This window comes from Paraburkholderia sp. RL17-373-BIF-A (assembly GCF_046030175.1).
In the GTDB taxonomy this organism is placed as follows: Bacteria; Pseudomonadota; Gammaproteobacteria; order Burkholderiales; family Burkholderiaceae; genus Paraburkholderia.
Window position 1 is genome coordinate 1 of the sequence record NZ_JARESO010000017.1, and the last position, 192,035, is coordinate 192,035.

Annotated in this window: 155 protein-coding genes, 3 tRNA genes and 1 pseudogene; 62 read left to right on the forward strand and 97 right to left on the reverse strand. The window is 63.2% G+C overall.

What is annotated here, in order from left to right; genetic code table 11:
• Positions 1 to 1,872 precede the first annotated feature (1,872 nt).
• The 3 genes from P0D80_RS21435 to P0D80_RS21445 all read right to left on the reverse strand — a co-directional run bounded on the left by P0D80_RS21435 (position 1,873) and on the right by P0D80_RS21445 (position 5,879).
• Positions 1,873 to 3,087 (reverse strand): porin, encoded by a 1,215-nt coding sequence (locus tag P0D80_RS21435; RefSeq protein WP_408175389.1) that lies wholly within the window; start codon positions 3,085 to 3,087, stop codon positions 1,873 to 1,875.
• Between the two features lie 55 nt (positions 3,088 to 3,142).
• On the reverse strand, positions 3,143 to 4,594 hold the full coding sequence (locus P0D80_RS21440; protein ID WP_408286598.1) for an APC family permease: 1,452 nt from the start codon (positions 4,592 to 4,594) through the stop codon (positions 3,143 to 3,145).
• A gap of 280 nt (positions 4,595 to 4,874) precedes the next feature.
• Positions 4,875 to 5,879, reverse strand: coding sequence for an AraC family transcriptional regulator (locus P0D80_RS21445; RefSeq protein WP_408286599.1), 1,005 nt, complete (start codon positions 5,877 to 5,879; stop codon positions 4,875 to 4,877).
• A gap of 198 nt (positions 5,880 to 6,077) precedes the next feature.
• On the opposite strand from P0D80_RS21445, the gene P0D80_RS21450 reads away from it, so the two are divergent.
• From P0D80_RS21450 to P0D80_RS21465, 4 genes are all read left to right on the forward strand, one after another.
• Positions 6,078 to 8,063: a primary-amine oxidase gene (locus P0D80_RS21450; protein ID WP_408286600.1), complete on the forward strand. Its 1,986-nt coding sequence runs from the start codon at positions 6,078 to 6,080 to the stop codon at positions 8,061 to 8,063.
• Complete coding sequence (locus P0D80_RS21455) at positions 8,044 to 9,054, forward strand: hypothetical protein (protein ID WP_408175393.1); 1,011 nt, start codon at positions 8,044 to 8,046, stop codon at positions 9,052 to 9,054. The genes P0D80_RS21450 and P0D80_RS21455 overlap by 20 nt, the downstream gene beginning before the upstream one ends.
• 37 nt (positions 9,055 to 9,091) lie before the next feature.
• Positions 9,092 to 10,570 (forward strand): phenylacetaldehyde dehydrogenase StyD, encoded by a 1,479-nt coding sequence (gene styD, locus P0D80_RS21460; RefSeq protein WP_408286601.1) that lies wholly within the window; start codon positions 9,092 to 9,094, stop codon positions 10,568 to 10,570.
• A 120-nt stretch (positions 10,571 to 10,690) separates the two neighbouring features.
• Complete coding sequence (locus P0D80_RS21465) at positions 10,691 to 11,626, forward strand: LysR substrate-binding domain-containing protein (RefSeq protein ID WP_132374619.1); 936 nt, start codon at positions 10,691 to 10,693, stop codon at positions 11,624 to 11,626.
• 128 nt (positions 11,627 to 11,754) lie between these two features.
• On the opposite strand, the gene P0D80_RS21470 is transcribed toward P0D80_RS21465, so the two are convergent.
• From P0D80_RS21470 to aldA, 4 genes are all read right to left on the reverse strand, one after another.
• Positions 11,755 to 13,416: a GMC family oxidoreductase gene (locus P0D80_RS21470; RefSeq protein ID WP_408286603.1), complete on the reverse strand. Its 1,662-nt coding sequence runs from the start codon at positions 13,414 to 13,416 to the stop codon at positions 11,755 to 11,757.
• Between the two features lie 70 nt (positions 13,417 to 13,486).
• Entirely contained in the window at positions 13,487 to 14,704 is a 1,218-nt protein-coding gene (locus P0D80_RS21475; RefSeq protein WP_408286605.1) for a mandelate racemase/muconate lactonizing enzyme family protein, read from the reverse strand.
• Positions 14,705 to 16,027, reverse strand: coding sequence for an MFS transporter (locus tag P0D80_RS21480; RefSeq protein ID WP_408175398.1), 1,323 nt, complete (start codon positions 16,025 to 16,027; stop codon positions 14,705 to 14,707). It lies immediately after the preceding gene.
• Positions 16,028 to 16,177: 150 nt separating this feature from the next.
• Positions 16,178 to 17,614, reverse strand: a complete 1,437-nt coding sequence (aldA, locus tag P0D80_RS21485; RefSeq protein ID WP_408286607.1) for an aldehyde dehydrogenase — start codon at positions 17,612 to 17,614, stop codon at positions 16,178 to 16,180.
• A 282-nt stretch (positions 17,615 to 17,896) separates the two neighbouring features.
• Between aldA and P0D80_RS21490 the strand changes: the two genes are divergently transcribed.
• Positions 17,897 to 19,063 carry a porin gene (locus tag P0D80_RS21490; RefSeq protein WP_408286609.1) on the forward strand — a complete coding sequence of 389 codons (1,167 nt, stop codon included), beginning with the start codon at positions 17,897 to 17,899 and terminating at the stop codon, positions 19,061 to 19,063.
• Positions 19,064 to 19,181: 118 nt separating this feature from the next.
• Here the strand turns inward: P0D80_RS21490 and P0D80_RS21495 are convergent, their stop codons facing one another.
• The 8 genes from P0D80_RS21495 to nirB all read right to left on the reverse strand — a co-directional run bounded on the left by P0D80_RS21495 (position 19,182) and on the right by nirB (position 30,151).
• Entirely contained in the window at positions 19,182 to 19,547 is a 366-nt protein-coding gene (locus tag P0D80_RS21495; RefSeq protein ID WP_408286612.1) for an ArsR/SmtB family transcription factor, read from the reverse strand.
• Positions 19,531 to 19,992 (reverse strand): SRPBCC family protein, encoded by a 462-nt coding sequence (locus P0D80_RS21500; protein ID WP_408175402.1) that lies wholly within the window; start codon positions 19,990 to 19,992, stop codon positions 19,531 to 19,533. The genes P0D80_RS21495 and P0D80_RS21500 overlap by 17 nt, the downstream gene beginning before the upstream one ends.
• A gap of 105 nt (positions 19,993 to 20,097) precedes the next feature.
• Positions 20,098 to 20,586: an MgtC/SapB family protein gene (locus P0D80_RS21505; protein WP_408175403.1), complete on the reverse strand. Its 489-nt coding sequence runs from the start codon at positions 20,584 to 20,586 to the stop codon at positions 20,098 to 20,100.
• A 61-nt stretch (positions 20,587 to 20,647) separates the two neighbouring features.
• A complete protein-coding gene (locus tag P0D80_RS21510) occupies positions 20,648 to 21,322 on the reverse strand; it encodes a type IV pili methyl-accepting chemotaxis transducer N-terminal domain-containing protein (RefSeq protein WP_408286616.1) in 675 nt (224 codons plus the stop codon).
• A 95-nt stretch (positions 21,323 to 21,417) separates the two neighbouring features.
• Positions 21,418 to 22,785, reverse strand: a complete 1,368-nt coding sequence (locus P0D80_RS21515; RefSeq protein WP_408286618.1) for an MFS transporter — start codon at positions 22,783 to 22,785, stop codon at positions 21,418 to 21,420.
• A gap of 199 nt (positions 22,786 to 22,984) precedes the next feature.
• A complete protein-coding gene (locus P0D80_RS21520) occupies positions 22,985 to 27,181 on the reverse strand; it encodes a bifunctional nitrate reductase/sulfite reductase flavoprotein subunit alpha (protein WP_408286619.1) in 4,197 nt (1,398 codons plus the stop codon).
• Positions 27,182 to 27,224: 43 nt separating this feature from the next.
• Positions 27,225 to 27,578, reverse strand: a complete 354-nt coding sequence (gene nirD, locus P0D80_RS21525) for a nitrite reductase small subunit NirD (RefSeq protein ID WP_408175409.1) — start codon at positions 27,576 to 27,578, stop codon at positions 27,225 to 27,227.
• Positions 27,579 to 27,610: 32 nt separating this feature from the next.
• Positions 27,611 to 30,151: a nitrite reductase large subunit NirB gene (gene nirB / locus P0D80_RS21530; RefSeq protein WP_408286621.1), complete on the reverse strand. Its 2,541-nt coding sequence runs from the start codon at positions 30,149 to 30,151 to the stop codon at positions 27,611 to 27,613.
• A 702-nt stretch (positions 30,152 to 30,853) separates the two neighbouring features.
• On the opposite strand from nirB, the gene cobA reads away from it, so the two are divergent.
• Positions 30,854 to 31,669 carry a uroporphyrinogen-III C-methyltransferase gene (cobA, locus tag P0D80_RS21535; protein ID WP_408286623.1) on the forward strand — a complete coding sequence of 272 codons (816 nt, stop codon included), beginning with the start codon at positions 30,854 to 30,856 and terminating at the stop codon, positions 31,667 to 31,669.
• Positions 31,670 to 31,702: 33 nt separating this feature from the next.
• Here the strand turns inward: cobA and P0D80_RS21540 are convergent, their stop codons facing one another.
• On the reverse strand, positions 31,703 to 32,911 hold the full coding sequence (locus P0D80_RS21540; protein WP_408286625.1) for a GAF domain-containing sensor histidine kinase: 1,209 nt from the start codon (positions 32,909 to 32,911) through the stop codon (positions 31,703 to 31,705).
• Between the two features lie 117 nt (positions 32,912 to 33,028).
• Between P0D80_RS21540 and P0D80_RS21545 the strand changes: the two genes are divergently transcribed.
• Positions 33,029 to 33,409 (forward strand): response regulator, encoded by a 381-nt coding sequence (locus P0D80_RS21545; RefSeq protein WP_132374635.1) that lies wholly within the window; start codon positions 33,029 to 33,031, stop codon positions 33,407 to 33,409.
• Positions 33,410 to 33,503: 94 nt separating this feature from the next.
• On the opposite strand, the gene P0D80_RS21550 is transcribed toward P0D80_RS21545, so the two are convergent.
• Positions 33,504 to 34,385 (reverse strand): MOSC domain-containing protein, encoded by an 882-nt coding sequence (locus P0D80_RS21550; RefSeq protein ID WP_408286627.1) that lies wholly within the window; start codon positions 34,383 to 34,385, stop codon positions 33,504 to 33,506.
• A gap of 343 nt (positions 34,386 to 34,728) precedes the next feature.
• Here P0D80_RS21550 and P0D80_RS21555 point away from each other — a divergent pair, with 343 nt between their 5' ends.
• Both P0D80_RS21555 and P0D80_RS21560 read left to right on the forward strand, forming a co-directional pair.
• The gene (locus P0D80_RS21555) at positions 34,729 to 35,133 is read left to right on the forward strand and encodes a heme-binding protein (RefSeq protein WP_132374637.1); all 405 of its coding nucleotides are present in this window, start codon (positions 34,729 to 34,731) and stop codon (positions 35,131 to 35,133) included.
• Positions 35,134 to 35,250: 117 nt separating this feature from the next.
• Positions 35,251 to 37,425 (forward strand): malate synthase G, encoded by a 2,175-nt coding sequence (locus P0D80_RS21560; protein ID WP_408286629.1) that lies wholly within the window; start codon positions 35,251 to 35,253, stop codon positions 37,423 to 37,425.
• A 145-nt stretch (positions 37,426 to 37,570) separates the two neighbouring features.
• Here the strand turns inward: P0D80_RS21560 and galU are convergent, their stop codons facing one another.
• Together galU and P0D80_RS21570 are read right to left on the reverse strand one after the other, a co-directional pair.
• Positions 37,571 to 38,488, reverse strand: a complete 918-nt coding sequence (gene galU / locus P0D80_RS21565; RefSeq protein WP_132374639.1) for a UTP--glucose-1-phosphate uridylyltransferase GalU — start codon at positions 38,486 to 38,488, stop codon at positions 37,571 to 37,573.
• 306 nt (positions 38,489 to 38,794) lie between these two features.
• Positions 38,795 to 38,938, reverse strand: coding sequence for a hypothetical protein (locus tag P0D80_RS21570; RefSeq protein WP_165923841.1), 144 nt, complete (start codon positions 38,936 to 38,938; stop codon positions 38,795 to 38,797).
• Positions 38,939 to 39,178: 240 nt separating this feature from the next.
• On the opposite strand from P0D80_RS21570, the gene P0D80_RS21575 reads away from it, so the two are divergent.
• Positions 39,179 to 40,390: an acyltransferase family protein gene (locus P0D80_RS21575; protein ID WP_132374640.1), complete on the forward strand. Its 1,212-nt coding sequence runs from the start codon at positions 39,179 to 39,181 to the stop codon at positions 40,388 to 40,390.
• Positions 40,391 to 40,507: 117 nt separating this feature from the next.
• Here the strand turns inward: P0D80_RS21575 and P0D80_RS21580 are convergent, their stop codons facing one another.
• The 3 genes from P0D80_RS21580 to P0D80_RS21590 form a co-directional block, all read right to left on the reverse strand.
• Positions 40,508 to 42,964 carry a glycosyltransferase family 4 protein gene (locus P0D80_RS21580; RefSeq protein ID WP_408175417.1) on the reverse strand — a complete coding sequence of 819 codons (2,457 nt, stop codon included), beginning with the start codon at positions 42,962 to 42,964 and terminating at the stop codon, positions 40,508 to 40,510.
• Positions 42,961 to 44,427 (reverse strand): flippase, encoded by a 1,467-nt coding sequence (locus P0D80_RS21585; RefSeq protein WP_132374642.1) that lies wholly within the window; start codon positions 44,425 to 44,427, stop codon positions 42,961 to 42,963. Before P0D80_RS21585 ends, P0D80_RS21580 begins: the two co-directional genes overlap by 4 nt.
• Before the next feature lie 63 nt (positions 44,428 to 44,490).
• The gene (locus P0D80_RS21590) at positions 44,491 to 46,692 is read right to left on the reverse strand and encodes an NHL repeat-containing protein (RefSeq protein WP_408286632.1); all 2,202 of its coding nucleotides are present in this window, start codon (positions 46,690 to 46,692) and stop codon (positions 44,491 to 44,493) included.
• 670 nt (positions 46,693 to 47,362) lie between these two features.
• Here P0D80_RS21590 and P0D80_RS21595 point away from each other — a divergent pair.
• From P0D80_RS21595 to gmd, 3 genes are all read left to right on the forward strand, one after another.
• Positions 47,363 to 48,463 (forward strand): acyltransferase family protein, encoded by a 1,101-nt coding sequence (locus P0D80_RS21595; RefSeq protein WP_408175420.1) that lies wholly within the window; start codon positions 47,363 to 47,365, stop codon positions 48,461 to 48,463.
• A 5-nt stretch (positions 48,464 to 48,468) separates the two neighbouring features.
• Positions 48,469 to 49,197, forward strand: coding sequence for an SGNH/GDSL hydrolase family protein (locus P0D80_RS21600; protein ID WP_408175786.1), 729 nt, complete (start codon positions 48,469 to 48,471; stop codon positions 49,195 to 49,197).
• Positions 49,198 to 49,358: 161 nt separating this feature from the next.
• A complete protein-coding gene (gene gmd / locus P0D80_RS21605) occupies positions 49,359 to 50,402 on the forward strand; it encodes a GDP-mannose 4,6-dehydratase (protein WP_408286633.1) in 1,044 nt (347 codons plus the stop codon).
• Between the two features lie 129 nt (positions 50,403 to 50,531).
• Here the strand turns inward: gmd and P0D80_RS21610 are convergent, their stop codons facing one another.
• The 10 genes from P0D80_RS21610 to P0D80_RS21655 form a co-directional block, all read right to left on the reverse strand.
• A complete protein-coding gene (locus P0D80_RS21610) occupies positions 50,532 to 51,698 on the reverse strand; it encodes a glycosyltransferase family 4 protein (protein ID WP_408175422.1) in 1,167 nt (388 codons plus the stop codon).
• Positions 51,699 to 51,777: 79 nt separating this feature from the next.
• Positions 51,778 to 53,007 (reverse strand): glycosyltransferase family 4 protein, encoded by a 1,230-nt coding sequence (locus tag P0D80_RS21615; protein ID WP_408175424.1) that lies wholly within the window; start codon positions 53,005 to 53,007, stop codon positions 51,778 to 51,780.
• Positions 53,004 to 54,473: a glucose-6-phosphate isomerase gene (locus P0D80_RS21620; RefSeq protein WP_132374647.1), complete on the reverse strand. Its 1,470-nt coding sequence runs from the start codon at positions 54,471 to 54,473 to the stop codon at positions 53,004 to 53,006. The genes P0D80_RS21615 and P0D80_RS21620 overlap by 4 nt, the downstream gene beginning before the upstream one ends.
• Before the next feature lie 3 nt (positions 54,474 to 54,476).
• Positions 54,477 to 55,652, reverse strand: coding sequence for a glycosyltransferase (locus P0D80_RS21625; protein ID WP_408175425.1), 1,176 nt, complete (start codon positions 55,650 to 55,652; stop codon positions 54,477 to 54,479).
• Positions 55,653 to 55,752: 100 nt separating this feature from the next.
• Positions 55,753 to 56,685, reverse strand: coding sequence for a glycosyltransferase family 2 protein (locus P0D80_RS21630; RefSeq protein WP_408286636.1), 933 nt, complete (start codon positions 56,683 to 56,685; stop codon positions 55,753 to 55,755).
• Between the two features lie 61 nt (positions 56,686 to 56,746).
• On the reverse strand, positions 56,747 to 58,945 hold the full coding sequence (locus P0D80_RS21635; RefSeq protein ID WP_132376906.1) for a polysaccharide biosynthesis tyrosine autokinase: 2,199 nt from the start codon (positions 58,943 to 58,945) through the stop codon (positions 56,747 to 56,749).
• Positions 58,946 to 59,077: 132 nt separating this feature from the next.
• The gene (locus P0D80_RS21640; protein ID WP_408175787.1) at positions 59,078 to 60,307 is read right to left on the reverse strand and encodes a polysaccharide biosynthesis/export family protein; all 1,230 of its coding nucleotides are present in this window, start codon (positions 60,305 to 60,307) and stop codon (positions 59,078 to 59,080) included.
• Entirely contained in the window at positions 60,301 to 60,756 is a 456-nt protein-coding gene (locus P0D80_RS21645; protein ID WP_132374651.1) for an arsenate reductase/protein-tyrosine-phosphatase family protein, read from the reverse strand. Before P0D80_RS21645 ends, P0D80_RS21640 begins: the two co-directional genes overlap by 7 nt.
• Positions 60,757 to 60,799: 43 nt before the next feature.
• Positions 60,800 to 62,248, reverse strand: coding sequence for a UDP-glucose dehydrogenase family protein (locus P0D80_RS21650; RefSeq protein WP_408175428.1), 1,449 nt, complete (start codon positions 62,246 to 62,248; stop codon positions 60,800 to 60,802).
• Between the two features lie 40 nt (positions 62,249 to 62,288).
• The gene (locus tag P0D80_RS21655; protein WP_132374653.1) at positions 62,289 to 63,686 is read right to left on the reverse strand and encodes an undecaprenyl-phosphate glucose phosphotransferase; all 1,398 of its coding nucleotides are present in this window, start codon (positions 63,684 to 63,686) and stop codon (positions 62,289 to 62,291) included.
• 634 nt (positions 63,687 to 64,320) lie between these two features.
• On the opposite strand from P0D80_RS21655, the gene P0D80_RS21660 reads away from it, so the two are divergent.
• The gene (locus P0D80_RS21660; protein ID WP_408286639.1) at positions 64,321 to 65,874 is read left to right on the forward strand and encodes a mannose-1-phosphate guanylyltransferase/mannose-6-phosphate isomerase; all 1,554 of its coding nucleotides are present in this window, start codon (positions 64,321 to 64,323) and stop codon (positions 65,872 to 65,874) included.
• Between the two features lie 129 nt (positions 65,875 to 66,003).
• Here the strand turns inward: P0D80_RS21660 and P0D80_RS21665 are convergent, their stop codons facing one another.
• Positions 66,004 to 67,197, reverse strand: coding sequence for a DUF6566 family protein (locus P0D80_RS21665; protein WP_408286641.1), 1,194 nt, complete (start codon positions 67,195 to 67,197; stop codon positions 66,004 to 66,006).
• Between the two features lie 234 nt (positions 67,198 to 67,431).
• Between P0D80_RS21665 and P0D80_RS21670 the strand changes: the two genes are divergently transcribed.
• Complete coding sequence (locus P0D80_RS21670) at positions 67,432 to 67,716, forward strand: hypothetical protein (protein WP_408286642.1); 285 nt, start codon at positions 67,432 to 67,434, stop codon at positions 67,714 to 67,716.
• Between the two features lie 74 nt (positions 67,717 to 67,790).
• On the opposite strand, the gene P0D80_RS21675 is transcribed toward P0D80_RS21670, so the two are convergent.
• A complete protein-coding gene (locus tag P0D80_RS21675; protein ID WP_132374657.1) occupies positions 67,791 to 68,087 on the reverse strand; it encodes a YciI-like protein in 297 nt (98 codons plus the stop codon).
• A 447-nt stretch (positions 68,088 to 68,534) separates the two neighbouring features.
• Here P0D80_RS21675 and P0D80_RS21680 point away from each other — a divergent pair, with 447 nt between their 5' ends.
• The 3 genes from P0D80_RS21680 to P0D80_RS21690 all read left to right on the forward strand — a co-directional run bounded on the left by P0D80_RS21680 (position 68,535) and on the right by P0D80_RS21690 (position 70,504).
• Complete coding sequence (locus P0D80_RS21680) at positions 68,535 to 68,831, forward strand: PsiF family protein (RefSeq protein ID WP_132374658.1); 297 nt, start codon at positions 68,535 to 68,537, stop codon at positions 68,829 to 68,831.
• A 236-nt stretch (positions 68,832 to 69,067) separates the two neighbouring features.
• A complete protein-coding gene (locus tag P0D80_RS21685; protein ID WP_132374659.1) occupies positions 69,068 to 69,517 on the forward strand; it encodes a hypothetical protein in 450 nt (149 codons plus the stop codon).
• Positions 69,518 to 69,916: 399 nt separating this feature from the next.
• A complete protein-coding gene (locus tag P0D80_RS21690) occupies positions 69,917 to 70,504 on the forward strand; it encodes a BPSL1445 family SYLF domain-containing lipoprotein (RefSeq protein WP_132374660.1) in 588 nt (195 codons plus the stop codon).
• A gap of 286 nt (positions 70,505 to 70,790) precedes the next feature.
• On the opposite strand, the gene P0D80_RS21695 is transcribed toward P0D80_RS21690, so the two are convergent.
• The 11 genes and pseudogenes from P0D80_RS21695 to mltG form a co-directional block, all read right to left on the reverse strand.
• Positions 70,791 to 71,858, reverse strand: a complete 1,068-nt coding sequence (locus P0D80_RS21695) for a glycosyltransferase family 4 protein (RefSeq protein ID WP_408175437.1) — start codon at positions 71,856 to 71,858, stop codon at positions 70,791 to 70,793.
• A gap of 231 nt (positions 71,859 to 72,089) precedes the next feature.
• Positions 72,090 to 73,256 (reverse strand): annotated as a pseudogene (locus P0D80_RS21700) (AAA family ATPase).
• A gap of 115 nt (positions 73,257 to 73,371) precedes the next feature.
• Positions 73,372 to 74,784, reverse strand: a complete 1,413-nt coding sequence (gene otsA / locus P0D80_RS21705; RefSeq protein WP_132374663.1) for an alpha,alpha-trehalose-phosphate synthase (UDP-forming) — start codon at positions 74,782 to 74,784, stop codon at positions 73,372 to 73,374.
• 212 nt (positions 74,785 to 74,996) lie between these two features.
• Entirely contained in the window at positions 74,997 to 76,220 is a 1,224-nt protein-coding gene (locus P0D80_RS21710) for a mechanosensitive ion channel family protein (RefSeq protein WP_408286645.1), read from the reverse strand.
• A 400-nt stretch (positions 76,221 to 76,620) separates the two neighbouring features.
• A complete protein-coding gene (locus P0D80_RS21715) occupies positions 76,621 to 76,977 on the reverse strand; it encodes a Rap1a/Tai family immunity protein (protein WP_132374665.1) in 357 nt (118 codons plus the stop codon).
• Between the two features lie 317 nt (positions 76,978 to 77,294).
• Positions 77,295 to 78,020, reverse strand: coding sequence for an ankyrin repeat domain-containing protein (locus P0D80_RS21720; RefSeq protein WP_408286647.1), 726 nt, complete (start codon positions 78,018 to 78,020; stop codon positions 77,295 to 77,297).
• 67 nt (positions 78,021 to 78,087) lie between these two features.
• Positions 78,088 to 78,879, reverse strand: a complete 792-nt coding sequence (locus tag P0D80_RS21725; protein ID WP_408286649.1) for a TatD family hydrolase — start codon at positions 78,877 to 78,879, stop codon at positions 78,088 to 78,090.
• Between the two features lie 33 nt (positions 78,880 to 78,912).
• Positions 78,913 to 79,437, reverse strand: coding sequence for a GNAT family N-acetyltransferase (locus tag P0D80_RS21730; protein ID WP_408286650.1), 525 nt, complete (start codon positions 79,435 to 79,437; stop codon positions 78,913 to 78,915).
• 120 nt (positions 79,438 to 79,557) lie between these two features.
• A complete protein-coding gene (locus P0D80_RS21735) occupies positions 79,558 to 80,592 on the reverse strand; it encodes a DNA polymerase III subunit delta' (protein ID WP_408286652.1) in 1,035 nt (344 codons plus the stop codon).
• A gap of 94 nt (positions 80,593 to 80,686) precedes the next feature.
• Positions 80,687 to 81,307 (reverse strand): dTMP kinase, encoded by a 621-nt coding sequence (gene tmk, locus P0D80_RS21740; RefSeq protein ID WP_408175446.1) that lies wholly within the window; start codon positions 81,305 to 81,307, stop codon positions 80,687 to 80,689.
• On the reverse strand, positions 81,307 to 82,317 hold the full coding sequence (gene mltG, locus P0D80_RS21745) for an endolytic transglycosylase MltG (RefSeq protein ID WP_408286738.1): 1,011 nt from the start codon (positions 82,315 to 82,317) through the stop codon (positions 81,307 to 81,309). The genes tmk and mltG overlap by 1 nt, the downstream gene beginning before the upstream one ends.
• A gap of 78 nt (positions 82,318 to 82,395) precedes the next feature.
• On the opposite strand from mltG, the gene ygfZ reads away from it, so the two are divergent.
• Both ygfZ and P0D80_RS21755 read left to right on the forward strand, forming a co-directional pair.
• On the forward strand, positions 82,396 to 83,469 hold the full coding sequence (ygfZ, locus tag P0D80_RS21750; RefSeq protein ID WP_408286653.1) for a CAF17-like 4Fe-4S cluster assembly/insertion protein YgfZ: 1,074 nt from the start codon (positions 82,396 to 82,398) through the stop codon (positions 83,467 to 83,469).
• 89 nt (positions 83,470 to 83,558) lie between these two features.
• Positions 83,559 to 84,404 (forward strand): NRDE family protein, encoded by an 846-nt coding sequence (locus P0D80_RS21755; protein ID WP_408286655.1) that lies wholly within the window; start codon positions 83,559 to 83,561, stop codon positions 84,402 to 84,404.
• 44 nt (positions 84,405 to 84,448) lie between these two features.
• Here P0D80_RS21755 and P0D80_RS21760 read toward each other — a convergent pair whose 3' ends face one another.
• From P0D80_RS21760 to P0D80_RS21785, 6 genes are all read right to left on the reverse strand, one after another.
• Positions 84,449 to 85,408, reverse strand: a complete 960-nt coding sequence (locus tag P0D80_RS21760) for an alpha/beta hydrolase (protein ID WP_408286657.1) — start codon at positions 85,406 to 85,408, stop codon at positions 84,449 to 84,451.
• Positions 85,409 to 85,490: 82 nt separating this feature from the next.
• Positions 85,491 to 86,381: an SDR family oxidoreductase gene (locus P0D80_RS21765; protein WP_408286740.1), complete on the reverse strand. Its 891-nt coding sequence runs from the start codon at positions 86,379 to 86,381 to the stop codon at positions 85,491 to 85,493.
• A 58-nt stretch (positions 86,382 to 86,439) separates the two neighbouring features.
• Entirely contained in the window at positions 86,440 to 87,438 is a 999-nt protein-coding gene (locus P0D80_RS21770) for an NADP-dependent oxidoreductase (RefSeq protein ID WP_342960283.1), read from the reverse strand.
• Between the two features lie 114 nt (positions 87,439 to 87,552).
• Complete coding sequence (locus tag P0D80_RS21775; protein ID WP_132374675.1) at positions 87,553 to 88,038, reverse strand: PaaI family thioesterase; 486 nt, start codon at positions 88,036 to 88,038, stop codon at positions 87,553 to 87,555.
• 409 nt (positions 88,039 to 88,447) lie between these two features.
• Positions 88,448 to 88,837 carry a hypothetical protein gene (locus tag P0D80_RS21780; protein ID WP_132374676.1) on the reverse strand — a complete coding sequence of 130 codons (390 nt, stop codon included), beginning with the start codon at positions 88,835 to 88,837 and terminating at the stop codon, positions 88,448 to 88,450.
• A 250-nt stretch (positions 88,838 to 89,087) separates the two neighbouring features.
• Positions 89,088 to 90,584 (reverse strand): aminotransferase-like domain-containing protein, encoded by a 1,497-nt coding sequence (locus tag P0D80_RS21785; protein ID WP_408286659.1) that lies wholly within the window; start codon positions 90,582 to 90,584, stop codon positions 89,088 to 89,090.
• A gap of 178 nt (positions 90,585 to 90,762) precedes the next feature.
• Between P0D80_RS21785 and P0D80_RS21790 the strand changes: the two genes are divergently transcribed.
• On the forward strand, positions 90,763 to 91,137 hold the full coding sequence (locus P0D80_RS21790) for a cupin domain-containing protein (RefSeq protein ID WP_408286661.1): 375 nt from the start codon (positions 90,763 to 90,765) through the stop codon (positions 91,135 to 91,137).
• A 70-nt stretch (positions 91,138 to 91,207) separates the two neighbouring features.
• A complete protein-coding gene (locus P0D80_RS21795; protein WP_408175457.1) occupies positions 91,208 to 91,711 on the forward strand; it encodes an LEA/WHy family protein in 504 nt (167 codons plus the stop codon).
• Between the two features lie 108 nt (positions 91,712 to 91,819).
• Here P0D80_RS21795 and P0D80_RS21800 read toward each other — a convergent pair whose 3' ends face one another.
• The 3 genes from P0D80_RS21800 to P0D80_RS21810 form a co-directional block, all read right to left on the reverse strand.
• Positions 91,820 to 92,998 carry an acetyl-CoA C-acyltransferase gene (locus P0D80_RS21800; protein ID WP_408286662.1) on the reverse strand — a complete coding sequence of 393 codons (1,179 nt, stop codon included), beginning with the start codon at positions 92,996 to 92,998 and terminating at the stop codon, positions 91,820 to 91,822.
• An 87-nt stretch (positions 92,999 to 93,085) separates the two neighbouring features.
• Positions 93,086 to 95,170 carry a 3-hydroxyacyl-CoA dehydrogenase NAD-binding domain-containing protein gene (locus P0D80_RS21805; RefSeq protein ID WP_408286663.1) on the reverse strand — a complete coding sequence of 695 codons (2,085 nt, stop codon included), beginning with the start codon at positions 95,168 to 95,170 and terminating at the stop codon, positions 93,086 to 93,088.
• Between the two features lie 164 nt (positions 95,171 to 95,334).
• Positions 95,335 to 97,020: a 3-(methylthio)propionyl-CoA ligase gene (locus P0D80_RS21810; RefSeq protein WP_408175460.1), complete on the reverse strand. Its 1,686-nt coding sequence runs from the start codon at positions 97,018 to 97,020 to the stop codon at positions 95,335 to 95,337.
• A gap of 191 nt (positions 97,021 to 97,211) precedes the next feature.
• Between P0D80_RS21810 and P0D80_RS21815 the strand changes: the two genes are divergently transcribed.
• The 5 genes from P0D80_RS21815 to P0D80_RS21835 all read left to right on the forward strand — a co-directional run bounded on the left by P0D80_RS21815 (position 97,212) and on the right by P0D80_RS21835 (position 101,089).
• Entirely contained in the window at positions 97,212 to 98,768 is a 1,557-nt protein-coding gene (locus P0D80_RS21815) for a protein adenylyltransferase SelO (protein WP_408175462.1), read from the forward strand.
• Positions 98,769 to 98,861: 93 nt separating this feature from the next.
• A complete protein-coding gene (gene msrB / locus P0D80_RS21820) occupies positions 98,862 to 99,284 on the forward strand; it encodes a peptide-methionine (R)-S-oxide reductase MsrB (RefSeq protein WP_132374684.1) in 423 nt (140 codons plus the stop codon).
• Between the two features lie 167 nt (positions 99,285 to 99,451).
• Positions 99,452 to 99,982, forward strand: coding sequence for a septation protein A (locus P0D80_RS21825; RefSeq protein WP_408175463.1), 531 nt, complete (start codon positions 99,452 to 99,454; stop codon positions 99,980 to 99,982).
• 1 nt (position 99,983) lies between these two features.
• Positions 99,984 to 100,298, forward strand: coding sequence for a BolA family protein (locus tag P0D80_RS21830; protein ID WP_408175464.1), 315 nt, complete (start codon positions 99,984 to 99,986; stop codon positions 100,296 to 100,298).
• Positions 100,299 to 100,309: 11 nt separating this feature from the next.
• On the forward strand, positions 100,310 to 101,089 hold the full coding sequence (locus P0D80_RS21835) for a peptidylprolyl isomerase (protein ID WP_408206452.1): 780 nt from the start codon (positions 100,310 to 100,312) through the stop codon (positions 101,087 to 101,089).
• A gap of 153 nt (positions 101,090 to 101,242) precedes the next feature.
• Here P0D80_RS21835 and P0D80_RS21840 read toward each other — a convergent pair whose 3' ends face one another.
• The 3 genes from P0D80_RS21840 to purL form a co-directional block, all read right to left on the reverse strand.
• Positions 101,243 to 102,535, reverse strand: a complete 1,293-nt coding sequence (locus P0D80_RS21840; RefSeq protein WP_408286666.1) for a HipA domain-containing protein — start codon at positions 102,533 to 102,535, stop codon at positions 101,243 to 101,245.
• Complete coding sequence (locus tag P0D80_RS21845; RefSeq protein ID WP_408175791.1) at positions 102,525 to 102,782, reverse strand: helix-turn-helix domain-containing protein; 258 nt, start codon at positions 102,780 to 102,782, stop codon at positions 102,525 to 102,527. Before P0D80_RS21845 ends, P0D80_RS21840 begins: the two co-directional genes overlap by 11 nt.
• A gap of 354 nt (positions 102,783 to 103,136) precedes the next feature.
• Positions 103,137 to 107,222 (reverse strand): phosphoribosylformylglycinamidine synthase, encoded by a 4,086-nt coding sequence (gene purL / locus P0D80_RS21850; protein ID WP_408286668.1) that lies wholly within the window; start codon positions 107,220 to 107,222, stop codon positions 103,137 to 103,139.
• Positions 107,223 to 107,604: 382 nt separating this feature from the next.
• On the opposite strand from purL, the gene P0D80_RS21855 reads away from it, so the two are divergent.
• The 3 genes from P0D80_RS21855 (at position 107,605) to pgi (ending at position 112,480) form a co-directional block, all read left to right on the forward strand.
• Positions 107,605 to 108,903, forward strand: a complete 1,299-nt coding sequence (locus tag P0D80_RS21855; RefSeq protein WP_408175469.1) for an FAD-dependent oxidoreductase — start codon at positions 107,605 to 107,607, stop codon at positions 108,901 to 108,903.
• A 117-nt stretch (positions 108,904 to 109,020) separates the two neighbouring features.
• The gene (locus tag P0D80_RS21860) at positions 109,021 to 110,610 is read left to right on the forward strand and encodes an NAD(P)H-hydrate dehydratase (RefSeq protein ID WP_408286671.1); all 1,590 of its coding nucleotides are present in this window, start codon (positions 109,021 to 109,023) and stop codon (positions 110,608 to 110,610) included.
• 247 nt (positions 110,611 to 110,857) lie between these two features.
• Positions 110,858 to 112,480, forward strand: a complete 1,623-nt coding sequence (gene pgi, locus P0D80_RS21865) for a glucose-6-phosphate isomerase (RefSeq protein WP_408286672.1) — start codon at positions 110,858 to 110,860, stop codon at positions 112,478 to 112,480.
• Between the two features lie 137 nt (positions 112,481 to 112,617).
• Here the strand turns inward: pgi and P0D80_RS21870 are convergent, their stop codons facing one another.
• Complete coding sequence (locus tag P0D80_RS21870; protein WP_106307454.1) at positions 112,618 to 113,304, reverse strand: ABC transporter ATP-binding protein; 687 nt, start codon at positions 113,302 to 113,304, stop codon at positions 112,618 to 112,620.
• Between the two features lie 28 nt (positions 113,305 to 113,332).
• Between P0D80_RS21870 and P0D80_RS21875 the strand changes: the two genes are divergently transcribed.
• A complete protein-coding gene (locus P0D80_RS21875; protein ID WP_207915635.1) occupies positions 113,333 to 114,004 on the forward strand; it encodes an arylesterase in 672 nt (223 codons plus the stop codon).
• A 118-nt stretch (positions 114,005 to 114,122) separates the two neighbouring features.
• Positions 114,123 to 114,464, forward strand: coding sequence for a hypothetical protein (locus tag P0D80_RS21880; RefSeq protein WP_132374693.1), 342 nt, complete (start codon positions 114,123 to 114,125; stop codon positions 114,462 to 114,464).
• 93 nt (positions 114,465 to 114,557) lie between these two features.
• Here the strand turns inward: P0D80_RS21880 and P0D80_RS21885 are convergent, their stop codons facing one another.
• From P0D80_RS21885 to tig, 8 genes are all read right to left on the reverse strand, one after another.
• On the reverse strand, positions 114,558 to 116,495 hold the full coding sequence (locus tag P0D80_RS21885; RefSeq protein WP_408175474.1) for a SurA N-terminal domain-containing protein: 1,938 nt from the start codon (positions 116,493 to 116,495) through the stop codon (positions 114,558 to 114,560).
• A gap of 86 nt (positions 116,496 to 116,581) precedes the next feature.
• Positions 116,582 to 116,658 (reverse strand) — tRNA-Asp (locus tag P0D80_RS21890).
• A gap of 49 nt (positions 116,659 to 116,707) precedes the next feature.
• A tRNA-Val gene (locus P0D80_RS21895) sits at positions 116,708 to 116,783 on the reverse strand.
• Between the two features lie 73 nt (positions 116,784 to 116,856).
• The gene (locus tag P0D80_RS21900) at positions 116,857 to 117,129 is read right to left on the reverse strand and encodes an HU family DNA-binding protein (protein WP_012432917.1); all 273 of its coding nucleotides are present in this window, start codon (positions 117,127 to 117,129) and stop codon (positions 116,857 to 116,859) included.
• Between the two features lie 342 nt (positions 117,130 to 117,471).
• A complete protein-coding gene (gene lon, locus P0D80_RS21905) occupies positions 117,472 to 119,895 on the reverse strand; it encodes an endopeptidase La (protein WP_132374695.1) in 2,424 nt (807 codons plus the stop codon).
• A gap of 202 nt (positions 119,896 to 120,097) precedes the next feature.
• Entirely contained in the window at positions 120,098 to 121,369 is a 1,272-nt protein-coding gene (gene clpX / locus P0D80_RS21910; RefSeq protein WP_007182009.1) for an ATP-dependent Clp protease ATP-binding subunit ClpX, read from the reverse strand.
• Between the two features lie 183 nt (positions 121,370 to 121,552).
• Positions 121,553 to 122,206: an ATP-dependent Clp endopeptidase proteolytic subunit ClpP gene (gene clpP, locus P0D80_RS21915; protein WP_007182010.1), complete on the reverse strand. Its 654-nt coding sequence runs from the start codon at positions 122,204 to 122,206 to the stop codon at positions 121,553 to 121,555.
• Positions 122,207 to 122,397: 191 nt separating this feature from the next.
• Positions 122,398 to 123,744 carry a trigger factor gene (tig, locus tag P0D80_RS21920; protein WP_132374696.1) on the reverse strand — a complete coding sequence of 449 codons (1,347 nt, stop codon included), beginning with the start codon at positions 123,742 to 123,744 and terminating at the stop codon, positions 122,398 to 122,400.
• A gap of 567 nt (positions 123,745 to 124,311) precedes the next feature.
• Here tig and P0D80_RS21925 point away from each other — a divergent pair.
• Both P0D80_RS21925 and P0D80_RS21930 read left to right on the forward strand, forming a co-directional pair.
• On the forward strand, positions 124,312 to 125,457 hold the full coding sequence (locus P0D80_RS21925; RefSeq protein ID WP_408286675.1) for a glycerate kinase: 1,146 nt from the start codon (positions 124,312 to 124,314) through the stop codon (positions 125,455 to 125,457).
• A gap of 62 nt (positions 125,458 to 125,519) precedes the next feature.
• Positions 125,520 to 125,969, forward strand: a complete 450-nt coding sequence (locus P0D80_RS21930; RefSeq protein WP_132374698.1) for a MarR family winged helix-turn-helix transcriptional regulator — start codon at positions 125,520 to 125,522, stop codon at positions 125,967 to 125,969.
• A 27-nt stretch (positions 125,970 to 125,996) separates the two neighbouring features.
• Here P0D80_RS21930 and P0D80_RS21935 read toward each other — a convergent pair whose 3' ends face one another.
• Positions 125,997 to 127,457 (reverse strand): DUF3999 domain-containing protein, encoded by a 1,461-nt coding sequence (locus tag P0D80_RS21935; RefSeq protein ID WP_408286677.1) that lies wholly within the window; start codon positions 127,455 to 127,457, stop codon positions 125,997 to 125,999.
• On the reverse strand, positions 127,454 to 130,864 hold the full coding sequence (locus P0D80_RS21940) for a DUF2339 domain-containing protein (RefSeq protein WP_408286678.1): 3,411 nt from the start codon (positions 130,862 to 130,864) through the stop codon (positions 127,454 to 127,456). The genes P0D80_RS21935 and P0D80_RS21940 overlap by 4 nt, the downstream gene beginning before the upstream one ends.
• 451 nt (positions 130,865 to 131,315) lie before the next feature.
• Between P0D80_RS21940 and P0D80_RS21945 the strand changes: the two genes are divergently transcribed.
• A complete protein-coding gene (locus P0D80_RS21945; RefSeq protein ID WP_106283485.1) occupies positions 131,316 to 131,603 on the forward strand; it encodes a hypothetical protein in 288 nt (95 codons plus the stop codon).
• A gap of 120 nt (positions 131,604 to 131,723) precedes the next feature.
• On the opposite strand, the gene P0D80_RS21950 is transcribed toward P0D80_RS21945, so the two are convergent.
• Positions 131,724 to 132,404 carry an alpha/beta hydrolase gene (locus P0D80_RS21950; protein WP_408286679.1) on the reverse strand — a complete coding sequence of 227 codons (681 nt, stop codon included), beginning with the start codon at positions 132,402 to 132,404 and terminating at the stop codon, positions 131,724 to 131,726.
• Between the two features lie 201 nt (positions 132,405 to 132,605).
• On the reverse strand, positions 132,606 to 133,574 hold the full coding sequence (locus P0D80_RS21955; protein WP_132374701.1) for a LysR substrate-binding domain-containing protein: 969 nt from the start codon (positions 133,572 to 133,574) through the stop codon (positions 132,606 to 132,608).
• Between the two features lie 157 nt (positions 133,575 to 133,731).
• Here P0D80_RS21955 and P0D80_RS21960 point away from each other — a divergent pair, with 157 nt between their 5' ends.
• The 9 genes from P0D80_RS21960 to P0D80_RS22000 all read left to right on the forward strand — a co-directional run bounded on the left by P0D80_RS21960 (position 133,732) and on the right by P0D80_RS22000 (position 142,151).
• Positions 133,732 to 134,799, forward strand: a complete 1,068-nt coding sequence (locus P0D80_RS21960) for an ABC transporter substrate-binding protein (RefSeq protein ID WP_408286681.1) — start codon at positions 133,732 to 133,734, stop codon at positions 134,797 to 134,799.
• Between the two features lie 60 nt (positions 134,800 to 134,859).
• Positions 134,860 to 135,939 (forward strand): ABC transporter ATP-binding protein, encoded by a 1,080-nt coding sequence (locus P0D80_RS21965; RefSeq protein WP_408286683.1) that lies wholly within the window; start codon positions 134,860 to 134,862, stop codon positions 135,937 to 135,939.
• The gene (locus tag P0D80_RS21970; RefSeq protein WP_132374703.1) at positions 135,926 to 136,798 is read left to right on the forward strand and encodes an ABC transporter permease; all 873 of its coding nucleotides are present in this window, start codon (positions 135,926 to 135,928) and stop codon (positions 136,796 to 136,798) included. The genes P0D80_RS21965 and P0D80_RS21970 overlap by 14 nt, the downstream gene beginning before the upstream one ends.
• 16 nt (positions 136,799 to 136,814) lie before the next feature.
• Positions 136,815 to 137,612 carry an ABC transporter permease gene (locus P0D80_RS21975; protein ID WP_132374704.1) on the forward strand — a complete coding sequence of 266 codons (798 nt, stop codon included), beginning with the start codon at positions 136,815 to 136,817 and terminating at the stop codon, positions 137,610 to 137,612.
• Positions 137,609 to 138,757 (forward strand): NAD(P)/FAD-dependent oxidoreductase, encoded by a 1,149-nt coding sequence (locus P0D80_RS21980; RefSeq protein WP_408286684.1) that lies wholly within the window; start codon positions 137,609 to 137,611, stop codon positions 138,755 to 138,757. Before P0D80_RS21975 ends, P0D80_RS21980 begins: the two co-directional genes overlap by 4 nt.
• A 7-nt stretch (positions 138,758 to 138,764) precedes the next feature.
• Positions 138,765 to 139,145, forward strand: a complete 381-nt coding sequence (locus tag P0D80_RS21985) for a (2Fe-2S)-binding protein (RefSeq protein ID WP_408286686.1) — start codon at positions 138,765 to 138,767, stop codon at positions 139,143 to 139,145.
• Entirely contained in the window at positions 139,135 to 140,553 is a 1,419-nt protein-coding gene (locus P0D80_RS21990) for an FAD-dependent oxidoreductase (RefSeq protein ID WP_408286687.1), read from the forward strand. Before P0D80_RS21985 ends, P0D80_RS21990 begins: the two co-directional genes overlap by 11 nt.
• Complete coding sequence (locus tag P0D80_RS21995; protein WP_408286688.1) at positions 140,546 to 141,718, forward strand: NAD(P)/FAD-dependent oxidoreductase; 1,173 nt, start codon at positions 140,546 to 140,548, stop codon at positions 141,716 to 141,718. The genes P0D80_RS21990 and P0D80_RS21995 overlap by 8 nt, the downstream gene beginning before the upstream one ends.
• Positions 141,719 to 141,797: 79 nt before the next feature.
• Positions 141,798 to 142,151 carry a RidA family protein gene (locus P0D80_RS22000; protein ID WP_408175489.1) on the forward strand — a complete coding sequence of 118 codons (354 nt, stop codon included), beginning with the start codon at positions 141,798 to 141,800 and terminating at the stop codon, positions 142,149 to 142,151.
• A gap of 80 nt (positions 142,152 to 142,231) precedes the next feature.
• Here P0D80_RS22000 and P0D80_RS22005 read toward each other — a convergent pair whose 3' ends face one another.
• Entirely contained in the window at positions 142,232 to 142,936 is a 705-nt protein-coding gene (locus P0D80_RS22005) for an SDR family NAD(P)-dependent oxidoreductase (protein WP_408286689.1), read from the reverse strand.
• A gap of 173 nt (positions 142,937 to 143,109) precedes the next feature.
• Here P0D80_RS22005 and P0D80_RS22010 point away from each other — a divergent pair, with 173 nt between their 5' ends.
• Positions 143,110 to 144,018: a LysR family transcriptional regulator gene (locus P0D80_RS22010; RefSeq protein ID WP_408286691.1), complete on the forward strand. Its 909-nt coding sequence runs from the start codon at positions 143,110 to 143,112 to the stop codon at positions 144,016 to 144,018.
• A 20-nt stretch (positions 144,019 to 144,038) separates the two neighbouring features.
• On the opposite strand, the gene P0D80_RS22015 is transcribed toward P0D80_RS22010, so the two are convergent.
• The gene (locus P0D80_RS22015; protein WP_408175494.1) at positions 144,039 to 144,560 is read right to left on the reverse strand and encodes an SgcJ/EcaC family oxidoreductase; all 522 of its coding nucleotides are present in this window, start codon (positions 144,558 to 144,560) and stop codon (positions 144,039 to 144,041) included.
• Between the two features lie 535 nt (positions 144,561 to 145,095).
• Complete coding sequence (locus P0D80_RS22020; protein ID WP_408286692.1) at positions 145,096 to 146,226, reverse strand: MBL fold metallo-hydrolase; 1,131 nt, start codon at positions 146,224 to 146,226, stop codon at positions 145,096 to 145,098.
• A gap of 85 nt (positions 146,227 to 146,311) precedes the next feature.
• Between P0D80_RS22020 and P0D80_RS22025 the strand changes: the two genes are divergently transcribed.
• The 5 genes from P0D80_RS22025 (at position 146,312) to P0D80_RS22045 (ending at position 151,317) form a co-directional block, all read left to right on the forward strand.
• Entirely contained in the window at positions 146,312 to 146,926 is a 615-nt protein-coding gene (locus tag P0D80_RS22025) for a TetR/AcrR family transcriptional regulator (RefSeq protein WP_408286694.1), read from the forward strand.
• 96 nt (positions 146,927 to 147,022) lie between these two features.
• A complete protein-coding gene (locus P0D80_RS22030) occupies positions 147,023 to 147,688 on the forward strand; it encodes an ureidoglycolate lyase (protein WP_408286697.1) in 666 nt (221 codons plus the stop codon).
• Positions 147,689 to 147,938: 250 nt separating this feature from the next.
• Positions 147,939 to 149,477: a hopanoid C-3 methylase HpnR gene (hpnR, locus tag P0D80_RS22035; protein WP_408286699.1), complete on the forward strand. Its 1,539-nt coding sequence runs from the start codon at positions 147,939 to 147,941 to the stop codon at positions 149,475 to 149,477.
• A gap of 102 nt (positions 149,478 to 149,579) precedes the next feature.
• The gene (locus tag P0D80_RS22040) at positions 149,580 to 150,836 is read left to right on the forward strand and encodes an aconitase X (protein ID WP_408286700.1); all 1,257 of its coding nucleotides are present in this window, start codon (positions 149,580 to 149,582) and stop codon (positions 150,834 to 150,836) included.
• Positions 150,837 to 150,846: 10 nt separating this feature from the next.
• Positions 150,847 to 151,317: an aconitase X swivel domain-containing protein gene (locus tag P0D80_RS22045; RefSeq protein ID WP_408286701.1), complete on the forward strand. Its 471-nt coding sequence runs from the start codon at positions 150,847 to 150,849 to the stop codon at positions 151,315 to 151,317.
• 16 nt (positions 151,318 to 151,333) lie between these two features.
• On the opposite strand, the gene P0D80_RS22050 is transcribed toward P0D80_RS22045, so the two are convergent.
• Together P0D80_RS22050 and P0D80_RS22055 are read right to left on the reverse strand one after the other, a co-directional pair.
• Positions 151,334 to 151,528 (reverse strand): hypothetical protein, encoded by a 195-nt coding sequence (locus tag P0D80_RS22050; protein WP_408286703.1) that lies wholly within the window; start codon positions 151,526 to 151,528, stop codon positions 151,334 to 151,336.
• A 48-nt stretch (positions 151,529 to 151,576) separates the two neighbouring features.
• The gene (locus P0D80_RS22055) at positions 151,577 to 151,963 is read right to left on the reverse strand and encodes a cupin domain-containing protein (RefSeq protein WP_408286704.1); all 387 of its coding nucleotides are present in this window, start codon (positions 151,961 to 151,963) and stop codon (positions 151,577 to 151,579) included.
• Between P0D80_RS22055 and P0D80_RS22060 the strand changes: the two genes are divergently transcribed.
• Positions 151,871 to 153,031 (forward strand): pyrroline-5-carboxylate reductase, encoded by a 1,161-nt coding sequence (locus P0D80_RS22060; RefSeq protein ID WP_408286705.1) that lies wholly within the window; start codon positions 151,871 to 151,873, stop codon positions 153,029 to 153,031. The two genes, P0D80_RS22055 and P0D80_RS22060, sit on opposite strands and share 93 nt — an antisense overlap.
• 75 nt (positions 153,032 to 153,106) lie before the next feature.
• On the opposite strand, the gene P0D80_RS22065 is transcribed toward P0D80_RS22060, so the two are convergent.
• From P0D80_RS22065 to P0D80_RS22115, 11 genes are all read right to left on the reverse strand, one after another.
• Positions 153,107 to 154,723: an aldehyde dehydrogenase (NADP(+)) gene (locus P0D80_RS22065; RefSeq protein WP_408286706.1), complete on the reverse strand. Its 1,617-nt coding sequence runs from the start codon at positions 154,721 to 154,723 to the stop codon at positions 153,107 to 153,109.
• Positions 154,724 to 155,076: 353 nt separating this feature from the next.
• Positions 155,077 to 155,754, reverse strand: coding sequence for a GntR family transcriptional regulator (locus tag P0D80_RS22070; protein WP_243658260.1), 678 nt, complete (start codon positions 155,752 to 155,754; stop codon positions 155,077 to 155,079).
• A gap of 133 nt (positions 155,755 to 155,887) precedes the next feature.
• A complete protein-coding gene (locus P0D80_RS22075; RefSeq protein ID WP_132374721.1) occupies positions 155,888 to 157,123 on the reverse strand; it encodes a metal-dependent hydrolase family protein in 1,236 nt (411 codons plus the stop codon).
• A gap of 46 nt (positions 157,124 to 157,169) precedes the next feature.
• The gene (locus P0D80_RS22080) at positions 157,170 to 158,168 is read right to left on the reverse strand and encodes a 4-hydroxyproline epimerase (RefSeq protein ID WP_408175505.1); all 999 of its coding nucleotides are present in this window, start codon (positions 158,166 to 158,168) and stop codon (positions 157,170 to 157,172) included.
• 57 nt (positions 158,169 to 158,225) lie between these two features.
• On the reverse strand, positions 158,226 to 159,128 hold the full coding sequence (locus tag P0D80_RS22085; protein WP_408286709.1) for a dihydrodipicolinate synthase family protein: 903 nt from the start codon (positions 159,126 to 159,128) through the stop codon (positions 158,226 to 158,228).
• A gap of 73 nt (positions 159,129 to 159,201) precedes the next feature.
• Positions 159,202 to 160,476, reverse strand: coding sequence for an NAD(P)/FAD-dependent oxidoreductase (locus tag P0D80_RS22090; protein ID WP_408286710.1), 1,275 nt, complete (start codon positions 160,474 to 160,476; stop codon positions 159,202 to 159,204).
• Positions 160,477 to 160,536: 60 nt separating this feature from the next.
• Complete coding sequence (locus tag P0D80_RS22095) at positions 160,537 to 161,685, reverse strand: branched-chain amino acid ABC transporter substrate-binding protein (RefSeq protein ID WP_132374725.1); 1,149 nt, start codon at positions 161,683 to 161,685, stop codon at positions 160,537 to 160,539.
• Between the two features lie 161 nt (positions 161,686 to 161,846).
• Positions 161,847 to 162,392: a GAF domain-containing protein gene (locus P0D80_RS22100; RefSeq protein ID WP_408286712.1), complete on the reverse strand. Its 546-nt coding sequence runs from the start codon at positions 162,390 to 162,392 to the stop codon at positions 161,847 to 161,849.
• A gap of 9 nt (positions 162,393 to 162,401) precedes the next feature.
• Complete coding sequence (locus P0D80_RS22105) at positions 162,402 to 163,811, reverse strand: MFS transporter (protein WP_408175510.1); 1,410 nt, start codon at positions 163,809 to 163,811, stop codon at positions 162,402 to 162,404.
• A 156-nt stretch (positions 163,812 to 163,967) separates the two neighbouring features.
• Complete coding sequence (locus P0D80_RS22110; RefSeq protein WP_408286714.1) at positions 163,968 to 165,089, reverse strand: porin; 1,122 nt, start codon at positions 165,087 to 165,089, stop codon at positions 163,968 to 163,970.
• A 397-nt stretch (positions 165,090 to 165,486) separates the two neighbouring features.
• A tRNA-Leu gene (locus P0D80_RS22115) sits at positions 165,487 to 165,573 on the reverse strand.
• A 410-nt stretch (positions 165,574 to 165,983) separates the two neighbouring features.
• Here P0D80_RS22115 and P0D80_RS22120 point away from each other — a divergent pair.
• A complete protein-coding gene (locus tag P0D80_RS22120; RefSeq protein ID WP_408286716.1) occupies positions 165,984 to 166,808 on the forward strand; it encodes a squalene/phytoene synthase family protein in 825 nt (274 codons plus the stop codon).
• A gap of 46 nt (positions 166,809 to 166,854) precedes the next feature.
• Here the strand turns inward: P0D80_RS22120 and P0D80_RS22125 are convergent, their stop codons facing one another.
• From P0D80_RS22125 to P0D80_RS22135, 3 genes are all read right to left on the reverse strand, one after another.
• A complete protein-coding gene (locus P0D80_RS22125; protein ID WP_408286718.1) occupies positions 166,855 to 168,099 on the reverse strand; it encodes a DUF1501 domain-containing protein in 1,245 nt (414 codons plus the stop codon).
• 97 nt (positions 168,100 to 168,196) lie between these two features.
• On the reverse strand, positions 168,197 to 169,834 hold the full coding sequence (locus P0D80_RS22130; protein ID WP_408286719.1) for a DUF1800 domain-containing protein: 1,638 nt from the start codon (positions 169,832 to 169,834) through the stop codon (positions 168,197 to 168,199).
• 182 nt (positions 169,835 to 170,016) lie between these two features.
• Positions 170,017 to 170,337: a hypothetical protein gene (locus P0D80_RS22135; protein WP_408286721.1), complete on the reverse strand. Its 321-nt coding sequence runs from the start codon at positions 170,335 to 170,337 to the stop codon at positions 170,017 to 170,019.
• 229 nt (positions 170,338 to 170,566) lie between these two features.
• Between P0D80_RS22135 and ompR the strand changes: the two genes are divergently transcribed.
• The 3 genes from ompR (at position 170,567) to P0D80_RS22150 (ending at position 173,429) form a co-directional block, all read left to right on the forward strand.
• Positions 170,567 to 171,301, forward strand: a complete 735-nt coding sequence (ompR, locus tag P0D80_RS22140; RefSeq protein ID WP_006048917.1) for an osmolarity response regulator transcription factor OmpR — start codon at positions 170,567 to 170,569, stop codon at positions 171,299 to 171,301.
• Between the two features lie 44 nt (positions 171,302 to 171,345).
• The gene (locus tag P0D80_RS22145; RefSeq protein ID WP_007182020.1) at positions 171,346 to 172,695 is read left to right on the forward strand and encodes an ATP-binding protein; all 1,350 of its coding nucleotides are present in this window, start codon (positions 171,346 to 171,348) and stop codon (positions 172,693 to 172,695) included.
• Positions 172,696 to 172,880: 185 nt separating this feature from the next.
• Positions 172,881 to 173,429: a peroxiredoxin gene (locus P0D80_RS22150; protein WP_408286723.1), complete on the forward strand. Its 549-nt coding sequence runs from the start codon at positions 172,881 to 172,883 to the stop codon at positions 173,427 to 173,429.
• Between the two features lie 83 nt (positions 173,430 to 173,512).
• Here the strand turns inward: P0D80_RS22150 and ispF are convergent, their stop codons facing one another.
• Together ispF and ispD are read right to left on the reverse strand one after the other, a co-directional pair.
• Positions 173,513 to 173,992 carry a 2-C-methyl-D-erythritol 2,4-cyclodiphosphate synthase gene (gene ispF / locus P0D80_RS22155; RefSeq protein WP_132374734.1) on the reverse strand — a complete coding sequence of 160 codons (480 nt, stop codon included), beginning with the start codon at positions 173,990 to 173,992 and terminating at the stop codon, positions 173,513 to 173,515.
• Positions 173,993 to 174,037: 45 nt separating this feature from the next.
• Entirely contained in the window at positions 174,038 to 174,751 is a 714-nt protein-coding gene (ispD, locus tag P0D80_RS22160) for a 2-C-methyl-D-erythritol 4-phosphate cytidylyltransferase (RefSeq protein WP_408286724.1), read from the reverse strand.
• A 121-nt stretch (positions 174,752 to 174,872) separates the two neighbouring features.
• Here ispD and mfd point away from each other — a divergent pair, with 121 nt between their 5' ends.
• The 4 genes from mfd (at position 174,873) to mscL (ending at position 181,380) form a co-directional block, all read left to right on the forward strand.
• Positions 174,873 to 178,355, forward strand: a complete 3,483-nt coding sequence (gene mfd / locus P0D80_RS22165; protein WP_408175519.1) for a transcription-repair coupling factor — start codon at positions 174,873 to 174,875, stop codon at positions 178,353 to 178,355.
• Positions 178,356 to 178,517: 162 nt separating this feature from the next.
• Positions 178,518 to 179,756, forward strand: a complete 1,239-nt coding sequence (gene argE, locus P0D80_RS22170) for an acetylornithine deacetylase (RefSeq protein ID WP_408286726.1) — start codon at positions 178,518 to 178,520, stop codon at positions 179,754 to 179,756.
• Between the two features lie 54 nt (positions 179,757 to 179,810).
• Positions 179,811 to 180,845, forward strand: a complete 1,035-nt coding sequence (locus tag P0D80_RS22175) for a threonine/serine dehydratase family protein (RefSeq protein ID WP_408175522.1) — start codon at positions 179,811 to 179,813, stop codon at positions 180,843 to 180,845.
• An 88-nt stretch (positions 180,846 to 180,933) separates the two neighbouring features.
• Positions 180,934 to 181,380: a large conductance mechanosensitive channel protein MscL gene (gene mscL / locus P0D80_RS22180; RefSeq protein WP_310812031.1), complete on the forward strand. Its 447-nt coding sequence runs from the start codon at positions 180,934 to 180,936 to the stop codon at positions 181,378 to 181,380.
• Positions 181,381 to 181,492: 112 nt separating this feature from the next.
• Here mscL and P0D80_RS22185 read toward each other — a convergent pair whose 3' ends face one another.
• The 3 genes from P0D80_RS22185 to P0D80_RS22195 all read right to left on the reverse strand — a co-directional run bounded on the left by P0D80_RS22185 (position 181,493) and on the right by P0D80_RS22195 (position 185,756).
• Positions 181,493 to 183,466 (reverse strand): hybrid sensor histidine kinase/response regulator, encoded by a 1,974-nt coding sequence (locus P0D80_RS22185; protein ID WP_408286728.1) that lies wholly within the window; start codon positions 183,464 to 183,466, stop codon positions 181,493 to 181,495.
• Positions 183,467 to 183,547: 81 nt separating this feature from the next.
• The gene (locus P0D80_RS22190) at positions 183,548 to 184,057 is read right to left on the reverse strand and encodes a response regulator (RefSeq protein ID WP_408175526.1); all 510 of its coding nucleotides are present in this window, start codon (positions 184,055 to 184,057) and stop codon (positions 183,548 to 183,550) included.
• Between the two features lie 79 nt (positions 184,058 to 184,136).
• On the reverse strand, positions 184,137 to 185,756 hold the full coding sequence (locus P0D80_RS22195) for a sensor histidine kinase (protein ID WP_408286730.1): 1,620 nt from the start codon (positions 185,754 to 185,756) through the stop codon (positions 184,137 to 184,139).
• Positions 185,757 to 186,170: 414 nt separating this feature from the next.
• Between P0D80_RS22195 and P0D80_RS22200 the strand changes: the two genes are divergently transcribed.
• On the forward strand, positions 186,171 to 186,665 hold the full coding sequence (locus tag P0D80_RS22200; RefSeq protein WP_091794435.1) for a hypothetical protein: 495 nt from the start codon (positions 186,171 to 186,173) through the stop codon (positions 186,663 to 186,665).
• A 158-nt stretch (positions 186,666 to 186,823) separates the two neighbouring features.
• Here P0D80_RS22200 and P0D80_RS22205 read toward each other — a convergent pair whose 3' ends face one another.
• Both P0D80_RS22205 and P0D80_RS22210 read right to left on the reverse strand, forming a co-directional pair.
• On the reverse strand, positions 186,824 to 186,949 hold the full coding sequence (locus P0D80_RS22205; RefSeq protein ID WP_408175528.1) for a hypothetical protein: 126 nt from the start codon (positions 186,947 to 186,949) through the stop codon (positions 186,824 to 186,826).
• 2 nt (positions 186,950 to 186,951) lie between these two features.
• A complete protein-coding gene (locus P0D80_RS22210) occupies positions 186,952 to 189,450 on the reverse strand; it encodes an AsmA family protein (protein ID WP_408286732.1) in 2,499 nt (832 codons plus the stop codon).
• A gap of 158 nt (positions 189,451 to 189,608) precedes the next feature.
• Here P0D80_RS22210 and P0D80_RS22215 point away from each other — a divergent pair, with 158 nt between their 5' ends.
• Entirely contained in the window at positions 189,609 to 190,337 is a 729-nt protein-coding gene (locus P0D80_RS22215) for an ABC transporter ATP-binding protein (protein ID WP_408286734.1), read from the forward strand.
• Positions 190,334 to 191,140 (forward strand): ABC transporter permease, encoded by an 807-nt coding sequence (locus P0D80_RS22220; RefSeq protein ID WP_408286736.1) that lies wholly within the window; start codon positions 190,334 to 190,336, stop codon positions 191,138 to 191,140. The genes P0D80_RS22215 and P0D80_RS22220 overlap by 4 nt, the downstream gene beginning before the upstream one ends.
• Before the next feature lie 44 nt (positions 191,141 to 191,184).
• On the opposite strand, the gene P0D80_RS22225 is transcribed toward P0D80_RS22220, so the two are convergent.
• The gene (locus P0D80_RS22225; protein WP_132374746.1) at positions 191,185 to 191,742 is read right to left on the reverse strand and encodes a DUF6013 family protein; all 558 of its coding nucleotides are present in this window, start codon (positions 191,740 to 191,742) and stop codon (positions 191,185 to 191,187) included.
• Between the last annotated feature and the right edge of the window lie 293 nt (positions 191,743 to 192,035).

Below are 192,035 nucleotides of genomic sequence, written 5' to 3' on the forward strand. Positions count from 1 at the left end.
CCTGTATAGCTTGCCGAGCGCCTCGGTGCCACGCAGCCGCACGGGAGACAGGACCGGCACACCGCGATCAACCGGGAACGCCTCGCACGACACGCTCAGGGTGCGTGACTGGCTGGGGTTATACATGGACACTCCCTGGACTGACTTGCACCAGTAGGTCTTCGCGTTTCTTCATACGCTTTAGCCCGCTCAAATTTTAAATTTTCATTATCAAATTGGATTTTGCTAGGCGTATATAGGACAACTGTCAAAATTGGTCAACGCGATAAAGTAGATAGGTATTTCGCATAAGCAGGCGAATGGTTGATCGAAGACATAAGGGGCACACTGTTTAAGGCAGGGAGAGAGTTTCCCGACCAGATGCTTTGCACGGGATTGTCGGATCGAGCGAACCGCAGGGCATAAAAACAAACCCGCCGGGGGGCGCGCTAAATGCATACGCACGAATCGAAACCGGCCGGGGAGGCCGTTATGTTCCGCTCGCATACGCAGATCGATTAACCGCCATCCGGCGGGATTCACCAATTGGATGAATCTGCATCTCGCGCGAGGTCATCTCCGGATACGGTTGATTCTGTACAGCTGCATGCTTTCACCCGTGCCTGAATGATGCATCGCTAGCCACAGGTCCACATCGTATTCGCGGTCAGGATGGCGCTTTATCATATTGGCAATGGGACGCGCAGACTGGTACGCCCGCACAGTCTCATGCGATCCCGGCTTGAACAGTGCGTCGCCTGGCTCAAGCTGTTCGATCTGCCAGGTCAGCGACCCCGCAACCAGTTCGCCCGCCCGGGTGGTCGGTCTATGCGGGTGTGCCGCATAGATCATTGCGCCCCCCGGGTCCGTGGTCGTCGCTAGTGCTTCCCGCCCGGGCGTTGCTACCGCGCTTTTCCGCACGTTCCTTATCCGCGACTTCTGTCACAGGCTCTGGATTCTGGTCCGTCTGTAGCATTGTCAGTGCCTCCGCTAAGAGAGCCGCACTATAGCAACGCTGAAAGCTGGCAGAAGAACATCACGGCGTCATCCTCCGTTTGCCGGTGGATCAGATGCTGCCCTTTGCGAAACGAAGATAAGGGGTCGTTGCGCGTCCGATCGAGCGGTACTCCGAGGGGAAAAAATAGGCTTGTTACTGCTAATACTTATGAAAGAAGCCCCACCGCTCGTCAGGCATGCATCGCGCACCATAGATGCAAATGCGCCGTTTGCGGGGTCTGTTTCGAGGAAAAGCACGGTGCGCTTGGTGCGGGTTACATTGAGGTGCATCACCTGAATCAGGTCGCGGACATCGATGAGGAGCACCTGATCGATCCAATCACGGACCTTCGTCCCGTGTGCGCAAACTGCCACCGCATGCTTCACAAGCAGAGCCCCCCTGTCCATAGACGAACTCAGGCTGCGTAGCGGCCCGGCGAACGGGAAGTCGGCTACCAGCGAATCGTTCAAATAGCCGATGGGTTGTGGCGTCAATCCTGAGTCTGTTTGCCGACTCGCCCATCCTTTCAGCCTCTCTCGCTGCGGCTAACGACGGTTGCACGTCCACAAGACGTCGTTGAGGGCCTTGCCCGGGCGAGCATCCGAGGCGGGTCGATCAGGGGCGGTCACAGCAGACGGGCTGCTGGTTAAACGCACCAAATCCAACCGAGCAGCGGGTCGCAGAAATTCCCCTATAGCTCCCCTAACAGATAGGGGAAATTTTCCCTGTCGGGGTAGAAGCGCTCAAACCCTTACCGGATAAGGCTTTGCGCAAGGCAGGGTTTCACCCAAGGTTGCCCCGCCCAGGGGCAACGCCAATAGACCGACAAGATTCCAAGGAAAGGCCCAAAACCCCAAAAAGACCACATCCAATTCAACCACCCAAAAAAACCAACCTCAAAAATTATGCCGCAGCCCCACAATCACAGAAACCTGCTTATCCGTATCCGAATTAACGATATTCGGAATCTGCGCCAGGTTCTCCGTCGCGCCGGTTGCCGGGTCAATCCCTAATCCAGCCCCTGAGGACTTCTGCCCAATCGCGACCGCATAAACAGCGGTGCGCTTGGACAAGCTATACACAGCACCGAGGTTGATCTGATGCACGCGAGTAGAAGCACTGCCGCTCGGCTTGGCGTCATTGAAAATATAAGCAAACCCTAGCTGCAAATCCGGCGCGAGCGCATAAGTCGTATTCAACTCGGCAATATCGAACGACACATCAGCCCCGGCAGGCCGCGCCGCACTCGCAATGTACTGACTCTGCGACAACCGCGTATGCGTATACGTCACCGCCACATTCGCCTTGCCGAACGAATACGAACCCCCTGCCCCAAAAATCCGTATCTTGCTCGCATCCTGCAACAGACAATACGACGCGTCCGCATTCGCACAGCTGAAGTCGCCGATATAGCCACTCGTGCCCCCCAACGCCGCCTGCAATGGCTGATTCAACTCCAGATACCCCGCGCTCAGCGACAACGGTCCCTGCGCATAATTCGCCGCCAGCGCCCACCCCTTGTTCTGCGAAAAATTCCCCGCCACGCCACCAAGGCTGAACAATCCCCCAACGGTAAACCCGCCAAAACTCGGACTGATGTACTTGATCGAATTGTTGAAGTTGAACGCCTCGTTCAGATTGTCGACGTCGCCGAAATGGGAACCGTACAGCGTGGCCCAGTTATTACTCGATGCATACGCGCCCATGTAGTCCGAGAACGGATCGTATTGCCGGCCGAACGTCAGCGCGCCATACGTCGAGTTGTTCACACCGACCCACGCATTGCGATTGAACAGCGTATTCGATTGCAGCATCGCGCCGCTGCCGATCAGAAAGCTGTTCTCCAACGCGAAGTTGACCGTCGTGCCGCCGCCGATATCCTCCGTGCCCATCAAGCCCCAGCGCGACGGCACCAGATTGCCGCCCGCCAGTTGATAGTTCGCGTGTCCGTTGGTGTTGCCGTCGGCGAGCGTCGTCTGCTGGTTGTTCGTGTAGACGAGGCCGGCGTCGACCGTGCCGTAAAGCGTCACCGAAGATTGCGCGTGCGCGCCCATCGAAAGGCCGAACGCGGCCAACGCAAGCGCCGAGCGCTTGACGAAAGTGTCTGCCATGATTGTCTTGTCGAGAAGTGAGGTAGGTGGTTGTCGCGCGATTCGCGCGTTTCCCTTACTGACCGAAGCGCGCGTAGATATCCGGGCGCTTCTTGCGCAGGATGAGACCGATCACCACGCCGACCAGCGCCACCGTGAACACGATCCAAGGGAAGGATTTGACGATCGGACTATCGGAGCCGCTGAGCGCATCGAGGTTGCGCACCAGAATCACGCCGATATACAACAGGCCGAAGCCACCCACCAGCGGTGCGACGAACGAGTGCCATACGCGTGTGTCCTTGCGCGTCTTGCGGAAGAACGCGATCACCGAAAAACTCGTCACCGCCTGCAACATCACAATGCCGATCGTGCCGAGCGCCGAACTCCAGCTGAACACGATGTTGAACACGTCGCTGCCCGCCGCGATGAAAAGTCCGAGCAGCACGCACACGGAGAGTGTCTGCAGATAGCTCGCCACATACGGCGAACGATATTTTTCGTGCACGCGGTTGAGTGCTTGCGGCAGGATGCCTTCGAGACTCAGCGCATGGATATAACGTACCAGCGTGTTATGAAACGACAGCAGGCTCGCGAAGATACTGCTGAGCAAAAGGAAACTCATCACCGTCGTCACCGCGCCGCCCAGATATTTGCCGGACTGGATGAACCAGAAATCGCCGGGCTCTTTGGTCGCGACCGTGACCACATCGGCAAGGCCATACGCGCAGACGATCGTCCACGTGACGAAAGCGAAGAACACGAGAATCAGCATCACGGATACGTACGTGGCGCGTGGCACCGTCACCTTCGGATCGCGACATTCATTGCCGTATATCGCGGTCGCTTCGAAACCGATGAACGAGGCAAAGGCGAACATCACCGCAATGCCAAGGTGACCGCTGAACACATGCTGCGGTGTGAACGGCGCAAGCGTGAGGCCGTTAGGTCCGCCGCCATGCACGACGATCGCAATTGCGAGCACCAGCAGAATGCCCAGTTCGAGACACATCAGCACGCCGAGCAAGCGGCTATTCAGATCGATGCCGCGGATGCCGGTGAATTGCACCACGGCCACGCAGATCAGCGAATACCCGTACCAGGGCAACGCGGTATGCAAAAGCGGCGAGAGGATCACCGTGCAGAAGAAGCCAAACAATCCGTACAGCGCGATCTGGATGAACGTGTACGACATCAGCGCGACGAGCGCTCCGGCCATGCCCAGCGGCCGCCCGAGTCCGGCGGTGATATACGCGTAAAACGCGCCGGCGCGCACCACGTGCCGGCTCATCGACGCAAAGCCCACGCTGAAAATCAGCAGCACCGCGCCGGCAATCACGAACGCGCCCGGAATGCCCGCGCCGTTGCCCAGACTGATCGCGGGCGGCACCGCGCCGAGCATGCCCGTCAGCGGCGCGGCCGCCGAAATCACGAGGAACACGATCTGCCATAAGCCCAGCGTATTGCCTTTCAATTCCACGGGGTTCTCCGCGTCGACCGCTCGGGTCGGAGAATAGGGTTCACTCATCGCTGCCTCTTGTGTGTTGGCTAGTCTGGGACTCGCCTGAACCCCGTACCGCTGATCCAGGCGCTCACTTGACCGATCTCCGATGCTTCGGTGTGAGCGCATGGTAGGTAGCTAAAAAATAAAGCGACTTCGCGAACCGCGCCAAATTTTCGATAATTTGCGCCAATGCGGGAAGCCCGAGTGCGGTGCTTTGCAGCGAATACTTAGGAACCTGAATTATTCTCGCGCGGCAATGGCAAAGCCGCGCGATACTTTCAGAGTGAAAGAAAATGCACCGACGTCACGCGCTATTCTTTTTCCAGTTGCGTGTGGCGCGCCACAAGACCGTGGCATCGGCATAACCAACGGCGCGTGCAATCGCCGCATTGGTAAGCTCTTCTCGCTTGAGCAACCCTTCGACGCTACGCTGCCGTTCCTCGCGCACGATCTGCCGCACGGATGTGCCCTCCTGCGCGAGGTGCCGTTGCAACGAGCGATGCGAGAGACCGAGATCCTTCGCGATGTCGGCGACGATCAGCTTTTCGTGCGCGAGCCGCCGCGTCACCAGATCGCGAACCTGTTCGACGATGCTGTGCGGCATCGCATCCCGCGCGATCAGATCGGTGGCGTGGCGCTCCATCATGCGCGCCATTTGCGTGTCGGCGCTTTTGAGCGAAGCGTCGAGATCCTGGGGCCGCAGAATCAAGCCGTTGAAAGGCTTCTGAAAGCGCACCGGCACGCGAAAGATACGCGCATACGGTTTGAGATCGGCTGGCGCAGCGTGTTCGAAATGCACTTCGACCGGATTCCACGCGGCGCCGCGCACGAGCCGAACCATGTGGCACATCGTCGAAAGACTGTATTCCGCATCCTGCCGGCGCGGCCAGATTTGCGGACTGGCGATCTGGTAGGTCCAGATCGGCCATTCGTCGTCGCGCAGCAATTCGCAGGTGGTGGTGTTCTGCCACGACGCGAGCGCGAGCGAAAACTTGCGCATGGCCGCATTCAAGGTCGGCGACGAGAGAAACACCAGACCCGCCGGCCCCACCTCCGTCAATTGCAATTCACTGCCGAGCCGCAGGCCGAGCGCGGACTCGCCGAGCACCTCGGCGGCGCGCTCGAACGCCGTCACATAGCGCGTCAGCGGCAGAATTTCATAGGGATTCGACAGGAGCTTGCGGCTCATGCCGAACTCCTCCAGCAGCGCGTCGCATTGCGCGCCCGATGCATCGAGTGCGCGCACAACCGGTCCCATGACCGCGGCGCGGATCATCGGGAAACTGCCGTTGAGCGTGACTTTCTTCATGCTGAGCGTCTCCTCTCCAGTCTTCGCTGATGGTGGCTCGTGTCATTCCTCTTGGCGCACTTTATCGTTCATTTGGCGCGATAGGCAAGCGCGAAAATATTATTGGGTTCCTACGATTTGCCATCGACTCAGCGTTCGCCGCGCCTCATTCGCCTCGCGAGCACGCTGTCCGGTCCAGCAACTTCTTACGGGAATCTTATGAACACGAATGCCACGAAAGCCGCTCACGCCCCCGCTCATCCGCTCGACCCGCTGAGCGGCGCAGAAATGCAACTCGCGTGCGACCTCGTGAAAGCCGCCGAAAAACTCGATTCGCACGCGCGTTTTCCGATGGTCGAATTGCGCGAGCCGCCGAAAGCCGAAGTGGTGGCATTCAAGACCGGCGAATATTTTTCGCGCACGGCCTTCGTGCTCGCAATCGATCGGTCGAATGGCGCGACGATCGAATTCGACGTGGACCTGAGAGAAAAGAAAATTGCCGCGCGCCGTGTCATGCCGTTCGGCGCGGCGCCTTACGGCCAGCCGCCCATCATGATCGACGACTTCATGAACGCGGAACAGATCGTCAAGAGCGATGAAGCATGGCGCGTGGCCGTGATGAAGCGCGGCCTCAGCGAAAAAGATCTGGAACGCGTGCAGGTCGATCCGTTCTCGGCGGGCTGTTTCGATCGCGAGAACGAAAACGGCCGGCGTCTGGTGCGTTGCGTGAGCTACTACCGCGAGACCCTGACCGATAACGGCTACGCGCACCCAATTGAAGGCGTGATGGCCGTGGTCGATCTGCTCGAAAAGAAAGTGATCGAACTGGTGGACGACGGCCGCATCATTCCGATTCCGCGCGCCAAGCATAACTACGACACGCCGAGTCTCGGCGAGCCGCGCAGCACGCTCAAACCGCTGTCGATCAATCAACCCGACGGCCCGAGCTTTACGATCGAGGGCTGGCAAGTGAACTGGCAGAACTGGAACTTCCGTGTCGGCTTCACGCCGCGCGAAGGGCTGGTGCTGCATCAACTGTCGTGGGACGACGGCAGGAGCACGCGCCCGATCATCTACCGTGCGAGCGTCACGGAAATGTGCGTGCCCTACTCCGACCCGAGCACCAACCACTACTGGAAAAGCGCGTTCGACGCGGGCGAATACGGTCTCGGCAAACTGGCGAATCAACTCGAACTCGGTTGCGACTGCCTCGGCACGATCCGCTATTTCGACATTCCGTCCGCAGACGATTTCGGCAACGCATTCGTGATGAAGAACGCCGTCTGCATGCACGAAGAAGACTACGGCACGCTCTGGAAGCACTACGAATTCCGCACCGGCGTGTTCGAAATGCGCCGCTCGCGACGCCTTGTGATTTCCTTCTTCGCCACCGTCGGCAATTACGACTACGGCTTCTACTGGTATCTGTATCAGGACGGCACGATTCAACTCGAATGCAAGCTGACCGGCATCGTGCAGACCTCGGCGGTGGCTGATGGCGACACTTATCCGTGGGGCGGCATGATCACGGAAAACCTCGGCGGCCCGACGCATCAGCACTTCTTCAACGCGCGCTTGCACATGATGGTGGACGGCGAGCGCAACACGGTGACCGAACACGAATTCGTGCCGCGTCCGATGGGCGAGAACAATCCGTACGGCAATGTGTTCGACACGACCAAACGCGTGTTGAAAACGGAAAGCGAAGCCGCACGTGTGGCGAACGGCAGCACGGGTCGCTACTGGAAGGTCAGCAACCCCAACGTGAAGAATGCCGTGGGCGCAAATCCGGGCTACAAGCTGGTCGTCAACGACTCGCCGCTGATGCTGGCCGACGAACGTTCGAAGGTGCGCCAGCGCGGCGGCTTTGCCACGCGTCACGTGTGGGTCACGCCGTTCGATCCGGCTGAGCGCTATGCGAGCGGCGACTATCCGAATCAGCATTCGGGGGGCGACGGCCTGCCGCGCTATATCGAGGCGAATCGCAACATCGAGAACGAAGACGTCGTGCTGTGGCATAGCTTCGGCCACACGCATGTGTGCAAACCCGAGGACTTTCCGGTGATGCCGGTGGAGTACGCCGGTTTCATGCTCAAGCCGAACAACTTCTTCTCCCGCAACCCGACCATGGACTTGCCGGCCGAACGTGATCTGAACAGCGTCGAAGACGGCAAGTCCACGAATCATGGCTGCTGCAAGCACTGATCCGGTCGTGCCTCGCGCACGGCACGCCGCTCTCGCATGCATGCTGTGCGCAAGTGCGGCATGCGTGTGCCTCGCGGGTGGCGGCGCTGCGCTGTTGATGCAGGCCGCTCTCGGTCGCCACGCCACCGCGCTGTGGATGAGCGCGCTGATGCTGGCGGCCATGATGAGCGTGCCATTGCTGATGTCGCGCTCATCGGGCCGCTACACGATGCTGATGAGCGCCGCGACGCTCATCATGACGATCAGCGCAATGAATAGCGTACCGGCGTATCTGAATGGTTCAGCGCATGGCATCGCCATTGCCTTGCTGATGATCGTGACGGGCTTCTTCGGCATGCTGTTATACCGTTTGCTCGCCAACGCCGAATCGCGTCACGACGTGGATCGCAGCAGCGCGCATGACTCCGACTCGGTCAAGGCGGCGACTCCTTCAGGCGCAACGGCTCTGCTCGCGTTGCTTGCGGGACTGTCGAGCGGCAGTCTCGCCCGCTTCCAGCTCTTTGCTATTTGTGGCCTAAGCGGCGCACAGCCTTTCTGGCACATTGCGCTTTCACTTGCCGCAGTCTGCGCGCTGGCATTCATCGCCGATCGTTCGCGCGGCCATCGCATGCTGATGGTGTTGTACATCGCGCGTGCGGCGCTAATCGCCACGCTCGCGGCAAGCGACAGTCCCACACTCGCGCCGCTTGCGGCAGCGATCTTCCTGATTCTCGACTGCCTGACGATTCCCGCACTAGTGAACTTGCGCGGCAACTCGACCAGCGTATTGCGCGCGAGCTGCCCCGGCGTCGCGCATCACATCGGCATGGTGCTGGGCGCGGCGTTATCTACCACACCCTACTTTTTCGGCGACGGATTCGTTGTGCTGTACACATTGAGCGCGACGGCGAACGTGATCTGTGCCGCGTCGTTAGCAACGCACTGGCGTGCAAGGCAACACATCCACCTTCCCCCAAGTCCATACCGCCGTCAGGCGAACCCTTCCGGCTAGCGCCACGGCCACTCACCCCCAACGGAGACGAACCACCATGACCGAACACAAGCTAGCGGCCACGTTGCCGCGCACCATGTTCATCAACGGCGAAAAAACCGGTAGTGCCGCGGGCAAAACCTTTCCGGTCTTCAACCCGGCCACCGCCGAAGAAATCGCGCAGATCCCCGACGCATCCGAAGCGGATATCGATCACGCGGTCACAACCTCGAAGGCGGCCTTCGAATCCGACGCCTGGCGCAGAATGCCGCCGGCCGTTCGCGAGGGCCTGCTGCTCAAACTGGCCGACCTCGTCGAGCGGCACAGCGACGAACTCGCCACGCTGGAAACGCTGAATCAGGGCAAGCTGATCGGCTTCTCGAAGATGCTGGAAGTGGCGGGCAGCGTCCAGTGGTTGCGTTATATGGCCGGCTGGGCGACCAAGATCGAAGGCACCACCTTCGATCTGTCGATTCCCTTCCCGCCTAGCACGCGTTACAACGCGTCGACCAAACGCGTGCCGGCCGGTGTGGTCGCGGCGATCGTCCCGTGGAATTTCCCGCTGCTAATGGCAGTGTGGAAGATAGCCCCGGCGCTGGCCTGCGGTTGCACCGTCGTGCTCAAACCCGCCGAAGAGACTCCGTTGACCGCCATCCGCCTCGCCCAACTCGCGCACGAAGCGGGTTTCCCTGCCGGCGTATTCAACGTGGTCACTGGCCGTGGCGAAACCGCTGGTGCGGCGCTCGTGCGGCATCCGCTGGTGAACAAGGTCACGTTCACCGGATCGACCGAAGTCGGGCGCATCATCGGTCGTCAATGCGCGGACGACCTGAAGCGCGCGTCGCTCGAATTGGGCGGCAAGAGCCCGGTGATCGTGCTCGACGACTGCGACCCGCGCAAGGCGATCGAAGGCGCGGCCGGCGCGATCTTCTTCAACCACGGCCAGGTTTGCACGGCGGGCTCGCGCCTGTATGTCGCGCGCTCCATTTATGACGAAGTCGTGCAAGGCATTGCCGCCGTCGCGGACGGCATCACGCTCGGCTCCGGTTTCGACGCGGCGACGCAGATGGGCCCGATGGTCTCCGCGCGGCACCGCGACAAGGTGGCCGGCATGATTGCCCAAGGCAAGGACGAAGGTGGCGAGATCCTCTCGCGCGATGCCCACGTGGACCGCGACGGCTACTTCGTGCGTCCGACGGTGATCGCCAATCGCGCCTGCAAACCGCTTTCCGTCGTCAAGGAAGAGGTGTTCGGCCCTGTGCTGGTCGCCATGCCCTATGACGACCTGGACGAAGTGCTCGCTCAGGCAAACGCCTCCGCGTACGGACTCGGCGCGAGCGTGTGGACCAACCAGCTCGACAAGGCGCTGCGGCTCGTGGACGGCATCGAGGCCGGAACGGTATGGGTCAATACGCACAACATGGTCGACCCGGCCATGCCGTTCGGCGGCTTCAAGGCATCCGGCATCGGCCGCGAACACGGCAAGGCGATCATCGACTCGTATACGGAGAGCAAGTCGATCTGCATCGCTTACTAACGATGTGATGCCTGCGCGGCGCGTCGCGAGCAAGGCAACGCGCCGCGCAGGCAAACCAGTAAAATACCGGGACATCGCGCTACCGCGCCTTACCTCCGGTCGAACATCTTGAAACGCAAAATGCCCGCGCTGAATGCGCTGAAAGCCTTCGAAGTCGCCGGCCGCACGGGCAGCTTCACCCGCGCCGCGGAACTGCTCAACGTCACGCAAAGCGCGGTTAGCCGACAGGTCCGGCAGCTCGAGGCGCAACTGGGCGAGACGCTCCTGCAGCGTCACCATCACCATCTGGAACTGTCGGCTGCCGGCCGCATTCTTCTGCAAGCGCTGCAGCAATCCTTTGACCGCATCGAACTCACGGTTCGCGGCCTGCAAGAAAAAACCCACCGCAACCGCCTGCGCATCAATGCGCCGCCCACCTTCACGAGCCGCTGGCTGATGCCGCGCCTCGGCCGCCTGCGTGATGCGCATCCGCAACTCGAACTGAGTCTGTCGACCCGTGTCGACGATAACCTCGCGGAATCCGGTGTGCTCGACTGCGCGATCCGCTTCGGCAATGGCGAGTGGGAAGGCGTCGACAACCGTCTGTTGATGAGCGAGCGGCATATCGCCGTCTGCTCGCCCGCCTTGCTCGCACGCCAGGCAGGCCGCGCCGCGATCGACCTGAATCAGTTCACGCTGTTGCACGTGCTGGCGAGCGCCGATCAGCGCTACCTCACCTGGCAGCATTGGCTGAAGGCGGCGGGGATTGAAAACGTGGATACTCGTGGCGGTTACGAATTCGATCTGCTCGATCACGCGATTCGCGCCGCGATCGACGGGCTCGGCGTGACCATCGCCGACCGTCATATGATCGCGCGCGAACTGGCCGAAGGCCAACTCGTGCAAGTGCTGAATGTGCATGTGGACGGGCATCAGTCGTACTGGTTCGTCACGCGCGCGGAACAGGATGAACTACCGCACGTCGCGTTGTTCCGCGACTGGCTGCAACAGGAAATCTGGTTGAGCGGACGGGCGCTCGATGCATCGGAGTCGGCGCCATTGAGCGACGCGGGTTGAGGCGCTGAGTGGCATCGCGGTGCGCCCTATGCACCGCTTCGAACGAAAAAAACGCGCCGATGCGATGCCATCGGCGCGGTTTCACACTACGTGGCTGCTAGCCCAACACCGCCAGGCCAATCAAACCATCAAGCCGCCGCGGCCATCTCCACTGCCGCGGGCCGATACGCAACTTCGCTCGCCGCATCCTCGAGAATCATGTCGGCGCCCTTCTCCGCCACCATCATGGTCGGCGCATTGATATTGCCCGACGTGATATTCGGAAAGATCGACGCATCCACCACGCGCAAGCCGTCAATGCCGTGCACACGCAAACGCGCATCCACCACCGACGTGCGTGGATCGTCGCCCATCGCGCACGAACCGCACAGGTGATAGATCGACCCCGACTGCTCGCGGAAGTACCGCAGGAATCCTTCGCGCGTATTCACCTGCGGTCCCGGCGAGATTTCCTCGACCGTGATCGCCTTCAGCGCCGGCGACGCCATCACCTTGCGCACCAGTTCGCAACCCTGGATCACTTCGTCGATGTCCTTCTCCGTGGTCAGCGCGTTGATACGGATCTTCGCGGCGTCCTCGGCGCGATTCGACGCGATCTCGATCGAACCGCGGCTCGTCGGCCGGCACGGATTGAACGCCAGCAGAAAGCCCGAGTACGGTTCAGGTTCGAGATTCGCCTTGTTGCTCTTCGGAATGCGGTACGACAACGGATTGAAGTACAACTGCAGATTCGGCTGCGCTTGCTGATCGTTGCCTTTGAAGAACCCACCCGACTGATTCACGCTCATCGCGAGCGGCCCCTTGCGCGTCAGCAGATATTGCAGACCGAGCTTGAGCTTGCCGAGCAGCGGCCGCATCTCGTCGTTCAGCGTCTTCATGTTCGCGCGATAGTAGAAGCTCACGCACAGATGGTCCTGCAGATTCTGGCCCACGGCGGGCAGTTCCTTGACCATCGCGATGCGATGCTTCGCCAGCAGTGCGCTGTCGCCCACGCCGGAGAGTTGCAGCAGCTTCGGCGAATCGACCGCGCCCGCCGACAGAATCACTTCGCGCGTCGCCATGAATTGCCGCGTGACGCCGTTCTGCGTGACGCTCACGCCGATCGCGCGTTGGTCGCCGTCGAATAGAACGCGGCTTGCCAGCACGTCGCGCTCGACGGTCAGATTCTTGCGCGACAACACCGGGTGCAGATACTCGAAGCTGCTCGATGAGCGCTGGCCATTACGCGTGTTCACGTCGTAGATGCCGGCGCCTTCGAATTGCGCGCCATTGAAGTCGTCGCTGCGCTGATAGCCGGCCTGATCGCAGCCCTTCAGGAACACGTGGCAGATCGGATGCACCGCATCTTTCATCGGCGAGATGCGGATCGGGCCGTCGGCGCCGTGATATTCCGTGTTGCCGAGCGGATGCGATTCGAGCTTGCGGAAGTACGGCAACACGTCGCGAAACGCCCAGCCCGTGTTGCCGGCGGCGGCCCAATCGTCGAAATCGTGCGGCTGGCCGCGCACGTAGATCATCGCGTTGATCGAGCCCGAGCCGCCCTGCACCTTGCCGCGCGGACAATAGATCGGCCGGTTGTCGAGTTCTTTCTCCGGCTCGCTGTAGTACATCCAGTTATAGGTTTCGTTGTAGTACGTCTTGGTGAAACCCACCGGAATCTTGAACCAGAACGAGCTGTCCTTGCCACCCGCTTCGAGCAGCAGCACCGAATATTGGCCCGACGCCGACAGGCGATTGGCGAGAATGCAGCCCGCCGAACCCGCGCCGACGATGATGTAATCGTAGTTCATGCTCTATGTCGCCAGACGGCGCTCAATCCATTGAAACGTAGTGGTGAAACCCGCCAGACTCAAACCGCGCTCAACCCTTGGCCGGCGCGAGGTCTTTCACATCGGCCGGTTGCGCCGCCATCTGCAGATGCAGACGCTCGTCGGTGTAGGGCGTGTGCTGCCTGACGACCTCCATGTTCAGTTCGACGCCGAGACCCGGTTCCTGCGACGGAATGATGTAGCCGTCTTCCCATTGAATCGGCTTCTTCAGCACGGCTGCATGAAAACCGTCCCACGTGCCGATGCTTTCCTGAATCAGGAAGTTCGGCGTGCACGTCGCGAGCTGAATGCTGGCCGCCGCGCCGATCGGCCCGTTGTACAGGTGCGGCGCAATCTGCGCGTAGTACACCTCGGCCAGCGTCGCGACTTTCTTCGCTTCGAGCAGGCCGCCCACGCGTGCCACATTCAGTTGCAGAATCGACGCGGCGCCGGCTTCGAGCAGCTTGAAGAATTCGTACTTGGTGGTGAGGCGCTCGCCGGCCGCAATCGGAATGCTGGTGTGCTGCGCGACCTGCGCCATCGCGCCTTCCTGACCCGGCGGCACCGGCTCCTCGAACCACAGCGGATCGTATTTTTCGAGGCGTTTCGCGAGCCGGATCGCCGACGAGGGCACCATCTGCCCATGCGTGCCGAACAGCAGGTCGGCCTTGCTGCCCACTGCTTCACGTACACGGCGGCAGAAAGTTTCGCAACGTTCCAGCACTTCCATCGACAGTTGATGACCCGAGTACGCCGTGTACGGTCCGGCCGGATCGAACTTCACCGCAGTGAAGCCGCGATTGACGTTTTCAAGCGCGCATTCGGCCGCCAGATCGGGATCGTCGTAGTCGTATTCGCCGCGGCTGTTCTTCGGGTACAGATAGGTATATGAACGCAGGCGCTGATTCACCATGCCGCCCAGCAACTCATACACCGGCTTGTTAGCCGCCTTGCCGATAATGTCCCAGCACGCCATTTCGAGGCCGCTGACCACGCCCATCATCGTCAGATCGGGGCGTTGCGTGAAACCGCTCGAATACGCCTCGCGCCAGAGCCGCTCGATGTGATGCGGGTCCTTGTCGAGCAGATAGCGGCCGAATACATCGTCGATGATGTGGGTCATCGCTTTCGGATGGAACGTCGCCGAATAGATTTCGCCGACACCTTCAATCCCGCAATCGGTCTTGAGCTTGACGAAGATCCAGTACATGCCGCCCACATGCGGCGGCGGTACGGCGACGATATGCGTTTCGAGCGAGGCAACTTTCATTTACGCACCTTCCTTTCTGTTGAGCATGTTTCTCAGCGCGAGCCCGGCAACGCCGCCGAGCGCCGCCATGGCGGCCACATAGCCGAAGTAGAGCTGGTAGCCGAAGACGCCTGGAAACGTCTGCGTCAGATAGCCGTTGATGAGCGGCAGGAACACGTCCGGCGAATAACCCAGCACGGAGATCAGGCCGATCGCGAGGCCCATCGTGGTCACCGGAATATTGCAGCGATCCAGCAGCGACCAGTACAGGCCGCGAATCGCGTAAGTCAGAATGCCGATGAACAGCACGAGGAACACCAGCAGCGCGTGGCTCGAAATACGCGGCGCCGCCATCAGGCCCACCAGCGACAGCGCGGCGAGAAAGAGCGCGATCACGAGCACCGAGACCTTCGAATAGCGGTCGCCGAGAAAGCCGCCGCCAATGCCGCCGATCGGCCGCATCCACAGCTTGAGCGTGGTGATCGTGCCGGCCATCACGACCGTCAGGCCGATCTCGCCTTCATGCAGATAGGCGGAGAAACTGTAAGTAGCCCAGAACACCTGGTACCCGCAGAACACGATGGCGGCGACCAGCCACAGTTCTGGAATCTTCGCGAGCGTCTTCAGATCGACCAGCACGTTGTTGCGTTGGCGCGCGGCGCGATTGGCGGCTGCATCTTCGGTGCCTTGCGGATCTTTGACGAGTGCGAGCACGACGCCGAGCGCAATGCAAAGAAACGCGTACATGTAGACCACCAGCTTGAAACCGGCCGCGACCGGTTCGCCTTTGGTCTGCGTCACCCATGCGAACAGCGTGATCGCGATGGTCGCGAGCATGGCTTCGATCAGGCCGCGTCCGCCGTCGAGCAAGCCGAAGAAACGGCCCTGCTCATGCGTGCCGGCAATCATGGTCACGCGCTTGATGACCGCGGCCCAGAACGTCAAGCCGGTCGACAAACCCCAGCCGCCGAAGATCATCATCAACATCGGGAACGATGGTGCGGTCGAATACCACAGCCCGAGCACACCGGTGGCGATCAGCGAAAAGCAGATCAGCAAACGCGGCGCGATCCGGTCCGCGAGCCAGCCGCTCGGCAGATAACTCAACAGAAAAATCGTGCCCAACGACGAATACAGATAGCCGAGCTGGCTATCGGTGATGTGGAACACTTCGAGCATCGTTGGCTGATACACCTGCCGCAGATACAGAATCGGGTAGATCGCGCCGGCTGCGATCACCAGCAGGATGAGCTGGATATAGCGTTGCGCCTTACTGTTTTGCAGGGCGGCCTCTTCGTCGCTTAAAGCGAGCGAAGCGTCGGTTCGGACGGGTTGAGATGACACGTGAGCGCTCCTCAGAGACAGCGCCAGCCCATCGGGCCGCCCGGTCTCCAATATGTTTTGTTATGGACTGGCAGCAGATTCGCCGCGCTTTTCAGGTTGCAAAGGAGACACGCGCCGTCGTTTCAACGTGCGGCGCGTGCCGGTTCGGCTTCAGTACTTCATGACCACGAGACGGGTCTGGGTGAATTCGAGCATGCCGTGCTTGCCGTCGTCGCCGCCGAGGCCCGAACGTTTCCAGCCGGCGTGAAAGCCCTGATACGGATCGGCCGGCGTACGGTTCACGTACAGCTCGCCGGCTTCGATGCCGTTGGCAATCTTCATCGCACCGCGATAGTTCTCCGTATACAGCACCGACGAGAGACCGAATTGATGATCGTTGGCCATTTCCAGCGCTTCGTCGAGCGTGCGGTATTTGACGACCGGCATGATCGGACCGAAGGTTTCTTCCTGGATGATTTCCATGTCCTGACGGCAATTCGACAGCAACGTGGCCGGATAGAAGAAGCCTTTGCCTTGCGGCAGCTTGCCACCGGTTTCGAGCGTGGCGCCCGCTGCGATGGCGCGTTGAACCATCGCGTGGATCGACTGGCGCGACGCCTCGTTGACGAGCGGACCCATCAGCGACGGCTGCTCGCTGCGATCGCCGCTCTCCACCGCGCTCATGTGCTTTTTCAGCAGCGCGACGAAGCGGTCATGCACGCTTTCCTGCACATAGACCCGTTCGATCGCCGTGCACAACTGTCCGCAATGCGTGGTCTTGGAGGCGACCAGGTCACGCGCGGCTTTCTCGAGATCGGCATCGGCCTCGATGATCGCGGGTGTCTTACCGCCCAGTTCGAGCGACGGCTTGGCGATGTTCGCCTTGCAATATTCGAGCACCTTGCGGCCCGCGCCGACGCTGCCCGTCAGCGTGATCATGCCGACCTTGGGATGCGTGCAGAGCGCTTCGGCGGTGGCATGGTTCATCGCGAGAATGTTCACGACGCCCGCCGGCAAACCGGCCTTCTCCACCGCTTTGGCGATTTCGAATGCGGACGTCGGCGTGTTGTTGCTCGGGCGCACGACGACCGTGTTGCCGGCGATCAGCGCCGGCGCCACTTTACGCATGAACGTATAGACGGGGTAGTTGAACGGGATCAGGCACGCAACCACGCCGATCGGCTCGCGATGCAACACGAGGTTTTCGTCGCGCGTATCGCTCGGAATCACTTCGCCTTCGATGCGGCGCGCCCACTCTGCGTGATAGCGCGTGATCTGGCCGGCGTAGATCGCTTCGTTGGTGGCGTCGGCCACGCTCTTGCCCGACTCCAGCGCGAGCGCCGCGCCGATGGCCGGCGCGCATTCGGTCAGCGCATCGGCAAGCTTGTGCAGATACACCGCGCGCTCGGCTGAAGGCAGCTTGCGCCAGCCCTTTTGCGCGACCGCGGCGGCATCGATCGCCGCGATGACTTCCGCTTCGGTGGCGCCGGTGACATGGGCGATCACGGCCTCGGTGGCCGGGTTGCAAACGGCGATGAGCTCGCTGCTAGCGGTGTCAGTCGCGGGTTCGATGAACCGGCCGTTAGCAAAATTCCGATCGAGTCGCATGGTCGTCTCCTGAAAGCATGGTGCGAAAAACGCATTGCCCTCGGCTATGGCTTGCATGCCAAAGGTGCATGAACGGAATTTTTCTCCGGGGCACTGCCGGCCACAAGCGAATAATTCGCGGGACAAACATTCGAAAAAATCATGTTTATCCAGGGATGTGCCTCATACGCGTTTGCCATCCCAAATAGCAGAATCCGGGCTTTGCCAAAAAGCAGCGGGCGTCGAACGGCTTCAGCTCTGTCCGAAATTCGGCCCGCTCACCACCAAGGTCTGGAGCTCACGATGAAAAAGAACCGCATTGCCACCGCCGCATTCACGGCGCTCACGTCACTCGCTTCGCTGGCGGCGTCCCCGGCCTTCGCTCAAAGCAGCGTGACGCTGTATGGCGTGCTCGACGAAGGCATCGACTACACCAACAACGCGGGGCACGGTGCGGTCTGGGAAATGGTAAGCGGCTATGCGCAAGGCAGCCGCTGGGGCATGAAGGGTTCGGAGGATCTGGGCGGCGGGCTGAAGGCCGTGTTTCAACTGGAAAACGGCTTCGACGTGAGTTCGGGACGGCTCGGCCAAGGCGGCCGCATGTTCGGCCGCCAGGCGTACGTTGGGCTGAGCGACGGCCGTTTCGGCACGGCCACGCTCGGTCGCCAGTACGATTCGGTGGTCGATTACCTCGCGCAGACCACGGCCAACGGCAACTGGGCCGGCTACCTGTTCGCGCATCCGTATGACAACGACAACACCGACAACTCGTTCCGTCTCGGCAATAGCGTGAAATACGCGAGCCCGGAGATGGCGGGCTTCCAGTTCGGCGGCGCGTACGCCTTCAGCAACGACACCAACTTTGCGAACAACCGCGCGTATAGCTTCGGCGGACAATATGCGAACGGCGGCCTGCTGGTCGCGGCGGCCTATATGCAAGCGGACAATCCCGGCGCGGGTTCGACTGGCGCGATTACCGCGAACGACGCGAGTTTTATCGCCGGACGCATGCGGGTGTTCGGCGGCGGCATCAACTACACGTTCGGTTCGGCGACCGCCGGTTTTGCCTACACCAATTCGAACTACAAGAATCCGACCGGCAACGGCTATATCGGCGTTCCGCTGGCCGCGCCGGGCGTGACATTGAATACGCTGAAGTATCAGAACTTCGAAGTGAACGGCAAATACCAGTTCACGCCGGCGTTCTTCGTCGGCGCTCAGTACGTGTACACGATGGAGACCTACGATGCGTCGTCAGGCAGCGTGAAGCCGAAGATCCACTCGGTGGGCTTGATGGCGGACTACAACCTGTCGAAGCGTACCGACGTGTATGTGCAGGGCGAGTATCAGAAGGTCGCGGGCGATTCGACTAACTCGATTCTCGACAATGCGTTCATTCCGGGTGTGCAGGCGCCGTCTTCGACGGGCACGCAGGTCGCTGTTCGGGTTGCGCTGCGGCATAAGTTTTAAGGGGGCTGGCGCAGGTGGATTGTGGGGGCGGCGGTAGCCTTTCTGGGGTGTTCAAATTTTTTCTTTGTTCACGTTCCGTATACAACGCGGGTTTTCTGAACGCCCACGTCGGCATCCCTCACTCCTCCACCGCCGCCTTCAACCTCGACAGCGCGTGATCCCACTGCCGCGAGATCGCGTCGAGCGCGCGGCGCGCTTCGTCGAGATGGGTGGGCTCGAATTCCCACAAGCGTTCACGACCCACCTTGACGTCGCGCACGAGACCCGCGTTGGCGAGCACCTGCAAATGCTGCGTGACGGACTGCCGCGTGATGTCCGTTCCCGCAGTGAGTTGCGCGATCGACATCGCGCTGCCCGCGCACAACACGGCGACCAGCCGCAGACGTGTCTCATCGCCGAGCGCGGCGAAAATCAGCGCGGAACTGCGCAGCACCGACGCCTTCAGATCCGCTGCGCCAAACGCCTTCTTAACCCTTGGTGACATGCTGTTCGATGTTGGCCATCTGCTCTTCCCACCCACCGTTATTCATGCGGAACGCTTCTTCACGGCGGCCGGCGGGAAGCTGATCGAAGCCCGACTCGACTACGCGCAACAACGTGCCCGATGCGACCTCGGTCAACTCGAAGACGACCAGGGTAGTCGGCTCCGGCGAATAGTCCACCGTGATGTCGACCGCGGCCGGATGCCAGCGCCACGACAGGTGATGCTCCGGCTCGACGCGCTCCACATGCACGTCCATGACGAGATACTCGTAACCCGGATAGGTAATATTGCCCTGCACGGACTGGCCGGCCACGAACTGCTTGCCGGTAAGATTCACGCCGAACCAGTTGCCGAATTCCTCGGCATTGGACAACGCGCGCCAGACCCGCGAGCGCGGCGCCTTCAGCAGAATCTGTTTTTCAATGCGATCGGTCGATGTGTTCATATGCAGCCTCCTGATTGCATATTAGGAGCAACGTGATCAACATGCAAGTGATTGCCTGCATGTTTCGATGGCGTTTTTTCGTAGGAACGAGAGCCTGCCACGTCCCTACTTCTCTTCCTGTTCGCGACTTTTGAACAGGCGCGCACTCGATAGAATGGCGAGCGCGATCACTACGCTGAGAATCGCCGTGGCCTCGCGCCCGAGCCCCGCCGCCACGCCGACGCCCGCGCTCAGCCACAGGCTTGCCGCCGTCGTCAGGCCGCGCACCTCGCGCTCGGCACTGAGCTTGATGATGGCGCCCGCGCCCAGAAAACCGACACCGGACACGAGTCCTTGCAACACCCGGCTCATGTTGTCCTGCGAGAACCCGGCCTGCAGCGGCACGACCACGAACAAGGCCGCGCCGACCGACACCATCATGTGCGTGCGCATGCCGGCGTCGCGCCGTGACATCTCTCGCTCGAAACCGAGTATGCCGCCGAGTATCAACGCGAGTCCGAGGCGCATCAGGACCTGCAAGACGTCGGCCATGCTGCCGAGGTCGGAGAATTCTGCCCGGGCGACTGCCCACACCGCGTGCCACCAGTTGTCCATTACATTTGCCCGACAGTCCGGAAAACGCCAAGCATACGGCAATAACGCAGCACTGCGTGGCTCATCCCGCCGTCGTCTTCTTCACGAACGCGCTCACCACAGCCTCCAGTTCCTTCGTGATCGATGTCATCACGCCGGCCACCACGGCGAACTCGCGGCCGGTCACATGCGCGCGGCTCGCCACGATCTGACCGTTGAACGAGACGATATGCGCTTCTTTCGCGATCGCCTTGATCCGCTCGATCAACTGCTGTTGCTCTTTTTTCTGCAAACGCGCTATACGCCGGCTTTCCTGTTCATAGACAGCCGTAACGCCGTGCAGATGCGTCAACAACGGATCGACGGAATCGACCAGGGCATTCAACGCATCGTCCGCGCGCGGTGAAGCGCGCCCGATCGCGTCCAACGCCGCCGAAGCCAGTGCGATGAAGTCCGCGATCTTCCTCGCGACATTGTCGTGGCCGTGAAATGCTTCGCGCAACGCTGGGGAAAACAGGCCGGGCAGACCATCGCGGCCCTGGGTCAGCACCGTGTGGCTGTCGGTAAATGTGTTCAGAGTATCGCGTGCGATCGCCAGCGCGCCGTCGAACTGTTGAAACGCCAGCATCGCCTTCAACACGATGCGCTGCGAGAGCATCCGCTGACGCCCCGCCAGATTGATCAACGAGCTCAACGCCTCGCTGGAGACGTCCGCTTCGGACGGTGGTGCGTGAACCCGTTCTGTCGTGATGCTCATGTCGACTTCTTTTTGATTTTGATCGGCCCCGTCGCGCGATCCGCGCCTCCACTCAGCGTGGAGGCGCGGATCGCTCGCGTTACTGCGTTACTGCATTACTCCGTCGCGTGCGCGTGCATCACACCGGAGTGCATCGACCACGCCATCCACGGACGGCGCAGCGCGACGATCGCGACGAACGCGCATGCCGCCAGCGCGCCGAACGTCGCAAAGCCCATCTGATAGCTGCCCGTGCTTTCCTTCGCGATACCCATCACGACCGGCAGATAGAATCCGCCGATACCGCCCGCGGCGCCGACGATGCCCGACATCAAGCCCGTGCGGCCCGCCCAGCGATGCGGCACCAGCTGGAAGGTCGCGCCGTTGCCGAGACCGAAGGCCACATACAGGCACAGCAGCAGCGTGATGCCACCGGCCATCGCCGGCATGGCCGCGGCGAACACGAAGTCGCACAGCGAGATGATGGCGAGCAGGAAGGTCAGCGCGCGCACCCCAGACACCTTGTCGGCGATCAGGCCGCCGAGCGGACGCACCATTGCGCCGGTCGCGGCGAGCAATGCCATGAAGAGGCCCGCGTCGATCTTCGAGAGCTGATAGAGGTTGGTCAGGAGCAGCGACACATACGAGGACATGCCGACGAAACCGCCGAACGTAATGCTGTACACCAGCATGATCGCCCACGTGTCACGCTCGGCCAGCACCGCGCGATAGCGCTTGGGCAACACCGCGATCGCGAGCAATGCGCCGATCACCGGCAACAGCAGCACACCCGTCTTGCCGGAGCCGAACATGCCGGCTTCGACCAGCAGCACCAGCACGATCAATCCGACCAGCGTCACCGCGAAGCTGCCGAATGCGCGCAGCACGCTGCCGGTTTTCACGCCGGAATCGTTGGCCCAGAAATACAGCGTGATCGCGGCAATCGCGAGCAACGGCAGTGCGCCGCCGGCCGCCATCTGCCAGCCGTAGTGCGTGGCCAGTTGCGGGAACAGGAAGCCGTCGAGCACCGCGCCGATATTGCCGGCCGCGGCGAGACCCAACACGAGGCCCTGCACCTTCGGCGGATAGTTGCTGCCCGCCATCGGCAGCGCCACGGCGAAACTGGCACCGCCGACGCCGAGAAATACGCCGAGCACCAGCAGCACCGTGTACGACGGCACGGACGGCATCAACGGCAACACGATCGTCGGCAGCGCCGACAGCAGCACGCCCATCAGCGCAATGCGCTTGCCGTGCGCGGATTGATACAGGTTGCCGAGCGTCACGCGCAGAATCGCGGCCGAGAGCACCGGCACCGCGACCAGCAAACCTTGTTGTGCGGGCGTCATCGCGATGCTCTTGCTGATGAATGGCGCGAGCGGTCCATACAGGACCCAGACGGTAAAGCCAGTGTCGAAATAGAGGAAACACGCCACTAGCGCGCGCCAGTCCCCACTCTTTAGGGAGCTCATCACGTTTTTCATCAGATATCCTCACAAAACTGATTTTTCGCTATCCGGCAGATCGCGCTATGCGCCACGCACCGGAATGATCACGATGTTGAAAACCGGCATGAACATGCAACCTCCATGCCATGTGGCTCCGTCTTTTGAAGCTGTACTGCGTACTCTTTGAAACCTTGAAGCGGCGAGCGTGTTCGTCGCGCTGACAACCCCGCGGCCATCAATAAACGTCGCGTGCGTAGCGCTTTTCCTGCGCGAGACGGTTCACGTAGTCGAGGGCTTTTTCATCGCTCATGCAGCCGTGCCGCGCCACCACCTCCTTGAGCGCCGCGTCGACATCCTTCGCCATCCGGTTGGCGTCGCCGCATACGTAGAAATGCGCACCGTCTTCGAGCCATGACCACAATTGCGCACCCTGCTCGCGCATACGGTCCTGCACATAGACCTTGTCCGCCTGATCGCGCGAGAACGCGACATCGAGCCGGTTCAGCACGCCGCTGTCGCGCATCGATTCGAGTTCGTCGCGATAGTAGAAATCCGAGGCAGCGTGCTGCTCGCCGAAGAAGAGCCAGTTGCGCCCCGTGTCGCCGCGTGCACGCCGCTCGTGCAGAAAGCCGCGAAACGGTGCAACGCCGGTGCCGGGACCGACCATGATCATCGGCGTGTCCGAACCATGAGGAGGACGAAAGTGTGCGGACTTCTGCACGAACACGGGCACGTTGACATCGCCCGCACGGTCGGCGAGAAACGTCGACGACACGCCTTTGCGATGACGCCGGCCATTGCTGTAGCGCACCGCGGCAACGGTCAGATGAACTTCGCCCGCGTGCGCCTTCGGGCTTGACGCAATCGAATACAGACGCGGCTGCAAACGCTTGAGCAGGCCGGTCAATTCGGCTGCCGTGAGGCTCACTGGAAATTCATGCAAAACGTCGGCGATCTGCTGGCCCCACAACCATTGCTTGAGATCGGCTTTGCGCTCGGGCGACAGCAGATCCCGCAGCGCCCCGTTGTTGCTGCGCGCGGCGACGAACGCGAGCAGATCCGGATTCGGGCGCGCGATCTCGTAGTGCTTGCCGAGTGCATCGGCAAGACGCATCTCGCCGACGCCTGACACGTTCACCGCGGCATCCGCGTTCACGCCGCTCAGCGCGATCAATTCGTCGACCAGTTCCGGGCAGTTGCTCGGCCATACGCCGAGCGCATCGCCTGCTTCGTATTCGAGTCCCGAATCGCGCGTGCTCAGCGAAAAGTAGCGCGTGTCTTTCGCCGCGCCCGGCTTGTTCAGGCGCAGATTGCTAACGAGCCGCGACGCGGCCGGCCGCGTTTTGGTCGGCACCGTGCCCGGCACCACCGCGTTGATCATGCCGCCCGGCGGCACGGCATACAGCGCGGCATCCTCTTCCTTGATACGCACGATGATGCGTTCGAGCCACGCGTCCGCGCTCTCCTGATACTCGCCATCGCAATCGACGCGCTCCATCAAACGCAGCGCGCCCCGCTCGGCGAGCCGCTCATCGAGGCGGCGGCCGTGGCCGCAGAACTGGTCGTAGTTGCGATCGCCCAGAGCGAGCACCGCGAAGCGCACGCCGTCGAGCCGCGGCGCGCTTTCGCCGCTCAATTGCGTCCATAGACTTTGTGCGTTGTCGGGTGGATCGCCGTCGCCGAAGGTGCTCGTCATCAGCAACACGTATTGGGCTTTGGCAAGCGTCGAAGCTTGATAGTCCGCCATGCACGACGTGCGGATTTCAAAGCCCGACTCCATTAGCCGCGTGGCATAGGCTTCGGTCAGCGACTCGGTGTTGCCGGTTTGCGAGGCCCACAGTAACGTGACCTTCGGCCGCGCTCGCACGATGCGCACACCGGATGCGTGCGAAGCTTCGGCATGCGACGCCGCAAGTGCAATGGCGGGCGTAGTCGCGCTGCGGCTATAGAGACCGGCCAACAAACCATCCACGTAAAGACGCCTCGTCGTATCGAACGGCGCGTTGCCCGGCAGAACCGGCGTGCGGTCGATGCCTTGCGCTTCCGCCGAGCGCAGTCCGCTCACGAAGCCGGCCAGATAGACACGCTCCTGATCGGTGAACGAAGGCGCGGGTGTCGACGGCAACTGCAACAGGCTGGTGAGTGCATCGATACGGGGCATATCCAGATCCTCGGCGCTTGCCGATACGGTGTTGGCCGGCGCCACGCTCGCGGCAACCGCAACGGATGCATCGGTCAACAATGCATCGTCGTCATTCAGGAAAGGCTCGACGCGCTCGGGCGCCACCGGGCTCAGCGCGACCGCGCAGAACTTGAGTTCGGGCTGCTGCGAGACCGGGTCGATGGCGTCGCTCGTCACCGCGTTGATGCACAGGTCGTCGCCGAATACGTCGTTCCAGTGCATCGGCGCAAAACAGTTGCCCGCGCTCACGCGTTCAGTCACGACAGCCGGCAACACCGCGCGGCCCCGGCGCGAACGAATCTCCACCGGATCTTTTGCCTTGATGCCGAGCGTGGCGGCATCTTCGGGATGGATCTCAACGAACGGGCCCGGGTTCAGCTTGTTGAGCATCGCGACCTTGCCGGTCTTGGTCATCGTGTGCCATTGATGCTGCAAGCGGCCCGTATTCAGCACGATCGGGAATTCACGATCCGGCAGTTCAGCCGGCGCCGCGTAGGCGCGCGCGAAGAACACCGCCTTGCCGCTCGCCGTTGGAAACACGAAGCGCGGACGGCTGCCGTCCGGCCGTTCCTTGAGCGTCTGACTCACGCCGTCGTTGATATAGCGAACCGGATTGCGATCGGCAGCATCATCCGATGCAAGCGGCCATTGCAACGGCGTTTCTTTCAGGCGGCGATGGCTCGCGCCGCGCAGGTCGTAGCCGGTCTTCGGATTCGACGCGCGGGTGATTTCCGCAAACACTTCCTCGGCGCTCGCATAAGTAAAGGCATCGGCAAAACCCATTTCACACGCGACGCGCGCGATGATCTGCCAATCCGGCAACGCGGCGCCCGGCGGCTCGATGCCCTTTTGCATCAGCGTGAGATTGCGCTCGGAGTTGATCATCACGCCTTCGGCCTCGGCCCACAGCGCGCCAGGAAGAAGCACGTCGGCGTAGCGGTTGGTCTCGGTATCGAGGAACGCATCCTGCGCGATCACGAGTTGCGCCGCGCTCAATCCGTCGATCGCGTTCTGACGATTCGCCACGCTCGCCACCGGATTGGTGCAGATGATCCAGCACGCCTTGATCTCACCCGCCGCCATGCGCGCGAACATATCGATCGTGCCGTTGCCGACCTGCGGCTTGAGCGAGCCCGTCGGAATGCGCCACAGGTCTTCGATAAACGCGCGGTCTTCTTCGACCAGCACCGAACGCTGCCCCGGCAAGCCCGCCCCCATGTAACCCATCTCGCGGCCGCCCATCGCATTGGGCTGGCCCGTCAGCGAAAACGGGCCGCTGCCGCGCCGGCAAATCTTGCCCGTCGCCAGATGCAGGTTGCAGATCGCGTTGGTGTGCCACGTGCCGTGCGTGCTTTGATTCAGACCCATGGTCCAGCAACTGATCCACTCTTTGGCGCTGCCAATCATGCGCGCGGCCTCGCGGATATCCTCGACGGCGAGGCCGGTGATCCGCGCGACGTGCTCCGGCGTGTAGTCGGCGAGAAACGCTGGCATCGCGTCCCAGCCTTCGGTCGCCTCGGCGATGAATGCGGCATCCGTATGGCCGTTTTCGTGCAGCAGATGCAGCAGGCCGTTGAGCAACGCGAGATCGGTGCCCGGCTTGATCTGCATGAAGAGATCGGCCTTCTCCGCGGTCGTATTGCGGCGCGGATCGACGACGATCAGCTTGGCGCCGGCCTTCACGCGATCCATCATGCGCAGGAACAGAATCGGATGACAGTCGGCCATATTCGCGCCGATCACGAAGAACAGGTCGGCGTGGTCGATGTCTTCGTACGATCCCGGCGGGCCGTCCGCGCCGAGCGACAGCTTGTAGCCGCTGCCCGCGCTCGCCATGCACAGGCGCGAATTCGATTCGATGTTATTGGTGCCGACAAAGCCCTTGGCGAGCTTGTTGACGAGGTACTGCGCTTCGATCGACATCTGACCGGAGACGTAGAACGACAGCGCGTCCGGCCCGTGCTCATCGAGCAGGCCGCGCAAACGCGCCGCCGTGGTGCTGATCGCCTGCGCCATCGGCAGCGGCGCCGGGTCCTGGCCGCGCGCGTGACGCACGAATGCGTCTTCGAGACGTCCCGACTTGCGCAACGCGACATGCGCCGACTGCCCTTTCGTGCACAGCCGTCCGAAGTTGGCCGGATGCTCCTTGTCGCCGGAGATTTTCACGACCTGGCCGTCCTCGACGTGCAGCACCATGCCGCAGCCAACGCCGCAGTAAGGGCACACGGTTTTTACGCTAGTGGAGGACATGGCGGGCAAAGTCGTTCGAAAAGGTTTCAGACAAATCAGCGGCTCAAACCGCGACCCACACCTGGCCGTCTTCCACGCGCGCGGCGAACGCACCGACGGAATGCGCCGGTGTTTCGAGGCACTCGCCAGTGCGCAGATCGAAGTGATGCTTGTAGATCGGCGAGGCCACCACGATCCGCTCGCCGAGGCTGCCGATCAATCCGCGCGAGAGCACCGCCGCCTGCGAGCCCGGATCGAAGTTCTCGATCGCGTACACGATGCTGTCCGCGTCGCCCTTGTTCACGTGAAAAACCGCGACCTGTTCGCCGTTGACGAGCGCGCAAACACCCGTGTTGGGCGCGATGTCGTCGAGCGGGCAAACCGGCGTCCAGGAGCGTGGCAGGCGATCGTTGTTCATGACGGAAGTCCTCGGTGAATGGTGCGGTTCAATCAAACGGTTTCAACGACAACAGGAATCGCGGCGAGCTTCGAGCGCCGCTCGGCGAGCGTGGCCGGCCGGATCTGGCCGCGCTCCTCGACGAAGGCGACGTTGCTGTCCGACTCGCCGCTGTTGACGAAATGGCGGAAGCGCTTGCGCGTTTCGGGATCGGTGACGGCCTTCTTCCATTCGCATTCGTAGGTGTCGACCACGTGCTGCATCTCCGACTCGAGTTCGCCGGCCACGCAAAGCCGATCGTTGACGACCACGTCGATCAGATAGTCGAGGCCGCCTTCGAGGTTCTCGCGCCACACGCTGGTGCGTTGCAGACGGTCGGCGGTGCGCACGTAGAACATCAGGAAACGGTCGATGTAGCGCACCAGCGTCTCCTTATCGAGGTCCGACGCGAGCAGTTCGGCGTGGCGCGGTTTCATGCCGCCGTTGCCGCATACATAGAGATTCCAGCCCTTCTCGGTCGCGATGATGCCGACGTCCTTGCCCTGCGCTTCCGCGCATTCGCGGGTGCAGCCCGACACGCCGAATTTGATCTTGTGTGGGGTACGCAGGCCCTTGTAGCGGTTCTCGATCTCGACCGCGAGACCCACCGAATCGCCGACGCCATAGCGGCACCACGTCGAGCCGACACACGACTTCACCGTGCGCAGCGACTTGCCATAGGCGTGGCCGGATTCGAAACCGGCGGCGATCAGTTCTTCCCAGATGAGCGGCAATTGCTCGACGCGCGCACCGAACAGATCGACGCGCTGACCGCCGGTGATCTTCGTGTAGAGGCCGTATTTCTTGGCGACCTGGCCGACCGCGATCAAGCCGTCGGGCGTGACTTCGCCGCCCGCCATGCGCGGCACGACCGAATAGGTGCCGTCACGCTGAATGTTGGCGAGGTAATAGTCGTTGGTGTCCTGCAGCGAGGCATGCTCCTTCTTCAGCACGAACTCGTTCCAGCACGACGCTAGAACGCTCGCCACCACCGGCTTGCAGATATCGCAGCCGAGACCGTGACCGTGCTTCGCGAGCAATTCGCCGAAGCTGCGCACGCCTTCCACGCGCACGATGTGATACAGATCCTGGCGCGAGTACGCGAAGTGTTCGCAGACGTGATTGGTGACCGCGAGCCCCTGCTTCTTCATCTCGGCCTTCATCACCTGCGTGACGAGCGGCACGCAACCGCCGCACGACGTGCCGGCGCTGGTCGCGCACTTGAGCGCGCCGATGTCGGTGGCGCCCGCGCACACGGCGGCGCACAGGTCGGCCTTCGAGACGTTGTTGCACGAGCAGATCTGCGCGGAAGCGGGTAAGGCATCGACGCCGAGCGCGGGCTTCGCATTGCCGTCCGCTTGCGGCAGAATCAGGAATTCAGGCGATGCCGGCAATTCGATGCGGTTCAGCATCATTTGCAACAGCGTGCCGTATTCGCCGGCGTCGCCCACCATGACGCCGCCGAGCAGATATTTGCCGCACTCGGACACCACCAGCTTCTTGTAGACCTGCTTGCGTTCGTCGCTGAACTGATAGGCGCGGCTGCCCGGCGTGTTGCCGTGCGCGTCGCCGATGCTCGCCACGTCCACGCCCATCAGCTTGAGCTTGGTGCTCATGTCGGCGCCGGCGAATTCGGCCGTATCACCGAGCAATTGCTTCGCCACCGTGCGGGCCATGTCGTATCCCGGCGCCACGAGGCCGAATAGTTGGCCGTTCCACAGTGCGCATTCGCCGATCGCATAGACGTGCGGATCGCTGGTGCGGCACGCGTTGTCGATCACGATGCCGCCGCGCGGGCCGAGCGCCAGGCCGCTGTCGCGAGCCAGATCGTCACGCGGACGGATGCCCGCGGAGAACACGATCATGTCGGTGTCGAGGTGGCTGCCGTCCGCGAATTGCATGCGGTGCGTGCCCGCTTCGCCGTCGACGATCGCCGTGGTGTTCTTCTGCGTGTGCACCGTTACGCCCAGTTCTTCGATCTTGGTGCGCAGCACGCGGCCGCCGCCATCGTCCACCTGTACGGCCATCAGACGCGGCGCGAATTCGACCACGTGCGTTTGCAGACCCATGTCGCGCAGCGCCTTCGCGCATTCGAGACCGAGCAGTCCGCCGCCGACCACCGTGCCTGTCTTCGAACGCGCGCCGCATTCGCGCATCGCTTCGAGGTCGTCGATGGTTCGGTACACGAAGCAATCGGCGCGCTCACGGCCTTGCACCGGCGGCACGAACGGATAGGAGCCGGTCGCGAAGACCAGCTTGTCGTAAGCCAACGTTTCGCCCGTCGATACCGTCACGGTGCGCGCATCGCGATCGATCGCCACGGCCTTCGCGTTCAGCTTGAGCAATACGTTCTGGCGTTCGAAGAAACCCGGCTCGACCAGCGACAGATCGTCCGCCGTCTTGCCCGCGAAAAACTCGGACAGGTGCACGCGGTCGTAGGCCGGACGCGATTCTTCGCACAACACCGTGATGTCGAGGCCGTGCGCGGCGTCTTGTGCGAGGCACTCGATCAGTTTGTGACCGACCATCCCGTGACCGATAACGATGATTTTCATGACCGCGGTTTCCTCAATGTGCTGGGTTGCGAGCGACGCCGTATGGCATGGGGCGAAAACGAATTCCGGAAATAAAAAACGGCGTCCCGCGAACCCAGTCGATGACTGAATTCGGGGGACGCCGTTGTCCTGACCTGTCCTGCAGCGAGTACTTTGTGTTAACTCGCGCCGGATCCACGTTGATCCGATGGCAAGGCTTAATGCAAAGCCTGTGCCAGTTGCGTGAAATGCTCGCAAAGAGGCCGTGGCGCGGGGCTTTGCGGCCCATGGCACAGCTGCGCGGCGCAGCGCACGCGCGACGCGTTTTGATGCAGCGAGGCACATGGATGGTGCGACGCAGCACCCCGCACGTGCGAGGTGCGGGCCCGCGAACGGTGCGTGGCGCGACTGTTGGAGGCGTTATTCGCGAGGTGTGGCAAGGCGTGAAGCGCACTTCGTTGATGGATGGCGTAGTCCTTGCGTAAGCCGTGGCGAGTTCATGGCGGCAACGCGGCCGCCATGACATGTCGCACACACCGATGCAGACGAAACACAACGCTGTGTTTCGCCGCGCTTGAAGCGAAACACCGGCACACCAGGCATTAAACAGACAACGGCGTCCCCTCGTGACCATCACGAGCGGACGCCGTTTTTTATTTGGCGCCGGCGAAACAGCGATCGCCGGCCGACACAGAAGCGAAGGACACCGTGATAGATACCGCGATGAACACGAATACCGGCAAGGTCACCTTATTGAGCGCCGGCCCCGGCGAGCTCGATCTGCTCACGCTGAAGGCCGCCAAAGCGCTGGCCGCCGCCGATGTCGTGCTGCTCGACGACCTCGCGAATCCCGAGATCGTGACGCTGGCGCCACAAGCACGCGTGATTCGTGTGGGCAAGCGCGGCGGCTGCCGGTCAACGCCGCAAGCGTTTATCGAACGCCTGATGCAGCGCTATGCGCTCAAGGGCTTGCACGTGGTGCGGGTGAAAGGCGGCGAAGCGCTGCTGTTCGGACGCGCGGGCGAAGAGCTCGCGGTCTTGCGCGGCGCCGGCATTCCGGTGGAGATCGTCAACGGCATCTCGTCGGGGTTCGCGGCCGCCGCGGGGCTCGGCATCTCACTCACGCATCGCCGCCATTGCCACGGCGTGAGCTTCGTCACCGCGCACACGGAAGATCACGGCGAGCCGGACTGGGCCGCCTTGGCCGCGACGCGGACCACATTGGCAATCTATATGGGGATGCGGCGCATCGACAGCATCGCGACGGCATTGCTCGCGAGTCTGCCGGCCGATACGCCCGCAGCCGTCGTGCAATGGGCCGGTGGCAGCAACGAACGGCGTCTCGTGAGCCGCCTCGATCGGCTCGCCGCGGATGCGACGCGCGCGGGCTTCGGCAGCCCGGCGGTGATTCTGGTGGGCAGCGCGATCGGCGAGAGCGTCGAGCATGCGTGGGCGAGAGACAACGCATGGCGCGACGAATCTGCTGCGATGCAGGCGGACGTGCAGAACGCGCGAGAGGCAATCGCACAGGCCGCCTGACGAGCCGTCTGCGCGCTTCTCAACCGATCAAGCTCAAACGCCGGTCGGCAGTCTTGCGACGAAGCACGTGCCCTCTTGCGCGGACGATCTGACTTCGAGCGTGCCGCCATGCGCGCTCACGATCTGCTTGCAGATATAGAGGCCGAGTCCGAGGCCGCCGCCGGGCTTGCTGGTCGCCGGACGCCAGTAGGGTTCGAAGACCTTGCTCAAGCTCTCCGGTGCAATCGCGTTGCCGCCGTTCAGGACGCTCAGCACGAGTTCATCGTCTTCGATGCGTGCCCGCACCCGCACCGGAAACTCCGCCGCGCCATGCGTCACCGCGTTGCCGAGCAGGTTCGAAAGCAACTGCTGCACACGGGTGCGGTCGCAGCGCACGCGCGCGGAGATGGCGAGATCGTCGGCGAGCAGCCGATCCGGATTGGCCTCGCGCACTTCGGCGACGACCACCCGCAGCGCCATCGCCAGATCGTCGACGTCGTCAATCGACACGCCGATGCCCGAACCGAGCCGGCCACGCGCGAAATCCATCACGTCGTCGATCAGGCGAGCCATGCGCAAGGTGGTGGACTTCAGGCGCTGGCCGATCTTCACGAGATCGGGCTCGTTCTTGCGCAACGACAGCAGTTCGGCTGTCGCGCTCACCGCCGACAAGGGATTGCGCAGGTCGTGCCCCAGCACGGCGATGAACTGCTCGCGCAGACTGGAGTTTTCCCGCTCATGGCGCAGCGCGGCCTCAGTGGCCTGGTGGCGGCCTTCGTTGGCAAGCTGGATCGCGATCAGGTCGGCAAATACCTCGAACATGCGCAAGGTGCGCGGATTCGAAACCTCGGCGGGATTCGGGTCGATCGCGCAGAGATTACCGAAATAGCTGCCGTCGGGAAGAATGATCGGCACGGAAATATAACTGCCCAGCTTGTAGATTTGCGCCGTGTGATGGCCGTGATAAACCGGATCCGTGTGGAAATTGTCGATGACGATCGAGGCCCGCGCGGCGCGCGACTCGAAACACAGCGTGGTGTGCAGGTCCAGATCGCCGCCCGCCGCCAGACCGAAGTTCACTTCGTCCTGCACCGCGCACGCCGTCCAGCGCTGCTCCGTGACGCGGGCCACCGCGGCAAAGCCCATGCCGGTGTTCTTGCAGATCATGCGCAGGATGGAAGGCACGGCATCGATACGCTGAACCGCTTCGATATCGCGCGCGATGTCGGCGTCTTCGGCGTTGCCGATCGGTAAATTATTCATAAGAAGCGGAACTGCGCACCCTTGCCGATCTGGCCTGGAAAAAACACTTTATCGAGTATCGATTCTATCGGGACTTCAAATTGCTCACTATCAGGAACACAACCTGAGGGAAATCAGATGGCCCATCACCCAGCCGCACGCCTTCTGATCGCTGACGACGACGCGAACCTGCTGGCCGCTTACGTACTCTACTTCAGCGCGCATGGTTTCGAAGTCCGGACCGCGCGCAACGGCCTCGACGCGCTGGCTCAATATTGCGCATGGCATCCACAGGCCGCGCTGCTGGACGTCGAAATGCCGCGTCTGGACGGGCGCGCGGTGGCGCGGCGAATCCGCTACGTGGGCGATGTCCCTGCGCCCACGCTGGTCGCGGTCAGCGGGCTCGAGCGCGCCGAGGAAAAGAGCGAATCGCTGCGCTCGGGCTTCAACCATCACTTCGTCAAGCCGGTGCCGATGCCGGTGATTCTCGCGGCGTTGACCGGGCGTGTCCGGCATTAGCCGGTGTTGTCCAGGCAGGTGCCCTGGCTTTGCGCGCAGTTCCCGTGCCCGAGGTTTAACCGAGTTTTAACCGCGTTTTACCCCGTCACCGCCCTCAATCGCCGAAGCCCAATTCCGCTTCTACCGCCTGCCCCACGCGCAGCCACGTCCCGGCCCCGCTCGCGACGAGCGCATTGTTGCCGAACGTAATCGCCCCGTTTCGCTGCGGATTCGCGCGGTAGACGCTCATCGTATCGGTCGGCTCGTTCGGCCATTCCGGATCGGGCGCGCCTTTCGCCTGGTCGATGGTCGGCATCGGGCAGCGCGAGCACGGTTTGACCAGTTGCAACTGCACGCCCGCGCCCGTGTCCCCGTCTCCGTCGACGCTCAGCGTCTCCACATAGTCCTCTTCGTACGCATCGAGCCCCGTCAGCACCACGTTGGGACGGAACCGGTCGATCGGAATCGACGGCGCGCCCTTGCCGTTCAGGCGCGTGTTCAGATCGTCGAGCGACGCCTGGCCGATCACCAGCAGCGGAAAACCATCGGCGAAATGGGTGGTCGCGCCGCCCACGCTCCCCGTGTAGTCCGGATCGACAATGCGCTCGCGTTCGGGATTGAAGCGCAAGAGCCGCGCGGGCACGCCGAGAAACGTCGAGAACCACGCGGCACACGCCTCGCCGGTGTCGAGCCCGTAAGCGGCGTCGCGCCAGACCTTGGTCTCTACCGCGTGCGGCGTCTCGAGCCGCGCGCTTTCCAGCGGCGTGCGCAACTCGCTCATGCCGGGCGCGCGGATCATGAGGTCCTCGGCGCCGATTTCGGCCTTGATCAGCGCCATGCGCGGATACGCGCGCTGCGTGAGCATGGCGCCGGCCGGGTCGGTGACCATCCAGCAGCGGTCGTATTCGAGGCCGGTGGCAAAGAGGCGTGCCTCAGGCAGCGCAATGCCCGCGCAGGATTTGATCGGATAGACGAATAGCTCGCTGATGGTCGGCATGGCGTGGGTATGCACGTGGGGAGCGTGCGCATTCTTGTGTTTGATGCCTGATTGTAAAGCCCTCCGCGCTCATCGTTCCAGCCGGAATGTCGGCCAAACGAGCCGCCAAAGACCGCCCGGGGCGATGCCGTCGTTTCTTCCGGCCGCGCTTGGACGTAAAATCCCCAAGCAAAGCGCTCGGGCAATGACAAGGCCGGCGCCGCGGCATCCGCGCACAATGTGGATCCTGGAAGGCTGCGTGCAATCCGCGCTGTCACCGAACATCAACGCGGCCGCACTCCCGCGCGCCACTGGATAGAACGTGTAGAAGCATCCTTACCATAACCAAACCAGGAAATTCATTATGCTGAGCAAACCCGTGTTGACCGTCGCCGAAACGACCCGCATTCTCGAAGCCGCCCGCGCGGAAGCCGAGAAACACCAGTGGGCCGTCGCCATCGTGGTGGTCGACGATGGCGGCCATCAGCTCGGCATGCTGCGTCTGGACGGCAGCGCGCCGGCCAGCTCGTACATCGCGACCGAAAAGGCGCGCACGTCGGCGATCGGCCGCCGTGAAACCAAGGTATACGAAGACATGATCAACAACGGCCGCACCGCTTTCCTGAGCGCGCCGCTGCAAGGCACGCTGGAAGGCGGCGTGCCGGTGATCGTCGACGGCCAGGTGGTCGGCGCGGTCGGCGTGTCGGGCGTCAAGTCGGATCAGGACGCGCAGATCGCCAAGGCGGGTATTCAGGCCATCGCCGCTTGAGTTTGCGGGTGGTTCGCAAACCGACCAAAGCGGCCGCCATGAAACAATCAAGCTAACCGTTGCACAACGCGGGCCGATGCCCCCTCATCGGCCCCATTCAGATAGATGGAGCAGTCGATGACTCAGATGAACACGCGCGGCGGACTGCAAGTCGCCGCCAACCTCGACCAGTTCGTCGAAACCGAAGCCCTGCCCGGCACCGGAATCGACAGCGCCGCATTCTGGTCAGGTTTCGACGCCCTCGTGCACGAGCTGGCGCCCAAGAACCGTGCGTTGCTCGCCGAGCGCGACCGCCTGCAAACCGAACTGGACAAGTGGCATCGCGCCAATCCGGGTCCGGTGCGCGATCTGCGAGCGTACCGTGCGTTTCTCGAAGGCATCGGCTATATCGTGCCCGTGCCTGCCAGCGTCAAAGCCACGACCGACAACGTGGACACCGAAATCGCCGAACAGGCCGGCCCGCAACTCGTGGTGCCGCTGTCGAATCAGCGCTATGCGCTGAACGCGGCGAACGCGCGCTGGGGCAGCCTGTACGACGCGCTGTACGGTACCGACGCGATCCCCGAGACGGGCGGCGCGGAAAAGCAGAAGGCTTTCAATCCGGTGCGCGGCGCCGCGGTGATCGCCTATGCCCGCAAATTCCTCGACCAGGCCGCGCCGCTCGCGAACGGCTCGCATGCCGACGCCACGCGCTATAGCGTCGAGGGCGGCAAGCTGATCGTCACGCTGAAGAACGGCACGAGCGAGCTGAAGACGCCGGCGCAATTCATCGGCTATCAGGGCGAGGAAAGCGCGCCGTCCGCCGTGCTGCTCAAGCACAACGGCCTGCACTTCGAAATCCAGATCGATGCGAGCGATTCGATCGGCAAGACCGATTCGGCGCATGTGAAGGACGTGGTGGTCGAAGCGGCGGTGAGCACGATCATCGACTGTGAAGACTCGGTCGCGGCCGTGGATGCGGACGACAAGGTCCTGCTCTACCGCAACTGGCTTGGCCTGATGACCGGCGACCTGACCGAAGAGGTCACGAAGAACGGCAAGACCTTCACGCGCCGGCTGAACGCCGACCGCGTGTACACCGCCGCGAACGGCACCGCGCCGGTCGTGCTGCATGGCCGCTCGCTGCTGTTCATTCGCAACGTGGGTCATTTGATGACCAATCCGGCGGTGCTGACCAAAGACGGCCACGAGATTCCGGAAGGCATTCTCGACGCGGTCATCACCACGCTGTGCGCGTTGCACGACCGCAAGCACCAGTTGAATTCGCGCACCGGCTCGATCTATATCGTCAAGCCGAAGATGCACGGGCCGGCCGAAGTCGCCTTCGCGAGCGAGCTGTTCGCGCGCGTGGAAGACCTGCTGAAGCTGCCGCGCAACACGATCAAGATGGGCATCATGGACGAGGAGCGCCGCACCAGCGTGAACCTGCTCGCCTGTATCGCCGAAGCGTCGGAGCGTGTCGCGTTCATCAACACGGGTTTCCTCGACCGCACCGGCGACGAAATGCACTCGGCCATGGAGGCCGGTCCGATGATGCGCAAGGGCGACATGAAGTCGAGCGCCTGGATCGCCGCTTATGAGCGCAGCAACGTGCTGGTCGGTTTGAGCGCGGGCCTGCGCGGCCGCTCGCAGATCGGCAAGGGCATGTGGGCGATGCCCGATCTGATGCACGCCATGCTCGAACAGAAGATCGCGCATCCGAAGGCCGGTGCGAACACTGCATGGGTGCCCTCGCCGACCGCCGCCACGCTGCATGCGCTGCATTACCATCAAGTCGACGTGCAAAAGGTTCAGCGGGAACTGGAACGCACGGAATACGCGACGGCGCGCGACGAACTGCTCGACGGCTTGCTGACGATTCCGGTCGTCGCCGAGGCGAAGTGGAGCGACGACGAGATCCGCAGTGAGATCGACAACAACGCGCAGGGCATCCTTGGCTACGTGGTGCGCTGGATCGATCAGGGCGTAGGCTGCTCGAAGGTGCCGGACATTCACAACGTCGGCCTGATGGAAGATCGGGCTACGTTGCGCATTTCGAGTCAGCACATCGCCAACTGGCTGTATCACGGTGTGGTGACGCGCGAGCTCGTCGAAGAGACGTTCAAGCGTATGGCGAAGGTGGTGGATGAGCAGAATGCCGGCGACCCCCTCTACAAACCGATGGCCCCGGGCTTCGATACGATCGCCTTCAAGGCCGCGCAGGCGCTGGTGTTCGAAGGACGTCAGCAGCCGAGCGGTTACACGGAACCGCTGCTGCATAAGTTCCGGCTGGAAGTGAAGAAGGAAGTTTGACAGCGGGTTTGCCGGGCCGCGCGCGATGCGCGGGTCGGGTGAAAAAAAGACGGGCGCCGCGTGGTTTGCGGCGCCCGTTTTAATGCGCGCGGTGCTGCTGCGCGTTACCTCTGCGTGGTGAGTTCGCAGCGACTAGTGACGCCGCTTAAGCCGCTTCCGCCGCATACTGCGCCGGCACGCCGTCCTGCATATTGGTCTGCATATATGCCTGCAGATAGGCCTCGAATTCCGCCTTCACTTCCGGATGGCGCAGCGCGAATTCCACCGTCGCCTTCAGATAACCAAGCTTGCTGCCGCAATCGAAGCGCGTGCCGAAATAACGATACGCGAGCACCTGCTCCTCGGTCAGCAGCGATTGCACCGCGTCGGTCAATTGCAGTTCGCCACCCGCGCCCGGCTTCAACGCGCGGATATGCTTGAAGATGGTCGGCATCAGCACATAACGGCCCACCACGCCGAGATTCGATGGCGCCTTGTCCGGTGCCGGCTTCTCGACGATGCCCGACAGCTTGATCACGTTGTCTTCCCACTCGCGGCCATCCACCACGCCGTACGAGCGGCTGTCTTCGCGCGCGATGGTTTCCACGCCGATCACCGAGCTGTGATAGTGATTGAACGTATCGACGAGCTGGCTCATCACCGGCTTCGAGCTGTGCAGCAGGTCGTCGGCCAGAATCACGGCGAACGGGCTCTCGCCCACCAGTTTCTCCGCGCACAGCACCGCGTGGCCGAGGCCGAGCGCTTCGGCCTGACGCACATAGAAACAGTCGACGTTGGCCGGCTTGATGCTGCGCACCAGATCGAGCAGCTTCTGTTTGTTACGCGCCTCGAGTTCGGCTTCGATCTCGTAGGACTTGTCGAAGTGATCCTCGATGGCGCGCTTGCTGCGGCCCGTCACGAAGATCATCTCGGTGATGCCGGCGGCAATCGCTTCTTCGACCGCGTATTGAATCAGCGGCTTGTCGACGATCGGCAGCATTTCCTTAGGACTTGCTTTGGTTGCCGGCAGGAATCGTGTCCCGAGGCCCGCTACGGGAAACACGGCTTTGGTGACTTTCAGCATGGTAGGCATTCCCACATCGGTTAGAAATTGGTGTGTTCGCGGGCCTGGCGGCCAATCGATGTCGCCGGAAAGACTAGCAAAAAATGACGCCAGTCCGTATGTGAAATTTCCTCAATTGGAATAAATAAATCTATTCTTCGTCAATATGCCGCATCGTGACAAACGACGGGCAACAATTACGCATTGAAATCGATTTATTTTCCGGCAATTCCGAAAATTTTACATATCCTGACAACTGGCCTTCAGATGCGCCAGGCGCGCCTGCGGATGGATCACGGGCGCGCCTCGCGGCTCTTCAGGCCCGCGTTATTCGTTCTCGTCGAGCTGCGGCAGCTTGCCCGGATTCATCCGAAAACGGCGGATGGGCTCGTTGCGCAGCGCCTCCCGATAGGCGGAGGCAGCGACAAGGATCAGCAGCACGGCAATGCCGGCGAGTAAATGCAGGTTCATGACTTCACCTCGGGTCAAGAGAATCCGTGGCTTAAAGTAGCACGACAAAAGCGGTAAATAATTCGCTGCTGCATCTGCTTATGCTCAATTACAATTCGTCACAAATCGCCAATTAATTCAATTCACCACGCAATTTTTTATCGATTTTTTACCCGCGCTGTGCACTAGCATGTCATGCACCGCAGGCGCGTATGGCGCCCGCGCGAATTCGTTTTTCCTCCGTCAGAATAAGGACCGCGCATGAGCGACTCAGCACTGGATGCCGCCGGCTCATCCCTGCCCCTCTCCCCGCCTCGCACGGCCGCCACGCCGCGCGCCCAGAGCGAAGCGCGCGCCGACAGCGCCGGCAAGGAGCATGTCATCGACGCCATGCGGGGCTTTGCCGCGCTGCTGGTGGCGTATTTTCATTGCCGCCAGGTGGAATGGGTCGGCATGCAGGCGTTTCACCAGAGCGTGGGCCACGCATTCAGTCTGAATTCGATTGCCGCGTATTTGACGTTCCCGATTGCCTGGGGCTCCGCGGGCGTGCCGATTTTCTTCGTGATCAGCGGCTATTGCATTCACCGCGGCGGCGCGCTGCGCCTGGCCGGCAATCCCGCTTACCGGCTCGATACGGGCAATTTCTGGGTGCGCCGCTTTGCGCGCATTTATCCCGTGCTGCTCGCCGCACTGGTGCTGACCTTCGCGCTCGACTGGTTCAGCCTGCAACTGCCGCCCGTCAGTCACAAGATCCGCGAGATCGGCCTGCAGGCTTTCCTCGTCAATCTGTTTTCGCTGCAAGGCGTGGCCGGCAAGACGTTCGGCTCGAACGGCGCGCTCTGGACGCTCTCGCTCGAAGTGCAGTTCTACGCGATCTATCCGCTACTGTTCGCACTGCGCCGGCGCATCGGCATGACCTCCGTGCTGGCGATCGTCGCGGTCATCAACGTGGTGTCCGCCTACGTGCTCGAACGGCATGACATTCAGTTCTTCACGTCGTACTGGTTTTCGTGGACGCTCGGCGCGTGGATCGCCGACGCCCGTGCCCGTCGCGCGCCGCAGGCTCGCTCCTCGGTGTGGCTCTACGCGCTCGCTGCGGGGTTCGTCGCGCTCGGCTGCGCCGCGTTCCATTTCGGCCAGTACGGTGCGTTCCAGCTCTGGGCCATCGGCTTCGCGTTCTATCTGTACAAGGCGCTGGAGCGCGGCAACGCGGACCGCGGCCCTGCGTTCGGCACGCGTCTGCTCGGGCGGTTCGGTGACTTCAGTTTCTCGCTCTATCTGATCCATTTGCCCATCTTCGTGCTGTTGTCGTCGCTGCTATTCCGCTCGTCGCTGCAAATGTCGATCTGGCCGTCGTTCGGCTACATGCTGGTGGCCGTGCCGGTGGCCTATGTGTTCTACCGGCTGGTCGAACTGCCGGCCATGAAATGGTCGGCCAGCTTCAAGCCGAAAGCGGCTTTGAAAAAGGCTTGAACCAAGGCCTCAAAACCACGCGATAAAAAAACGGAGCGAACGTCGTGAGACTTTCGCTCCGCTGCGCCAACGGCAGGGACTGGCCATGTCCCTGCCTACCCCCGCGTAAAAACCTTCCTAAGCCGTTTTCGGCCCCGCCACGCGCTTCAGAATCCGCTCGACACCCTCGACATAGGTTGCGGTGCCGAACCGGCTCAGCGCCGTTTGATAGCCGTTCCTGACCAGCCGGTTGCGCAGTTCGTCGTTCGAGCGCAATTCAGCGAGCGCGTCGGCAAGGCCGTGCGCGTCCCCCGGCGTGCACAGCACGCCGTTCTCGTAGTCGTCGATGATCTCCAGCACGCCGCCCGCGCGTGCCGCCACCACCGGCCGCTGCGCCAGCATGCCTTCGACGATCACGCGGCCGAACGGCTCCGGCGTGATCGACGTATGCACGACCGCATCGACCGCGCACATGCAGGCCGCGATATCGTGCTGGAAGCCAAGAAAATGCACACGGCCGCCGAGGTTGTGCGCGGCGACGAACGCGTGCAGTTCGATCTCGTACTGGTCCTCGCCAAAGAGCGGCGCGCCCACTAGCACCGCATGCATCTGCGGGTTGAGCACCATCGCTTCGAGCAGCACGTGCTGCCCCTTCCAGCGTGCGAGGCGGCTGAACGAGCCGACCAGAAACGCATCCTCAGGCAAGCCGAGGCGCTTGCGCAGCGTCGCTTGCGGCACCGGGCGCAAGGCGTCGAACGGCGCGGCGGAAATGCCGTTGAACACCACGTCGATGCGTTTTTCGTCGAACTGCGTGAGCTCGGCGAATGCGCGCGCCGACGCGGCCGAATTGGCGATCACATGCGTGAGGCCCAGACGCGCGCACCATTTGATGATCGCCAGTTGCTTGCCGCCGAAATGCTCGGGGCTCACGATATCGCGCAGATGCCAGACCACCGGGCGCCGCGCCAGCTTGCCTGCGATCGCGCCGATCACCATGGCGCGCTGCGTGTTCGCGTAGATCACGTCGACCTTGCGCGCGCGTTTGGCCGTGGCGCGCACGAGCGACAGCAGGCCCTTGAGCGCCTGGCCCTTCGGCAATGAACCGCCCTGCTTGCGAACATGGCGCAGCGCGCCCGCATCCAGCACGTCGACGGCCACACCCGCTTTGGCGAGCGCGGTGCGGAACGGGCCGTCGTCGAACAGCACGACCTCGATGCGCGAGCGCAACGCCTTGACGATTTCCAGCAGCGACAGTTCGGCGCCGCCGAGCACGCCGCTTTGATCGACGGCCAGAATGCGCGGACCGTTCGCAACGGTTGGCGCTTTATACGGCACGTACGGCGGCAGCGTCGCCGTACGCAACGCCGGCACGGCCGCCCGCACATGCGCGAAGAAGCGCTCGCGGAAATGCGCGGCGGAAAACTGCTCGGCGTTCGCGCGGCAATCCACCGGCGAAAAACGCTTCACGTGGCCGTCGAAACGCTCGACCGCGGCGATGATCGACTCGGCGTTCTGTTCGTCGAAGAACATGCCGGTGGGCCGCGGCTCGGACAGATCGCGTACGGTTTCGAGCGCGCCGCCCTTGCCGTAGGCGATCACCGGCGTGCCGCACGCCTGCGCTTCGACCACCGAAATGCCGAAGTCTTCTTCCGCGGCGAACACGAAGGCCTTGGCGCGGCTCATGCGGTCCTTGAGCACCTTGAACGGCTGGTAGCCCATGATCTCCACGTTCGGCCCCGCTTTCGCGCGGATTTTCTGCATGTCGGGACCGTCGCCGATCACGACGAGCTTGCGCTCCGGCATGCGCGCGAACGCCTCGACGATCAGATCGATCTTCTTGTACGGCACCATGCGCGAGGCAGTCACATAAAAGTCGTCCTTGTCGGTGCAGAGCGCGAAGGCTTCGACATCGACCGGCGGAAAGATCACCTGCGCATCGCGCTGATAGACCTTCTTGATGCGCCGCGCGATGAACTCGGAATTGGCGACGAAACCATCCACCGCATTCGAGGTGCGGATATCCCAGTTGCGCATGTAGTGCAGAATCAGCCGCGCCATGGCCGACTTCGGGCCGCTGGTCAGCTTCGACTGCTTGAGATATTGATGCTGCAAGTCCCACGCATAGCGGATCGGCGAATGCACGTAGCTGATATGCACCTGGTCGGGGCCGGTCAGAATGCCCTTGGCGACCGCGTGGCTGCTCGAAATCACCACGTCGTACGCGGACACGTCGAGCTGTTCGATCGCGAGCGGCATCAACGGCAGATACGAGCGGTACTTGGTGCGCGCGAGCGGCAGCTTCTGGATGAACGAGGTCGTGACGGACTTGCCACGCAGAAAGCTGCGGTCGTCGAGAAAATCGACGAGACTGAACAGATCCGCGTCCGGAAAGCACGCGACGATCTGTTCGAGCACCTTCTCCGCCCCTGCATAGGTGACGAGCCAGTCGTGCACGATCGCAACGCGCACTGTTTTATCGGCGCGCAACGCGGCGCGCCGCGGCGGCGCCTGAACGCCGGGAACGGTGGTGAGTTCGGCCAGTGCGCTGCGCGTCGCGGGTTGCAGCACGGCTTCTTCAAGGACTTCGTGGTTCATGCGCTTTTCCTCGGATTCAGTCGCAACAGCAGTGAACGCGCAAGATCGCGCAAGGCGGGTGTCATCGTGATCGACCAGGCGACATTCGCGCCTACCATCAATACGCCGGCAACAATCGCCATTGCGAGACTCGGCAGGAAGCTGGCGAGCCACAGGCTGGCCAGCAGAAAGGCAAGGTGGGCGAGCATGTCGAGCGCGATCTGCTTCGCGCGAATCGCCGACAGGCGCAGCAACACGGCGTAGTCGAACAGCGCCCGGCCGGCCACGGCCACCGCCGCGCCGGTCAGACCGAAATGCGTGATGCCGAACCACAATGCCCCTGCAAACAGGGGCAATTCGAACAAACCGACGCGCGCGGCCGTGGCCGGATTGACCTGCGACTGGATCAGAATCCGCGTGACGTTCGCCTGGCCGACGAGCCACACGGCGACGATCATGATGCGGCCCACCGGCGCCGCCACGGTGGCGATCTCGTTGCCGACCCACAGGTGCAGGAACGGCTCGAGCACCAGCATCGCGACCAGCGCGACGGGTGTGAACACGCCGTTGAGAAATTCGAGCGACTGCTGGGTGATGGTGTCGGCGTCGGCGCGTCCGACTGCGGAGAGCCTTGGAAACAGCGTGCGCACCAGCGCCGTCGGCACGATATTCAGACGCGTCACGAGGTTTTGCGGCACCGTGTAATACGTGACGAAACGCGCGCCGAGACTCGTACCGAGCATCACGCGATCGAGCGAGTCGGCGATCATGGTGGTGACGCTCGCAATCAGCATCCAGCCACCGAAATTGAAAAGCCCCTTCGCCACGCCGAATTGCGGCGGCAGAATGCGGCGGATCTCCAGCACTTTCACCGCGGAGCGGCCCAGCAGCAGCGCGGCCACGATCCGCGCGAACACCGCTGCGGCCAGCACGTTCTGCAAGGTCGCGCCCATCCACAGCGCGGCGCCGAGCGGCAGCAACTGGAACAGAAACGTGCCGATGGTCTGATTGGTGTTATAGACGCCGAAGCGTTCCGCGCCGTTGATCGCGCCCGCAAACACCCACGACACGTTGGCGATCGGAATCGCCACCGCGAGCCACGGCAGCGCCATATACACCTCGTGCTGCAGCTCGGGCGACACCTTGGTGAAATACGCGGTGTAGAGAAACGCGCCGAAATAGATGATCAATCCGCCGATCACGCCGGTCGCGAGATTGAGCCACGTCGCGCTCCAGAACACGCGCGCGCTCTCGTCCTTGTCGCCGCTTGCGCGCGCCTTCGAGATGTGATTCTGCGCGGCCATGCTCATGCCGAGATCGAGTATCCCGAAGTAGCCGATCAGCGTCCACACGAGGCTGATCACGCCGTAGCGCTCGACGCCGAGCAGCTTGATATACGACGGCACGGTCACGAGCGAGACGAAAGTCGGCAACACCAGCCCGAAAAAGTTGATCGCTACGTTCTTGAGAATGCCTTTGTCCATCGGATGCCTTGAGTTGACTGCATTACCTGGGATGGCTGATTACCTGCGAAGCGCTGAGCGCCGTCACGGTTTCCAGCGGTACATCATCACTTTGCCGCGCGCGTCTTCCTCGACGAACACGAGGTACTCGCCATTGGCGCGCTTCGCGGCGCTGATGCCGTTCGGCACATCGACCCAGCCCGACGCGCCGCCCACTTCCGGGCCTGGCCGGATCACGCCGATCTCCTTGCCGCTTTCCTTGTCCCACACGTGCACCGCGCCAACCGGCTCGACGCCGAAAATGTATTGGCCTTCGACCGTGAGGCCGATGATGGTGGCGATGGGTTTGCTCTGCGTCTGCCACGGCAGCGTGATCGCATAGCGCTGCACCGGATTGCCGCTAGACCATTTGTCGTAGCGCACCAGCACGCGGCCCACTTCTTTCCAGAAGCCGCGATCGACCGGCGTGTCGGGCGTGTAGCCCGTTACGTACATCGTGTCGGTGTCGGGGTCGTAAATCGCACGGTGCAATTCCGTGAACGGTTGCGGCACTGGGTACTGCGTCATGTTCGAATACGAGTAGACCGGATTGCCCTTCGCATCCAGCCCGCCGAAACGGAAGCGATAGATGCCCTTGGTATCGCGCGTGCGCCAGATGTCGCCGGCGGTGTCGACCCACCAGCCCCAGCCGCCCGCGAGCTTCGTGCCGCTCGTATTGAGCGTGAATTCATCGGTGTTGAACTTGCCGTCGCCGTTCGCATCGCGCCAGATCCAGTCGCCGCCCGGCGGCGCATTCGGCACCTTGGCCACCGCGCGCTCGCGTCCCGCGATAAAGCCGGAAGGAATCGCCGTTTCGCCGTCGTGCTGCGAGTCGAAGCGATAGATCTTCAGATGGTCCGCGTACATGTCCGTGAGATACAGGAAAGTGCGGCCCTTCAGTTTGCGGGCGATCGGCAGACCCGGATACTGATCGGTGTGAAACACCGGATCGTCCGGATACCTGAAGCGGTTCGACAGAAAGCCCGCGTATTTCCAGTCCTGTCCCGCGGGCTTCGACAGATCGAGTTCGAAGCGCTTATTACCCGTATAGACGCTGTCTGGCCGCGACGGATCGATCCACGCGCTGTCGACGAACAGCAGCCCCTGCACCTGCCAGTTCTGCTTGCCGTCGGGCGCATAGCTTTCGAGCGTCGCTCCGAGACCCGCGCCGATCGGCTCGTAACGCGGACCAATCCCGTTGGTCGACACGTACACGTTGCCGCGCGCATCCACGCCCACGCCGGTCAGGCCGTTGAAACGCTGCGGGCCCGGCTTGCCGGCGACGCCGCTGAAAATGCCGCCGCGCTCGCCGAGCGAACCCGACTCGGCATAACGGCCGTTGTTCTTGCTGAAATACAGCACCTGCTGACGCGGACCGTTATCCGCGATCAGGATGCGGCCTTGTGCATCGACCGCGATATCCACCGCGATCGTTCCGGCAGGCAGCGTGAAGTTTTCGTCGATGCGTTTGCCCGCGGCTGTGTAGTGCTCGACATGCGGCTCACGGTCGTTGCGCGTGCCGCTCAACACCCACAGCGTGCCGTCCGGCGCCAGCGCGAGTCGGCCCGGCTCATGCACGCTCCAGGTGGTTTTCTGCTGCATCGATTCCGCGTCGTACACCTCGATACGATCGCGCGCGGTGTTCGCCGCAAACAACGTGGTGTCGTTCGCCGCGAGGCCGCCGATCTCGGCGCTCGTGCCGGTCGGCACTTCGTTCATCATCAGGAAGCCGGCCGCCAGTTGCGCGTGCGGGTCGGCGCTTTTCGCGGCGGGCTGGAACGGCGCGGCGCGTTTCGGATCGGCGATCTGCCGGCGCGAGATGCCGAACCATTGCTTGCCCTTTTCGGGCCACACGCCCTGCTCGACGAGGCGCCCCTTCTCGTTGCCGACCGCGATCGCAACGAACGCGTACTTGCGATTCACCGCGACCGCGTTGCCGCCGCCGTTGCCCCAGCCATGCGTGCCGCCCGCGAAGCCGAGCATCTTGCCGTTCTGATAGACGCTCGCTTCAGCGCCGCTTTCGTCCCACGGCGCGTTCGTATAGACCTTGCCGTCCGGCGCCACCGCAATCGCGGTGATGTTGATCTGCGCCCAGGTGCCGTCGCCGAAACCGAAGGTATTGCCGATCCACGACGTTTTCGCGTTCAACGCGGTTTCCGCATGAGCCGTGAAACTGGCCGATCCCGCAGCCAGTCCGACGGCACACGCAAAGACAGCGAGCCAGCTTTTGAACGTGAAACGGGGCAAAGGTATTTCCTCCAATCAGTGCCGCGCGCGGGCAATAAGGCTCGCGCGGAAACACAACTCAATGAAATGACGCTACGAATCGCGGCCGATCTCGTGATGCAAACCGCTAGAAGCCGTGCAAGGACATGAGACAGATTCGTGCGGAACGGGGCACGGGCCGAGCGTCGTCGACGGGACGGCCGCCGCAAGTCCGGGGGCCCGGCAGCAAGCAAAGCGCGCAGCCCACGCGCCGTCCTTGGCCACCCAATCCGCACGGCTCACATTACGCGGAAAAAACACCGCGACGAAAATCGAAAATAATTCAAAAATATTCGACGCCTTAAGCGTTGTGAAAGAAAACCATTAAAAATGGATTAAAACGAAATCAACTACAGCGCGCATCCGCACGCTCCCCTCGGCACCCATCCTTACCGATGCGCAGCAACGCGATCCGCACTTATTACATATCCCGTCATCCGTTCGACACAAGCATAAAAATCCATTGCGAATGGATAACGAAACACCCTGTTGCAATCTGATTCATTTATCCAATTCATTCCCGTTTTTTCACGATTTTATTTTCCCTAGAATCGATTGCACTTCCGTTGCGATGCGAAGCGAGCGCGCCTGTTCCCCGGAACCCTCGCGCGATCCTTCGCCCGGCCCATCTGCTTCACACCATGGACGGTTCATGACTGCCAGCGCACTGCCCTTAGCGCCTTCCCACTCCCGCCGCATCGTGCAGCTCGACGGCTTGCGCGCCATCGCCGTGCTCGCCGTGTTCGCGCAGCACGCGTTGAAAGCGCCGCTGTGGATGGGCGTCGATCTGTTTTTTGTTTTGAGCGGCTTTCTGATTACCGGCATCCTGCTCGAGCGCAAAGCGCGTCAGCAGTCGTATTTCGGCTATTTCTACGCACGCCGCGCGCGCCGCATCCTGCCGCCGTACGTGCTGCTGATGGTGGTGTCGTCGATTCTGTTCGGCCTAGGCTGGGCGCAGCACTGGCAGTGGTACGCGTTCTTCGCGACCAATATCGGCGACGCGCTCAATCAGAGCGGTCACGACAGCCTGAACGTGCTGTGGTCGCTCGCCGTCGAAGAGCAGTTCTACATTGTCTGGCCGTTCGTGATCCTGCTCGTGCCCGAGCGCGTGCTCGGCTACGTGGCCGCCGCGTTGATCCTGCTGGTGCCCGTGCTGCGCGCGGTGGCCACGCCTTGGTTCGATTCGTTCTGGCCGATCTATTACCTGACGCCGTTCCGCATGGACCTGCTCGCAGCCGGCGCGCTACTCGCGGTGGCCGTGCGGCGTGACCGTAATGCGCTCGAGCCTTACAAAGGCGTCGCCGTGCTGGGATTGGTCGCGGCGCTAGCGGTACTCGCGTGGCTGCATCTGCACTTTCCCCGCTTTCGCGCGGCCAATACGCCGCTCTCGAACGCCGGGCTCTACAGCGTTTCGTTGGTGCTTTGTACTTCCGTCGTGGTCATCGCCCTGCAAAGCAAGGGCATCGTCAAACGGCTGCTGTGCAATCCCGTGCTGGTTTATATCGGCACCATCAGCTACACGATTTATCTGATTCACCTGAGCGTGCTGTACGCGCTGTGGCCGCTGCATCTAAACCGCTTCGTGACCGCCGCGCTCGCGCTAGCGATCACGCTCGTCTACGCCACCGTCACGTGGTTCGCGTTCGAGAAGCGCCTGATTTTCGGCTCGGCGGGCAACGCGCATGCGCCGACGCAGGCCGCCAATGGCGGCGGCGTCAGCACCGCGCCGCAAGCGCCGCAAAGCCGCGCATGAAGTGGATGAAGCGCCGTGCACGGCTCGCTGCAAGCGCATGCGCCGCGGCATCGCTCATCGCATCCGCCGCGTTCGCCGCGGCGCCGGGCCCGCGATCGCAAGTGCTGATCGAGGCCTACGGCGACTCGACGACGCTCGGCATTACCTGCAGCGGCGGCCATTGCGGTCCGCAGGCGCAGAACGCCGTGGCGTACCTGCAGGATGAATTGCAGGCGCGGCACGGCGAACGGGTGCTGGTCACGAACTACGGCGTGGGCAACACGATGGCGACGCAGCTGCGCGACGGCACGGGCATTCGCCGCGCCGGCCCGACGGCCGGGTTGCCGTGGCGGGAACGGCTCGCCGCCTCGCCCGCGCAGATCGTGCTGATCAACTACGGCATCAACGAAGTGATGCAGAACCAGACGCCGGAGCAGTTCTACACAGCCGAAACGACGCTCGTGAAAACCGCTCGCGCGCTCGGCAAGCAGCCGGTTCTGCAGACCGCGAACCCGATGCCCGACAACCGGCTCAACGCGCGGCTCGCGACGATGGTCGCCATGACGCGCCGCGTGGCCGCCGAGCAGCAGATCCCGCTCGTCGACCAGTTCGCCTACATCAGCAGTCTGCCGGACTGGAAGACGCTGATGTCCGACGGCGCGCATCCCAAGCCGGATTTGTACCGGCTGAAGGCCGAACAGGATTTTCAGGTCGTCGAACCGTTGGTGCGGCGGCTGTTGGACGGCACGCCCTGAAACGCTTTTTCAAGTGCGTTTCGTGCATTGGGTGCATTGGGTGCTTTTTGATGCTTGCGAAACGTGCTTCTGAGATGCGCTTCCGAGTGTGCCGATGAAATGCGCCCTAGCCGGCGCGACTGCTTTTTCTTTTTCTCTTTTAACAATCTCGAAGGCAAGCTATGAGCCAACCACGCAAAGCGATCATCACCGGCGTATCCGGACAGGACGGCGCCTATCTGACCAAACTGCTGCTCGACAAGGGCTATATCGTGACCGGCACTTACCGGCGCACGAGTTCCGTCAATTTCTGGCGCATGCGTGAGCTCGGCGTGCTCGATCATCCGAATCTGCGTCTGGTCGAACACGATCTGACCGACCTCGGCTCGACGCTGCGCCTGCTCGAAGGCGCGCAAGCCGATGAGCTGTACAACCTCGCCGCGCAAAGCTTCGTGGGCGTCTCGTTCGACCAGCCGGTGACCACCGCCGAAGTGACCGGCATCGGCGCATTGAATCTGCTGGAAGGCATCCGTATCCTGAATCCGAAGACGCGCTACTACCAGGCGTCGACGTCGGAAATGTTCGGCCTCGTGCAGGCCGTTCCGCAACGCGAGGACACGCCCTTCTATCCGCGCAGCCCGTATGGCGTCGCCAAGCTGTTCGCGCACTGGTCGACCATCAACTATCGCGAGTCGTATGGCCTCTTTGCGAGCAGCGGGATTCTGTTCAATCACGAATCGCCGCTGCGTGGCCGCGAATTCGTCACCCGCAAGATCACCGACACCGTCGCCAAGATCAAGCTCGGCAAGCAGGACGTGCTCGAACTCGGCAACCTGAGCGCCAAGCGCGACTGGGGCTTCGCGCTCGAATACGTGGAAGGCATGTGGCGCATGCTGCAAGCCGACGAACCGGACACCTTCGTGCTCGCCACCGGCCGCACCGAAACGGTCCGAGATTTCGTGCGTATGGCGTTTTCGGCAGCGGGCTATCAGCTCGAATGGTCGGGCAAGGAAGAGCGCGAATCCGGTATCGACGTCGCCACCGGCAAGACGCTGGTGCGCGTGAATCCGAAGTTCTATCGCCCGGCCGAAGTGGACCTGCTGATCGGCTGCGCCGACAAGGCTCACGAAAAACTCGGCTGGAAGCCGGAAACCACGCTGGAGCAGTTGTGCCACATGATGGTTCATGCGGATCTCGGACGCAACGAGCATCACGAGACGTTCTGATCCCCAACGAAGATGCGCGGCCACGGTCGCGTATCTTCCATGCAAAAAAAGACGCGGAGCCTGATCCTGATGATCGAGGCTCCGCGTCTTTTTTATTTCATCGTGCCACGAGCGTAGTTCACGTCTGGCTCAGTGCACCCCACGCGCCGCAATCGCCTCGCTATACACCGAAGCCACCCGCTTCGCGATCACCGAGTTATCGAAGTTCTCGCGCGCATAGCGGCGGCATGCATCGGCATCGGGCAATTTCAGCGTGCCGTTGAGCGCGCCCGCGAGTCCATCCGCGATGGCTTTCGCGCCCGTCTCCGGCAGCACCAGATTCGGCGACAAACCCGCCACCGCCTCAGGCAAGCCGCCCACGGGCGTGACCAGTACCGGCGTACCCGAGGCCAGCGACTCGACCGTGATAAGGCCAAAGCCTTCCAGCGCCACCGTCGGCACGACGCTGATATTCGCCGCGCGGTACAGCGCCGCCAGATGCTGGTCGGGCACGAAACCCAGCAGCTTCACGTTGTCCTCCAGACCCGCCTCGGTGATGCGCGCCTGCAGTTCGCCCTCGAGCCGCCCTTTGCCGGCGATCAGCAGCAACACATCGGGCGAGCTGCGCTTGAGCAGCTTCACCGCATCGATCAGATCCTCGAGACCCATGCGACGCACCAGACGCCGCACCGCCAGCACGATCGGCCGGTCTTGCGGCAATTGCAGCTTCAGACGCGCCTCGGCGGGCGAGATCGGCAGATTGAACTGCTCGACATCGACGCACCCGGGCACCACGCGCACACGGTCCGGCGCGATGCGATAGCGCGAGGTCAGAATCTTGCCGAACGCCTCGGACAGCACGATCAGCCGCGACGAGCGCGCATAGACCGATTGTTCCAGATAGCGCTTGGCGCGCTGGCCGAGCGAATCGGCGCCTTCCACGTGACTCTCGTCGGCCCACGGCCCCTGAAAGTGCGAAACTTGCGGAATGCCGCGCGTCACGTCGAGGCCAGGAAAGGTGTAAAGCGCGAAGTGCGAGGAAATCACGTCGGGACGCGACGTGCTGATTTCCTGGCGCAGTGCGCGGCGCGCCGCCATCAGCCGCAAAGGCAGCGATTGCGCGGCGGAGCCGAAGCCGTTGATCGCGCCGCCGGTGTCGGCGGCCACTTTGGGCGAGCCGGCCACTACGCCGCGCACCGCGACGCCCGCGCCCGGCAGCGCGCCGACCAGCGAGTAGTACATGCGGTCGAGGCCGCCCGCGCGCTCGGGGAACCAGTGCATCCCGATCTGCAGCGATTTGATAGAACTCGTCGTCATGGTTGTGACCCCTGTGCGTTTTGAGAGTTGTGATGGTTGAGCGATGAACGCGCCAGCTGGGCTAATGAACCCCGCAACGTCATTCCGCGCTCTTCTGGCCGGCCAGCGTGTTCAGCGTCAACGCGTCGGTCTTGGCGACCGCTGCCGCTTCCGCCTCGCTTTGCCGGCGATGCTTCTGCTGTCCCGCGAGTTGGCGATACAGCGCGATGTATTGCGCGGCCATGCGCGCCCAGCCGAAGCCGGTCGCGAGTTCGTTGGCGGCGACGCCCATCGCGCGGCGCTCGACGTGGTTGTCGGCGAGGCGTGCGACCGCGCGCGCCAGCGCCTTGGGATCGTCCGGATCGTCGAGCACGATGCCGCATTCCGGCGTGATGATTTCAGCGCCGCCCGCGGTGCGCGCCGTGACCACCGGCAAGCCCGCCGCCATCGCTTCGAGCAGCGACAGGCTCATCGCTTCATAGCGCGACGGAAACACGAAGGCGTCGACCGAATGCATCAGCACCGGCATCTCCTTCACGAGACCGAGAAAATGCACGCGATGCGCAATGCCGAGCGCCTTCGCCTCTTCCGGATACGGACTGCCCGGCAGGAAGCCCGCCACCGCCATCTGCACGTGCTCGGGCAGATACTTGAGCGCGGCGAGCACGGTGCCGAGGTTCTTGCGCGGTGTGCGCAGGTCGCCCACGAACAGCAGCAAAAACGCGTCCTTCGGCAGGCCGAATTTCTCCCGGTCGCCCGTAGCCGCGGCGAAGCCTTGCGTATCCACGCCGTTGTAGATCACATCGACACGGTTATCGGGCGTGAGACCGATCGCGTGAATCTCGTCGGCGACCTTTTGCGACACGGCCGTGATCACCTTCGAACGCCGGTAGGCCCAGCGTTCGAGCAGCGCATTGCAGCGCGTATAGACCGACTGATAGGCGGACCACACGCCCTTGGTGAGCCCGAACGGATAGTACTTGCTGCCGAACCAGCCGCTATGCACGAAGTGCGAGGTGTTGACGTCGGCGGGCATCCACGTGATGAAGCCGTTCACGTGCAGCACGTCGTATTCGCGGCGATGCGCGCGCAGCCACATCGCGCTCTTGAACGCGAACACCTGCTGGCGCAGCAGATTGGTCGGCCACCAGCGGCCGATTTTCATCGGCACCCAGCGGACGTTCGGATGCGCGAGCAGATCCGGCGCGACGTGCGAGGCGACCAGCGTGACGCCGATGTTCTCGTCGAGGGCCGCGCGCGCGATCTCGTGGTTGACGCGCCCCTGGCCGTCGTTATGGCGCACAACGTGCGTGACAATGGCGACTCTCAATCAGTGCCTCCGTGGAGAAATAGCGTGCGTCTGCGGTTTATCTTTTCGTAATGAACCGCGGAAAGGATCGAAAAAACACCCATGAAAAGCAGCAGTCCGCCCGTGCCGACCAGCGAATTGGTGAACACCAGCATCGCGAAAGTCGCGAGGCTCAGGCTCATGCAGGCGGACACGAATTTGTCGTTGCGCAGCTTGAACGACGCGAGCACCGCGCGCGTCACGAGCCAGATGATTCCGGACATATAGAGCAGCGTGCCGGGCCAGCCGAGCACGAACGGAATGTTCATCACGCCGCTGTCGAAGTTGCCGTACTGGCCGAGTTGGCCGCCGTCGTTCGAGAGCTTGGTGGAGGTGCCGGTGGCGCCCATGCCTTCGCCCGACACGTCGGTGAAGGCCGTTTTAGCGAAGGTCGCGTAGAACTCGTTACGGGCGGCGTAGCTCTGGTCGTCGTTCAGGTTGACGATAGTCGTGAGACGCGCCTGCATCCGCTCGGCCACCGGACCGACCGCCAGCAGCGGCACGCACAGCCCCGCCAACAGCACCGCGCTGGCGACGATGCGCACCCGCACCTTGTTGTTCGATTTGACGAGCTGAATCAGCAACGCGATGACCCAGCCGCCCCACGTCGAGCGCACGAGGCTCAGCGCGAATGCGAAAAAACCCAGCGCCGCCGCGACCCAGCGCACCCGGTGCGTGGCCGCCATGACGAACACCATCGCGCCCATCATCGCGAAGGCGAACGGTCCCGACGAGTTCATCGTGCTGAACACGCGCACGCCCATCGGCACCGGGTCGCCTTGCGAGTTCATCTGCGAGCCGAGCATCCACAGCGCGTCCCACTGCGGCATGATGAAGAACTGCACCAGACCGTAGCCGCCCATCACCAGCATGCCCCAGATGAACGTGTTGACGATGGTGTCGCGGTACTGCGGATACTGGCGCGTGTTCGCCATGATGTGAAAGCCGATCAGGATCGGATACAGCCAGTTCGCCAGGTCGTAAGTGGCCGCGAGCGGCCCGCTCGACATCACGCCCACGAGGAACGCATAGATGAGCCCGAGCAGGATCAGCAGCACCGGCAGGCCGCGCCGTTGCGCCAGCAGTTTGTAGTAGCGCAGGAGCGACAGCGCGCTGATCATCGTGACCGCGAGCGGCGCGACCTGGATCAGGCTGGTCGGCGTGAACGAACCCTTGGACCAGTCGGCCAGACGCCGCACTTCCGGGCTCAGGAACCACAGCCACCACATGAAGCCGATATAGCGCGCCGGGCTCTTGAAATAGAGCCACAGGCCCGTGAGGATCGCGAGCATCGGAAACGCGAGCGTGAGCACCGTGCCCTGATGCGCGCCGATCAGCAGCGTCGTGACGAACCACAGCAAAGCCTCCGGCAGCCATTCCTTGCGGCCGCGGGACGGCGCCCGTCCGGTGCCGTTCACGCTATCGGCGCTTCGCGCAATCGTCGACATCGTTCAGAGACCTCCGCGCGACTGCCGCGCCGGCCGCTCAGCGTCGGACACGCCCGCCGCCGTCGTCATGCCGGCCGCCGAGCGCACGCGTGACGAGGCGCGCGCGCGCAGCATCTCCTGCGTGATCCGCACGTGCTGCATCGCGTAGTGCTGCGTGGTCAGGTCGCGCGACAGCAGGCCGGCGGCGGCCGCTTGCGCCTGGCGCAGCGCGTCCAGCGGCGCGGCGGCGAGCTGGTCGACCGCTTCACGCAATGCCTGTGGATTGAACGGCGGGATATAGGACGCCTCGCCCGCCGGAAAATAATCCTGCAACGCGCCGACATTCGTGACCACCATCGGCTTGCCGACCGCCGCTGCTTCGAGCATCACGGTGATGCCCGAGGCGTGCGAATTCGGCCGCAACGGCACGACGATCACGTCGGCCCATTCGTACAGTTCGTGTTGCTTCTTGATGCCGGAGAACAGTGCGATCTCGACATTCGGCGCGCGCAGCGACGCGGGAATCCGGCGACGTGTCGCGAGCTTTACCGTGTAGCGGGCGTCGTTGCCGAACGCCTTGATGAGCGTCTCCCAATCGCGGTCGCGGTCGTTGCCGATCGCGGCGATGCGGATCGGTGTGTGCGGTGCCCATTCGGCCGGTGTCTTGACCGGAAAGTCGCGCGTGTTCAGGCCATAGAGCAGCGGTTTGGCGTCGCGATCGAAATAGCGCCGGCACAGCTCGGCGTTTTCGCTGGCGAGCGTGGTGAGCTGATCGGCGCGCGCGATCAGCTTGCGATACAGCCAGCTGCGCAGAATGCCGTAGGAAGGCCATTTATCGAGCAGCCACACGCTTTGCGCGAGCAGCAAGGGCGAGGCGTCGGCGCCCGCCTTGCGGCCGCTCAGCAGCAGCATGAGGGCCGCGGAGAGCCATTCCTGTTCCGTGTGCGTCCAGATCACGTCCGAGCGCAGCATCTCGGCGCGGTTGCGCCACGTATGGATGAAGTCGAATCCGAGCGCCGCCTTCAGCGCGCGGCGCAGCAGGCGCACCGGCTTGCCTTCGCGGGCATCCTGCGAATAGGTGAGCTTGAACGCGTCGGATTCCGCGTGGTGATAGCCATACAGACAACCAATGTCGTCGCCCTGTCGATAAAAGCGCGGGTCGGCGCCGTAAAACAGATGAACGTGAACTTTCGTACTCATGCAGACACTCCGCTCTGCCGGTGGAAAGGGGCATCGGCGGCCCTGACGCGGGCCGTGCGCCGATGCGCGAACGTGCGGGACGTGGTGCGAGCCAGAGCGATCACGCGGCGCGTGACAGCGCGCGACGCGCCTCGTGCGCGCCGCTGCGCACGGCGCGCCAGCGCGTCAGCTTCAGGCCGGCTTGCTTCGAGAGCAGCGCGAGCGCCGCGTGCGTGAGCCCCGGATAAACGCGCGTGCCGACCAGCGTCCACCACCACCAGGCGGTTTCGCGGTGCAGCGGCGGCAACTGGTCGCGCAGGATCAGATGGAAGTTGAAGGCGGCGTTACGCAAGGCCGCCATGGTTTGCGCGTCGCGCCGGTCGTCGTCGAAACGCTCGGCGGGAAAGTGATCGACCGCCACGCGCGGGTCGTACATCAGCTTCCAGCCGGCGTTTCTCACAGCGAGGCTGAACGCCATGTCGTTGTGGACCTGCGCGCCGGCGCCGCGCAGGCGCGCGTCGAAGCGGATGGTGCGCACCGCCTCGCGGCGGTAGCTCATATTCGCGCCCTTCAGAATGTCGACTTCGCGCGCGCCGCCAACGCCCAGATGATGATTGCCGATGATCTTGCCGTGCGCCGTGACCTTGCCCACCAGCGGCCGCTCGCCGTCCAGCACGCGGCCTTTCTCGTGCACCCAGTCGCGTCCGCCGAGCGCGCCGAGGCGCGCGTCGCCGGCGAACGCGGCCGCAATGCGTTCGACCCAGTCGGCGTGCGGCGCGGCGTCGTCGTCGGTGATCGCGATCACGTCGCCGCGCGCGGCGTCCAGACCGCGATTCAGAGCCGCGACCTGGCCGGGCGCTTCGACCAGCGCCACCGAGAGCGGCAGCGCGCCCGGCACGGCCGGATCGCGCAGGCACGCGTGGGTCGCTTCGTCGTCGGCGCGCGCCACCACCACCACTTCGTCAGGCAGCCGCGACTGCCGTTGCAGCGCCGCGAGGCAGCGCGCCAGATCGGCCGGGCGGCGGTAAGTCGGAACCAGTACCGTCACTTTCATCGTGATGTCCTTTTTAGTCGTCGTTGCGCGAGGTTCGGAATGCATCCGCAAACCTCCGGGCTCAGGTGCTCAGGTATTCCTGAACCGCCGCGTAGCCACGGTCGTAGCCGCCGCGCGAGCGGGCCGGCATGCCGTTGAAAATGCCGCCCTGCACGTGCACGCCGGCCGCGCGCAGACGCTTCAACGCATCGTTGATTTCGCCTTCGCTGTGCACGCCCGAGCGCATCACGAAGAAGGTCGATCCGGCATACGCGCCGATGATCGACGCATCGGTCACGGCCAGCACCGGCGGCGTGTCGATCATGATCACGTCGTAGCGCTTGGCGAGGCCTTCGAGGTACTGCGGCAGACGCGGCGACATAAGTAGTTCCGACGGATTCGGCGGACGGCGGCCGCACGAGATGAAGCTCAGGCCGTCGACCTGCGAGCTGCGGATCGCTTCTTCCAGCGAGATCTGGCCGCTCAGCAATTCGGACAGGCCGTTATCCGGCGCACCGCCCAGATAGCGTTCGAGCACACCGCGGCGCATGTCGCCGTCGATCATCAGCACACGCTTGCCCGAGTTCGCGAGCAGCACCGCCAGATTGACCGTCAGGAAGCTCTTGCCGACGCCCGCCATCGGGCCGGTCAGCATGACGATGCGGTTCTTCGCGTCCAGCAGCGTGAACTGCATGGAGGTGCGCAGGCTGCGCAGGCTTTCGACCGTGACGTCCTTGGGCCGCGCATTCGCCAGCACCGAGCGCAGACGCTCGCCGCCGCGCAGGAAGCTGGCTTCGAGCACGCCCTGTTCCGCGGAGAGCGGCACGAGGCCGAACACCGGCAGATGGAACGCGCGCTCGATGTGATCGGGGTCGTCGATGCCCTTGAACATATTGCGGCGCAGGAACACGAAGCCGGTGCCCGCGATCAGCCCGAGAATCACCGCCGCCGACAGGATCAGCGCCTTCTTCGGCTTGACCGGCACGCCCGGACGCAGCGCGGCGTCGACGATATGCACGTTGCCGCCGGTGCCGGCCTTCTGCACCGACAACTCCTGCACGCGGTTAAGCAGCAGCACGTAGATGTCTTCCGCCACCTTGGCGTCGCGCTGCAACTGCACGGCCTTCACTTCGGTGGCCGGCAGATCGCGGAAGCGGTCGGCGTATTTGGTGCGCTGCGCCTGTAATTCGGCCATCTGCTCACGCGCGGCCACCAGCATCGGATGGTCGTCGCCGTAGCGCTCGGTGAGCTGCGCCATCTGCAGACGCAAGCCGGCGATCTGCTGCTCGTACTGCACGCTGCCTTCGAGGTAGACCTTGGCCTCGTCGCTCGCGTTGATCGAGCCGGACTGGCGTTGATACGCGGTCAGGGCGGCTTCGGCGCGCTCGAGATCGGACTTCAGGCGCGGCTCCTCGCTCTTCAGGAAGTCGAGCATCTTGCTGGCGTCGGCCTGCTTGTTCAGCACGTGCTGGCGCACATACGACTGTGCGAGCGCGTTGGCGACCAGCGCGGCATGCTCAGGGCTCTTGTCTTCCAGCGAGATCTGGATCACGCCGGTCTGCTTGCCTTGCTCCTGCACCGTGATGGCCGACTGGAACGCGGAGATCGCGTCGAGGTCGTTGGCGCGCATCACCGTGAATTCCTCGCCCGGCCGCGCCACCAGTTTATTGACCATGATGGTCACGCCGCCGCCCTGCTCCTGCTGGCCGACGAGACCGCGCAGCAGCAGCGAACCGTTCTGCGCATACAGGCTGTAGTGCTGGTCGTCGATCACCTTCATGGTTAGCTTCTGACCTTCCAGCGCGGGGATCACGTCGATCGAATCGACGTCGGCCTCTTCACCGCCCCATGCGTACGACGACAGACCCAGCCACGGACGCGCCGGCTGACCCGGCGTCGCCATGCGCGCGGCGATGCTGCCCAGAAGCGGCAGCGTCTTCGGCGTGACGCTGAAGTTCAGCTTCAGTTGCTGCACGACCGGGCCGACCACGCCGCGGCTCTTGATGATTTCGATCTCGGCGTCGGTCGGCAGCGAGGTCGAGCCGGTGGTGATGGCCGCACCGGTCTGCGTCTGCGTGAGCGCCTGCGACGTGTTGTCGGATTGCTCGACCCGCACATGCGCATCCGCCGAATAGATCGGCTTGGCGAGAAAACAATAGGCGCCGGCGATCCCGACGATCACCGCGGCGATGGCGATGAGCCACCAGATGTCGTCGAGGATCACCTGCACCAGTTGTCCGAGGACGACGTCCTCTTCTTCGGTCTTGATCGGACCGGCCATGTGTGGAGAGATTTGGTTGCTCACAATTCGATCCCGTATCGGTTACAGCGGTGTTTGCTTCGGTCCCGCGCCGCGTCCTTTACGGACGGCGCGGCGCGGGCCTGACGACGGCTCAGACTGCGGTTCAGATGATCAACGCGTCAGCTGCTTCAGGTAGAACAACGTCTGCACACTCGGCAACACCTGCTGCAACACACGGTTGAAGGTGGTCGACGCGGCGGTGCCCACATACACGACATCCAGCGGCTGCAACTGGAACTGCGAGGACAGCATGATGGCGTCCGGCTGCGTCATGTCGAGGCGGTACACGTCCGGCGTGGTCGGGTGATCCTTCATGCCGCGCATCACGAAGATCTGGCGCGGATTGGCGTCGGTGTCGAGAATGCCGCCGCCTTGCGTCAGCGCATCGGCGATCGTCATCCGGCCCTTGATGATCGGCAACTGGATCGGCGTTTTCACTTCACCCATCACGAAGACGCGGCTGTCGGTGCGGTCCGGCACGTTGATCACGTCGCCGTTTTGCAGCATCACGTTCTGCGTGGTGTCGCCGCGATCGAGCATGCGGTCGGCGTCGAGTACGTAGAGTTTGTTGTTGCGCGTGAGACGTACGCGCTGAATGTCGGCGTCCGCGTTCGTGCCGCCCGAGCGCGTGATCGCGTCGACCAGCGTGAGCGGCACGTCGCTCACCGCGAGCGGGCCCGGCGTCTTCACTTCGCCGGTCACCTGCACCTTCTGGCCGCGGTACGACAGCACGCGCACGTCGACCTGCGGATTGCGGATATAGCGCACGAGGCCGGAGCTCAACTGATCGCGCAACTCGCCGACGGTTTTGCCGGCGGCCCGAATACGGCCGACGAACGGGAAAAAGATCGTGCCGTCGGCCGCGATGGTCTGGCCGTAGGGATCGGCCTGGCCCGGCAGCGCTGCCGTGTACGGCTGCTGCAAGGCGCCGCCGATCGACTGCGTGGTGTTGCCGCCCGCCGACAGCGTGCTGCCCTGCGGGGTGGTCAATTCAGGGTGGTCCCACACGGTGATGCCGAGAATGTCCTGCGGCGAGAGCCGGTACACGTACTGCGACGGGTCGCTCAGGGTCGAGGTCGGCAGCACCTGGGTCTTCGCGGCGGCGGCTTGCGCCTGCGCGGTCACGACGGCGGCATCGATCACATGGACCGGATAGGTTTCGGCGGGCTGGCTGTCGTGCTGGCCGTCGTCTTTCAGACGGGATGTATCGAGGTAATTGCCAGGTGCGGTGGCGCAGGCCGACAGAAAGGACGTCAGCAAAAGCGTGGCGGCAAGTTTCGAGTTGAAATGCGTCGACTTGCCGTTCGCGAATGAGTGTGCAGTGAGTTTTTTCATCAGCATATTTTCTTCAGCCATCCCATGACCAGATGTTCGATGAGCACGAGACTCTCCCTATAAGCGGTTTCCGCACCGCCGTGCGGATCGGCGACGTCGGAATCCGCTTCCCACTTGCCGAGCGGATAGACCTTGCCGCGCGAGGCCGGATCGAGCGCTTCGACGTCGCTCACCTGCGCGCGCTCGGTGACCAGCACCAGATCGGCGTCGCGCACGAGTTGCCGGTCAAGACGCCGCGAGTAGTGGATGCCCGAGGCAACGCCCTGCTCGGCGAGCAGGCGTTGCATGACCGGGTCCATGCCGTGGCCGTTCACGGCCCGGATGCCCGCCGAATGAAACGCGATCGGCGCCGCCTGCGAACGCGACGCCGCGCCCTGCCGGGCCTTGAACAGCATTTCGGCGGCGGGCGAACGGCAGACGTTTGCGTGGCAGACGATCAGAACGTTGGCGAACATGGCGGGCTCCGTGATAACGGCTTGTCGATGCGTTGGCAGCGGATCAGCGGCCGGCTTCGGCTGCGTCCGCCGTTTCTTCCTGCGCGAGCGGCAAGCCGTTCGTGCCGACCTTCGCAGGCGCGATGCGCAGCGCGTGCTGACGGCCGATCGCGTGATACTCGATACCGAGCTCGAGCAGCGCGTCCGGTTCGTACAGGTTGCGGCCGTCGAAAATCAGCGGCGTCTTGAGGATCCGCTTGAGCGAGTCGAAGTCCGGGCTCTTGAACGCCTTCCACTCGGTGAGGATCACCAACGCGTCGGCGCCTTCGGCGGCTTCCATCTCTTCCTTCACGAACTCGAGCCGCGCGTGCTGTTGCGGCACGTCCTTCAGGTCCAGCGCGAACACGCGCTTCGATTCGTCGATCGCGACCGGGTCGTACGCTTTCACGCGCGCGCCGCGGCGCAGCAGCTCGGCGATCAGCGGACGGCTCGGCGCTTCGCGCATGTCGTCGGTGTTCGGCTTGAAGGCAAGGCCCCATACGCCGAAGGTGCGGTCCGACAGGTCTTCGCCCAGCCGCGCGACGATCTTGTTCGCGAGCACTTTCTTCTGCGTGTCGTTGACCGCTTCGACCGCTTCGAGAATGCGCAGATTCGCCTTGTGATCGGCGGCCGTGCGGATCAGCGCCTGCACGTCCTTCGGGAAGCACGAGCCGCCGTAGCCGCAACCGGCATACAGGAAGTCGTAGCCGATGCGCGGATCGGAACCGATGCCGCGACGCACGGCCTCGATATCCGCGCCGACGCGGTCGGCCAGATTCGCGAGTTCGTTCATGTACGAAATGCGCGTGGCGAGCATCGCGTTGGCCGCGTACTTGGTGAATTCGGCCGAGCGCACGTCCATATACAGCGTGCGTTCGCGATTGCGGTTGAACGGCGCGTAGAGGCGCTTCATCAGGTCGCGCGCTTTCTCGCCCGGCACGTCCTCGTCGCAACCAAGCACGATGCGATCGGGCCGCGTGAAGTCTTCCACCGCCGCGCCTTCTTTCAGGAATTCGGGATTCGACACCACCGAGAACATGTGCGCGGCATTGCGTTCGGCGAGTTCGGCGGCGATCACTTCGCGCACGCGCGAGGCCGTGCCGACCGGCACCGTCGATTTGTCGACGATCACCTTGAAGCCCGTCATATGGCGGCCGATGTTGCGCGCGGCGGCGAGCACGTATTGCAGGTCGGCGGAACCGTCCTCGTCGGACGGCGTGCCGACCGCGATGAACTGGATATCGCCATGCGCGACCGCGGCTTCGACGTCGGTCGAGAACTTCAGGCGGCCGGCCTTGCGATTGCGCGCGATGATCTCCTGCAGACCCGGTTCATGGATCGGCACGCCGCCGTTGTTGAGCACGTCGATCTTGCGCTGATCGACGTCGAGACAGAACACATCGTGGCCAATGTCGGCCAGACATGCGCCCGTCACGAGGCCTACGTAGCCACTACCGATGATCGTCAGGTTCATGTATTACACCTCGCAGAATTGAGTTGATTGGGAAAGGAGCTTAGTAAGCGTTGCTGCCGACGAAGCCTTTCCACAGCGTCAGCACGACGATCTTGATGTCGAGCCAGAAGGTCCAGTGCTGCATGTAGTACAGATCGAGCTTGACGCGGCCCATCATCTTTTCGATGCGGTCGGTTTCGCCGCGATAGCCGTTGATCTGCGCCCACCCGGTGATGCCCGGCTTGATCCGGTAACGGTGCATGTAGCCCTTCACCAGATCCTTGTAGATGTCGTCGTGTTCGAGCGCATGCGGACGCGGGCCAACCACCGACATCTCGCCGCGCAACACGTTGATGAACTGCGGCAGCTCGTCGAGACTGGTGCGCCGCAGGAACGCGCCGACCGCGGTGATGCGCGGATCGCGCCGCGTAGCCTGAGTGATCTTGCCGTGCTCTTCCTTGTGCATCTTCATCGAGCGGAACTTGTAGATCTCGAACTGATTGCCGTCGATGCCTTTGCGCTTTTGCCGGAAGAACACGGGGCCCGGCGAGTTCAGCTTCACCGCGGCGGCGATCACCAGCATCACCGGTGCGAGCGCGGTCAACGCGGCCAGCGCGAACAGACGATCGAACACGCGCTTGGGCAGCACGCGCAGATCGGTGATCGGCGAGGCGGCCAGGTTGATCGCCGGCACGCCGAGCAGATCGACCATCGGCTGATTGAAGAGCGTCAGGCTGCGCACGTCCGGAATGAAGCGGATGTTCACGAAGTCGTTGCGCAGATCCATCACGAAGCGATGGATCGCTTTCTCCTTCGAGATCGGCAGCGCCAGCCACAGCTCGCGGATCGCACGCTGGCGCACGAGATGCAGCATGCGCTGATAGTCGCGCTCGACCGGCACGCCTTCGATCACCTCGCCCGCATCCGGGTCTTCGTAGTGATTGATCGTGCTGTCTTCATCGAACACCACGACCGGCGAGAAGCCCGCGTCCGGACGGCTGCGCATCTGCTGAATCAGAAAGCGCCCATACGGCGCGCCGCCGACGATCGCCACCGCGCGCTGATTGAAGCCTTCGCGGCGCAGTCCGCGCAGAATCGAATAGACGATCACCTTGGTGACGATCAGCAGCACGATCGTGGCCACGGCCCAATAGACGAGCCACAGCCGCGACAGGCTGTCCGAGCGGTGCAGGCTGAAGCTGATCAGCACGCCGGTGACTTCCACCAGCAGCCAGCCGCCCGCCACGCGGCACAGCAGGTCGTACAGCGGCTTGCCGCGCCACGACTGATAGATCCCGAGCGCAGGGAAAAACACCACCACCAGCAGGCAGTCGAATGCGAGCGAGACGCTTTGCATATCGTCCAGCCACACGACTTTCCCGCTGTGAACGGCCGTCGCGATGGCGGCGCCGAGCGCGACCATGGCGATGTCGATGATTCTCGATAGAACGCTCAGCATGCGCTGCCCCTCAGTTCGTCAGTCAAGTGCCATCCGTTGGTTGGTTGAAATCCAGTCCGGCGACGGGACGCACAACGCCGGTAACCGCGTCATGCAAATCCATGCGCGACGCGTAACTGTTTGAACCGGTGCTAATTGCCCTTCTGTTTCCCGCCCGAAAAACTGCCTGAACAGCCGGATTGGGAAACCTGTGTCGGAATGAGTGAATACCCTTGTACAGGTATAGATAAAGCGATATTAAAATTCCCACTGCAAGACCGCAAAAAATCTCAAATTGTATCGGTCAATGTTTCGGCATTTTTTCTGAATTTTGTTCGGCAATTGTTACCGGATTCTGCGTTTGACAGGCATCCTGCAAGCCTTGATGTAAGCCAATCTCGTACTTTCCGAGTGTTTTCCTACGAAGCTTACGCCGCGCCTTCCGTCATCATTCTGCGGCATGAACGGCGATAAAAAAATAGCCGGCGATTTTTTTCGCGTAATTTTTCTTTTTAAAAAATTATCGGGACATTTTTTCTTCACGAAATGGAGAAATTTATTAGGCGTTTTATATAGTTTCTATTTAACGCGCTTTTATTGATTCCTGAGTTCGTGATAAAACTCGACGCATTCACCCAGCCTCGAGGAGTCCATCATGACAGCTCCGGTCACGGCCACGCCCGCCGACACCCGGTCCACGCAAGTCAAGTCCCTGAACGTCAAGCTCAAGGTTCATCCCGTGATTCTGGCGGGCGGCTCCGGCACGCGGTTGTGGCCGATGTCGCGCGAACAGCATCCGAAACAGTTGATCGGCCTGCTCGGCGACGATTCGCTGCTGCAATCCACCACGCGCCGTCTCGAGGGACTCGAGGCCGGCTATCCGCTCACCGAGCAACTCGTCGTGGTGGCCAATGAAGAACAGCGCTTCACCACCGCCGAGCAATTGCGCACGAGCGGCAAGCCGACCCGGCTGATTCTCGAACCCGCCGGCCGCGACACGGCGCCGGCACTCACGGTGGCCGCCCTCTCGGTCGCCGCGCAGGACGAAGACGGCATCATGGTCGTGATGCCCGCCGATCACGCGGTCACCGACATCGACGGCTTTCACGCGGCCGTGGCCGCCGGCGTGCAGCATGCGGCGGCCGGTCATATCGTCACGATGGGTATTGTGCCGACGCGCGCGGAAACGGGCTACGGCTACATTCGCATTGGCGCGGCGCTTGGCACGACTAACGACACGCAGGACGCCGACGCGGAAGTGACCGGCAAGGTCGGCGCGCACAAACTCGATCGCTTCGTCGAGAAGCCGCATCTGGAGCTCGCGCAGCGATATATCGAATCGAAGGAGTACTGGTGGAATAGCGGCATCTTCATCATGCGCGCGTCGACCTGGCTGAAGGCGATCCGCCATTTCCAGCCTGCCATTTACGAAGCCTGCGATGCGGCCTTCGCGGGCGGCAAGGCGGACGGCGACTTCTTCCGGCTGCAACGCGACGCGTTCAGCGCATCGCCGTCGAATTCGATCGACTACGCGGTGATGGAGCAACTCGGCAACGATCAAAGCGCGGCCTCGGGCGTGGTCGTGCCGTTGCAGGCCGGCTGGTCCGACGTCGGTTCGTGGGACGCGATCTGGGACATCTCGGATAAGGACGCCGATCAGAACGTGGGCCGTGGGCGCGTGATGTTCGAAGGCGCGGCCTCGACCTTCGCGCATTCGGAAGGACGCCTGATTGCCTGCGTGGGCACGCACGATCTCGTGGTAGTGGAAACGGCCGACGCCATTCTGGTCGCCGACAAGTCGCGCGTGCAGGACGTCAAGAAGATCGTGGGCCGGATTCGCAACGACGGTGGGCTGGAGGCGGCCAACCATCGCAAGGTGCATCGCCCGTGGGGCAACTACGATTCCGTCGACACCGGCGAGCGCTTCCAGGTCAAACGGATCGTGGTGAAACCGGGTGCGCGGCTCTCGCTGCAAATGCATCATCACCGCGCCGAACATTGGATCGTCGTGCGCGGCACGGCGCTCGTCACGCGCGGTGAAGAGCGCTTTATCGTCTCCGAAAACGAATCGGCCTATATTCCGCTGGGTGTCACCCACCGTCTCGAGAATCCGGGCAAGATGCCGCTCGAAATGATCGAGGTCCAGTCCGGTTCGTATCTCGGCGAAGACGACATCGTGCGTTTCGACGACACCTACGGACGTCAGTAACGCGCGTGGACGAGGGGCGTCAGTGGACGGCGTCCTTCTGATAACACCAGTGAATCACAGCGAATGTCACAACGAATGAAACGGGAACCTGCGGCGGTTGCTCCTACCGGCCGCGGGGAACTGCTGTGCTCACCCCGCGTGGGAGATGAGTTCTGTGTACGACGGATAACGATCGGATGCACTGTTCTCGGTCGCCGCCGTGGCAGCGGCCGGTTCGCCGGGATAACGGCGCAACGGACCACGGAACGCGTTGAGCGGTCCATGCAACGGCGCGCCGTGATTGGCCGCGACTGGCTCGGGCACATGGCGCAAGGCAGGCAACGGACGAGCCGCCGTGGGCGCAGGGTTCGCTGAGACATGAGCCGGCGCTTGAGCGGATGCTTGTGCCGCAGCCGCGGATTGCGCCGCTGCCGCCAACGTGAGGCATTCGCGGTCGATCCACTGCCGCGCCCAGTCGAGCGCATATTGCTCCGCCGCCTCGGCTTGCTCAAAGCGCGGGCCGACGAGGCCGGAACGCTCGACGCGTTTGCCGTCCTTCATGATTTCCGCCCACGCGCGATACATGGCGTTAGGCACCTGCTCGGCCGCGACGTAAATCACATAGCCATGCCGGTCGAGGATTTCCGTGCCGCGGGGCGCGAGGCTCATCGACAACGGACTGCGCCGATCGTCAGGCACAGGCGTGCCGCGCGCCGAAGCGACGGCCGAATTCAAACCATGCATGGCCGCGCCTACCGCGCGCGCTTCATCCGGGCGCGGCAAGCCGGCCCGCACGACATGCCGTGCGGGCGCTGCGACGGGTGCCGCTGGCGCACGAGACACCGGCGGCACATTCGCGACGCCGGACAACTGGCGCGTGATATCGGCGATCGGATCGGCCGAACGCCAACTGCTCAGGCTATTCGACATGCCGCCCGGCGCTTGCCACGACTCGGGGCTTCTCCAGGACACGCCACGCGGATGCTCGTCGCGCACGCTGGGGGTTTCCGCTACCGGTGCCGCGGGTTTGGCCGCGACGGGCGGCGCCGGTTGGGGGACGTACGCAAAGGTGCGCCCGGTTTGCGACAACAGCCGAACCATCTCCAGCAGCGTGCCGTTCAACTGCCACTCTTCAAAACGGCGCCGGCAAGTCGGACCAGACGGGTAGCGCCCTGGCAGTTTCGACCAGGGTTCACCGGTTGTCAGAATCCACAGGACGGCATTCGCCACGATGCGTGGTTCGGCGCGGGGCCGGCCGCGTCGGTTTAGACGGACGGCCGGCTCATCTGAAACAAGCGCTGCCAGCAGCGCCCATTCGTCATTGCTTAGCTCATCGAAAAACATTGGGTTTTCTCCACGCAGCCTGGCCGGGCTGCGGCTTTGGACTGCCACGGATTCAACTGTCACGACCCGTGTGCAGGCCTCGGTTGCACAAATATGTTTTGTACGTTCTGTTGGCTGGTCAATACCGCCCCGACTTAGTGCGGTTTGTCCCTATTGCGAAGCACAAAACGTGGTCTCACTCGTGCATGGGAGAATTTGTGCACGAAGCATACCATCCCCAGGGTTTCCGTGAATATGAATGAGACAAGTGTTACGGATGGAAACAAACTTGTCCTTTTTGCTGCGTCTTTTCTCGCAATGCCGTCACAAAAGTCCGGTCGCTTTCGGCGGCGAAATGACGCTATTGCACCGCACAATCAAAATGCATCACGGGCGAATAAATTTTATGAATCGATCGTCCGTCTGAGACAGGATTTCGATGCATTTTGGCTCGGCTTTGGCCAATCGACCAAGGCGCGGGAAGCAGCGCTGAACACGCTATGTGCAGTGCATCAACGCGGTGAAAATAGCGCGGCCTGAACGACGCGGGAGCATTGAGTGAGCGACCGGTTTCACCGCTCGACACTCCACCGATACAACCGATAGACCAGGTTTTAGCGCACCGGGTTCGCCGCGCCCTCGCCCACCACTGTCGTCCATTGACGCACGCGCCAGCGTGTCACGAGACCGGCGAGTACATACGGATCGGCCTTGGCAAAGGCTTCGGCGGCAGCGGCAGAGTCGCCTTGAAAGAGTAGCATGGCGGTGTCGGTGGGCTCGGCCAGCGCGCCGGCCAGCAGCAGCTCGCCGCGCTCCGTGGCGGCCCACGCGAGCTTCAGATGCTCATCGCGATACGCGGCGCGCCGTTCGAGATAGTCGGACACCAGGTCGTACATCAACAGATAGTGCATGGCGAGCCTCCTTGGCCGGTGTGAGAGCAGACCAGCGACGCAATGGGCGGCACGCATCCTGGTCAATATTACCCATATGTTGGGCGGTAGAATTTCCTGCCGAATTACAATTCAATTGCGTGTGCAGCAATGCACAAAGTTTGTGTTAATTTTTCATCAATCTTATGGAATAGCTTGGTGCTAATTCGTTTGAATTTGCTTCATGCATTTAATCTGGAATGCATAACATCATTCCACGCTCGCGCCATTCGCCACTGGATACTCCAATCCGCCGTCAGTCCCCGCCACGTAAGGGAAAACCAGCGTGAGCGCCTGTCAACCGGAATGCGCTTTTAGCCGTTCTGGCAGACAGCATTTGCCATAATGGACGTGCCGAGGGTCCTGGATACGGTTGACGCCCGCGCGCATGAACGACCAAAAACGTTTTCACCACCGATGGAGTGTCACATGAAAATCCAATCCGCTATCGCCACGCTGGTGCTGGGCGCTGTCCTCGTTTCGCCGGTGTTCGCAGAGAACAGCCAGCAAACCAAAATGGCCGACTGTAACAAGCAGGCCGGTGACAAGAAGGGCGACGACCGTAAGGCGTTCATGAAGACCTGCCTGTCCGCCAAGCCGGCCGCCGCTGCGCCGATGAGCCAGCAGGACAAGATGAAGGCGTGCAACGCGCAAGCCACCGGCAAGAAGGGTGATGACCGCAAGGCGTTCATGAAGACCTGCCTGTCGTCCGCACCGGCTAATTAAACACAACGAATCGGCGTCGTGCGATATGCGCGGCGCCTGAGCGCGCGCCGCTCGAACACAGCGGCGCTGCCATCCGGCACTCGCGCCCCGCGTCCCGCCCCGCCCTTCACGGTCCATCTGCCCGAACCCGCCATTTTTCTTCTATGATGGCTGCGGAGACGGCCCACCCCCCTATACAACATTAGACGGGCCGCCATCTTGTCGTTGGTGCTGCAGAGCATCCATCGGAGGCAAGGATGGTATCGAAGCATAAAAACCGCTGGTTAAGGCGGTGGCTGGTCGTCATCATATTTTGGGCGGTGCCCGTGGCGATCGTGGCGGTGAGCGAGATCCGGGAGGAAATGGCGTACAACGCCGTCGACCTCGACCGTGCGCTGACCACCTGGAATTTCACCGACGCGCAGCGCGCCGCCGGCGCCCCCGCGCGCTGCCACGGCAAGCCCGACGAAGCGCAAGCCGCCGGCTGTCCGGCCGAGGTGCTGGCCGCCAACGCGCCGCGTCAGCAGGACGCCCGCAACGAATACAGCGTGCGCCGCTCCACTTTGATGGCCTATCTCTGGCATGCATTCGTCGGCTACTGGATCGTGCCGGCCGTGGTGCTGTTTCTGCTCGGCGTGCTGATCGGCATGGTGCGCCGCGCGCTGCGGCGTCCGCCGGCGGTCAAGAGTCCGGCGAACCACGGCTGAGCGCGCGTCCGGATCAGAAGGCCGATTGCGGGCCGCTACGCCGGCCGATCTGCAGCGTCGAGGCAACACTTCAATTTGATTTCAACGCACATTTGCGCGGCGTAAAATCGGTAAAAACGAATGGTCGACACCGTCGCCGCCTTGCTCCTATTGGCTGCGGGCAAACCCGGCGCGAACCGCCGGAGCCCATTTGAAAGCGCGCTGCGCGTAGCTTCCACGCGCACTGCGGTGCCGGTCAAAATTACGGCACGGCGCCTTACGATTAGCCCGAAACCCCCGCCCCACAAGGCTTTTCGCCTAGCGACGAACTGCGCCTTTTGTGCTTGCGTGTGATATAACTCAAAGGCAACCCGGCAAATCAGATGAGGTTGCGCCCCGGAACCATGACGGAGAAAAACGATGCAAAGACGAAACTTCATGTTGAAGACTACCGCTGCGCTCGCTTTCGGAGGCCTTGCACTGGCTGGTTGTACGACCAACAAAGGTAACCCGGATACACCCGCCACCGATTCAGCCAAGCGCCAGTCGATCGACGCTAGCGTCGACGGCACCATGTCGCGGCTCTTCACGACGGTGAAGGGATCGCGCGAACTGGTCTCGAAGGCGCGCGGCGTTCTCGTGTTCCCGTCGGTGCTGCAGGTGGGCTTCGTCGTCGGCGGACAGTATGGCGAAGGTTCGCTGCGCGTAGGCGGCGGCACAGTCGGTTACTACAGCACGATTTCCGGCTCATTCGGCCTGCAGGCGGGTGCACAGTCGAAGGCGATCATCTTCCTGTTCATGACGCAGGACGCACTGGACAAATTCCGCAATGCCGACGGCTGGTCGGCGGGCGGCGACGCGTCCGTCGCGCTGATCAAGATGGGCGCCAATGGCGCGATCGACACCACCACGGCCACCGCCCCGGTCGAGGTGTTCGTGCTGACCAATGCCGGCCTGATGGCCGATGTATCGCTGCAAGGCACCAAGGTCACGCGTCTGAAGATCTAGGCACGCCGTCTGGTTGCCGGTCTGCGGGGTGTGCGTCTGATCCGCCGGGTTCCGTGAGCAGCGGTGGCCGGGTCAGACGCAATCCTGCGCAGCCTGCCTTTGCAGTGGGAGCAACGTGGCATGCGGCCGCGACGGCGAGCTTTTGTGGGCCGCAGCCGCAGACCACCGCCCGTTGCCGGATGCAAAAGCCTGATTCGTCTCAAGTCGTGCGCCAATAAAAAACGGCGATGCGCACCACGCATCGCCGCTCTTTTTCACTCTGCCGCGTGAGCCGAATCTCTTCAGCTCAACTGCCCGACGTATCGATCACCTTGAAGCGCGAACGCTTTTGCGCGCGAATCACCAACTGATACGCATCCACATACTGTTGCGCCATGCGGTGCGAAGTGAAGCGCTCCTCGAAGCGCTGCCGCACACCCGCGCGCGGCATCTTATGCAGCCGATTGACCGCCGCCACCGCGCCGATTTCGTCTTCGACGATAAAACCCGTCACGCCGTCTTCCAGCACTTCCGGCACCGAGCCGCGGTTGAACGCGATCACCGGCGTGCCGCATGCCATCGCTTCGATCATCACGAGGCCGAACGGCTCCGGCCAGTCGATCGGAAACAGCAGCGCGTGAGCGCCGGACAGGAATTCGGCCTTCTGGTTATCCGCGATCTCGCCGATGAACTCGACATAAGGCAAATCCAGTAACGGCCGGATGTCGCGCTCGAAATACTCGCGATCGGCGGCATCCACTTTCGCGGCGATGCGAATCGGCATGCCGCAGCGGCCGGCAATCCGGATCGCGGTGTCGACTCGTTTTTCCGGCGAGATCCGGCCGAGAAACGCAAGGTACTTCTGCTCGACCGGCTGCGGCGTGTAGAGCTGTTCCGGCAAGCCGTGATAGACGGTGGTCAGCCACTTGGCCTGCGGCAGCGGATGCCGCTGCGAATTCGAAATCGAGATCACCGGCGCGGTGTTGAACGTGTCGAACACCGGCTGTTGCTCGGGCAAGTCGAGGCGGCCGTGCATCGTCGTGACAAACGGCGTGTCCTGGCGCTTGAAGACCGAGAACGAGTAGTAGTCGAGGTGAAAGTGCAGGACGTCGAAATTTTCGGCCTGGCGGCGCACCAGTTCCATCAGCAGCATATGGGGCGCCACGCGGTCGCGAATGCCCGGATCGAGACGCAGCGCGCGTGGCCAGACGGCTTCGAGCTTCGCGCTGGTGACGGAGTCGCCGCTCGCGAACAGCGTCACGTCATGGCCGAGATCGACCAGCGCCTCGGTGATGTACGACACGACGCGCTCCGTGCCGCCATACAGCTTCGGCGGCACCGATTCGGTCAAAGGGGCGATCTGCGCAATCTTCATATTATGTCTCCGTGAGCTGGCGGCTTGCGCCCTGAGGGCGGTGCGCGTCAGCGGCGCTGAGTATGACAGCGCCAATACCTCCGATCAATGCAACGGCCGAATCCGGCCGCGTGCACCACCGGCATCGAAGCATTATTCACTAGAGGACAACAAAAAGCCTCTGGTCTTGCATTTCCTCGGTGCTGTTACATTCAGCTTACATACGGCTCCACACGTGAACAGCGGCACGTGTCAGCGCGTGGACCATTTCCAGGCCGGCAAATCGCGGTCGTCCGCGTCGGCGATACGGGTCGCGCCGAACTGCTTTTCCAGCACGATCGACTGGCTCGCCTCCTCACGTTCGAGCGCCGCGATCAGACGCGCCGCATGCTACACCACCAGCACCTGCGAATGCGCGGCGGCCCGCGCGATCAGGCGGGCGAGCGCCGGCAGCAGGTCCGGATGCAGGCTCGTCTCAGGTTCGTTCAACACGAGGAGTTCAGGCGGACGCGGCGTCAGCAAGGCCGCGACCAGCAGCAGATAGCGCAAGGTGCCGTCCGACAGCTCCGCGCCTTTCAGCGGCCGCAGCAGGCCGTGCTGCTGCATCACCACTTCGAAGCGGCCGTCCTGTGTCGTGACGTCGAGGCGCGAGCCGGGAAAGGCGTCGTCGATGGCGGCGTCGAGGGCGGCCGGGTCGCCGATTTCGCGGATGGTTTGCAACGCGGCGGCGAGGTCCGCGCCGTCGTTGGCGAGCACGGGCGTGTGCGTGCCGATCTGCGGCAGACGCGCGGGCGCGTCGGCGTCGGTGCGGAAATGGTCGTAAAAGCGCCACGAGCGGATCTGCTCACGCACCCTGATCATCTCGGGTGCGCTCCGCGGGTCGGAGAACTCCGTCATCATGCTGTCGAAGCTGGCGACGGGTTGTGGAATGGTCTGCCAGTCGCCGCGCTCGTCGCGCGTGCGCAGCGCCGGGCCGTGGCGGTCCACCAGCAAGGTCGACGGCCGCAGCACGGGGCCGCTCCAGATGCATTCGCGCTTGATGGTCGGATCGAGCGGAAAACGCGTGGCGTCATTGACGAGCGGTAAGCCGAGATCGATCGCGTAGCCGAACTGATCGCCGGAAAAACCGAGCCGCAGACTTACCGGATCTTTGCGGCGCAGCGGTTCAACCGCGAACTCGCCCGCCAGCACGGCGCGCGAAAAGCGCTCAGGTCCGGCCCATAGCGTGGACGGCAAACCGCCCTCGCGCGCGAGCGAGGTAATCAACCCGCCGCGCGCCGCTTCGGCCAGCAGCCGCAGCGAGCGATACACACTCGACTTGCCGCTGCCGTTTGGACCTGTGATCACGTTCAGCCTGCCGAGCGGGACGATCAACTCGCGCAACGAGCGATAGCCCGCAATTGCCAAAGTGGTCAGCATGCGCTGGCCCGACATTCAGTCGCGCACGCGCGCGCGTTCCTTAACTCTGCCGTATCTGGACACGCGCTCACGCGGCCGCGCCCGACGCCGGACAAACACTGGTCGACACGCCCCATCACTTATGCCCGCCGCCCTTGCCCGGTTTCTGTGCCGGCACGCTGCGCAGATCGCGCAGGAAGGTATCGCGCCACACGCCTAGATCGTTCTCGCGCAGCGCCGCCATATTGATCTCATGACGCCGCTGACGCGCGTCGAGCGGCATCTGCAACGCGCGCTGCAAGGCTTCGCACATGCCGATCGCATCGTGCGGATTGACCAGCAGCGCGCCGGTCAACTCCGCCGCCGCGCCCGCGAAAATCGACAGCACCAGCACGCCGGGGTCGTCGGGATTCTGCGCGGCGACGTATTCCTTCGCGACCAGATTCATGCCGTCGTGCAGCGGCGTGACGAAACCGATCTGCGATTCGCGAAACAGCGACATCAGCTTCCAGCGGTCGTACTGCTGGTTCAGATAGCGGATCGGCGTGTAGTCGAGCCCCGAGTAGCGGCCGTTGATGCGCCCTGCTTCGTACTCCAGGTCCTGGCGAATCTTCTGATAGGTGGCGACGTCCGAGCGGGTCGGCGGCGCGATCTGCACCAGCGTGACATTGCCGCGCCATTCCGGCGAGCGCTCCAGCAGATGCTCGAACGCCCGGAACCGCTCGACGAGACCCTTCGAGTAATCGAGCCGGTCGACGCTCATGATCAGCTTGCGGCCTTCCAGGCTTTGCTTCAGGTCGAGCACGTGCTGACGGCTTTCGTAGCGCTTCGCCTGTTCGGCGATTTCGTCGGGGAACACGCCGATGCGGTAAACGCCGGTACGCAGTTTGCGGCCGAATGCTTCGACGAGTCCGTCCGCGCCCACCGTGCCGCGCGCGTGGCGCGTGACGTAATCCTTGAAGGCGAGCTCGTCGGTGGCGGTCTGGAAACCCAGCAGGTCGTAGCACGACAACGACTTCACCAGCTCTTCATGCGGTGGAATGTTCAGCAGGATCTGCGGCGCGGGAAACGGAATGTGCAGGAAGAAGCCGATGCGGTTCGTAATGCCCTCGTTGCGCAGCGCCTCGGCGAACGGGATCAGATGGTAGTCGTGAATCCAGATCACGTCGTCGGGTTCGAGCAGCTTGATGAGCTTGTGCGCGAGCCACGCGTTGACACGCCGGTAGCCCGCGTACTCCTCGCGCTCGTAGCGTGCGAGGTCGTTGCGGTAGTGGAACACCGGCCACAGCGTCGCGTTGGAAAAGCCGCGATAGTACTGGTCGTAATCCTTGCGCGTCAGACCGACGGTCGCGAAGGTGACCGCGCCGTCCTGTTCCAGCGTCGGACCGGCGTTGGCGACGGTCTCGCTGACCACGTCGCCGCTCCAGCCGAACCACACCCCTCCGGCATCCTTCAGCGCGCCGAATACGCCGACCGCGAGGCCGCCGGCCGATCCCTTGGTTTCCGTCGGCGTTGCGACGCGATTCGACACGACGATCAGTCGGCCCATGTTGCATGTCCTCCTTGGTTCGCGCGGCGCGCTCGGGTGCGTTGTCAGGTGTTCGCGGTGTCTCGCGCGCAATGGCGCAGCGAGAACCGGAAACACGATGAAGCACGCGATGCCGCGCCAGGTTGGTGAGTGCGTGGACGGTTCGACCGCTTGGGTGCCGGATCAGTTGCATTCATCGGCACCGCCATGCCAGAGTACGCCGCTTTCCGGCGTCAAACCTTTTCCTTGACCTGCCGCGGCACATCGGCCGCCGGCGGCCGTCCGGCGCGGCTCGCCACCGGATCGGCCTCGGTATGCGCGGCCGTGCTGCCGGCCGGCGTCTGCGTGCTGCGCGGCACCCAGTCGAGCGGTTCACCGTTGCCGGTTTCGAGTTCCGCCGACACTTCCGCACGGGCCCGCGGCAAGTACTGCGGGTAATGCTGCTGGATGAAATCGAGCAGCCCCTCGCGCACCCGGCAGCGCAAATCCCAGTTCAGGCCGGAATCGAGCGAACTGACCAGCGCACGCAATTGCATGGAGCGCTCGGTACCGTCCGTAACCTGCAGCACCTGCACGCGACGGTCCCACTCGGGCGCGTCCTCGACGATACGAGCCAGCTCCTCGCGCAACGGCGCGAGCGGCATGTGGTAGTCGACGTAAAGAAACACCGTGCCGATGATCTGCGAACTGCTGCGGGTCCAATTGGAAAACGGGTTTTCGATAAACCATTGCAGCGGCACGATCAACCGTCGCTGATCCCACAGACGCACCGACACATACGTGCCGGTGATTTCCTCGATACGCCCCCACTCGCCCTGAATCACGACGACGTCGTCGAGACGGATCGGCTGCGACAGCGCGATCTGCAAGCCGGCGATCAGATTGCCGAGCACCGGCCGCGCCGCGATACCGGCGACCAGGCCCGCCACCCCCGCCGACGCCAGCAGGCTCGCGCCGATCTGCCGGACGTTGGGAAACGTCATCAACGCCCCGCCCACGCCGACGATCACGATCACGAACATCACCGAGCGCGCCAGCACGCGTGCTTGCGTATGGATGCGGCGCGCCTGCAGGTTGTCGGCGGTATCGAGTGGATGGGCCTGAATGATCGCCTCGCCGATCGCCGCCGCCGAGCGCACCGAGAGCCACGTGATCGCGCCGATCAGCGTAATCGCAACGGCGTCGCGCAACGGCGTGATGAAGGTCAGCGTGTCCGGCGCTTCCCACCACACCGCCTCCAGCGCGAGGATCACGAGCACGCACAGCGACGGCTTGTCGATATAGCGCAGCACCACACTGGTGAGCGGATAAGGCCGCGCGAGCCGCGTCACGATGCGCGCGCCGATCCGATGAATGCCCACCGCCAGCACCATCGCGATGACCGAGACGATCAACGCGCCGAGCCACGTATGCAGCGGCGCTTCGGCCATGCGGCTGAGTTCGTCGAGAGTTGGCATGAAGGGGCTTTTCCTCCTGGCTTGAGCGGTGAACAGGACCCGCGCAGAGCGGGCGCGGAACCGGCAAGCATCGAACGTGGCTGCGGTGGTGCGTGATGCGCCGTTGCGCCGAACGGCGCCGGTGGCGAAGCATCCGCCAAAGAAGCGGGCGCGAGCCGCACGACTGCGCGCCGTCGCGGACTGCCTACAACCATCTTAGGTCGTTCGTCAGCGCGATCCTGGAAAGGTGCCGAGGCAAGCCGCTTCTGCAAACGGACGGCCGGGGTTCAAACCGGTTTTCAGGCGGGGCTTCGAAAAAGCCCCGGCGGGATTCCGGCGGCTGAAAACCCGAAACACACGCGCTAGCTAAAACGCCCAACGCACCCGATGCGGGCACGCGAGGCATCAGCCGTGATTCAATTCAACTACCGCTCCTGCAGGGAAACGCCTTGCCGAGCCCCAGCGAGATCGCCGTGCTGGCGTTGTAGCCCGCGACGTTCGGATTCTCCGCAATATATTTGCGCACCGCGTCAGTCAGCTGCGCCGAACGCGCGTCCTGCGGCAAGCAGAAGTACTGGCCGACGCGCGGACCGGTCGTGCCGCCGATCGCGTCGATGGTGTTGAAGATGCCGTCGGCGGCGCCTTCGATATAAGCGGCACACGCGCTACGCGATGCCACGTCCGTCTTGGTGCACAGCTTGTTGAGGTCGCCTCCCGTAAACGCTGCTGCCGATAGCGGTACGGCAAGCGCGCTGGCGAAAATCAAAGCCCGCAGCATGGTGTTCCTTTCCAGGGTCGTTTATCAGGCGGTCTTTCGCCGCGTCCAAACGGCGCGCCCAAGCGGCGCGCCAAAGTCGTCATTCTGCACTGTTTTGCGAAGCTCAAGCGTGCGCGGCGCCGCTATCTTCAGGCACTTTTTACTGCCTTGCCAGGCGGCGGCCGCTGCACCGGTACTTTCGCGCTTCGACGCTGGCACGCCTAAAGCTCGGATAGCGCGCCCAGGCGGCCGGCTGACCAGGCTGGCCTTGAGCGCGGCGTTTGGGCGACGCGCGTCGGCTGCCCATGAACCGCCGCCGACTCGCGCCGCCGCGCGCATCACTTCTGTTGCATCTGCTGCAGGCGCGCGGTCAGCCCTTCGACCACATCCGGCTCTTTATAGGTCTTGGCGAAATCGAGCGCCGTCATGCCGATCTGGTTCTTCACCGTCAGGTCCGCGCCGTTGTCGAGCAGCAGCTTCACCGTCGACACATGGCCGCCGCGCGCGGCCATCATCAGCGGCGTGGTGCCGTTCGGCGAGCCGGCATCGACATAGGCCGAATGGTCGAGCAGCACCTTGACGACGTCGTCATGGCCGTTCGCCGCCGCGTAGTGCAACGGCGCCCAGCCCTTCTTGTTGACCTCGGCGTCTTTCGCGATCAGCAGGTTGACGAAGTCGAGGTCGCCGTTGAGCGACGCCATCATCATCGCGTTCTCGCCGGCTTTGTCCTGAATCTCGATGTTGGTCTTCGGATTGGCGACTAGGGCCGCGCCGACCTTGTCCGATTTCTCGCGCGCGGCCAGCACCAGCAGTGGCATGCCCTGGTTGTCCACGCTGTTCGGGTCCATGCCCTTGGCGAGCAGTTTGTTGACGCCGTCGACGTCGTCGAACTTGACCGATTTGATCAGCGAATCGATCGGCGCAGCCTGAGCCGGCGACACCATCAGCGAAGTCAGCGCCGCACAGGCCAGCGTTGCCGCGAATGCGACGCGCGAGGCGCGGCGCCGTGCCGAAGCCAGCGCGCCACGCGCCGCCAAAGTGTCCTGGGATGCTGCGATCGACATCGAAATTTCTCTCATATTTGACTTTAGGAAACGTCCCTATCCTTTTGATATTTATCGACTTTACGTCTCACACGCCAGTGGGCGCGGGGATCTTGAAAAGGCGGAAAAAGTTCTGCGTGGTCGCGGCGGCCAGCGCCGTTTCCGGCATCTCGCGTTGCTGCGCGATGAAGCGTCCGACATAACTGACGTACGCAGGTTCATTAGGCTTGCCGCGATACGGCACGGGCGCGAGGTACGGCGAGTCGGTTTCGATCAGCAAGCGCTCGAGCGGCACGCGGCGCGCGACGTCCTGCACGTCGGTCGCGCTCTTGAACGTGACGATGCCCGACAGCGAGATATAAAAATTCTGCGCCAGCGCCTGTTCGGCGACGGCCCACGGCTCCGTGAAGCAGTGCATCACGCCGCCCGGCTCGCCCGCGCGCTCCTCGGCCATGATGCGCAGCGTGTCTTCCGACGACGAGCGCGTATGGATGATCAGCGGCTTTCCAGTGGCATGCGCCGCGCGGATATGGGTGCGAAAGCGCTCGCGCTGCCATTCCATGTCGGCGATCGTGCGGCCTTCCAGGCGGTAGTAGTCGAGACCCGTCTCGCCGATCGCGACCACCTTCGGATGCCCGGCCAGTTCGACCAGTTCGGCGACGCTCGGCTCGCGCATTTCCTCGTGATCCGGATGCACGCCGACCGAGGCGTACACGTTTTCATACCGGCTGGCGATATCGAGCACGGACGGCAGCGTTTCGAGATCGACGGACACGCACAGCGCATGCGTGACCGAGTGGCTGCGCATATTCTCGAGCACTTGCGGCAGGCGGTCGGCGAGTCCTTCGAAGTTGATATGGCAGTGCGAGTCGACAAACATGGTGATGTCCTGCGTAGGAGTGCTCGGGGTGAATCAGGCGGCGGCCGCGGCGGCGTCAAGGCGTTTGCCGAGAATCACCAGATCGCGTTCCACGCCATCCAGCACGGCCACGCGCGGCAGCGAGCCCCACGTGTCGAAACCGAACGCGCGGAACAGGCGCAAGCTCGCCTCATTGTGGCCGAAGATAAAGCCGAGCACGGAGTCGATGCCGAGCGCCGGCGCCGCCGCCAGCGAAGCCGCCAGCATTTGCTTGCCGAGGCCCCGGCCACGCGCGCTTTCGTCGAGATAGATGCTGACCTCGGCGGTGCGCTGATAGGCCGGACGGCCGTAGAAGTCCGAAAAGCTCAGCCAGGCGATCACTCGTCCGGGCTGTTGCGCATCTTCCACCACCCACAACGGCCGCTTTTGCGGACCGTGCGCGTGAAACCAGCCCAGCCGGCTTTCGACGCTGACCGGCTCGAGATCGGCCGTGACTTGCCGGGACGGCACCGTCGAGTTGTAGATGGCGACGATGGCGGGCAGATCGTCGAGCGTGGCATCGCGGTAGGAAAGGCTCATGGTGCGTTGAACGTGAGATGAAAGGCCAATGCAGGAACAGGACGAAAGATGGACCGGAGCGCCGGCCGCGCGCCGTTGCGAAGCGCGCCAGCCGCTGCCGGCCTGTCCCGCGGACAGGGCTTACGCGAACAGCTCGCGGTAGCCGATAAACAGTTCTTCGAACACCAGCCGCGCATTCAGCGGATGGTTCTCGACGGCGCGCTGGCGCGTGACGTTGCGCATGTAGCGCGCGAACGCGCTGGCATCGGCCTGCGACGCGCAGCGCGTCAGCGCCGCCGACGCTTGTGGAAAGTAACGTGGCGCGCCTGCCGTGCGCTGCGCCAGCAAATCGTACATCCAGCGTTGCAGCCAGCCTAGCACCAGCGGCACGGGCAGTTTTTGCAGCGCCTCGCCGCACGCGAAGGCGTCGCATTCGGGGCCGGCGGCGAGTTGCTTGAGCGTCCAGTCGCGCAGCGCGCGGTTCTCGTCGCTGGCGAGTGCGAATGCGGTGAGCGGCGCACCACCGGCTTCGGCGAGCAGCGCGGGCGCTTCGGCCGCGCCTTGCGCGGCGAGCCATTTCGTCGCCACTTCGGGCGCGGGGATGGTCATCGGCCATTGGCGGCAGCGGCTGATGATAGTGGGCAGCAGGCGGTCGATACGCGCCGACACCATCAGGAACACGACGCCCGCCGGCGGTTCTTCCAACGTTTTCAAGAGCGCGTTGGCCGCGGCGATATTCAACCCTTCCGCCGGGTACAGCACGACCACGCGCGCGCCGCCGCGGTGAGAACCCACGCCGACGAAGTCGAGCAAGCCGCGAATTTGCTCGATCTTGATTTCCTTGCTCGGCGTGCGAGTCTTCTTGCCTTCGTCGGCGTCGGCCTTGTCGGCTTTCTCGTCCGCGGCATTGTTCAGGCCCGCTTCCGCGGCCAGCGCCTCGGGCACGACGATCCGGTAGTCCGGATGATTGCCTTGCGCGAACCAGGTGCAGGCCACACACGCGCCGCACGGCTCGCCGTTGGGCTGTTGCGCTTCGCACAGCAGGCCTTGCGCGAGATGCTGCGCGAAGCGCAGCTTGCCGATTCCGGCCTGTCCATGCAGCAACAGGGCGTGCGGCCAGTGGCCGCGCAGTTGCTGCAGGCGGTTCCAGTCATCGGCTTGCCACGGATAAATCATCGTTTCTCTTTGAAATCAAACTGTTGCAGGAGTTTTATGAGACATAACACGAACTCTGCATAGCGTTATAAAACGAAGTTATATTCTTTTAGAATCAAAGAACTGCGATCAACTCTTCAAGTTTTCTCTGAATCTGCACAATGCTCTGCGCGGAGTCAATGATAGCGAACCGGTATGGCGCTTCTTCGGCACGGCGCAGATATTCGGCGCGAGTACGGTTGAAAAACGCCACCGACTCGCTCTCGAAGCGATCCGGATCGCGCACCGCGCTGCGCCGTTCGTTGGCGACCTCCGGCGCGAGGTCGAACAGCACCGTCAGGTCCGGTTGGAAACCGCCCTGCACCCAGCGCTCCAGCGTTTCGAGCTTGTCGCGCGGCAGACCGCGGCCGCCGCCCTGGTAAGCGAAGGTCGCGTCGGTGAAACGGTCCGACAGCACCCAGTCGCCGCGCGCGAGCGCCGGCTCGATCACCTCGGCCAGATGCTGGCGGCGCAGCGCGAACATCAGCAGCGCCTCGGTTTCGAGGTCCATTTTCTGATGCAGCACGATCTCGCGGATCTGCTCGCCGAGCGGCGTGCCGCCCGGTTCCCGCGTCATGACGACCGCGCGGCCGGTGCTTGCGACTTTCTGTTCGAGGCGCTCCCGAAACCAGCCGAGGTGGGTGGTCTTGCCCGCCCCATCGATGCCCTCAAACGTAATGAATTTACCCCGCGCCATCATTGCCCTCGAATGTATTTGTCCACGGCCTTGTTGTGATCGCCGAGGGTGTCAGAAAAGATACTGCTGCCGTCGCCGCGCGACACGAAATACAGCGCGGTGGTTTGCGCCGGGTTCAGCGCCGCTTGCAGCGACGCCACCCCGGGCAGCGAGATGGGCGTCGGCGGCAGACCCATCCGGGTGTAGGTATTGTAGGGAGTGTCGGTCTGCAGGTCTTTTTTCCTGATGTGGCCGGTGTAGCCGTCGCCCATGCCGTAGATCACGGTCGGGTCGGTTTGCAGCGGCATACCCACGCGCAGACGGTTCGCGAACACCGCCGCCACCATCGGCCGGTCGGACTTCTTGCCGGTTTCCTTTTCGATGATCGACGCCATGGTCAGCGCGTCGTACGGCGTCTTGTACGGCAGGTTCGGCGCGCGCGCGGTCCACGCCTCGTCCAGACGCAGGCGCATCAGACGGTAGGCGCGGCGGTACACGTCGAGATCGCTGGTGTTCTTGTCGAACAGATACGTATCCGGGAAAAACAGTCCTTCACCATTGCCGATCGGCGCTTCCGGCGCATTGATCGCGTTCATCAGATCGCTGTCGCTCATGCCGATCGTGTCGTGCTTGAGCGCCGGATTGGCGTCCAGCTCGGCGCGCATGCGCTTGAAGGTCCAGCCTTCGATGATGGTCGCCACATACTCGTTGACGTCGCCGCGGGCGATTTTCTGCAGCACCTCATAGGGCGTCACGCCCGTCTTGAACTCGTAGTTGCCCGATTTCAGCTCGCTTTGCAGCCCCAGCAGCCGCGTCATGATGACGAACAGTTCGGGCTCGACCGGCACGCCGCCTCGATTGAGCTGCAGCGTGACGCTGCGCAAGCTGCTGTGCGGCTTGACGGTGACATCGAGTTGCGCAGGGTTCAGATCGAGCGGGCTGTTGGCCCAGTGATACCCACCGGCAATTGCGGCTGCGGCCAGCACAACGACGATTGCGCCGGCGACGAAACATTTCTTGAAAAGGGTCATGCGAAACGTGGCAGGGTTGGACTGCATATAATACTTGTTTGCCTTAGCTAAAGTCAGAATTGACTGTTCTCGGAATCCATGAACACACCGCTCGCTACCGCTTCAGGCACTCTCTCTGGCACCGCCGTCACGGCAGCTTCCACGGCGCCCGCCGGCCTGCCCACGCTGCCGCGCCCTTCTGCCGATGAATTCGACGCCGTGATTCACCACGGCGCGTACATGCCGCTCACGCAGTTCGGCGTGATCGACGCCACCGGCGACGACGCAGCGAGCTTCCTGCACGGCCAGTTGACCAACGACACCCAGCACCTCGACGCCGCCAATGCGCGTCTGGCCGGCTACTGTTCAGCCAAGGGACGTCTGCTGGCGTCGTTCCTGACTTGGCGCAGCGGCGACACGATCCGCCTGCTGGCGTCGAAAGACGTGCAGGCCGCCGTGCAGAAGCGGCTCTCCATGTTCGTGCTGCGCGCCAAAGCCAAGCTCGTCGACGCGAGCGGCGAACTGGCCGTGATCGGCCTCGCCGGCGACGTGCGCAAGGCGCTCTCCGGCGTATTCGACGCGTTGCCGGACGGTGTGCACGTGAAGGTGGACGGCGCGGCGGGCTCGCTGATTCGCGTGCCGGATGCGCTCGAGCATCTGCGTTTTCTGTGGATTGGCCCGAAAGCGCAGGTCGAGTCGCTCCTGCCCTTGCTCGACGAAAAACTCAAACGCGTCTCGCCGGCCGTGTGGGACTGGCTCGACATTCGCGCAGGCGAGCCGCGCATTACCCAGCCGGTGGTCGAGCAGTTCGTGCCGCAAATGGTCAATTTCGACGTGCTCGGCGCGGTGAATTTCCGCAAAGGCTGCTATCCCGGCCAGGAAGTGGTGGCGCGCAGCCAGTATCGCGGCACGATCAAGCGGCGCACGTCGCTGGCCAATGTGGCCGGCGAACTCGACACGGTGCACGCCGGCGCGGAGCTGTTCCATTCGGACGATCCGGGCCAGCCGTGCGGCATGGTCGTAAACGCGGCGTCGGCGCCGGACGGCGGCGTCGATGTGTTGGTCGAAATCAAGCTCGCGGCGCTGGAAAACGGCTCGGTGCATCTGGGCGCGGCGGACGGCCCGGCGCTTCGGTTTCTCGCGCTGCCCTACGGGTTGCCGACCGAAATTTGAACTTCTCGCACGGTACGAAGCGGCGCAATCAGGCGCCGCTTTTTACTGGCCTATTCAACTGCAACGCCCCCACCGGGAGATGCTCCCCGATGTGCCTGATCGTCTTCGATTGGCGACCCGACGCGGTCGACGGCCCGCTCTTCACGCTCGCCGCGAATCGCGACGAATTCTTTCGCCGCACGGCCGAACCGATCAGTTGGTGGCATGACGAGCCGGGCGTGCTGGCCGGCCGCGATCTGGTGGGCGGCGGGACGTGGCTCGGCATGTCGCGCGACGGCCGGTTCGCCGCGCTGACCAATTACCGCGCGCCGCACGAAATGCGCGCCGATGCGCCGACCCGCGGCACGCTCGTCAGCAACTGGCTGAGCGGCGCCGCGCGCGACGCGACGGGAAACCCGCACTACACCCCGCTCGCGTACCTGCAACACGTTGCACAAACCGGCGACATCTACAACGGTTTCAATCTGCTGGTGGGCGACTGGACGCGCCGCGAACTCGCCTGGTACTGCAACCGGGGCGATCTCGCGCCCGCGCTGCTCGCTCCGGGCACGCACGGCATCTCGAACGCAGTGCTCGATACCGCGTGGCCGAAGCTGGTGAAAAAGCGCGCTGAACTGGGCACGCTGCTCGCGCGCGACGCCACGCCGCCGCTCGAACGCCTGATCGATCTGATGCGCGATCCGCGCCTCGCGCGCGACGACGAATTGCCGTCCACCGGCCTTCCGCTCGAACGCGAGCGGGCGTTGTCGGCGGCCTTCATCGAAACGCCGGAGTACGGCACGCGCGGCACGACCGCGTTGCGCGTGGCCGCGCATGGCGAAGTGATCAGCGTGGCCGTCGCCGAGCGTAGCGACGACAACGGCTCGCACCGGATCGCGCGGCCCGGCGACTTCGAACGCAGCTTCGCCTTCAATATCGAACGCGAGATTGTCTGAAGGTCATTCCATCGGCGGTTGATTGGCCAGCCACACAACCGCGTTCACTCGATGCCGAACGCCGCACGCAATGCCGCGGCGGCATCCGCGTGCGCCTCTGCGACCTCGGGTACGAAGCCGCCCATTTTGAAGAACTCGTGGATCATGCCCGGATAGCGCTTGAGCGTGACCGCATTGCCCGCGGCGCGCAATTTCTCCGCGTAGGCATCGCCTTCGTCGCTCAAGGGATCGTATTCGGCGGTGGCGATCCATGCCGGCGCAACGCCGCTGAAGTCGGGCGCGCCGCGTTGGCCGTCGAGCGGCGCGAAACGCCAGTCGTCGCGGTCGCCCGTATCGCGCACGTAATGCTCGAAGAACCATTGAATCGTGTCGCCTGACAGCAGAAAGCCGTTTGCGAGGCGCGAGTGCGAATCGGTTTGCTGATAGCCAGTCGTGCCCGGATAGATCAGCATTTGCAACGCGAGCTTGATCCCGGCATCGCGTGCGAGCACCGCGCAGACCGTCGCCAATGTGCCGCCCGCGCTATCGCCGCCTACCGCGAGCCGGCCGGTATCCAATCCGTATTCCGCGGCGTGCGTATGCAGCCAGATCAAAGCGTCGAACGCGTCGTCGACGGCTGTGGGAAATTTATGCTCCGGCGCAAGCCCGTAATCCACCGACATCACCGTGCACTGGCCGTCGCGCGCGAACATGCGGCACAGCGCATCGTGCGTATCGACGCTGCCCACCGTGAAGCCGCCGCCGTGGTAGTACACCAGCGCCGGCGCGGGCTCGGCCCAGCTCGGCTCGACTGGCTGATAAAGGCGCGCGCGAATCGTCGCGCCGTCGCGTGTCGGGATTCGCAGATCTTCGAGCGCGAACATCGGCGCGCTGGCGATCTCCAGAATCGGTGCGCTTTTTTCGTACGAGGCCCGCGCGTCTTGCGCGGTCATTTCGTGAAGCTTCGGGCGCTTCGCCCGCGCGATCATGTCGAGCACCTGCTCGATCTTCGGATTCAGCGGCATGGTGCGTCTGTTGGCGCATGAGCGCCGAAGGTTTAGAAAAAACCGGCGCGATAGCGCGCCGGCGATGCGATGAAAGTCGCGCCTAACCGGCGTTCTTCACTTCCGGCTTGAGCGACATCGGATCGGTGGGATTGCGCAACTGCTCGATGTCCTCGTGACGCAGCTTTACCGTCGCCATGATGCCTGGATGCGTGATGATGTAGAAACGCCGCGCGGCGATCGCCTCGAAGGTGATATCGGCGACATCGTCGGCACTCAGCTTGCCCGATTGCACCGCACGCTGCAGTTGCTTGCCCGCGGCGATCTGCGAGCGCGTCGGGCCACTGTCGTTGCGCAGGTCCGCGGGGCGCGCGCGTTCCGCATCGGCGATGCCGGTCGGCACGAAGGCCGGACACAGCAGCGAACAGCCGACGAGCCCACCCGCTGCCGCCTCTCCACCTTGCGCCAGCTGCAGGTCGTGATACAGCGTTTCGGTGAGCGACACCACGGCATGCTTGGACGCGTTGTAGATGCCCATCGCGGGCGGCGACAGCAGCCCCGCCACCGACGCCGTGTTGATGATATGCGCCGGCTCGTTCTGCGCCAGCATGATCGGCGTGAAGACCCGTACGCCGTGCGCCACGCCCATCACGTTCACGCCGAACACCCACGACCAGTCGTTCGCCGAGCTTTCCCAGAGGAAGCCGCCCGAGCCCACGCCCGCGTTATTGAAGAGCAGATGCACGCGGCCGTAGGCGTCGAGTGCCGCTTGCGCGAGGGCTTCGACTTGCGCGGCGCTCGCGACATCCGTCGGCACGCCGATCGCCTCGGCGCCGTCGGCGCGCAAGGCATCGACGGTTTGCGCAAGCGCGTCGGGATTGACGTCGGCCAGCACGAGCTTCATGCCGAGCGCCGCCCCCTTCTGCGCGAACGCGCGGCCGAAACCGCTCGCCGCACCGGTGATCACCGCCACCTTGCCTGCGAATTCGAACATCATGTGACTCCCCTGGGTTGATCGGCGTGTTGTGTGATTCGCTTGGCCGCCGTCGCCATCAGATCAGCTTGACGAGTTGCTTGCCGAAGTTCTTGCCTTTGAGCAGCCCGATGAACGCGTCGGGCGCCGCATCGAGTCCTTGCGCGATGGTCTCGCGATATTCCAGCTTCTTTTGCGCGACCAGCGTGCCGAGTTGCTTGAGCGCTTCCGGCCACACGTCCATGTGCTCGCTGACGATGAAGCCTTGCACGAGCAAACGCTGCGTGAGCATCAGCGACGGATGCTTGAGCGGCAGCGGCTGGCCGTCGTAGCCCGCGATAAATCCGCACAGCGCGATCCGGCCGAACGCGTTCATGCGCGCGAGCGTCGCGTCGAGCACTTCGCCGCCGACGTTCTCGAAGTAGCCGTCCACGCCATTCGGCGTCACGGCCTTGAGGTCCTGATAGAGATTGCCGGCCTTGTAATCGACGCAGGCATCGAAGCCGAGCGTCTCGGTCACATAGCGGCACTTGTCCGCACCGCCGGCGATGCCGACCGCTCGTGCGCCCGCCAGCTTCGCCAGTTGGCCGACCACGCTGCCCACCGCGCCGCTCGCCGCGCTGACCACCACGGTCTCGCCCGCTTTCGGCGCGATGATGCGATTCAGGCCGTACCACGCCGTGACACCCGGCATGCCGACCGGGCCGAGATAGGCCGACAAGGGCACATGCGTATCATCGACTTTCTGCACGCCGGTTCCGTTCGAGGTGCCGTATTCCTGCCAGCCGAACATCGCGACGACCTTGTCGCCGACCGCGAACTTCGGATTCTTCGACTCCACCACTTCACCCACCGTGCCGCCGATCATCACTTCGTTCAACGGCTGCGGCGCCGCGTACGACTTGCTGTCGTTCATGCGGCCGCGCATGTACGGATCGAGTGACAGGAAATGATTGCGCACGCGCAATTCGCCGTCGGCCAGCGGGGCGAGCGGTGTTTCGACGAGACGGAAATTGTCGGGCGTCACGGCGCCTTGCGGGCGCGACGCCAGCACGAGTTGACGGTTGATCTGGGGCATGACGATCGTCTCCATGAGTTGCCGATGAATTCGGCGAATGATTCGAACGGCGTTTTGTGAAGGCAGGAACCAGCGCACGGCTCTCGGACACGCGCGCGGTTCGAACGGCTGTACTCAGCCGTCGCTAGGACCGGGTTTTGCCGACGGGTCGCTGCGCAGGCGCTGCTGCGTGATGTCGCGGCCCACGGCGAGACGCCGCATGTACTTGAAGGTGCCGAGCGCCTTGGCGACGAAGTGGCCTTCGCTGTCGCGGATCTCGCCTTCGCAGTAGGCCATGGTGGTCGAGCGGTGCAACACGCGGCCGCTCGCGCGCAATTCGCCGCGGCCCGGCTGCATGAAATTGACCTTCATCTCGACCGTGACGACGCCGACGCCGTCGCCGGCGAGACTGCGCGCGGCCATCGCAAGCGCGACGTCGGCGAGCGTCATCGTGACGCCGCCGTGGGCGACGTCCCATGTGTTCATATGATCTTGCCGCAGCGGCAGCACGACTTCGCTGGCGCCGTCCGCGGCCGAGAGGAGCTGCGCGCCGAGCCGGTCGACGAACGGGCTCTCGGGCATCGACGCAGTGCTCGCGTTAGATGAAGGCGAATCGGTCATGGCTGTTTGCAGATTGTGTAGTCGGTACGTTCATGAGATTGATGCGGGGCGCGTGAGGAGGCTTTGGCATTTTGCTCGAGCTTCCTCATCGGCCAAGGCAAAGAGCAAGCCTATCAAACTTACGCGATGGGTGGAGTTTTATCGGGCGGTTTGGGCGGGCAGAAACGGGCCCTGGCGATGCGTCTGAAGGCTCGCTCGCGAACGTTGCGCACTGCGGCGAAATCGCGCCCGTGGGGTCGAACGGAAAGGCATTGCGACGACTGGCAGGGCTGCTGCCCGATTGGAGTCGGCGATTGACTCCAATCGGGTACAGGCTAAGTCGGCGGCGAATTAGAAGGAGCCTACGAGACGTTCACAGACAAACCGTCGAGATCGGCGCGCGAGCGCGGCACCGAACCGTCCGGCGTTTTTAATGTCTGAAGTCAGCCCCCAGCCAATCGGCTGCGGTGGTCTTCGCATAGCTGACGGCGTCTTGTGGGTCGGGGAAAATGCCAAGCTGATCCCAACGTTCCTCCGCAGCAAAAGGCCCCTTGATTCCAAGCGCTTTCTGGATGCATAACTGCGCCGCGTATCTTCCGTCCTCCAGAGGCCGGGCCGTTGCGACCACCTTGTGCGGAAGCCCTTGCCGGACGGGCTGAATCAGTTCCAGGGGACCGCCGGCGGCGCCCACGTCGATCAGCTCGTTGCGCGTATTGCAGTCGGGGCAATAGAAGTAAAACGAATTGTTGTCCCGATTCGGTTTGACCTGTTTGCGGGCAAGCACAGCTCGGCACTCGACATTTTCACAAATGAATGGCATATCGTCTCCGTGGTGATCTTCGAGTGGTAACGCGGGGCAGATCGGCATTGCCTTCAAGAAACGATCTGCCAGAAGCAGTCAGGGAGCAATCAGCACATGACCGGATTGCTAATGATAGGAAGATGCCATTCGGAGTGCTTTCCAGGTCTTTTGTGACTCCTTGCAACGAACCGCTGCGCTGGCAGACGATCCGCCGATTATCAAAGTAATGTGTTTCTTCAAGCACTTATACATCGGCGCCGCACCCGCATCAACCTGAATGCGCCGCCATGCGCGCAGCCAGCCGCCCTAACCTGCGCACGGCTTCGTCGGCCAGATCGAGATCCGTGCTCGGTGAACTGAGCCGGATGAAATGGTCGAAGCGCCCGGCATTCGAAAACACCGTCCCCGGCATCACGCGAATGCCGTCGTCCAGCGCGGCCTCGAAGAACGCCGTCGACGATATTTCCCGCGGCAGTTCGATCCAGAAAAACATCCCGCCGCCCGGCGGCGTGAAGCGCGTGCCGTCGGGAAACGAGGTCGCGATCGCGGCCGCCATCCGTTCGCGCTGAAGCCGTAGCCGGTCACGCAAGCGCCGCAAATGCCGCTCATACGCGTTCGTTTCCAGAAATTCGGCGAGCACCACTTGCGACAGTTGTTCGTTGTGCCGCGACTGCGCGAACTTCAGCATGCCGATACGCGGATGCCAGCGGCCGCCGTTGATCCAGCCGACCCGCATGCCGGGCGCCAGCACCTTGTTGAACGACGTGCAGTGAATCACGGTGCCGTCGGTGTCCCAAGCCTTTAGCGATTTGGGCGGCTGGGGAGTGTCGGCCAGTTCGCGGTACGGATCGTCTTCGATCAGCGGAATGCCGGCTCGCGCGCACAGTTCGACGAGCCGCGCCTTGTGCGCGTCGGGCATCACGCTGCCGAGCGGGTTCTGCAAGTTCGGCACCGCGACCACGGCCTTGATGTCGGGATGCGTTTGCAGCGCGAAGGCCAGCGCTTCGACTGCGAGGCCGGTGGTCGGACTGGCCGGAATTTCGAGCGCGCGCAAGCCGAGGCTTTCGAGCGCCTGCAGCAGTCCGAAAAAACACGGCGACTCGACCGCGACGGTGTCGCCGGGCTGGGTCACCGCCCGCAACGCGAGATTCACCGCCTCGATGCCGCCGTGCGTCATGATGATGTCATCGGCGCCGATCTGGATGCCGGCGTCGAGCGCGCGGCGCGCGATGATCGCGCGCAGGGCTGGATCGCCCTGGTCGTGTCCAGCGGCGGTCAGCAAGGTGGGCCGCTTGCGCAACGCGCGCAGCGCGGCTTTCTGCAACGCATCCGTCGGATACAGATCGGGCGACGCCGTCGCGCCGCCGAGATTCAGTGCGTCCGGATAGCGCTGGAACTTCGACACGATCGCGGAAATCGCCGAGTGAATGCCGACGAACTGCGCGGCGCCCGGCAGCACCGCCAGGTCGGGCTCGGACGCGCCCGGCAGCGCAGCCGTGGGCGGCACGCGCACGAAGTAGCCGGCGCGCGGCCGGGCATCGATCAGCGCGTCGCGTTCCAGCACGCGGTAGCTTTCGGTCGCCGTGGCGAGGCTCACGCCGTGCCGCTGCATGAAGGCGCGCATCGACGGCATGCGGTCGCCCGGACGCAGCACGCCGCTGCCGATCGCGCGACGGTATTGATCAGCCAATTGCCGGTAGAGAGGCTGGCTATCCGGCAGCCGGTCCGCAGGCGCTGCCTGCCGGGTCAGGATGGATTGGGTCATGAACCGATGGTGCGCACAGTTCGCGCGTCGCGACAGATACACATCCGTTCGATTCCGACCAATACAGCGCACCGAAACGCGCTGCTGTACCGGTTCACATTGTCGGTGGCTGCGGCTGTTTTCACGCGAACGGACTCAATAAGCTGAGTGGCATGGAAACGCTTTAAAGGAATCGGCCATGTCAGTCTGTCAATCCCGCTTTGGTCCGGCATGCGGCGCTGCTTCTCGCCTCACGGCCGGCCAGTTGGCCGTGCGCGACCTGCGCGCCCGGACCTCGATCGTCGCTGTGGAAGGCGACTTGCAACTCGAATTCCGCGATCACTCGCTCGCATGGCTGGGCGACGCCGTGCCGCTCACGTCGATCACCTTGCACGAAGGCGAGTGCTTCGTGACGCCGCAGCGCGGCGTCGTGTTGATCAGTGCCGCGCATGTGAACGCGGCTGCGTTTGTCGTACAACCTCCGGGCGCGCGGAAGGACGATCGCAGTCTGATAGGTCAAGCTTTGCACCATCTGGCCAGCCTCGTCAAAACACGGCTGCGGCGCGCGGCCTGAAACACCGCTTGGCGCGAGGCACGGCCCGGTACAATGCATGACACAAGTCGCTTCTTGCGAGGTGCAGGTCATGTCCTTCTTCCGCGCGCTGTTGTCCGGACGTTCCGTTCGTCTGACCACGATCCTCGCCCTCGTCATGCTGACGCTCAACGGTTGCGCCGGCTTCTTCGGCGGCGACCCGGTGCGCGTCAACGTGGCGGGCATCGAACCGATCAACGGTCAGGGCCTCGAGATGCGCTTCAACGTGAAACTGCGCGTGCAGAATCCGAACGATTCCGCGGTCAACTTCAACGGCGTGTCGCTTGATCTCGAACTGAACGGCAAGCCGTTCGCGAGCGGTGTGAGCGACCAGGCGGGCACCGTGCCGCGCTACGGAGAAACGGTCGTCAATGTGCCGTTGACGGTGCCGGCTTTCGCCGCGATCCGGCAGGCGTTCGCCTTCGCGGGGGCCACGGAGTCGGGACAAATTCCGTACATTCTGCGCGGCAAGCTCGCAGGCGGACTGACGGGCACGACACGCTTCATCGACCAGGGAACTCTGAGCCTGCCGTCGTCCAGCATGGCTTTGCCCTGAGACGGCTCATGACGGTGGACACCATGCACGAATATAAACGGGTGCTGCGGTTTCGCCGCTCTCGCGCTGAACCACATGGCACCCGCTGTCCGCTACCGCTCCTGCCGGTCAAACCACTTCGAACAACCCCGCCGCACCCTGCCCGCCGCCGATACACATGGTCACGACGACCAGCTTCGCGCCGCGCCGCTTGCCTTCGATCAACGCATGGCCGGTCAGCCGCGCGCCCGACACGCCATACGGATGGCCGACCGCGATCGCGCCGCCGTTCACGTTCAGACGGTCCTGCGGAATGCCGAGCTTATCGGCGCAATAGAGCACCTGCACCGCGAACGCTTCGTTCAGCTCCCACAGGTCGATGTCCTCGACCTTCAGACCCGCCTGCTTGAGCAGTTTGGGCACCGCGAACACCGGCCCGATGCCCATCTCGTCCGGCTCGCAACCGGCCACCGCGAAGCCGCGGAAAATGCCGAGCGGCTGCAGGCCTTCGCGCTCCGCCACCTTCGCGTTCATCACCACGCAAGCCGACGCGCCATCCGAGAACTGGCTCGCATTGCCCGCGGTGACGACCCCGCCCGGCAGCGCGGTGCGAATCTTCGACACGCCTTCGAGCGTGGTGTCGGCGCGAATGCCTTCGTCGCCGCTAACGGTCACTTCCTTCGTGAAGAGACGCCCGGTAGCTTTGTCCGCGACACCGGCGAGCACCGTCAACGGCACGATCTCGTCCTTGAACTTGCCGGCTTCGAGCGCGGCCGCGGCGCGCTGTTGCGAACGCACGCCGTATTCGTCCTGACGTTCCTTCGAAATCGAATAGCGTTTCGCGACGTTCTCCGCGGTCTGCAGCATCGACCAGTAGATTTCCGGCTTGTTCAGGCTGAGCCAGCCTTCGGTCAGCATGTGGTGGTTCATCTCGTTCTGCACGCACGAGATCGATTCGACGCCGCCTGCCACATACACGTCGCCTTCTCCGGCGATCACGCGTTGCGCGGCCAGCGCAATAGTTTGCAATCCCGATGAACAGAAACGGTTCACCGTCATGCCCGGCACGCTGACCGGCAAACCGGCGCGCAGCACGATCTGCCGCGCGATGTTCATGCCCGTCGCGCCTTCCGGATTGGCGCAGCCCATGATCACGTCTTCGACGCGCGCCGGGTCGAGCTTCGCGCGCTCGACGGCGGCCTGCGTCACGTGACCGCCGAGCGTCGCGCCGTGCGTCATGTTGAAACCACCACGCCATGATTTGGCGAGACCCGTACGGGCGGTCGATACGATTACGGCATCAGTCATGCATATCTCCTACTTCCAGATATCGATGGTGGCGCGCCGGCGAATCGTCGCGCGGCGCCACCTCAGTCAGTTCACTAGAGCGCCAGCTCAGCCGTTGAACCCGCGGCCCTTCGCCGCCAGCTCCGCGATGCTCGGCGCCAGTTCCCAGGCGTCGCCGTTCGGCCGCGCCGCATAGCGGCGAATCGCGCGCTCGACGTTGTAGAGGCCGACCGCATCCGCGTACAGCATCGGGCCGCCGCGATAGAGCGGAAAGCCGTAGCCGGTCAGATAGACCATGTCGATATCCGACGCCTTCGACGCAATGCCTTCTTCGAGAATCTTCGCGCCTTCGTTCACGAGCGCGAATACGAGTCGCTCGACGATTTCCTCGTCGGAGATCTTGCGGCGCTCGCTATTGGTTTCCTTCGAGAACGCGACGATCATGTCATCGACCACTTTCGACGGATACGCGGTGCGGTCGCCCGCCTTGTAGTCGTACCAGCCGCCGCCGGTCTTCTGGCCGAAGCGCCCGGTCTCGCACAGACGGTCGGCGATCTTCGAGTAGTGCATGTCAGGATGTTCCTGATAGCGGCGCTTGCGGATCGCCCAGCCGATGTCGTTGCCGGCCAGGTCGCTCATGCGGAACGGACCCATCGCGAAGCCGAACTTCTCGATCGCGCGATCGACCTGCGCGGGCAGCGCGCCTTCTTCGAGCATGAAGAGCGCCTGGCGGATGTACTGCTCGATCATGCGATTGCCGATGAAACCGTCGCACACACCCGAGACCACCGCGGTCTTCCTGATCTTCTTGGCGAGCTTCATGACGGTGGCGAGCACGTCTTTCGCCGTCTCCTTGCCGCGCACTACTTCGAGCAGCTTCATCACGTTGGCCGGGCTGAAGAAGTGCAGGCCGACCACGTCCTGCGGACGCTTCGTGAATGCGGCGATCTTGTCGACGTCGAGTGTCGACGTGTTCGAGGCGAGGATCGCGCCTTTCTTTGCCACTTCGTCCAGACGCTTGAACACCTGCTCTTTCACGCCGAGTTCTTCGAACACCGCTTCGACGATCAGGTCGGCGTTTTTCAGGTCATCGTAGGAAAGCGTCGGCGAGAGCAGCGCCATGCGCTGTTCGAGCGCCTCGGGCTTGAGCTTGCCCTTCTTGACGGTCGCTTCGTAGTTCTTGCGGATCGTGGCGAGGCCGCGGTCGAGCGCGTCCTGCTTAGTTTCCAGCAGCGTGACCGGAATGCCCGCGTTGATGAAGTTCATCGCGATGCCGCCGCCCATCGTGCCCGCGCCGATCACGGCCACCTGGCTGATGTCGCGCACCGGCGTGTCCGACGGCACATCGGGAATCTTGCTCGCCGCGCGTTCGCCGAAGAACGCGTGACGCAGCGCATGGCTTTCCGGCGTCTGCACGAGCGCCATGAAGCATTCGCGTTCGAATGCGAGGCCCTTGTCGAAGCCGTTCTGCACGCCCGCTTCCACCGCGTCGATACATTTCTGCGGCGCGGGGAAATTCTTCGCGACGGCCGCGACGGTATTGCGCGCGAACTGAATGAACCCGGCGGCGTTCGGATGCTCGATCTTGCGGTCGCGCACTTTCGGATGCGGGCCTTCTTTCGCGCCGACCTTGCGCGCGAACGCCAGCGCTGCTTCGGCCAGATCGCCTTGCGCGAGTTCATCGAACAGACCGGAGTCAGCAAGCTTCTCCGACATGACGGGCGCGCCGGAGACGATCATATTGAGCGCCGCGTCGAGACCGATGGCGCGCGGCAGACGCTGTGTGCCGCCCGCGCCCGGCAGAATGCCGAGCTTCACTTCCGGCAGCGCGATTTGCGCGCCGGGCGCGGCCACGCGGTAATGCGCGCCGAGCGCCAACTCCAGACCGCCGCCCATCGCGACGCTGTGAATCGCGGCGATCACCGGCTTCGCGCTGCCTTCCACGATCTTGATGACCGTGGCGAGCGTCGGCTCCTGGGTCGCTTTCGGCGTATTGAATTCGGTGATGTCGGCGCCGCCCGAGAAGGCCTTGCCCGCGCCCGTCAGCACGATGGCCTTGATGGCCGGATCGTTCTGCGCGCGCTCGATCCCCTCGACGATACCCGCTCGCGTCGACAGGCCGAGGCCGTTCACGGGAGGATTGTTCAGCGTGATGACGGCCACGCCGTCATGAGTTGTGTAGTCCACTGCCATCTGCCTGCCTCCATGCGATCCATGCAATACGGCGACGCGTGGGCGCGCCGCCCTTCCGGTTCATCGAGCCGGATCAGCGATCCGACCCATTGTCTGATTTTCCCGAGGTCAGCAGGCAGAATACACAAAAAAGCACGCTCGTTCAATTCTCGTTCGTTTTATTTCTAGGCGGGGTTTCCCCTGGCAAGCGGCGTCAGAGGACAATCCTTTTCGTCTTCGAGCGCGGACGGCAGGACATGGTCGCGGAAAAAGTCGCGCAGCTTGAGTTTCTGCAGCTTGCCGGTCGCCGTGTGCGGCAGTTCGTCGACGAAGGCCACGTCGTCGGGAATCCACCATTTGGCGACCTTGCCGTCGTAGAAGGCGATCAGTTCTTCGCGCGTGACTTCGAAGCCGGGCCGCTTGACGACCACCAGCAGCGGCCGCTCGGTCCATTTCGGATGCGCGCAGGCAATGCACGCCGCTTCGGCCACGGCCGGATGCGCGATTGCCACGTTCTCGACGTCGATCGAACTGATCCATTCGCCGCCTGACTTGATCACGTCTTTTGAGCGGTCCGTGATGTGCAGAAAGCTGTCGCGGTCGATGGTGGCGACGTCGCCGGTGGGAAACCAGCCGTCCACGAGCGGCGAGTCGTCCTTGCGAAAATACTGGTTGATCACCCACGGTCCGCGCACGTGCAGATCGCCGAATGCCACGCCGTCCCACGGCAGTTCACGCCCGTCTTCGCCGACGATTTTCATGTCGACGCCATAGAGCACGTGCCCCTGCTTCTCGAGCAATTTGCGCTGATCTTCCAGCGGACGCTGGCTCTGTTCCCACGTCAGTTTGGACAACGTGCCGAGCGGCGACATTTCGGTCATGCCCCACGCATGGATCACCTGCACGCCGTAGTCGTCCTCGAATGTGCGCAGCATGGCCGGCGGACAGGCCGAGCCGCCGATCACCGTGCGATTGAGCGACGAGAACCGCACCTTCGCCTCGCGCAGATAGTTGAGCAGCCCGAGCCACACGGTCGGCACGCCGGCCGAATAGGTAACGCGTTCGCTTTCCATCAATTCATACAGCGACTTGCCGTCGAGGTCCTTGCCGGGGAACACGAGCTTCGCCCCGGTCAGCGGCGCGGCGTGCGGAATGCCCCACGCGTTCACATGAAACATGGGTACGACGGGCAGCACGCAATCGCGCGCGGAAAGACTCATCGCGTCAGGCAGCGACGCGCCGAACGCATGCAGCACCGTCGAGCGATGCGAATACAGCGCGCCCTTCGGATTGCCGGTGGTGCCCGACGTGTAGCACAGGTACGAGGCTTGCCGCTCGTCGAGCGGCGGCCATTCGAAGTTGCCGTCCTGCGCGGTGACGAGCGTTTCGTAGCTGAGCGCCGGCGTCTGCATGGCGGGCCGATGCGCTTCGTCGGCGAGCGCGATCCAGCCGCGCACTTTCGGGCATTGCGGCGCGAGGACATCGACGAGTGGCGCGAACGTGGTGTCGAACAGCACGTAGGCGTCGTCGGCGTGATTGATGATGTAAGCGATCTGATCGGGAAAGAGACGCGGGTTGATCGTGTGGCAAACGGCGCCGAAACCGGTCGTGCCGTAATACGCTTCCAGATGGCGGTAGCCGTTCCATGCAAGCGTCGCGACCCGTTCGCCGGGTTCGACGCCAAGCGCGATCAAAGCCTGCGCGAGCTGCTTCGCGCGCTTTTCGCAATCACGATAGGTATAGCGATGCAGGTCGCCTTCGATACGCCGCGACACGATTTCGGTGCTGCCGAAATGCCGCGCGGCGTGTGCGAGCAACGAAGGCACAGTAAGCGGCACGTCCATCATCTGGCCAAGCAGCGGCGTCGTCATAAAGAGTGGTCTCCTCGGCTTGATCGTTTCAATTGGTTTTGCAGCTCGGGGGGCGCGCCTCGTCGCGCCATCGGCGAAAAGCGCGAAGCCGGCAAACGATCTGGACAGGATCGGTACGTGACAGACGTACGGCCGGCCAGCAGCTCCGCGGGCGCGGACTTACAATATCGGTTAATCCAGAGGCGCTCAACATGTCGTTTTCCCCAAGCATTGCAGGGTTATCCGGGCCTTTGACGGCCCTTTCCGACGCGCTCACCACGTTGCACGAGAGCGCGTTCGCACGGCTCGGCAGCGTGTTTCTGACGCGTCTGCCCGCGGCGCCGCTCAGCGCGCCGTACCTCGTCGGGTTCTCCGCCGAAACCGCCGCGCTGCTCGGTCTAGAGCCGGGCCTCGAGAAGGATCCGGGCTTTGCGGAACTGTTCTCCGGCAACGTCACGCGCGAGTGGCCGGCCGAGACGCTGCCTTATGCGTCGGTGTATTCCGGGCATCAGTTCGGCGTGTGGGCCGGCCAGCTCGGCGACGGCCGCGCGCTCGGCCTCGGCGAAGTCGAACACGACGGCCAGCGCTTCGAGTTGCAGCTCAAAGGCGCGGGGCGCACGCCCTATTCGCGTATGGGCGATGGCCGCGCGGTGTTGCGTTCGTCGATCCGCGAGTATCTGTGTTCGGAGGCGATGCATCACCTCGGCATTCCGACCACGCGCGCGCTGTGCGTGATCGGCTCCGATCAGCCGGTGCGGCGCGAGACGATCGAAACGGCGGCGGTGGTCACGCGCGTGGCGCCGAGCTTCGTGCGTTTCGGCCACTTCGAGCACTTCTATTCGAACGATCGCACCGACGCGCTGCGCGCGCTCGCCGATCACGTGATCGAGCGTTTCTATCCGCATTGCCGCGAAGCCGACGATCCGTATCTCGCGCTGCTCGACGAAGCGGTCATGTCGACCGCTGACCTGATGGTCGAGTGGCAGGCGGTCGGCTTTTGCCACGGCGTGATGAACACCGACAACATGTCGATACTCGGCCTCACCATCGACTACGGTCCGTTCGGTTTCATGGACGGCTTCGACGCCGGCTACATCTGCAATCACTCCGATTCGCAAGGCCGTTACGCGTACAAGATGCAGCCGCAGATCGCTTACTGGAATCTCTTCTGCCTCGCGCAGGGGCTGTTGCCGCTGCTGGGCGAAAAGCATGAGGAAAGCGTGCGCGGCGACAAGGCGATCGAAGACGCGCAGCGCGTGCTCGGCGGCTTCAAGGATCGTTTCGCCCCGGCGCTGGAGCGGCGCATGCGCGCCAAGCTCGGCCTCGAAACCGAACGTGACGGTGACGCTTCGCTCGTGAATCGTCTGTTCGAAGTGATGCATGCCAGTCGTGCGGATTTCACGCTGACTTTCCGCAACCTGGCGCGCATGTCGAAGCACGACGCGAGCGGCGACGCGCCGGTGCGCGACCTGTTTCTCGACCGTGCCGCGTTCGACGCCTGGGCGAACGACTACCGCGCGCGGCTGTCCGAAGAAACACGCGACGACGCCGAGCGCGCCATTGCAATGAACCGTGTGAACCCCAAATTCGTACTTCGCAATCATCTGGCGGAGACGGCAATCCGTCACGCGAAAGAGAAGGATTTTTCCGAAGTGGAACGACTGGCGGCCGTGCTGCGCCGTCCGTTCGACGAACAGCCCGAGCACGAAGCATATGCGGGGCTGCCGCCGGACTGGGCGAGTTCGCTGGAAGTGAGCTGCTCGTCGTGACGTGCTGAACGCCGTGTGATCGCGCGTGATGAGCCGAATCTGCATGATCATCATGCGTCCCCTCAAAACAAGCCCGAGACAGGAACTCCGACCATGAACAAACCCGACGAACTCAAGACCGACGCCCCCGCCGTGCAGAAAGACGACGCCGAGTGGCGCAAGCAGCTCTCCGACATCGAATATCAGGTGACGCGCCACGCGGCCACCGAGCGCCCGTTCACCGGCCGCTATCACGATCACTGGGACCGCGGCATCTATGACTGCGTCTGTTGCGGCACGCCGCTGTTCGAATCGGACACCAAGTTCGACGCCGGTTGCGGCTGGCCGAGCTACTTCAAGCCGATCGACGGCGAAGTGATCACCGAGAAGACCGACCGTTCGCACGGCATGCTGCGTATCGAGGTGGAGTGCAAGAACTGCGGCGCGCATCTGGGCCACGTGTTCGAAGACGGACCCGCGCCGACCGGCCTGCGGTACTGCATCAATTCAGCTGCGTTACAATTCGAGCCCAAGTAACGCAGCGCGGAGTCCGGCGCGTTGCCGGCCGGCGTCTGCGACCATTCAGGCGCGCGCCGGCCGCGACACCCTTCATCCAGTTTGCGAACCGGCTGCCCCGACGCTTCGCACCGCACCCTTATTCTTCGACTCGCTTTCCGCTCACTTTCCGATTCCCCGACCAGATAATGAAATTCCTGTTCGATCTGTTCCCGATCATCCTGTTCTTCGTCGCCTTCAAGATTTGGGGCATTTTCACGGCGACGGCAGTGGCGATCGTCGCCACGCTGATGCAGATCGCGTGGGTGGCCTTCCGCCACCGCAAGGTCGATCCGATGCTGTGGGTGAGCCTCGGCGTCGTCACCGTGTTCGGCGGCGCCACGCTCGTGCTGCACAACGACACGTTCATCAAATGGAAGCCGACCGTGCTCTACTGGGCGTTTTCGGTCGCGCTGATCGTCTCGCAACTGGCCTTCAACAAGAACCTGATCGAAGCGATGATGGGCAAGCAGATCACGCTGCCGCACGCGATCTGGGGCAAGCTGAATGTCGTGTGGGCGGTGTTTTTCGTGCTGCTCGGGCTGGTCAATCTGTTCGTCGCCTACAACTACACGACCGACCAGTGGGTCAATTTCAAGCTGTTCGGCGCCACCGGGTGCCTGGTGGTGTTCATCGTCGGGCAGAGTTTGTGGTTGTCGAAGTATATGAAGGAAGAATGACATGACGAGCGATGTATTCATGCACGCCACCACCGCCGAGCGCGCCGCGTTGATCGAGGCACGCCTCGCCGCCGCGCTGGCGCCGGTCACGTCGATCCAGATCACCGACGACAGCGCGCAGCACGCCGGTCACGCCGGCGCCTCCGCCGGCGGTCATTTCAGTGTCACGATCGTGGCGGCCGCATTCGCCGGCAAGGCCCGCGTGGCGCGGCATCGCATGGTGTATGATGCGCTGGCCGATGCCATGCAGCGCGGCATTCACGCCCTTGCCATCACGGCGTATACGCCCGAAGAATTCGCTTTGTTGCCCCGCTAGGAAAATTTTCGATGACCTTGAAGAAAACCCGCCTCTGGGTATTGCTGGCTGCATTTGCAGCCGCACCTGCATTCGCACAGAACATCGCCGTCGTGAACGGCACGCCGATTCCCAAAGCACGCGCCGACGCGCTGATCGACCAACTGGTTCATCAAGGCCAGCAAAATACGCCGCAACTGCAAACGGCCGTGCGCGAAGAACTGGTGAACCGCGAGATCCTGATGCAGGAAGCGCTGCGCCGCGGCCTGCCGAATCGTCCGGACATCAAGGCGCAAATCGCCGTGGCACAGCAAACCGTCGTGCTGCGCGCGCTGATCGAAGACTTCGTGAAGAACAACACGCCGAGCGACGCCGAAGTCACCGCGCGTTACAACGCGCTGATCAAGGACGCGGGCGGCAAGGAATATCACCTGCACCACATCCTCGTGGATAACGAACAGCAGGCGAAGGACCTGATCGCGAAGATCAAGGCCGGCGCAAGCTTCGAGGATCTGGCCAAGCAATTCTCGAAGGACCCGGGATCGGGCAAGAACGGCGGCGATCTGGACTGGTCGGACCCGAAGGCCTACGTGCCTGAATTCGCGGACGCGGCCACGCATCTGCAGAAAGGCCAGATGACCGACACGCCGGTGCATACGCAATTCGGCTGGCACATCATCCGTGTCGACGACGTGCGCGACGTCACGCCGCCGCCGCTGGAGCAAGTGCGCCCGCAGATCGTGCAGCAGATCCAGCAGGAAAAGCTGCAAGCGTTCGAAGAAGGTCTGCGTAAGAACGCGAAGATTCAGTAAGCAGGTTTGCCGCTGAAGAGCGAGCGGCTCGCTTCGAGCGGGTACTTCGGTTCTTTTCGGTTCTTATTTGCCAGCGGCCCCGGCTTCTGTTCATGGCCCCGTTCAGTCAATGACTGAACGGGGCTTTTTCATGTCTGGTCAGGCCGGCGGCAATCACTTGCGCAGGGCCCGGCTCATCTCCGCAAGCGGCATCGCGACAATCGAGTCGAGCAGCCGGACCTCACCGGCATTCGGCTGCGCGATCTTGTCAACGCTGCGCCGGGTGTCCGCCACGCGGGCGTCGAGCGTGGCCAGCATGTCATCCAGCAATTTTTCCGAGCCTTTCGGCGCGAGACGAAGCGCTTCGCCGAATGCGAGCATGTTCTTCCTGGAAATCTGCGCGAACTGCGTGGCGTCTCCGACAGGCATAGTGAGGTCACAGTGTGGCCAACGATCCCGCTGCTGCGGCTGGTAGGTCGGCGTATGGTAGACGACCGTGCTGAGCAGGTCGTAAAACGGAGCCAGCATGTAGCCGCGCGGGGTGACGAAGAACGAGAGGTTTTTCAGATGTGAGTCGGCGTTGCCGATGAGCACATTGAAGATCGCCCATCGGAATACATCGAGACGCGCCACTGCCCGCGTGCTCGTTTTCTCGATGGCGTCCCTGAGCACCTGCGCCGTGGCGTTCTGATATTTGAAGCTGCGGTCGTAGTTCAACAGTTGCATGGCGTCGACGGTATGCAGCCGCCGCGCCGGCTCGCTGCTCGTGTCACGGTCGAAGCGATCGATCACGTAGCAGGCCGAAGGCACGCGCATAAAATGCGTAGGCGGTACGCGCACACCCATCGCATGCGCGAGTTGCATGCAGAAAAATTCGTTGATCGCCGAATGCGGATAGCCCGTGCTTCGCATGTCGGGCTTGAGCAGATGCATGGACGGTTCACTGCCCACGGGTTCAAAGAGCGCGTAATCTGGCGCGTCGCCGCGCAAGGTCAGCAGCAGCTTCTGTTGGGCGCCCGCCGCGGACATGCGTTTGGGCGCCGTGGCGGTGAGCGCATGCTGCGGCATCGCCTGAATGCGTGCCTCCAGGTTCGCGTACGTCAACGGTTGCAGACCGCTCGGTGCCTCCTGTTCGCCCTCGGCAAGCAGCGTCAAGGCGCCAGCCGACTCCCGGCCGTAATAGGCAAGCAGACCCCACGCATCGCTCGCATCGACCCTGGCCTCACGAGCGAGCGCACTGCGCATTTCCTCTTCCGGCAAAAGGTTGTCGAAGAACCATTGCACCGGCCGCTGGCTCGAGCCGTCGACGAAAGGCCGGGCTTCCAGTGGGAAAGCGGGTGAAAGCGCAAACGCGTCTTCACGACTCAGCCAATCCTCGTCGTAGGTAAATGACCAGACGCCGCTGTCATCGCTCACGACGCCCACTCGTTGGCCATTCGCATAGGCGACGAGCGTTCTAGCGGCCATGAGGATTCCGTCGGCGATGGGACGCCTTGGTCGAGACGTCTGCGGGGATGTCTACGGAAACCTGGGCGCGCAGCGTGATACCCAGTTCGGCGAGCAGGTGCAGCACCTTGCCGATCTGCGCTGTCGGCTTACCTGCCTCGATATGCGTGATGAACTTGGGAGACAGGCCGGTCGCGGTGGCGACGTCGTCGCGCGTCAGCCCTTGTGCGAGCCGTGATGCCCGCACAAGATCGCCTAAGGCCGTCATATCGCCAATGAAAGTCTCGGATTGCACCACTTTCCGCCCCTGTATGTTCGTACCCGCTCGGGAACATTATGCCACGGGGCGAAGGGGCAGGCCTGATTTCGTACCCGGTCGGGTACCAAATGATGTTTTGGAGGCTTATACGCCTGCTTCGTACCCGAACGGATACGAAACACAATAATTTGGAGTGTATCGCTCTTCCCGTACCAGCTCGGATACGGACCAAGGCGTCGACAATCCGCTCACTGCTGCGACGGCCGGCGCACGTGCCGCCCGCCTTGCCGGCGCCAGACGGACTACACAGCCGTCGGGCCAGCAGGCTGCCGTGCGAACTACACGGCAGCCTGTCTTACATCATCAGCCCAACCAGCGGCGCGCGTTCTGGAACACGCGCATCCACGGGCTTGCGTCCGTGGCGCCCTCGCCCCAGCCTTCCGGATGCCAGCTCATCTGCACAGCGCGATGCACACGCTCCGTATGTGGCATCAGCACCGTGAAGCGACCGTCCGGAGTCGTTACCGACGTGATGCCGTTCGGCGAACCGTTCGGGTTGAACGGATACTGCTCGGTCGCCTGACCGCGGTGATCGACATAACGCATTGCCACCGCGACCTTCGACGCATCGCCTTGCTGCGAGAAGTCCGCATAGCCTTCGCCGTGCGCGATCGCCACTGGAATGCGCGAGCCTTCCATACCGTTGAAGAAGATCGACGGCGAAGCCTGCACTTCGACCAGCGAGAAGCGCGCTTCGAATTTCTCCGACTTGTTGCGCGTGAACTTCGGCCAGGCTTCGGCGCCCGGAATCATCGAGGCGAGGCTGCTCATCATCTGGCAGCCGTTGCAGATGCCGAGTGCAAACGTGTCTTCGCGGCCGAAGAACGCGGCGAACATATCGGCCAGTTGCGCGTTGAAGCGGATCGCCTTCGCCCAGCCTTCACCGGCGCCCAGCGTGTCGCCGTACGAGAAGCCGCCGCACGCCACCGCGCCGGCGAAATCCGCGAGATTCGCGCGGCCGGCCAGCAGATCGCTCATGTGTACGTCGTGCGCGTCGAAGCCGGCGCGGTCGAATGCATAGGCCGTTTCGAGGTGCGAATTCACGCCCTGCTCGCGCAGGATCGCGACGCGCGGACGCGCGCTCTTGCCAATGAACGGCGCGGCGACGTCTTCAGCCGGATCGAAGCTCAGCACCGGCGTGATGCCCGGATCGGCCGCGTCGGAGAGCGCGTCGTATTCGGCGTCGGCGCAAGCGGGGTTGTCGCGCAGACGCGCGATACGCCAGCTCACTTCGCTCCACGTACGATGCAATTCGGTGCGCGGCGCTTCATAAATCTTCTTGGCGTCGCGATAGATTTCGATCGTGTCGCGCTCGTTGAGCTTGCCGATCACATGCGCGCATGCCGACAAGCCATGTTCGCGCAATGCAGCCAGCACCGCGTCGCGCTCGGACGCACGCACCTGAACGACGGCGCCGAGTTCTTCGTTGAAGAGCGCGCGAATCGTGCGGTCTTCACGGCGGCCGCTGGTCTGCTTCGCCCAATCTTTGGCGTCGCCGTAATCGGATTCATGGGTGGGATCGAGCACCAGCATGTCGACGTTCAACGACACACCCACGTGCCCCGCGAACGCCATTTCGCACACCGTCGCCCACAGGCCGCCGTCGGAACGGTCGTGGTAAGCGAGCAGTTTGCCGTCCTGGTTCAGCGCCTGGATCGCGGCGAAGAAACGCTTGAGGTCTTCCGGATCGTCCACGTCCGGCACCGTGTCGCCGACCTGCTGCGTGACCTGCGCGAGAATACTGCCGCCCAGGCGATGCTTGCCGCGGCCAAGGTCGATCGCGATCAGCACGGACTCGCCCACGTCGCTGGCGCGGCGCAGTTGCGGCGTGAGATGGCGGCGCACGTCTTCGACCGGCGCGAACGCCGAGATGATCAGCGAGACCGGCGCGACCACTTCCTTCGCGACGCCGCGGTCTTCCCACTTGGTGCGCATGGACAGCGAATCCTTGCCGACCGGAATGCTGATGCCGAGTGCTGGGCACAACTCCATGCCGATCGCCTTGACCGTGTCGTAGAGCGCGGCGTCTTCGCCCGCTGCGCCGCACGCGGCCATCCAGTTGGCCGACAGCTTGAGCTTGTCGAGCGACGCGATCGGCGCAGCCGCGATATTCGTGACCGCCTCGCCCACCGCCATGCGGCCCGAAGCCGGCGCGTCGATCACGGCAAGCGGCGTGCGCTCGGCCATTGTCATGGCTTCGCCGGTAAAGCCCGCATAGTCCATGGTGGTGATCGCGACGTCGGCCACCGGCACTTGCCACGGGCCGACCATCTGGTCACGCGCGGTCGTGCCGCCCACCGAGCGGTCGCCGATCGTGATCAGGAACGACTTGCTCGCCACTGTGGGATGACGCAGCACGCTGACCGCCACATCCGACAGCGCGAGGCCGGTGACATCCACCGGTTCGAGCTTCTGCTCGACGCGCTTGACGTCGCGGTGCATGCGCGGCGCCTTGCCGAGCAGCACTTCCATCGGCATGTCGACCGGCTCATGCGCGGTGTCGTCGTTCAGTTCGGAGTCGATCAGCTTGAGTTGACGCTCGGCCGTGGCCGTGCCGATCACCGCGAACGGGCAGCGCTCGCGCTCGCACATGGCGGCGAACGCCGGCAGATCGGCCGGCGCGATGGCCAGCACGTAGCGTTCTTGCGCTTCGTTCGACCAGATTTCGCGCGGCGACAGACCGCTCTCTTCCAGTTGAATCTTGCGCAGATCGAAGCGCGCGCCCTTACCGGCGCCGTCGACCACTTCCGGGAAGGCGTTCGAGAGACCGCCCGCGCCGACGTCATGGATGCTCAGAATCGGGTTCTTCTCGCCGAGTTGCCAGCACGCATTGATCACTTCCTGCGCACGGCGTTCGATTTCCGGGTTGCCGCGCTGAACCGAATCGAAGTCGAGTTCAGCGGTGTTGGTGCCGGTCGCCATCGAGCTCGCGGCGCCGCCGCCCATGCCGATGCGCATGCCCGGACCGCCGATCTGGATCAAGAGCGACCCTTCCGGCAGATCGTGCTTATGCGTATGTTGGTCCGAGATATTGCCGATACCGCCGGCGATCATGATCGGCTTGTGATAACCGCGCACCAGTCCCGCGACGTTCTGCTCGTACGCACGGAAATAACCGCCCAGGTTGGGCCGGCCGAATTCGTTGTTGAACGCGGCGCCGCCGAGCGGGCCGTCGATCATGATCTGCAGCGGCGAGGCGATCCGGTCGGGCCGGCCGTACGCTTCGTGCTTGTCGTCCGGATTGCGGTGCGCGAGAGGCTGCGCGGCGTCGCGCGCGTTTTCCCATGTCTCGACGCCGTCCGGCAGTTCCAGGTTCGACACCGTGAAGCCCGCCAGCCCCGCCTTGGGACGCGCGCCACGGCCGGTCGCGCCTTCGTCGCGAATTTCGCCGCCCGCGCCGGTCGCGGCGCCCGGGAACGGCGAGATCGCGGTCGGGTGGTTGTGCGTTTCCACCTTCATCAAGGTGTGCGTGAGTTCGTTGCTGCGGCGGTAGTGCTCCGGCAGCTCACTCGCGCCCAGATCGGCCGGCGTGCGCGGGAACCAGCGCTCGGCCATGCCGCCCGCCATGATCGCCGAGTTGTCCGAATACGCGACGATCGTGCCTTGCGGATTTAGCTTCTCGGTATTGCGGATCATGTTGAAGAGCGAGATGTCCTGTTTCTCGCCGTCGATGGTCCAGTCCGCGTTGAAAATCTTGTGACGGCAATGTTCGCTGTTGGCCTGCGCGAACATCATCAGTTCGACGTCGGTCGGGTTGCGGCCGAGTTTCGTGAAGGCGTCGACCAGGTAGTCGATTTCGTCGTCGGCGAGCGCGAGGCCCAGTTCCGTGTTCGCCGTTTCCAGCGCGCCGCGGCCGTTGTTCAATACGTCGACGGTTTGCAGCGGCTTGGCCGGCAGTTCGTCGAACAGATGCAGCGCGTGGTCGCGCGACGGTGACACGCTTTCCGTCATACGGTCGTGCAGGGCCGCCGCGACGGCCGCGCGAGCTTCGTCGGTGAGCGCCTTCTTGCCGCCCAGCAGGCCGCTTTTCAGCGTGACCGTGTACTCGACGCCGCGCTCGATGCGGCGCACCTGCGTGAGGCCACACAGATGCGCGATATCCGTTGCCTTGCTGGCCCATGGCGACACCGTGCCGAAACGCGGCACCACGAGGAAGGTCTCGGCCGTGCCGCGCTCTTTGGTTTCTTCGAGCGGATCGCCGTAGTGCATCAGCGCTTCGATCTTCGCGTTGTCTTCAGCGGAGAGCGGTGTCTGGGCGTTGACGAAGTGCAGATATTGCCCGCGCACACCGGTGATGTTCGGATCGATGCGCGTAAGCGTTTCGAGCAGGCGGGTTTGACGGAAATCGGAAAGGGCCGAAGCGCCGGGGAAACACGAGAAGTGGGCCATGGACTTGACGTTGCGTCGCTCAATGATGCCGATGAGTCGCGCGTGAAGGCGACGTGAGGCGGAAAGGAAGTCCGAGATTATACCCCGGGAAGAGGCTTCCAGCGGGCTTGGCGGTGCGGCGTCGGGCGGGTTTCGAGATGGTTCCGCGGCGCTTCGGTGCGGATCCCGGCCACGTTTCGGCCGGACTCGGGCTCGCCCGCGGCACACACGGCGGCGGCGCTCCGGCGTTGCACCCGCGTGGCCGCGCCAGCGGTTTGACTGCTATCATTCGCCCTTTCACCAGATCGGCGCGAGCGGCCTGAGCAGGCCGGGCAGCGCGCCGCATGTCACGCTCAACGGGAATGCGCCGCTTCGGCGTCCCGTCGGCAACTCGAATCAGAACATGGATGTCATCGTCATCGGCGGCGGGATTGTGGGCGTCGCCACCGCTTATCAACTGCGCGCGGCCGGCCATCGGGTATGCGTCGTCGAGCGCCACGCCACCGTCGCGCAGGGCGCAACGTATGGACACGGCGGCACCGTCCTGCCGACCCCGCTCGACGTCTGGTTCGGCCCGACTTTCATGGCGAGCCGTCAAAACGCCAAAAACGGCGTCGTCAACAAGACCGGCTTCAACGGATCGGCGCGCCAGTTCGTCAAGCAGCTCGCCGAGTTGCAGGAACCCGACGCGTTCGGCCATCAATACGGACTGCTGCGACCGCTGATCGAGCTGTCGCGCGAAACCATGGCGGACATGGAGGCGCGCTTCGGCCTCGAGTTCGAACAGACCAGCGGCGTGCTCTATCTGGTGCGCTCCGAACAGGAGTGGCAGCAGATGCGGCCCGGGCGCGACCTGCTCCAGCTTTTCGAAGTGCCGCACCACGAGTTCACACCCGAACAATGCGCCGCGTTCGAGCACTCCGTGCGCACCGAGCCGGAATTCGCGGGCGGCGTGCTGTTCGACCAGGAGCGCACGGCCAATGCGCCGCTGTTCACCAAGCTGATCAAGCAGACGCTGGATACGCAAGGCGGCGTGCAATTCATGCTGGGCTGCGAAGTTTCGTCGATCCGCCTGGAAGGCCAGCGCGCCTCGGTGGAACTGGCGCCGCAGCCGGGTGCGACCTCCCGTTCGCGCGAAGTGGATGTGATCCACGCCGACGCGGTGGTCGTGGCGGCCGGCCACGGCAGCCTGCCGCTGCTCGAACGACTCGGCTTGCGGCTGCCATTGCATCCGCTGCGCCTGCACACGCTGGTTGCACCGATCGCGCATGAGGAATGCGCGCCGCACGTCGCGATCGTCGACGCGGTGAAGCGGATCGCGATCAGCCGCATGAACCATCGGCTGCGGATCGCGGGCGGCGCGGTCTTGCAAAGCGCCGGCCAGATCGACAAGCCATTGGGCGAAGCGGTGACGAAAGAAGCCCTCGCCCTGCTCGGCCAGGCCACGCACGACTGGATTCCAGGCGCCGCGCGAATCTCGGTGGCCTTGCCTTGGGAAGGTGTCAAACTGCTGTCGCCGGACGGCTTGCCGGTGATCGGCAACGCACTGCATCCGCGGCTTTTCGTCAATGTGGGTCACGGCCCCGCCGGCTGGGGTCTCGCCTGCGGGTCGGGCAAACTGGTTGCCGAGCTGATTTCGGGCGGCACGCCGGACGTCCCCGCGGACACGCTGGCCGCCCTACGTCCGGATCGGTTCAGGTAAATCGCCGGCCCGCGCGCGAGCGGGCCGCAAGAGGCGCCCGCCGGGCGCCCATCGGCACTACCATAGCGATTCCCCAAGCTTTTTCGCCTGCCGCCGGGCGAACCGCCAAGCCTCGCTATGACAGAAGTTGACAACACGCCGCCGACGCTCATCAGCCCCCTCAATCGGGCGCTGCCGCTCCTGACGCTCACCGACCTGCGGATCGCCGAATCCCAGGCGGCGGCCGCCCTGCCGAAACACACGCTGATGTCGCGCGCCGGGAAATCCGCCGCGAGCTTCCTGCGCGAGCAGATCACCCGCGATACCTCGATCGAGAAATCCAGGCAGAAGGTGTGGCTCATCGCCGGACCGGGCAACAACGGCGGCGACGCGCTGATTCTCGCGACAGAACTGCACCAAGCCGGCATCGCCGTCGAACTGTGCATGCCGGTCGAGGTCAAGCCGGAAGACGCGCGCTGGGCTCTCGACACGGCCCGCGCGGCCGGCGTCGCGATCAGCAGCACGCCGCCCGCGTCGCTGGACGGCTACCGGTGGCTGGTGGACGGCATGTTCGGCATCGGCCTCACGCGTCCGCTCGAAGGCGTGTTCGCGGCCGTCGCCCGGCAGCTTTCGCAACGGGCCAAAACGCGGCCGCGCAAAGGCGGCGTGCTGGCCCTCGACGTGCCGAGCGGCCTCGACAGCGACACCGGCACGGTTGTGGGCAACGGCGACGGCGCCGCCGTCCATGCCACCCATACGGTCACCTTCATCGGCGCCAAACCCGGGCTCTTCACCGCGCAAGGGCGTGATCTTGCCGGCGCGGTCACGGTCGCGCCGATCGGCGTCGACACTAGCGGCCGCACGGCCGTGCAGTTGAACGCGCCCGAGCTCTTCGCCGCCTTCCTGCCCGCGCGCGATTTCGCGACCAACAAGGGCAGCTTCGGCAGCCTCGCCGTGGTCGGCGGCGAAACCGGCATGTGCGGCGCGCCGATCCTCGCCTCGCGCGCGGCGCTGTACACCGGCGCGGGCAAGGTGCACGTCGCGTTGCTGGGCGAAGGCGCGCCGCCCTACGACCCGCCGCATCCCGAACTCATGCTGCATGCCATCGACGATCTGCCGCTCGACCAGATGGACGCGCTCGCCGTCGGCTGCGGCATGGGTCATCGCGAGCGCGCCACGCGCGTGATGCACGACGTGCTGCAACTCGACGTGCCCAAGCTGTTCGACGCGGACGCGCTGAACCTGATCTCGAAGGACTCCGCGCTCGCCGCCGACGTCACCGCGCGCGGCGTGCAAGGCGATCCGTGCATCCTCACGCCGCACCCGCTCGAAGCCGCGCGTTTGCTCGGCACCGACGCGCCGGGCGTGCAGCGCGACCGCCTCACTGCGGCGCGCTCGCTCGCCGCGCGCTATGCCGCCGTGGTGGTGCTCAAAGGCACCGGCACCGTCATCGCGGCGCCGGACGGCCGCCTCGCGATCAATCCGACCGGCAACGCCGCGCTCGCGACGGGCGGCACCGGCGACGTGCTCGGCGGCATCATCGGCGCGCTGCTCGCGCAGCATCTGCCGCGTTACGAAGCGGCGCTCGCGGGCGTCTATCTGCACGGTCTCGCCGCCGACACGCTGAGCGCGCAAGGCCACGGTCCCGCCGGCCTGACGGCGGGCGAACTGGCGCCGATGGTGCGAACCTTGCTGAACCGTTTGTTCTACCCGGCGGCGGAGTGCTGAGGTGAAGTGCTGAAACTGTCCGTCCCAACCTATGGATCGACGCCCCAAACCGCTGCCGCCCGTCACGCAACGCCGTTATACTGACTGACTGCGCCGCGCGTCGGAGCCACCACGGGTAACGGCGAACTTTCCCCGCCACCCATGGCGAACCCGGCCGCGCGGCATCGCTCTAACAGCATCGTTGCATCATCCTCGGCAGCGCTTCACGCGCGCGCCTTTCTTCGTGCCACTTGGTTAGACGGACGCTATGACCCAGAACTCGCTCCCCTCCTGGTCCTCGCTGCAAACGCATTACGAAAAGATTCGCGATGCACATATGCGCGACTGGTTCGCCCCCGAGAACGATCCCTCCCCCACCCGTGCTGAGCGCTTTGCGTTCGCGGGCGGCGGTCTCGCGGCCGATTTCTCGAAGAACCGCATCACCGAAGAGACGCTGAAACTGCTCGTGCAACTCGCGCGCGAAGCCGGCGTCGAGAAACGCCGCGACGCCATGTTCGCGGGTGAAATCGTCAACCCGACGGAAGGCCGCGCCGTGCTGCACACCGCCCTGCGCGCCACCGATCCGAAAGCGCCGTTCTACGCTCAGGTGCAGGCCGAGCGCGCCAAGATGGCCGCATTCGCCGACCAGGTGCGCAGCGGCGAGTGGAAAGGCTATACCGGCAAGCGGATCCGCTATGTCGTGAACATCGGCATCGGTGGCTCGGATCTTGGGCCGAAGATGGTCGTGCACGCGCTGCATCATCTGGCCACGCCGGAGATCACCACGCACTTCGTGTCGAACGTCGACGGCGCCGATCTGTACAACGTGATGCAGCAGATCGATCCCGAAGAGACGCTCGCGATCATCGTCTCCAAGACCTTCACCACGCTCGAAACCATGACCAACGCGCGCTCGCTGCGCGACTGGTTCATCGAGAAAGGCTGCCCGGAAAGCGCGCTGGCGAAGCACTTCGTCGGCGTGTCGGCCAATCCTGCGGAAGTGGTCAAGTTCGGCATCGCGAAAGAGAACGTGTTCGAGATGTGGGACTGGGTCGGCGGCCGCTATTCGCTGTGGTCGGCGGTCGGTCTGTCGATCATGATTGCGATCGGACCGAAGCAGTTCGACGAACTGCTCGCCGGCGCCAACGAGATGGACCAACATTTCCGCGACGCACCGCTCGAAAAAAATCTGCCGGTTCTGCTCGGCATGATCGGCATCTGGTATCGCAACTTCTTCGGCTCGCAAAGCTACCTGGTTGCGCCGTATTCCGAAGCACTGCATTTCCTGCCCTCGTATCTGCAACAGCTCGAGATGGAAAGCAACGGCAAGTCCGCGCGTCTGGACGGCGCGATGGTCGACTACCCGACCGCCGCAGTGACGTGGGGCGAACCGGGCACGAACGGTCAGCACGCTTTCTTCCAGATGCTGCATCAGGGTCCGACGATCGTGCCGATCGACTTCATCGCTGTGTTGACGCCGGAGCATCCGCTCGTCAGCCATCATCCAAAGCTGCTCGCCAATTGCTTCGCGCAAAGTGAAGCGCTGATGCTCGGCCGCACGCTCGAAGAAGCGAAGAAAGTGGCCGGTGCGGACAAGCCTGAACTCGCACCGCATCTGGTATTTCCGGGCAACCGTCCGACCAGCACGCTGTTGGTCGACGCGCTCACCGCACGTTCGCTCGGCGCATTGATCGCGCTGTACGAGCACAAGGTGCTGGTGCAGGGGTCGGTGTGGAACATCAATTCCTTCGATCAGTGGGGCGTGGAGTTGGGCAAGATTCTCGGCAAGGTGGTCGAGGCCGACCTGACGGCGTCGAGCGTCGATGAGAAGAAGCACGACTCGTCGACGTCTGCATTGATCGCGCGGGCGCGCGCGGCGTTGAAGAAGTAATGGTGAGCGGCGCGGTACGTCGCCGTGCCGCTGAAGTTTTATGCTGAGGTGGTTGGCGAATTCGCCTGCTGACGAAGTGAGCCGGAATGAAAAAAGCGGGCCCTTGCGGCCCGCTTTTGCTTTGTATCGACGCCCGCTCAGGCGAGACGTCCTGCCTCGATCGTCACCGTGGTATCGCAGCGGCGCGCCAGTTCGATGTCGTGCGTGACGAGAATCAACGTAGCGCCGTTCGCGCGGTTCATCTCGAACATCAGATCGATCACCGCGTGACCGGTGGCGGCATCGAGACTGCCGGTCGGCTCATCGGCGAAGAGGATCGCCGGGTGTGTGACGAACGCGCGCGCGAGCGCCACACGTTGCTGCTCGCCGCCCGACAGCAGCTTCGGATAATGACTGGTGCGCTTGCCGAGACCCACCTGCTCCAGCAAGCCGCGCGCACGCGTTGCGGCTTCGCGGGTGCCAATGCCGCCTTGCAGTTCCAGCGGCAAGGTGACGTTTTCGAGCGCCGTCAAATGAGGCATCAATTGAAACGACTGGAACACGAAGCCGACGGAGCCGCTGCGCAATGCGGCGCGCTCGTCTTCGTTCAGTTCACCGAGTTCGCGGCCGAGCAACCGAACCGAGCCCGAGCTCGCGCTGTCCAATCCTGCGAGCAAGCCGAGCAGCGTAGACTTGCCCGACCCGGATGCACCGACGATTGCCACACTGCTGCCGGCATCGATAGCAAGATCGATGTCGTCGAGAATCGTCAGTTCGCCCGTTGCATCCTTAACCTTCTTGCACAAACCCCGCACTTCAATGACTGGATCAGTTTTGTTTAGCATGGTGAAGCGTAGGTTGAAAGTGCGTGCCATGACGTCTCGCGCCACGGCGCTGACAACGGCATGCGGCGTTGCCGTGGCCGCTACCCTGTTTTCAGTGAGCCTCGCGGCCCGGGCCGCCAACGCGCCCGAACCGGCCAAGCCGGTGATCGTCGTGCTCGGCGACAGCATCTCCGCCGAATACGGCCTGCCCCGCGACACGGGCTGGGTCGCCTTGATGCGCCAGCGCCTCACCGACGAGCGAATCGATTATAGCGTCGCCAATGCGAGCATCAGCGGCGACACCACGAGCGGCGGACGAGCCCGCTTGCCCGCGCTCATGCAGCGCCTGAAGCCGAGCATCGTGATCGTCGAACTCGGCGCCAATGACGCATTGCGCGGCGTGCCGCTCTCCACCACCGAAGACAACCTGCGCACGATCATCGAGCAGGCTCAGCAAGGTCACGCGAAGGTCGTACTGGTGGGCATGTATGTGCCGCCTAACTACGGCCCGGACTACACGCAAAAGTTCCACGGCTTGTACGGCGAACTGTCCAGGCAATTGCGTGTGCCGCTCGTGCCGTTTCTGCTCGCCGGCATTGCCGACAAACCGGACATGTTCCAGGCCGATCAGATTCATCCGACCCAGCAGGCACAGCCAGTGCTACTCAACAACGTGTGGCCCGCAGTCAAGCCACTCCTTCGCACAAGTTCGCCGCACTGAAAAAGCCTGCTAACAACTTGTTTCCAGAACTGCGGGAACGCGGATCGGTAAGTTCTCTCTGACACTTTCGTAATCCCGCGTAACCGGCTCGATTTTGAGCGACTTTTGAGGAGATAACGTGAAATATTTACCGTTAATCGCTTTGACCGTGGCAATTTCTGCCTGCGCCGCTCAACCACCCGCTGGCGTTCAGTCCGTTGGTCAAAGCCAGCAACCGCCGAAGGCTGTCGCTACCTGTATCGCGCAGAAGTGGGCAGACAGCTCGCAACAACAAGTCGTGTCGCAAGACACGCTGGCTAACGATCAAGCCATGGATGTCTATGTTCCGGGTCAGCAGCCGCCTAATGGCGCAGCCGCTGTCGTACGCCCGTCGTACACCGGCAAAGGTACGTGGGTCGGCTTCCGCGCGAATGGCGCTGCGGGCAGCGACGCCACAGGTGCAATCAGCGGCTGCCTGTAATACCGCAGCGTGCCGCAGCAAACCGTTTGACGAGCTTGCACTCGTCAAATGAAAAGCCCCGCAATTGCGGGGCTTTTTTGTGTTTGTGCGGTGTTATTCGCCGCTTGCCTGGGCATTGCTGCTGTCGAGCGAGCCGTAGAATTTCACCTTCGAACGCGCGCGCAGCGCTTCGACGTAGGCCTCTGCTTCGGACTGCGCATCGACCTGTGCGATCTGTTGCTGCGCTGCGGCCAGACGTTGCGGATCGACCGTGTTACCGGCCACCACCGCGTTCACGCGATAGATTGCATAGCCGTCGTCGCCGAGATCCACGCCGACATAGGCCGGCAATTTTTGCGCGTCCGCCTTGTAGATTGCACTCAATGCGGCCGGCGGCACGCCTTGCGCGTCGTTGCGCGACACCTTCAACGGCGACGAGAAGCCCGTGGTCGCCTTCGACTTTTCGAACTCGGCCAGTTTGGCCACGCCGTCCTTGTGAGCCGCTTCATCCGACTGAACGGCGATCACCTTCTGACGCACGGCGTCCTTGACGGCGTCGAGCGCCGGCACCGCCGCGGCCTTGTAGTCGGTCACGCGCGCCGCGATCAACGTGTTGCCGCCGACGTCGATGGCCTGCGTGTTGTTGCGTGCCGTCGTGGCGTCGCTAGCGAACACCGCGGCGAGGAACTTCGCGTTATTCAGCGGGCTGTCAGGCGCGAGCTTCGGATCCGGCTGAGGCGTGACCGTGGCGGTCTGCAATTGCAGCTTGTACTTGTCGGCAGCGGGCTGCAGGCTCTTCGCCTTTTCGTAGACGATCGACGTGAAGCCTTCCGAATCGTCGGTGAATGCCTTGCTGGCCAACTGCGTCTTCAGGTCTTTCGAAATCTGATCTTTCACTTCGTCGAACGGCTTCGTGACCGCCGGCTTCACGTCCGTCACCTTGACGATGTGATAGCCGAAGTCGGTCTGCACGATGCCGCTCACTTCGTCTTTCTTCAGCGCGAACACGGCGTCGTCGAACGCCTGGCCGCCCGCGATCATGCCGCGGCCGAAGTAACCCAGATCGCCGCCCTTCGACGCCGAACCCGGATCCTGCGAATTCTGCTGCGCGATCTGCGCGAATTGGTCCGGATGCGCCTTGATCTGCGCGAGCAGATCTTCGGCCTTCTGCTTGGCCTTGGCCTTGTCAGCCGCGCTCGCGTCTTTCGGCGCCGCGATCAGGATGTGGCTCGCACGCACCTGGCCGTCGGTGCGGTAGTGCGCGATGTTGTCGTCGTAGTACTTCTTCAGATCGGCGTCGGTAGGCTGCGCGGAAGCGGCGAGCGTGGCCGGCGACATCACGAGATACTGGATCGTGGCCGTCGCGGGCGTAGCGAATTCGTTGCGATGCGCGTCGTAATACGCTTGCAGCTGCGCGTCGGTGGGCTGCACCTTCGCGGCGTAATCGCGCGGATGAAACGCAATGCCCTGCACTTCGCGCTGTTGTTCCGCGAGCTCAGTCAGATGCTGAGCGAGCGTTTTCGACGTAAACGCGCTGCCCTGAATGCTGGCCGGCAACTGCTGCGTGGCAATGCTGTAGCGCACGCGTTCGTCGTACTGGTCGGGCGTCATGCCCTGCATGGCGAGCAACTGCTTGTAGCGTTCGACGTCGACCGTGCCGTCGGGATTCTTCAGCGACGAGATCACCGGATCGTTCATCAACACACGGCGTACGGCGTCGTCAGACGCGGTCAGATGCAGGCGCTGTGTTTCATCGGCCAGCACGCGTTGCTCGATCAAACCATCGAGCATCTGAGCGCGGCGTTCCGGCGTGTCGAACGACTTCATGTCGAACTGCGCGCCGAGCATCTGACGGGCGCGGTCGAGTTGCTGACGCATCGCGTCGTCGTATTCAGCGCGCGTGATCTTGTGACCGTTGACGCTCGCGACGTTTGCACTTTCGTCAAAGAAGCCGCGGAAGCCCTGAATACCCACAAAACCCAACCCCGGCACAATGACGAGGATGAGCATGAACATCATCAGGCGTTTGTGATTGCGGAAAAAATCGAGCATGCGTGAGGAGTGCCAAAAACAGAACGCCCGATCTTACAACAGCGGGCAATAAAAAAGGCGAACCGGAGTTCGCCTTTCGAGGATACTGGCGGAGTGGACGGGACTCGAACCCGCGACCCCCGGCGTGACAGGCCGGTATTCTAACCGACTGAACTACCACTCCTTATGCAGCACAACTGCGCTGCGCTGAAACACTTAAACGAATCTGAAACTGGTGGGTGCTGAGAGGCTCGAACTCCCGACCTACGCCTTGTAAGGGCGCCGCTCTACCAACTGAGCTAAGCACCCGTTTCACGATTCAGTGCTTCTTCTGTCTGCCGCCCGATTCTCGTCAACCGACGTTCCTCAAGCAGCGAGCCCATTAGTTTAGCGCATCCTTCAGAGCTTTGCCAGGCCTAAATTTAGGAACCTTGGCCGCCTTGATTTTGATGGCAGCGCCGGTGCGCGGATTGCGCCCGGTGCGCGCGGTACGCTTGCCAACCGCGAAGGTGCCGAAACCGACCAGCGTCACCGAACCACCCTTCTTCAACGTACCTTTGACACCATCGATCACAGCGTCGAGTGCACGGCCTGCTGCTGCCTTCGAAATGTCGGCTTGCTGTGCAACGTGATCGATCAATTCCGTCTTGTTCATTCCAACCCCCGAGAATGTTTATGGCAATCGTGACGGCACTCTCTTAGCGCCTAGCATCACGCGGCCGGCGGGCAACGCCGGGCGCAATCATTAGAATTGGCCGAAACCCTTGTGTCAAGCGGGGTTGAGCCTGATTTGGGTGGTTTTCGAGGGGGCTTCCTATAACAAGATGTTGCCGCAAATCGATGCGCATGCAACCAGTCGGCAAGCGCACCGCAGCTTTGCTCAATAGGTGGGAAAACGCACCTCGCGCGACGCTTGACGCAAGTCGCGCGGCCATAAAAAAACCCGCGGCCGTGACCGCGGGTTTTCTTCAAGCACACAGCTTCGTTACTGACTATCTTAGTGCTTCACGACTTCCGTCGCTGCGGCGTCTTTGCCCGGCTCCGCTGCGACCGGCGCAGCAGGCTTCGGCTCTTCTTCCGGCAACGCCGCCGGCACACGTTCGAGCGCCAGTTCGAGCACCTTGTCGATCCAACGGACCGGCACGATTTCGATTGCGTTCTTCACGTTGTCCGGAATCTCCGTCAAGTCCTTGACGTTCTCTTCCGGAATCAGCACCAGCTTGATACCGCCGCGATGCGCCGCCAGCAGTTTTTCCTTCAAGCCGCCGATCGGCAGAACTTCGCCACGTAACGTGATTTCGCCCGTCATCGCGACATCGGCGCGCACCGGAATCCCGGTCAACACCGACACCAGCGCGGTCGTCATCGCGATACCGGCAGACGGACCGTCTTTCGGCGTCGCACCTTCCGGCACGTGAATGTGAATGTCCTGCTTCTCGAATGCTTCGTCCTTGACACCGAGACGGCGCGAACGCGAACGAACCACCGAGCGTGCTGCCTCGACCGATTCCTTCATCACGTCGCCGAGCGAACCCGTGCGGATCACATTGCCCTTGCCCGGCATCACCGCAGCTTCGATGGTCAGCAGATCGCCGCCCACTTCCGTCCATGCGAGACCCGTAACCTGGCCAACCTGATTTTCCTTCGCAGCCAGACCGAAGTCGTACTTGCGCACGCCGAGGAACGTATCGAGGTTGCTGCCGTCGACCTTCACCGCGCCTTCCGCCTTCTTCAGCAGAAGCATCTTCACGACCTTGCGGCAGATCTTCGAAATTTCACGCTCGAGCGAACGCACGCCCGCTTCACGCGTGTAGTAACGAATGATGTCGCGGATCGCGGTTTCCGTCACATCGACCTCGCCTTCCTTGAGGCCGTTGTTCTTCTTCTGCTTGGGCAAAAGATAACGTTGCGCAATGCTGACCTTCTCGTCTTCCGTGTAACCCGACAGACGGATCACTTCCATCCGGTCGAGCAACGGCGGCGGAATGTTCAGCGAGTTCGACGTCGCGACGAACATCACGTCCGAGAGATCGAAGTCGACTTCGACGTAGTGATCAGCGAACGTATGGTTCTGTTCCGGATCGAGCACTTCCAGCAAAGCCGACGACGGATCGCCGCGGAAGTCCTGACCCATCTTGTCGACTTCGTCGAGCAGGAAGAGCGGATTGCGCACGCCGACCTTGGTCAGGCTTTGCAGAATCTTGCCGGGCATCGAACCGATGTACGTACGACGGTGACCGCGAATCTCGGCTTCGTCGCGCACGCCGCCGAGCGCCATACGCACGAACTTGCGGTTCGTGGCGCGAGCGATCGACTGACCCAGCGACGTCTTACCGACACCCGGAGGCCCAACGAGGCACAGGATCGGCGCTTTGACCTTGTCGACACGTTGCTGGACCGCGAGATACTCGAGAATGCGTTCCTTCACTTTCTCGAGACCGAAATGGTCCTCGTCGAGCACACGTTCCGCATTCGAGAGGTCGTTGTTGACCTTACTCTTCTTGCGCCATGGCAAGCCGATCAGCGTGTCGATGTAGTTGCGCACGACGGTCGCTTCAGCCGACATCGGCGACATCAGCTTGAGCTTTTTCAGCTCGGCGTCGGCCTTCTTCTTGGCTTCCTTCGGCATGCGGGCAGCCGTGATGCGCTTCTCGAGTTCTTCGAGGTCCGCACCTTCTTCGCCTTCGCCGAGTTCCTTCTGGATCGCCTTGACCTGTTCGTTCAGGTAGTACTCGCGCTGACTCTTCTCCATCTGGCGTTTCACACGCCCACGGATGCGCTTTTCGACCTGCAGGATGTCGATCTCGGCTTCGAGTTGCGCGAGCAGATGCTCGAGTCGCTCGATGACCGGGAACATTTCGAGGATGTGCTGCTTCTGGTCGAGCTTGAGCGGCAAGTGCGCCGCGATCGTGTCGGCCAGACGCCCGGCTTCGTCGATACCCGACAGCGACGTCAGGATCTCCGGCGGGATCTTCTTGTTCAGCTTCACATACTGGTCAAACTGCGACACGATCGCGCGGCGCAGCGCTTCAGTTTCAGCGCTGTCGGCGTGGTCAGGTTCGAGCGGCATGACTTCGCACGAGAACTGCGTTTCCTGTTCTTCGATGGAAAGCGTTTTCGCGCGCTGCAAGCCTTCGACGAGCACCTTCACGGTGCCATCGGGCAGCTTCAGCATTTGCAGGATGTTGGCGACACACCCTACTTCGTACATGTCCTTTTCGGTCGGCTCATCTTTCGCAGCCGTCTTCTGGGCAACGAGCATGATGTGCTTGCCGCCTTCCATCGCTGCTTCGAGAGCCTTGATCGACTTCGGGCGGCCTACGAAGAGCGGAATCACCATGTGCGGGAAGACGACTACGTCACGCAGCGGGAGCAGCGGGAGCGTAATGCGTTCCGGCGGAAGGAGTTGGGTTCCTGACATTTCATTTCCCCATGAGTGGAATCAGTTCGTTCGATAGGTGAGGCCAGCAGAAAAGATTGCAAGCCTCCGCGTGTGGGAAAAGTTCAGTGACTCCGAAGGTTCAGTGACTCCATAGTGAAAACAACCAGCCTGACCACACGATAAACGAAAAAAGCCGTTCACGTTGCCATGAACGGCTTTTTTTGCAGAACCCGAAAGCCGATCAGTTCGAACCCGCCACTTTGGGCGCGTCTTCGTAGATCAGTAGCGGTTTGCCGTCGCCGTCAATCACGTTGTCGTCGATGATGACCTTGCTAACGCCTTTCATTTGCGGCAGGTCGTACATCACATCAAGCAACGCCTGTTCCAGGATGGAGCGCAGACCACGCGCACCCGTCTTGCGACGAATTGCCTTACGCGCGACAGCTTGCAACGCGGCCGGGCGAATTTCGAGCTCGACGCGTTCCATGTTGAACAGCTTGTGGTACTGCTTCACCAGTGCATTCTTCGGTTCGACGAGAATTTTCATCAACGCCACTTCGTCGAGCTTGCCGAGCGTGGCGACCACCGGCAGACGGCCGATCAGTTCGGGAATGAGGCCGAATTTGATCAGATCCTCCGGTTCCACTTCGCGCAGCACTTCGCCGGCGTCGCGATCCTGCTTGCTCTTCACGCTTGCGCCGAAGCCAATACCGGTCTTCTCGGTACGATCGACGATGACCTTTTCGAGGCCGTCAAACGCGCCGCCGCAAATGAACAGAATGTTGGTGGTGTCGACCTGGATGAAGTCCTGATTCGGGTGCTTACGGCCGCCTTGCGGCGGCACCGACGCCATCGTACCCTCGACCAGTTTCAGCAAAGCCTGTTGCACGCCTTCGCCCGACACATCGCGGGTGATCGACGGGTTGTCGGACTTGCGGCTGATCTTATCGATTTCGTCGATGTAGACAATGCCGCGCTGGGCCTTGTCGACTTCGTAATTGCAGTTTTGCAGCAGCTTCTGAATGATGTTCTCGACGTCTTCACCGACATAGCCGGCTTCCGTCAGCGTGGTTGCATCGGCAATCACGAACGGAACGTTCAGAAGGCGCGCGAGGGTCTGCGCGAGCAGCGTCTTGCCGGAACCGGTCGGGCCGATCAGCAGGATGTTGCTCTTGGACAGCTCGATCTCATCCTTCTTGTCGAGATGCTTGAGACGCTTGTAGTGGTTGTACACCGCGACCGCGAGAATTTTCTTCGCGCGTTCCTGACCGATCACATACTGGTCGAGGATTTCACGGATTTCCTGCGGACTCGGTAGATCGGACTTCGACAAGCCCGCCTCGATGCCCGCACCTGCAGCCTCATCACGGATGATTTCGTTGCACAGGTCGATACATTCATCACAGATGAACACCGACGGGCCGGCAATCAGTTTTTTGACCTCATGCTGGCTCTTGCCGCAAAACGAGCAATACAACAGCTTTTCGCTGTTAGAACCTTTCTTGTCCGCCATAGATGTGTGAGCCTCCGGACACTCGATTACATGATACGCCGTTTGCCCTGGCCTCGCAGTTTGGGCGGGGCCGGGCTTGAGCCAAGGTGACGGCGTTTGCCGCAGGCACTCGGACGAAATTTGATTATTTCACAACCGATCCGGCGACGTTTTTGCCCCAATTCGGGGCAAAAACGCACCATCTCAAGGACGCTTGTGCGCCACCTGGTCGACGAGGCCGTAAGCTTGCGCGTCGTCGCCGGACATGAAGTTGTCACGGTCGGTGTCGCGCGCGATGCGCTCGACCGGCTGGCCGGTGTGATGCGCGAGCAGATGATTCAGCCGTTCCTTCAAATACAGGATTTCGCGCGCCTGAATTTCGATGTCCGACGCCTGACCACGCGCGCCGCCGAGCGGCTGGTGAATCATCACGCGCGAATTCGGCAGAGCAAAACGCTTGCCTTTCGCGCCGGCCGCCAGCAGGAATGCGCCCATGCTGGCTGCGAGACCCATGCACAGCGTGGAGACGTCCGGCTTGATGAACTGCATCGTGTCATAAATCGCCATACCGGCGGAAACCGAGCCGCCCGGGCTGTTGATGTAGAAACTGATGTCCTTGTCCGGATTCTCGCTTTCGAGGAACAGCATCTGCGCGACGACGAGATTGGCCGTCTGGTCGTTCACTTCACCGACCAGGAACACAATGCGTTCCTTGAGCAGACGGGAGTAGATGTCATACGAGCGCTCGCCCCGGCCGCTCGTTTCCACCACGATCGGCACCAGTCCGAGCGCCTGCGCTTCGAGATCCCGCGACGACTGGGAGGTCAACGTGTCCAGCATTTGAGCGCGAAAGGTCATGCAGTGGATCCTTGTCTGAAATATTCTAACTATTAGATGCTGGACAGGTGTGGTCGACAACCCCGTATTCAAGTGCGCGATCAGTGCACGTGCGCCGTGCAACACGAGCAAAAACGCAATACACATTCACAGCACAAAAAAACGGCGTGCAGGCCGTCGCTCCGACAGCCGGCACGCCGTTGCAGCGACGCTTACGCTTGCGCCGTTGCGCTTGCCAGTTCTTCGAAGCTCACTTCCTTGTCCGTCACCTTGGCCTTGCTGAGGACGAAATCGACGACGTTGGCCTCAACGACGTACGCTTCCATTTCGGCAAGACGTTGCTGGTTGGAATAATACCAGCGGACGACTTCCTTCGGGTCTTCGTAGCTTTTCGCGAACTCGTCCACTTCGGCGCGAATCTGCTCCGGCTTGGCTTGCAGTTCGTTGGCCTTGACCAGCTCGGCCAGCACGAGGCCCAGCTTGACGCGGCGCTCAGCCTGTTCCTTGAACATGGCAGCCGGGATCGGCGCATCTTTGGCGTTCGGCACGCCGCGTTGCTCCAGATCCTGACGCGCCATCGCGACGAGGCGTTCCTGATCCTGTTCGATCAGCGCATTCGGCACGTCCAGTTCGGAAATCTTCAGCAGCGCGTCCATCACCTGGTTCTTGACGATGGCTTGCGTGCGGCGCTTCGCTTCGCGCTCGAGATTGTCTTTGATCTCGGCGCGCATCTTGGTCAGGTCACCGTCTTCGATGCCGAGCGACTTGGCGAATTCAGCGTCGATTTCCGGCAGATGCGGCCACTCGATCTTCTTCATCGCGATCGTGAATTGCGCGGTCTTACCGGCGACGTCCTTGCCGTGATAGTCCTCAGGGAACGCCAGATCGAATTCCTTCGACTCGCCGACCTTCAGGCCCGTGGCTGCCTTTTCGAATTCCGGCAGCATGCGGCCTTCGCCCAGCACGAACGCGAAGTCGTCTGCGCTGCCGCCCTGGAACACTTCACCTTCGATCTTGCCGACGAAGTCGACCGTCACGCGATCGCCTTCTTTCGCTGCCGTGTCGCCGCCGCCATCACCGTGCTCGCCGGCTTCGCCGCGAGCGTGGAAGTGCACGCGCTGCTTGCGCAGGATGTCCAGCGTGCGGTCGATTTCCGCTTCGCTGATGCTGGTCGTGGTGCGCTCGATTTCAGCCGTGGCGACGTCGCCCAGCTTCACTTCCGGATACACCTCGAAGGTCGCGTCGAACGCGTAGTCGCCTTCAGTGGCCTCGGCCTTCGGCGCGAAGCTCGGCTGACCGGCGACGCGCAGGTTTTCGGCGCGGCTGATGTCGAAAAATTCCTTGCCGACCTTGTCGCTCAGCACTTCGGCTTCCACCTGGCCCGAATACTGTTGCGTCACCATCTTGAGCGGCACCTTGCCCGGGCGGAAACCCGGCATGCGCACGTTCTTCGCGAGTTGACGGATACGCGAGTCCACTTCCTTCTGCACGGCGTCCTTCGGCAGGGAAATCGTTACGCGGCGTTCGAGCTTGCCGAGGTTTTCAACAACGTTAGCCATGGCTTCAATCGTCCTAAAATTATTCGAGCGAATCAGTTATCTTCTCCGTGCCGCTTGTCGATGTCGCGCGATCTCGCGTTTTTGGTCGCGTGTTGATCGCTTCGCCTCGATTGCGCGCCTGCGCCGCGGGCTTGCAGGCCGCCGGCAGCACGGTTGGGTCCAAAGAGCCGAATATTTTAGCAAACTATTTGCGCGCCTAGCCGGGATTCGATGAATGGGCGCGTTTTTATCGCGATTTTGCTCGGATTCCGGCCGCTTTCCGCGCTGTTTCAGGCCCGTTTGCGCACTGTTCCAGTGCGGCAGGGGTGCCGCGCCACCACTACGCCGCGCCTGTCTGCACAATTTTTCCCGACAGCTTCGCTTCCATCACCCGGCGCGGACAAAAGCAAGAGCAAAGCAAAAGCACGCGCCGCGCGTGCGCGCGCTGACGCTGTCAATGCCGGCTATGCCATTCGACATATTCAGTCGGCGCGCCCATGCTGATAAGCTAATGGACGCGCTCGGGGCTGCGCGCGCATCCCGACATTTCACCCGCCCTCGCAACGATTCCAACCATTCAGAGACACCATGCCGAATTCGCCGTCCTCGCCCGTCGTCGTCATTGCTCCCGATTCCTTCAAAGGCTCGCTCAGCGCGGAACAGGTCGCGCAAGCGATCGCAGCTGGCATCCAGCGCGCCCGTCCTGACGCGGACGTGCGCATCTGCCCGATGGCCGACGGCGGCGAAGGCACGCTCGACGCCATGCTCACGAGCGGCGGCGAACGCCGCACGCTGAGCGTGCGCGGCGCGGCCGGTCCGGTGCGCGACGCGCTCACGGGCCTGCTCGCCGACGGCAGCGCGATCATCGAAACGGCGGAGGTCGTCGGCATTACGGACCCGGTGGGAATGGGCGTGCCCGTCGAGGCGCGCAGCACGCGCGGCATGGGCGAAGCGATTCGCGCGCTGATGGACGCCGGCGTGCGGCGCTTTTTCGTCGCGCTTGGCGGCAGCAGCACGAACGACGGTGGCGCGGGCCTTCTGGCCGGCCTCGGCCTCAAGCTGTTCGACGCCCAGGACAATGAACTCGACGCCACGCCGGAACAGCTCGCCCGTCTCGCGCGATTGGACGTGTCGCAACTCGACGCGCGTCTCGCCGACACGCACTTCGTCGGCATGTCGGACGTGGACAATCCGCTTACCGGCGATCACGGCGCCACCGCGGTGTTCGGTCCGCAAAAGGGCGTGAAACCGGACCAGGTGGCCGCGATCGACGCAGCGCTCGCCCGTTTCGCCGATCTGCTCGAACCGGCGCTCGGCCGCACGGCGCGCGAACTGCCCGGCGCGGGCGCGGCCGGTGGCCTCGGCTTCGCGCTGCATATGCTTGGCGCGCAGTTCGAACCGGGCGCGGAAACCGTCGCGCGGCAAATCGGGCTGGACGCCGCGCTCGAAGGCGCGGACTGGCTGATCACCGGCGAAGGCCGTTCCGATGTGCAAACGCTGCACGGCAAGGCACCCTTCATCGCCTGCCGTCACGCACAGGCTGCCGGCGTGCCGGCCACGCTCCTCTCAGGTGGCGTCGACTCCGCTGCCTTGCCGCGCCTCGCCGAATATTTCAGCGGCTGCTTCTCGCCGGCGCCCGGACCGATCACGCTCGAAGTCGCGATCCGCGACGCGGCGCGCCTGTTGGCGGACGAAGCCGAACAGTTGACGCGCCTGAAATACGGCACGCGTTGACCGGCAAGACGGTTGCGGCAACAATCACAGCGCCGCGACCGCTCACACACTACGGGAAGACCATGAAGGACGCCAAAGCCGGGCTCGAACAGTTCCTGACGTACCGTCTGCATGTCCTCAACAAACTCGCCGAACGCGGCATCAGCGAACGCTATCAGAACAAGCTCGGCGTGACCTTGCCTGAAGCGCGCGTGATTGCGTCGGTGGGATCGTTCGGGCCGTTCTCGATCATGGAACTGGCAAGGCATGCCAATCTCGACAAAAGCCAGGCAAGCCGCGCCGCCGAAGCGTTGATCAAGCAGGGACTCGTGAAACGCGAGGCGAGCGCGGAAGACGGCCGCGTCGTGCTGGTGTCGCTCACTCCCGAGGGCCGCGCGCTGTATCGGAAGGTGATGCCGATCGCGCGCAAATGGAACGGCGATATGTTCGACTGTCTCGACGAGCAGGAGAAGCTCGCCTTCGGCGACGCGCTCGACAAGATCATCGGCACGATGACGGCGCGCGAGGAGTGACCTGCGCGCCGCATGCGGGCGCTGAATTCAGCCTTTGCGCTCGCCCTGCCCGTTCGCGTCGCCCGCGCCAGGATCGCTAGCCGCCGCGCCCGCTACCCCGGACCCTTCAGACGCGCCAGGTGCGCCAACGGGCGTAACGCCCGCCTGCGCATGAGCACCACGCGCGAGCCGCCACGCGATCGCCGCGAGCGAACCGACTGCCAGTAGCAGCGCCGCCCATAGCAAGTAGCGGCGCATTGCATCGGGATCCTTCGCGGACTGCGCCCTCGCGGCCTGCTCCGGTGACAGCGCATCACCCAGGCGCGCCGTCGCGGGGACCGCTGAGGCACCCATCAACAGCTCGTCGCGGGTCACCGCCGAGGACACCGTCGTCGCGCTACCCACCGCCAACGTGAACGGCGCGGTCCCACGCGCGACGAACGTCAGCGTCGCCGGACGCCAGCCCGCAGCAATGGTCAGTGTGCCGCTGCCGAGTCCGCCGTTGCGCGGGTCGACCACCACGCGCCATTGACGATCCGTGTCGGGCGTCAATTCGAGCGAAGGATTGCTTTGCTCCACGTCGCCGTTGTGCAGGCGGAACAATGTCGCGCCCGCGACTTCGCGCCACGGCGTATCCAGCCCCGCTCGCGAGTAGACGACCGCAGGCGCAACGGTATTCGGCTGAGGCAGATTCAGGCGCAACCGGTCGATGGGATACGGGCCGCTGGTGCTGAAAAAATACTCGCCGGGTTTCGGCCCCGCGTGCGCGACAATGCCTTCGCGCCACGTCCGCTCGGCGCGTTGCGCGGCGTCGGCGGCCAGCGCCTGTATCTCCATGTCCAACGACTCGACATACGGCGCGCCGTCGAGCCAGCGCAAACGCAGGTAACGCGCCCGCATGCCGTCCAGTTCGATCCGGTCCTGACTCAGCGTGCTGCCGTTGTAGCTGACCTTGAGAAGTTGCGCATCGCCGGCGGGTTGCCAGTGCCGCAAGTCGTCGCTCGCTTCGATCGTGACGCGCCCCTGGTAATTGTCGTCGCGCAGGTGCACGAGCAACGCGCTCACGCGGCTGGTACGCGACGCGCGTCCGAGGTCGATCAGGTCGGTGTCGTGTTGCGCGCGGGAGGGCGGAGCCGAGGTCGCGCGCAGCGAACCGTCGGCGGCGATCGTCACGCCGAGCGGCGCGCCGGAACTGCCGGAGGCCGCGGGCGGCAACGGAAACCATCGCACCGGACGCAGCGTGGGCGGCGTGCGGGCAGGCTCGCGTGGCGCATCGAGTGAGTACGGCACGGGTTCGCCGGTGCCGTTGAAGACGCGCACGTCGCCGAGATCGTGACGCTGGCTTGCCGCGTAGACAGTTGCCGGCAGCGTCACGCTGTAGTACGCGGCGCCCTCGTCGAGTTGCAGCGCAAAATGCTGCGCGAAGTCGTCGGCCGCGACCGCGGGCGCGGACGCCCACGTCGCCACGAGCGCAAAACACCAGCCGGTCAATGTAAAGACACGCTTCATTGCTTAGTTTCCACGACCAGAGCCTTAGGCGGTAACGGCGAGAAGTAGCCGATCAGCAACAACATCAACCCGATGCCGATAAACGAAACGATCCGCTCGATTCCGGTCACGTGAGACAGGTCGAACAGGAACAGCTTGACCACGGTCACCGCCAGCAGCGCGCCGCCGATGAACCAGAAGATCCGGCTCGCGCGGCGCGTCGCCCAGATCATCATGGCAAGCGCGCACACGGTCCAGAATACCGATATTGACGCCTGCACGAGCATCGAGTGTGACATGGTCTCGAGCTGGTACGGCACTCCCGTCCAATGATGCAGCGTACGCAGCAGCATGGCGTTCAGCCAGAAGAATCCGGTCGCGCCGGCCGCCACCTGCAACGGCACGCGATATTCGCCGATCGGCACGCCGAGCCGGTGAATCCGCACGAGCCAGAACGCCGCCAGCGCGAATATCAGCGCCTGCACCAGGTCGAGCGGATTGAGCAACGGCAGACGCGCCCATGTGCCGCCGTCCTGCGTCAGGTTCGCAAAGAACGTCCATATCCACATCACCAGCACGAGCGGCGTCGAGGCGATCGCGCACAGCCGCACGATACTGTCGCGGCGCGCGAGCCACAACCCGGCAAAAGCAAACGCGCTCCAGCCGACCAGAAACACCTGCTGCAGACTGAACGACGCGAGCACCGCATCGACATCGTACGCCGCGTGAAAGTGATGATGCAGCGTGCGCAAAAGCAGCGCGTTGAACCATAGAAACAGCGTGGCGAGCACCAGGTAATCGAAGGCGCGCGGATGCCATTGCACACCCAATGCGCGTAGTCTGCGCAGCCATACCGCGCAGGCGACGAACGCGAGGATCTGCGCGACGTCGAGCGGATTGAGGATCGGCAGCCAGACGAGCGGCTCGGCGCTGCCGTCGCTCGTCACGCTCGCGATACTCCACGCCCACAGCAGGACGGCGAGCGGCGCCGCGGCCCACACCTGATACGCCTGCATGAAGCGCGCGACCGGCCAGCGCAGACGATGGCCGGCGCCCGCCAGCAACAGCAGCAGCACACCGAAGCCGTACGCCCACGCGCTCCAGCTCCACGCGCCTTCGGGCACGTAGGCCCGCAATCCCCAGTAGCCTTCGAGCGCGGCAAGCGCGCCGGCCGTCCAGAACATCAGCGTATGCAGCGGCGCGAGCAGGATATCGCTGACGTCGCGCTGCTGACGCCACAACAACCCATACGCCGAGAGCGCTGCGAGCGCGCAGACCAGCCAGCCGTAGCCGCTCACCGGCGCCATGCCCAACGTGAAAAGCTCCGCAGTCAGCAGCGCGAGGACCGGCACGAGCGCCAGCGCCGGCAATTCGGCAAGCGGCCAGCGCAGCGCGCGGCGCGCGCCGTGAGCGAGCCACGCCGTCAGCACGGCGAAGAGCGCGACGGCCGCGGTGTCGAAACGGGCGTGGCCGTAGCCAGGATGAGCGCTCGTGTACGCATGGATTTCGTACAGGCCACCGAAGGTCCACCACAACAAACCCCACACGCTGGCGACGAGACCGATCTGCGGCATCCACAGGTGCCACTCGCCTGCTTCGCTGCGGCCGTGCAAACGCCATCCCGTGAACATGCCCGCGAGCGCGATCAGCACGGACGCGATGTAGGCGCCGTTCAGGACCGGCCAGACGCTCGCGTCAGGGCTCTGCGTGATCGTGCCGATCGCGTAGGCGCCCGCCGCCGCCAGTTGCAACAGCAGGCCGAAGCCAAACGCGCTCAGGCGCCGCTGACGCACGGCGAGCCAGGTGATCGCCGCGCCTTCGATGGCCCAGGTCGCGCTCGTCGTCGGTCCGCTGAACGCGAGCGGCACGGCGAGCGTGGCGAAGATCACCGCCAGCGCGAGCATCGCCTCGAACATCATGCCGAGGCGTTCACGGCGCCGCGAGAGCCAGCCCGCGATCGCAAGATAGAACGCGGCCAGCGCCACCGCGCTCCACGCCAGGCCGAACTCGGTGTTCTTCATCAGCGCGGCTTGCAGGCCGATCGCCACCAGCGGCGTGCCGAACACCAGCGTGCCGTCGACGTAATGCTTGAGCGCGATTTCGCGCCGTACCGCGTAGAGCAGCGCGATGCCGACGTACATCAGGAAAAACAGAATCAGGAACGGCTCGGTGCTCGCGAGCAGCTCGGGGCGGTAGGCCATCACGCCCCACGCGGCGCCGATCGAAAACGTGAATACGAAGCCGAGCAGATTCAACGGGCGCCACGCCTTGAACCAGGCGATCGCGAAGATGCCCGCGTTGAGCAGCGCGTAGTAGCTGAACAGCATCACATGACTGCCGCCGCCCGTCGACAGCAACACCGGCGCGAGAAAACCGCCCGCGCTGCCCATGAAGGCCAGCGAAGAAGCGTTCTGCCGCACCGCCAGAAACGCGCTGAGCGCGCAGATCGCGACCATCAGCGGCAAGGCCGCGCCCGCCGGTAGCAAGTGGTAAAGCCTCGTGGCCGCGAACACGGTCAGATACAGCGCGCCGACGCCGCCGCCTTGCAGGATCAGACCGTACGCACCGCGTCGCTCGCCGATACGCCAGCCGAGCACGAGCAACGCCGTCGCGGCGAGCGCTACACCGGCGAGGCGGAATTCGATCGGCAGCAGGCTGTTGTCGGCGGCGTATTTGAGCAGGAAGGCAATGCCAAAAAACAGCACGATGATGCCGACGCGCACGACCGTGTTGCCACCTAGAAGCCAGTCGCGGCCCGCTTTGAAGAGACGTTCGGTGAGACCGGGGCCACGCGGGGGCGCGGGTGCTGAAGGTGGTACGGGAGGCAGCGGCGCTGACGTTGTCGGCTGGGCTGAAACCAGTGGTGCGGTCGAGGTGGCCGGTGTGGCGCCTGGTGCCCCTGGCGTGCTTGGAGTGCCGGGTGCGCCGGCTGTGCGCGCCGCACTCTGGGAGGCCGGCACGCTGGCTTCGGCGCTTGTCGGTGAGCGCGCGGCAGCAAGTTGCATGGTCAGCACCGCAGGCTGCGGACGTGCCGTCTGCTCATTTGCAGGCGGGATCGCGTAAGGACTCGACGCGGCGTCCGCTGGCCGCGGCTTGAACGCCGCACGATCGGCGGGCTGCGCAGTGGTATCCGTAGCGCCCTCGACGCCGCCCGCACGCAACTGACGAATCTCGCCGCGCAACACGACGATCTCGCGTTCGAGCCGCTCGACGCGCGCCACCAGTTCACCCGGAGAATTCCAGCTATCAGTCGCGGCCGCTTTGGCAGCAGATTCCGTCGCGGCACCCGACGACTTCTTTTGCAGCAGACGCGAAAACGCGAAACCGGCCACGGCGCCCAGCAGTGCACCGAGGCTGATCGAAAAATCGTTCGACAAGGCGGCCAGCATGCCGACCACCGCGCCAAGCACGGTCAATATCACGCTCATCGCACCCCCACCTTCTTATTGTGTTCTGTAGCGAGATCTGTTTGGTCACGCACGGATTAATCCGCGAGTATTACGTCAACGATACGGCGAAAATCGGCGCGCAGAATACCATGCAAATCGCGCTTTCGAGCCAACAACGCGGTGAATAGCGAATATGCAACGATGCTTAATGATTTTTCCTACGACATTCCGCCATTGATACCCAGCGAATTGATTCCCGCAGCCGCGCAAGCCGCGCTAGCGAATACCCCGATTAATTCAGCCGGCGAATTAGCAAACTGTGGCAATGGCCATTACCGGAAAGCATCTCATACGGGTAACGCTCGGCCTGCGTGAGGTCGTCAATATAGACTCGCACCGCCGGCTGCTCACGACGAGCGGCCAACCATGTCAAAATTCGGCACCGGCCATCGGGCCATCCATCTCCCACATCTCATCCAAGGAAGTTGCAGTGGACATCAACAAACAGGTCGCGGCCCTCACCGCTTCGGAACTCCAGACGGCCGGCGCGAGCCAGGCCACGGCGATTGCGGTTAGCGTGCTGCTGCGTCATCTGCGCTCGCCTGAGCTAGCGAAGCTGTTGTCGTCGGCGTTCGAAAACCATCAGGCGGTCATGCTGCAAACGCCGTGGCCCGAGCCGATGCTGCAGGCGTTCGAATCGACCCGCCGCTTTCTCGAAGGCGCCGCGCAAGCGGACCTGCCGGGCACGCAAGCGCCTGCGCAAACGCCGGACGCCTGAGCCCGGCCAGACCGCGCCGCCGGTAGCGCCGAAAAACGGAACCCTGTCAGTCCACGGATTCAACGGGGTTTTCTTCTGCGAATAGACGGTGCGAAGGAGAAGGTCGAACGCCTACACCCTTCAGGACGACGCTGCGAGAATTGTGCCGAGCCAGGTGCGCAGCGCCGATATCTCCTCCCCGCACACTGAATGCGGCATCGGATACGCGCTCCAGTCGACCTTGCAACCTCGCGTGATCGCAAAGTCGCGCGCGGCCTCGCCTAACTGGATCGGCAACACGTCGTCGTACATGCCATGCGCGGCAAAGATCGGCGTGCCACGGTTCGCAGCGCTCAAGCGGCTGTCGATAAAGCCCGGCGACGGCACATAACCCGACAGCACGATCAAGCCGGCAAGTGTCTCAGCGTGCGTCAGCCCCGCTGAATAGGTCATCGCCGCGCCTTGCGAAAAACCCGCGAGAAAGATGTTCGAAGTCGGAATGCCGCGCCGGTTCTGCGCTTCGATCAATTGCCGCACGGTTGCGCAAGACAATTCGATACCCGCTTCGTCGACTTGCTCATTGATGCTCTGAAACGACCGGATGTCATACCACGCGCGCATCACATAGCCGTTATTTGCGGTAACGGCAATCTCCGGCGCATTGGGAAACACGAAGCGTACGGCGAGCGCATCGGCGAGACGCAGTTCGGGCACGAGCGACACGAAGTCGTTGGCGTCGGCGCCGAGACCGTGCATCAGGATCACGGCGAACCTGGGATTCGGCGCACTTTCAATTTCGATGGTGGACGGTTGCTCGTTCATGTATCGCGATTACTCGGTTTCAGAAAACGTTCAGAGGATCGGAATGAGTACAGGGAGGATATACCGCCAAGTTAGACAAGGTACACCAGTCATCTCGATTGTCATCGTGCCCAGTCATCAAAGTACGGCGCGAGCACGGCTCGCCTCCTGTTTCTTCCAAAGCGCCGTGATCCTCCGGTTGTCAATTGCAGGCCGTTCGATTCAAAGCCTGTCTCCTCCCGCCTCCGCCCGCGACCGCGCCCGCCCGCGTCCCGCCGCGCTCCGCGCCGGCGCCACGACCTCAGCGAGCAGTTCCTCGTGCAGCGCTCGCAAGACCTCGACGAACGCCGACGCCAGCCGCTCTCGCGGCCTGTGCGGAGGAAACAGCAGATAGGTCTGAAAGCGCGTGGCCGGCAGGAATGGGCGAATCGCGATTTCCGGCCCGGCGAAGTCGCGCGCGACGATCGGATGCGCGAGCGTCACGCCCATGCCGTGACGAACCATCTCGCAGCACATCGCGGTGTATTGCGCCTCGATCGCCATGACACGCTGCACGCCCGCGCGCTGGAACACTTCGTCCATCAAGGCGCGCGTGCCGTCGCCGTGACACAGCGAGATGAACGACTCGCCTTCCAGATCCTCCGGCTTGATGCTGCGCTTCGCCGCCAGCCGATGCGCCGCCGGCATCACGCACACGGCAGCCACGTCCGCCAGCTGTTCGACCTCGCAATCGGACGCCTCGCTGACATACACCGCGACGCCGAGATCGCAAAACTGCGACGCCGTCCAATGATTGACCGTGCCCGACGTATTCACGTGCAGCGACACGGTGACATCCGGAAACAGTTCGACAAACCGCTTGATGGCATGCGGCACCAGCGTCATGCCCGCCGAGGGCATCGCCGCGATGCGCAGACGCCCGCTGCCGAGATTGCGAATCTGCGCCGCGGCATTCGCCAACCCCTGCAAGCCGACAAACGCGCGTTCGACTTCGCGAAAGAACGCTTCGCCCTCGCTCGTCGGAATCAGCCGCACGCCGCTGCGCTGAAAAAGTTGCAGCCCCGTGTCGCGTTCGAGTTGCGCGATCAGACGGCTCACGTTCGGCTGCGACGTGAAGAGCGCCTTGGCCGCAGCGGTCATCGACCCCGACACCATCACCGCGCGAAACGCCTCGATGTGCTTGAGATTCATCCGTATTCTCCCTTAGACGGCGTCCTGCAACCCATATCATCTATGCATAGATAGGTATTTTATTCGTATTGGACGACATGACCAGCCGGCGCGACACTGCATTCCAACGACGGGCAGCGAAGCCCGCCTCCCCACACCGGAACTGGAGATCGTCGTCATGAGAAGAGCGTTGCATCGCCGCCTGTCCGCCCCGTCCCACCCTGCCTTCGCGGCGCTTTTATGCGCTTGCACCCTCGCCGCTCCGCTCTTCGCGCAGGCCGAAACGACGCTCTATGTCGCCAACGTCGGCGGCTCGAACGAGCAGCTCTACCGGCAGAAAATCATCCCGCCGTTCGAGAAGGCGCATAACGTCAAGATCGTCTACGTCGCGGGCAATTCGAGCGATACGCTCGCCAAGCTGCAGGCGCAGAAAGGCCATCAGCAGATCAACGTCGCGGTCATGGACGATGGTCCCATGTACCAGGCGATGCAACTGAACCTGTGCGCGAAGCTCGACGACGCGCCCGTGATGAAAGATCTCTACCCGCTCGCGAAGCTGGGGCCGAGCGCGATCGGCGTCGGCATGGTGGCAACCGGCATCGGCTATAACGAGGAGGCCTTCAAAAAGGCCGGCCTGCCGCCGCCCGACTCGTGGAAGGCGCTCACCGACAGCCGCATCAAGGGCAAACTCGGCGTGCCGCCGATCACCAATACCTATGGTCTGCATACGCTCGTGATGCTCGCGCGTCTGTCCGGCGGCGGCGAGAAGAACATCGATCCCGGCTTCACCGCGATGACCCGACAAGTCGCGCCGAACGTGCTGTCCTGGGCGCCGACGCCCGGCGAGATGGACGGCCAGATGCAGTCCGGCGACGTGATCCTCGCGCCCTACGGCAGCGGCCGCGCGGTCGCCTTGCAGAACACCGGCTTCCCGCTCAAGTTCATCTACCCGAAGGAAGGCGCGGTCGCGTTGCAGGTGGCGGCCTGCGCGATCGCGGAGAACGCGCAGCCGCAGTTGTCGCAGCAGTTCGTGCAGTACCTGTTGAGCCCGGAAGTGCAGGCACTGCAGGCGCAAGGCATCGGTCTGGGTCCGGTCAACAAGACCGTCAAGCTCACGCCTGAGATCGCCGCGCGCGTGCCCTACGGTCCCGAGCAGATCTCGAAGCTGACCGCAATGGACTGGGCCACGATCAACCAGCATCGGACCGAATGGACCGAGCGCTGGAACCGTTCGGTCGAACGCTGAAGTGCGGCACCAGCAGCAGGTTCCTCGCGCGGCGCGCGATCTGATGAAGGAGCGAGGCGCATGGCCTTCCTGACTCTGCAAGGCATCTCGAAACGCTACGGCGATTTCACGGCGGTCGATCGACTCGATCTGGCCGTCGAACGCGGCGAGCTGCTGTCGCTGCTCGGACCCTCCGGCTGCGGCAAGACCACCACGCTGCAAATGGTCGCGGGCTTCATCACGCCGACGACGGGCCGCATTCTGCTCGATGGCCGCGACATCACCAACGAGCGTCCCGAGAAGCGCGGCATCGGCGTGGTGTTCCAGAGCTATGCGCTGTTTCCGCACATGACGGTGGCGGGCAACGTCGGCTTCGGACTGGAGATGCGCAAGGTCAGGCGCAAGGAGCGCGATGAGCGCGTCGCCGAAGCGCTCTCGCTCGTGCGTCTGAAGGGCCTCGGCCACCGCTATCCGAAGGAACTGTCGGGCGGCCAGCGTCAGCGTGTGGCGATCGCGCGCGCCATCGCGATGCAGCCGGAACTGCTGCTGCTCGACGAACCGATGTCCAACCTCGACGCCAAGCTGCGCGAGGAGATGCACATCGAATTGCGCGCGATCCAGAAGCGCCTCGGCATCACGACGATTCTCGTCACGCACGATCAGGTCGAAGCGATGACCATGAGCGACCGCATCGCAGTGATGCATCGCGGCGCCATTGCGCAGCTCAGCACGCCGTATGACGCGTACGAGCGTCCCGCCACGCCGTTTGCATCGACGTTTCTCGGGCGCACCAACGCGTTTTCCGGCGAAGTGCTGCGCCGCAACCCGCGCTGCGCGGAAATCGACGTGGCGGGCACGACGCTGCATGTGCCGCACGAAGGCCGTCACGTCGACGGCACGGTGAACGTCTATATCCGCCCGGAAAAGGTTCACCTGGCCAATGGCGATGCGCGCGTGCGCGGCCGCATCGCGACGCGTGTCTTCGTCGGCAATCAATGGCTGCTCGAAGTCGACACCGAACTCGGCAAGTTGCGCGTCGCGCAACCGAACCATGGCGCGCCGCCGCCCGAGGAAGGCCACGAAGTCGGTCTCGCGTGGACCGACGACGACCTGCGCGTGCTCACGCAAGACAATCCGGAGAGCGCTCATGGCCACGCTTGACGACGCCCGTCCCGGCGCCGCGCCGTGGCTGCTGTCGGGGCCCGCGCTGCTGCTGTTCGTCGGCTTGTTGCTGGTGCCGCTGCTGCTCACGCTGATGCTGTCGTTCCGCGTCTTCAGCGATACGGCGGGCGTCACTGCTGCTTATACGCTCGCGAACTACTGGGAAGTCGTCAGCGACCCGTACTACGGCACGATCTTCCTGCGCACCGCCGGCCTCGCCTTCGCCGTCACGCTGCTGTCCATCGTGCTCGGCGTGCCGGAGACCATCGTGCTCGCGCGCATGAAGCGTCCGTGGCAGTCGCTGTGTCTGTTGATCGTGCTCGGGCCGCTGCTCATCTCCGTGGTGGTGCGCACGCTCGGCTGGCAGATTCTGCTCGGTAACAACGGCGTGCTGAACAACCTGCTCCAGACCCTGCACGTCACCGACGAACCCATCCGCCTCGTCTTCACGATGACCGGCATGATCATCGCGCTCACGCACGTGCTGGTGCCCTTCATGGTGATGTCGGTCTGGGCGACCATGCAGAAGCTCGATCCGCAAGTCGAATGGGCCGGCCGCTCGCTCGGCGGCTCGCCGTTCGCGGTGTTCCGCCGCGTGGTGCTGCCGCAGATCATGCCGGGGGTGCTGTCGGGCTCGATCATCGTGTTCGCGTTGTCGGCATCGGCGTTCGCCACGCCGGCATTGATCGGCGGCCGGCGCCTCAAGGTGGTCGCCACCGCCGCCTACGACGAGTTCCTCGGCACGCTCAACTGGCCGCTCGGCGCAAGCATCGCCGTGCTGCTGCTGATCGCCAACGTGGCGATCGTGATGGGTTGCAGCCGCCTCGCCGAGCGCCGCTTCCAGCACATCTTCGATTGAGCGGGAGACAGCGATCATGAAACAGAACGGCATTCTCGGGCTCGTCTACAACGCGTTCTTTCTGACCTTCATCCTCGCGCCGCTCGCGGTGGTGATGCTGGTGGCTTTCACCGACAAGGGCTTCATCTCGATGCCGTTCGATGGCGCGTCGCTGCGCTGGTTCCGCGCGATCATCGAGAACGGCGACATCGTGGCGGCCTTCTGGCTGTCGGTGCGGCTCGCGTTCGCGGCGGCGAGCATCGGCGTGCTGCTCGCGGTGCCCGCCGCGCTGGCGATCGCGCGCTATCGCTTCCCGGGCCGCGCCGCGCTCACGAGTTTCTTCCTCTCGCCGATGATGATTCCCGCAGTCGTGCTCGGCATCGCGTTCCTGCGCTTTCTCTCGCTGCTGCATCTGTCGGGATCGTTCTGGTCGCTGGTCTGCGCGCACGTCATCATCGTGCTGCCGTATGCGTTGCGGCTCGCGCTGTCGTCGGCCGTCGGGCTCGACCGCGATGCCGAACGCGCCGCGCTCTCCTGTGGCGCGAGCCGCTTCACCGCGTTTCGCCGCGTGGTCCTGCCGATGATCCGCACCGGCGTGGCGGGCGGCTGGGTGCTCTCGTTCATCCAGAGTTTCGACGAACTGACCATGACCATCTTCGTCGCGACGCCCGGCACGACCACGCTGCCCGTCGCCATGTACAACCAGATCGCGCAGACGATCGATCCGCTGGTCGCTTCGGTGTCGGCGGTGCTGATCGTCGGCACGGTCCTCCTGATGGTCCTGCTCGACCGCATGGTCGGACTGGATCGCATTCTGATCGGAGAAACCCGATGACATTGACTAGTAGCGCCAGCCCCAGCGTCCCGGCGGATGTGGTGGTTGTGGGCGGCGGCCTCGTCGGTTCGGCCGTGGCCTACGGCCTTGCCCGCGAAGGCGCGCGCGTGACCGTGCTCGACGAGGACGACGGCGGCTTTCGCGCGTCGCGCGGCAATTTCGGCCTCGTCTGGATTCAGGGCAAGGGCTATGGCCTGTCGCCTTATGCACGCTGGTCGCGCAGTTCGGCCACGCGCTGGCCGGGACTCGCCGAAGCGCTGCAGAAGGAAACGGGCGTGGACGTGGCGTTGCGTCAACCCGGCGGCTTTCACTTCTGCTTCAACGACAACGAACTCGCTGAACGCGACAAGCGCCTCTCGACGCTGCAAGCCGAACTGGGCGATTACCCGTATCAGATGCTCGACGCCACCGAAGTCCGCGCGCGCATTCCGCAAATCGGCCCCGCGGTGATCGGCGCGAGCTATTCGCCGATGGACGGTCACGTGAATCCGCTCAAGCTCCTGCGCGGCCTGCATACCGCCATGCAGGCGCGAGGCGTGCGGCTCGTGTCGGGCGAACGCGCGGAGCGCATCGAACCGCAAGCGCAGGGCTTCGTCGTGCACGGAAAGCACGGGACCTATCGCGCCGCGCGGGTCGTGCTCGCCGCGGGCCTCGGCAATCGCGCGCTCGCGCCGTTCGTCGGGCTCGACGCGCCGGTCGCGCCCAATCGCGGACAGGTGCTGGTGAGCGAGCGTGTCGCGCGGTTTCTCGACTATCCGACGCTCAACGTGCGCCAGACCGACGAAGGCAGCGTGCAGTTCGGCGATTCAATGGAAGAAGTCGGCTTCAACGATTTCACCACCACGCACGTGCTTGCCGACATCGCCCGGCGCGGCGTGCGCGCGTTCCCGATGTTGCAGCACGTGCGGCTCGTGCGCATGTGGGCCGCGTTGCGTGTCTATAGCCCCGACGGTTTTCCGATCTACGACCACTCCGAGGGGCACCCCGGCGCGTTCGTCGTCACCTGCCATAGCGGCGTGACGCTGGCGGCCGCGCATGCGCTGCGCGTCGCGCCGTGGATCATGGGCGCGCCGATGCCCGAGGAACTGCCCCACTTCTCCGCGCGCCGCTTCGAGCACGCCGGAGAACTGACTCCCGCTCATTGAATTCGACATGACTACTCAATCGACTCACACGCTTTTCAAGCCGCTGCCGGGCGTGCAAGGCGCGGCCGCCACGAACGTCGCCATCTGGTTCAACGATCAGCCGCTGTCCGTGCCGGGCGGCTGCTCGGTAGCGGCGGCCCTGCTCGCCGCAGGCGTGTCGCGGTTTCGTGCGACGCCTGTATCCGGCGCACCGCGCGGGCCTTTCTGCATGATGGGCGCGTGCTTCGAATGCCTCGTCGAGATCGACGGCATGCCGAGCCGCCAGGCCTGCATGGTCGAAGTCAAGGCCGGCATGCGAATCCGCTCGCAGGAAGGCGCGCGCGATCTGCCGCACTTCGGCGCGACTGCCGCGACCGACGCACCGCTGGAGAACGCCCATGACCGCTGATTTCGCATCCGATTTCGCTTCCGAAGCCGTCGACGTCGTCGTGGTCGGCGCCGGTCCCGCCGGCATGAGCGCGGCGACGCGCGCGGCGCGCGCCGGCCTCACGACCGTGCTGATCGACGAACAGGACGCCGTGGGCGGCCAGATCTATCGCGCCATCGGCCGCGCCGATGCGCGCCGCAAGGAGATTCTCGGGCCGGACTACGCGGCGGGTGCGGCTGTCGCCGAAGCGTTCGCCGCCTCCGGTGCGCGCCACCTGACGAACGCGAGCGTGTGGCAGGTTACTCGCGAGCGCGGCGTCAATTATCTGCAGGGCGGCAAGATCGGCAGCTTCGACGCGCAACGCGTGATTCTCGCCAGCGGCGCGCTGGAGCGGCCCTTTCCGATTCCCGGCTGGACGCTGCCCGGCGTGCTGACAGCGGGCGCGGCGCAGATCCTGTTGAAGAGCGCGGGCGAAGTGCCCGCCGCGCCGCCGGTGCTCGCCGGCTGCGGGCCGCTGCTGTATCTGCTCGGCTGGCAATACGTGCGCGCCGGCGTACCGATCCGCGCGCTGGTCGATACCACGCGTCACGAAGACCGCTGGCGCGCCAAGCGTCACATGCTGGCGGCGCTGCGCGCGTGGCCGTTCCTGAGCAAAGGCTTGCAACTGATCCGCACGCTGCGCGAAGCGAACGTGCCGATCTTCGAGGCAGCCGACGATCTGCGCGTGGAAGCACGGATCGGCACGGATCATATCGAGCGCGCCGCGGCGCTTCACTTCACGACCCAAGGCACCGCGCAACGTCTCGAAGCCGATGTGATCCTGCTGCATCAGGGCGTCGTGCCGAACACGCAATTCACGCAAGCGCTGCGCGCCTCGCACCGCTGGGACGACGCACAACTGTGCTTCACGCCGAAAGTCGATGCGTGGGGCGAACTGGAGGTGCCCGGCATCTTTGTCGCGGGCGATGGCGCGGGCATCGGCGGTGCACAGGCGGCAGCCTTGCAGGGCACGCTCGCGGGTCTCGCGGCGGCTGCGCAGCTCGGCGCGATCACCTCCGAGTCGCGCGATGCCGAAGCTCTCGCGCATCGCCGCGCGCTCGCGGGCGTCATGCGCATCCGGCCTTTTCTCGACAGCCTGTATCGTCCGCGCGACATCAACCGCATTCCGCGCGACGAGACCATCGTCTGCCGATGCGAGGAAGTCACCGCGGGCGAGTTGCGCAAGTTCGTCGAGCTCGGCTGCGTCGGACCGAATCAGGCAAAGTCGTTCGGACGCTGCGGCATGGGTCCGTGTCAGGGACGCATGTGCGGCCTCACGGTGACGGAAGTGATCGCCGATGCGCGCCGCGTCTCGCCCGCCGAAGTCGGCTATTACCGCATCCGTCCGCCGATCAAGCCGCTCACGCTCGGAGAACTCGCCGGTGAGTGACCCGACCGACATCCAGGAAGCCGATGTCCTCGTGATCGGCGGCGGCCTGCACGGCACGAGCAGCGCGTTCCACCTGGCGCGGCGCGGCGTGAAGGTGATCGTGCTCGAAGCCGATTATGTCGCGCGTCATTCGTCGGGCGTGAACGCGGGCGGCGTGCGCACGCTGGGCCGTCCGTTGCCTGAAATTCCGCTCGCGCTGATGTCGCGGGAAATCTGGCACGGCATGAGCGAATTGCTCGGCGAGACTGGCGGCTTCGTTGCTTCCGGTCAGTTGAAGATCGCCGAAACGAATGACGAACTCGAAGCGTGCCGCCAGCGGGTCGCGCTGCTCGAATCGCATGGATTCACGCAGGAGAAGGTGGTCGACCGCGAAACCGTGTTCGAACTCGAACCGGCGCTGGCGCGGCATGTCACGGGCGGCATCTGGGTCGAGCGCGACGGTTACGCGCTGCCTTATCGAACCACGACGGCGTTCCGGCTCGCCGCGCAGCGGCTCGGCGCGCGTTTTCTGGAAGGTACGCCGGTGCGTCGTATCGAGCAGCGCGGCACCAGATGGTTCGCCGTCACGCCGCATGGCACGTTCAGCGCGAACCAGTTGCTCGTCACCGCGGGCGCATGGTCCGGCGAATTGGCGAAGCAGGTCGGCGAGCCTGTGCCGGTGCATGCCGAAGGTTTGATGCTGATGGTCACGCAGCGCGTCGCGCCCTTCTGCCACGCGACGCTCGGCGCAACGGGCCGGCCGTTGTCCTTCAAGCAGTTCGACAACGGCACCGTAGTAATCGGCGGCAAACTGATCGGCATCGCGGACCTGGCGAATCGTCACGGCGAAGTCGACTTCGCCCGCCTCGTGCGCAGTGCGCGGACCGTGACCGATCTGTTTCCTCATCTGCGCAATCTCGGCGTGAACCGCGCTTGGGCCGGTGTCGAAGCTTTTACGGAAGATGAACTGCCGGTGATTTCCGCGAGCCGCCAGGCGTCGAATCTGTATTACTCGTTCGGCTATTGCGGCAGCGGCTTTCAGCTCGGGCCAGGTTGCGGCAAGCTCGTGTCCGAACTGATGCTGGACGGCGCGCCGTCCATTTCGCTCGATGCGTTTGCCGTCGATCGCTTTGGCCGCGACGCGGCGGCTTCCCGCACGGGCGCTTCGCATCTCGTGACGCACTAACCGGTTTTATTTTTTGCTCCGTCGCGCCTTCGGTCGAAGCGCGCGGCGATTTCATTCGCGTTCAAGTGGAGAGATTGTCATGACCGATATCGTTCGTATCGAAACCAACCAACGTATGAGCCGCGTCGTCAAAGCCGGCGGCCTCGTGTTCGTCGGCGGCCAGACTTCCGCCGATCACACCGCTGACGTGAAACTCCAGACCGCGAAGGTGCTGGAAAAGATCGACGGCTATCTGGAGAAGGCCGGCATCGACAAGACGCGCCTCGTTTCCGCGCAAGTCTGGCTCGCGGACATCGCCCGCGATTTCGCAGGCATGAACGAGGTTTGGGATGCGTGGGTTCCGCAAGGTCACGCACCGGCGCGCGCGACGGTGCAAGCGAAGCTTGCCGCGCCCGAGCTGCTCGTCGAGATCGCGGTCGTGGCGCTTGGTTGAGAGGTGCCGTTAGCGCGTCCGAGGTAATCACATCTGCACTGATGTACCGCGTGCGGCGGCGCAAGTTTGCAAGCGGCCCGTCACCAAGGCACGGGCCTTCCGAGATAGTCGAGGTAGTGCAAGCCGGGGCGCCCCTCATAAGCCTCGATCGTATTAACCAGGTTCGGAATGCTTTCTTCGATCGTCAGGCGCGCCGTCGGGCCGCCCATGTCTGTCCGGACCCATCCAGGCGCCATGGTCAGGAGGCTGCGCGGATAACTCGCGCTGCGCGCCGCGAAGGTACGCATGAACATATTCAGCGCGGCCTTGCTCCCTCTGTAGACTTCATAATTCGCGCTAGTAGCATTGGTGATACTGCCCTGCCCCGACGACATGACACCGATCGTTCCAGTCGGCGGGACGAGGTCTTGAAGCGCGTCAATGACCCTCATGGGACTCAGCGAGTTCGTTACCATCACCCGTATAAATTCTTCGGTCGAGACGTCCGCTATCGTTTCACCATCGTCGTTTTTGACACCGGCATTCACGAAAAGCACATCGATATGCCGACCTTCGAGGCGGGCGCGCAGAGCTGCGACCTGCTCTGGAATCGTGATATCGACAGTCTCTACTTCGAGCGCGCCAGCAGACGCTTCCGCGACGTGCCGAAGCTTATCTGTGGAGGCCGCTCGTGCGGTGGCGATGACTCGGTAGCCGCGCTTCAGATACTCCTCAACCATCGCCAGGCCAAGGCCGCGCGAGGCGCCGATCAAGAGAACGGTTTTCTGCGAAAGTGTGTTTTGCATTGGCATCCTCGATAAGCAAAGCCGCTCTCGAATCTGAACGTGACGGGAGCGATCCTCCGGGGTCAATCACGCAAACCAATGTAGCGGTTCATAGGGGATGGCGGAAGCCGCGCCGAATGCAACTAATATATGCATCGGACGCCCTATCTCACCTTGCTGACTACGATCAAGCGATGCCTGAACCGGACCTCAATCTACTTTTCGCGCTCGATGCGTTGCTGACCGAGAAAAACGTGACGCGCGCTGCCCGGTCGCTGCATCTGAGTGCCTCAGCAATGAGCCGCACGCTGACTCGCCTTCGTGCTGCGACCGGCGATCCATTGTTGGTCCGCGCCGGGCGCCATATGGTGCTGACGCCGTATGCCGAGGAGATTCGTGAGCAGACACACAATACTGTTCTTGAGGCGCGCGCCTTGCTCCATCCGTCGCCGGTGGCGACAGATTTTTCAACGTTGCGCAGAACCTTTCGGATTCGTGCCAATGAAGCTTTCGTGGAAGCCCTCGGTGCACCCTTGATTGCTGAAGTGACTGCAGTGGCGCCACTTGTGCGTTTGCACTTCTCGTCCAAATCGGAAAAGAGTGCGGAGTATCTTCGAAATGGTTCGGCCGATCTCGAGATTGGTGTCCTGGAGGAAATGGGACCTGAAATACGCGTCCGGGCATTGTTTCGAGACCGCTACGTCGCCGTTGTCAGAAAGGGACACGCACTCGACATGAAACAGCAAGTGACTACCGAGCAATACGCAGCGTTTGGCCACGTAGTCGCTCCGCACGGTCGCCAGATAATTGAATCTCTCGACGCTGCGGTTGCCCTGTTAGGGTTGGAACGAACGACCGTAGCGGTCGTGCCCAGCTTTCCCGCCGCGTTGGCGGTGGCGCGCGCGTCCGATCTGGTTGCGCTCCTGCCTGCATCGTTCGCGAACGCTCAGCACGCCGCGTCCGTCTACGTTTTCGAGCTTCCTGTGGCGACTGATGGCTTTACGATTTCTCAGATGTGGCATCCTCGTTTAGAGAATGACCCTGTTCATCGTTGGTTTCGGCAGCTGGTTCTTAGCGTGTGCCGTCAGCACGTGCCGTTCTGAACGCAAGTCGAGCTAGCGTGTCACGGCGCGGCAGCGCCTTGCCCCGTCGAGCTAGCCTCAAACGGTTTCGCTAGGGTGTTTTGAAAGGCGGCGACCCGCCAAACCCCGGACTCCTTCACAAAGACTCTGAGGCTTCGCTCCCGATGCGCGGGCAGTGTCTGCCCATCAGAATTCATGAGCCCGCTCAGCTCATTGGTGACGTGCACAAGAGCAACGTCAGGCCGAATAAATCGGATTGCCACGTTCCGAGTTTCGAGCGCTGCGTTCCTTGCTCTTGTGCTCAGAATGGCAGCCAGCCCCTTTCTAATTTCGCCCCTTCCCTTTGCCTCCTCGCCGCGGACACTGACGAAGTCGGCATCCTCCGTGTACATCCGGGTGGCCGCCTCCGCATCATGGCTGTTAAAGCCCGCTGTCATCTCGTAGATCACTTCTTTGATCGCGGATTCGTCCTGAAGGCTGCTCGTGCTGTGCATGCTCGCATTTTGCGCGCAACCGATACTAAATCCGATCGCCGCAACGGCAATAAAGGACGTCGTCCACATCTGTACGTGCCGCACATTTCCCCCTGGTCGAATCTCGACGCATCACCGAGGCGCCAGTCAGCGGTCGAAAGGCGCTATTGACGACGGCGAGACTGATTGGGATTGTGCGCCCGCTATTCGTGCAAGGGTGAGCTTCGCGCGGGGGCTAGGGGATTCAGCCTGATACGCCTAGCCGGGTAGCCGTGCCGCTCGTCAAAGCGCTCGAATCCGCATCGAGGTTTGCTGCTAGCATCGCTGGGCGCAACGCCGCTGTTGCCGGCGTGACTGGCGCATTTCCGTTACATGGGGTAGCCACGCATCCTGCAACGCGCCGACGAGGCGCTCTACCGTTCGAAACGGGAAGGCCGCAACCGTGTGCGCATCGCGGCGCTAAGTACCGGGGACGACGAACCCCGGGCGGGTTGATCTGGCTGCTGCTCGACGCAGCCGCCCGAAGATCACCCGGCGGTCGACGGCGCGCCGATGGTCATACCCGCAATGCACTCCGTGTGGCCCCAGGTGAGCGTGCTTTCAGACAGGCGACGCTCACAAAAGATCACGAAGACTCCGCATCTCCGGCATTGCGCGCGGCACACAGACGCCATGCGGCCTTCGGTACAGCGACGGTCTCTGCAACGTGGCGCCACCAGCGCTCGCCGCGATGCGGCGCGCTCAGATCCAGCCGCTCGCCCATGCGGGGCGTCGACAATACGACGCCGCGAGCGAGGGCCAGGCCCGTCACCCTTTCGAACGGCTCCTGCCAGCGATGCATCGCGAGGTCGAACGTGCCGTTGTGAATCGGCACGAGCCAACGGCCGCGCAGATCGATGTGCGCCTGCACGGTTTCTTCGGGCTGCATGTGAACGTACGGCCACTGCGCGTCGTAGGCGCCCGTCTCGACCAGCGTGACGTCGAATGGCCCAAGGCGCTCGCCGATCGTTCTGAAGCCTTCGAAGTAGCCGGTGTCGCCGCTGAAGAACACACGCAGATCATCGTCGACGATCACCCACGACGCCCATAACGTGCTGTTGCCGTCGAACAGGCTGCGGCCGGAAAAATGCTGTGCGGGCGTAGCGGTGAACTGCACACCGTCGACCTCGGCGCCCTGCCACCAGTCGAACTGCCGCACCTTCGATGCGTCGATGCCCCATTCGATCAGCCGGTCGCCGACGCCGAGCGGCGTCAGAAACACGCCGGTGGTCTGCGCGAGCGCGAGCACGGTTTCGCGGTCCAGGTGGTCGTAGTGGTCGTGCGACAGGATCACGCCGCGCAACGGCGGTAAATCGGCGAGCGCGATCGGCGGCGCATGGAAGCGCTTCGGGCCGAGATGCCGGAACGGCGAGGCACGTTCGGCGAACACAGGATCGGTCAGCCAGAACTGGCCGCGGAGCTTCAGCAGCATCGTCGAATGGCCGAGCCGGTAGAGGCTGCGGTCGGGCGCCGCATCGAGCTGCGCACGCGTCAGCGCATCGACGGGCAACGCGTCTGTCGGCACGGTGCCGTTCGGCTTGTTGAGCAACACGTTCCACACAATGCCGAGCGTCTTGCGCAGGCCCTCGACGGGACGCGGCTTGACGTTGCGAAAGCGTTCGCCGTCGTGCTGCGGCGAGGTGCTGGACAACGCGCGACCGCGTCGCGCGGCGGTAAAGCCAAGCATGCGGCTGACAACAGCGGGAAGCGACGTCATAAGTCAGGCCATCCGTAGATAAATGTACACTAGCCAGTGTAGTTTATTTTCGAGAAAAGTAAACTGCCCGGTGTAAAATCCTTTTATGGATCCCAGTGCCACCCATCAACGCCTGACTGACCGCAAGCGGGTCGCCATCGTCGGCGCCGCGATCGAGGAATTCCTCGCGGCCGGCTACGACGCGACCAGCATGGACCGCATCGCCGCCCGCGCGAACGTCTCCAAACGTACGGTCTATAACCATTTCCCAAGCAAGGAAGCCCTTTTCGCCGCGATTCTCCATCAGTTGTGGGACGCGAGCCAGAGCGGCGACGCGCCCGCCTACCGCGCCGACGAACCGTTGCGCGCGCAGTTGCTCGACCTTTTGGGCCGCAAGCTGCGGCTCTTGAACGACGAGTCCTTTCTGTCGCTGGCACGTGTGGCGATCGCGGCCGGCATCCATTCGCCGGAGCGGGCGCGGGACATGGTCGCGCGCCTCGGCGAACGCGAGGAAGACCTGACCGTGTGGATCCGGGCGGCCGTCGCCGACGGCCGTCTCAAGACCGACAATCCGCTCTTCGCGGCGCTGCAACTGCAGGCGCTGGTGAAAGCCTTCGCCTTCTGGCCGCAGGTGACGATGGGCCAGGCGCCGCTCGGCGAACAGGAGCAAAAGCAGGTCGCGGAATCGGCCGCCGACATGTTCCTCGCGCGCTACGCATGAGCGGACCGCCGGACCGTTTTCATGTGCATAAGGGTCGGCCAAACGTCTTGTTCGAGCGTCTACAATCTGTATTTTCGACTCGTTCAAACTGTGCCGATGTCCCAACAGATCGACTACCTCAACCCCGCTCTTCCTCCTGGCCTCCGGCGCGTGTCGATGCCCGTGGTCGACGCGACCCCGACAACGCTTGACGGATTTGGCAGGCTCGTGGCGGATCCGAGCGAGTGCCCGATCGAGATCGTGCAGTGGCCTGCACTGGGGACACGGCCCATAGACGCCGGAACCGGTGACGAGGCCGGCACTACCGAAGGCACGTTTGTAAGCGAATGGCGCGGGGACATTCTGTACGGTTCAAACGAGGCCGTGGGCGGCGACTACATTCTTGCGTACGCGACAGAGCCTGAAGCTGCCCGTGACGACAACGCCCATGCACCGGAACGGATGTTGCTTTGGCACGCGAACTACCACCCGGATGGTGGACAACTGTTCTTCCCTCTCGACCATCGCCCGTTCTACGTTCCGTTGGCATTGCCCGGCGACGACATTGCGCCGGAGAAGTTCGTGTGCTTTCGCTTCGATGGACAGCAGGGTCTCTACATCCATCCGAACATCTGGCATGAAGGGGTGTTCGCTCTTGGCGGGACCCAGCGGTTCTTTGACAAGCAGGGCGCCGTCCATGCACGGGTCTCTGTCGACTTTGCCCGCGAGTTTGGTTGTCTTCTCGAGGCGCCGATCGCCCGTGAGGCGCAACGGTCTGGTTGAGGCGGCGACCCGCAGCGGTAGAGCGCGGATGGTTTTGTCGTCGCCCGTGCCAAACCAATACGGCGCAGACATTGCGCCTCTGCCCTCGTACGAGCAAGCTGCGACGACGGGCAGTAGAATCGCAAGAAGCCGCGCGCGTTGACATCGCCAGGACGCAGGGCGCGGCAGTCAACCGTACCAAGGATTTCTGCAGGAAAGTCCAGCGCGCACCGACAGGTCTCGGACGCGCCCTTTCTGCCAAGGAGATCTCATGAAGGTGCTCGCCGTACATCCCAGTGGCTTGATGTACACCCGCGTGTTCCTGCGACTCGAACCGCTCGGCCTGGAGACGGTCGCGGCCGTACTCCGCGCGGCTGCGCACGAGGTCCGGTTGCTCGACCTGCAAGTCGAATCGCATCGCGATCTGGAGCGGTTGATTCGCAAATGGCGCCCTGATGCCGTATGTTTCTCCGGCAACTACCTCGCCAATATTCCCGAAATCATCGATCTGTCGAAAGCGATCAAGGCGCAGTGGCCGGACTGCTTCGTGTTCGTGGGCGGACACAGCGCGTCGTTCACCGCAGCCGATATGCTCAAGCACGCCGACGGCGCAATCGACTGCGTGCTAAGAGGCGAAGGCGAAGCGAAGGTCGCCGAACTTCTCGACGCCGTCGCGCGCCACGCCGACCTACTGGCGATACCCGGCGTCGTGACCTGCCGCGGCGAAGGGCCGCTGCCAGGCTTCGCCGAAAGCCTCGATCAGGTTCGCCCCGCGCGCGATCTGCTGCGACATCGGCGCAAATACTTCATCGGCGTGCTGGATCCGTGTGCATCGATCGAATTCGCGCGCGGCTGCCCGTGGGATTGCACGTTCTGCAGCGCGTGGACATTCTACGGACGCAGCTATCGCTCGCGCAGCCCCGAAGTGATCGCCGACGAACTGGCGTCGATTCGCGAGCCAGGCATCTTCATTGTCGACGACGTCGCCTTCGTGCATGCGGATCACGGCATGGCGATCGGCCGCGAAATCGAGCGCCGCGGCATACGTAAAAAGTACTACCTCGAGACACGCGGCGATGTGCTGTTGCGCAACAAGGAGGTTTTCGAATACTGGCGCGAGTTGGGCCTGCAATACATGTTTATCGGCATGGAGGCGATCGATGCAGAAGGCCTCAAGGCGTTTCGCAAGCGCGTCAATCTCGACAAGAATTTCGAGGCGCTCGCGTTCGCGCGCTCGCTCGGTATCACGGTCGCGATCAATCTGATCGCCGATCCCGACTGGGACCATGACCGCTTCGAAGCGATCAGGCAATGGTGTCTGGAGATTCCCGAGATCGTCAACATCAGCGTGAACACGCCTTATCCGGGTACCGAAATCTGGCTGCGCGAGCATCGCCAGTTGACGAGCCTCGACTACCGGCTCTATGACATCCAGCACGCCGTCCTGCCGACGAAGCTGCCCTTGCCCGAGTTCTACCGCGAACTGGTGCGCACGCAGCAGGTACTCAACCGCAAGCACCTTGGCTGGAGCGCACTGCGCGGCGCGGCGAGCGAAGCGGCACATCTGCTGATGCACGGGCAAACGAACTTTGTGCGGATGCTGTGGCGCTTCAACTCGGTGTTCAATCCGAACCTGCAATTGAACGACCACGCGCGCGAAGTCCGGTATTCGATGACGCCGCCCGCCGCCTCGACCGAGCACGCCAATGTCAAGGTGCTGTATGTGCACGGGCCGGCGGGACGCAAGGGCCGCAAGCTCGACGATGCAACGGAAAGCTTCGTCGACGAAACCCGCACGGGTGCGGGCTGATGTTTTGATCTAGCCGTTCTTTACAGCGGTCATACAGTCGCCGATGCGGACTTCGGGTATCCTCATTCCTGATTTGAGAATGACCACAACGAAGAGGCGACAGTGCTTGAACTATCGGTTCGTGACAAAGCAATGCTGAGTGGTGAATTGGGTGAAGGTGCAGCGCTCGCGATGCGAATAGTTGCCGCCACGGCGCATGTGATGAACGCCCAGGAACTCGTCGACGTTTCCTCCGCCCACATCGACGGGTGTCTGTATCACGGATCCGTCAGTCTCGATTTCGTCGAACGGTTTGTCGCATCCGGAACGCGGGTCGCCGTGCCGACCACGCTCAATGTCGGATCGCTCGATCTCATTCATCCAGAGCTGTATCGCGGCAAAGCGGAAATTGCGAATGCTGCCAAACGCCTGATGGAAGCGCATCTGGAACTCGGCTGCGAAGCGACCTTCACATGCGCGCCGTATCAACTCAAGCACCGCCCGCGTCTGGGCGATCAGATCGCATGGGCTGAATCGAACGCGATCGTTTTCGCCAACTCCGTGTTGGGCGCCCGTACAAGTCGCTACGGAGATTTTCTTGATCTTGCAGCGGCCATTACCGGCCGCGTGCCAAACGCCGGACTGCACGTCACCGAAAACAGGGCCGCCCGCATCGTGCTCGAAGCGCCCAGCTTCGGTGATTCCCCGCGACGCGATGCGTATTTCGCGGCACTCGGTTTTCTGCTTGGCCTCAATGCCGGCGCAACGGTGGCGGCAATCACGGGACTGCCTGTCGACACAACGGAGGACGAGCTTAAGGCTCTGGGCGCGGCAGCCGCTTCCAGTGGCTCTGTGGCGCTCTTTCACGCGGTAGGCATCACGCCGGAAGCGCCGACACTCGACGCCGCGCTGCAAGGCGGCGAACCGGAACGGACCATTGTTGTCACCGAGGCGGATCTCGTCGGCATCCATAGAAAGTGGAACGGTGCTCGTTCTAGCGAGCCACTCGCCGCGATCAGTCTGGGAACCCCGCATTTTTCGGTCGATGAGTTCCACACGCTTGGCAAGCTGTTCGAAGAACACGATGGCTCGCCACGATGCGACTTCTATGTGAATACGAGCCGTTTCGTGCTGTGGCAGATCGAAGCTGAAGGGGTCGCCCAGCAACTCGCCTCCCGCGGCGTCCAGATTGTGGTGGACACCTGCACCTACATCACTCCCGTGATGAAACAGATCAGTGGACTCGTGATGACTAACTCAGGGAAGTGGGCCCACTACGCACCTGCGAACATCGGTGTCACCGTTGCGTTTGGAAGCATGGCCGAGTGTGTTCGCTCAGCCTTCGAAGGGAGAGTTTGCATCGATGAACTGGCCGGCTAAAGCGACGACCATGATTTCACCCACTACCGTGCTTGCCGGGCAAGTACTCGTTCCGGGCCGCGCAAGCGGCCTTGCAATCGCGCTGCCTCCCCTGAGCTTCTGGGGCGGCTACGACGCCGAAAGCGGGATGATCATCGACAAGACCCATTCCGGCTACGGTCAAAGCCTGAAAGGCCGGATACTCGTGATGGCGCGAGCGCGCGGATCGAGTTCCAGCAGCAGCGTACTGGCTGAAGCGTTGCGCAACGGGACTGGCCCGAGCGGCATCATACTGGCGGAACGCGACCTGATTCTCGCCATCGGTGTGATTGCCGCCAATGAGCTCTACGCCCTCGACGTGCCAGTGGTGAGCGTCGGCGAGAACGTGTTCGCGCAGATTGCGTCTTTCACCGCAACACTGGAGATTGACGCGTGCGATGCCGCGCGGCCCGCGAGCATCTACGTCAAGGACAGTGAAGGCGAAGGACGCCGCGACGCGTAGCGGTTTCGCACAAGCCCTAGTTGTAGCCCAGGATAGCGACTGAAGCGACATCAGCCCGCTCGAGCGTATTGCCTGCTAGCCCCGAAAGCGGCGGCGTCAAAAGTGCCGCATAGGAAGAAACCAGCGCGGCAGCGTTCGAGCGTTGGCCGTTGCGATGGCCAATGTTCCTGATCTGGTGATGGAATGAACGCGGTGATGCGATGTGTACCATGACAAACTCTGTCCTAAAACAGTAAAAGAAACGGCCGACGCAAGCGCCCTATTCTGCGCGCTTCGCTTCCAACGGCGCGAACCCTGTGCTCGCTTCGATTTCGCTGACGTTCTCGGGTCTCTTAAACGGGCCTGGAGCCTCTTCGTCTGGATTGCGCCGACGTCCGATAGCCTTGAAAAATGTCTCGAGGCCGGACGGTAGAAAGAACCACACCCAGTGCAGGTCTTCGGTCCCGTCGTTGATCAATGTATGCGACTGTCGTGGTCCGAGAAAGACCGTCACGCCAGGCTCGATTCGATACTCGCGCCCCTCCACTATTGCCGTTCCCTTTCCCCGAATGAAGTGAAGTACCTCTTCAGACTCTGCATGCGCGTGCAGGCGAACGAAGCCTCCGCGTGGAACTGTCTGCGTGCCTGCCGAAAAGGGCCGCTGCATCGACACGAGGTGGGGCGCGACGTGGACCGCGGCATAGCCATTGGCGGGCACGGGCTGCCAGTAGCTCTCTTCCTCGCCCGGATACACGATCAGGAACTGGGATTTGCCGTCGCGGTCGTCAAGATTGACGCCCGAGGCCGGGCTATCGGGTGCGTCATCCGTCATTTGCGCCTCACTTGTAAGCGGGATGCACAGCAAGCCTACTATTGTGAAACAATATCCTGTATCCAAAGATGGTTCAACGCATATTTTCCCTACACCGCGAATACGGGCATTCAGGCAGGAGGTCTGGAAATGATTGAGCGAATAGGTTTCATCGGGACAGGCACCATTACGCAGGCGATCGTCACCGGCTTGGCGGCACAGCCGCGCGGTCTGCGCGAGATATGGGTCTCACCTCGTAATCACGAAACCGCTGCAGGGCTTTCACACGAACACCCGCTAGTGCACGTCGGACGCGACAACCAGGACGTCGCGGATCGGTGCACCGTGCTGTGTCTGGCAATTCGACCTCAAATTGCACGACAGGTACTGTCGGAGCTTCGGCTTGGGCCAACACACCGCGTTCTCAGCTTCGTTGCTACGTGGAATCGCGAGCGGCTGGCAGCTTTGATGCCTGATGTCGCACATATAGTGCGTCTGGCCCCCTTGCCGATGGTCGCCCAGGCAATGGGCCCGACCATCGTGTTTCCGGCCGATCCTGTCGCGATCGAGCTTTTCGCACCGCTCGGCACAGCAATAGCCGTCGACGACGAAGATGCGTTCGACAGCCTTTTCGCGTCGACCGCCTTGATGGGCAGTTTTTTCGCCATGCTCGAAAGACACGCAATCTGGCTGCAAGACAAAGGCATTGCCTACGCCGACGCGCGGACTTACCTCGCGTCGCTATTCAGCGGACTGGCGCGCACCGCCCAAACGCGGCTTGAAACCTTTGCCGATCTGTCGAAGGAATTTTCAACGCCGGGCGGTTTGAATGAGCAGATGACAGCCGATCTTGAACGCGCGGGAGCACTGGACGCTCAGCACCTCGCCCTCGATCGCGTTTTCGAACGCATCAAGAATCGCTGAACACCTGCTCGAGGGAAAAGTCCGCCGCCTTTGCAGGTCGCCGGCGTGCATTGGCGACCCGCACTTTCCGGGACGTCAGCTTTTGGCCGCTGAACTCGCGGCTTGCTCCGGCGCGCTCAGCTCGCCGTCAACCAGACGCCAAACGGCCAGTGGATTGGCTTCCTTTACCGCTGCCGGCAGCAATGCATCGGGCAAATCCTGATAGCACACAGGCCGCAGGAATCGGTCGATCGCTGTCGCGCCCACCGAGGTGAACATCGAATTCGACGTGGACGGGAAGGGACCGCCGTGAACCATCGCGTGGCAGACTTCCACACCCGTCGGGAAACCATTGGCGAGGATACGTCCCGCCTTGCGCTCGAGCACCGGCAGCAGGCGCTGGGCGTCTGCATAATCGACAGCGTCGATCTGTAGAGTGACGGTAAGCTGCCCTTCCACATGTTCTGCAACCGATAGCAATTCCTCAAAGTCGCGGGCACGAATCACCACAGAAGCCGGGCCAAACATCTCTGCCTCAAGCTCGGGCGTAGCCAGCAGGCGACGTGCATCGGTCACATACAGGGCAGCCTGCGCGGCATTCGGAAGTTCGCCCGCCGACCTGCCCTCTGCCACCTTTGTCACGCCCTGAACCGCGTCGACTTTTTGCGCTCCGTCGCGGAAGGCATCGAAGATTCCGGGGGTCAACATCGTCTGGGCCGGCTTGCTTGCCAGCGCTTCGCCCGCCGCCTTGACGAAACGCTCGAGGTCCGGACTGTCGATCGCAAGCACCAACCCCGGGTTCGTGCAGAACTGTCCTGCACCTAACGTCAGCGAATCCGCGAAAGCCTTGCCGATCGCTTCAGCGCGGCTCGCGAGCGCGCCCGGGAACAGAAACACCGGGTTGATACTGCTCATTTCGGCATAGACGGGAATCGGCTCGGGTCGAGCGTTCGCGATCCGCACCAGCGCGAGACCGCCTTGACGGGAACCCGTGAAGCCAACCGCCTTGATGGCAGGATGCGCGACTAACGCTTCGCCGAGCTTGCGGCCAGCGCCGAAAAGCAGCGAAAACACGCCCTCCGGCAAGCCCTGCTCCTTGACTGCTTTCTGGATAGCGCGACCTACCAGCTCTGAGGTTCCAAGATGCGCGCCGTGTGCCTTCACGATAACCGGTGCGCCCGCTGCGAGTGCCGAAGCGGTGTCGCCTCCCGCAACCGAGAAGGCTAGCGGAAAGTTACTCGCGCCGAACACAGCGACGGGACCAACCGGCACTTTCGCGAGGCGCAGATCCGCACGCGGCAGCGGCTGCCGTTCCGGCTGGGCATGATCGATCGTGGCACCGAGGAAGTGCCCGTCCCGCACGACCTTCGCAAAAAGACGCAACTGACCGACGGTGCGGCCACGCTCGCCCTGCAGACGCGGAACGGGAAGGCCCGTCTCGGCATGGGCCCGCTCGATCAGTTCATCTCCGATACCGAGGAGGTTGTCGGCGATTGCATCGAGAAACGCGGCGCGTTTCGCAAGGGAGACGTTCCGGAACACGTCGAAGGCTTGCGCGGCCAGAGAGGCCGCGCGCTCGACTTCCGCCGCGCCGCCCATACCAAAGGACGGCTCCGGGATCTCGGCGTCGGTGGCCGGATTGAACGCGCGCTGGCTGCCTTCGGTGCCACGCACCGCGGAAAAGCCGATAAGCATTTCGCCAGTAAGAGTCATGTCGATATCCTCAAAAAGGTTCAATGGGATGGCACGGACTACGGCGGAGTCGTGGTTCGTACAGGGACCGAAGGCCACTCCGTGAATGCCGTTGACTAGACTCGACCGCGTTATGCAAGTCACCGCACGCAGTGCAAACACCGCCGAGGTCTTGGGTCCGCCGGGCAGATAGGACAGGTTCGTTTCTGCGATGTAGTGGAACGCAATCAGCGTTGAGAAAGCAGCGCGCGGACGCGCACTATCAGCACTACGGATGCGCGGCGAGCTTACCGAAACGCGTTGCGGACTTGATCTGCGCTCTCAGCGTGCCAAGGGTAGACAGCACGAAGCATTACACACGCTGACCAGCGGAATCAACGCGTCACCACCGCCTCGACAACCGACATGATCTGCTGCGCGGCCGTCTTGACGTGCTGCTCCAGCAGTTTGGCTCCAAGCTTCGCGTCGCGCTTCCTGCACGCCTCGACCAACGCCATGTGCTCGTCATGCGACTGTTCGCGGATCGGCACCTGCACGGCCTGAAAGCGGAAATACCGATCGCAGCGGTCATGCAGTACCCGCAACAACTGAAGCGTGATATCCCGCTGCGCAGGCAGATAGAGCGTTTCGTGCAAACGCCAGTTCAGTTGCCCCCACACGCCCGAGTCCGCCTTGTCCATTTCCTTGATAAGCCGCTCCGCCTTACCCATCTCGGCTTCGGTGATGCGCGGGATTGCTTCCGAAAATATCCACGGTTCAAGACGAAGCCGGATGTCGAACGTCTCCTTCACCTCGCCTATCGACAGCTCAGCGACATAGGCGCCCTTGTGCGGCACATTGATCAGCAGTCCCTCTGCCGTCAGACGGGTGATTGCCTCGCGGATAGGAACACGGCTGACGCCGAGCTCTTCGGCGAGCGCCTCCTGCCGCAATACCTCACCCGGCGCCAGGTCGCCGCTCAGGATTCGCTGTCGAACCGCCGTGGTGACGAGTTCGACCGTAGTTGGCCGGACGATTTTTCGCGTGCTTTCGTCCGCGATAACTTCGCTCATCGCGGACGCCTCTTTGGTACGACGTTTGGCGGCTACCGGGGGCATGGTCAGGTTCAAGTGGGGATTCAGGATACAGTGGACATGCTACCATGCTCCCGGCTTTCGGATACAAAATCCAATGACCGACGCCGCGTCACTGCAACGTTTGCCGGACCCACGCGCCGTTCTTCATCACGCCGGCGATGCGCTCACCCTGCCCGGCAAGCACGCTGATATCCGCTAGCGGATCACCATCGACGACCAGCAGATCAGCGAAGGCTCCCGCGGACACGACGCCCAGACGTCCCTGCTGTCCGACGATCTCGGCACCTACGGCCGTGGCCTGGCAGATCGTCTCGAAAGCACCGAGAATGGCTGAACGGATCGTCAGTTCATCGCTTTGATACTCGTGCATGTCGCCCAGCAGGTCGGTGCCAAGACCCATTTTCACGCCGTTGCGTTTGAGCAGTTCAAGCGCCTTCAGGCCCTGGATACGAACATTCTCGTTTTTCGCGAGCGCGCTTTCCGCCACACCCGCTTTTGCACCGACCTTGTTCATTGCGTCATAGGTCACGAGCGTGGGCACTGCAAACGCTCCGAACTCCGCCATGACGGCCGCCGCCTCGTCGTCGATCAGGTTGCCGTGCTCGATCGTGCGCACACCGAGCTTCACGACGCGAGCAATCGCCTTCCCTGTGTAGGCATGCGCCATGACATAGGTCTGGTGCGACGCGGCTTCCTCGACGATGGCCTTGACCTCGTCGACGGAAAATTGCAGGTTGCCAATCGGATCCGTCGGCGACGCAACACCACCCGACGCCATGATCTTGATGTGATGCGCGCCGGCGCGCATCTCTTCCCGCACGGCCTTGCGAACGTCGTCCACGCCATCGACGATGCGTCCGATTGCCCCGAGATTGCGATGGCAGCCGCAAGGATCGGGATCGGAGTTGTCGAAGCGCTCGCGAAAGTCGCCGTGACCGCCCGTCTGCGAGAGCGCCTTGCCGGCCACGAACAACCGCGGCCCGGCGATCACGCCTTCCTCGATGGCACGCGAGAGCGCGTAGTCGGCGCCGCCGGCATCCCGCACCGTGGTGAAACCCCGGTTGAGCATACCGCTCAGGATAGGTACCGCCCGCAACACGGCGAAGGTATTCGGCAAACGCCCGTTGTTACCAAGGTGCGCCACCGAGGCAATGACGTGCGCGTGGCAGTCGATCATGCCGGGCATGACTGTCTTGCCCCCAACGTCAATGACCTGCGCGCCATTTATCGACACCGGCTCGCGGGTCACTTCCTTGATGACATCCCCGTCCACGACAATCGAATAGCGGGCCGTGTCGTTTTCGTGATTCACGTCCAGGACACGTGCGTTCTTCAGGATCAACATTTCGATTCCTCAACTGATAGTTGAGCGGCCCACGGGCCGCTGTAGATCATTTCAGCAAAAAGCCTTTGGCGAGCGGATCACGGTCATCGACAAAGATCGTGTTGTGTCCCGTCACCCGCGCCCACCCTTCGATGCTCGGAATAATCGCGTCAAGTTCACCGACCCTGGTCGCTTCTTCCGGCACACCAGTGAAGAGCGTGCCGATAATGCTCTCGTGAACAAAACGCTCGCCGATCTTGAGTTTGCCCTTGCCGACCAGCTGTGCCATACGGGCGGAAGTCCCCGTGCCGCAGGGCGACCGGTCGATGGCCTTGTCACCGTAGAACACCGCATTGCGTGCGCTTGCCCCTTCGACCGTGGGTTCGCCTGTCCACATCACGTGGCTTAGACCACGGATTTCCGCCTTTTCTGGGTGAACGAACGGGTACTTCTCGTTCGCTGCCTGGCGCAAGATCGGACTCAGACGCTGGATATCCGAAGGCTTGAGTGTATGGAGGCCACCAAAGTTTTGCTGCGGTTCGACGATCGCGTAGAAATTTCCGCCGTAGGCGACATCGAAGCGGATTTCGCCGAGCCCCTCGACTTCAACTGTCAGGTCCGTCGAGTGAAGGAATGACGGAACATTGATGAGTTGCACCGAGTCGACGTTGTCTCCGTCCATCTTGTAGCGCGCAACCACGAGACCGGCCGGCGTGTCCAGACGCAGCACACCCGGTTCACGCGGACGCACCAGACCGTGCTCGATGGCCGTTGTCACCGTCCCGATGGTGCCGTGGCCACACATGGGCAGACAGCCGCTGACCTCGATAAACAGGATGGCGACGTCACAATCGGAACGGGTCGGCGGATAGAGGATACTGCCCGACATCACTTCATGGCCCCGAGGTTCGAACATGAGCGATGTCCGGATCCAGTCGAACTCGCGCTCAAAATGCGCGCGTCGCTCGATCATGTTCGCGCCTTCCAGCCGCGGTGCACCTCCTGCGACGACGCGGACCGGATTGCCGCACGTATGTCCGTCGATGCAAAAGAATGTCGATTTCATAGCCCTGCTCCATCCAGAATGACCTGCAAAAAGTGGCCCGGTCCAGGCCCGTGCGCATTACTTCGACAGGGCGCGCACGTCGGCGAGCGTCTTCTCCACGATTGCAACGACCCTCCGGCGTTCTTCGCCTTCGAGCTTCAGTCGCGGAGCCTTGACGGCTTCCGAGTAACCTGCCGTGATGTTCTCCGCCAGCTTGATGTACTGAACGAGTTTCACATGCGTATCCAGGTGGAACAGGTCGATCAGTACACGGTATAGCTTGCGGGCCGATTCATAGTCGCCGGCAATCGCCAGATTCAGTAGCTCGACCGATTCCTTCGGAACCGCGTTAGCCATGCCCGAGACCCAGCACTTCGCGCCCAGGGCAGCCGACTCGAGCACCAGATCGTCGACACCGCACACGACTGCAAGACGATCGCCGAAGCGGCCGATCAGATCGGTGACGCGCGTCGTGTCATACGATTCCTCCTTGATGGCTTCGATCGTCGGCTCTTCCAGCAACTGTGCCACCAGGTCCGGCGTGAGGTCCACGCCGTAGCCACGCGGGTTGTTATAGAGCAGGATCGACAGCGTCGACGCTTGCGCGATCGTCTTATAGAAGGCGACGGTTTCACGCGCGTCGGACTTGTACGTCAGTCCCGGGAAAACCATCAGGCCTTGAACGCCTAGCGCTTGCGCTTCTTTCGCGTATTGGACCGCGTTTGCCGTATTGGTTTCGGCGAGACCGGCGATCACCGGCACGCGGCCGTTCACGACCTCAACCGCAAGCTTGATCACCGTGCGCTTCTCTTCCGGCGTGAGTTGGGCGTTCTCACCGACCATACCCATCATGACGACGCCACCGACGCCGTTCTCGATGAGGCGATTCAGACCCGCCTTGATGGCTTCGTGATCGAGGGAACCGTCGTCCTTCAGCTTCGTCGTGACAGCGGGGAATACACCTTTCCAGTTGACTTGCATGGCTACACCTTTTCAAAAAATGATAATCAGAGGCGGGATGTCCCGCGGGTCGATCGAGGTCGCGGGGGCCCCGTTAATTCCGGAAGCGGCTGATCGAGTACGGATCGAGGCCGATTCCAGGTGTTCGATTGGCAATCAGGTCGGCAACCAGCGCACCTGTCGTTGCCGATTGCGTCAGCCCGAGATGACCGTGGCCGAACGCATAGATGACGGACGGCGAGCGTGGCGACCGGCCAATGACGGGCAACGAGTCGGGCGTGGCTGGCCGGTGCCCCATCCATTTCACGGCGCCCTGGTCGTTGATGCCGGGCAGGAAGCGCTTGCCGAGCGCGAGCAGCGCGTCACTGCGCTTGTAGTTGGGTGGCGCGTTGAGGCCGGCGAACTCCGCCGCGCCGCCAATGCGCACACCGATATCCAGCGGGGTGGCGACAAACTTGCGTTCGGCGAAAATCACTTCGCGTGACAGGCTGATGCCATGCGCGGGAAGCGTCGTGTTGTAACCGCGTTCGCTGTCCAGCAGGACGCGGTCGCCGATCGATCCGGCCAGCGCGGCGGACCATGCACCCGTCGCCACGACGAGGCGGCGTCCCTTCACCCGTTCACCGGTCTCGGTGACCGCTGCCGGCGCAAGCTCGTCAGCGAGATCGAGCGCCTTGACGGTGCCGACGACAAACGTGGCGCCGAGTTGCTTCACGCGCTCACGCAGTTGGGTCACGAGACGCTTCGGGTCACCGATGTGCGACCAGTCGTCGAGAAATACGCCGTGGCGGAAAACCGGCGCGAGCGACGGCTCGCAATCGCGAACCTCGTCGGCCGACATGGCATGCCAGCGCACGCCCAGATCCCGCTTGAATTCCCATTCATGCTGATCCGCGGCGAAGGCTTCGTCGCTTTCGTAGACCGTCAAGGCGCCGCGGCGATAGAAACTGTCCATCGCGCCGATGTCCTCGAACATCGGGACGATGTCGTCATAGACACGATTGTTCAGTTTGGCGAGAGCCAGCGAGATTTCACGGAAACGATCCTTGTTGCCGGATCGCTGAAATTCCATGAACCACGGTAAGGCGGTCGGCACATGTTTCCAGTCGAGCGCGAGTGGCCCCAGCGGATCGAATAGCCACTTCAGCGCCTTCATATACAACCCGTTCACTGAAATGGGCGTGCTCTCCGTCACGGCGATACCGCCCGCGTTTCCGTGCGACGTACGGTCGCCTTCGAAGTCGCGGTCGATGACGGTGACGCTCGCGCCATCGCGCAGTGCGGACCACGCACAGGCGAGACCGACGATTCCGCTACCGATAACCACGACGTCGGGAGTCGTCCGGGAGTGTTGAGCTTGCTGAGTCATTTCCGTGAGTCGAGGTATTGCATGAGTGGACGGCAGACTTGCCGTCCGCCGTTGCTTCAGTTACTTGGATCCGAGTACCGTGATCGGCTTCCACTGTCCGTTTTCACACTTGTAGACGGTGATGATTGCGTCGCGCAGATCACCGAACTTGTCGTAGGCGAAGTGCTCACTCGTGACACCCTTCATGTCAGTCTTCGCGAGCACCGGCAGGTAGACGGCCGGGTCCGACGAATTGGCCTTCTGCATCGCCTGCATCATGGCCATCGCGCCGTCGTACGTGTACGGCGCATAGGTTGTCGGTTCAGTGCCGAACTTGCTCTTGTAGCGTTGCGTGAAGCCCGCGCCACCCGGCATCTTCTCCAGCGGCAGCCCCGCGAGCGAGACAATCGCACCGTCCGCAGCCGTCCCGGCGATCTTGATGAAATCTTCCGTCTTCGACATTTCACCCGAGGCAAACGTTGCCTTCATTGCCAGCGAGCGCGCCTGCTTGACCAGCGGCGCGGACTGCGCATCGGCCCCTGCGTAGTAGATGAAATCAGGATTCTTCGACTTGATGCCGGTGAGAATGGCCTTGAAGTCGACGGCCTTGTCGGACGTGAACTGATGATCGATGATGTTGCCGCCAGCCGCCTTCACTGCCGTCTCGAACTGCTCCGCAAGACCCTGGCCGTATGCCGTGCGGTCATCAATGATCGCAATACGCTTCGCATGGAGTGTCTCGACGACGTACTTGCCCATCACACTGCCCTGCTGCGTATCCGACGTCATCATCCGGAACGTCGTCTTGAAGCCCTGGCGCGTATAGGCGGGCGCGGTTGCCGTCGAAATCTGCGGAATGCCTGCGCGTGAATAGATCGCCGAAGCGGGAATCGTCACGCCGGAGTTGAAGTGACCGAGCATGCCCTTGATGCCGTCATCGACCAGCTTCTGGGCGACGACCGTGCCCGTCTTCGGGTCCGCCTGGTCGTCGAGCGCCTCCAGCACGAACTTCGTTTCCTTGCCGTCGACCTTGGGCTTCGTGGCATTGAAGTCGTCAATGGCGAGCTGCACACCCGATTCAAAATCCTTGCCGTACTGCGCCTGCGCGCCTGTCATCGGAGCGGCCAGACCCAGCTTGACCGTTTGTGTTTCGGCGGCCTGGGCAGCTCCGAGGGACAGGACAAGGAATCCCGAAGCAGCGGCTGCAAAAGCGATCGTGCGAACTTTCATACCAGTCTCCTTACTACCCGTAAAGCCGCGTTGGGTTCACCGCAACACATTATATTGGATCCAATATACAAATGTTCTGCGTATGATGCGCCCCTTCAGCGGGTCTGTCAAATGCGCCCGAAAATTGGCGGAGCACGGTGACGGCGGCCCCGCCCCAAGTCCTACACCTGTTCCATGAAGTCAGGATCCTCGAGGCCGCGCAGCCTGTGAACCTGATCTTCGAGCGGCGAAACCGCCAGTTGTGCGAACACCAGCGCCAGTCCGATATCAGCATGGTCATACAGCCCAGCTTCGCCAAGCAGATTCATTGTGCCCAGCGTGACGCCGCTCTTGCGCACGGGGATGTTCAGCACGCTCTCACACCCGATCGACCACAACACCTCGTACTCTGAAAACACCGCCTTGATATCCTCGCGCGATGAGCCGACAAAGATCTCACCGCGGCGAAGCACCTGGTCGGACCAGCGGCTTTGCGTCACTCGCTTGAGCCCACCTACCGGATTGATATCCAGGCGATTGCTATGCAGACGTCTCAGCCGGCTCGACGCCTCGTCATACGCCAGCACCGTGAAGAGTCGCTGTCCGAATACCTCCGTGAGGCAGCGCTCGAACTCGGACCATATGCTGTCGGCGTCGCCGCCTTGCTGTTGAATCGCGGCCAGACGCTCGATCGCCTGAAAATTGTGTGCGTGGTTTGTGTTCGTCACGAAAACTCCTTATTTCGCGGTACGAAGCGCGGCGCTTTGCGCGTCGGGACGCAGTGAGCCGTACTCCTCGTCGGAAATCTGTTCGAGCGTCTTCCCGGTTGTCGAGACGCCCAGGAAAATCACGGCGAGCGCGCCGATCAGCAGGATGACCGTGGTCATGCCGAACACGCCGGCAAAACCCCACAGCGGGTAGATGTAGCCCACCAGCATGGGTGAGCAGATCGCGCCGATACGGCCGAACGCCGACGCCGTGCCCATCCCCGTCGCACGCAGATGTGTCGGGAACACCTCAGGGGTATAGGCATATTCGCCCGCGTTGACGCCGTTCATCGCGAAGGACATGAAGATCGAAGCAAGCACGATCGATGTGTCGCTGCCCGCATTGGCCAACCAGATACCTGCGACGCAAGCCAGTCCCATGTACGTGACGATCGTGGCCTTGCGCCCCAGCTTTTCGCAAAAATATGCCGACGAGTAGTAGCCCGGGATCTGCGCGAGGTAGATCAGGATCGAGACGGAGAAGCTCTTCGTAATGGTCATGCCGTGCTGAACGAGCAAGCCGGGGATCCAGACGAAGAAGGCGTAAGAGCAGAACGTCACCGACAGCCATAGACACCAGCTCATCAACGTCGTTTTGGCGAGCGGCGGCTTCCACAGCAGCTTCAGGTTTCCGAAGAAGGAACCCGAGTGTTCATAGCTGGCGGCAGCACCTGCCACAGGCACGACGGGAGGCAGCGTCACACCCGTGCGTTCGATCTGCCGCTCGATATCGGACACGACGGCTTCGGCCTCGGCATGACGGCCGCGAATCTCCAGCCACCGCGGCGACTCATGTAGCGAACGCCGCCACCACAGCAGCACGACGACTGGCACGGAAACGATCACCAGCGCGATACGCCAGCCTTCCGGGTTCAGCGGGATCACGAAGTAGCCGATCAGCGCCGCAGCCACGAAACCGAACGAGAAGAAACCAGCCAGCGCTCCGGTGAAGGCACCCCGATAGCGGTTACTGACGAACTCCACCAGGAACGGCGCAATGATCGCGCCCTCGGCGCCCATCCCAATGCCGGCTATGGCTCGCAGCAAGGCGAACGTGTGCCAGTCGTTCACAAACGCGTTGGCGAAGGTGAGCACGCAGAAGAAGGTCAGCGCCCACATCATGACGACACGGCGGCCAAATCGGTCGCCCAGCAGGCCGGCGAATAGCGCGCCGACGAGAAAGCCGACATAAGTGCTGCTACCGAGAAGCCCGGTTTCGAAACTCGTCAGATGCCATTTGGTACGAACAACGGGCAGGATAAACGCGATGATGGCTGCGTCAACGGCTTCGAACATGAAGCCCAAGCCGCCCATGATGAGCAGCTTGAAGTGGAAACGGCTGAACGGAAGGCGTTCGAGCCGGGCTGCAATCGGTGACATGTAGTTGCTCCCGCAATGAGGGATCGACCAGCCCGGAGTTCCGGACCGAAGTGCGATAACAATATCCTGTATCCAAAATCCAGAGTCAAGGCCGGGTAAACCTCCGCGTGTGCTTCCGTCGCCCGGGACGCGACTGTGAATCGGGACCTGGAGCCCTTAAAAAGTATGGCGGATGCCCGCGCGGACGGCGACCTGGCTATTCGTGGACGACGGCGTCAGGAAGGACAATGCCGCGACGGCGGACTTACCGGTCGAATCGATACCGGTCGCCCGCTCCCAGGAGGTCGTCGCATAGAGCAACGTCCGCCTCGACAGGCTGTACTGAGTGCCCACGTTGAGCTGCAAATATTTCGCCGATTCAGCCTTCGTATAGTCATACGAGGCTCCCAGCAGAAGTGCCGGCGTGACGTTGTACGTTGCCAGCGCCTCATAGTTATTGAAGGTCGCCGTGCCCGAAAACGGCGTCGACGACGTCCGCACCACGTCTTCAAAGCGGGTATTCGTATAGGTGAACCCCAGCAGCGCCGCGCCGATGCGATAGTTGACGCCAGCGCCCGCAACCTGCAGGGTCTGGGCCGACGTGTACCCGCTGTAAGTCGGATTGGTGATCGGGTTCACAAACGTGCCGCCGGCCACGGGGTTTGCCGTCGCGTCGTAGATGGACGTCGCGGGGTTATTGATTCGCGAGAATACCGCGCTGGCGCTGAGCGCGTTGTTCGCGTAGCTGAGGCTGATCGCCTCCTTTTTACCGTTGGAGAAGTCTCCTGCCACGCCGCCCAGGCTGAAAAGCCCCGACAGTTTGAAACCGCCGTAGGTAGGCGAGATGTACTTGATCGAATTGCTCAGCGAGTAGTTGCCCCAGACGTTATCGACGTCTGCTGCGTGCGTAGCGAGAATTCCATTGAACCGGCCAGAAGCTGAAAGACCGATCAGCGAATCGAGCACCAGATCGTACTGGCGCCCCATCAGCACGGTACCGAAGGGCGAGCCGAGGCCGACGTAGGCCTGACGGCCAAACAGACGCCCACCGTTATTCAGCTTTCCGGTATTGATATCGACGCCGCTTTCCAGACGGGCCACCGTACTGTATCCGCCGCCGAGATCCTCGTTGATCAGAAACCCCCATTTTGTGCTGCCTAATGCACCGTTGGAGGCCTGGACGTTGTAGTGGCCACCCTGGTTGTTTGTATACGTGATCCCATCGTCCAGCGTGCCGTACAACGTAACGGAACTCTGCGCGTGACACACGACCGCAGTGGACATGATCGCAGCTGCCATACCTGCCTTCTTCATCTCGCCCCTCTTTAATAAGTGGTACTACTGATAGCAAATGGAATGTCCTGCCAGATCTCTGTGTATGGTGCCGCCCGCGCGGCTTGGGTGACAGCCGGACGGGAACCGATTGCCCCGTCATCTTCACAGGACGACGCTTGCGGGTCTCCACACAGAAAGACCCTCACAACGAACTACAATATCCTGGATCCAATATAATCGGTCAAGCGGTTCCCGCAGCGTTCAGTGGATGTTGTGAGGCTCGGGCGTGCGCCTATGGCGAGAACTGCCCAAATATGCTGGATGCGATCACAAGCCCGACGTTGATGGCGGATCGGCAGCTTGAGCGCGCGACGGACGTAAAAAAGGCCACGTACCTTTTGGGAACGTGGCCTTATTTCTTTGGTGCGTGAGGCCGGACTCGAACCGGCACGAGATTGCTCCCGTCAGGACCTAAACCTGGTGCGTCTACCAATTTCGCCACTCACGCGAATTTTTTTACCTGGCAGGCAGGACCGCTACGATATCGCGAGCGATACAAACCTAGGCGAGACATCGAACTTCTGCGATACCAGCAACAGCCCTTATTCTACGCGGGTTCCCGCGACTTCAGCCCTGCCGCCGCCTGGCGGAGCGTCAGGACCTGAACCTGGTCCGCCCACCCATTTCGCTACCCGCGCAGGCAGGCACGGCACGATGCGCCTGCCCGTTGTCCCGCATGCCGTCAGCCGCGTCAGAAACACGCGCCCGAAAGCGTAAGCGCGAGATTCTAACCGATTGATTCGCACTTGTCTGCATTTGCCTGGCATCTGTCCGGGCGGCGCCGATGCTACAATTTTTGGCTTGATGCACGCACGGCGTGCCCCTTCTTCGCCTGCCCTTCCCCACATTTCCAATCCAGTGAATTTCGACGAATATTGCCAGCAGAAAGCGGCGCCGCCCGGATCGAGCACTTACTATGCGCTTCGGCAGGCGCCCGCAGCCACCCAGCCGCTGTTGACCGCGCTGTTCGCGCTGCGCCGTGAGTTCGAGGAAACGGTCAAGGAGACCAGCGATCCGGCCATCGGCCGCACGAAACTCGCGTGGTGGCAAAACGAACTCGCCGCACTGGCTTCGGGCTCGCCGTCGCATCCGGTGTCCAAGGCGCTGGCAGCCTATCTGCCCGATGTGAAAGCCGAGTACCCGGCGCTGCAGGCGTTGCTCGCCGGCTTCGAGATGGACCTCGACCAGGCGCGTTATCTCGACTACCCGAATCTGCGGCGCTACGTGCAAGGCGTGGGTGGCACCTTCGCGTCGTTGATCGCGCGCGCGACGGCGAAAGATCCCGCGCAGGCGTCGAACTGGTCCGCACCGCTTGGCGAGGCGCTGCTGCTCGCGCAGATCGTCGTCGAAACGGGCAATGACGCGCGCCACGGCCGCATCTATATTCCCATCGACGAAATGCAGCGCTTCAATGTGACTGCCGCGGACCTGATCAATCGAAAATATAGCGACGCGTTCACCGAGTTGATGCGCTTCGAGACCAAGCGCGCCCGCGATGCGTTGCAGACCGCGCTCGGCGCCGTGCCTGCAAGCAAGCGCCGCTCGCAGCGCACGCTCGTCGCGCAGGCGGCATTGGCGCTGGCCTTGCTGGATGAAATCGAACGCGACGGCTATCACGTTCTGCATCAGCGCATCGCGTTGACGCCGATCCGCAAGCTGTGGATCGCGTGGCGCGCGAGGTGATCGACCGGCGCGGCTGCATCAGCCCAGTTGCGCTCACAGCACGTTGTCAGACACGTAGCAACGGCAGCGGCTCGAACCGCTGCTGCAGAATCGTCGACGCGTCGAGTCCCCACCACGGCCCGAGCACGGTGGCGTAAAGCTGCCGGAAATCGACGCCGACCGGCAAGTTGCCATTGCCGTCGAGCCGCGCCAGCACCGGCGGCACGCCATATAAGCCGCCGCGCACGCGTCCACCCATGACGAAATGCGGCGCCACGGTGCCGTGATCGGTGCCGTTGCTCTGGTTCTCACGCGGACGCCGGCCGAACTCGGCATAGGTCATCACCAGCGTATCGTCCCAGCGTCCGAGTTCGACGAGTGCCGACTTCATCGACATCAATCCTTCCGCGAGCTGCTTGAGCAGCGCCGCCTGCTGACCTGGCTGGTTCTGGTGCGTGTCGAAACCGTTCAACGTGAGGCGGATCACCGCGACGCCCTGGCCACGCTTCGGCTGTTCTTGTGGCGCGTTTCCCGAAGAAACTTTCTTCGGAGCTTCACCCGCCGCCACTACCTGCATCGCCGTTTTGATCGAGCTGCCGAACGCGCCGCCGGGAAACACGGTTTTCAACTGAGCCTGTCCTTGCGCGGGACGCAGCCGGTCGGCGGCTTTCACAATGTCGTTTTCGACGTCGAGAATATGCGCCAGTTCGGGATTGCGCTCACGCAGCGATACCGGCTTCGCGAGCCGCGAAGCCTTGACGAACTGCGCCGGATTGACCAGCGCGATCGCACGCGCGCCGTTCGCGAGCGGCCCCATCTCGGCGCTGCCGATCACCACGCCGTCGGCGGCAAAACCGGCGGGCACCGGCGTCTGCGCAAACGCGCGCGTCAACCATCCCTCGCGCAAGTATTGGTCGGAACGTGACGCGGTGTCCCAGATCTCGATCGAGCGGAAATGTGACAAGTTCGGTTGCGCATAGCTCACGCCCTGCACGATCGCCAGTTGCTGGCCGCGCCACAGCGGCATCAGCGGTTGCAAGGACGGATGCAGCGCGGTGCGCTCGTCGAGTTGAATCGCCTGCTCGCGTTTGATGCCGATGTTCTTGCGCAACTGGTAGTAGGCGGGATCGGCAAAGGGAATCACGGTATTCAAGCCGTCGTTGCCACCTTTCAGTTCGACGAGAATCAACAGGTTGCCGTAGCCGCGTGCCGGAGACGCGCCCGGCGCCGCCATCTGCGCGCCGAACGCGCGGGGCAGCCAGAGTGTTGCGCTGGCGGCCGCGCTCATCGAGAGAAAGCTGCGTCGTTTCATCCTGCACCTCGTTCGATTGTCGCGGCGCGAATCGTGTCGCCGTCGACAGACACATTCTTTTTAGCGGCCTGGCGCGTGCTTATTTCAGCTGCTCACCTCACTTCAGTTGATAAGCCGGGTCCATCAGCAGTGCCTCCAGATACGCACTCGCGGTCGAACCGGTTTCGATCGCATCCACCGGCGTGAGCGGCAAGACCGCATGCTGCAACTGCAACTCGGCCGACAAGCCCGGCCTGGCCGTCGGCGCGGTGTTGTAGTGCGCGAGCCACGTCTCGATGTCGAAGCGTACGCCACCTTTGCCACCTTGAGCGGCTCGCGCCATCGTGCGTTGCGGCGTTGGCGCCGTCTGCATGTCCGGCATCGCGCCGCTTGCCGCGAACTCTGCGTTCATCGGATTGGTCATGCGCCGCGGACCGGCAGCCTCGGTCGCGCGAAACAGTTGCTCGACGAATTGCTTGCGGGCGAGCAGCGTCGAACTATTGATCCATGTCGTGCCGCCCGGCCATCCTTTGACGTTCGGCGGATAGAACAGGTTCTCGCCGAGCGCGCGGATTTGCGAGGCGAACGGCGCAGTGTTGTCGTAGCCGATGTCGAACGCCCGCAGCGTGCCGACCACGAACTCCGCCGGCGACTTCACGAGGACGCCGCGATTGTCGTCGTCCCAGAACGCGTCGATCAGGAAGACGCCGCGCAACGCGATCTTGATATCGTAGTGGCTCGCGCGAAACCGCGCCGCGATCGGTTCGATGCGCGACGGGTCCGGCGTATCCGAGACGAACTCTCGCCACAGTTTGGTGGTCACGAAGATCGCCGTTTCCGGCCGTGCGAGCAGAATATCGAGCACCTGGTCGCCGTCGAACGGCCCCGTCTCGCCGAGCACGGTCTTCTCGCCGTCGTCGTGCTGGTTGGCGCGCCACACGTAGGCCTGCGTGTCCGGATCGAGACTCCAACCGGTGTACGCACGTGCAGCCTCCGACACGTCGCGCTGCGTGTAATGCCCTTCGCCGAGCGTGAACAGCTCCATCACCTCACGGGCAAAATTTTCGTTGGGCTTGCCCTTGCGATTGCTCGCGCCATCGAGGTATTGCAGCATCGCCGGATCTTTGGCGACGTCGTGCAACAGCTCGCCGAAGTGGCCGAGCGCGTCTCGCCGCAACAGCATGTTCTGCAGCGCCATCTGCTGCGGATACGGCACCTTGTCCTGACCCGACGTGAAGTGGTTATGCCAGAAGAGCGTCATGCGCTCGGTGAGCGGCGACGGCGTGGTCGACATCTCACGCACCCACCACGCGCGTAATAGTTCGTAACGCTGGCCACGCAGGCGCAGCGCTTCGCGACGTTGATCGTCGCTCCACGCCTTGCGCGTCTCGCGTGTCGGAATCGGTTCGAGGACCCAGTCGGGCAACGGCGTGACCGCCTCGGTTCGAGTGCTCGCGAGTACCTTGTCGACCGCCTGCGCTCGCGTGAGTCCAACGTATTGCGCAAGCTCGGCGCTATCCGGCGCGAAGCCGACGCGCGTCAGGAAGAAGCGCGCATCGTCGGCACCGAGGATGCTCTGTTCGCGCTCTGAAGCTGCACGCTCATCGGCGGTCGCCACACGGTGCCTGAACTGTTGACCATCGGTCGCGCCCGGCTGCACAGCGGCGGCCGGTCCGCCACATGCCACCACCGCCAGCGCAATCGCCGATGCTGCGAACCGGCGGCCATGACTACCACGCGTGAGCAATTTCATCATCGGTCATCAAGATTGGCGCGACGTCATGGAACAGGCGTTGGCGCGTGCAGTGCGTGCATGGCGCGCTTCGCTCTGACGGCTCAACGGCAGACTGAACGGGAAAGTTGACGGGGGAAATGCGATGAATTCTTTCACGCGGGGCAGAAGCGTGAAACGCGTGCCGAGGGCTGGCACGATAATAGCTACCGTTTATAAAGTTCGCGGACAGCGTCTTCGATATGCTGCCGTAACAAACGCCGTTCGTCGGGCGTCATATGACCGTCACGACGACGTTGATCAAGATCAGGGGGAACTGCGGTGCGCAACATGACGTCTGATGCGGGGTGGTCGGTGTTCGGGTTGTGGCGGCTGGGCTTGCCCTGCTTGGGCGCGTGCTCGCTCGCAGCTCTGTCGGCGGAAGGCTGGGCATGGGCGAGCGTTGGTCCTAGTGAGCCTGCAAGCGTACTGGCTACCGCCAGTGCAATCACGCTTAGGCGCACATTCGGCCAAACCCCTCCCTTCATGTTGTTCCCTTCGTGGCGCGGCAACCGGCTACCTCAAATGCGTATACGAACCCCGGTAACGAGCCGGGTGCGATAGTTTTAGTCGTGTGAAGTATCCACCGAACAGCCGCATTCAGTAAAGGAGTCTACCTGCCCCCGCTTTACGTCGTGCCACAGTGCGGGTAAATTTTGTAACTGACTGTAACCCGTTAAATGATGCAAACGCGCACCACTTTCTAATCGCGCTAAGATGCCGACCATGGAAACTAAAAACCCTTCGAAAATCCTCGTCGTCGACGACGATCCGCGCCTGCGCGATCTGCTGCGCCGCTACCTCGGTGAACAGGGCTTCAATGTCTATGTCGCCGAGAACGCGCCGTCCATGAACAAGCTCTGGGTGCGTGAGCGCTTCGACCTGCTGGTGCTCGATCTGATGCTGCCAGGCGAAGATGGTTTGTCGATCTGCCGGCGCCTGCGCGGCAGCAACGACCGCACGCCGATCATCATGCTGACGGCCAAGGGCGAAGACGTCGATCGGATCGTCGGCCTCGAAATGGGCGCCGACGACTATCTACCCAAGCCATTCAACCCGCGCGAGCTGGTTGCACGCATCCACGCGGTGCTGCGCCGCCAGTCGCCTTCGGAGTTGCCGGGCGCGCCGTCCGAAACCACCGAGGTGTTCGAGTTCGGCGAGTTCGCGTTGAATCTCGCCACCCGTACGCTCACCAAGGCCGGCCAGGAAATTCCGCTGACCACGGGCGAGTTCTCGGTACTCAAGGTGTTCGCGCGTCACCCGCGCCAGCCGCTGTCGCGTGAAAAGCTCATGGAGCTCGCACGCGGCCGTGAGTACGAAGTCTTCGACCGCAGTCTCGACGTGCAGATCTCGCGTCTGCGCAAGCTGATCGAACCTGATCCGGGCAGCCCGCGTTTCATTCAGACCGTCTGGGGTCTGGGCTACGTGTTCATCCCCGACGGTGCAGCCTGAGTTTGTTTTCATCTGCTGCTTTTGATTCTAAATAAGAAGGGCCCATGCGGATCGACCGGCGCCTCCTGACGCTCGCGTTCGGCGGCCTTTTCTGGCGGACCTTTCTGTTGATCGCGCTGTTGATCGCAGTCAGTCTCGCCGCGTGGTTCCAGAGCTTCCGGGTGATCGAACGCGAGCCGCGCGCGCAGCGCGTGGCGTTGCAGCTCGTCGCCATCGTCAAGCTCACGCGCACCGCACTCCTCTATTCCGATCCCGACCTGCGGCGCGCCTTGCTGCAGGATCTGGAAAGCAATGAAGGGGTGCGCGTGTACCCGCGCGAAACCACCGACAAGTACAAGCTGCAGCCCGACGAGTCGCTGAACCGGCTGATCGAACACGACATTCGCGGCCGTCTCGGCGACGACACCGTGATTGCCCAGAGCGTGAACGACATCCCCGGCGTCTGGATCAGCTTCAAGATCGACGACGACGACTACTGGGTCGCGCTCGATCGCGATCAACTCGACAACGCCACCGGTTTGCAATGGGCCGGCTGGGGCGTGTTCGCGCTGGCGCTGTCGCTGTTCGGCGCTGCCTTCATTACGAGTCTCGTGAACCGTCCGTTTGCGCGCCTCGCCATGGCCGCGCGCAAGGTCGGCTCCGGGCAGTCGCCGGAGCCGCTGCCCGAGCGCGGCATGGGCGTCGCTGCGGAAACCAATCGCAGTTTCAACCAGATGGTGCAGGACCTCGAACAGCTCGAGGCCGACCGCGCGCTGATGCTCGCGGGCATCTCGCACGATCTGCGCACCCCGCTCGCGCGGCTGCGGCTCGAAACCGAAATGAGCCCGTCCGACCAGGCCACCAAAGATGCGATGGTCGACGACATCGAGCAGATGGACATGATCATCGGCCGGTTCCTCGATTACGCGCGCCCGGTGCAGCGCGTGCCGGAACCCGTGGACCTGTCCGTGATCGCGGGAGAACTGGCCGCGCGCATGCAGAGCGAAGACAGCATGCGCCTGATCACGCGGCTCGCGCCGTCGGCGGTGATCGAAGCCGACGAAACCGACATGCGGCGGGTGGTCGGCAACCTGCTGGAAAACGCGCGCAAGTATGGTCTGAGCGACGGCGACGGCATTCCGCACGTGATTCTGGAAACGCGGGTGTCGCACTCGCGGGTCGAGCTGTCCGTGGTCGACGAAGGCCCCGGTATTCCGGAAGACCAGTTGGCGCTTGTCACGCGGCCGTTCTATCGTGTGAATTCGGCGCGCACTCAGGCGAACGGCACGGGCCTTGGCATGGCCATCGTCCAGCGCCTCGTGGGCCGTTACCGAGGCGCGCTGCGCTTGCGCAATCGCACGCCTGGACCGGGTCTGGAGGTCACCATCGAGTTTCCGCTCGCCAAGGGCGTCTGATCGGAACGGGCGTCATCCGTCCTTCGTGAGGATATGCCGCGTCGAATAATAACCACCCGGTTAGTTATTTATAGCTATCGGACAGATAATTCAATAGCACGACCGCGAATCACATGGAACGCGCTCGTTGCGGCGAGTTGGTAGCCTGAAGCATGCTGTTTTCCGACACACGAAGGAGCACTTCCATGAGAACCGTTGGCGATAAACTCGAAGCGTTCACCGTCACTGCCGCGAAGCCGGGCTTCAACCATTATGAAGAGAACGGCATGTCGGCGTTCGAAGAGATCACGGAGCAGTCGTTCCCGGGCAAGTGGAAGATCATCTACTTCTACCCGAAGGATTTCTCGTTTGTGTGTCCGACGGAAATCGTCGAATTCGCCAAGTTGGCCAAAGATTTCGAAGAGCGCGACGCGGTGTTGATGGGCGGCAGCGTCGACAACGAATTCGTGAAACTGGCATGGCGCCGCGCGAACAAGGACCTGGACAGGCTGAACCACTACGCCTTCGGCGACGTGAAGGGCGAGCTGATCGACCAGCTGGGCGTGCGTGACCAGGAAGCCGGCGTCGCGTTGCGCGCCACCTTCATCGTCGATCCGGACAACACGATCCAGCACGTGTCGGTGAACAATTTGAACGTGGGCCGCAACCCGGAAGAAGTGCTGCGCATTCTGGACGGCTTGCAAACGGACGAGCCGTGTGCTTGCAACCGCGAAGTCGGCGGCGACACGCTCTAAGCGGTGCTGGTGAAAAGCCCGCCTAGGGCTTGAATGCGCGCAACGCGGCGAGGCTCCCGCCGCTGCGCGCTTTGTAAAACCAATCAGTTCTTGATCAGCAGAACCGCAGCCTGAGCTTCAATGCCCTCGCCTCGGCCGAGATAACCGAGCTTCTCATTGGTCTTGGCTTTGACGTTGACCCGCTCGATCGGCAGATCAAGATCCGCGGCGATATTGGCGCGCATGCCCTCGATATGCGGCGCCAGCTTCGGCGCCTGCGCCACCACGCTGCTATCCACATTGGCGATGGAAAAACCCGCCGCCTTCACGCGCGCGAAACATTCACGCAGCAACACGCGGCTATCGGCGCCGGCAAATTTCGCGTCGGTATCGGAGAAATGCCGGCCGATATCGCCCATCGCGGCGGCGCCGAAAATGGCGTCGGTAATGGCGTGCAGCAGCACGTCCGCGTCCGAATGGCCGAGCAGGCCGCGCTCATAGGGAATCGTCACGCCGCCGATGATCAACGGACGTCCCGGCACCAGCGCATGCACGTCATACCCTTGCCCAATTCTGAAATCCATATGCGTCAAGTCCTCAAGTCCGCTCACTAAAATTGAAATCGCTGATCACGCAGCCGCCGGCCGGCTCAGAATCGCCTCGGCCAGATCGAAGTCTTCCGGATATGTCACCTTGAAGTTGCGCAAGCTGCCCTGCACCAGCTTCGGCGCATAGCCCAGCCATTCGATGGCGCTCGCTTCGTCCGTCAGGTCGTGACCGTCGGCCTGCGCGCGCAGGATCGCCTCGCGCAGCATGCCGATGCGGAACATCTGCGGCGTCTGCGCCTGCCACAAGCCGTCGCGCGCCTCGGTGCGGGCGATCCGGCCGTCGGACGAGCTCGCGTCGATCCGTTTCAGCGTGTCCGCCACGGGCAAGGCCATGATGCCGCCCACCGCGTCGTCCTTCAGCGCGCCGATCAGCGTGCGGATCAGCGCGGGCGTGATGCCCGGCCGCGCCGCGTCGTGCACGAGCACCCAGTCGTCGTCACGCGCGCCGAACTCGGCGAGCGCATGCAGGCCGTTGAGCACCGACGCCTGGCGCGAGGCCCCGCCGCTGCGGCGCACGGCAAAACGCAAGCCGCCGAAGCGGCGGCCGTCGAAGTGCGCGTCGTCCGGGGCAATCACGACAAGGGTTTGCGCAAACTCGCTGCAGGCGTCGAATGCCGCCAGCGAGTAATGCAACATGTCGCGGCCGGCGACAGTGCGATATTGTTTGGGCATCGCGGCGCCAGAACGGCTGCCGGTGCCAGCGCACGGAATCAGGGCAAATAGACGGGAAGTCACGAGTGCGGATGCCGCGAAGTCAAAGTAAAGGACGGATTTTATAATAGGTCCTTCGCATCCACGCCCCGACACGCGTAAACTTGCCGGTCACGTGTGAGCCTGAGGCCGCTTTTTCTCATCTATGCCAGACATCGCCGCATCATCGCAGTACTCCCCGCCCGTCGCGCTCGTCAAGGCCGGCCAGCGTTTCGCCTTCGACGGCACGCACGGCTCGTCCGACGCGCTGCTGATCGCCCGCTACCATCTCGCCTATCGCGAGAAGGTGCCGCTGCTGGCGGTCGTGTGCGAAAGCGCCGTCGATGCGCAGCGTTTGGCACAAGAAATCGGCTTTTTCGCGCCCGAGGCGCGCGTGCGCCTGCTGCCAGACTGGGAAACGCTCCCTTACGATACCTTTTCACCGCATCAGGATCTGGTCTCGGAGCGCCTCGCCACGCTGCACGATCTCGGCGAAGGCCGCTGCGACATCCTGCTGGTGCCCGCCACCACGGCGCTGTACCGCATGCCGCCCGCCTCGTTCCTGGCGGCGTACACGTTCTCCTTCTCGCAAGGCGAGCGCCTCGACGAAGCGAAGCTCAAGGCGCAGTTGACCCTGGCCGGCTACGAACACGTAAGCCAGGTGGTGCGTCCGGGCGAATACTGCGTACGCGGCTCGCTGCTCGATCTCTATCCGATGGGCTCGCCCTTGCCCTACCGGATCGACCTGTTCGACGACCAGGTCGACTCGATCCGCGCGTTCGACCCGGACACGCAGCGCAGCCTGTACCCGGTGAAAGACGTGCGCCTCTTGCCGGGCCGCGAATTTCCCTTCGATGAAGCCGCCCGCACCGCTTTCCGCAGCCGCTGGCGCGAGACCTTCGAGGGCGACCCGAGCCGCGCGTCGATCTACAAGGACATCGGCAACAGCGTGCCGTCCGCGGGCATCGAATACTATCTGCCGCTCTTCTTCGACGACACGGCCACGCTGTTCCATTACCTGCCCGAAGGCGCGCAACTGGCGTTCGTCGGCGATCTCGAGGCGGCGATCCGGCGCTTCACCAACGACACGAAGCAGCGCTACAACTTCCTCTCGCACGACCGCGACCGGCCGATTCTGGAGCCGCAGCGCCTGTTCCTGTCGGACGAAGACTTCTTCACGCTCGCCAAACCCTTCGCGCGGCTCTCGCTGCCCGCCAACGCCGGCGGCGGCTGGTCGACGCCGTTGCCGAATCTCGCGATCGACCGTCATGCGGAAGATCCGGTCGCAGCCTTGCGCGCGTATCTCGACACCACGCCGAATCGCGTGCTGTTCGCCACCGAATCGGCGGGCCGGCGCGAAACGCTGTTGCAGTTGCTCGCCGACAATCATCTGCGACCGGTATCGAGCGACAGCTTCCAGGACTGGCTCACGAGCGACGAGCGCTTTTCATTGGGCGTCTCGCCGCTCGCCAACGGTTTTGCCGTGCCGGTCGACGGCATCGCGATCATCACCGAAACCGAGCTGTATGGTCCGCTCGCGCGTCGCTCGGGGCGCCGCCGTCAGGAACAGGCGAGCAACGTCGATTCGATGGTGCGCGATCTGTCCGAGCTCAAAGTGGGCGATCCGGTCGTGCATTCGCAGCACGGCATCGGCCGCTATATGGGACTCGTGACCATGGATCTCGGCGAAGGCGAGACCGAGTTCCTGCACCTCGAATACGCGGGCGACAGCAAGCTCTACGTGCCGGTCGCGCAGTTGCACGTGATCTCGCGCTATAGCGGCGCCGATCCAGAAAGCGCGCCGCTGCACTCGCTCGGCTCAGGCCAGTGGGAAAAAGCCAAACGCAAGGCCGCGCAGCAGATCCGCGACACCGCGGCCGAACTGCTGAATCTCTACGCGCGCCGCGCCGCCCGCTCGGGCCATGCGTTCGCGCTCGAACCGAAAGACTATGTGAAGTTCGCGGAGAGTTTCGGCTTCGAGGAAACGCCCGACCAGGCCGCCGCGATCGCGGCCGTAATCGGTGACATGACGAGCGGCAAGCCGATGGATCGCCTCGTGTGCGGCGACGTCGGCTTCGGCAAGACCGAAGTGGCACTGCGTGCGGCGTTCATCGCGGTAATGGGCGGCAAGCAGGTTGCCCTGCTCTCGCCCACCACGCTGCTCGCCGAACAGCACACGCAAACCTTCAGCGACCGCTTCTCAGATTGGCCGGTGCGGATCGCCGAACTGTCGCGCTTCAAGTCGACCAAGGAAGTCAGCGCGGCGATCCAGCAGATCAACGACGGCAGTGTCGATATCGTAATCGGCACGCACAAGCTGCTCTCGTCCGACGTGCAGTTCAAGCGGCTGGGACTCGTGATCATCGACGAGGAACATCGTTTCGGCGTGCGTCAGAAAGAGGCCTTGAAGGCCTTGCGCGCCGAAGTGGACGTGCTCACGCTCACCGCCACGCCGATCCCGCGTACGCTCGGCATGGCGCTCGAAGGCCTGCGCGATTTCTCCGTGATCGCCACCGCGCCGCAAAAGCGCCTCGCGATCAAAACCTTCGTGCGGCGCGAAGAGGACAGCGTGATTCGCGAAGCCATGCTGCGCGAGTTAAAGCGTGGCGGCCAGGTCTACTTCCTGCACAACGAAGTCGAGACGATCGAAAATCGCCGGCAGATGCTCGAAACGTTGGTGCCCGAAGCGCGTATCGCGGTCGCGCACGGACAGATGCATGAACGCGAACTCGAACGCGTGATGCGCGACTTCGTTGCGCAGCGCGCCAACGTGTTGCTGTGCACGACGATTATCGAAACCGGTATCGACGTGCCGAGCGCCAATACGATCCTGATTCATCGCTCCGACAAGTTCGGTCTCGCGCAATTGCATCAGTTGCGTGGCCGTGTAGGCCGTTCGCATCACCAGGCGTATTCGTATCTGCTGGTCCACGATCCGCAAGGGCTGACCAAACAGGCGCAACGCCGCCTCGAAGCGATCCAGCAGATGGAAGAACTCGGTTCAGGCTTCTATCTGGCCATGCACGACCTCGAGATTCGCGGCACGGGCGAAGTGCTCGGCGACAAACAGTCGGGCGAGATTCACGAGATCGGCTTCCAGCTCTACACCGACATGCTGAACGACGCCGTGAAGGCGCTCAAGGAAGGCAAGGAGCCCGACCTCACCGCACCGCTCGCCGCGACCACCGAGATCAACCTGCACGCGCCGGCGATTCTCCCGGCGGACTATTGCGGCGATGTGCAGGAGCGTCTGTCGCTCTACAAGCGGCTGGCTAATTGCGAACACAACGATTCGATCGACGGCATTCAGGAGGAACTGATCGACCGCTTCGGCAAGTTGCCGCCGCAAGCGCATGCGCTGGTGGAGACGCATCGTCTGCGGCTGGCGGCGAAGCCGCTGGGTATTTCGAAGATCGACGCCGGCGAAGCGGTGATCGGCTTGCAGTTCATCCCCAATCCGCCGATCGACGCGATGCGGATCATCGAGATGGTGCAGAAGCACAAGCACATCAAGCTCGCGGGCCAGGACAAGCTGCGTATCGAAACGCGCAGCCCGGATCTCGCGGTGCGTGTCGCCACGGTCAAGGAAACCTTGCGTGCGCTCGGCACGCCGAGCCGCGGCACCGCGGCCAGCGCTGCTGCGCGATGAGTTCGTCGACCGCGCGGCGCTAATGCGGCGTTGGCGCGGCGTTAAAAAAACGCGGGACGTCTAGCGTTTTTTCGTTCATGCTGCGGTGCGCAACGCGCGCCGCAGCATACGGACGGCTTTTTTTTGGGTATGATCGAAAGACTTAAATGCCGGAGTCTTGTCATGTCTCATGTCGCTGAATCAGCGCAGTCTTCGCAATCGCCCGCCTCCGCTTCGACTTCCTCCTCGCCTGTCTCGCTCCCGTGGGTCACCCGTCTCGTGTCGATGGACACGGTCAGCCGCAATCCGAATCTCGGCCTGATCGAAACCGTGCGCGACGAGTTGCGTGCCGTCGGTATTCAGGCCACGCTCACGCACGACGAAAGCGGCAAATGGGCCAACCTGTTCGCGACGATTCCCGCACACGACGGCGAAACGAACGGCGGCGTGGTGCTGTCGGGCCACACCGACGTCGTACCCGTGGACGGCCAGCAATGGGACAGCGATCCGTTCAAGCCGGAAATTCGCGGCGACAAGCTGTACGGCCGCGGCACCTGCGACATGAAAGGCTTCATCGGCGCGGCGCTGACGCTCGTGCCGGAGATGCAGCGCACCAAACTCGCCAAGCCGATTCACTTTGCCCTGTCGTTCGACGAGGAAGTGGGCTGCGCGGGCGCGCCGCTCCTGATTGCCGACCTGATAAAGCGCGGCGTGAAGCCGGACGGCTGCATCGTTGGCGAGCCGACCAGCATGCGGCCGATCGTGGCGCACAAAGGCATCAATGCTTACCAGTGCTGTGTGCGCGGTCAGGCGGCGCATTCGTCGCTTACGCCGAAGGGTTTGAACGCGATCGAATACGCCGCGCGGCTGATCTGCTACATCCGCGATATGGCCGACCAGTTCCGCGAGCAGGGCCCGTTCGACGAACTGTACGACGTGCCCTTCACCACCGCGCAAACCAGCACGATCGTGGGCGGCAATGCGATCAATACCGTGCCGGCCGAATGCAAATTCCAGTTCGAATTCCGCAACCTGCCCACGCTCGATCCCGAACCGATCTTTGCGCGCGTCGATCAATACGCACGCGAAACGCTGCTGCCGAAAATGTTGCGCGAGCATCCATCGGCGGCGATCGAGATTACGAAGATCGCCGCGGCGCCCGGACTCGATTCGTCTGAACAAGCCGCCATCACGCAACTGGTGCGCGCGCTGACCGCCGATCAGGACAGGCGCAAGGTCGCCTACGGCACGGAAGCCGGCCTCTTCTCGCTGGCGGGCATTCCGAGCATCGTATGCGGACCTGGCGACATTCAGCAGGCGCACAAGCCCAACGAATTCGTCGCGCTGGATCAACTGGTGGCGTGCGAGCGTTTCCTGCACAAATTCATTCACAGCATGTCGGTCGACGCGCACGCGCGCTGAAACTGACGCGCGTAGAAAGAGTCTTACCCATACCGACCCAAGCACGCCCACGCCATGTCCACCGCCACGCCGCAACACACCGACCATACGATCGACGGGGAGCCGATCCCCACGCTCGACGACATCGCCGCACAGCACTTTGCGTTGACGCCGTGGGTGACGCGAACGCCGGTGTTCGACAGGGCGGACTTTCCGTCGCTGGAAGGCACGGTGGTGAACTTCAAGTTCGAGCTGTTGCAGGCGGGCGGCAGCTTCAAGGCGCGCGGCGCGTTCACCAATCTGCTCGCACTGGACGAAGCGCAACGCAGCGCGGGCGTCACTTGCGTGTCGGGCGGCAATCATGCGGTGGCGGTCGCGTATGCGGCCATGCGCCTCGGCATCAGCGCCAAGGTCGTGCTGTTTCACGCGGCCAATCCGGCGCGCGTAGCGCTGTGCCGGCAATACCGCGCCGAGATCGTGTTCGCGCAAGACATTGCCGAGGCATTCGAACTGGTGCGCCGTATCGAGGCTGAAGAAGGCCGCTATTTCGTGCATCCGTTCAACGGCTATCGCACGGTGCTGGGTTCGGCCACGCTCGGCTACGAGTGGGCCACGCAAACGCCGGATCTCGAAGCGGTGATCGTGCCGATCGGCGGCGGCGGCCTCGCGGCGGGTGTGGCGACCGCCATGCGGCTCGCGAATCCGAACGTGCATGTATATGGCGTGGAACCCGAAGGCGCGGATGTCATGGGCAAGAGTTTCGCCGCCAATCACACGGTCAAGATGCGCCAGATGCACGGCATTGCCGACTCGCTCATGTCGCCGCATACCGAGGAATACAGCTACGAATTGTGCCGCCGTCATATCGATCAGCTCGTCACGGTTTCCGACGACCAGTTACGCGCGGCCATGTTGACCTTGTTCGGACAACTGAAGCTTGCGGTCGAGCCGGCCTGCGCCGCGGCTACCGCCGGCTTGCTCGGCCCGCTGCGCGAACAGTTGCAAGGCAAACGCGTGGGTGTTCTGCTGTGCGGCACCAATACCGACCCGGTCACATTTGCCACGCATATAGACCACGCGCGACATAGCGAGTCACTGTTTCCTCAATAAAAAACAATCCTCGCATTCCCCGGCAAAAGACTAGCCTATCAATCTCAGGTTGGTATCATTCGAATATCGACTTCTGGGAGGAACCTCTATGAGCATGGTCAAGGAATTCAAGGAATTTGCCCTCAAGGGCAACGTGATGGATCTCGCGGTCGGTGTGATTATCGGCGGCGCCTTCTCCACCATCGTCAATTCAATTGTTAAAGACCTGATCATGCCGGTTGTCGGGCTTGCCACCGGCGGCCTCGATTTCTCCAATAAGTTCGTTCGGCTCGGTGCAATTCCACCTAGCTTCAAGGGCAGTCCCGAGTCGTATAAAGACTTGCAAACGGCGGGTGTTGCCGTGTTCGGTTATGGCTCGTTCATCACCGTGCTGATCAACTTCCTGATCCTCGCGTTCATCATTTTCCTGATGGTCAAGTTCATCAACAATCTGCGCAAGCCGGCTGAAGCCGCACCGGCAGAACCGCCGCCGACACCGGAAGACGTGCTGCTGCTGCGTGAAATCCGCGATTCGTTGAAGAACTCACCGCGTTGAGCATGCCGGCGTCTCAGCCGGAGCCAGCCACAAGCCGCAAGCAAAAGGCCTGTTGCGATTCCCTCGCAACAGGCCTTTTTCCTTACCGAGCGCCGATGCCGGCGGCACACGCTCAAGCGTCCTTCTGCTCCTTCTGACTGACCGCGCCTTCGATCATCGTCTCGAGCTGGCCGAAGTTGACAGGCTTGGTCAGGTGCGAAGTGAAGCCGGCGCTCAGGCAGCGACGCACGTCTTCGTCGGTGCCGAAGCCGGTCAACGCGACCGCGGGCGCGTCCGAGTGCTCGCGGAACGCCTTGATGAAGTCGAGGCCGGTGCCGTCGGGCAAACCGACATCGCTGACGATCAGATCGAAGGTCTGCGATTGAGTCGCGGCCAACGCGTCGTCGACCCGGCCCACGGTCGTGACCTCATGGCCAAGGCTGCGAATCAGTTGCTCCATGACCTCGGCGGTGTCCAAATGGTCTTCGATCAGCAGGATGTTCAGCAGACCGGCCGAATGCACTTCGTCCGGCACCACGACCGGTGACGTCACCTCAGGCGCAGCGGCAGTCGGCAAGGTGATCGTGAAGGTTGCGCCGCAGTGCGCGCCAGGGCTCTGCGCGGTCACCGTGCCGCCGTGCACGTCGGTCAATGCTTTCGTGATCGCGAGTCCGAGGCCGAGGCCGCCGAACTGCCGCGTCATGTTCTGATTGCCCTGCTCGAACGCGTTGAAGAGCTTGCCGATCTGCTTCGGCTCGATGCCGATCCCCGTGTCTTCGACCGATATCTGCACATGCATGCGTTCGTCGCGGGTGCGCACATAAATATGGCCGCCGTCCGGCGTGAACTTGGCGGCATTGCGAATCAGGTTCCACAGCATCTGCTGCAACCGCGCGCGATCGGCCAGCACGTAATGGTGCTGGGCGCCCTTACGGACGTGCACGTCCTGCTGCTTGACCTGAATCTCGCTGCGAAACAGTTCGAGCACGCTGTCTATCACCTCGTGCACGTCGACGGTTTCGAGCGACAGCCGCAACTTGCCGTTCGCCACGCGCGTGAGATCGAGCAGGTCGTCGATCAGCCGCGCTTCGAGTTCGACGTTACGGCGGATCATGCGCACGCTCGCGCGCGCCTGATCGGGCAGATCTGGGATCATCTCCAGCACGCTGGCGCCGGCCAGCACTGGCGTGAGCGGCGTGCGCAATTCGTGCGACAGCATGGCCAGAAAGCGGTCCTTGGCGCGATTGGCTTCTTCGGCGGTCTGGCGGGCGGCCTGCTCCGACGCCAGCAGCCGTTCGCGCTCCTCGTTCGCCTCGCGCTGCGAATGAATGTCCGTGCAACTGCCGAACCATTTGCTGACGTTGCCTTCGGCGTCGCGCATCGCCACCACGCGGACGTCGAACCAGCGGTATTCGCCGTCGTGCCGGCGAATCCGCAACTCGTGCCGGTAGTCGCCGACTTTGTCCGACACCGCCTTCAGCCAGCTACGGCGAACCTCTTCGCGGTCGTCCGGATGCACGGCGTCGAGCCAGGCGAGACCGTACGAACAGCTTTCAGCGAGGCCCGTATAGTCGTACCACTGCTTCGACAGAAAATCGCAGTCGCCCGTGGCGTTGCAGGTCATGACGAGGTGCGGCAAGGCCTCCGACAAGGTGCGGTAATGCTGCTCGCGATCGCGCAGCAGCAAGGCTTCGTCCGATGCGCGCTGCAGGCGCACTTGCGAGAGCACCCGTTCGACGGCTTCAGGAAGGTAATCGAGGTAATCGCCGGATTTCGGCACCACATCGGACACGCCAGCGCGCAGCGCTTCAATCACTCGCGATTCGTCGGTGAAACCCGTCACGAGGATGGCGGGAATCCGCACGCCTTCCGTGCGCAAACGGCGAAAGAAGTCCAGGCCGGTCTCGGGCCCGCTCAGTTGATAGTCGAGCACCAGCAAGTCGGGACCGCCGCCCGCAAGCCGCTCACGGGCCGCTTCGACGCCGGCGCAGATCGCGACCCGGCAGCCCGCGCGCTCGAGCGACTTGCGCGCGAGCCGCAGGATGCCTTCGTCGTCATCGACGACCAGCACGTACGCGGCAGGCTGCGTGGACACTTCTTCGGTCATGCGGAGTCTTCTCTGGCTAGGGTCTTCAAGTGGTCTATCTTGTCACGAGCGGCTTTCGGCCGGCTTCATGCGAACCTTCCATCACGGCGCCGCGAGACGATGCCCCGAGGGCAGCTTGACCACCTGCAGGAAAAACCCGAGGCGCCGCACGGCTTCGATGAACGCATCGTACTCGACCGGCTTGGTGATGTAGACATTGCAGCCGAGTTCGTAGCAGCGCGCGATTTCGCGCGGGTCGTCGGTCGTGGTCAGGACGATCACCGGCACGGCGGCGGTTTGCGGCGACTCTTTCAGACGCCGCAAGACTTCGAAGCCGTCCACCCGCGGCATTTTCAGATCGAGCAGCACGACGAAATTCATCAAATCTTCGCGCGCGGGTACAGCGCTGTCAGCGGGATCGGCCGCGGAACTCGCGGCGGCGTCCGCCGGGGACGGCGTTGGACCGAAAAAATAATCGAGTGCCTGCTGGCCGTCGCGAAAGCGCACGAAACCGTTCGAAATGCCGGCACGGCGCAGATTGCGCTCGACGAGCGTGGCGTGGCCGTCGTCGTCTTCGATCAGTACGATGCTGACCGTTTCCCCGTGACTCATATGCTCTCCGTGCTGAACGATTGGTTGATGCCTGCCACTTGTGAAGATCCGCGCCGCTCCCGCGTCTACCCGCTCTTGTTCAGAGACGCGCGGGCTGTTCCGGCAACACCACAAAAAACGTCGACCCCGCGCCTTCCGCCGACTCGACCCACACGCGTCCCCCATGCCGCTCCACCGTGCGACGCACCACCGCGAGGCCAATGCCGTCGCCACTAGCGACGTCGCCGTGCAGGCGCTGAAATGCCCGGAACACTTTCGACATATACGCGGCCGGAATGCCGAGGCCATTGTCGCGCACATAATACGTGCGCATGCGCACCGCGCGCGGTTCGCCCGCCTCGCCCGGCTCGACCGGTTCGGGTTCCAGCGCGCCGACTTCGATACGCCCATTGCGCGCCGGGTCGAGATAATTCAACGCATTGCCGATCAGGTTGCTGAAAATCTGCTCGATCGCGCCCGGGTCGCCCCATGCCGGTGGCAAGTCGCGCACGGTCACCACGGCCGCATGCTGCCCGATCGCGCCCTGCAGCGCGTCGACCACCCGTCCCACCACGCGCCCGACGCTCACACGTTGCCACTGGTACTCGAGCCGGCCGGCGCGCGAGATGCGCAGCAGCGCGTCGATGATCGCGGCGGCCCGCGTCACTGCCGCGCGCAAATATTGCAAGGACTCGCGCACCTCGCCGTCGAGAATATGCGCCATGCGCCGATGCTCGGCCTCCGGCAATTTTGCCGCCGCGACGACGCTGTCCAGCTCGTCGCACGAGACCTGCAACTCCTTCGAGAAACCTTGCAGATTCACCAACGGCGAGCGCAGATCGTGCGACACGCTGTAGATGAACATTTCATTATCTTGCGTCTCCTGACGCAGTTCCTCGTTGACGCCCGCCAATTCCTGCGCGCGCGCTTCGAGCCGCGTTTTCAGCATGGCCTGCTCGGCGTCGGCCTCACGCAGGCGCGCGCCCGTCTGATGCAGCACGGTGTCGAGCGCGGCAATCTCGTCCCTACCCGACAGCGGCGGCGCGAGCGTGCGTCCGCTGCCCAAACGCTCGGCGTTTTCGGTCAACACTTCCAGCCGCCGGCCGATGCTGCGCGCAAAGACCACCGCGGTGGCCGCCCAGATCAGCATCGAGCCGAGCACGGCGCCGATCAGCGCGTACTGCTGGCGGTCCCGCCGCCGCGCGAGCGCGGCCGAGCGCTCGGCGTCGAGCCGCGATGCCTCGTCGCCGAACGCGGCGAGCTCGTCGCGAAACACCGCGATCTGCTGCGGCAACGCGCCGGTCTCCAGCGCGGCAAACGAATTCGGGCGATGCCCCGCATGCAGCGACTGTGAGATCGCGACAGTCTGCGCGCGATACGCGTCGATCGCCCGCTGCATCTTGTGCACACGCTCGACCTGCTGCGGCGTGCCGGCGACCAGCACCTCGAGATTCGACAGCCGGTCGCCCAGATCGACCCACACCGTATGGCGGTCGATCAGCGACGCATCACCGATGACCATAGCCGTGCGAACCCGCGCCGCCTGACGCAGCAACGGATCGACGATGGCCGACGACTGATAGAGGATCTGCTTGCTGTTGGTGACCCACTGCGCGGCCTGCGCTGTCTGCTCCTGGGTATCGAAGACGACGCCGAGAAGCGCCAGCTCGACCACGCTCGGCACTGCAATCAGCAGCAGACCCTTGGTGAATAGTTTCATGTTCGCCCGAAGGGTCGCAAAGAGTCACTCAAGCGGTCACTCAAGCCGCGGCGGTTCGCATGACCGGCCACGCCGCGCCGCCCTGGCGGGACTTTGCGGTGCCGGATCGGCGAGCTCGGCGCAGTGCAGCCGGACGGGCCATTATCGACGTGAACTCGAGATATTTCAACGTAGCGGCAGGATGCGCTCGTCCACACAAAAATGACTTTTTTATTGGTATGAGATGATTTTTCAGCGCCTCGTGCGTCTATGATGGAGACAGATGTGCTGGGAAGCGAAAGCGCGCGGCGAGGCGGTTCGGCATGATTCGTGCGGGAGGCGGTGGGGCGGCGTAATCGTCGAATCACCGTGAATCCGGCCTTGTCGTATGCTATAAAAGATCGACGTGCGGCGCGCGAAGCCGGGAGTGGTCGCATGAGGACGCTGCGTTTCTTGCAATTCTTTTTCAGGCGAATTTTTATGTCCTTCCCGAAAAAGCGTAGACGCGCGAAGGTGGACGGCGATGAGTCGTTCCTCGCGGTACTACGGCATTTCAAGCCGTTCGGCCAGCTTGACACCAAGATTGCGCGCGCTCGCGCGCAAGACGAGCCTGTCCTTTATGCACATGTGCTGCCAGGGCTCGATGTGCTGCTGTGTAGTGTGCGTGGCGCGCAACCGCCCTATCCTGCACCTGCGGAGTTGCGACGTCGCTGTATCGAATCGATTACCAATGCGCTGGAGCAACCGCTCGACGGCCTCGAGAACGGCGGCTACTGGTATGAGGCGGACGGTTTCGGCTTTCTGGTGTTCGCCAGCCGCGCTCGCGGCAAGATCCTGACGGAATTCGGCGCGACTCGCATTGGCGGCGCCCGTCGTGGGGTGCGTCGGCAGGATGCTGCCGGAGACGCCGCGCCGCGCTCGCTCAGGTAGACCTTTAGCTTTACGGTAGACCTTCACACTCGCAACACCGTCTGTTGGCAAAGCTCGTCAGGCGGCGTTGCGTCATCACCTTTCCTTGATTCGGCGTGTCATCTCAGGTGATGTGTTCGCGCGCGCGTTCAGCGCTCGCCTTGCCTCATTTCGCCTTCTCATTTCATCGTGATGTCATCGATGTGGTCGCCACCGGGCGGCACGCTGATGAGCCACAAAAGAATCAAGGACAGGCCGCCGCCGAAGCTCCAGTTCAGCCAGTCCGCAGGCAGGATGAAAGGCATCATCAACTCCCCTTGTATTCAGCCGCGCTGGCAGGCGACATCACCGCCGGCTTTTTCTTGTCCGTCGCAGCCGGCGACGAAGCGCCGCCAGAAGACTTGTTCACTGGCGCGCCATCCAGAGAAATGGCGGACTTGGGCTGCTGCTTCGTGCCCGGCGGCGGCGCAGTCGGCGCCTGCCGGACCTGGGCCAGCAACTGCGTGCACGGCAACGGCTTGTTGTTGCTCGGCGCGAGCAGCGGAATCAGCGCCGCGAACGGATTGAGCAAACCGAGGCCGACCGCCGCGCCGCCGCGCAACGCCAGCGCGGCCGCGTTCACGCCCACGTGCGGATCCTTGAAGGTGCCTTTCACATAGAGCGGCGAGCGCAGCGAGAACACCCTGAAACCCTTGGTATGCGGATGCACGCCGAGATCCAACGATTCGTCACGCATGTTCACGTTGCCGTCGATATCGATCACGGCGTCGTCCGTATCGAGCGCGAAGACGCGTGACTCGAGCACGCCGTTGGTCGCGACAAAATCGGCGGCCGCGCAGTTGATCTTCACGTCGCGATTGCCGAACAGCTTTTCATACACCACGTTCGCCACGTTCAGCCCGGCCGCTTCCATCAGCAGGCGGCTCACCGTGCCGTCCGTCACCAGCGCCTTGACCTCGCCGTTCGACGATGCCGCGAGCGCCGCCGGCGAATTGCCCGTCGCGGTGAGCGCGGCGTCGCCGTTGATTTCACCGAGCGCGTTCTGCATCGTCTTGAAGTTCGGGAACAACTGCTTGAGCTTCAGATGCCGCGCCGACGTCGCGAAGCGTCCTTTGAGCGGTGTCGCGCTGCCGTCCAGATGAATATCCGAAGCGAGCGTGCCGCCGGCCACGCCGAACTTCAACGGTTCCAGCGAGAGCACACCGTCGGTCATCACGACGTGCGTGTACAGGTCCGTGATAGGCAGATTCACGTCCTTGACGATGCGCCGGCCAGTGAATTTCACGTCGGCGTCGATCGCCTTCCAGCGGTCGGTGCGGAACTGCTCGACCGGCAACGCCTTGCTGGACGGCTGCGCCGTCGCATCACCGCGCTTGGCTTTGCTCGCGTTCGAATCCGCGCCGATCACCGGCGCCAGATCGGAGAACTGCAGCAGATGCGAAACCAGTTCGCCCTGCAACAGCGGACGCGGTTCACGCGCCGTATATGTCAGCGAGCCGTTGATATCGCTGCCGCCGACCCGGCCTGTAAAATTTTCATACTTGAAGACGTTGCCGGTGGACTTGAACTGGCCGACGAGCCGCCCCTCGGTCGCATACGGCGGCGTGTCGGGCAAGGTCACGCCGGTCAGCGAATAGAGGCGCGCCATGCTGTTGCCTTGCAGCCAGAGGCGCAGATCGACCGCCGCGAGATGCGCGGGATCGGTGATCGTGCCGACGAGGCCGACATGCAGATCGCCCGCCTTCACATCGGCCTGCACCGGGAACGGCCGGTTCGCGTCCTGCAACGCCAGCACGCCGCCGACCTTACCGCTGCCCGACACCGGCGTCTTGTTGTAAGTCCCTTTGACGGTCCAGCCGATGGCGTACGGCGGAATCTCCTGCTTCGCGCCGGCCTGAGCTTGTGCCCCGCCGCCCGAAGCCGATGCCGGCGCGGACGCCACGACTGCCCCGCTCGCGCCCGCGGCGACGGCCTGGCTGGCGCCCTTCGAGCCGCCCGCGACTAGCCCGCCCGAAGCGCCCGTGGCCGCCGTCGTACCGGACGCGGTGATATCCGTCGACGACGCGCCTGAGGCTGCCGCCGCGGACGCCGCCGCAGCCTCCGACGCCGCCTGCGCATTCGCCTGCTGCGTCAGCTTGTTGGCACCCGACTTGCCGATTGTCTGCGCCGAGGAACTGCGCGACGCCGCTTCCTGCTGCTTCATCGCTTCGCCGATCGGAATCGGCTGGCCGAGCGTGTCGATCGCCATCTGCAAATCGACCTTCTTCTGCTGATCGGATAGCGCGATATTGCCCTTGGCAAAGGCGATATCGTGCAGATCGAGCTTCCATTCGGAAGGCCCGCTGGATGACGCCAGTTTGAAGGTCCAATTGTTGCGGCCGTCGAGCACGCGCTCCAGATCGACCGAAGGATTCACGAGGTTGATCGTGGGAATCACGATATCGTGCGCGAGCAGCGGCAGCACCTTGACCTGGAAGTCGATCTCGTCGAGCGTGGCGAACTGCGGCTGCTTGGTCCAGTCCGGATTGCCCACGGTGATATTGGCCGCCGAGAAACGCGGCCAGGGCACCCAGCCTCGCCAGCCGGTCTCGCCGACCGGATGCCGCCAGCCGACCTTCAGATCGCCGTTGATGGCGAATGGCCTGCCGATGGCTTGCGTGACCTTGTCGTTGATATAGGGTCTTGCCCGGTTCCAGTCGAAGGTCATGATGAAAATGGCCAGCGCGACAATCAGAATGACGATGATCGCCAGCAGCCATGCGATGATTTTTCCGATCCGCCTTCCGATCGTGCTCGACACTGCCATTGAGAAGCTCCGCTATTTTTTTCTACGTTGAGCACCGTCCAGCACGTTGCGTGCCCGATCCGTGGCTGGCAAGCGCTATGCCTCTGCCGCTTTATCATGTTGCACACGCAGGTCGCAGCGAGCTTCGACCTTACGCATCCCCCATTACAAATTCACTCATGACCGATGTTCCCTTCGTCCTCGCCGACGGCATCGTCCGGCGCGATGCCGTGCGCGGCCAGACGCTACTGCAGCCGACCACCTTCGTGTTGCACGCGGGCGACCGCGTCGCCATCACCGGGCCGTCCGGCTCGGGCAAGAGCGTGTTCCTGCGCGCCCTTGCGCTGCTCGATCCGCTCGATGCGGGACGCATCATGTGGCATGGCGCGCCGGTGGAGCGCACCGCTATTCCGCGCTACCGGCGCAACGTCGCGTATATCCGGCAACGGCCCGCGCTGCTCGACGGCAGCGTCGAAGACAATCTGCGCTATCCGTTCGAGTTGCGCACGTATCACGACGTGCGTTTCGATCGCGCGCGCGCGGCGAGCCTCGCCGCTCAGGCCGGCCGCGGCGACGACTTTCTCGACAAGCGCTCGAGCGAGTTGTCCGGCGGCGAGGCGCAGATCGCCGCGCTGATTCGCGTGCTGCAACTCGCGCCCGAGGTTCTGTTGCTCGACGAACCCACCGCGTCGCTCGACCCGGAGTCGTCGCATGCGATCGAAGGTCTGGTGCACGCATGGTTCGACGCCGATCCCGGGCGTCATGCGTCGATCTGGGTGTCCCACGATCCGGCGCAAGCCACGCGCATGAGCGCGCGGCATCTGACCATGCGCGCCGGCGTGCTCGACGAAACCGCGCATCGCGAGCTACCGCCCGCGCATCAGGATCACCAGGAGTTCGGCCAATGACATTGCAAAACCTGAGTCTGTGGGATGTCGCGATTGCGGCGCTGCTGATCGTCGTGAACGGTGCCGTGTCGGTGGCGCTCAAGCTCGATCTCGAGCGCAAGCTGGCGTGGGCCGCCGTGCGCACCGTCGTGCAGTTGCTGGCGATCGGCTACGTGCTCGGCTGGGTGTTCCGTTACGACCGCTGGTACGTGGTGCTGCCGCTGATGATCGTGATGACGCTGATCGCCGGCTTCGCGGGCGCGCAGCGCGGCAACCGCACGTATCGCGGACAACGCGCGGACAGTGTGCTGTCGATCTGGGTCAGTTCGTGGCTGGTGGCCGCGGTCGGGCTGTTCGTCGTGATCCGCATTCACCCGTGGTACGAGCCGCAGTATGCGATTCCGATTCTCGGCATGATCCTCGGCAATACGCTGACCGGCGTGTCGCTCGGCATCGAACGGATGACCGAGGAATTGACCGCTCGGCGCGACCGCGTCGACATGGCGCTCGCGCTAGGCGCGACACGCTGGGAAGCGGCGCAGGCGCCGGCGCGCCAAGCCGTGCGCGCGGGCATGATGCCGACGCTCAATCAGATGGCCGTGGTCGGCGTGGTGAGCCTGCCCGGCATGATGACCGGCCAGGTGCTGGCCGGGCAGTCGCCGTTGCAGGCGGTGCGCTATCAGATCGTGATCATGTTCCTGATCGCCGCGTCGTCGGCCCTGGGGACGGTGGGCGCGGTGCTGCTCACGTACCGGCGGCTCTTTTCGGCGGAGCACCGCTTTCTGTCGGCGCGGCTGGTCGAGCGGGCCGCGGCGCGGCGCTGAGCCGCGCTCCGACCCGCCGCTGTGCCCTCAATCACACGCCTGACTCAACGCTTCGCGCTGATCGCGACTTCCGTGCCGTCGCTGAGCGTGAGCGTTTTCGTGCTGCCATTGACCGGCATCGTGAATCGCACGATCTGACTGACGGTCACGTCGTTCGGACACTTGAGCGTTTTGCCGCCGCTCGTCACGGTTTTCACGCCCTTCGGCGTCTGCGCCTGGAAGCTCAATTGCACGGTCGCCGTGCCGTCGCCGCCGACGACTGGCGCGAACCGGATTTGCGTCTGCCTGATCATCGCGCCGTTGGTGTCGATCGGCAGCGACGCGTAGTTCGGGCACGCATCCGTCGCGGGAACCGGACCACCCGGCGGCACGGTCTTCCACGTGAAGTCGTCCGATTCGCCGGAGCGGATCGTGCGCGTTTCCTGCGAATTACCGAACTGTTTCGACGTGACGCGCACCGTGTAGCGGATCGGGCCGTCGAGGGCGGATTGGGACGTGACCGTGATCGGCGTGGCGGCGTGAGCCGCCGGCACGAGCATGCCGGGCGCGAGCGCGCATGCGAGAGAAGCAACAACTGAAACGGCGGAGAGTCTGAAGCTCATACTGTCACCTCGTTGTTGTGCCGCTGCGCGCCCGCTTCAGCGCTACTGCTCACGCACCGCCCGACTGGACGACGCCGGGCCGCGAGACACGCAACTGTTTTAGCATGATGCCCTGCCAGTCTAACGCCAAGCGACGCTGCGCGCGCTGCCCGCGAATCGGGTGTTAACCCGCTTGCGGCGACGCGTTTTCTGCGCGTGTGGCGGCTCAGGCGCACACACGCGCCCGCCGCGCCGCACTGCTGCAAATCGACACGCCGCCTCGCCCGATCGCACCGCTTGTTGCGCATCAAATG

Excerpts from the sequence above, each read along its gene's own strand:
- P0D80_RS21655 (WP_132374653.1), bottom strand. The coding sequence starts at position 63,686 with ATGCTGAGCGTTCTATCGAGAATCATCGACATCGCCATGGTCGCGCTC.
- aldA (WP_408286607.1), bottom strand. The coding sequence starts at position 17,614 with ATGCGACTCGATCGGAATTTTGCTAACGGCCGGTTCATCGAACCCGCG.
- pgi (WP_408286672.1), top strand. The coding sequence starts at position 110,858 with ATGACCCAGAACTCGCTCCCCTCCTGGTCCTCGCTGCAAACGCATTAC.
- P0D80_RS21775 (WP_132374675.1), bottom strand. The coding sequence starts at position 88,038 with ATGACCGATTCGCCTTCATCTAACGCGAGCACTGCGTCGATGCCCGAG.
- P0D80_RS22220 (WP_408286736.1), top strand. The coding sequence starts at position 190,334 with ATGACATTGCAAAACCTGAGTCTGTGGGATGTCGCGATTGCGGCGCTG.
- P0D80_RS21715 (WP_132374665.1), bottom strand. The coding sequence starts at position 76,977 with ATGCTGCGGGCTTTGATTTTCGCCAGCGCGCTTGCCGTACCGCTATCG.
- ygfZ (WP_408286653.1), top strand. The coding sequence starts at position 82,396 with ATGAACACACCGCTCGCTACCGCTTCAGGCACTCTCTCTGGCACCGCC.
- P0D80_RS21610 (WP_408175422.1), bottom strand. The coding sequence starts at position 51,698 with ATGACGACGAGTTCTATCAAATCGCTGCAGATCGGGATGCACTGGTTC.
- P0D80_RS21630 (WP_408286636.1), bottom strand. The coding sequence starts at position 56,685 with ATGAAAGTGACGGTACTGGTTCCGACTTACCGCCGCCCGGCCGATCTG.
- P0D80_RS21925 (WP_408286675.1), top strand. The coding sequence starts at position 124,312 with ATGCCGAATTCGCCGTCCTCGCCCGTCGTCGTCATTGCTCCCGATTCC.
- P0D80_RS22000 (WP_408175489.1), top strand. The coding sequence starts at position 141,798 with ATGACCGATATCGTTCGTATCGAAACCAACCAACGTATGAGCCGCGTC.
- P0D80_RS21990 (WP_408286687.1), top strand. The coding sequence starts at position 139,135 with ATGACCGCTGATTTCGCATCCGATTTCGCTTCCGAAGCCGTCGACGTC.
- ompR (WP_006048917.1), top strand. The coding sequence starts at position 170,567 with ATGCCGACCATGGAAACTAAAAACCCTTCGAAAATCCTCGTCGTCGAC.
- P0D80_RS21685 (WP_132374659.1), top strand. The coding sequence starts at position 69,068 with ATGGTATCGAAGCATAAAAACCGCTGGTTAAGGCGGTGGCTGGTCGTC.
- P0D80_RS21970 (WP_132374703.1), top strand. The coding sequence starts at position 135,926 with ATGGCCACGCTTGACGACGCCCGTCCCGGCGCCGCGCCGTGGCTGCTG.
- P0D80_RS22085 (WP_408286709.1), bottom strand. The coding sequence starts at position 159,128 with ATGCAAGTCAACTGGAAAGGTGTATTCCCCGCTGTCACGACGAAGCTG.
- P0D80_RS21470 (WP_408286603.1), bottom strand. The coding sequence starts at position 13,416 with ATGAACTACGATTACATCATCGTCGGCGCGGGTTCGGCGGGCTGCATT.
- P0D80_RS21500 (WP_408175402.1), bottom strand. The coding sequence starts at position 19,992 with ATGAACACATCGACCGATCGCATTGAAAAACAGATTCTGCTGAAGGCG.
- ispF (WP_132374734.1), bottom strand. The coding sequence starts at position 173,992 with ATGGATTTCAGAATTGGGCAAGGGTATGACGTGCATGCGCTGGTGCCG.
- P0D80_RS22015 (WP_408175494.1), bottom strand. The coding sequence starts at position 144,560 with ATGTGGACGACGTCCTTTATTGCCGTTGCGGCGATCGGATTTAGTATC.
- P0D80_RS21505 (WP_408175403.1), bottom strand. The coding sequence starts at position 20,586 with ATGGACAACTGGTGGCACGCGGTGTGGGCAGTCGCCCGGGCAGAATTC.
- P0D80_RS22030 (WP_408286697.1), top strand. The coding sequence starts at position 147,023 with ATGTCCCAACAGATCGACTACCTCAACCCCGCTCTTCCTCCTGGCCTC.
- hpnR (WP_408286699.1), top strand. The coding sequence starts at position 147,939 with ATGAAGGTGCTCGCCGTACATCCCAGTGGCTTGATGTACACCCGCGTG.
- P0D80_RS22080 (WP_408175505.1), bottom strand. The coding sequence starts at position 158,168 with ATGAAATCGACATTCTTTTGCATCGACGGACATACGTGCGGCAATCCG.
- argE (WP_408286726.1), top strand. The coding sequence starts at position 178,518 with ATGTCTCATGTCGCTGAATCAGCGCAGTCTTCGCAATCGCCCGCCTCC.
- P0D80_RS21965 (WP_408286683.1), top strand. The coding sequence starts at position 134,860 with ATGGCCTTCCTGACTCTGCAAGGCATCTCGAAACGCTACGGCGATTTC.
- P0D80_RS21645 (WP_132374651.1), bottom strand. The coding sequence starts at position 60,756 with ATGTTCGCCAACGTTCTGATCGTCTGCCACGCAAACGTCTGCCGTTCG.
- P0D80_RS21980 (WP_408286684.1), top strand. The coding sequence starts at position 137,609 with ATGACATTGACTAGTAGCGCCAGCCCCAGCGTCCCGGCGGATGTGGTG.
- P0D80_RS21825 (WP_408175463.1), top strand. The coding sequence starts at position 99,452 with ATGAAATTCCTGTTCGATCTGTTCCCGATCATCCTGTTCTTCGTCGCC.
- P0D80_RS22205 (WP_408175528.1), bottom strand. The coding sequence starts at position 186,949 with ATGCCTTTCATCCTGCCTGCGGACTGGCTGAACTGGAGCTTCGGCGGC.
- P0D80_RS21975 (WP_132374704.1), top strand. The coding sequence starts at position 136,815 with ATGAAACAGAACGGCATTCTCGGGCTCGTCTACAACGCGTTCTTTCTG.
- P0D80_RS21665 (WP_408286641.1), bottom strand. The coding sequence starts at position 67,197 with ATGTTTTTCGATGAGCTAAGCAATGACGAATGGGCGCTGCTGGCAGCG.
- P0D80_RS21860 (WP_408286671.1), top strand. The coding sequence starts at position 109,021 with ATGACAGAAGTTGACAACACGCCGCCGACGCTCATCAGCCCCCTCAAT.
- P0D80_RS22110 (WP_408286714.1), bottom strand. The coding sequence starts at position 165,089 with ATGGCAGCTGCGATCATGTCCACTGCGGTCGTGTGTCACGCGCAGAGT.
- P0D80_RS21695 (WP_408175437.1), bottom strand. The coding sequence starts at position 71,858 with ATGAAGATTGCGCAGATCGCCCCTTTGACCGAATCGGTGCCGCCGAAG.
- P0D80_RS22125 (WP_408286718.1), bottom strand. The coding sequence starts at position 168,099 with ATGAAACGACGCAGCTTTCTCTCGATGAGCGCGGCCGCCAGCGCAACA.
- clpP (WP_007182010.1), bottom strand. The coding sequence starts at position 122,206 with ATGACCTTTCGCGCTCAAATGCTGGACACGTTGACCTCCCAGTCGTCG.
- P0D80_RS21640 (WP_408175787.1), bottom strand. The coding sequence starts at position 60,307 with ATGCTGATGAAAAAACTCACTGCACACTCATTCGCGAACGGCAAGTCG.
- P0D80_RS21985 (WP_408286686.1), top strand. The coding sequence starts at position 138,765 with ATGACTACTCAATCGACTCACACGCTTTTCAAGCCGCTGCCGGGCGTG.
- P0D80_RS21940 (WP_408286678.1), bottom strand. The coding sequence starts at position 130,864 with ATGAGCGTGATATTGACCGTGCTTGGCGCGGTGGTCGGCATGCTGGCC.
- galU (WP_132374639.1), bottom strand. The coding sequence starts at position 38,488 with ATGCTGAAAGTCACCAAAGCCGTGTTTCCCGTAGCGGGCCTCGGGACA.
- P0D80_RS21710 (WP_408286645.1), bottom strand. The coding sequence starts at position 76,220 with ATGCCAACTCTCGACGAACTCAGCCGCATGGCCGAAGCGCCGCTGCAT.
- P0D80_RS21510 (WP_408286616.1), bottom strand. The coding sequence starts at position 21,322 with ATGAGCATCACGACAGAACGGGTTCACGCACCACCGTCCGAAGCGGAC.
- P0D80_RS21730 (WP_408286650.1), bottom strand. The coding sequence starts at position 79,437 with ATGAGCCTTTCCTACCGCGATGCCACGCTCGACGATCTGCCCGCCATC.
- purL (WP_408286668.1), bottom strand. The coding sequence starts at position 107,222 with ATGGCCCACTTCTCGTGTTTCCCCGGCGCTTCGGCCCTTTCCGATTTC.
- P0D80_RS21580 (WP_408175417.1), bottom strand. The coding sequence starts at position 42,964 with ATGAACCACGAAGTCCTTGAAGAAGCCGTGCTGCAACCCGCGACGCGC.
- msrB (WP_132374684.1), top strand. The coding sequence starts at position 98,862 with ATGAACAAACCCGACGAACTCAAGACCGACGCCCCCGCCGTGCAGAAA.
- P0D80_RS21540 (WP_408286625.1), bottom strand. The coding sequence starts at position 32,911 with ATGAATAATTTACCGATCGGCAACGCCGAAGACGCCGACATCGCGCGC.
- P0D80_RS22185 (WP_408286728.1), bottom strand. The coding sequence starts at position 183,466 with ATGACCGAAGAAGTGTCCACGCAGCCTGCCGCGTACGTGCTGGTCGTC.
- gmd (WP_408286633.1), top strand. The coding sequence starts at position 49,359 with ATGAGCCAACCACGCAAAGCGATCATCACCGGCGTATCCGGACAGGAC.
- P0D80_RS22070 (WP_243658260.1), bottom strand. The coding sequence starts at position 155,754 with ATGAGCGAAGTTATCGCGGACGAAAGCACGCGAAAAATCGTCCGGCCA.
- P0D80_RS21435 (WP_408175389.1), bottom strand. The coding sequence starts at position 3,087 with ATGGCAGACACTTTCGTCAAGCGCTCGGCGCTTGCGTTGGCCGCGTTC.
- P0D80_RS22025 (WP_408286694.1), top strand. The coding sequence starts at position 146,312 with ATGGATCCCAGTGCCACCCATCAACGCCTGACTGACCGCAAGCGGGTC.
- P0D80_RS21720 (WP_408286647.1), bottom strand. The coding sequence starts at position 78,020 with ATGTCGATCGCAGCATCCCAGGACACTTTGGCGGCGCGTGGCGCGCTG.
- nirD (WP_408175409.1), bottom strand. The coding sequence starts at position 27,578 with ATGAACAACGATCGCCTGCCACGCTCCTGGACGCCGGTTTGCCCGCTC.
- P0D80_RS21735 (WP_408286652.1), bottom strand. The coding sequence starts at position 80,592 with ATGATTTATCCGTGGCAAGCCGATGACTGGAACCGCCTGCAGCAACTG.
- P0D80_RS21930 (WP_132374698.1), top strand. The coding sequence starts at position 125,520 with ATGAAGGACGCCAAAGCCGGGCTCGAACAGTTCCTGACGTACCGTCTG.
- P0D80_RS22215 (WP_408286734.1), top strand. The coding sequence starts at position 189,609 with ATGACCGATGTTCCCTTCGTCCTCGCCGACGGCATCGTCCGGCGCGAT.
- P0D80_RS21600 (WP_408175786.1), top strand. The coding sequence starts at position 48,469 with ATGAAGCGCCGTGCACGGCTCGCTGCAAGCGCATGCGCCGCGGCATCG.
- P0D80_RS21515 (WP_408286618.1), bottom strand. The coding sequence starts at position 22,785 with ATGAAAAACGTGATGAGCTCCCTAAAGAGTGGGGACTGGCGCGCGCTA.
- P0D80_RS21785 (WP_408286659.1), bottom strand. The coding sequence starts at position 90,584 with ATGACCCAATCCATCCTGACCCGGCAGGCAGCGCCTGCGGACCGGCTG.
- P0D80_RS22095 (WP_132374725.1), bottom strand. The coding sequence starts at position 161,685 with ATGAAAGTTCGCACGATCGCTTTTGCAGCCGCTGCTTCGGGATTCCTT.
- P0D80_RS21620 (WP_132374647.1), bottom strand. The coding sequence starts at position 54,473 with ATGTCGACGATTGCGCGAAGCGCCGATAGCGTGAACGGCACCGGACGG.
- nirB (WP_408286621.1), bottom strand. The coding sequence starts at position 30,151 with ATGAAAATCATCGTTATCGGTCACGGGATGGTCGGTCACAAACTGATC.
- P0D80_RS21475 (WP_408286605.1), bottom strand. The coding sequence starts at position 14,704 with ATGAAAGTTGCCTCGCTCGAAACGCATATCGTCGCCGTACCGCCGCCG.
- P0D80_RS21835 (WP_408206452.1), top strand. The coding sequence starts at position 100,310 with ATGACCTTGAAGAAAACCCGCCTCTGGGTATTGCTGGCTGCATTTGCA.
- P0D80_RS21960 (WP_408286681.1), top strand. The coding sequence starts at position 133,732 with ATGAGAAGAGCGTTGCATCGCCGCCTGTCCGCCCCGTCCCACCCTGCC.
- P0D80_RS21845 (WP_408175791.1), bottom strand. The coding sequence starts at position 102,782 with ATGACGGCCTTAGGCGATCTTGTGCGGGCATCACGGCTCGCACAAGGG.
- P0D80_RS21900 (WP_012432917.1), bottom strand. The coding sequence starts at position 117,129 with ATGAACAAGACGGAATTGATCGATCACGTTGCACAGCAAGCCGACATT.
- P0D80_RS22020 (WP_408286692.1), bottom strand. The coding sequence starts at position 146,226 with ATGACGTCGCTTCCCGCTGTTGTCAGCCGCATGCTTGGCTTTACCGCC.
- P0D80_RS21855 (WP_408175469.1), top strand. The coding sequence starts at position 107,605 with ATGGATGTCATCGTCATCGGCGGCGGGATTGTGGGCGTCGCCACCGCT.
- P0D80_RS21840 (WP_408286666.1), bottom strand. The coding sequence starts at position 102,535 with ATGGCCGCTAGAACGCTCGTCGCCTATGCGAATGGCCAACGAGTGGGC.
- P0D80_RS21680 (WP_132374658.1), top strand. The coding sequence starts at position 68,535 with ATGAAAATCCAATCCGCTATCGCCACGCTGGTGCTGGGCGCTGTCCTC.
- P0D80_RS22190 (WP_408175526.1), bottom strand. The coding sequence starts at position 184,057 with ATGAGTCACGGGGAAACGGTCAGCATCGTACTGATCGAAGACGACGAC.
- otsA (WP_132374663.1), bottom strand. The coding sequence starts at position 74,784 with ATGGGCCGACTGATCGTCGTGTCGAATCGCGTCGCAACGCCGACGGAA.
- P0D80_RS21805 (WP_408286663.1), bottom strand. The coding sequence starts at position 95,170 with ATGGCAGTGGACTACACAACTCATGACGGCGTGGCCGTCATCACGCTG.
- P0D80_RS22045 (WP_408286701.1), top strand. The coding sequence starts at position 150,847 with ATGATTTCACCCACTACCGTGCTTGCCGGGCAAGTACTCGTTCCGGGC.
- P0D80_RS21635 (WP_132376906.1), bottom strand. The coding sequence starts at position 58,945 with ATGGCCGGTCCGATCAAGACCGAAGAAGAGGACGTCGTCCTCGGACAA.
- mscL (WP_310812031.1), top strand. The coding sequence starts at position 180,934 with ATGAGCATGGTCAAGGAATTCAAGGAATTTGCCCTCAAGGGCAACGTG.
- P0D80_RS21575 (WP_132374640.1), top strand. The coding sequence starts at position 39,179 with ATGAGCGACTCAGCACTGGATGCCGCCGGCTCATCCCTGCCCCTCTCC.
- P0D80_RS21870 (WP_106307454.1), bottom strand. The coding sequence starts at position 113,304 with ATGCTAAACAAAACTGATCCAGTCATTGAAGTGCGGGGTTTGTGCAAG.
- P0D80_RS22065 (WP_408286706.1), bottom strand. The coding sequence starts at position 154,723 with ATGACTCTTACTGGCGAAATGCTTATCGGCTTTTCCGCGGTGCGTGGC.
- P0D80_RS21725 (WP_408286649.1), bottom strand. The coding sequence starts at position 78,879 with ATGTTTGTCGACTCGCACTGCCATATCAACTTCGAAGGACTCGCCGAC.
- P0D80_RS21450 (WP_408286600.1), top strand. The coding sequence starts at position 6,078 with ATGAACACGAATGCCACGAAAGCCGCTCACGCCCCCGCTCATCCGCTC.
- P0D80_RS21585 (WP_132374642.1), bottom strand. The coding sequence starts at position 44,427 with ATGGACAAAGGCATTCTCAAGAACGTAGCGATCAACTTTTTCGGGCTG.
- P0D80_RS22090 (WP_408286710.1), bottom strand. The coding sequence starts at position 160,476 with ATGACTCAGCAAGCTCAACACTCCCGGACGACTCCCGACGTCGTGGTT.
- P0D80_RS21935 (WP_408286677.1), bottom strand. The coding sequence starts at position 127,457 with ATGAAGCGTGTCTTTACATTGACCGGCTGGTGTTTTGCGCTCGTGGCG.
- mltG (WP_408286738.1), bottom strand. The coding sequence starts at position 82,317 with ATGACCCTTTTCAAGAAATGTTTCGTCGCCGGCGCAATCGTCGTTGTG.
- P0D80_RS22150 (WP_408286723.1), top strand. The coding sequence starts at position 172,881 with ATGAGAACCGTTGGCGATAAACTCGAAGCGTTCACCGTCACTGCCGCG.
- P0D80_RS21875 (WP_207915635.1), top strand. The coding sequence starts at position 113,333 with ATGACGTCTCGCGCCACGGCGCTGACAACGGCATGCGGCGTTGCCGTG.
- P0D80_RS21455 (WP_408175393.1), top strand. The coding sequence starts at position 8,044 with ATGGCTGCTGCAAGCACTGATCCGGTCGTGCCTCGCGCACGGCACGCC.
- P0D80_RS21490 (WP_408286609.1), top strand. The coding sequence starts at position 17,897 with ATGAAAAAGAACCGCATTGCCACCGCCGCATTCACGGCGCTCACGTCA.
- tig (WP_132374696.1), bottom strand. The coding sequence starts at position 123,744 with ATGGCTAACGTTGTTGAAAACCTCGGCAAGCTCGAACGCCGCGTAACG.
- P0D80_RS22210 (WP_408286732.1), bottom strand. The coding sequence starts at position 189,450 with ATGGCAGTGTCGAGCACGATCGGAAGGCGGATCGGAAAAATCATCGCA.
- styD (WP_408286601.1), top strand. The coding sequence starts at position 9,092 with ATGACCGAACACAAGCTAGCGGCCACGTTGCCGCGCACCATGTTCATC.
- tmk (WP_408175446.1), bottom strand. The coding sequence starts at position 81,307 with ATGGCGCGGGGTAAATTCATTACGTTTGAGGGCATCGATGGGGCGGGC.
- P0D80_RS21560 (WP_408286629.1), top strand. The coding sequence starts at position 35,251 with ATGACTCAGATGAACACGCGCGGCGGACTGCAAGTCGCCGCCAACCTC.
- P0D80_RS21780 (WP_132374676.1), bottom strand. The coding sequence starts at position 88,837 with ATGCCATTCATTTGTGAAAATGTCGAGTGCCGAGCTGTGCTTGCCCGC.
- P0D80_RS21625 (WP_408175425.1), bottom strand. The coding sequence starts at position 55,652 with ATGAGTACGAAAGTTCACGTTCATCTGTTTTACGGCGCCGACCCGCGC.
- lon (WP_132374695.1), bottom strand. The coding sequence starts at position 119,895 with ATGTCAGGAACCCAACTCCTTCCGCCGGAACGCATTACGCTCCCGCTG.
- P0D80_RS22105 (WP_408175510.1), bottom strand. The coding sequence starts at position 163,811 with ATGTCACCGATTGCAGCCCGGCTCGAACGCCTTCCGTTCAGCCGTTTC.
- P0D80_RS22005 (WP_408286689.1), bottom strand. The coding sequence starts at position 142,936 with ATGCAAAACACACTTTCGCAGAAAACCGTTCTCTTGATCGGCGCCTCG.
- P0D80_RS21440 (WP_408286598.1), bottom strand. The coding sequence starts at position 4,594 with ATGAGTGAACCCTATTCTCCGACCCGAGCGGTCGACGCGGAGAACCCC.
- P0D80_RS21660 (WP_408286639.1), top strand. The coding sequence starts at position 64,321 with ATGACAGCTCCGGTCACGGCCACGCCCGCCGACACCCGGTCCACGCAA.
- P0D80_RS21830 (WP_408175464.1), top strand. The coding sequence starts at position 99,984 with ATGACGAGCGATGTATTCATGCACGCCACCACCGCCGAGCGCGCCGCG.
- P0D80_RS22225 (WP_132374746.1), bottom strand. The coding sequence starts at position 191,742 with ATGAGCTTCAGACTCTCCGCCGTTTCAGTTGTTGCTTCTCTCGCATGC.
- P0D80_RS21465 (WP_132374619.1), top strand. The coding sequence starts at position 10,691 with ATGCCCGCGCTGAATGCGCTGAAAGCCTTCGAAGTCGCCGGCCGCACG.
- P0D80_RS21955 (WP_132374701.1), bottom strand. The coding sequence starts at position 133,574 with ATGAATCTCAAGCACATCGAGGCGTTTCGCGCGGTGATGGTGTCGGGG.
- P0D80_RS22175 (WP_408175522.1), top strand. The coding sequence starts at position 179,811 with ATGTCCACCGCCACGCCGCAACACACCGACCATACGATCGACGGGGAG.
- P0D80_RS21770 (WP_342960283.1), bottom strand. The coding sequence starts at position 87,438 with ATGCCCCAGATCAACCGTCAACTCGTGCTGGCGTCGCGCCCGCAAGGC.
- P0D80_RS22055 (WP_408286704.1), bottom strand. The coding sequence starts at position 151,963 with ATGCAGCGGCCCTTTTCGGCAGGCACGCAGACAGTTCCACGCGGAGGC.
- P0D80_RS21670 (WP_408286642.1), top strand. The coding sequence starts at position 67,432 with ATGAATGAGACAAGTGTTACGGATGGAAACAAACTTGTCCTTTTTGCT.
- P0D80_RS21595 (WP_408175420.1), top strand. The coding sequence starts at position 47,363 with ATGACTGCCAGCGCACTGCCCTTAGCGCCTTCCCACTCCCGCCGCATC.
- P0D80_RS22075 (WP_132374721.1), bottom strand. The coding sequence starts at position 157,123 with ATGTTGATCCTGAAGAACGCACGTGTCCTGGACGTGAATCACGAAAAC.
- P0D80_RS21885 (WP_408175474.1), bottom strand. The coding sequence starts at position 116,495 with ATGCTCGATTTTTTCCGCAATCACAAACGCCTGATGATGTTCATGCTC.
- P0D80_RS22130 (WP_408286719.1), bottom strand. The coding sequence starts at position 169,834 with ATGATGAAATTGCTCACGCGTGGTAGTCATGGCCGCCGGTTCGCAGCA.
- P0D80_RS21690 (WP_132374660.1), top strand. The coding sequence starts at position 69,917 with ATGCAAAGACGAAACTTCATGTTGAAGACTACCGCTGCGCTCGCTTTC.
- P0D80_RS22050 (WP_408286703.1), bottom strand. The coding sequence starts at position 151,528 with ATGGTACACATCGCATCACCGCGTTCATTCCATCACCAGATCAGGAAC.
- clpX (WP_007182009.1), bottom strand. The coding sequence starts at position 121,369 with ATGGCGGACAAGAAAGGTTCTAACAGCGAAAAGCTGTTGTATTGCTCG.
- P0D80_RS21550 (WP_408286627.1), bottom strand. The coding sequence starts at position 34,385 with ATGCCGACCATCAGCGAGCTATTCGTCTATCCGATCAAATCCTGCGCG.
- P0D80_RS21650 (WP_408175428.1), bottom strand. The coding sequence starts at position 62,248 with ATGAACCTGACGATCATCGGTAGTGGCTACGTAGGCCTCGTGACGGGC.
- P0D80_RS21545 (WP_132374635.1), top strand. The coding sequence starts at position 33,029 with ATGGCCCATCACCCAGCCGCACGCCTTCTGATCGCTGACGACGACGCG.
- P0D80_RS21815 (WP_408175462.1), top strand. The coding sequence starts at position 97,212 with ATGTCGTTTTCCCCAAGCATTGCAGGGTTATCCGGGCCTTTGACGGCC.
- P0D80_RS21760 (WP_408286657.1), bottom strand. The coding sequence starts at position 85,408 with ATGCCGCTGAATCCGAAGATCGAGCAGGTGCTCGACATGATCGCGCGG.
- P0D80_RS21950 (WP_408286679.1), bottom strand. The coding sequence starts at position 132,404 with ATGAACGAGCAACCGTCCACCATCGAAATTGAAAGTGCGCCGAATCCC.
- P0D80_RS21795 (WP_408175457.1), top strand. The coding sequence starts at position 91,208 with ATGTCCTTCTTCCGCGCGCTGTTGTCCGGACGTTCCGTTCGTCTGACC.
- P0D80_RS21755 (WP_408286655.1), top strand. The coding sequence starts at position 83,559 with ATGTGCCTGATCGTCTTCGATTGGCGACCCGACGCGGTCGACGGCCCG.
- P0D80_RS21495 (WP_408286612.1), bottom strand. The coding sequence starts at position 19,547 with ATGTCACCAAGGGTTAAGAAGGCGTTTGGCGCAGCGGATCTGAAGGCG.
- P0D80_RS22195 (WP_408286730.1), bottom strand. The coding sequence starts at position 185,756 with ATGAAACTATTCACCAAGGGTCTGCTGCTGATTGCAGTGCCGAGCGTG.
- P0D80_RS21790 (WP_408286661.1), top strand. The coding sequence starts at position 90,763 with ATGTCAGTCTGTCAATCCCGCTTTGGTCCGGCATGCGGCGCTGCTTCT.
- P0D80_RS21570 (WP_165923841.1), bottom strand. The coding sequence starts at position 38,938 with ATGAACCTGCATTTACTCGCCGGCATTGCCGTGCTGCTGATCCTTGTC.
- P0D80_RS21810 (WP_408175460.1), bottom strand. The coding sequence starts at position 97,020 with ATGACGACGCCGCTGCTTGGCCAGATGATGGACGTGCCGCTTACTGTG.
- P0D80_RS21800 (WP_408286662.1), bottom strand. The coding sequence starts at position 92,998 with ATGACTGATGCCGTAATCGTATCGACCGCCCGTACGGGTCTCGCCAAA.
- P0D80_RS22145 (WP_007182020.1), top strand. The coding sequence starts at position 171,346 with ATGCGGATCGACCGGCGCCTCCTGACGCTCGCGTTCGGCGGCCTTTTC.
- mfd (WP_408175519.1), top strand. The coding sequence starts at position 174,873 with ATGCCAGACATCGCCGCATCATCGCAGTACTCCCCGCCCGTCGCGCTC.
- cobA (WP_408286623.1), top strand. The coding sequence starts at position 30,854 with ATGAACACGAATACCGGCAAGGTCACCTTATTGAGCGCCGGCCCCGGC.
- P0D80_RS21520 (WP_408286619.1), bottom strand. The coding sequence starts at position 27,181 with ATGTCCTCCACTAGCGTAAAAACCGTGTGCCCTTACTGCGGCGTTGGC.
- P0D80_RS22010 (WP_408286691.1), top strand. The coding sequence starts at position 143,110 with ATGCCTGAACCGGACCTCAATCTACTTTTCGCGCTCGATGCGTTGCTG.
- P0D80_RS22135 (WP_408286721.1), bottom strand. The coding sequence starts at position 170,337 with ATGAAGGGAGGGGTTTGGCCGAATGTGCGCCTAAGCGTGATTGCACTG.
- P0D80_RS21555 (WP_132374637.1), top strand. The coding sequence starts at position 34,729 with ATGCTGAGCAAACCCGTGTTGACCGTCGCCGAAACGACCCGCATTCTC.
- P0D80_RS22200 (WP_091794435.1), top strand. The coding sequence starts at position 186,171 with ATGAGGACGCTGCGTTTCTTGCAATTCTTTTTCAGGCGAATTTTTATG.
- P0D80_RS21675 (WP_132374657.1), bottom strand. The coding sequence starts at position 68,087 with ATGCACTATCTGTTGATGTACGACCTGGTGTCCGACTATCTCGAACGG.
- P0D80_RS21445 (WP_408286599.1), bottom strand. The coding sequence starts at position 5,879 with ATGAAGAAAGTCACGCTCAACGGCAGTTTCCCGATGATCCGCGCCGCG.
- P0D80_RS21765 (WP_408286740.1), bottom strand. The coding sequence starts at position 86,381 with ATGTTCGAATTCGCAGGCAAGGTGGCGGTGATCACCGGTGCGGCGAGC.